The 230,686-nt window shown below is 70.4% G+C and carries 188 protein-coding genes, 4 pseudogenes and 1 riboswitch; of the genes and pseudogenes, 113 read left to right on the top strand and 79 right to left on the bottom strand.

The window, feature by feature from the left end:
• Positions 1 to 159: 159 nt before the first annotated feature.
• Positions 160 to 1,332: a hypothetical protein gene (locus ACZ6SQ_RS01675; protein WP_469555513.1), complete on the bottom strand. Its 1,173-nt coding sequence runs from the start codon at positions 1,330 to 1,332 to the stop codon at positions 160 to 162.
• Positions 1,333 to 2,104: 772 nt separating this feature from the next.
• Between ACZ6SQ_RS01675 and ACZ6SQ_RS01670 the strand changes: the two genes are divergently transcribed.
• Positions 2,105 to 4,132 carry a S8 family serine peptidase gene (locus tag ACZ6SQ_RS01670; protein WP_469555511.1) on the top strand — a complete coding sequence of 676 codons (2,028 nt, stop codon included), beginning with the start codon at positions 2,105 to 2,107 and terminating at the stop codon, positions 4,130 to 4,132.
• A gap of 12 nt (positions 4,133 to 4,144) precedes the next feature.
• On the opposite strand, the gene ACZ6SQ_RS01665 is transcribed toward ACZ6SQ_RS01670, so the two are convergent.
• The 3 genes from ACZ6SQ_RS01665 to ACZ6SQ_RS01655 all read right to left on the bottom strand — a co-directional run bounded on the left by ACZ6SQ_RS01665 (position 4,145) and on the right by ACZ6SQ_RS01655 (position 7,596).
• Positions 4,145 to 5,365, bottom strand: a complete 1,221-nt coding sequence (locus ACZ6SQ_RS01665; RefSeq protein WP_469555509.1) for a metallophosphoesterase — start codon at positions 5,363 to 5,365, stop codon at positions 4,145 to 4,147.
• Between the two features lie 132 nt (positions 5,366 to 5,497).
• A complete protein-coding gene (locus tag ACZ6SQ_RS01660) occupies positions 5,498 to 7,237 on the bottom strand; it encodes a caspase, EACC1-associated type (RefSeq protein WP_469555506.1) in 1,740 nt (579 codons plus the stop codon).
• Complete coding sequence (locus ACZ6SQ_RS01655; RefSeq protein ID WP_469555504.1) at positions 7,234 to 7,596, bottom strand: effector-associated constant component EACC1; 363 nt, start codon at positions 7,594 to 7,596, stop codon at positions 7,234 to 7,236. The genes ACZ6SQ_RS01660 and ACZ6SQ_RS01655 overlap by 4 nt, the downstream gene beginning before the upstream one ends.
• 213 nt (positions 7,597 to 7,809) lie before the next feature.
• On the opposite strand from ACZ6SQ_RS01655, the gene ACZ6SQ_RS01650 reads away from it, so the two are divergent.
• Together ACZ6SQ_RS01650 and ACZ6SQ_RS01645 are read left to right on the top strand one after the other, a co-directional pair.
• Positions 7,810 to 8,673: a hypothetical protein gene (locus ACZ6SQ_RS01650; RefSeq protein ID WP_469555501.1), complete on the top strand. Its 864-nt coding sequence runs from the start codon at positions 7,810 to 7,812 to the stop codon at positions 8,671 to 8,673.
• A gap of 388 nt (positions 8,674 to 9,061) precedes the next feature.
• Entirely contained in the window at positions 9,062 to 10,342 is a 1,281-nt protein-coding gene (locus ACZ6SQ_RS01645; RefSeq protein ID WP_469555499.1) for an alginate lyase family protein, read from the top strand.
• A gap of 27 nt (positions 10,343 to 10,369) precedes the next feature.
• On the opposite strand, the gene ACZ6SQ_RS01640 is transcribed toward ACZ6SQ_RS01645, so the two are convergent.
• From ACZ6SQ_RS01640 to ACZ6SQ_RS01620, 5 genes are all read right to left on the bottom strand, one after another.
• Positions 10,370 to 12,031 carry an MFS transporter gene (locus ACZ6SQ_RS01640; RefSeq protein WP_469555497.1) on the bottom strand — a complete coding sequence of 554 codons (1,662 nt, stop codon included), beginning with the start codon at positions 12,029 to 12,031 and terminating at the stop codon, positions 10,370 to 10,372.
• A 345-nt stretch (positions 12,032 to 12,376) separates the two neighbouring features.
• On the bottom strand, positions 12,377 to 13,177 hold the full coding sequence (locus tag ACZ6SQ_RS01635) for an HpcH/HpaI aldolase family protein (protein WP_469555495.1): 801 nt from the start codon (positions 13,175 to 13,177) through the stop codon (positions 12,377 to 12,379).
• Positions 13,162 to 13,743, bottom strand: a complete 582-nt coding sequence (locus ACZ6SQ_RS01630; RefSeq protein ID WP_469555493.1) for an FAA hydrolase family protein — start codon at positions 13,741 to 13,743, stop codon at positions 13,162 to 13,164. Before ACZ6SQ_RS01630 ends, ACZ6SQ_RS01635 begins: the two co-directional genes overlap by 16 nt.
• A 289-nt stretch (positions 13,744 to 14,032) precedes the next feature.
• Positions 14,033 to 14,728, bottom strand: a complete 696-nt coding sequence (locus tag ACZ6SQ_RS01625; protein WP_469555490.1) for a GntR family transcriptional regulator — start codon at positions 14,726 to 14,728, stop codon at positions 14,033 to 14,035.
• Positions 14,725 to 16,149 (bottom strand): fumarylacetoacetate hydrolase family protein, encoded by a 1,425-nt coding sequence (locus ACZ6SQ_RS01620; RefSeq protein WP_469555487.1) that lies wholly within the window; start codon positions 16,147 to 16,149, stop codon positions 14,725 to 14,727. Before ACZ6SQ_RS01620 ends, ACZ6SQ_RS01625 begins: the two co-directional genes overlap by 4 nt.
• A 29-nt stretch (positions 16,150 to 16,178) precedes the next feature.
• Here ACZ6SQ_RS01620 and ACZ6SQ_RS01615 point away from each other — a divergent pair, with 29 nt between their 5' ends.
• Positions 16,179 to 16,853 carry a GntR family transcriptional regulator gene (locus ACZ6SQ_RS01615; protein ID WP_469555484.1) on the top strand — a complete coding sequence of 225 codons (675 nt, stop codon included), beginning with the start codon at positions 16,179 to 16,181 and terminating at the stop codon, positions 16,851 to 16,853.
• Here ACZ6SQ_RS01615 and ACZ6SQ_RS01610 read toward each other — a convergent pair whose 3' ends face one another.
• Both ACZ6SQ_RS01610 and ACZ6SQ_RS01605 read right to left on the bottom strand, forming a co-directional pair.
• Positions 16,854 to 18,161 carry a DUF3500 domain-containing protein gene (locus ACZ6SQ_RS01610; protein ID WP_469555481.1) on the bottom strand — a complete coding sequence of 436 codons (1,308 nt, stop codon included), beginning with the start codon at positions 18,159 to 18,161 and terminating at the stop codon, positions 16,854 to 16,856. It lies immediately after the preceding gene.
• 39 nt (positions 18,162 to 18,200) lie between these two features.
• Positions 18,201 to 19,250, bottom strand: a complete 1,050-nt coding sequence (locus ACZ6SQ_RS01605; RefSeq protein WP_469555478.1) for an amidohydrolase family protein — start codon at positions 19,248 to 19,250, stop codon at positions 18,201 to 18,203.
• A 283-nt stretch (positions 19,251 to 19,533) separates the two neighbouring features.
• On the opposite strand from ACZ6SQ_RS01605, the gene ACZ6SQ_RS01600 reads away from it, so the two are divergent.
• The 7 genes from ACZ6SQ_RS01600 (at position 19,534) to ACZ6SQ_RS01570 (ending at position 25,739) form a co-directional block, all read left to right on the top strand.
• Complete coding sequence (locus ACZ6SQ_RS01600) at positions 19,534 to 20,274, top strand: dienelactone hydrolase family protein (RefSeq protein WP_469555476.1); 741 nt, start codon at positions 19,534 to 19,536, stop codon at positions 20,272 to 20,274.
• Between the two features lie 55 nt (positions 20,275 to 20,329).
• On the top strand, positions 20,330 to 21,610 hold the full coding sequence (locus ACZ6SQ_RS01595) for an FAD-dependent monooxygenase (RefSeq protein ID WP_469555473.1): 1,281 nt from the start codon (positions 20,330 to 20,332) through the stop codon (positions 21,608 to 21,610).
• A 114-nt stretch (positions 21,611 to 21,724) separates the two neighbouring features.
• A complete protein-coding gene (locus ACZ6SQ_RS01590; protein ID WP_469555470.1) occupies positions 21,725 to 22,204 on the top strand; it encodes a nuclear transport factor 2 family protein in 480 nt (159 codons plus the stop codon).
• A gap of 5 nt (positions 22,205 to 22,209) precedes the next feature.
• Positions 22,210 to 23,058 carry a fumarylacetoacetate hydrolase family protein gene (locus ACZ6SQ_RS01585; RefSeq protein ID WP_469555467.1) on the top strand — a complete coding sequence of 283 codons (849 nt, stop codon included), beginning with the start codon at positions 22,210 to 22,212 and terminating at the stop codon, positions 23,056 to 23,058.
• A gap of 3 nt (positions 23,059 to 23,061) precedes the next feature.
• Positions 23,062 to 23,481, top strand: coding sequence for a RidA family protein (locus ACZ6SQ_RS01580; RefSeq protein WP_469555464.1), 420 nt, complete (start codon positions 23,062 to 23,064; stop codon positions 23,479 to 23,481).
• Positions 23,482 to 23,494: 13 nt separating this feature from the next.
• Positions 23,495 to 24,679, top strand: a complete 1,185-nt coding sequence (locus tag ACZ6SQ_RS01575; protein ID WP_469555461.1) for a DUF3500 domain-containing protein — start codon at positions 23,495 to 23,497, stop codon at positions 24,677 to 24,679.
• 118 nt (positions 24,680 to 24,797) lie between these two features.
• Complete coding sequence (locus ACZ6SQ_RS01570; protein ID WP_469555458.1) at positions 24,798 to 25,739, top strand: LysR family transcriptional regulator; 942 nt, start codon at positions 24,798 to 24,800, stop codon at positions 25,737 to 25,739.
• An 11-nt stretch (positions 25,740 to 25,750) separates the two neighbouring features.
• Here the strand turns inward: ACZ6SQ_RS01570 and ACZ6SQ_RS01565 are convergent, their stop codons facing one another.
• The 5 genes from ACZ6SQ_RS01565 to ACZ6SQ_RS01545 all read right to left on the bottom strand — a co-directional run bounded on the left by ACZ6SQ_RS01565 (position 25,751) and on the right by ACZ6SQ_RS01545 (position 30,778).
• Entirely contained in the window at positions 25,751 to 26,089 is a 339-nt protein-coding gene (locus ACZ6SQ_RS01565) for a DUF2218 domain-containing protein (RefSeq protein ID WP_469555456.1), read from the bottom strand.
• Between the two features lie 152 nt (positions 26,090 to 26,241).
• A complete protein-coding gene (locus ACZ6SQ_RS01560; RefSeq protein ID WP_469555453.1) occupies positions 26,242 to 26,961 on the bottom strand; it encodes a substrate binding domain-containing protein in 720 nt (239 codons plus the stop codon).
• 186 nt (positions 26,962 to 27,147) lie between these two features.
• Positions 27,148 to 28,098, bottom strand: a complete 951-nt coding sequence (locus ACZ6SQ_RS01555; RefSeq protein ID WP_469555450.1) for a sugar ABC transporter substrate-binding protein — start codon at positions 28,096 to 28,098, stop codon at positions 27,148 to 27,150.
• Positions 28,099 to 28,256: 158 nt separating this feature from the next.
• Positions 28,257 to 29,291 (bottom strand): ABC transporter permease, encoded by a 1,035-nt coding sequence (locus ACZ6SQ_RS01550; protein ID WP_469555447.1) that lies wholly within the window; start codon positions 29,289 to 29,291, stop codon positions 28,257 to 28,259.
• Complete coding sequence (locus ACZ6SQ_RS01545; protein WP_469555445.1) at positions 29,288 to 30,778, bottom strand: sugar ABC transporter ATP-binding protein; 1,491 nt, start codon at positions 30,776 to 30,778, stop codon at positions 29,288 to 29,290. The genes ACZ6SQ_RS01550 and ACZ6SQ_RS01545 overlap by 4 nt, the downstream gene beginning before the upstream one ends.
• 380 nt (positions 30,779 to 31,158) lie before the next feature.
• On the opposite strand from ACZ6SQ_RS01545, the gene ACZ6SQ_RS01540 reads away from it, so the two are divergent.
• A complete protein-coding gene (locus ACZ6SQ_RS01540; protein WP_469555442.1) occupies positions 31,159 to 32,118 on the top strand; it encodes a sugar ABC transporter substrate-binding protein in 960 nt (319 codons plus the stop codon).
• A gap of 167 nt (positions 32,119 to 32,285) precedes the next feature.
• Here ACZ6SQ_RS01540 and ACZ6SQ_RS01535 read toward each other — a convergent pair whose 3' ends face one another.
• A complete protein-coding gene (locus ACZ6SQ_RS01535) occupies positions 32,286 to 32,732 on the bottom strand; it encodes an anthrone oxygenase family protein (protein ID WP_469555439.1) in 447 nt (148 codons plus the stop codon).
• A gap of 91 nt (positions 32,733 to 32,823) precedes the next feature.
• Here ACZ6SQ_RS01535 and ACZ6SQ_RS01530 point away from each other — a divergent pair, with 91 nt between their 5' ends.
• On the top strand, positions 32,824 to 33,402 hold the full coding sequence (locus tag ACZ6SQ_RS01530; protein WP_469555436.1) for a TetR/AcrR family transcriptional regulator: 579 nt from the start codon (positions 32,824 to 32,826) through the stop codon (positions 33,400 to 33,402).
• Positions 33,403 to 33,490: 88 nt separating this feature from the next.
• Here ACZ6SQ_RS01530 and ACZ6SQ_RS01525 read toward each other — a convergent pair whose 3' ends face one another.
• The 3 genes from ACZ6SQ_RS01525 to ACZ6SQ_RS01515 form a co-directional block, all read right to left on the bottom strand.
• Entirely contained in the window at positions 33,491 to 34,093 is a 603-nt protein-coding gene (locus tag ACZ6SQ_RS01525; protein WP_469555434.1) for a carbohydrate binding domain-containing protein, read from the bottom strand.
• 138 nt (positions 34,094 to 34,231) lie between these two features.
• Positions 34,232 to 36,550 (bottom strand): 5-methyltetrahydropteroyltriglutamate--homocysteine S-methyltransferase, encoded by a 2,319-nt coding sequence (gene metE, locus ACZ6SQ_RS01520; protein WP_469555431.1) that lies wholly within the window; start codon positions 36,548 to 36,550, stop codon positions 34,232 to 34,234.
• Positions 36,551 to 36,714: 164 nt separating this feature from the next.
• Positions 36,715 to 36,936: riboswitch (cobalamin riboswitch) on the bottom strand.
• Positions 36,937 to 37,364: 428 nt separating this feature from the next.
• Complete coding sequence (locus tag ACZ6SQ_RS01515; RefSeq protein ID WP_469555428.1) at positions 37,365 to 37,805, bottom strand: VOC family protein; 441 nt, start codon at positions 37,803 to 37,805, stop codon at positions 37,365 to 37,367.
• Between the two features lie 586 nt (positions 37,806 to 38,391).
• Between ACZ6SQ_RS01515 and ACZ6SQ_RS01510 the strand changes: the two genes are divergently transcribed.
• Both ACZ6SQ_RS01510 and ACZ6SQ_RS01505 read left to right on the top strand, forming a co-directional pair.
• Entirely contained in the window at positions 38,392 to 39,225 is an 834-nt protein-coding gene (locus tag ACZ6SQ_RS01510; RefSeq protein WP_469555425.1) for a glutamate ABC transporter substrate-binding protein, read from the top strand.
• A gap of 170 nt (positions 39,226 to 39,395) precedes the next feature.
• Positions 39,396 to 39,602: a DUF2180 family protein gene (locus tag ACZ6SQ_RS01505; protein WP_469555422.1), complete on the top strand. Its 207-nt coding sequence runs from the start codon at positions 39,396 to 39,398 to the stop codon at positions 39,600 to 39,602.
• A gap of 99 nt (positions 39,603 to 39,701) precedes the next feature.
• Here the strand turns inward: ACZ6SQ_RS01505 and thpR are convergent, their stop codons facing one another.
• Both thpR and ACZ6SQ_RS01495 read right to left on the bottom strand, forming a co-directional pair.
• The gene (thpR, locus tag ACZ6SQ_RS01500) at positions 39,702 to 40,286 is read right to left on the bottom strand and encodes an RNA 2',3'-cyclic phosphodiesterase (RefSeq protein WP_469555420.1); all 585 of its coding nucleotides are present in this window, start codon (positions 40,284 to 40,286) and stop codon (positions 39,702 to 39,704) included.
• Between the two features lie 179 nt (positions 40,287 to 40,465).
• On the bottom strand, positions 40,466 to 41,410 hold the full coding sequence (locus ACZ6SQ_RS01495) for an SMP-30/gluconolactonase/LRE family protein (RefSeq protein WP_469555417.1): 945 nt from the start codon (positions 41,408 to 41,410) through the stop codon (positions 40,466 to 40,468).
• Positions 41,411 to 41,518: 108 nt separating this feature from the next.
• Between ACZ6SQ_RS01495 and ACZ6SQ_RS01490 the strand changes: the two genes are divergently transcribed.
• From ACZ6SQ_RS01490 to ACZ6SQ_RS01450, 9 genes are all read left to right on the top strand, one after another.
• Positions 41,519 to 41,971: an Lrp/AsnC family transcriptional regulator gene (locus ACZ6SQ_RS01490; RefSeq protein WP_469555414.1), complete on the top strand. Its 453-nt coding sequence runs from the start codon at positions 41,519 to 41,521 to the stop codon at positions 41,969 to 41,971.
• The gene (locus tag ACZ6SQ_RS01485; RefSeq protein WP_469555411.1) at positions 41,968 to 42,654 is read left to right on the top strand and encodes an HAD family hydrolase; all 687 of its coding nucleotides are present in this window, start codon (positions 41,968 to 41,970) and stop codon (positions 42,652 to 42,654) included. The genes ACZ6SQ_RS01490 and ACZ6SQ_RS01485 overlap by 4 nt, the downstream gene beginning before the upstream one ends.
• A 375-nt stretch (positions 42,655 to 43,029) precedes the next feature.
• The gene (locus ACZ6SQ_RS01480; RefSeq protein ID WP_469555409.1) at positions 43,030 to 43,260 is read left to right on the top strand and encodes a DUF6479 family protein; all 231 of its coding nucleotides are present in this window, start codon (positions 43,030 to 43,032) and stop codon (positions 43,258 to 43,260) included.
• Between the two features lie 199 nt (positions 43,261 to 43,459).
• The gene (locus ACZ6SQ_RS01475) at positions 43,460 to 44,482 is read left to right on the top strand and encodes an ATP-binding cassette domain-containing protein (protein ID WP_469555405.1); all 1,023 of its coding nucleotides are present in this window, start codon (positions 43,460 to 43,462) and stop codon (positions 44,480 to 44,482) included.
• Positions 44,479 to 45,288, top strand: coding sequence for an ABC transporter permease (locus ACZ6SQ_RS01470; RefSeq protein WP_386376724.1), 810 nt, complete (start codon positions 44,479 to 44,481; stop codon positions 45,286 to 45,288). The genes ACZ6SQ_RS01475 and ACZ6SQ_RS01470 overlap by 4 nt, the downstream gene beginning before the upstream one ends.
• Positions 45,289 to 45,656: 368 nt before the next feature.
• Positions 45,657 to 45,965 carry a hypothetical protein gene (locus tag ACZ6SQ_RS01465; RefSeq protein ID WP_469555402.1) on the top strand — a complete coding sequence of 103 codons (309 nt, stop codon included), beginning with the start codon at positions 45,657 to 45,659 and terminating at the stop codon, positions 45,963 to 45,965.
• Between the two features lie 191 nt (positions 45,966 to 46,156).
• Complete coding sequence (locus ACZ6SQ_RS01460; protein ID WP_469555400.1) at positions 46,157 to 50,446, top strand: LamG-like jellyroll fold domain-containing protein; 4,290 nt, start codon at positions 46,157 to 46,159, stop codon at positions 50,444 to 50,446.
• 85 nt (positions 50,447 to 50,531) lie between these two features.
• Complete coding sequence (locus tag ACZ6SQ_RS01455; protein ID WP_469555398.1) at positions 50,532 to 57,368, top strand: polymorphic toxin-type HINT domain-containing protein; 6,837 nt, start codon at positions 50,532 to 50,534, stop codon at positions 57,366 to 57,368.
• Positions 57,368 to 57,724, top strand: a complete 357-nt coding sequence (locus ACZ6SQ_RS01450; RefSeq protein ID WP_469555396.1) for a hypothetical protein — start codon at positions 57,368 to 57,370, stop codon at positions 57,722 to 57,724. Before ACZ6SQ_RS01455 ends, ACZ6SQ_RS01450 begins: the two co-directional genes overlap by 1 nt.
• A gap of 106 nt (positions 57,725 to 57,830) precedes the next feature.
• Here ACZ6SQ_RS01450 and ACZ6SQ_RS01445 read toward each other — a convergent pair whose 3' ends face one another.
• Entirely contained in the window at positions 57,831 to 58,448 is a 618-nt protein-coding gene (locus tag ACZ6SQ_RS01445; RefSeq protein WP_469555393.1) for a hypothetical protein, read from the bottom strand.
• Between the two features lie 83 nt (positions 58,449 to 58,531).
• The gene (locus ACZ6SQ_RS01440) at positions 58,532 to 59,647 is read right to left on the bottom strand and encodes a serine hydrolase domain-containing protein (RefSeq protein ID WP_469555391.1); all 1,116 of its coding nucleotides are present in this window, start codon (positions 59,645 to 59,647) and stop codon (positions 58,532 to 58,534) included.
• A 143-nt stretch (positions 59,648 to 59,790) separates the two neighbouring features.
• Here ACZ6SQ_RS01440 and ACZ6SQ_RS01435 point away from each other — a divergent pair, with 143 nt between their 5' ends.
• Positions 59,791 to 60,672 (top strand): AraC family transcriptional regulator, encoded by an 882-nt coding sequence (locus ACZ6SQ_RS01435; RefSeq protein ID WP_469555389.1) that lies wholly within the window; start codon positions 59,791 to 59,793, stop codon positions 60,670 to 60,672.
• Positions 60,673 to 60,864: 192 nt separating this feature from the next.
• Here the strand turns inward: ACZ6SQ_RS01435 and ACZ6SQ_RS01430 are convergent, their stop codons facing one another.
• Positions 60,865 to 61,455, bottom strand: a complete 591-nt coding sequence (locus ACZ6SQ_RS01430) for a mycothiol transferase (RefSeq protein ID WP_469555387.1) — start codon at positions 61,453 to 61,455, stop codon at positions 60,865 to 60,867.
• Between the two features lie 300 nt (positions 61,456 to 61,755).
• On the opposite strand from ACZ6SQ_RS01430, the gene ACZ6SQ_RS01425 reads away from it, so the two are divergent.
• From ACZ6SQ_RS01425 to ACZ6SQ_RS01415, 3 genes and pseudogenes are all read left to right on the top strand, one after another.
• Positions 61,756 to 62,337 carry a DinB family protein gene (locus ACZ6SQ_RS01425; RefSeq protein WP_469555384.1) on the top strand — a complete coding sequence of 194 codons (582 nt, stop codon included), beginning with the start codon at positions 61,756 to 61,758 and terminating at the stop codon, positions 62,335 to 62,337.
• A gap of 127 nt (positions 62,338 to 62,464) precedes the next feature.
• Positions 62,465 to 64,636: pseudogene (locus ACZ6SQ_RS01420) on the top strand (DUF6185 family protein); the annotation flags it as partial.
• Between the two features lie 35 nt (positions 64,637 to 64,671).
• On the top strand, positions 64,672 to 65,283 hold the full coding sequence (locus ACZ6SQ_RS01415; RefSeq protein ID WP_469555382.1) for a DUF6185 family protein: 612 nt from the start codon (positions 64,672 to 64,674) through the stop codon (positions 65,281 to 65,283).
• 126 nt (positions 65,284 to 65,409) lie between these two features.
• Here ACZ6SQ_RS01415 and ACZ6SQ_RS01410 read toward each other — a convergent pair whose 3' ends face one another.
• Positions 65,410 to 66,054 carry an NAD(P)H oxidoreductase gene (locus ACZ6SQ_RS01410; protein ID WP_469555379.1) on the bottom strand — a complete coding sequence of 215 codons (645 nt, stop codon included), beginning with the start codon at positions 66,052 to 66,054 and terminating at the stop codon, positions 65,410 to 65,412.
• 147 nt (positions 66,055 to 66,201) lie between these two features.
• Here ACZ6SQ_RS01410 and ACZ6SQ_RS01405 point away from each other — a divergent pair, with 147 nt between their 5' ends.
• Complete coding sequence (locus ACZ6SQ_RS01405; protein ID WP_469555376.1) at positions 66,202 to 67,131, top strand: AraC family transcriptional regulator; 930 nt, start codon at positions 66,202 to 66,204, stop codon at positions 67,129 to 67,131.
• Between the two features lie 129 nt (positions 67,132 to 67,260).
• Here the strand turns inward: ACZ6SQ_RS01405 and ACZ6SQ_RS01400 are convergent, their stop codons facing one another.
• Positions 67,261 to 68,523, bottom strand: coding sequence for a hypothetical protein (locus tag ACZ6SQ_RS01400; protein ID WP_469555374.1), 1,263 nt, complete (start codon positions 68,521 to 68,523; stop codon positions 67,261 to 67,263).
• Positions 68,524 to 68,917: 394 nt separating this feature from the next.
• Between ACZ6SQ_RS01400 and ACZ6SQ_RS01395 the strand changes: the two genes are divergently transcribed.
• Positions 68,918 to 69,991 carry a PI-PLC domain-containing protein gene (locus ACZ6SQ_RS01395; protein WP_469555371.1) on the top strand — a complete coding sequence of 358 codons (1,074 nt, stop codon included), beginning with the start codon at positions 68,918 to 68,920 and terminating at the stop codon, positions 69,989 to 69,991.
• 184 nt (positions 69,992 to 70,175) lie between these two features.
• Complete coding sequence (locus ACZ6SQ_RS01390; RefSeq protein ID WP_469555369.1) at positions 70,176 to 71,564, top strand: FG-GAP repeat domain-containing protein; 1,389 nt, start codon at positions 70,176 to 70,178, stop codon at positions 71,562 to 71,564.
• A gap of 560 nt (positions 71,565 to 72,124) precedes the next feature.
• On the opposite strand, the gene ACZ6SQ_RS01385 is transcribed toward ACZ6SQ_RS01390, so the two are convergent.
• A complete protein-coding gene (locus ACZ6SQ_RS01385) occupies positions 72,125 to 72,856 on the bottom strand; it encodes a DUF7873 family protein (RefSeq protein ID WP_386376705.1) in 732 nt (243 codons plus the stop codon).
• 261 nt (positions 72,857 to 73,117) lie between these two features.
• Between ACZ6SQ_RS01385 and ACZ6SQ_RS01380 the strand changes: the two genes are divergently transcribed.
• Positions 73,118 to 73,780 (top strand): DUF7019 family protein, encoded by a 663-nt coding sequence (locus tag ACZ6SQ_RS01380; protein ID WP_469555366.1) that lies wholly within the window; start codon positions 73,118 to 73,120, stop codon positions 73,778 to 73,780.
• Positions 73,781 to 73,783: 3 nt separating this feature from the next.
• Entirely contained in the window at positions 73,784 to 77,065 is a 3,282-nt protein-coding gene (locus tag ACZ6SQ_RS01375) for a protein kinase (protein WP_469555363.1), read from the top strand.
• A 100-nt stretch (positions 77,066 to 77,165) separates the two neighbouring features.
• Here the strand turns inward: ACZ6SQ_RS01375 and ACZ6SQ_RS01370 are convergent, their stop codons facing one another.
• Positions 77,166 to 77,741, bottom strand: coding sequence for a ferredoxin (locus tag ACZ6SQ_RS01370; RefSeq protein WP_469555361.1), 576 nt, complete (start codon positions 77,739 to 77,741; stop codon positions 77,166 to 77,168).
• 210 nt (positions 77,742 to 77,951) lie between these two features.
• On the opposite strand from ACZ6SQ_RS01370, the gene ACZ6SQ_RS01365 reads away from it, so the two are divergent.
• Positions 77,952 to 79,049 carry an FUSC family protein gene (locus tag ACZ6SQ_RS01365; RefSeq protein WP_469555358.1) on the top strand — a complete coding sequence of 366 codons (1,098 nt, stop codon included), beginning with the start codon at positions 77,952 to 77,954 and terminating at the stop codon, positions 79,047 to 79,049.
• Positions 79,050 to 79,131: 82 nt separating this feature from the next.
• Here the strand turns inward: ACZ6SQ_RS01365 and ACZ6SQ_RS01360 are convergent, their stop codons facing one another.
• Positions 79,132 to 79,722 (bottom strand): potassium channel family protein, encoded by a 591-nt coding sequence (locus tag ACZ6SQ_RS01360; protein WP_469555356.1) that lies wholly within the window; start codon positions 79,720 to 79,722, stop codon positions 79,132 to 79,134.
• Positions 79,723 to 80,421: 699 nt separating this feature from the next.
• Here ACZ6SQ_RS01360 and ACZ6SQ_RS01355 point away from each other — a divergent pair.
• Positions 80,422 to 81,714: a DUF6745 domain-containing protein gene (locus tag ACZ6SQ_RS01355; RefSeq protein WP_469555353.1), complete on the top strand. Its 1,293-nt coding sequence runs from the start codon at positions 80,422 to 80,424 to the stop codon at positions 81,712 to 81,714.
• Between the two features lie 106 nt (positions 81,715 to 81,820).
• Entirely contained in the window at positions 81,821 to 82,213 is a 393-nt protein-coding gene (locus tag ACZ6SQ_RS01350) for a hypothetical protein (protein ID WP_469555350.1), read from the top strand.
• A gap of 121 nt (positions 82,214 to 82,334) precedes the next feature.
• On the opposite strand, the gene ACZ6SQ_RS01345 is transcribed toward ACZ6SQ_RS01350, so the two are convergent.
• Both ACZ6SQ_RS01345 and ACZ6SQ_RS01340 read right to left on the bottom strand, forming a co-directional pair.
• Positions 82,335 to 84,077, bottom strand: a complete 1,743-nt coding sequence (locus ACZ6SQ_RS01345) for a VanW family protein (RefSeq protein WP_469555348.1) — start codon at positions 84,075 to 84,077, stop codon at positions 82,335 to 82,337.
• A 217-nt stretch (positions 84,078 to 84,294) separates the two neighbouring features.
• On the bottom strand, positions 84,295 to 84,888 hold the full coding sequence (locus ACZ6SQ_RS01340; RefSeq protein WP_469555345.1) for a TetR/AcrR family transcriptional regulator: 594 nt from the start codon (positions 84,886 to 84,888) through the stop codon (positions 84,295 to 84,297).
• A 58-nt stretch (positions 84,889 to 84,946) separates the two neighbouring features.
• On the opposite strand from ACZ6SQ_RS01340, the gene ACZ6SQ_RS01335 reads away from it, so the two are divergent.
• The 3 genes from ACZ6SQ_RS01335 to ACZ6SQ_RS01325 all read left to right on the top strand — a co-directional run bounded on the left by ACZ6SQ_RS01335 (position 84,947) and on the right by ACZ6SQ_RS01325 (position 88,077).
• Positions 84,947 to 85,897 (top strand): patatin-like phospholipase family protein, encoded by a 951-nt coding sequence (locus ACZ6SQ_RS01335; protein ID WP_469555343.1) that lies wholly within the window; start codon positions 84,947 to 84,949, stop codon positions 85,895 to 85,897.
• Complete coding sequence (locus ACZ6SQ_RS01330) at positions 85,894 to 87,375, top strand: flavin-containing monooxygenase (protein WP_469555340.1); 1,482 nt, start codon at positions 85,894 to 85,896, stop codon at positions 87,373 to 87,375. The genes ACZ6SQ_RS01335 and ACZ6SQ_RS01330 overlap by 4 nt, the downstream gene beginning before the upstream one ends.
• A 213-nt stretch (positions 87,376 to 87,588) precedes the next feature.
• Positions 87,589 to 88,077 (top strand): GNAT family N-acetyltransferase, encoded by a 489-nt coding sequence (locus ACZ6SQ_RS01325; RefSeq protein ID WP_469555338.1) that lies wholly within the window; start codon positions 87,589 to 87,591, stop codon positions 88,075 to 88,077.
• Positions 88,078 to 88,154: 77 nt separating this feature from the next.
• On the opposite strand, the gene ACZ6SQ_RS01320 is transcribed toward ACZ6SQ_RS01325, so the two are convergent.
• The 3 genes from ACZ6SQ_RS01320 to ACZ6SQ_RS01310 all read right to left on the bottom strand — a co-directional run bounded on the left by ACZ6SQ_RS01320 (position 88,155) and on the right by ACZ6SQ_RS01310 (position 90,861).
• Positions 88,155 to 88,637, bottom strand: a complete 483-nt coding sequence (locus tag ACZ6SQ_RS01320) for a DUF4231 domain-containing protein (protein WP_469555335.1) — start codon at positions 88,635 to 88,637, stop codon at positions 88,155 to 88,157.
• A gap of 304 nt (positions 88,638 to 88,941) precedes the next feature.
• Positions 88,942 to 89,496, bottom strand: a complete 555-nt coding sequence (locus ACZ6SQ_RS01315) for a hypothetical protein (RefSeq protein WP_469555333.1) — start codon at positions 89,494 to 89,496, stop codon at positions 88,942 to 88,944.
• Positions 89,497 to 89,562: 66 nt separating this feature from the next.
• On the bottom strand, positions 89,563 to 90,861 hold the full coding sequence (locus ACZ6SQ_RS01310; RefSeq protein WP_469555331.1) for a cytochrome P450: 1,299 nt from the start codon (positions 90,859 to 90,861) through the stop codon (positions 89,563 to 89,565).
• 139 nt (positions 90,862 to 91,000) lie between these two features.
• Here ACZ6SQ_RS01310 and ACZ6SQ_RS01305 point away from each other — a divergent pair, with 139 nt between their 5' ends.
• The 4 genes from ACZ6SQ_RS01305 to ACZ6SQ_RS01290 all read left to right on the top strand — a co-directional run bounded on the left by ACZ6SQ_RS01305 (position 91,001) and on the right by ACZ6SQ_RS01290 (position 94,505).
• Entirely contained in the window at positions 91,001 to 91,669 is a 669-nt protein-coding gene (locus tag ACZ6SQ_RS01305; RefSeq protein WP_469555328.1) for a hypothetical protein, read from the top strand.
• Positions 91,670 to 91,859: 190 nt separating this feature from the next.
• Complete coding sequence (locus ACZ6SQ_RS01300) at positions 91,860 to 92,717, top strand: MBL fold metallo-hydrolase (protein ID WP_469555326.1); 858 nt, start codon at positions 91,860 to 91,862, stop codon at positions 92,715 to 92,717.
• 352 nt (positions 92,718 to 93,069) lie between these two features.
• Entirely contained in the window at positions 93,070 to 93,519 is a 450-nt protein-coding gene (locus ACZ6SQ_RS01295) for a hypothetical protein (RefSeq protein ID WP_469555323.1), read from the top strand.
• Between the two features lie 215 nt (positions 93,520 to 93,734).
• Positions 93,735 to 94,505 (top strand): class I SAM-dependent methyltransferase, encoded by a 771-nt coding sequence (locus ACZ6SQ_RS01290; protein WP_469555320.1) that lies wholly within the window; start codon positions 93,735 to 93,737, stop codon positions 94,503 to 94,505.
• Between the two features lie 278 nt (positions 94,506 to 94,783).
• Here the strand turns inward: ACZ6SQ_RS01290 and ACZ6SQ_RS01285 are convergent, their stop codons facing one another.
• Together ACZ6SQ_RS01285 and ACZ6SQ_RS01280 are read right to left on the bottom strand one after the other, a co-directional pair.
• Positions 94,784 to 95,872 (bottom strand): GNAT family N-acetyltransferase, encoded by a 1,089-nt coding sequence (locus ACZ6SQ_RS01285; protein ID WP_469555317.1) that lies wholly within the window; start codon positions 95,870 to 95,872, stop codon positions 94,784 to 94,786.
• 930 nt (positions 95,873 to 96,802) lie between these two features.
• Positions 96,803 to 97,165, bottom strand: a complete 363-nt coding sequence (locus ACZ6SQ_RS01280; RefSeq protein WP_469555314.1) for a hypothetical protein — start codon at positions 97,163 to 97,165, stop codon at positions 96,803 to 96,805.
• A 230-nt stretch (positions 97,166 to 97,395) separates the two neighbouring features.
• Here ACZ6SQ_RS01280 and ACZ6SQ_RS01275 point away from each other — a divergent pair, with 230 nt between their 5' ends.
• Together ACZ6SQ_RS01275 and ACZ6SQ_RS01270 are read left to right on the top strand one after the other, a co-directional pair.
• On the top strand, positions 97,396 to 98,055 hold the full coding sequence (locus ACZ6SQ_RS01275) for an MSMEG_1061 family FMN-dependent PPOX-type flavoprotein (RefSeq protein ID WP_469555311.1): 660 nt from the start codon (positions 97,396 to 97,398) through the stop codon (positions 98,053 to 98,055).
• Between the two features lie 372 nt (positions 98,056 to 98,427).
• Complete coding sequence (locus ACZ6SQ_RS01270; protein WP_469555309.1) at positions 98,428 to 101,325, top strand: AfsR/SARP family transcriptional regulator; 2,898 nt, start codon at positions 98,428 to 98,430, stop codon at positions 101,323 to 101,325.
• A gap of 126 nt (positions 101,326 to 101,451) precedes the next feature.
• Here the strand turns inward: ACZ6SQ_RS01270 and ACZ6SQ_RS01265 are convergent, their stop codons facing one another.
• Positions 101,452 to 102,174 carry a response regulator transcription factor gene (locus ACZ6SQ_RS01265; protein ID WP_469555306.1) on the bottom strand — a complete coding sequence of 241 codons (723 nt, stop codon included), beginning with the start codon at positions 102,172 to 102,174 and terminating at the stop codon, positions 101,452 to 101,454.
• Entirely contained in the window at positions 102,171 to 102,698 is a 528-nt protein-coding gene (locus ACZ6SQ_RS01260; RefSeq protein ID WP_469555304.1) for an ATP-binding protein, read from the bottom strand. The genes ACZ6SQ_RS01265 and ACZ6SQ_RS01260 overlap by 4 nt, the downstream gene beginning before the upstream one ends.
• A gap of 364 nt (positions 102,699 to 103,062) precedes the next feature.
• Between ACZ6SQ_RS01260 and ACZ6SQ_RS01255 the strand changes: the two genes are divergently transcribed.
• The 5 genes from ACZ6SQ_RS01255 (at position 103,063) to ACZ6SQ_RS01235 (ending at position 107,436) form a co-directional block, all read left to right on the top strand.
• Positions 103,063 to 103,803 carry a hypothetical protein gene (locus tag ACZ6SQ_RS01255; RefSeq protein WP_469555302.1) on the top strand — a complete coding sequence of 247 codons (741 nt, stop codon included), beginning with the start codon at positions 103,063 to 103,065 and terminating at the stop codon, positions 103,801 to 103,803.
• Between the two features lie 409 nt (positions 103,804 to 104,212).
• Positions 104,213 to 104,761, top strand: a complete 549-nt coding sequence (locus ACZ6SQ_RS01250) for a hypothetical protein (protein ID WP_469555300.1) — start codon at positions 104,213 to 104,215, stop codon at positions 104,759 to 104,761.
• 52 nt (positions 104,762 to 104,813) lie between these two features.
• On the top strand, positions 104,814 to 106,025 hold the full coding sequence (locus ACZ6SQ_RS01245) for an MAB_1171c family putative transporter (protein ID WP_469555298.1): 1,212 nt from the start codon (positions 104,814 to 104,816) through the stop codon (positions 106,023 to 106,025).
• Positions 106,026 to 106,395: 370 nt separating this feature from the next.
• Positions 106,396 to 106,647, top strand: coding sequence for an acyl carrier protein (locus tag ACZ6SQ_RS01240; protein WP_469555295.1), 252 nt, complete (start codon positions 106,396 to 106,398; stop codon positions 106,645 to 106,647).
• A gap of 24 nt (positions 106,648 to 106,671) precedes the next feature.
• Positions 106,672 to 107,436: a thioesterase II family protein gene (locus ACZ6SQ_RS01235; protein ID WP_469555293.1), complete on the top strand. Its 765-nt coding sequence runs from the start codon at positions 106,672 to 106,674 to the stop codon at positions 107,434 to 107,436.
• Between the two features lie 45 nt (positions 107,437 to 107,481).
• On the opposite strand, the gene ACZ6SQ_RS01230 is transcribed toward ACZ6SQ_RS01235, so the two are convergent.
• Both ACZ6SQ_RS01230 and ACZ6SQ_RS01225 read right to left on the bottom strand, forming a co-directional pair.
• The gene (locus ACZ6SQ_RS01230; RefSeq protein WP_469555291.1) at positions 107,482 to 110,280 is read right to left on the bottom strand and encodes a helix-turn-helix transcriptional regulator; all 2,799 of its coding nucleotides are present in this window, start codon (positions 110,278 to 110,280) and stop codon (positions 107,482 to 107,484) included.
• Positions 110,281 to 110,592: 312 nt separating this feature from the next.
• Positions 110,593 to 111,843, bottom strand: coding sequence for an MAB_1171c family putative transporter (locus ACZ6SQ_RS01225; protein WP_469555288.1), 1,251 nt, complete (start codon positions 111,841 to 111,843; stop codon positions 110,593 to 110,595).
• 223 nt (positions 111,844 to 112,066) lie between these two features.
• Between ACZ6SQ_RS01225 and ACZ6SQ_RS01220 the strand changes: the two genes are divergently transcribed.
• From ACZ6SQ_RS01220 to ACZ6SQ_RS01180, 9 genes are all read left to right on the top strand, one after another.
• Positions 112,067 to 113,014 (top strand): MBL fold metallo-hydrolase, encoded by a 948-nt coding sequence (locus ACZ6SQ_RS01220; protein ID WP_469555286.1) that lies wholly within the window; start codon positions 112,067 to 112,069, stop codon positions 113,012 to 113,014.
• 137 nt (positions 113,015 to 113,151) lie between these two features.
• Positions 113,152 to 115,428: an ATP-binding protein gene (locus tag ACZ6SQ_RS01215; RefSeq protein WP_469555284.1), complete on the top strand. Its 2,277-nt coding sequence runs from the start codon at positions 113,152 to 113,154 to the stop codon at positions 115,426 to 115,428.
• A 208-nt stretch (positions 115,429 to 115,636) separates the two neighbouring features.
• Positions 115,637 to 117,133, top strand: a complete 1,497-nt coding sequence (locus tag ACZ6SQ_RS01210) for an FAD-dependent monooxygenase (RefSeq protein ID WP_469555282.1) — start codon at positions 115,637 to 115,639, stop codon at positions 117,131 to 117,133.
• Between the two features lie 65 nt (positions 117,134 to 117,198).
• On the top strand, positions 117,199 to 117,528 hold the full coding sequence (locus tag ACZ6SQ_RS01205) for a TcmI family type II polyketide cyclase (RefSeq protein WP_469555277.1): 330 nt from the start codon (positions 117,199 to 117,201) through the stop codon (positions 117,526 to 117,528).
• Positions 117,525 to 118,796 (top strand): beta-ketoacyl-[acyl-carrier-protein] synthase family protein, encoded by a 1,272-nt coding sequence (locus ACZ6SQ_RS01200; protein ID WP_469555274.1) that lies wholly within the window; start codon positions 117,525 to 117,527, stop codon positions 118,794 to 118,796. Before ACZ6SQ_RS01205 ends, ACZ6SQ_RS01200 begins: the two co-directional genes overlap by 4 nt.
• Positions 118,793 to 120,007 carry a ketosynthase chain-length factor gene (locus tag ACZ6SQ_RS01195; RefSeq protein ID WP_469555271.1) on the top strand — a complete coding sequence of 405 codons (1,215 nt, stop codon included), beginning with the start codon at positions 118,793 to 118,795 and terminating at the stop codon, positions 120,005 to 120,007. Before ACZ6SQ_RS01200 ends, ACZ6SQ_RS01195 begins: the two co-directional genes overlap by 4 nt.
• Before the next feature lie 76 nt (positions 120,008 to 120,083).
• Positions 120,084 to 120,347 (top strand): acyl carrier protein, encoded by a 264-nt coding sequence (locus ACZ6SQ_RS01190; RefSeq protein ID WP_469555269.1) that lies wholly within the window; start codon positions 120,084 to 120,086, stop codon positions 120,345 to 120,347.
• Positions 120,344 to 121,129 (top strand): 3-oxoacyl-ACP reductase FabG, encoded by a 786-nt coding sequence (gene fabG, locus ACZ6SQ_RS01185; protein WP_469555266.1) that lies wholly within the window; start codon positions 120,344 to 120,346, stop codon positions 121,127 to 121,129. The genes ACZ6SQ_RS01190 and fabG overlap by 4 nt, the downstream gene beginning before the upstream one ends.
• Positions 121,130 to 121,181: 52 nt before the next feature.
• Positions 121,182 to 122,132, top strand: coding sequence for an aromatase/cyclase (locus tag ACZ6SQ_RS01180; RefSeq protein WP_469555263.1), 951 nt, complete (start codon positions 121,182 to 121,184; stop codon positions 122,130 to 122,132).
• Positions 122,133 to 122,160: 28 nt separating this feature from the next.
• Here ACZ6SQ_RS01180 and ACZ6SQ_RS01175 read toward each other — a convergent pair whose 3' ends face one another.
• The 7 genes from ACZ6SQ_RS01175 to ACZ6SQ_RS01145 form a co-directional block, all read right to left on the bottom strand.
• Entirely contained in the window at positions 122,161 to 122,754 is a 594-nt protein-coding gene (locus ACZ6SQ_RS01175; RefSeq protein ID WP_469555258.1) for a hypothetical protein, read from the bottom strand.
• A gap of 157 nt (positions 122,755 to 122,911) precedes the next feature.
• Positions 122,912 to 126,391 carry a S8 family serine peptidase gene (locus ACZ6SQ_RS01170; RefSeq protein ID WP_469555255.1) on the bottom strand — a complete coding sequence of 1,160 codons (3,480 nt, stop codon included), beginning with the start codon at positions 126,389 to 126,391 and terminating at the stop codon, positions 122,912 to 122,914.
• 767 nt (positions 126,392 to 127,158) lie between these two features.
• Positions 127,159 to 127,974 (bottom strand): class II aldolase/adducin family protein, encoded by an 816-nt coding sequence (locus tag ACZ6SQ_RS01165; RefSeq protein ID WP_469555252.1) that lies wholly within the window; start codon positions 127,972 to 127,974, stop codon positions 127,159 to 127,161.
• A complete protein-coding gene (locus tag ACZ6SQ_RS01160) occupies positions 127,971 to 129,560 on the bottom strand; it encodes an FAD/NAD(P)-binding protein (protein WP_469555247.1) in 1,590 nt (529 codons plus the stop codon). The genes ACZ6SQ_RS01165 and ACZ6SQ_RS01160 overlap by 4 nt, the downstream gene beginning before the upstream one ends.
• 13 nt (positions 129,561 to 129,573) lie before the next feature.
• Complete coding sequence (locus ACZ6SQ_RS01155; protein ID WP_469555244.1) at positions 129,574 to 130,401, bottom strand: class I SAM-dependent methyltransferase; 828 nt, start codon at positions 130,399 to 130,401, stop codon at positions 129,574 to 129,576.
• A gap of 858 nt (positions 130,402 to 131,259) precedes the next feature.
• Positions 131,260 to 132,093 carry a carbohydrate-binding protein gene (locus ACZ6SQ_RS01150; protein ID WP_469555241.1) on the bottom strand — a complete coding sequence of 278 codons (834 nt, stop codon included), beginning with the start codon at positions 132,091 to 132,093 and terminating at the stop codon, positions 131,260 to 131,262.
• Positions 132,094 to 132,625: 532 nt separating this feature from the next.
• Entirely contained in the window at positions 132,626 to 133,432 is an 807-nt protein-coding gene (locus ACZ6SQ_RS01145) for a LamG domain-containing protein (RefSeq protein WP_469555238.1), read from the bottom strand.
• A gap of 311 nt (positions 133,433 to 133,743) precedes the next feature.
• Between ACZ6SQ_RS01145 and ACZ6SQ_RS01140 the strand changes: the two genes are divergently transcribed.
• The 18 genes from ACZ6SQ_RS01140 to ACZ6SQ_RS01055 all read left to right on the top strand — a co-directional run bounded on the left by ACZ6SQ_RS01140 (position 133,744) and on the right by ACZ6SQ_RS01055 (position 158,642).
• The gene (locus ACZ6SQ_RS01140) at positions 133,744 to 134,787 is read left to right on the top strand and encodes an AfsR/SARP family transcriptional regulator (protein ID WP_469555235.1); all 1,044 of its coding nucleotides are present in this window, start codon (positions 133,744 to 133,746) and stop codon (positions 134,785 to 134,787) included.
• A gap of 126 nt (positions 134,788 to 134,913) precedes the next feature.
• Positions 134,914 to 135,453: a Pvc16 family protein gene (locus ACZ6SQ_RS01135; RefSeq protein WP_469555233.1), complete on the top strand. Its 540-nt coding sequence runs from the start codon at positions 134,914 to 134,916 to the stop codon at positions 135,451 to 135,453.
• A complete protein-coding gene (locus ACZ6SQ_RS01130) occupies positions 135,450 to 136,031 on the top strand; it encodes a hypothetical protein (protein ID WP_469555230.1) in 582 nt (193 codons plus the stop codon). The genes ACZ6SQ_RS01135 and ACZ6SQ_RS01130 overlap by 4 nt, the downstream gene beginning before the upstream one ends.
• A 19-nt stretch (positions 136,032 to 136,050) precedes the next feature.
• Positions 136,051 to 138,651 (top strand): phage tail sheath family protein, encoded by a 2,601-nt coding sequence (locus ACZ6SQ_RS01125; RefSeq protein ID WP_469555227.1) that lies wholly within the window; start codon positions 136,051 to 136,053, stop codon positions 138,649 to 138,651.
• A 49-nt stretch (positions 138,652 to 138,700) separates the two neighbouring features.
• The gene (locus tag ACZ6SQ_RS01120; RefSeq protein WP_469555224.1) at positions 138,701 to 139,132 is read left to right on the top strand and encodes a phage tail protein; all 432 of its coding nucleotides are present in this window, start codon (positions 138,701 to 138,703) and stop codon (positions 139,130 to 139,132) included.
• 3 nt (positions 139,133 to 139,135) lie between these two features.
• The gene (locus ACZ6SQ_RS01115) at positions 139,136 to 139,588 is read left to right on the top strand and encodes a phage tail protein (RefSeq protein ID WP_469555222.1); all 453 of its coding nucleotides are present in this window, start codon (positions 139,136 to 139,138) and stop codon (positions 139,586 to 139,588) included.
• 69 nt (positions 139,589 to 139,657) lie between these two features.
• Positions 139,658 to 139,843, top strand: a complete 186-nt coding sequence (locus tag ACZ6SQ_RS01110; protein WP_469555219.1) for a hypothetical protein — start codon at positions 139,658 to 139,660, stop codon at positions 139,841 to 139,843.
• A gap of 2 nt (positions 139,844 to 139,845) precedes the next feature.
• Positions 139,846 to 140,511: a CIS tube protein gene (locus tag ACZ6SQ_RS01105; protein ID WP_386376670.1), complete on the top strand. Its 666-nt coding sequence runs from the start codon at positions 139,846 to 139,848 to the stop codon at positions 140,509 to 140,511.
• Positions 140,512 to 140,513: 2 nt separating this feature from the next.
• Entirely contained in the window at positions 140,514 to 142,280 is a 1,767-nt protein-coding gene (locus ACZ6SQ_RS01100; RefSeq protein ID WP_469555216.1) for a phage baseplate assembly protein V, read from the top strand.
• A 111-nt stretch (positions 142,281 to 142,391) separates the two neighbouring features.
• Entirely contained in the window at positions 142,392 to 142,664 is a 273-nt protein-coding gene (locus tag ACZ6SQ_RS01095; RefSeq protein ID WP_469555214.1) for a PAAR domain-containing protein, read from the top strand.
• Positions 142,661 to 143,071 carry a GPW/gp25 family protein gene (locus ACZ6SQ_RS01090; RefSeq protein ID WP_469555211.1) on the top strand — a complete coding sequence of 137 codons (411 nt, stop codon included), beginning with the start codon at positions 142,661 to 142,663 and terminating at the stop codon, positions 143,069 to 143,071. Before ACZ6SQ_RS01095 ends, ACZ6SQ_RS01090 begins: the two co-directional genes overlap by 4 nt.
• The gene (locus tag ACZ6SQ_RS01085; RefSeq protein ID WP_469555209.1) at positions 143,068 to 145,824 is read left to right on the top strand and encodes a hypothetical protein; all 2,757 of its coding nucleotides are present in this window, start codon (positions 143,068 to 143,070) and stop codon (positions 145,822 to 145,824) included. The genes ACZ6SQ_RS01090 and ACZ6SQ_RS01085 overlap by 4 nt, the downstream gene beginning before the upstream one ends.
• Positions 145,821 to 147,542 (top strand): hypothetical protein, encoded by a 1,722-nt coding sequence (locus tag ACZ6SQ_RS01080; RefSeq protein ID WP_469555207.1) that lies wholly within the window; start codon positions 145,821 to 145,823, stop codon positions 147,540 to 147,542. Before ACZ6SQ_RS01085 ends, ACZ6SQ_RS01080 begins: the two co-directional genes overlap by 4 nt.
• A complete protein-coding gene (locus ACZ6SQ_RS01075) occupies positions 147,532 to 148,383 on the top strand; it encodes a hypothetical protein (protein WP_469555204.1) in 852 nt (283 codons plus the stop codon). The genes ACZ6SQ_RS01080 and ACZ6SQ_RS01075 overlap by 11 nt, the downstream gene beginning before the upstream one ends.
• A 4-nt stretch (positions 148,384 to 148,387) precedes the next feature.
• On the top strand, positions 148,388 to 150,745 hold the full coding sequence (locus tag ACZ6SQ_RS01070; protein ID WP_469555202.1) for a hypothetical protein: 2,358 nt from the start codon (positions 148,388 to 148,390) through the stop codon (positions 150,743 to 150,745).
• Positions 150,742 to 152,121 carry a contractile injection system tape measure protein gene (locus tag ACZ6SQ_RS01065; RefSeq protein ID WP_469555201.1) on the top strand — a complete coding sequence of 460 codons (1,380 nt, stop codon included), beginning with the start codon at positions 150,742 to 150,744 and terminating at the stop codon, positions 152,119 to 152,121. Before ACZ6SQ_RS01070 ends, ACZ6SQ_RS01065 begins: the two co-directional genes overlap by 4 nt.
• 17 nt (positions 152,122 to 152,138) lie before the next feature.
• A complete protein-coding gene (locus ACZ6SQ_RS01060) occupies positions 152,139 to 153,485 on the top strand; it encodes an ATP-binding protein (RefSeq protein WP_469555200.1) in 1,347 nt (448 codons plus the stop codon).
• Positions 153,486 to 153,494: 9 nt separating this feature from the next.
• Positions 153,495 to 158,642, top strand: a complete 5,148-nt coding sequence (locus ACZ6SQ_RS01055) for a DNA polymerase III subunit gamma/tau domain-containing protein (RefSeq protein ID WP_469555198.1) — start codon at positions 153,495 to 153,497, stop codon at positions 158,640 to 158,642.
• A gap of 29 nt (positions 158,643 to 158,671) precedes the next feature.
• Here ACZ6SQ_RS01055 and ACZ6SQ_RS01050 read toward each other — a convergent pair whose 3' ends face one another.
• The 6 genes from ACZ6SQ_RS01050 to ACZ6SQ_RS01025 all read right to left on the bottom strand — a co-directional run bounded on the left by ACZ6SQ_RS01050 (position 158,672) and on the right by ACZ6SQ_RS01025 (position 166,641).
• Positions 158,672 to 159,025, bottom strand: coding sequence for a hypothetical protein (locus tag ACZ6SQ_RS01050; RefSeq protein WP_469555195.1), 354 nt, complete (start codon positions 159,023 to 159,025; stop codon positions 158,672 to 158,674).
• 90 nt (positions 159,026 to 159,115) lie between these two features.
• Positions 159,116 to 159,652 (bottom strand): LppP/LprE family lipoprotein, encoded by a 537-nt coding sequence (locus ACZ6SQ_RS01045; protein WP_469555193.1) that lies wholly within the window; start codon positions 159,650 to 159,652, stop codon positions 159,116 to 159,118.
• Positions 159,649 to 163,866, bottom strand: coding sequence for an nSTAND1 domain-containing NTPase (locus ACZ6SQ_RS01040; protein ID WP_469555759.1), 4,218 nt, complete (start codon positions 163,864 to 163,866; stop codon positions 159,649 to 159,651). Before ACZ6SQ_RS01040 ends, ACZ6SQ_RS01045 begins: the two co-directional genes overlap by 4 nt.
• A 30-nt stretch (positions 163,867 to 163,896) precedes the next feature.
• Positions 163,897 to 164,274: a CU044_2847 family protein gene (locus tag ACZ6SQ_RS01035; protein WP_469555190.1), complete on the bottom strand. Its 378-nt coding sequence runs from the start codon at positions 164,272 to 164,274 to the stop codon at positions 163,897 to 163,899.
• 703 nt (positions 164,275 to 164,977) lie between these two features.
• On the bottom strand, positions 164,978 to 165,724 hold the full coding sequence (locus tag ACZ6SQ_RS01030; protein ID WP_469555188.1) for an SAM-dependent methyltransferase: 747 nt from the start codon (positions 165,722 to 165,724) through the stop codon (positions 164,978 to 164,980).
• Between the two features lie 521 nt (positions 165,725 to 166,245).
• Positions 166,246 to 166,641, bottom strand: coding sequence for a hypothetical protein (locus tag ACZ6SQ_RS01025; protein WP_469555187.1), 396 nt, complete (start codon positions 166,639 to 166,641; stop codon positions 166,246 to 166,248).
• Between the two features lie 151 nt (positions 166,642 to 166,792).
• On the opposite strand from ACZ6SQ_RS01025, the gene ACZ6SQ_RS01020 reads away from it, so the two are divergent.
• The 5 genes and pseudogenes from ACZ6SQ_RS01020 (at position 166,793) to ACZ6SQ_RS01000 (ending at position 170,847) form a co-directional block, all read left to right on the top strand.
• Positions 166,793 to 167,230, top strand: coding sequence for a hypothetical protein (locus tag ACZ6SQ_RS01020; protein WP_469555185.1), 438 nt, complete (start codon positions 166,793 to 166,795; stop codon positions 167,228 to 167,230).
• Positions 167,184 to 168,272, top strand: a pseudogene (locus tag ACZ6SQ_RS01015) (alpha/beta fold hydrolase); the annotation flags it as partial. The gene ACZ6SQ_RS01020 and the pseudogene ACZ6SQ_RS01015, both read left to right, overlap by 47 nt.
• Positions 168,273 to 168,482: 210 nt before the next feature.
• On the top strand, positions 168,483 to 168,839 hold the full coding sequence (locus tag ACZ6SQ_RS01010; protein ID WP_469555183.1) for a hypothetical protein: 357 nt from the start codon (positions 168,483 to 168,485) through the stop codon (positions 168,837 to 168,839).
• Between the two features lie 361 nt (positions 168,840 to 169,200).
• Complete coding sequence (locus ACZ6SQ_RS01005) at positions 169,201 to 170,541, top strand: S8 family serine peptidase (protein ID WP_469555180.1); 1,341 nt, start codon at positions 169,201 to 169,203, stop codon at positions 170,539 to 170,541.
• A gap of 24 nt (positions 170,542 to 170,565) precedes the next feature.
• The gene (locus ACZ6SQ_RS01000; RefSeq protein ID WP_389334166.1) at positions 170,566 to 170,847 is read left to right on the top strand and encodes a hypothetical protein; all 282 of its coding nucleotides are present in this window, start codon (positions 170,566 to 170,568) and stop codon (positions 170,845 to 170,847) included.
• A gap of 320 nt (positions 170,848 to 171,167) precedes the next feature.
• On the opposite strand, the gene metX is transcribed toward ACZ6SQ_RS01000, so the two are convergent.
• Both metX and ACZ6SQ_RS00990 read right to left on the bottom strand, forming a co-directional pair.
• Entirely contained in the window at positions 171,168 to 172,355 is a 1,188-nt protein-coding gene (gene metX, locus ACZ6SQ_RS00995; protein ID WP_469555756.1) for a homoserine O-acetyltransferase MetX, read from the bottom strand.
• A complete protein-coding gene (locus ACZ6SQ_RS00990; RefSeq protein WP_469555177.1) occupies positions 172,352 to 173,713 on the bottom strand; it encodes a bifunctional o-acetylhomoserine/o-acetylserine sulfhydrylase in 1,362 nt (453 codons plus the stop codon). Before ACZ6SQ_RS00990 ends, metX begins: the two co-directional genes overlap by 4 nt.
• Before the next feature lie 1,255 nt (positions 173,714 to 174,968).
• On the opposite strand from ACZ6SQ_RS00990, the gene ACZ6SQ_RS00985 reads away from it, so the two are divergent.
• The 7 genes from ACZ6SQ_RS00985 (at position 174,969) to ACZ6SQ_RS00955 (ending at position 179,956) form a co-directional block, all read left to right on the top strand.
• On the top strand, positions 174,969 to 175,277 hold the full coding sequence (locus ACZ6SQ_RS00985) for a hypothetical protein (protein ID WP_469555174.1): 309 nt from the start codon (positions 174,969 to 174,971) through the stop codon (positions 175,275 to 175,277).
• Positions 175,278 to 175,402: 125 nt separating this feature from the next.
• Positions 175,403 to 176,398 (top strand): cyanobactin maturation protease PatG family protein, encoded by a 996-nt coding sequence (locus tag ACZ6SQ_RS00980; RefSeq protein WP_469555172.1) that lies wholly within the window; start codon positions 175,403 to 175,405, stop codon positions 176,396 to 176,398.
• Between the two features lie 47 nt (positions 176,399 to 176,445).
• On the top strand, positions 176,446 to 176,634 hold the full coding sequence (locus ACZ6SQ_RS00975; protein ID WP_469555169.1) for a hypothetical protein: 189 nt from the start codon (positions 176,446 to 176,448) through the stop codon (positions 176,632 to 176,634).
• A gap of 5 nt (positions 176,635 to 176,639) precedes the next feature.
• Positions 176,640 to 176,831: a hypothetical protein gene (locus ACZ6SQ_RS00970; RefSeq protein ID WP_469555166.1), complete on the top strand. Its 192-nt coding sequence runs from the start codon at positions 176,640 to 176,642 to the stop codon at positions 176,829 to 176,831.
• A gap of 60 nt (positions 176,832 to 176,891) precedes the next feature.
• Complete coding sequence (locus ACZ6SQ_RS00965) at positions 176,892 to 177,083, top strand: hypothetical protein (protein WP_469555163.1); 192 nt, start codon at positions 176,892 to 176,894, stop codon at positions 177,081 to 177,083.
• Between the two features lie 13 nt (positions 177,084 to 177,096).
• Positions 177,097 to 177,957 carry a S8 family peptidase gene (locus ACZ6SQ_RS00960; protein ID WP_469555159.1) on the top strand — a complete coding sequence of 287 codons (861 nt, stop codon included), beginning with the start codon at positions 177,097 to 177,099 and terminating at the stop codon, positions 177,955 to 177,957.
• Between the two features lie 85 nt (positions 177,958 to 178,042).
• Positions 178,043 to 179,956, top strand: coding sequence for a S41 family peptidase (locus ACZ6SQ_RS00955; RefSeq protein ID WP_469555157.1), 1,914 nt, complete (start codon positions 178,043 to 178,045; stop codon positions 179,954 to 179,956).
• 86 nt (positions 179,957 to 180,042) lie between these two features.
• Here the strand turns inward: ACZ6SQ_RS00955 and ACZ6SQ_RS00950 are convergent, their stop codons facing one another.
• A complete protein-coding gene (locus ACZ6SQ_RS00950; RefSeq protein WP_469555154.1) occupies positions 180,043 to 183,000 on the bottom strand; it encodes an AAA family ATPase in 2,958 nt (985 codons plus the stop codon).
• Positions 183,001 to 183,303: 303 nt separating this feature from the next.
• Between ACZ6SQ_RS00950 and ACZ6SQ_RS00945 the strand changes: the two genes are divergently transcribed.
• The gene (locus ACZ6SQ_RS00945) at positions 183,304 to 187,620 is read left to right on the top strand and encodes a hypothetical protein (protein WP_469555151.1); all 4,317 of its coding nucleotides are present in this window, start codon (positions 183,304 to 183,306) and stop codon (positions 187,618 to 187,620) included.
• A 29-nt stretch (positions 187,621 to 187,649) separates the two neighbouring features.
• Here ACZ6SQ_RS00945 and ACZ6SQ_RS00940 read toward each other — a convergent pair whose 3' ends face one another.
• Entirely contained in the window at positions 187,650 to 188,585 is a 936-nt protein-coding gene (locus tag ACZ6SQ_RS00940) for a hypothetical protein (RefSeq protein WP_469555147.1), read from the bottom strand.
• 361 nt (positions 188,586 to 188,946) lie between these two features.
• Entirely contained in the window at positions 188,947 to 189,834 is an 888-nt protein-coding gene (locus tag ACZ6SQ_RS00935; protein WP_469555144.1) for a helix-turn-helix domain-containing protein, read from the bottom strand.
• Between the two features lie 100 nt (positions 189,835 to 189,934).
• On the opposite strand from ACZ6SQ_RS00935, the gene ACZ6SQ_RS00930 reads away from it, so the two are divergent.
• Both ACZ6SQ_RS00930 and ACZ6SQ_RS00925 read left to right on the top strand, forming a co-directional pair.
• On the top strand, positions 189,935 to 190,342 hold the full coding sequence (locus ACZ6SQ_RS00930) for a carboxymuconolactone decarboxylase family protein (protein WP_469555141.1): 408 nt from the start codon (positions 189,935 to 189,937) through the stop codon (positions 190,340 to 190,342).
• 2 nt (positions 190,343 to 190,344) lie between these two features.
• Positions 190,345 to 190,806: a nuclear transport factor 2 family protein gene (locus tag ACZ6SQ_RS00925; RefSeq protein ID WP_469555138.1), complete on the top strand. Its 462-nt coding sequence runs from the start codon at positions 190,345 to 190,347 to the stop codon at positions 190,804 to 190,806.
• A 188-nt stretch (positions 190,807 to 190,994) separates the two neighbouring features.
• On the opposite strand, the gene ACZ6SQ_RS00920 is transcribed toward ACZ6SQ_RS00925, so the two are convergent.
• Entirely contained in the window at positions 190,995 to 192,563 is a 1,569-nt protein-coding gene (locus ACZ6SQ_RS00920; RefSeq protein ID WP_469555135.1) for an MFS transporter, read from the bottom strand.
• A gap of 110 nt (positions 192,564 to 192,673) precedes the next feature.
• On the opposite strand from ACZ6SQ_RS00920, the gene ACZ6SQ_RS00915 reads away from it, so the two are divergent.
• Positions 192,674 to 193,288: a TetR/AcrR family transcriptional regulator gene (locus tag ACZ6SQ_RS00915; RefSeq protein ID WP_469555132.1), complete on the top strand. Its 615-nt coding sequence runs from the start codon at positions 192,674 to 192,676 to the stop codon at positions 193,286 to 193,288.
• Between the two features lie 393 nt (positions 193,289 to 193,681).
• Here ACZ6SQ_RS00915 and ACZ6SQ_RS00910 read toward each other — a convergent pair whose 3' ends face one another.
• Positions 193,682 to 194,098, bottom strand: coding sequence for a hypothetical protein (locus ACZ6SQ_RS00910; RefSeq protein ID WP_469555129.1), 417 nt, complete (start codon positions 194,096 to 194,098; stop codon positions 193,682 to 193,684).
• Between the two features lie 282 nt (positions 194,099 to 194,380).
• Positions 194,381 to 195,631: a competence protein CoiA gene (locus ACZ6SQ_RS00905; RefSeq protein ID WP_469555127.1), complete on the bottom strand. Its 1,251-nt coding sequence runs from the start codon at positions 195,629 to 195,631 to the stop codon at positions 194,381 to 194,383.
• Positions 195,632 to 195,977: 346 nt separating this feature from the next.
• On the opposite strand from ACZ6SQ_RS00905, the pseudogene ACZ6SQ_RS00900 reads away from it, so the two are divergent.
• The 4 genes and pseudogenes from ACZ6SQ_RS00900 to ACZ6SQ_RS00885 form a co-directional block, all read left to right on the top strand.
• Positions 195,978 to 196,223: pseudogene (locus ACZ6SQ_RS00900) on the top strand (CHAT domain-containing protein); the annotation flags it as partial.
• A 494-nt stretch (positions 196,224 to 196,717) separates the two neighbouring features.
• The gene (locus ACZ6SQ_RS00895) at positions 196,718 to 196,897 is read left to right on the top strand and encodes a hypothetical protein (protein WP_469555124.1); all 180 of its coding nucleotides are present in this window, start codon (positions 196,718 to 196,720) and stop codon (positions 196,895 to 196,897) included.
• A 413-nt stretch (positions 196,898 to 197,310) separates the two neighbouring features.
• Entirely contained in the window at positions 197,311 to 198,411 is a 1,101-nt protein-coding gene (locus ACZ6SQ_RS00890) for a hypothetical protein (RefSeq protein ID WP_469555121.1), read from the top strand.
• A gap of 339 nt (positions 198,412 to 198,750) precedes the next feature.
• Positions 198,751 to 200,220, top strand: coding sequence for a hypothetical protein (locus ACZ6SQ_RS00885; RefSeq protein WP_469555118.1), 1,470 nt, complete (start codon positions 198,751 to 198,753; stop codon positions 200,218 to 200,220).
• Positions 200,221 to 200,341: 121 nt separating this feature from the next.
• Here the strand turns inward: ACZ6SQ_RS00885 and ACZ6SQ_RS00880 are convergent, their stop codons facing one another.
• Positions 200,342 to 201,001: an HAD family hydrolase gene (locus ACZ6SQ_RS00880; protein ID WP_469555114.1), complete on the bottom strand. Its 660-nt coding sequence runs from the start codon at positions 200,999 to 201,001 to the stop codon at positions 200,342 to 200,344.
• On the opposite strand from ACZ6SQ_RS00880, the gene ACZ6SQ_RS00875 reads away from it, so the two are divergent.
• A complete protein-coding gene (locus tag ACZ6SQ_RS00875) occupies positions 201,000 to 201,371 on the top strand; it encodes a hypothetical protein (RefSeq protein ID WP_469555111.1) in 372 nt (123 codons plus the stop codon). The genes ACZ6SQ_RS00880 and ACZ6SQ_RS00875 overlap by 2 nt on opposite strands.
• Before the next feature lie 33 nt (positions 201,372 to 201,404).
• Here ACZ6SQ_RS00875 and ACZ6SQ_RS00870 read toward each other — a convergent pair whose 3' ends face one another.
• Positions 201,405 to 202,145, bottom strand: coding sequence for an esterase/lipase family protein (locus ACZ6SQ_RS00870; RefSeq protein ID WP_469555108.1), 741 nt, complete (start codon positions 202,143 to 202,145; stop codon positions 201,405 to 201,407).
• A gap of 1,132 nt (positions 202,146 to 203,277) precedes the next feature.
• Entirely contained in the window at positions 203,278 to 204,417 is a 1,140-nt protein-coding gene (locus ACZ6SQ_RS00865) for a DUF6236 family protein (RefSeq protein WP_469555105.1), read from the bottom strand.
• A gap of 125 nt (positions 204,418 to 204,542) precedes the next feature.
• Here ACZ6SQ_RS00865 and ACZ6SQ_RS00860 point away from each other — a divergent pair, with 125 nt between their 5' ends.
• Complete coding sequence (locus ACZ6SQ_RS00860) at positions 204,543 to 205,298, top strand: hypothetical protein (RefSeq protein WP_469555103.1); 756 nt, start codon at positions 204,543 to 204,545, stop codon at positions 205,296 to 205,298.
• Between the two features lie 245 nt (positions 205,299 to 205,543).
• On the opposite strand, the gene ACZ6SQ_RS00855 is transcribed toward ACZ6SQ_RS00860, so the two are convergent.
• Positions 205,544 to 205,819, bottom strand: a complete 276-nt coding sequence (locus ACZ6SQ_RS00855) for a tetratricopeptide repeat protein (RefSeq protein ID WP_469555100.1) — start codon at positions 205,817 to 205,819, stop codon at positions 205,544 to 205,546.
• A 204-nt stretch (positions 205,820 to 206,023) separates the two neighbouring features.
• Between ACZ6SQ_RS00855 and ACZ6SQ_RS00850 the strand changes: the two genes are divergently transcribed.
• The gene (locus ACZ6SQ_RS00850) at positions 206,024 to 206,824 is read left to right on the top strand and encodes a HEAT repeat domain-containing protein (protein WP_469555096.1); all 801 of its coding nucleotides are present in this window, start codon (positions 206,024 to 206,026) and stop codon (positions 206,822 to 206,824) included.
• Between the two features lie 109 nt (positions 206,825 to 206,933).
• Here the strand turns inward: ACZ6SQ_RS00850 and ACZ6SQ_RS00845 are convergent, their stop codons facing one another.
• Positions 206,934 to 207,344: a trypsin-like serine protease gene (locus ACZ6SQ_RS00845; protein WP_469555094.1), complete on the bottom strand. Its 411-nt coding sequence runs from the start codon at positions 207,342 to 207,344 to the stop codon at positions 206,934 to 206,936.
• A 314-nt stretch (positions 207,345 to 207,658) separates the two neighbouring features.
• Here ACZ6SQ_RS00845 and ACZ6SQ_RS00840 point away from each other — a divergent pair, with 314 nt between their 5' ends.
• The 3 genes and pseudogenes from ACZ6SQ_RS00840 (at position 207,659) to ACZ6SQ_RS00830 (ending at position 210,248) form a co-directional block, all read left to right on the top strand.
• Positions 207,659 to 208,468 (top strand): leucine-rich repeat domain-containing protein, encoded by an 810-nt coding sequence (locus ACZ6SQ_RS00840; RefSeq protein ID WP_469555092.1) that lies wholly within the window; start codon positions 207,659 to 207,661, stop codon positions 208,466 to 208,468.
• Between the two features lie 718 nt (positions 208,469 to 209,186).
• Positions 209,187 to 209,963 (top strand): annotated as a pseudogene (locus ACZ6SQ_RS00835) (aminoglycoside adenylyltransferase family protein).
• Between the two features lie 162 nt (positions 209,964 to 210,125).
• Positions 210,126 to 210,248 carry a hypothetical protein gene (locus tag ACZ6SQ_RS00830; RefSeq protein ID WP_469555090.1) on the top strand — a complete coding sequence of 41 codons (123 nt, stop codon included), beginning with the start codon at positions 210,126 to 210,128 and terminating at the stop codon, positions 210,246 to 210,248.
• Here ACZ6SQ_RS00830 and ACZ6SQ_RS00825 read toward each other — a convergent pair.
• Positions 210,236 to 210,832, bottom strand: coding sequence for a TetR/AcrR family transcriptional regulator (locus ACZ6SQ_RS00825; protein WP_469555087.1), 597 nt, complete (start codon positions 210,830 to 210,832; stop codon positions 210,236 to 210,238). The two genes, ACZ6SQ_RS00830 and ACZ6SQ_RS00825, sit on opposite strands and share 13 nt — an antisense overlap.
• An 87-nt stretch (positions 210,833 to 210,919) precedes the next feature.
• Here ACZ6SQ_RS00825 and ACZ6SQ_RS00820 point away from each other — a divergent pair, with 87 nt between their 5' ends.
• A complete protein-coding gene (locus tag ACZ6SQ_RS00820) occupies positions 210,920 to 211,774 on the top strand; it encodes an NAD(P)H-binding protein (RefSeq protein ID WP_469555084.1) in 855 nt (284 codons plus the stop codon).
• A 383-nt stretch (positions 211,775 to 212,157) separates the two neighbouring features.
• A complete protein-coding gene (locus ACZ6SQ_RS00815; protein WP_469555081.1) occupies positions 212,158 to 212,700 on the top strand; it encodes a tetratricopeptide repeat protein in 543 nt (180 codons plus the stop codon).
• Between the two features lie 199 nt (positions 212,701 to 212,899).
• Here the strand turns inward: ACZ6SQ_RS00815 and ACZ6SQ_RS00810 are convergent, their stop codons facing one another.
• Positions 212,900 to 214,174, bottom strand: coding sequence for an MFS transporter (locus ACZ6SQ_RS00810; protein ID WP_469555753.1), 1,275 nt, complete (start codon positions 214,172 to 214,174; stop codon positions 212,900 to 212,902).
• 17 nt (positions 214,175 to 214,191) lie between these two features.
• The gene (locus tag ACZ6SQ_RS00805; RefSeq protein WP_469555079.1) at positions 214,192 to 214,731 is read right to left on the bottom strand and encodes an ArsR/SmtB family transcription factor; all 540 of its coding nucleotides are present in this window, start codon (positions 214,729 to 214,731) and stop codon (positions 214,192 to 214,194) included.
• A gap of 314 nt (positions 214,732 to 215,045) precedes the next feature.
• Here ACZ6SQ_RS00805 and ACZ6SQ_RS00800 point away from each other — a divergent pair, with 314 nt between their 5' ends.
• The 3 genes from ACZ6SQ_RS00800 to ACZ6SQ_RS00790 are packed head-to-tail and all read left to right on the top strand — an operon-like array spanning position 215,046 to position 216,735.
• Entirely contained in the window at positions 215,046 to 215,732 is a 687-nt protein-coding gene (locus ACZ6SQ_RS00800) for a nucleotidyltransferase family protein (protein ID WP_469555077.1), read from the top strand.
• Positions 215,729 to 215,974 (top strand): hypothetical protein, encoded by a 246-nt coding sequence (locus ACZ6SQ_RS00795; RefSeq protein WP_469555074.1) that lies wholly within the window; start codon positions 215,729 to 215,731, stop codon positions 215,972 to 215,974. The genes ACZ6SQ_RS00800 and ACZ6SQ_RS00795 overlap by 4 nt, the downstream gene beginning before the upstream one ends.
• Positions 215,971 to 216,735, top strand: coding sequence for a metallophosphoesterase family protein (locus ACZ6SQ_RS00790; protein ID WP_469555072.1), 765 nt, complete (start codon positions 215,971 to 215,973; stop codon positions 216,733 to 216,735). The genes ACZ6SQ_RS00795 and ACZ6SQ_RS00790 overlap by 4 nt, the downstream gene beginning before the upstream one ends.
• A gap of 143 nt (positions 216,736 to 216,878) precedes the next feature.
• On the opposite strand, the gene ACZ6SQ_RS00785 is transcribed toward ACZ6SQ_RS00790, so the two are convergent.
• Together ACZ6SQ_RS00785 and ACZ6SQ_RS00780 are read right to left on the bottom strand one after the other, a co-directional pair.
• Positions 216,879 to 217,532 carry a fasciclin domain-containing protein gene (locus ACZ6SQ_RS00785; RefSeq protein WP_469555751.1) on the bottom strand — a complete coding sequence of 218 codons (654 nt, stop codon included), beginning with the start codon at positions 217,530 to 217,532 and terminating at the stop codon, positions 216,879 to 216,881.
• 68 nt (positions 217,533 to 217,600) lie between these two features.
• Complete coding sequence (locus tag ACZ6SQ_RS00780; protein WP_469555068.1) at positions 217,601 to 219,220, bottom strand: sulfite oxidase; 1,620 nt, start codon at positions 219,218 to 219,220, stop codon at positions 217,601 to 217,603.
• Positions 219,221 to 219,547: 327 nt separating this feature from the next.
• On the opposite strand from ACZ6SQ_RS00780, the gene ACZ6SQ_RS00775 reads away from it, so the two are divergent.
• Positions 219,548 to 220,117 (top strand): YrhB domain-containing protein, encoded by a 570-nt coding sequence (locus tag ACZ6SQ_RS00775; protein ID WP_469555066.1) that lies wholly within the window; start codon positions 219,548 to 219,550, stop codon positions 220,115 to 220,117.
• Between the two features lie 145 nt (positions 220,118 to 220,262).
• On the opposite strand, the gene ACZ6SQ_RS00770 is transcribed toward ACZ6SQ_RS00775, so the two are convergent.
• The 4 genes from ACZ6SQ_RS00770 to ACZ6SQ_RS00755 form a co-directional block, all read right to left on the bottom strand.
• Positions 220,263 to 220,775: a hypothetical protein gene (locus tag ACZ6SQ_RS00770; RefSeq protein ID WP_469555063.1), complete on the bottom strand. Its 513-nt coding sequence runs from the start codon at positions 220,773 to 220,775 to the stop codon at positions 220,263 to 220,265.
• Positions 220,772 to 221,704 carry a class I SAM-dependent methyltransferase gene (locus tag ACZ6SQ_RS00765; protein WP_469555061.1) on the bottom strand — a complete coding sequence of 311 codons (933 nt, stop codon included), beginning with the start codon at positions 221,702 to 221,704 and terminating at the stop codon, positions 220,772 to 220,774. The genes ACZ6SQ_RS00770 and ACZ6SQ_RS00765 overlap by 4 nt, the downstream gene beginning before the upstream one ends.
• Before the next feature lie 109 nt (positions 221,705 to 221,813).
• The gene (locus ACZ6SQ_RS00760) at positions 221,814 to 222,563 is read right to left on the bottom strand and encodes an anti-sigma factor (RefSeq protein WP_469555059.1); all 750 of its coding nucleotides are present in this window, start codon (positions 222,561 to 222,563) and stop codon (positions 221,814 to 221,816) included.
• Positions 222,560 to 223,144, bottom strand: coding sequence for a sigma-70 family RNA polymerase sigma factor (locus tag ACZ6SQ_RS00755; protein WP_469555057.1), 585 nt, complete (start codon positions 223,142 to 223,144; stop codon positions 222,560 to 222,562). Before ACZ6SQ_RS00755 ends, ACZ6SQ_RS00760 begins: the two co-directional genes overlap by 4 nt.
• A gap of 440 nt (positions 223,145 to 223,584) precedes the next feature.
• Here ACZ6SQ_RS00755 and ACZ6SQ_RS00750 point away from each other — a divergent pair, with 440 nt between their 5' ends.
• Positions 223,585 to 224,439, top strand: coding sequence for a DUF4394 domain-containing protein (locus ACZ6SQ_RS00750; RefSeq protein ID WP_469555055.1), 855 nt, complete (start codon positions 223,585 to 223,587; stop codon positions 224,437 to 224,439).
• A 166-nt stretch (positions 224,440 to 224,605) separates the two neighbouring features.
• Here ACZ6SQ_RS00750 and ACZ6SQ_RS00745 read toward each other — a convergent pair whose 3' ends face one another.
• Positions 224,606 to 225,058 carry an Lrp/AsnC family transcriptional regulator gene (locus ACZ6SQ_RS00745; protein ID WP_469555053.1) on the bottom strand — a complete coding sequence of 151 codons (453 nt, stop codon included), beginning with the start codon at positions 225,056 to 225,058 and terminating at the stop codon, positions 224,606 to 224,608.
• Positions 225,059 to 225,162: 104 nt separating this feature from the next.
• Between ACZ6SQ_RS00745 and ACZ6SQ_RS00740 the strand changes: the two genes are divergently transcribed.
• Positions 225,163 to 225,726 (top strand): RBBP9/YdeN family alpha/beta hydrolase, encoded by a 564-nt coding sequence (locus ACZ6SQ_RS00740; RefSeq protein ID WP_469555050.1) that lies wholly within the window; start codon positions 225,163 to 225,165, stop codon positions 225,724 to 225,726.
• Between the two features lie 76 nt (positions 225,727 to 225,802).
• Here the strand turns inward: ACZ6SQ_RS00740 and ACZ6SQ_RS00735 are convergent, their stop codons facing one another.
• A complete protein-coding gene (locus ACZ6SQ_RS00735; RefSeq protein WP_469555048.1) occupies positions 225,803 to 226,066 on the bottom strand; it encodes a hypothetical protein in 264 nt (87 codons plus the stop codon).
• A 226-nt stretch (positions 226,067 to 226,292) separates the two neighbouring features.
• Between ACZ6SQ_RS00735 and ACZ6SQ_RS00730 the strand changes: the two genes are divergently transcribed.
• Positions 226,293 to 227,129: a DUF2182 domain-containing protein gene (locus tag ACZ6SQ_RS00730; protein WP_469555045.1), complete on the top strand. Its 837-nt coding sequence runs from the start codon at positions 226,293 to 226,295 to the stop codon at positions 227,127 to 227,129.
• A gap of 125 nt (positions 227,130 to 227,254) precedes the next feature.
• A complete protein-coding gene (locus tag ACZ6SQ_RS00725; RefSeq protein WP_469555748.1) occupies positions 227,255 to 227,911 on the top strand; it encodes a DUF1326 domain-containing protein in 657 nt (218 codons plus the stop codon).
• 52 nt (positions 227,912 to 227,963) lie between these two features.
• On the opposite strand, the gene ACZ6SQ_RS00720 is transcribed toward ACZ6SQ_RS00725, so the two are convergent.
• Complete coding sequence (locus ACZ6SQ_RS00720; protein ID WP_469555041.1) at positions 227,964 to 230,666, bottom strand: SpoIIE family protein phosphatase; 2,703 nt, start codon at positions 230,664 to 230,666, stop codon at positions 227,964 to 227,966.
• Between the last annotated feature and the right edge of the window lie 20 nt (positions 230,667 to 230,686).

Genomic DNA, 230,686 nt, shown 5'->3' with positions numbered 1-230,686 from the left:
ACCCTTTTCGCGCCTCGGCCGGAGCGAACGCGCCTGTCGTCGCCGCATGTTGACGGCTGCTGCGATATCGGCCACCTCGTAGCGGGTTCCTACGGGGAATACGCGTTGTCACACCCCACCCGCCTGGGCCGGGTGGGGTGTGAGCGTGTTGGTGCAAAGCTATGAGGACAGTCCTCCGGGGCCGGCGGTGAGGACGTTGCCTCGGATCGTGGTGTCGCCGCCGTTCACCATGTCCGCCCACGACACGAAGACTCTGTCCGGAGTGTCGTTGCCGAACACGGCTGCGGCACTCAGGTGGAATCGGTTGCCGTCGGTGCCGGAGCTGGTCTGAACCTTGGGCCCGATCTCGAGCTGAGTGTCCGAGCAGAGCTGTGACATCACCGTAGGCACGGTCTGGAAGGTGTCCGCGCTCTTCTCCACCCAGGCGAGGACGAAGCGACCGCCCGGGAGTGCTGTCAGCGCCGGAGAGGTCCGGTTGAAATGCTTGGGCGAGCCCGCGGAAGCGCTGGTGACGACGCTACCCTCACCCGCCGGGTCGATGACAGTGGCCACCGCGGTGGTCTGGGGGACGCCGAGGTCGCTGTCGACCGTCGACTTGATGTGCGCGGCGACGAAGCGCCCGTTGTCGAGAGCCGTCAGTGCGCTCCGCCCTGCCAGCCCCCCGACGTTGGGACGTCTCTCCCCGGTCCTGGGCGTTCCGTCGAAGTGGAACACTCGGTAGATGAGCCCGCCGCCGCCCACCGGTTCGCCGTTCGTCCAGGCGACGACGTAGTCCCCATCGCTCAGCAGGCTGACGGCCGCGTTGCGGTGGAAGGCCGCGGTGGTGTTCACGGCGATCTCCACGCCCTTCTTCAGCCCCTCGGGGGAGAAGCGCTGCGCGCGGATGCGCTGGTTGTCCCCGGCGCCGGTCCAGGTGACCAGGCAGCCGCCGTCGACCATACGGGTGACCGTCGGCGCGAAGGTGGGGTCGATGTCGCCGGTACTGACCTTGACCGGCGGGCCGGAGGGCTGCCCGCCGAAGAACCGTCGCAGCACGACGACAGGGGTGGGCGGGGGCAGGTTGAACGGCTTCTCGATCCACGTCGCGAAGGTGCTCATGCCGACGGAGTCCAGGAACGGCCACTGTCGGTTCGTATTGCCGGCCGCGGTCCCGTCGCTGGCGAGAAACTCCGTACCGACCTTCGCCCCGGCGGAGTCGACCCGCTGCCCCTTGATACCGGCGTCAGAGTCGTCCGCCCAGAGCGCCGTGAACAGGGCGTTGCTGTTCAGCGCGTCAGCACAGGGCTGTGACTGGCCACCGACGACAGACGTGTTCACCATGAAGTCACCCATGATCGTCCTCCTCTGTTCCAGCGCACCTGCGGTACCGGTACCGCATTGGCCGGCGCAGCCACGACACATTGCGTCGGCGACCGCGAATCTACGTGGCCGCTTCGCTCAAGCACTCAATTGATCTGCGAAATTGACCATTGGTGCAGAATGCCAGGCGTGAAATGTTCAGCCTGGCTGATTGCAGGTGAGTTCAGAATCCTGCTCATGGCCTGAAATTATGCTCCGGGAAATCGCAGGCTGTGTCGTGGGCGGTCGTGGGCCGTTTTCGGTCACTGTGTTTCCGGTCGCCAGGTTCCAAGATATGGCCCCGCCGTCAGCGCGGCGTTACTCCGCCGTCACCACGGCCCAAAGCGCTGAGCCAGTTCGCCGACCGCCGTACCACCGGCCTCCCGGACGGCGGGCAACGGTTGCTGAACAGGTCGACCGGGACGCCGACAGGGTCTGCGCCGAGGTCATAGACCCCTATAACCGCGGCTGCGGTATTGATCGGTTTCATGGTTTCCGCAACCGATTTAGGGCCCGGGGAAGGTGCGTCAGCGGTCCGACAGTGTAATGGTGGAAAGGGGATACGTCGCGTGAGAGGGCGACTCTTGAGGTCGCGACCCTGAATGGGAAAGGGCGTGATATCAGCGCCTGCGGACTCCGAGCTGACTGACGATCAGAGCAGGGCGGCTCCTGACGCGCGGGTGCCTGCACAAGGAAAGTGGCGGCGGTCATCACGACCGCCCGACGTGCACCTTCTCCATCGCTACGCACCCTCCAGGAGTCCGGCATGTCCCGTATCACGATCAATGGCGTCACGGTGGACCCGCTGGCCCAGGCCGGTGAGCTGGCCACCGCCTCGCTGGTGTCGGAGGACGCGACCGCGTCCAACTATCTGCTCGTTCAGACCACACATCCGCCCACAGCCGAGGAGAAGGAACAACTCGCGTCGCTCGGGGTGGTGATCCACGAGTATGTTCCGGACGACACCTACCTGTGCGGCTTCCGGCCCACGGATCTGGACGCCGTACGCGCCCTGCCCTTCGTGGCCTGGGCGGACGTGTACTTCGAGGGCTTCAAGATCGCCCAGTCGCTCCGGCCGAGGCGTCTGAGCACGGGCATCGCAGAGCTGGCCGGGCCGATGGACGACGCGAATCCGGCCCCCCGCACCGTCGACATCGTCCTGCACGACGACGTCAACGTGAGCGCCGCCGGGCTGCGGGACCGGGTCGCGACGGCAGCCGGTGGCAGCGACGGCGACGTACGGCCCGACCGCGGCAAGATCCGCATGACGGTCCGGGAGGAGGACCTGTCGGCCGTGGCCGCGCTCGACGAGGTGAAGGAGATCGAGGAAGTCCCCGAGCGAGTGCTGTACAACACCGTCGCGACGAAGGTCATGAACGCCCATGTGTCCCTGAACGGGGCGAAGTTCCGGGGCAAGGGCCAGGTCGTGTGTGTCGCCGACACCGGGTTCGACAAGGGGTCCACCACCAATGTGCACCCCGCCTTCACCGGCCGGGTCGAGCGGCTCGTCGCCCTCGGGCGTACGAGCCCCGCGAACGCGGACGACCCCGACGGGCACGGCACCCATGTGGCGGGCTCGGTGCTCGGTGACGGGACGTCGGAGTCGATGGGCCGCGTCACCGGTACGGCCCCCGAGGCGAGGCTGGTGCTCCAGTCCGTGATGGACGAGAGCGGCCGGCTCACCGGTATCCCGTCCAACCTGCTCGATCTGTTCGAGCCGCCCTTTGCCGAGGACGGGGCGCGCATCCACACCAACTCGTGGGGCCCCAACATTCCCGGGCTGCCCTACAACTCGGCCGCGAGGGAAGCCGATCAGATGGTCTGGGACAACAAGGAGTTCGTCATCCTCTTCGCGGCGGGCAACGACGGTGAGGACCGGGACGGGGACGGTCGGATCAACCTCAGGTCCGTCAGCGGGGAGACCGGGGCCAAGAACATCATCATCGTGGGGGCGAGCGAGGGCGACCGTCCCGACATCTCCAAGAGGTACGACCAGCTTCGAGGCGGATTGGCCCGGTTCCCCGCTCCACCGATCCGCGGCGACAAGATGGCGGACAACCCCGCCGGGATGGCGGCCTTCAGCAGCCGTGGCCCCACCCAGGAAGGCCGGATCGCACCGACCGTCGTCGGCTGCGGTACGGCGATCCTGTCGACGCGCTCCCGGCTGGCGCAGGATCTCCAGAACTTCGGCGCCTCCACGGATCCGGCGTACATGTTCGAAAGCGGCACCAGCATGGCCACCCCACTGGTCGCGGGCTGTGTGGCGGTGCTGCGCGAGACACTGCTGAAGAACGGGACGCTCGAACCGAGCGCGGCGCTAGTCAAGGCCATGCTGGTCAACGGCGCCGACGAGCTGAAGGGCCAGTACGTCCCGAGCGAGGCGGGTCCTTCCCCCAACAACAACTCCGGCTTCGGCATCGTCAACCTCCAGCGTGCCGTGGTCCTGCCGACCGACGCCGGCCGGGCGGGCTTCACCGACGCCGAGGAGCTGGTCCAGGGAGAGGAGCGGGCGTTCCACATCACCATCCCGGAAGGGGCGACCCGCCTGAAGGTCACCCTCGTCTGGACCGACCCTCCTGGCAAGGCTCTGCAGAACGACCTCGACCTGATCGTCCGAACCGGTGGCCAGGAACGCCACGGCAACATGGGCACCGGTTCAGGGTTCGACCGTGTCAACAACGTCGAGCAGGTCAACTGGGAGGACGTACCGGCCGGGGAAGCGGAAGTCGTCGTCAGAGCCTTCCGGATCACCCAGTTCGCCCAGCCCTACGCCGTCGCCTGGCGCATTCTCTGACGGATACCCCTGCTACGGCGAGTTGGGCACGTGCGGTGAACGGAGCACGAGCAGGGTGATCTCGCTGGGGGCGAAGACGCGGAACGGCGGGCCCCAGAAGCCGGTGCCGCGGCTGGTGTAGAGGAGTGTGCGGGTGCCGTGGTGGCTGAGTCCGGCGACGGCGGGCTGGTCGATGCGGACCAGGTGGTGGAAGGGCCAGATCTGGCCGCCGTGGGTGTGGCCGGAGAGCTGGAGGTCGATGCCTTCGGCCGCCGCCCGGTCGACGAACTTGGGCTGGTGCGCCAGGAGCAGGACGGGGAGGTCGGGGTCGGCGCCGTTCAAGGCTCCGGCGAGGTGGGCGCGGTGGCCTGCCAGGCCGGAGGACTCGGCGGTGACATCGTCCACGCCGGCGACCACGAGGGTGTCGCCCCCGCGTTCGAGCAGCAGGTGGCGGTTGCGCAGCGGCTCCCAGCCCAGCTCGTCCATCAGGTCGACCCAGCCCTGTGCCTCGCTGTAGTACTCGTGGTTGCCGGTGACGTATACACGGGCCCGGGTGGCCCGGACGGTACCGAGCGGGGCGGCCTGGGCGCGGCGGCGTTCGGCCGTGCCGTCCGCGATGTCGCCGGTGTGGCAGACCAGGTCGGCCTCCAGCGTGTTCACCGTCTCGCACACCCGTGCCGACCAGTGGGCGCGGTCGAGTGGGCCGTAGTGCGTGTCGGTGATGAGCGCGACGCGGGTGCCGTCCAACCCGGCTCCCAGCCGCGGGAGTTGTACGTCGAGTCGGCGCACGCGCGGTACCCGGCGGGCCTCGGCGTACCCCCAGCCGAGCAGTACGGCGGTCACGCCGAGGACGGCCCAGGTGACGATGCGGGCCCGGTCCTGACCCTCGCCGACTCCGGCCACGGTCAGGGCGAGCCGCAGCAGGACGCCGAGCAGCACGGACCAGGTGAACAGAATCCAGCTGCCGCCCAGCAGGGTGTCACCGACGATCGCCGCCCGGTCCTGCTGCCGTCGGCCGTGGCCACGTGCCATGGCGAGTGGCATACCGATGAGGCCGAGGGCGAACAGGGCGGTGCCGGCCAGCGTGACGGGCAGTGGCCAGTGCTGGCCGCCGTACAGGAGCACCCAGCAGGGCACCGTCCAGAGCAGGACGGGGGCGATCAGGGGGATGTAGCGCATCACGCGGCGCAGTCGGCCCTGCTGCGGCGCTTGATCTTCCCCTTCGGCGGGCCGGGTGTTGCTGGTGTCGGTCACGCTTCCCCTCCCTGACCGGGCTGCTGTCTCACGCACTGTAGCCGGTCGCCCTCGGGCCGCCCGGACGAGAGCTCATGGGGACGGCCCCCTTCCGGCGCAGGGACGCAGGCCTGTCGGCCGGCCGCCATCCGATCACCGATGAGCCGGGGGGCCGGTTCGTACCGGGCTCCAGAGCCGTATCGCGGCGTCATTGGTGACAAGGGTGCCGTCGGGCAGGTATCCCAGCCGTTGCACCCGGTACCTGTGGCCGGACAGGGGCGGTGCGGCGGGGCGGCTCGTCGCCGGATCCCAGAACCGCACCTTGGTGTCGCCGCCGGCCGTGGCCAGCACGCGCCCGTCGGGGGAGAACGCCAGGTCCGTCACCTCGCCGCCGGGGTGGGTGAGCGGGAATCCGATGGGCCTGCCGGTGTCCCGGGACCACAGTCGTGCGGTCCTGTCGATGCCGGCGGTGGCGAGCCGACTGCCGTCGGGGGAGAACGTCACCAGGAACACTTCGTGCTGGTGACCGGTGATCGGGTCGCCGACGGGCTGGTGCGATGTGCGGTCCCACAGGCGGACGGATCGGTTACCTGCCGTGGCCAGCAGCGTGCCGTCCGGGGAGTAAGTGACGCACCGATTGCTGTGAACCGTGTCGGCGACGAGTTCGCCACGCTCCAGACAGGTGGCCGGGTTCCACAAACGGATTGTCCCACTGCGGTTGGTGGTGGCGAGCTCGGTGCCGTCCGGCGAGAACGCCACTGCGAACACATAACCGTTGTGCTCGGTGATCGGGTCGCCGGCCGGGCGTTGCGTCGATGTCCTCCAGAGCCGCACCGTACTGTCGAGGCTCGACGTGGCGAGCAGTGTGCCGTCGGGCGAGAACGCCATGTCCAGCACCTTGTCGGTGTGACCGATGAGGGGTTCGCCGATCTCCTCGCAGGTTGCCGGATCCCACATCCGCACTGTCCCGTCGTCATGGCCGACGGCGAGGAGGCTTCCGTCCGGGGAGACCGCGTGTGTCGCGGCCTCGCTCGTCTGGCCGTGGAGAGTCCGGCTCACGTCGAACAGCCCGGTCGGACGGTCGACCGGTTGCGTTGACGGCGGCGCCGGGTGGCCGGCTTCCGGAGGGAGACTGCCGGTGGTGGTGGATGGCCGCTCGAAGACCTTCGTATGGTTGCGGGCGAGTGCCACCTGATGGCCACTGTTGCGGTTGCGGGCCTGGGGAACAGGATGCCCCCGGGCCGCCATGGTCTTGCGCAGATGCCGGTAGAGCACACCGAGATCCAGAAGTCCGGGACCGCCGGGTATGCCGTGCCGCAGGGTGTCGAGCAGGGCACCGGTGAAGGCAGTGTGGGCCGCCCCTGCGGGGGCCAGGGCGGTGCGGGTCTCGGCTGCGGCGGCCATCAGGAAACTGCCTTCCACATCGGCCTGGTCGGCAAGGCCGTTGCCGGGGCTCATCCGCCCCAGGGCCAGTCCGCTGTAACAGCAGTCCAGGATGACCACATGCCGCTCGGCTCGGGAGTCCAGCAGGAGCACTTGACGCAGCCAGTCATAGGGCAGAGCGGTCTCGACGCGGCCGGACTCGGTGTGCGGCAGCGCCAGGCACAGCTGATCGGCTCCGTCGACCAGGCCGTGCCCGGCGTAGTAGAGGAGGAGCGTGTCCGAGGCCTCGGCGGCCGCCCGTCTCACGGCGCCCACCACGGTATGCGCGGCTTCCGGATTGTCCAGGACGCTCACGTTCCGGCGGGGCAGATGCAGTGTCAGGGGGTCACACAGAAGGTCTGCGAGACCTTCGAGGTTGTTCGACACGGCCGGCAGCGATTCGAGGTGCTGATAGCGGTCGACGCCCACGAGCACCGCCCGCGACGCCGCGGGATCGGGCAGCACGCTCACCGGCCGTCTCCCTCATCATCGTCACGGGCGGTGTCGAGCATCCGGATCGCCCGTTCGATCTCCTCCTCGGAGCACTCGGTGAGGACGATGGCGGTATCTCCCCGCCGGATCTCCACCCTCGGCCGCTGGTGTCGCGTTCGTCGCCATGCCACCACGGCCAGGACGAACGACGCGGCGCTCCATCCATTTCCCGTCACCAGTTGCAGTACGTCGAGCTCCGTGCCCATCTCCCCCGGGCCCGGTACGCCGCCGCGCAGTTCCGCACTGGTCGAACGGCGTATGGCGGGATCGGCACGTAACCACTTGTGCAGTGCGGCCAGTTCCCCGGCATCCTGCCCGACTCGCACCTCGAGTCTCATCCGCGTCCATTCCCTTCCCGGCCCGCCTCGCGACACACGAAACCTGCCACAAGCCTGCCAGTCCCGGGGCTGCTGTGTTCGCCAAAGGTCAAACCACGAAGGGCTGTTGATGGCCGGCTGAGACCCGCCGCCGTGCCGCTACTCTGAACTCATCTGTGCGGTTCGTCGCCGCCGGACAGGGCTGGGGGCCGCACCGAGGCTGGGGGGCGAACGGTGGACTGGTTGCTGACCGACAGCGAGGGGATCGTGGCGTGCTGGCTGCTGATCTTCGCTGTGTGCAACGGGCTGCGCGGCGTGTACTGCTGGTTCCGGGACAGCGGCCAGCGGCGGATCGTTGATGAACTGGTCGTCGGGGACCTGCATCCGGTGCGGGCCTCGTATCTGCTCGGGGGAATGGCCGAAGCGGCGGAGACCGCGGTCTGCGTGCTCGTCGACGACGGTGTACTGAAGGTCTCCTCCACCGGTGAGCTGCGGTCCACTCACCGAGGCAGGAAGCAGACGGATCCGGCCCTGCGCGCCCTGGCGGAGGAGATCCGCAGCACGTCGGCCGATGCGACGACGAAGCTGTACGAGATCGTGGACGAGGCTCGCTTCGCCCGGTTCAGGGAGCTTGTCGAGCGAGAGTCGCCCGCCGTGCGTATGACCGCGTCGGGGAGGAGCCTGACGCTCATGCTGGCCGCTTCGATGGCGACCGCGTTCGGCATGGGCATGCACGGCGGGCTGGCCGAAGCGCCCGTGCCGTTCGTACCCGGGGCCGACAGGGCGGTATGGCTCTACATCAGCGGGGCGGCCTGGATGGTGCAGTGGGGAGCGGCGTGCCTGTGGCCGTCGGACAAACGGCGCCGCTGGAAGATCCTCGACGCGTACTGCAGGGACGAGACGGAGTTCGCGCGTGCGGTGCTGCCCGATGGCACACGGCAGAGGATCGCGCTGAGCCGGGAGCGGCCGAAGCCGCCGCCCCCGGCCCCGCGGGCCCGCAACCGCGCCCGTACCTGGAGCGATGCCGGCGGTGACACCGTCGACGTGGACTCCTGCGGCAGTTGCGGAGGGTGCGGCGGCGGGTGCGGAGGAGAGTGACTCGGGCCGTGGACTCGGAAGAGGAGACTCGACTGCCGCGGTCAACCTCTCTGCCGCACCGGCGGCTTCGGCGTCACCGGCCGTCGGACGCGGTCTGAAGTCGCCGGTGGACAGTCATACCGCGCCGCGCACCGACGTCCTGCCGCAGCAGGTCCGGCGGTTCCTTTCCCGGGCCTTAAGAGTTCCCTAACGCGACCTCTGCGGCTTGACCCCGACATTTGGTCCAGGCCAATGTGCTTGCGTGTCCATGGAGGGATCAAGGAGCCGAGGCGGCGGTCCCGCGGACACTGCCCGAGGTGTGCCTTCCCGAAGACGGTCCGTCCCAGCCCCACTTGGCGCCGCACTGCAGGGCACCCGTATCAGGATCGACTGCTTCGCGGAGGCATTGATGAGTGACGCGCGTCATGGCATAGACGGCATCGAGGAACGAAGCCGTGGGAGGCACAGCAGGCGCCGACGGCTCTCGGTGACCGTCGGGTCGGCCGTCCTCGCCTTCGCGCTCGGGGCTCTCACACTCCCTTCCCTGCTGCCCGAGAACGCCGAAGCGGCCGGCCCCCAGCCCTCCGCGGTGGCGAAGGATTCCTTCGAGCACCCCGGAGTACTGCTGAGCGAGGGGCAGTTGGACTTCGTACGAGGGAAGGTGAAGGCCGGAGCGGAGCCGTGGAAGTCCGCGTACGACGCCATGCGCAAGAGTAAGTACGCGTCGTTGTCCTGGACTCCGAAGCCGCGGGCAACCGTCGAGTGCGGACCCAGGTCCAGCCCCAATCACGGATGCTCCGACGAGCGTGGGGATGCGCTCGCGGCCTACACCCACGCCCTGCTCTGGAACCTCACCAAGGACCGTCGCCATGCCACCCAGGCCATCAAGATCATGGACGCCTGGTCCGCTGTGATCAAGGAGCACACGAACCACAACGCACCCCTCCAGACAGGCTGGGCCGGTGCGTCCTTCGCCCGCGCCGGCGAGCTGATGAAGCACACGTACACCGGCTGGCCGAGCGCGCGGCAGAGCCGCTTCGCCACCATGCTGCGCAAGGTGTACCTGCCCATGGTGATCCAGGGGCGGCCGAACGCCAACGGCAACTGGGAGCTCGTCATGATGGACGCCGCCACCGGGATCTCGGTCTTCCTCGATGACCGGGCCTCGTTCGACAGGGCGGTCGCCGTCTGGCGCAAGCGGGTGCCCGCGTACATCTACGTCAAGAGCGACGGACCGCTGCCGAAGACCCCGGCGGGCAGCAGCAAGGACACCCGGAAAGAGCTGATCGACTACTGGCAGGGCCAGTCCACGTTCGTCGACGGCCTGGCCCAGGAGACCTGCCGGGACTTCGGTCACACCGGCTGGGGCTTCGCCGCCGCGGCTCATGTCGCGGAGACCGCTCGGATCCAGGGCCTCGACCTCTACTCCGAGGCGGCGGTCCGGATGACCAAGGCGCTGGAGTTCCACGCCGCCTACGAACTCGGCGAAACCGTGCCGTCCTGGCTCTGCGAGGGCTCGATCAAGCGTGGCATCGGCTCCGTACTGGAGGTCGCCTACAACCACTACGCGGGCCGGGAGGGAATCAGTCTTCCCAGGACCAAGCGGCTGATCGAGAGCAGGCAACGCCCCAGCGGCGCGGACTACTTCCTCGCCTGGGAGACGCTGACGCACGCCGACAACCCCCGATGAAGGGTCGCACCTGACGCCAGTCGCACCTCACGCCGCGCCGTGGCGGCCTGCCACCGGCTCGGCGAAGGCCTCGTCACGCGAACGGGCATCGTCACGCGAACAGGCATCGTCACGCGAACAGATATCGTCACGAGACCGGACATCGCCACCTTCCGCGTTCGGTCGAGTCGGCGCCGTCTCGGCCGACGCGTCCTCGGGGGCACGCTCCCGGACCCCGATCCAGAGCAGCGCGACCGCCGCGGCGACCAGCAGGCCGACACCGCTGATGAGCGCGCAGACGTGCAGCGCGTCCGTGAAGCTCGCCCCGTAAGCGGTGAGCGCCTGCTCGGTCGCCTCCGGTGTGTCCAGCCGCAGGTGCGCTGCGGCCTGGATGCCCACGTGGGACACCACGCCCTCCACCTGCCCCTGGTCGGCCGGGGCGAGCCCGGACCCGGCGAGGTGGCCGGGCAGGGCGGCGACGGTGTGGGCGGTCATTACGGCACCGAACACGGCGGGGCCGAGGGCGCTGCCGATCTGGCGCAGTGTGCTGTTGGCCGCGCCCGCCGTGCCGGCCAGCTCACGGGGGAGACTGTTCATCGCGACGGTGGTGATCGGCGCGATGGCGAGGGCGATACCGGTGCCGAGGACGGTGATGACCAGGACGGCCGTCGTGGTGTCGGTGGTCGCGTGGAAGAGGCGCACGCACAGCGCTCCGACGCCGCTGACGAGAAGCCCCGCCACCAGGACAGGACCCGGGCCCGTCCGGTTCATCAGCCGCCCGACGAGGGGGCCGAGGAGCACCGTGACACCGTTGAGGGCCAGCAGGCGGATGCCGATCTCCAGGGTCGAGGCGTGCTGCACGAGCCCGAAGTACTCGCTCAGCGCGAACACGAGGCCGACCTGCGCGAAGAGCGTGACCGCCATGACGAACGCGGCTCCGGAGAACGCGCGCGAGGCGAAGAGGCGCATGTCCAGCATGGGGCTCGGTGACCGCAGCTCCACCACGACGAAAGCCACGAACGCGGCTGCGGCCACGCAGAAGGCCGCGACGGTCCCGGAGGCGGCCCACCCGGCACTGCCGCCCTCGATCACGCCGTACACCAGCCCGGTGATGGCGACGACGGCGAGGAGCTGTCCCGGTATGTCGAGGTGAGGGCTGCGGGACGCCCGGGTCTCCCGCAGGAGCGCCGTACCCGCGATCGCGACGGCCGCGCTGATGACCAGGGACGGAAGGAAGATCCATCGCCAGCTCAGGTGCTCGACGATCACGCCGTTGACGACCGGACCGAGGGTGAGTCCGAGACCCAGGGAGGCGGTCCACCAGGCGATGGCGCGGGCGCGCTGGTGCCGGTCCGCGCAGACGTGGCTGATCAGTCCCAGTGTCGACGGAAGCAGTGCCGCGGCACCGACACCCGCGAGGGCCTGGCCGACGCAGACGAGAAGGATGTCGGGCGCGGTCAGGCACACGAGGGAGCCCGCGCAGAACACGATCAGTCCTGTGACGTAGAGCTTCTTGCGCCCGAACAGCTCCCCGAGCATGCCGCAGGTCAGGAGCAGCGCGGCGGTCGGCAGGATGAACGCGTCGGCCACCCACTGGAGCTCGACGGTGGAGGCGTCGAGCGCTCGCTGGATGACCGGCAGGGCGACCGAGACACCGACGACGGGCAGGTAGGCGGCGAACACTCCCAGGCAGGCGAGCAGGATCGTCACGTGCGTGTTGCGGGGGGCGGAGGGCGACGCGGGAGGCTGCGGCGAGGCAGACGGAGCGATGGCCGACATGGCACCTCAAAACATGGTGGGTGAAGACGGCTCGGACGAGCCGGGGGAGCTGGTGGCCTGCGGAAGGAGAGGTTCCGCAGACCGTATACCGGGGCGGCCGCCGCGGGGAGGCCGCTGGACGTGCAAGGTTGGGTGAACAGATTTGAGTGGGGGCCGCGAGGCAGCGCTGCCCGGATCGCGGCGTGGCTGCCCCGCGGCCCCGGTGAGGACGGCGTCCTCGCCGGCGCCGACGTCCTCGACGACCTGCTGCTGCTCGGCGCCCTCGACCACCACCGCTCAGTAGCTGTCGCGCGAAGGCCCGTCGTCGGCGATGAACCGTCCGGCGAGGGACTCGGAGGCGCGGGCGAGCACGGCGACATCCGCGCCGACGAGTACGAACGAGGCTCCCGCCGCGAGATAGGCGTCGGCGAGCGCGGGATCGAAGGCGTTGACCCCGGCCGGGGTGCCGGTGGCGAGCACGTCGGCCAGCGCGGTGTGCACCGCGGCCGTCACCTCGGGATGGTTCTGCTGCCCGATCAGGCCCATCGAAGCGGCCAGGTCGGACGGGCCGACGAACACGCCGTCGATGCCGTCGACCGCCGCGATCTCGCCCGCGTGTGCCACGGCCTCCGCGGTTTCGACCTGGACCAGTACCGTCACGTGAGCGGAGGCGTGGGTGAGGTAGTCGTCGACCCGGTTCCACAGGGCAGACCGGGACAGCGCCGAGCCCACCCCTCGCCGGCCGCGGGGAGGATAGTGGGCGGCCGCGACCACCTCTCGCGCGTGTGCCGCCGAGGACACCATCGGCACCAGGATCGTGCGCGCGCCGAGATCGAGAACCTGCTTGATGACGACCGGGTCGTCGCTGGGCACCCGTACGACCGCGTCGACCGGGTAGCCCGCGACGGCCTGGAGCTGGGCGAGCACCGACTCCAGACCGTTGGGGGCGTGCTCCATGTCGACGAGCAGCCAGTCGAGCCCGCCGCCGGCGCAGATCTCCGCGACCAGCGGACTGCCGCTGCACACCCACATGCCCACCAGCGGCCGGGTCGCCGACGCCAGGGAGTCCCGCAGGGTCGGTGTCACTGGAATCGGCATGAGATCGTCCCCATCGGCCCGTAGTCGCACAGCACCACATCTCCCCGTGACACCCACATCGGCCTGGTGAAGGAGCCGGCGAGGACGAGTTCCCCCGCCTCCAGGCGCCCGCCGTGCTGGTGCAGCTTGTTTGCGAGCCAGGCGACTCCGAGGGCCGGATGATTGAGCACCGCGGCGGCCACCCCGCTCTCCTCGATGGTCTCGTTGCGGTAGAGGAGCGCGGAGATCCAGCGCAGGTCGACCGAGTCGGGGCGGACCGGGTTGCCGCCGACCACGACTCCGCCGTAGGCGGCGTTGTCGGCGATGGTGTCGACGATCGTGCGTCCCTCCAGCTCGATGTGCGAGTTGAGGATCTCCAGCGCCGGTACGACGTAGCGCGTCGCGCTCAGGACGTCGAAGACGGTGCAGTGCGGGCCTTCCAGCGGCTCCTCGAGGAGGAACGCGAGCTCCACCTCGATGCGTACGTTGGAGAAGTCGTCGAAGGGGACGACGGCACCGTTCTGCCACACGGTGTCGTCGAAGACGACCCCGTAGTCGGGTTCCGTGATGCCCGTGGCCGACTGCATGGCCTTCGAGGTCAGCCCGATCTTGCGGCCGACCAGCCGGCGCCCGGACGCCAGCTTTTCGTCCCGCCAGGCGCTCTGGACGGCGTAGGAGTCCTCGACGGTCGCCTCGGGGTGCCGGGGGGGGGGGGGGGGGGGGGGGGGGGGGGGGGGGGGGGGGGGTGGGGGGGGGGGGGGGGGGTGGGGGGGGGGGGGGGGGGGGGGGGGGGGGGGTCGGGGGCCCCCCCCCCCGCTGCCGATGGGCCTCCGACAACTCCGCGGCCAGTTGGTTGATCGTTTCGGGCGGCAGCATTCACACTCCTTCGGGGACGGAGAGGTCGCAGGGATTGAGCTCGGGGTGGCGTACCGCCAGATCGGCGGTGAGGGACCCGGCGCGGTGCCGGCGGGCCGTGCGGTCGATCTCCTCGGCGGGTGCGCCGCTCTCGATGAGGTCGATCAGTGCCTCGTGCTCCGCCACCGCGGCCGCCGCGCGGCCGGGGGCGATGTCGGAGAAGGAGCCGCGCAGGTGCCCGAGCCGCACCCACTCGGCATGGATGATCTCCAGGAGCCGTGGGTTGGGGCATCTCGCGTACAGCGTGTGGTGGAGTTCCTGGTTGACCTCCCGGAAGATCCGGGGATCGAGATCGGGGAGGCCGCGGCGCACCACGTCGTTGAGCTCCCGGGCCCGCGCGATGTCGTCCCCGCTGAGGAACGGGGCCGCGAGGGCCGTCGCCGCGCTCTCCAGCACGCTGATCGTCTGCATGGTGAAGCGGTACTGGGTGCCGTCCACGGCGGCCACCCGCGCGCCGACGTTGCGCTCGAAGGTCACCAGGCCCTCGGCGGTGAGGGCGCGCAGGGCCTCGCGGACGGGGACGACGCTCATGGACAGATCGGCGGCGAGGGAGCTGAGGACCAGCCGGTATCCGGGGCCGAAGACCCCCGCGGCGATGCGTTCGCGGATCCATCGGTAGGCCGTCTGGGACTTGCCCTCCTGACTCGGTGCGCTCACTGCCGTGCCTGCCACTCGGTGTAGCGGGCCCGCCAGGCCGCGTTCATCGGGAACAGTCCGTCCACGGGGTGGCCCGCCTTCACCTGGTCGGCGATCCAGGCGTCCTCGTCCTCCTGGGCGAGCGCGGCGTCGGCCACCTCCTCGGCCAGCGCGGGCGGGACGACGACCACACCGTCGGAGTCGGCGACGATCACATCGCCGGGCTGGACCGTGGCCCCGCCGCAGGCGATGGTCAGGTCGTGGTCCCACGGGACGTGCCTGCGGCCCAGGACGGCGGGATGTCTGCCCGCGCCGAAGACCGGGATGCCGACGGCCGCGACCGCGTCGGCGTCGCGCACGCCGCCGTCGGTCACGATGCCGGCCGCCCCGAGGGTGTGGGCCCTGATGGCGAGGACGTCGCCCAGCGTCGCCGCCCCCCGCTCCCCGCGGGCCTCGATCACCAGCACCTCACCGGCCGCCACGGCGTCGAAGGCCCGCTTCTGCGCGTTGTACCCGCCGCCGTGCGCCGCGAAGAGGTCCTCGCGGTGGGGGACGAACCGCAGGGTCCTGGCCGTTCCGACGATCTTGGTGCCGGGCGTCAGTGGCCGCGGTCCTTCGATGGACACGTTGTCGAGTCCGCGCTTGCGGAGCTGTGCCGACAGGCCGGCCACGGGGGTGCGCAGGAGCTTGTCGCGCAGTTCGGGGGAGAGGGCCGTCCGCCGGGCGACGGGCTCCGGCAGCGCTCCGAGCTGGGCGTCGAAGGGCACGGTCCCGGGGACCACCGTGGTGCGCAGCCGCCGCGAGGTCGGCGCTCCGGGCGCGGCCGGGGCGTCCACCTCGACCTCGACGATGTCGCCGGGGGCGAGCACGCGTGAACCCGCCGGTGTGCCGGTGAGGATGACATCGCCCGGTTCGAGGGTCAGATGCTGGGAGAGGTCGGCGACGAGCTGTTCCAAGGGGAAGAGGAGTCCTTCGGTGCTGTCCTCCTGGGCGAGTTCCCCGTTGACCCAGGTGCGGACGCGCAGCCCGGCCGGGCCGACCTCTTGCGCGTCGATCAGCTCGGGACCCAGCGGTGTGAAGCCGTCACCGCCTTTGGACCGGAGGTTGGACCCGCGGTCCTGGGCTCGCAGCTCCGCGACGCCGAGGTCGTTGGCCGCGCTGACCCAGCCGACGTACGTCCATGCCTCCTCACGGCTGACGCGGCGTGCCGCCCGGCCGATGACCAGGGCTATCTCGCCCTCGCAGGACAGCTGGGCCGTGCCGGCGGGGAGCTCCACCTGTCCGCCGGAGGGGGCGAGGGAGCTGGAGGGCTTGAGGAAGTACGTCGGGTGCGCGGGCCGGTCGCCGCACTCCGCGGCGCGTGAGGCGTAGCTGGTGTGGACGGCGATTATCTTGCCCGGGCGCCGCACTCCGGGGTGCCCATCCCTCCCGGGTCCGGTCACCGTGTGCTCCTCTCAGTAGAATTCGCGGTATGCAGAGCAAAGCCGAGCAGTCTTTCCAGATCCTCAAGGAGAGGATCATGGACGGCACGTACGCGCCTGGCCACCGTCTGGTCATCAACCAGCTCGTGCGTGAGTACGGGATCAGCTCCGTGCCGTGGCGCGAGTCGCTGCGCCGGCTCGAGGCCGAGGGCTGGGTGGAGATCATTCCCAACGTGGGGGCGCTGGTGCGTTCCTTCGACACCAATGCCTGGCAGCAGGGGTTGAGCCTGCTCGCCCGCATCGGTGGCTACGCGACCGCGCTCTCGGCGCCGCATCTGACCGAGGACGACCTGGCGACCGCGCGCGGCCTCAACCGGCGCATGGGGGAAGCCCTCTCCGCGTTCGACCCGGCCCAATTCGGCCGTCTCAACCGCGAGTTCCACGAGTTGCTCGCCTCGCGTGCCGGTGACGAACGGCTGGTGGCGATGGTGTGCAACGAGTGGGCGCGCCTGGAGGTCATCCGTAGGTCGGCCTTCTGGTACGCGCCGGGCCGGGCCGAGGCGTCGTTGGCCGAGCACGACGGAATCCTCGACCTCATCGAGTCCGGTGCCGACTCCGACGCCATCGAGTCCGCGGCCAAGCAGCACGAGCTGCGGACCGTGGAAGCGGTCACCTCGTACGAGGCTCAGCTTCCGCAGCATACGAACGGGCAGCGTCATCGCTGATCACTCCGCCCGCTCGTGCCATCGGGCGATGAGGGCACGGCCGTAGTCGTTGCCGTTCGGGTGCCGCAGTGTGGTGTGCACGTGGAAGCGCGCCGGCAGCCGGTTGTTCAGCCAGACTCCCGCGTGGTGGTCCAGCTCGGCGATGATCACCGGGCTGTGCACCCGCAGGTAGAACGGCTGGGAGCCGTCGGTCGCCCCGTACCAGGCGAACCATGTGTCGTCGGCATGGGCGTCGTATTGCGCCAGTGCCGCTTCGCGCTGGGTCTCTTTGAGGAGGAGCAGGAAGTCCGCGACCACCGAACGCAGCAGTGTGCGCTGCCGTTCGGTGAGTTCCGAGCCCCGGATTCCCTCGCAGGGGATCACCCGGTTGTCCCGGAAGGCGCCCGCGACATGGCGTTCGTCGGCGGGGTGCAGACGGCCCTCGGGCATCGCGGGGTCGAGGACGGAGTCGTAGACGATCGCGCTCGCGCGCTGTTCCGTGCCGAGTGACGCGGCGAGTTCGAGCGCGGTCTCCTCGCGGGCGGCGAACAGCGGTGGTTGTTCCTCGGTGAGGGCGGGTTCGGCCCCGAGGAAGACCGGCGCGATGACGTGCCGGCCTCCCACGGAGACGAAGTTGACGGCCACGTGATGGCCGAAGAGCTGCCAGCCCCAGGGTGCGAGCGGGTCCGGCCGGCCGAAGAGTGAGAACCAGTAGCTGCGGTCGTTCATCACCGCGGGCAGGTCCACCAGTTCACCGAGCACCCCGTTGAGCGCCATGGCGGCGGTGACCCGCTCGTAGCCTTCGGGGCTGAGCGAGGCACGCACCACGTCCAGGACGGCCTCGGCCTTCTCGGGCGCGAGGTCCTCCAGGCGCAGTCCCACCCGGTGGATGACGAACTCCGGGTTGCTCCACGCGCGCCACTCGGGGGCCGTGACCGGGTGGCAGAGCGACTCCTCCTCCTCGAGGGTGAGGACGGCCAGCAGCCGCTCCGCCGCCCGGTGGGGTTCCGGATCGACGTCCGGGTTCTCGGGGAGGTCGTACAGGCCGAGTCGGACCACCCCGTCGGACGTGACCCCGGTGAACGGCTGGTCGTACAAGGAGCGCCACGACGCCAGGAGGTCCTGGAGGAAGGGCGCCCTGTGGCGGTCCCGTGCGAACTCCTCGTAGTCCATACCCCGGACGTCGGCGAGTTTCGGGTCGTCGAGGCCGTAGAGGTAGTGGGTGTAGCTGTCGGTGGGCAGCTCGACCGCCTGTCCCCGTGCGGCGACACGGGCGGTCGAGAAGAAGCCGTCGATGTCCTGGTCGTCCTGGGCGTCGTTCTGGCTCATGGGCGTCTCACTCTCCTCGGACTTCCGCTCGGTGCCGGATCAGATGGGGAGCTGGAAGAGACGCTTGGCGTTGCCGGACAGCACCATCTCGCGCTGCTCGTCGCTGATCTCGACGGTGTTCTTGAGGAAGTCCACGCCCTGGCTCATCCAGCCGTAGAAGACGGGGAAGGAGGAGCCGAACATGTAGTGGTCGGCGCCGTTGACCTTGAGCGCGCACTCGACCTGGTCCTTGCCCCACGAGTGAGGGTGGGTCAGGTCGAAGTAGATGTTGTTCTTCAGGTAGCTCTGGATCTTGTCGCCGCCGGTCGGGTCGAGGCGGTCGATGGCCTCCTTCTTGTTCGACTTGTGCGGCGTCAGCAGCGCGGTGTTGGCGAACCAGTTGCCGCCGAGCATCGTGTGGACGAAGCGCAGGCCGGGCATACGGTCGAACATCCCGCTGAACAGCTCGCGGCCGACCGCCGTGGCCTGGTCCACGATGCGGCCGAACTCGCGTCGCAGGTTGGTGTAGTCGACGACCGAGCGCCACTCCACCGGCAGGGGGGTGTGGTGCACGATGACGGGGACGCCGAGCTTCTCGATGACCTTCAGGTACGGCTCGAAGACCGGGTCGTCGAGGTAGAGCTGGCCGTAGTGGCAGGCGAGTTGGACGCCGACGGCGCCCAGTTCCTTGACGCACCGCTCCAGTTCGTAGATGTTCTCCTTGCCGCCCCACGGCGGCACGCACGCGGTGGCGAAGAGCCGGCCGCCGGACCGCTTCACGATCTCGTGGGCGTTGTCGTTGACCTCGCGGCAGGTCTCCAGGGGGAGCCATTCCTGCCAGACGGGGACACGCATGATCCCGTAGTCGACGCCCGCCTCGTCCATGGCGGCGAGCTTGGCGGCGGCGCTGTAGTCGCCGTCTACGTAGTTGAGGTTCTGGTAGCCGGCCGGCTTCTCCAGAATGAGCTGCTTGCGGCCGTCCTCCAGCTCGGCGACCCGGGCGATCTCGCCGAAGCCGCGCGGGGCGCTGTCGAGGAAGCCGTTGAGGATCCTCGGGTTGGAGAACAGGTCCTCGGGGAGGTGGTGGATGTTGATGTCGACCACGGTCATGGGGGAGTTCCCTCTCGTCGTACATGGATTTCGGCGGCCGTCCGATGTCCCTGCGCCCACCATCCCGTCGGGGGCGCCCGGCCGCATCACAGATCAGATCGTGTACGAAATCTAATATGGAAGCTAGTCCTGGAGCGCTCATATCGCAAGTGATTTCGTGATTGAAATCGTACACGATCTCGTTTACGGTCCTGCTGTGGCGTCACGCCGACGACTGGCGGACGCCGCCTGCCACCGCGCCCCGACGCGGGAGCGCGCCGATCAGAAGGGACCCTTTCCGCAGATGAGCGACGTGATCTCGCACGATGTCGAGTACCGGCACGAGGCGACCCGCATGCTCGGCCAGGTGTGCCTGCCGGCCGCCGGCCGACGGGAGACCGCCGTACTGCTGCTCCCCGACGCCTACGGAGTCACCGGCCACATGACCGGGATCGCCGGGCGCCTGGCCGAACGCGGTCACCCCGTCCTCGTCGCCGACCTGTGGGGCGACCGGCGCCTGCCCGTCGACCAGGCCGAGTTCGGCCCGCTCATCGGCGCCATGGCGAAGGACCGGGACACCTGGCTCGCACGGGTACGCGCCGCCCACCAGGCACTCCTGGCCGAACCGCAGATCGCGGCGACCGCCGTCGTGGCCCTCGGATACTGCTTCGGCGGGTCGTCGGCACTGGAACACGCACGCACCGGCGGCGAACTCGCCGGCGCGATCAGCATCCACGGCGGCCTCGACATCCTCGAGTCCGACTGGTCCGCGGCCAAGGACACCGCCGTACTGGCCTGCTCCGGCGACGGCGACCCGATGGCCACGGCCGAGATGCGCGCCGACCTCACCTCGGCGATGAGCAGAGCCGGCACCGACTGGCAGATGCACGTCTACAGCAACACCGTTCACGCCTTCACCAGCCCCATGGCGAAGTCCTCGCCCAGACCCGACGTCGTCGCGTACAGCGCGCGGAGCACCGCCCGCGCCTGGGACACGACCCTGCGGTTCCTGGACGAGATCGACGGCTCACGCCCGAACGCCTGACCACCACGCCCGGTCCCGCACCGGACGCGGGCACCACACCGACCCGAGGACCCTCATGACCAGCACCTCACTCGACATCGCCGTCATCGGCGCGGGCCCGGCGGGCCTGGCCACCGCCCTGCGCCTGCACCAGCAGGGCTTCCGGCCCCGCATCTACGAGACCGTCCCCGAACTCAAGCCGCTCGGGGTGGGCATCGACGTCAAGGTCTACGGCACCAAGGAACTCGAAGAACTCGGCCTGCTCGAGGAGTTCAGGGCCATATCCGTCGACGCGGTGGACTCGATCTTCTACAACAAGTACGGCCAGGAGATCTACGCCGAACTCTGCGGCGTGCACATGGGCTACCTGTACGAGCAGCGGTTCGTGCACCGCGGCCGCCTCCAGATGCTGCTCTACCGCACCGTGCTCGACCGGCTCGGCGAGGACGCGGTCGTGCTCGGCACGGGCTGCACCGGCTACACCAACCACGGCGACCGCGTCACGCTCGACCTGGTGGACCAGCAGGGCAACACCTCCCAGGTGACCGCCGACCTCGCGATCGCCGCCGACGGCATCAAGTCCGCGATCCGCAGGCAGATGCACCCCGACGCCGCCGAGCCGGTCTACTCCGGCATCACCATGTGGCGCGGCACCACGCTGATGGAGCCCTTCGGCAGCGGCGGCACCATCCTGCACATCGGCGCGCCCCAGACCTCCAGCATGATCGTGTACCCGATCGCCGACGACTTCGAGGGCACCGGCAAGGTCCTGGTGAACTGGGTCGTCGAGGCCACCCGCGAGGAGTCCGTCGAGGACTGGAACCAACTGGGCACCATCAACGAGATCCTGCCCTACTACGACCGTTGCGACCTGGTGCACCTCGACGTCCAGGAGATGCTGCGCAACGCCCGCGAGGTCTACCTCTTCCCCCTCATCCGGCACGACCCCCTGGACACCTGGACCGACGGCCGCGTCATCCTCATCGGCGACGCCGCGCACGCGATGTACCCGCGCGGGGGCAACGGCGCCTGTCAGGCGATCGTCGACGGCGGCGCGCTCGCCGAGAAGCTGGCGACCTGCGAGGACGTTCCCACCGCCCTGAAGGCCTTCGAGGACCAGCGCCTCCAGGCGGTCAACGGCATCGTCATGGCCCACCGCGGCGAGGGCTACGAGGTGATCCGGCGGATGGTCGAGGAGCGCACCGGCGGCGAGCGCTTCACCGACATCGAGGACGTCCTGCCCCTCGCCGAGGCCGACGCCATCTTCAGCAGGTACCACGCGCTCGTCGGCCAGCCCCGGCCGGGGCACGAGGCCGGCGACACCACCGGATTCCGCACCGAGAACGCCCACCGCTGACCGCTCACTCACCGGCCCACCGGTCGTCAGGACACGGCTGGGGCGCGGCCCCGCGCCCCAGCCGGCCGCGCGGGGCGACCCGCGGCCCGACGACGCATCGTACGAAGGACTCACATGAACCACCCTCACCCCCAGCCCGTCGTGTACGCCGACGACGACACCCGCGCACAGATCCTCGCGGTCGAGGACCGGCGGCGGACCGCCCTCCTCGCCGTCGACCTCACCACACTGGACGACCTCTACGACGACACCCTCGTCCACACGCACGCGCCGGGCCTCACCCACGACAAGGCCCAGCTCCTGGAGCACGTCGCCACCCGCCAGGCCTACCTCGACATGAGGCGCGGCCCCCTCACCATCCGGGTGATCGGTGACGTGGCGGTCATGACCGGCCGCATCGTCAACCGGCTCGACAGCCCCGACGGAACGGAACGCGTCGTCCAGGGCCAGGTCATCCAGGTGCTGCGCCGCTGCGAGGACGGAGCCTGGCGCTTCGTCAGCTTCCAGATGACCCCGGACGGCGAGCACGTCTGGCCGGCCACCGAAGCCGAGCGGGCCGGCCTCGCGGACACGGCGATCGAGCAGAAGGGCTGACCCGCATGAGACTCGCACGCTTCCACGTCGCCGACGGTCCGGTCCGGCTCGGCCGCGTCACCGGAGACCGGATCACCGACATCTCCGCCGAGATGGGGACCTCGCTGCGGGCGATCCTGCCGGACCTGCCCTCGCTCGACGAGCGCATCGCCGCCGCGCAGGGCCCGGAACACCGCCTCGCCGACGTCGTCCTCGACGCCCCGGTCGACGACCCCCAGAAGTACCTGGGCATCGGCATGAACTACCGCGAGCACGCCGAAGAGGCACGCCAGGCGGGCATTCCCGTACCCGCGAACCAGATGTGGTTCAACAAGCAGGTGTCCTGCGTCGTCGGGCCGCACGCCGACGTGGTGAAGCCGGACCTCTCCGAAGAACTCGACTACGAGATCGAGTTGGGCGTCGTCATCGGCCGCCGCTGCAAGCACGTGAGCGTCGAGGACGCCCGGTCGGTGATCGCCGGCTACCTCGTGGTGAACGATGTGTCGGTCCGCGACTGGCTCCAGAAGCGCTCGCCCACGTTCACCCTCGGCAAGTCCTTCGACACCCACGGCCCCATCGGCCCCTGGCTCACCACCGACGACGAGATCCCCGACCCGCTCGACCTGCGGATGACGCTCACGGTGAACGGAGAGGTGCGCCAGGACTGGTCGACGAACGACATGATCTACAACATCTACGAGCAGATCGCCTATCTGTCGCAGGTCTTCACGCTCATGCCCGGCGACATCCTCGCCACCGGCACACCCTCCGGCATCGGCGCACCCACCAGGAACTTCCTGCGGGCCGGTGACGTGGTGCGCGCCGAGATCCAGGGGCTCGGCGCCCTGGAGAACCGCGTCGTCACGGAAGCCTGAGCCATGACGGAACGGATCAGCATCGAACTGCCGGGCTTCACGCACACCAACCCGATCCCGGCCGCCGGCCGGATCGGCCCCTTCCTGGCATCGGGCGCCCTCACCGGCCGCGACCCGGTGACCGGCGAGATGCCGCCCGCACTGGAGCAGCAGTGCGCCAACGTCTTCCGGCATGTGCGGGCCCTCATGCGGGCCGCGGGCGGCAGCACCGACGACATCCTGAAGATGACCTTCCATCTCGCCGACCTCCACGACCGTGAGGCACTCAACCGCGAGTGGCTGGCCATGTTCCCCGATCCCGCACACCGGCCGGCGCGGCAGGCCGTCGCCGCACGACTCGACGGCCCTGCGCGGGTCCACTGCGACCTGCTCGCCGTGCTTGCGCGGACCGGCGCCGACAGCACCCCCGACCCGGCCGCCTGAAGCGGGAGGAACAATGACACGACAGCCCTCCATGAACTACGAGGCGCCGCTCGCCATCAAGAGAATGCTGTTCTCGGCGTGGGCGCTGCTGGACTCACTCCCCCCGGACCTGCGCAGCCGCATGCACATCCCCGAGATGAGCGACCCGCGCCGCGTGGACTGGGACTTCATCCCCAAACCCGACCGCACGGGCGTGCCGCTCACCAAACTGGACGGCCACCAGCGGACCCTGGCACACACCCTTCTGAAGTCCGGGCTCAGCATGCGCGGCTACAGCCAGGCCCTGGCCGTGATGGCCACCGAGAACATCCTGCGCGAACTCGATGTGATCGAGCGGCAGTTCGGCGTGTTCGCCGGTGACTTCCGAAGCCCGGACGCCTACTGGTTCACGATCTTCGGGCGCCCCGGATTCGAGGACACCTGGGGATGGCGCGTCATCGGCCACCACCTCTCGATGAACTTCACCGTCGTCGCCCAGCGGTATCTGACCATCACCCCGATGGCCATGGGCGCCATGCCCATACCCGCCGGTGTCCTCGACCCGCTCGGCGAACACGCCCACAGGGCCTTCGACATCCTGCACGCCCTGTCACCCGACCTGCGCGCCCAGGCCGTCATCCACGACGTGGCACCCGCCGACTTCGTGACACGCCAGGTTCCCCGGGTCGGCGCCGAGGAGTGGCCGGACCCCGTCGACCTGGGCATCGTGGGCTACACCACCACCGACGAGGACCGGCGCATGCTCCGCTTCACCAAGGACGCGCCCTCGGGCGTCAACGGCGCCGACCTCAGCGGCAGCGAACTGACCGCGGTCCGCGAACTCCTGCTGCGCTACGTCGAGACCGGCCCAGAGGAGATCACCGCGCGCTACCGCGACGAGGTGTTCCGCGAAGACCCCTCCGCACTGCACTTCGCCTGGGCCGGCGGCACCGAGCCCGACACCGCGCACTACTACCGCGTCTCCACCTCCGGCCTGCTGGTCGAGGCGGACAACGCGGTGGCCGCCGGCCAGCACAAGCACACGGTCTGGCGCGACCTGAACAACGACCTCGGCCACGATCTCCTGCTCGACCACTACGCCCACCACGGCCACCACGGCGAGCACCTGAACCGCCGGCTGACATCCCACCGGCCCGACCCCGAAAGCCCGCTGCACACCGACGCCTGGTATCCGCCACAGGCCTACGAGAAGCACTGAACAAGGGGCACGGATACCCACGTACCCGTGCCCCCTCGCTTTCCGACCCCACCGCACACCAGCCCGACCCGACACGGGCCCCAGGCACGCCGCTGCCGAGGGCGACGGGAGGAACTCCATGGACCGCATCACCCTCATGCACAGCTTCGTCACCGTCGCGCAGATCGGCAGCTTCCGGGGAGCCGCGAAATCCCTCGGCTCCTCGGGCTCGCTCATCTCACGGCATGTCGCGGAGCTGGAGACACAGGTCGGCGTACGGCTCGTCAACCGCACACCCCGCTCGGTCACGCTCACCGAATCCGGCCTGCGCTACGCCGAGTTCGCCACGCGCATCCTCAAGGAGATAGAGGCGGAGGACGCGCACATCTCCCAGCTCCACGACCGGGCCGAAGGCGCCTTGAGTATCGTCGCGCCCAAATGGATCGGCAGCCTCGACCTCGGTGAGGCGATCGCCGCATTCGCCGCGGCGCATCCGAAGATCTCCGTGCACTTCGAACTCGGCGGGATGTCGGACCGCACCTACGACTTCATCGACAGCGGCTTCGACATCGCACTGCACACACGAGACCTCAGGGATTCCACGGTCCGGCTCAGGAAGATCTCGTCGCTGCCGTTCGTGCTGTGCGCGTCGAAGGACTACATCGAGCGCAACGGAGCCCCGGAGCACCCCGGCGATCTGGCCGAACGCGACTGCCTCGTCCACACCAACGAGCCGGTGTGGCGGTTCGGGCACGGGCCCACGGCGACCTTGCTCAAGGTGCGCAACGTGGCGTACTCCTCGAACTCCTACCTGGCCCTGCAGAAGGCGGCCGTCCACGGCCGCGGCATCGCCCTGCTCCCGCAGCAGCCGGCACACGGCGACCTGCTGTCCGGCGCCCTCCAGGTCGTGCTTCCCCAGGTCCCCGTTCCCGACCGTCCCCTCTACGCGATCTACGGGCCCGGGGACGCCACACCCCGCAAGGTCACCGTCTTTCTCGAGTTCCTGACCCGCTGGTTCAGGGAGAACTCGACGCCCGCGTTCGAGGCGGACGACGCCCCGCGGCGCCGGTCACCGGGGTGACCCCTCGCTGCTCAGGCGGTGTCGCCCGTGTTGCGCTGCGTGCTTCCGGGCTCACCGGTGTCACGCGACCACCGCACCTCGAGTTCGTCCTTGGTGCCGAACCGGACCAGGTGTCGGCCCACCACGTCCTCGATCCGGTCGAGGTGTTCCGCCTCGGTGGTCACATCGAGCAGCAGGGCGCCTTCGGCGGCCGTGAGGACTCCGACCCCGGCGCCGTCGGGGAAGACGAGCCGGCCTTCGCCGCTCTCCTCGTCCCAGCTGGTCTCGATGCGCCGGCCGAGATGGGCAGCGAGCTGCTTGGCATAGCGGTGCGGCCGGTCGGTGACGACGCGGGCTTGTGTACGCGGCATTACAACTCCCAGTGAAGGATGTGTTCTTCGGGGCAGGCTACGACGTGCCCCGTATCGGGCCGATCCATTAAAGCCAGATCGGCACCCGCCCCGTACAGCTCCCACGGCGCAAGGTATGCGTGCCTCGCGCACAACGGCCGACGGGCGCGTGGTCATGCTCCGGTGACGCTTCCCGGCACGGGACACGCGGCGAACCAGGTGGTGAGGAAGGCCAGGAAGACGCGGACCTCGTGGGGCGTGGACGGCCCGGGACGGTGGATCGCGAACAACGGCCTGTCCGGCACCCCGTGTTCCGGCAGGACCGCTTCCAGCGCCCCGGAGCGCAGTTCGTCGTGGACCGCCCGGCGTGGCAGCAGGGCGACGCCCAGGCCGCGCACGGCGACCGCCCGCAGGGCGAGGTACGAGTTCGAGGAGAACGCCACCCTGCGGATCTCGTGCGTGGTCGATGCCGGTCCGCGGCCGATCCGCCAGACGGGGGCGTCGCTGTGCACGAGGCAGTCGTGCGCGCCCAGGCCGAGCGGCTCGGTCGGCCGGCTCACGCGCTCCAGGTACGAGGGGGCGGCGCACAGCACGAAGGGCAGCGAGGCGATCGGCGTCCGCCGGACCTCGCGGCCGGGGAGATCCCGGGTGAGGAGAGCGACGTCGAAACCGCCGTGCAGGACATCGTCGGTACGGTCCGGGATCTCGCCGACCTCGAGATGGACCCGTATGCCCGGATGAGCCATGGAAAAGGCGGCCGTGGCCTCACCGAGATCGAGACTGCCGATCCCTGTGGGACAGTTGACGCTGAGCGTGTCCCGGGCGCGGTCGAGGGGAGCGACGACCGGACGGTCCTCCTTCTCGATCTGTCCGAGAATGACACGGCTTCGCATGGCGAGCGGGCGGTCCATTGTGCCTCCGGGATGCCCAGGGGGTCCGAGACGGTGGTGCGCGGGTAGGGGGCGCCGAACGCCGCCCGGCCCCACCGGAAGGGCGGGCGGGCGGCGTTCGCGGGGGACGGGCCAAGTCCTCGTGACCGGCCGGGCGTCGAGTTCCTCACGCCCGGCCGGCTCTGCCGGTCACTTGGGGCAGTAGGCCGGGGCCGTGCCCGCGTTGTCCTTGGTGACGAGCGTGAGCGGGGTGCGCACGATCTTCTCGGCGGCCTTGTCGCCGTCCAGCAGCTTGACCGTGCGCTCCAGCGCGTTCGCGCCGGTGGTCTGCGCCGGGTTGGAGACGGTGCCGAGGAACGTGCCGTCCGCGACCGCCGCGACGCCGTGCTCGGTGCCGTTGTTCGTCACGATCTTCACGTCGGACTTGGCCGCCTTGAAGGCGTTGAGCGCGCCGAAGGCCATCTCCTCGTTGGCGACGAAGACGTAGTCCAGGCCGGGGTGGGCCTGGATCATGTTCTCGGCCACCTCCTGGGCCTTGGCCGGGCTGAACATGCCCGGCTGGTTCGCGACCACCTTGGCGTTGCCGGGCAGGTTGCCGGTGAAACCGCCGACCAGGACGTCGGAGGCGGCTCCGGGAGCGCCGGCGATCACGCCGACCTCGACCGGCTTGCCGGCCGCGTGCTCGGAGACCAGCTGGGCGTCCAGCTTGCCGACCTCCGCGAGCGGCACTACGGACGCGCCGAGCACGTCCTTCATGTCGTCGAGGAGCACGGACGTCAGGAAGATCGGCACGTTCGCGCCCTTGGCCTTCTCTATGTCGGCCTCCAGGGCGTCGACGTTGACGGTCTGCACGATGACCGCGTCGACTCCCCGGGAGATCATGTCCTCGATGTTGGACAGTTCCTTGCCCGCGTCCTGGGTGGAGTTGGCGGTGTACAGCTCGACGCCCAGCTCCTTGGCCTTCTGCTCGATCGACTTCTGCAGACAGGTGTGGAACTCGGTGTTGCTGCCGTTGACGAAGCCGATCGTGTACGTGCCGTCGCCGCCGCCTGCCGTGCCGTTGCCGCATCCGGTGAGGAGCAGGGCGGTGCCGAGCGCGGCGGCGAGCGGGGTGCGGCGGTGCCGGAGGGTGACTCTCATCGTGCTGTGCCTTTCGGGAGGAGGACGTGCGTGAGGTGCGTGAGGGCGGTCGGGGGTGTGACGGGGGGCCGTACGACCGGAAATGGGTGGTCGTACGTGAGGAGCGGGACGCTCGGTGACCGACGGGCGGTGCGGTCAGTCGCGGACGGGCGGTGCCGTCAGTGGCCCTGGCCCTTTCCCTGGCGGGACTTCTGCAACTGGTTGGCGACGGCCGCGACGACCAGGACGGCGCCGACGGAGACCGGCTGGTAGAAGGACGAGATCTGCAGCAGGTTCAGCGCGTTGGCGACGACGCCCAGGAGCAGGACGCCGAGGACCGTGCCGACGACGGTGCCGTGGCCGCCGGCGAGCGAGGTGCCGCCGATGACGACGGCCGCGACCGCACCGAGTTCGAGCATCAGTCCGCCGCCGGGGCTGGGGCTGCTGGAGACCAGACGGGACAGGAGCATGACGCCCGCGAGGCCGGACAGCGCGCCCGCCGCGGCGTAGAGGAGCAGCTTGTCGCGGTTCACGGCGATGCCGCTGAGGCGGGCGACGTGTTCGTTGCCGCCGATGGCGAACAGGTCCCGGCCGAAGGCCGTGTATTTCATGACGAGTGCGGTGAGGACGAGGACGACGGCCGCGAGCAGCGTCAGATTGGGAATGCCGAGCAGATAGCCGCTGCCCAGGCCGGACAGTGCGCCTCCGCTGGACACCGTCCTGCCGTCGAGGACGATGAGCGAGACACCGTCGAGGATGGTGGCGGTGGCGAGGGTCACGACGAACGGCGCCACATTGGTGTACGTGATGACGAGCCCGTTGACCAGGCCGATGCCCGTGCCGAGGGCGACGGAGGCGAGGACCGCCACGGTCACGGACGTGCCGCCGTGCAGGAGTTGGGCGGAGAAGGCGGCGATGACGAAGACGTTGCTGCCCATGGAGAAGTCCATGCCGCCCGCGGTCATCACCAGGGTGAGGGCCGCGGCGATCACCGCGGCGACGCTGACCTGGCGGGCGATGTTGAGGAGGTTGTCGTCGGTGAAGAAGGCGTCGCTCTGGGCTCCGACGACGATGGCGACCACCGCGAGCACGCCCACGAGGCCCAGGTGCGGGACGTGGGCGATGCGCCGGGCGAGCCCGGCGTACCGGGCGGGCTGTCGTCCGGTGCGTACGCCGAGGGAGTCGTCGGTGCCGGGTGCGGTCTTGAGGCTCATGAGTTCCTACCCCCCAGGGCGGTCGCGACGAGTTCGTCGCGGGTCGTGCGGGTGATGTCGTGTTCGGCGACGACGCGGCCGGAGCGGACGACGACGGCTCGGTCCGCCAGGCGCATGACCTCCTCGGCGGAGGACGAGGCGAGCAGCACCGCCACTCCGCGGCCGGCGAGTTCGTCGATGATGGTGTGGATGTCGGCCATGGCCGCGACGTCGACCCCGTTGGTGGGGTCCTCCAGGAACACGGCCGTGGGTGAGGTCTCTAGCCACTTGGCGAGGAGCACCTTCTGCTGGTTGCCGCCCGAGAGCGTGCCGACGTCCGGGTTGCGGGCCAGAGTGACCACGCCGTACGCGTCACGGTGCGGGGCGGCGCGGCGGGCGACGTCGGCCTCGCGGTGCAGACGGCGCCGGGCGAAGCGGTCACCGGCGAGCATCAGGTTCTCGTCGACCGACAGCCCGGCGACGAGGCCGAGGTTGCGGCGGTCGCCGGTGACGCATCGCAGACCGCTGCGCAGGGAGGGGCCTATGCGCCCGAGCGGTACGGGCCGGCCGCCGACTTCGAGGTGACCGGCCTCGGGGCGGGCCCGTCCGGAGAGCAGATCGAAGAGGAAGGACTGGGCGTCGCCCGCGGCGCCGAGGACACCGACCACCTCTCCCTCGCGCACCTCTACGCCGAAGTCGCGGATGAACCGCCCCCGGGTCAGTCCGCCGATCCGCAGTCCGACCTCGTCCTTCGGCTTCGGCCGGGCCGGGCGGCGCGAGACGACGTCCCGTCCCACCATGTGCCGGACCAGGCCGGGACCGTCCAGTTCAGCGGCGGACCCGCTGTGGACCACCTGTCCGTCGCGCATGACGGTGACCCGGTCGGCGACCTCCAGCACCTCGTCGATGTAGTGCGAGATGTAGACGATCGCGATGCCCTCGTCGCGCAGTCGCCGAACCAGTCCCTTGACCTGCGCCGCGGCGTCCGCGCCCAGACAGGCGGTCGGCTCGTCGAGGATGAGCACGCGTCCGCCGCGGCGCACCTCGCGGGCGACCTCGACCATGGTCTGCTCGGCGACCGTCAGTTCGCCCGCCCGCTGTTCCACGTCGAGGTGGATGTCCAGCGCGTCGAGTGCCGCGCGGGCCTGGGTGCGTACCGACCGCCAGTCGACGCGGCCGCGGGTGACCGGGAGGTCGCCGAGCAGGACGTTCTCCGCGACGGTGAGGCCCATGACCAGTTCGCGGCGCTGGGGGACGAAGGACACGCCCAGCCTGCGGGCCTGGCGCATGGTGAGCGAGGCGTGGGTGTGGCCGTCGATCTCGACGCCGCCCTCGTCCGGCTGGTGCACGCCGGCCAGGACGTGGACCAGGGTCGACTTGCCCGCTCCGTTCATGCCCATGAGCGCGTGGATCTCACCGGCGCGCAGATCGAGGTCCGCGCCGCTCAGCGCGGTGGCCCCGCCGAAGCGCTTGGTGACGCCCCGGACGCGCACGACCGGAGCCGTCACGACCGGGCCCCGTCCGCGACCGCGGCGACCGGGCCGTGGCCGCGGACAGCCGGGAACCGCGGCTCCTGGTCGGACTGAAGATCCACCTGAAGGGTGTTCGGACCCGTGCCTGGCACGGCGAGGTCTTCGGAGAGAACGGGGAGCCTCATGACGGGGATCCGCCTTTGTGTCGGGGCACGGTCCGGTTTCGCCGTGCGATGGTGCGAGACCGTACCCGCGGATGCGCGGACTTCACCCCGCACGTCCTGCAACGTAAAGCTGCACTCCCGAGGGCGTCCCTTCGCGGATCCGGGCTTCTAGCCTCGACCGGCGCCCGGCGACAGCCTCGCCGTCTTCCCGCACCCCGAAGTGTCCCGAACTTCCTGGAAGGTGGCCCCGCCATGCCCGACTCCTCCCGTGCCGGAAAGGCATCGACCGCGGTCCTGCTGGCTGCCGTGCTCGGGCTCGGCGGTTGCACGCTTGGGCCCGGCGGCGCGGATGCCTACGACGGCCCGCTGAAGATCGGATTCGTGAACGGCGGCACCACGCCGTTCCACACCTGTCTGGAACGGTCCGTCGTGGAGACGGCCAGACGGAATCTCACCGAGCTGGTGACGGCGAACTCGCATCAGAACGCCGCGCGGGAACTGTCCAACGTCCAGGACATGATCGCCCGCGGAGTGGACGTGATCATCCTCCAGACGGTCAACACACAGGCGCTGAAGAACGACATCGCCCAGGCGGAGAAGGCCGGCATACCCGTCTTTCTGACCTCGGTCGACGCCGATCCCACCGGCATCCTGGGGGCGGTCGTGGTCGACCTCGCGGAGGTCGGCAGACTCGACGCGGAGTGGATCAGCGAGGACGCGGCGGGCCGCCCGGCCGAGGCCGGCGTGATCGCCGGAGCGCCCGGTGCCGCCTCCGACATCCTGGTCGGCGCGTTCACCGGAGCGCTGCCGGCCACGGTGCGGGTGGTCTCCCACGAGCTCGGCATGTTCGACGCGGACACCGCGCGCAAGGCGGCCGCGGCCATGATCCATGAGCATCCGGGTCTGGACTACGCCTTCGTCGCCAACGAGGACATGGCCTTCGCCGCCCGGGAGGCCTTCGACGCGGGCGGGGCGACGGCGGTGAAGATCGTCACCGTGAACGGAACCGACGAGGGCCTGGCCGCGCTCAAGGACGGACGCTTCTCGGCGACGGTCGCCAACTCGGCCGCCGACACGGGCGAGTTGGCGGTGAGGAACACCATCTCCCTGATGCGCCGGCAGAAGGCCGAGAGGATCGACCACACGCCGATCCGTCTCATCACCAAGGACGACGCCGACAGCGCGCCGCTGTACTGTCCCTCGGACATGTGAGGCCGCGGGCCCCGCGGTCGAAGGCGTCCGCCGTCTGTCGCGTGCAGGGGCACGCCGCCACCCCGACGCACTGGGCCGCGCAGTCGACCGGCCCGGGCGCGCCCGGGCCGGTCAACTCTGAACACGGCGTGCGACGGCGGTGCCGTCGCGGGCAGCTCCGCGTGGGCTCAGGCGAGGGCGGCGACGAGCAGGGTGAAGGCGGCGATGATGACGGCGACGCGGACGTAGTGGTAGCGGTCCCAGCGGTTCGCCTGTTCCTTCCAGTCCGCGGGCCGGTTCTCCGGGGTCCACGTCTTGCCCCGGTCGTTGATCGGGACGAGCAGCACAACCGACATGATCACGCTCACGATCAGCAGCGCGGCGGCGATGACGACGAGGCCGGCGCCAGGGCGGTGCCAACCGGTGACGGCCCAGACCGCACTAAGGATCAACGAGCCGATGTACCAGAACGGCATCACGGCGCCGAGCATCCGGCCCCCGTGGGCGCGGCCGAGTTGGCCGCTGTCCTCGGGGAGTGCGGCGAGGATTCGGTTGACGACGAAGGCGACGGAGAACTCGACCCCCACCATCAGGCCGACGGCCACGGTGGTGAACACCTCGAGTGCGCTGAGCATGGCTGCCCCTCCAGATATCTAGCATTGCTAGCAGATGAGGCAACGCTAGTACTGCTGCCGCTCGATTGTCTAGCGGTGCTAGGATCGACTTATGTCGGTACAGGAACGCAAGGAGCGGGAACGGGCGGACCGCGAGCGCCTCATCGTGGCGACGGCCCGCGAACTCGCCGAGCAGCAGGGCTGGGACGCAGTCACCACGCGCCGGCTCGCCGAGCGCATCGAGTACAGCCAGCCCGTCCTCTACAGCCACTTCCGCGGCAAGCGCGAGATCATCGGCGCCGTGGCCCTCCAGGGTGCCGCCGAGATGGCGGTGGCGCTGCGGGCCGCGACCTCCGCCGCGGACGGTCCCCGCGCCCGGGTCACCGCGCTGGCCCGCGCCTACCTCGACTTCGCCGAACGCAACCCGGCGGTCTACGACGCCATGTTCCGGCTCGACGGCGGCCTGGCGTTCGCGCACGAGGACACCCCGGAGCCGCTGAAGGACGGCTTCGCCGCCCTGCTGGAAAGCCTTGGCGAGGTAGCCGGGGACGGCGTCCATCCGGGCCTGTTCACCGAGACGTTCTGGGCGGCCCTGCACGGACTGGCCACCCTGACCCGGGCGGGACGGCTCCCGCCCGAGGACACCGAGCGCAGGGTGGAACTGCTGGTGGATCGGCTGGCGATGTTCTGACCCACCGGGCCTGGCGGGCGCGCGGCCGGGGCCCTCAGTCCAAGGCCGCCTGCCTGCTTGCGGCCTCACTGGCGGCCGCGCCGGTGTGCTAGTGAGCTCTGATGTTGTCGACGTAGACCGTGCCTGTGGTCGCCGCTCCGCTCCCATGGCCGAGGTACAGATTGAACGCCGTCACCTTGGCGAGACGGGCCGCGTCGAGGACGGCTCCGGCGTGTGAGGTGTCCCAGGGGGCAGGCTTGAACTCACTGAAGGGTGCGTCGACTTCCTTGCCGGTCGTGTCGCCGAGCGGTGCCCCGTACTCGAAGTACACCCCGTCGGCGACGATCTGGAGGGTGGCGCCGTTGGCGGAACCGTCGCCCTTCAGCCACAGCGACAGAGAAGTGAAGGCGGACCAGTCCGCGTCGACCGTCTCGCTGAGGGTGACGTCGTCCCCGGCGTAGCTCTCGAAGTCGTCGACCCACCCGGCCGGCAGGGGTGTCACCTCGCCGAGGAAGACGAGCGCGGAGTCGGTGAGCGTCCGGCCCGCCACCCGCGCACTCACCTCCAGGGTCACCGAGCGATTCTCGGACCGGTCCGGGTCGATGGACCAGTCGCCGGAGTAGAAGCCGTCGGCGTCCAGGCGCAGTGGCCGGGCGGCCCCGTCGTTCAGGGAGTACGTGACATGGCCGGCCTTCGCGTGGGTGACGCGCACCCGGACGGTGGTACTGGACGCCGTGGCCCCGGGTGAGCCCCTCGCTGCCGAAGGCCCGCCCGCCGGGCGACGCCTGCCTCCAGGACCGTGCGGGGCCGGGTCGTCGGTGGTGCGTCCGGCCCCGCACGGTCGCTTCGGTCAGGAGGCGGGCAGCTCACCTCGGACCGTGCGGGCCGCGGCGACCAGGCTCTCCAGGGAGGCCCGGGTTTCGGGCCAGCCCCGCGTCTTCAGTCCGCAGTCGGGGTTGACCCACAGCCGCTCGGCCGGGATCGCTTCGAGTGCGGTGCGCAGCAGGTCGGCGGCCTCCTGTGTGCCGGGTACGCGGGGGGAGTGGATGTCGTAGACACCCGGCCCCGCTTCCCGCGGGTATCCGTGGGCGGCGAGTTCGCGGGCGATCTGCATGTGGGAGCGGGCGGCTTCCAGACTGATGACGTCGGCGTCGAGGTCGTCGATCGCCTGGACGATGTCGCCGAACTCGGCGTAGCACATGTGCGTGTGGATCTGGGTGTCCGGGCGGACACCGGATGTGGTGATCCGGAACGCCTCGGTCGCCCAGGCCAGGTAGGCGGCGTGGTCGGCTGCGCGCGGCGGCAGGGTCTCCCGGAGTGCGGGTTCGTCGACCTGGATGACCGAGGTCCCGGCCGCCTGAAGGTCGTCGACCTCGTCGCGCAGGGCGAGGGCGACCTGGCGGGCGGTGTCGGCGAGGGGCTGGTCGTCGCGGACGAACGACCACGCGAGCATGGTGACCGGTCCGGTGAGCATGCCCTTGACGGGGCGAGGAGTGAGGGACTGGGCATAGGCCGTCCAGCGGACGGTCATGGCCCGGGGGCGCGAGACGTCGCCGGCCAGGATCGGCGGACGGACGTAGCGGGTGCCGTAGGACTGGACCCAGCCGTGCCGCGTGGCCAGGTACCCCGTCAGCTGCTCGGCGAAGTACTGGACCATGTCGTTGCGTTCGGGCTCGCCGTGGACCAGGACGTCCAGGCCCGCCTTCTCCTGGAAGGCGATGACGTCCCGGATCTCGGCCTCGATGCGTTCCTCGTAGCCGACGGTGTCGATGCGCCCGGCGCGCAGGTCGGCGCGGGCGGTGCGCAGTTCGCCGGTCTGCGGGAACGATCCGATGGTCGTGGTGGGCAGCAGCGGCAGCGCGAGACGGGCGCGCTGCGCCGCGGCGCGTTCGGTGTACGGCTGGGAGCGGCGGGAATCGGCGTCCGTCACGGCTTCGGCGCGGGCCCGTACGTCCGGAGTGCGGGTGATGGGCGAGCCGGTTCGGGAGGCCAGGTCGGCACGGTTCGCCGCGAGTTCACCGGCGATGGCGTCGGTGCCGTGGGCGAGGGCCCTGGCGAGGGTGACGGTCTCGGCGGTCTTCTGCCGTGCGAAGGCGAGCCAGCGCAGGATCTGCGGGTCGATGTCGCGCTCCGCCGAGGCGTCGAGCGGGACATGCAGGAGGGAGCAGGAGGTGGCGACGTCGACCTGGTCGGCGAGGCCCAGGAGCGTGCCGAGAGTGGACAGCGACTTCGACAGGTCGTTGATCCAGATGTTGCGGCCGTCGACGACGCCGGCCAGCAGACGCCTGCCGGGCAGCCCGCCGACGGCGGCCAGCGCGTCGAGGTTGGCCGCGGCCGCGCCGGTGAAGTCCAGGGCGAGACCCTCGATGGGGGCCTTCGCCAGGACGGGGAGCGCGTCGCCGAGGCGGCCGAAGTAGGAGCCGACCAGCAGTTTCGGCCGCCGGATGAGGGCGCCGAGGTCGCGGTAGGCGCGGGCAGCGGAGTTGAGTTCGGCCGGGGTGCGGTCCTGGACCAGGGCAGGCTCGTCCAGCTGCACCCACTCGGCACCCGCCGCGCGCAGGTCGGCGAGGACGTCGGCGTAGACGGGCAGCAGGCGGTCGAGGAGGGTGAGCGGTGCGAAGTCCGCGGGCGCGCCGGGTGCGGGCTTGGCCAGCAGCAGGTAGGTGAGGGGGCCGACGAGGACCGGCCGTGCGGTCAGACCGAGGGCCTGGGCTTCCTCGAGCTCGGTGACCTGCTTGACGGAGTCGGCGGTGAACGAGGTGTCCGGTCCCAACTCGGGCACCAGATAGTGGTAGTTGGTGTCGAACCACTTGGTCATCTCCAGTGGCGCGACATCCTGGGTACCGCGCGCCATGGCGAAGTAGCCGTCGAGCGCGTCGGCCTCGACGGCCGTGCGGTGGCGCTCGGGGATCGCGCCGACCATGACGGTGGTGTCCAGGACGTGGTCGTACAGCGAGAAGTCGCCGGTCGGCACCTCGTGGATGCCGGTGCCGGCGAGCTGCTGCCAGTTGCTCCGGCGGAGCCCGGCGGCGGTATCCCGGAGGTCGTCGGCGGTGACACGCCCCCTCCAGTAGCCCTCGATCGCCTTCTTGAGCTCCCGGTCGGAGCCCTGGCGGGGGTAGCCGTACACGGTCGCCCGTGGTGCCGCAGAAGCGGACTTGCTGGTCACGGAGATCTCCTTCGCGAGACGATTCCCTGAGGTCCCGGAGACGGGACGAGAACGCGAAGGGATGACGAACCGGACGGACCGAGGTGCGCGTCGAGCGCGGTGGTCCGCCTGGTATGTACGCCGACCCGCCCTCGAGGTCACCGGGATCTCCGCGCGCGGAGTGGTCCGCGCACGGGCAGTCGGCAGGTCTTCGGACTCGCGGGCACATCCTCCTCGACGGAGGACACCTACTGGCCGTCGCTTCCCGGGTCCGGTACGTCGGACCCAGTGCGTATGACGGCGGTCGTTCCCGCTCACCGCTGCGGGGCAGTCCCGGATTCCCACCGGGTTCCCTCTTGCGACACCCCGCCTGGCGGACGGGGCGAACCAGCTGCACCGACCACCTTATGGGAAGGCGGCGAGTCCGGTGGGTTACGTCCGTCACTCGGAACGTGAGCCGGCACACGCGGGTGACGGTCTCAACGCCGGGCGATCCAGCCGGTCTTGGTGGCCTGGACGATGGCGTCGGGGACGGTGGTGCCGCACGACCAGTGCGTTGCGGCGCGGCGCGACGATCACCGGGGACCGGCGCTCGATCCCGGCCACCACGGTGTCGACGACTTCCTGAAGGGGGATCAATTTCCGCAACCCGGCCCGGTTTGCCGCCCCACAGCGTGGTGTCGGCGGGGTCGCCGTGGACGTCGTTCATCATCGGCGTCCTGAAGAACGTCGGACCCCGGCCCCGGCCGGCCGCCGTCCCTGGGTTCCCTCCCACGCCTGCGCTCCGACTGCTGGTCCACTGTCGGTCATGGACCAGGACCCAGATCGCTCCAGCTCAGCTCAGCTGCTCGGCCAGTCCGACGATGATGCCCTCCGGGCCGCGGACGTAGCAGAGCAGATAGCTGTCCTCGAAACGGGCGATCTCGCCGAGGAGTTCGGCGCCGTGGGGGCGCAGGCGGGCAACGGTGTCCTCGATGTCGTCGACGGCGAACATGACGCGGTGTGTACCCAGAATGTTGTGCGGCCGGTCGCGCGGCCCGTCGCTGATCGCCGCGGGGCTGAGGTACTTCGCCAGCTCGAGCCGGCTGTGACCGCCCAGGGTCCGGACCATCGCGATGTCACAGCGGACGCCGTCGAGTCCGGTGCACTGGTCGGCGAACAGGCCCTCGACCCGCGTCCTGCCCTCCAGCTCCATACCCAGTTCCACGAAGAACGCGACGGCGGCATCCAAGTCCTCGACGACGATGCCGACGTTGTCCATCCGCTGAATCGCCATGATCTTCTCTCCTTCTTCCTCGTGTGGCCCTCGACCGTGCGGGTCGCAGTGTCCGTTCAGGAATTGTGGCTGATTCGAGAGAACTGATCCACATGGGGAAAGTTCTTGAATGCAATGGGTAGCCAGGGGTGCGCATGCCTACCGGTGAGTAGTCGTTTGCCTACTCAATCGTGATGCTCAAGTTCAGCTCAGATGTAATGACGCTGGTCGTCCCGGATCTTTACTGTCCTGCGCAGCCGAGGAGGACGGAGCCGTGCGGCGATGACCGGAGCGCCGGTGCGCAAACAGACAGGGAATGCCACGCGAGACGTGGCCGGAAACGGTGAATTGACCGTGCCGTACTTGGCCCTTCCCTGAGGCGCGCTCAGCTCGGGCTTCGCCCCGTCCGCGTCGAAATCGAATGGCTCTCGTCGAGGACGGACGCTTCTCCGATCTGGCCGCGCGCAATCAGTTCCTGGCGCGCCGCGCGCCGATCGAACCGGGGCCCATGTCGGCAATCCGGCACCCCCGGACCTCGTCGTGCCCGTGAAGTCGTACGTGATTCCGTGACACGGCATCGCCCTGATCAATCGAAGGAAGTCCAGTTATGAAGCTCCACAGAGTTCCCGCCGCGGCCATGGCCGTGCTGGTTCTGTCTGTGACCGCGACGGCGTGTCTCGGTGAGGGTGATCAGGGCTCGGGGTCCCACGCCGGTGAGACCATCAGGATCGGTATCAAGTTCGACCAGCCCGGTCTGGGGCTGAAGGAGCCGGGCGGCGAGTTCTCCGGCTTCGATGTCGACGTTGCCACGTACGTGGCCAAGGAGCTCGGCTACGAGCCCGACCAGATCGAGTTCGTCGAGACCAAGAGCGCCGACCGCGAGAACGCGCTGGCCCGCGGCGACGTGAAGTTCATCGCCGCGACCTACTCGATCACCGAGGAGCGCAAGGAGAAGGTCGACTTCGCCGGCCCGTACCTGCTGGCCCACCAGGACCTGCTGGTCAAGGCCGGCTCCGACATCGAGTCCGGCAGTGATCTCGACGGCGGAAAGCTCTGCTCGGTGGCCGGCTCCACCTCGGCGCAGAACGTCAAGAAGAACATCGCGCCCAAGGCCCAGCTGGAGGAGTACACCTCGTACTCGGAGTGCCTCGTCGGCCTGCAGAGCGGGGCGGTCGACGCGGTGACCACCGACGACTCGATCCTGGCCGGTTTCGCCGCACAGAAGCAGTACAGGGACCAGTTCGAGCTGGTCGGTCTGAAGCTGAGCAACGAGAACTACGGCATCGGCCTGAAGAAGGGCGACACCGCCATGCTGGAGGAGGTGAACAAGGCCCTCCAGAAGATGGTCCGTGACGGCTCCTGGGGCGAGGCCGTGAAGGGCAACCTCGGCCTTACCTACCAGTACGAGCCTGCCCCGAGAATCGGTGTCGTCAAGGAGTGATCCCGGGGTCGACGCGAGGCTGTCCCCAGTTCAGTGACCGAGCCCTGGACTGGGACGCCGCGGCACGGTGAGGAAGGTGCGCCTGGTTGCGTCCACGAAGGCTGAGGGGAAGCCTGGGGCCACGAGGGAGTCGCGAAAGCGCCCGGTTCCCGCGTTCGAAAGGCCCTGTCATGGTCTGCTACGAATGTGCTCAGCTGGGGCGTGAACAGGTCGCCGTCGCCGTGTGCCGGGTCTGCGGAGCGGCCGTGTGCATCGACCATGTACGCACCGAGGGCAAAGCGCTGCGTGGACCCGCGAGTCCGGGCAAGGTGACACATGACCGGGCGGCCCGCCAGCTGACCTGCCCGGTGTGCCGGGCGGCAGAAGTGTCGCCGTAGCCGGGGCAGGGCTCGGCTCCCTGACCGGCCCCGGCTCTGGGGCCACCACGCCCGCTGCGCGGTGACGTGGCCGGGCCGAGGAGCCGGCGCCTTGCCCGGTCACTGCCCGCCGGTGAAGCCCCACGCCTCGATGTCGCGGTAGCGGATCGGGCCCGGGCCGCGACCGAAGTTGCTGCCGACCAGGTGAAGGCGCTCGGCGTACCAGCGGCGGCCGGTGAACGTGGCGAGCGCCGTGGCGACCTCCAGCACGCTGGAGGGATCGTCGCGGCGGGCCCGGGCCAGTGTCAGATGCGGCCGCAGCGGGCGTTCCTCCAAGGTCACCCCGCACTCCCCGACCAGCTCGCGGACCTCCGTGGCGAGCGTGTGGAGCCCGGCCAGGTCCCCGTCGATCCCGGTCCACAGCACTCGGTCGTCGAAGTGGCCGCCGCCGCGCAGCGCCAAGGCCATGGGCGCACGCCGAGCCGCCAGGTCCGCGAGCGGCTGCCGCAGGCGCGGAACGATCCGAACGGGGAGCTCACCGAGGAACGCCAGGGTGATGTGCCAGTCCTCGACGCGGTTCCACCGCATCCGGGGGTAGGCCTCGTAGGCGGGCCACAGCTCCCGCTCCAGCTCCTCCTTGGCGTCGTCGGGCGGGGCCAGCGCTATGAACACGCGGACGGTGGAGGCACTGGACTGTTCGTTCACGCAGGACTTCGTACACCACCGCGCGGGCCCGGACCGAATCCGGGTCCGCGGACGCAAGCGGACCCGCACGGGGACCGGGCAGGTACGGCGCACCCGGCACCGACCTGAGCCCCGCCGCCTCGCCCTCGATCACGGTCCCGCCGGTGAGGCATCGGCGGAGAGTTCGTCGGGGCGTTCGGCTACAGCCAGGGGCGTCGTCCTGGTCCGGTGGGGTGCGTGCCGGTGACTCCCATGACCACCGAGTACAGGCTGGTCTCCGCGGTGATGAAGAGGCGGTTGCGCTTGGCGCCGCCCCAGGAGATGTTGGCGACCGCCTCGGGGACGTTCAGACGGCCGATCAGGGTGCCGTCGGGGTCGTAGCAGTGCACGCCGTCGTCCATCGCGGCGACCCAGAGACGGCCGCCGTCGTCGAAACGGAGGTTGTCGAAGCGGGCCTTGACGCGGCCCCCGGCCTCGGCGAAGATCTCGCCCTCGGACAGGGTGCCGTCGTCGCGCACGTCGAAGACCCGGACGAAGCCCGCCCGCGTGTCGGAGACGAACAACTGCGACTCGTCGGGCGAGAACACCAGCCCGTTCGGCGCGCCGAAGCAGTCCGCGGCCAGCCGCACTTCGCCCGTGACCGGGTCGATGCGGTAGAGGTTGTTGGCGCCGATCTCGCTCTGCGCGCGATACCCCTCGTAGTCGCTGGTGATGCCGAAGTCCGGGTCGGAGAACCAGATCGAACCGTCTGACTTCACCGCCGCGTCGTTCGGGCTGTTCAGGCGCTTGCCCTGCCACCGGTCGGCCAGCACGGTCACGGTGCCGTCGTGTTCGGTCCGGGTCACCCGGCGGTTTCCCTGCTCACAGGTGATCAGCCGGCCCTCGCGATCGAGGGTGTTGCCGTTGGTGTGCCCGGCGGAGCGGCGGAAGACGCCGACGGAGCCGGTCTCCTCGTCCCACCTCAGCATCCGGTCGTTGGGGATGTCGCTCCACACCACCTGGCGCCAGGCGGGCACATAGATCGGCCCCTCGGCCCAACGGCAGCCGGTGAACAGGACCTCCAGCGCGTCGTCACCGTTCATGCACCTCCCGGCACGGAACCGGTCGTCGAACATCTCGTACAGCCCCGGGCGCTCGTCGCTCATGGAGTCCACTCCTCACGAATCCCATTACCAAGCCGAATCAGGATCGGCGCGATCTGCATCCTGCAAGATGACATACTGTCACCGCCAGCCAATTCCGAATGGAGAGTTGTGGATCACATCGATCGCGCATTGTTGGCTCAGCTCCAGCAGGACGCCACGCAGCCCTACGCCGCCCTCGGGCAGGCCGTCGGCCTGTCCGCCGGAGCCGCCCACGAGCGGGTCCGGAAGCTGCGCGAGCGCGGCGTCATCCGGCGGACCGCCGTCGACGTGGACCCGGCCGCCGTGGGCAGCGCCGTCCTGGCCTACGTGATGGTCGACTCGACGTCCTGGATGGGTGATTCGGCGCAGGACTTCGCCGCCCTCCCCGAGATCCTGGAGGCGCACGTCATCGCCGGCAGCGCCTCGGTGCTGGTGAAGGTCAGAACCGCGACCACCGAGCAACTGCAGGACGTGCTGCGCCGGATCTACGCCATCGAGGGAGTCAGCGGAACGCAGGCGACGGTGGTCCTGGAGACCTTCTTCGAGCGGCCGCTCTCACCGCTGACGGGAGACCAGTCGTGATCCGCTCGCGCCCGGGTGTCCGCGTTGCCGGAACGACGAAGCCGACAGAACTCGTGATCTTCGACTGTGACGGCGTCCTGGTCGACACCGAACGCCTTGCCGTGCGCCTTCAGATCGCACTCGGGGCGGAGCTGGGCTGGCCGCTCAGCGCCGAAGAGGTGGTCGAACGCTTCATCGGGCGCTCCAAGGAGTCCATCACCGATCAGATCGCCGAGCGGCTCGGCGTCGAGACGGCCGGACTCTGGTGGAGTCGGCTGATCCAGCGTCACCGGGACGCGGTGGACCTCGGCCTCGACCCGGTGGAGGGACTGCCCGAGGCGCTCGCCGCCCTCACCCTGCCGACCTGTGTCGCCTCCAGCGGTTCGCACGAGAAGATGCGCCACACCCTGGGCCGGACCGGGCTGTACGACTTCTTCGCGGGCCGGATCTACAGCGCGAGCGAGGTTCCCCGCGGCAAGCCCGCGCCCGATCTCTTCCTCCACGCCGCCCGTCGGATGGGCGTCGACCCGGCGGCCTGCGCGGTGGTCGAGGACAGCGGGCCCGGCGTCGCCGCGGCACGGGCGGCAGGTATGCGGGTCTTCGGCTACGCCGGAGGCCCGACACCCGCCGAACGACTCCAAGGACCGGACACGATCGTCTTCGACGACATGCGCGACCTGCCGGACCTGCTCACCGTGCGGTGACACTCGGGGGGGGGGGGAGAGAGAGAGCCGCAGCTGTGGGATCCGCCTGAGGGGACGGACGAGTTCGCGGAGTCTGCCGAGGCGTCGGCCGATGGCTCTGAGATGTCTGGACAGGCCCCGCTTCGCTTTCCACTTCTTCCGAGCCGCGGTGACGCGCAGGCTGAGGTTGCCGAGGGCGGTGTAGTACGGAGTGACCGTGAGCTTCCCGGTGGTCGCGGTGAGGGGTGGTGCCAGGCTCTCGGCCTGGCGGGCTCCGAAGCGGCGCTGGGTGCTCAGCCCCTGGGTGCGGACGTTGAGGCAGGCGGGCGTTCGGTCCGGACGGTCCGGATGAGCCGCATCGTGGGTGAGTCCGCCTTTGCGGGGAACGCGCTCCGCATGAACGAAATGCTGCCCCTGGCCGCGTCCGGGTTCCCGTCGCTGCTCCTGATCGTCGTCGGTGTCGTGCTCGTTTTGCTGATCCTCGGCGCGTTCTGGTGGGGATCGCGCCGCGCGGCCCGAGGCAAGTCCCCGGGCCCGGGACCGGTCGCCCGGCCGTCGGCCGCCGCCGCGCGCCGCGAGGACTCCTGGGACACCCCGGACGGGGACACCGGCCGCCGGCGCCCCTGACCGGCCCGGATCCCCGCGGTGAAAGCCGGCTGCGCGACCTGGCCGACCTGGGCAGATGACGGCGCCACCGCATGAGCCGGGGAGGCGGGAGCAGGTCCCCGGCCGGTAATCCGGAGGAGGATTGTCAGTGGCGTGCGGCACAGTGGTTGGAGGAGTGGACGCCGGCGTGACGCCCACCGACCCGCGAGGGGACACTCCCATGTCGTATGCCATCCAGGCGGAGGGCCTGGCCAAGCGTTTCAAGGACACAAAAGCACTCGACGGAGTCGATCTGGCGGCTCGATCCGGCACGGTGCTCGGACTGCTCGGCCCCAACGGCGCGGGCAAGACGACCGCCGTGCGGATCTTCGCCACGCTGTTGCAACCCGACGCGGGACGTGCCTGGGTGGCCGGGCACGACGTGGTGGAGGAATCCGCCGCGGTACGGACACTCGTCGGGCTTACCGGGCAGTACGCCGCGGTCGACGAGAACCTGACCGGGACCGAGAACCTGCTGCTCATAGGGCGTCTCCTCGGCATGTCGAGGCGTGAGGCCCGAGCCCGCGCGGATGAGCTGCTGGAGCGGTTCCAGCTCAGTGACGCGGCCGGGCGGGCGGTCAAGACCTTCTCCGGCGGCATGCGGCGCCGGCTGGACCTCGCCGCCAGCCTCGTCGGACGGCCGCAGATCCTCTTCCTCGACGAGCCGACCACGGGACTCGACCCGCACAGCCGCGGCGAGCTGTGGGACCTGCTCCGCGGGCTTGTCGCCGACGGTGCCACGGCCCTGCTGACCACGCAGTATCTGAACGAGGCCGACGTGCTCGCGGACGACATCGTCGTCATCGACAAGGGCAAGGTGATCGCCGAGGGAACGCCCGACGAGCTGAAGTCGCAGGTCGGCGGGCAGGTGCTGGAGCTGCGGCCGGTCCACGGGGAGCAGCTGGCCTCCGCCCACGCCCTGATCGTGGAGGCTGCCGGGCCTCACACCCGCATCGAGGGCGAGATGATCACCGCTCCCGTGAACGATCCGGTGCTGATGCCCGCCGTCGTGCGAACACTCGACCGCGCCGGTATCGCCGTCGGTGAGCTCAGCCTCCGCAAGTCCTCCCTCGACGAGGTCTTCCTCGCGCTGACCGGCCACAAGGCCGAGCCGGGGCAGCAGCCGAACGGTTCCGGTTCCGATGCCGGCACGGGTTCCGGTACGGACGAGAGCGAGTACGAGAAGGCGGTGAGTTCGGCATGACCGCCACCACGGCCGCGGCGCCGCTCACGAAGTCCGGCAGGGTGCGTCCCCTCGCAGGGCTGCAGCAGACGTTCACGATGGCCTGGCGCTCCCTGGTCGCCGTGAAGCACAACCCGCTGGAGCTGGTGGACTACAGCATCACGCCGATCATGTTCGTGTTCCTGTTCACCTTCGTCCTGGGCGGGCAGATGGCCGGCTCCCCGGAGGCGTATCTGAAGTACGCCCTGCCCGGGATCATCGTGCAGAACACCCTCTTCATGACCATGTACACGGCGATGGCGCTGAACACCGACCTGACCAAGGGTGTCTTCGACCGGTTGCGCAGCCTGCCCATAGCGCGGTCCGCGCCGCTCATCGGACGGATCACGGCCGACCTCGCCAAGCATGTGTGGGCGATGCTGCTGATGATTGGTCTGGGCCTGCTGCTCGGCTTCCGGGTCACCGGCGGCTTCGGCGGGTTCCTGCTGGGCGTGCTGCTGGTCGTCGTGTTCGCCGCGGCGGTCTCCTGGGGCGCCGTGCTCATCGGCATGCTCGCGGGCGACGCCGAGAAGGTGCAGGCGTTCGCCTTCACGATCATCTTCCCGATCACCTTCACCAGCAGCGCGTTCGTCATGGTGGACACGATGCCGGGCTGGCTTCAGGCATGGAGCGACTTCAACCCCGTCACTCACCTGTCGGACGCCTTCCGCGGGCTGCTGCTGGGCGGGCCCGTCGCCGAGCCCGTGATGTGGTCCCTGGTGTGGGCGGCCGGGATAGCCGCCGTGTTCTACCCGCTGGCGATGCGGGCGTACCGGGCGAAGGTCTGAGCCGGTCCGTCACCGGCCGGAGCCGCACCGTACGCAGTGGGCGGGTGGCTCCGCACCCGCAGGCGGCGGGCGGCTCCGCACGGCACGTAGTGCCTTCTCGTGGCGCACGTCGTGGCTTCTGGCACCGTACGTCGCACCTTCTAGCATCGCTCGCGGCGCTGAAAGGACTTTCTGCAAGTTGCGGAAAATCGTGCCGCGACCCTTGACGCCCGCAGCGCGGGCAGCCATGGTCGATGCCAGCCACTCGCAGGCAACGACCACATCACCCGATGTCGCCCCATGGTGGAGGCACTCCGGCGCGCTCGGCGGTTCACCGACGCAGGCGCCCAGGTCGGCTCCCTGCGTGCCGACCCGTTCCAGGAGACGCCATGACGTTGATCTCTCAGCCGAAGGGCGACCCCCAGGAGTCGGCGGCGCAGTGGCCTCTTCACCCCTCGGGCTCCGTGGCGGAGGCGGACGGCCTGGCACTCGACGTCTGGCTCGTGACCATGCCCACCGTCGGGGTGAACGGCACCCTCGGAACGCAGAGCTTCGCGGTCCGTGCCCTGACGGCGGTCCAGGCGATCGAGTACGCCACTGAGCACGCGGGCAGCACCCGGGCGGTCAGGCGCCGAGGAGGAGCGCGCATCTGCCCTCCGGAAGCTCACGCCACGCCGTGGAGCGCATACGGACTCTGAGGCCGGTCGACGCCTCCGGTCCCGCGGATGGGCCGGGAGCGTGTTCGGGTTCTTGACCCTGAGTCAATTTGCCCTGAAAGCAACCCGCGTCGCCCGATCCTGATCTCAAGACGGCCCTTCTTGAATTGACTTTGCGATCACTCACGTCGTTACGTTCTCGCCGGAAGGTAAGAGCACGTTGTGAGAGAGTGATGACACGAATACCGGTGGCCCCATCGCGTGGCCGCAACAGAGCAGTTGGCGCACTGCTCGGAGTGACACTGGCCGTCGGCCTGGTTCCAGGAGCCGCCGGCTACGCCGTGGCCGAGACGCAGCGACCCGCCACGTTCGCTGAGGAGAACACCTCCGACGGTCCTGCCGCCGCGGCGACGGAGGCGCAGGCGCTGGCGCGGGCCAAGAGGTCCGGCGAGTCGGTGGAGGTCATGTCCCTGCGGGGAGAGACCACCGAGGTGTTCGCCACCCCTGACGGGGACTTCGAGGCGCGGGAGTATCTGCGGCCGACATGGACGCGTGCCCAGGACGGCTGGGAGCGCGTCGACACCGAGCTGGCCGCCACCGCGGGCGGCACGGTCGCGCCCAGGTCGGCCACCGTGAACCTGGAGTTCTCCGGGGGCGGGGCCAAGGATCCGCTGGTGCGCATGGAGCGTGCCGGGCGGACGATGAGCCTGTCGTGGCCCACCGCGCTGCCCGAGCCGCAGTTGTCGGGGGCCATGGCGACGTACCCGGACGTGCTGCCGGGCGTCGACCTGCGGATGACCGCGCAGGAGGACGGCTTCGCGCAGCTGCTCGTGGTCAAGTCGGCCGAGGCCGCCAGGAATCCGAAGCTCGACGAACTGCGGCTGAAGCTCGGGTCCGACGGTCTGAAGATCAAAGAGGACGCCCGGGGCGGCCTGCGCGCAGTCGACGGCGCCACGAACGGCACCGTCTTCGAGGCGCCGAAGCCGCTCATGTGGGACTCCAGCCCCGGCAAGTCCGCACAGGCCGGGCGTGTTTCGGGCAAGAGCCTCGCCGCCGCCTCCGGCACCCCGGCCGGTGAGCCCGGCGCCGGTGAGCCCGGCCCCGGTGAGTCCGGCAAGCTCGCCCCGATCGGCGTGGACCTCCCGGTCGGCGGGAACGAGCTGGTGCTGACCCCGGACCAGAGCGTCCTCAACGGCGCCGGCACCAAGTACCCCGTGTTCATCGACCCGCAGTGGTACTCGCCGCGCGCGTCCGCGTGGACGATGGTGTCGAAGTACTGGGCGTCGTCGCCGCAGTGGAAGTTCAACGGCGAATCGGACGCGGGCCTCGGCTACTGCGGGTGGTACTACTGCCAGCCGTACGACACCAAGCGGCTCTTCTACCGCATCTCCACCTCGGCGTTCGCGGGCAGGACGATCCTGTCCGCCGAGTTCGTGGTCCGCAACACCTGGTCGGCCTCCTGCTCGGACCGCACGGTCGAACTGTGGGACACCGACCCCATCTCGGACCAGACGACGTGGAACTCCCAGAACGCGAGCGGGTTCTGGAACAAGCAGCTCGCGTCGGACTCGTTCGCGTACGGCTTCTCGGGCTGTTCCGCCGCCGACGCGGAGTTCAACGTGAAGTCCGCCGTGCAGGCGGCCGCCACCGCCAAGGACCCGTCCATGACCTTCGGTCTGCGCGCGGCCGGCGAGACGGACGCGTACGCCTGGAAGCGGTTCTCCGACAAGGCGTTCCTGCGGGTGAAGTACAACCGCCCGCCGCCGCAGGTGAAGATGTCGCAGCTGACGATGGAGTACGGCGGCACCTGCAAGGCCCCGTCCAAGCCCGCGCGGATCCGCACCCTGGGCACCATCTACGCGAACAACATCACCGACCCCGACGGCGACAGCGTCTCGCTGGAGTTCCAGGCGAAGTGGGACGGCGGTTCGTGGACCCCGGGCCGGACCAAGACGAAGGCCTCGGGTTCGTCCTTCTCGATCAGCCTCCCGACCTCGATCCCGACGAACAAGACGGTCAACTGGTACGTCCGCTCCTACGACGGCGGCCAGTTCTCGCCGTGGTCGAACGCGGGCGACCCGACCGGCTGCTACTTCGTCTACGACACGAACGTGCCGAAGGCTCCCCTGATCACCTCGGGGGAGTACCCCAAGTCCAACCCCGAGGACCCCGAGGACCCGTGGTTCGACGGCGTCGGCAAGTACGGCTCGTTCAAGATCGACGGCGTAGAGACCGACGTGACGAAGTACTGGTTCGGCTTCAACGCCGACCCCAGTTCGAAGAACACGCTGACCACGAGCGGCGGTGCGCCGCAGATCGCGGCGATCCTGCCGGACGAGCCCGGACTGAGGTTCGTGACGGCCCAGGCCTTCGACTCGGCCGGAAACGGCAGTGAGATCCGGACCTACCAGTTCCGCGTGAAGACGGGGCAGCCGGAACGCTCCATGTGGCAGCTCGACGAGGCCGCCGGCACGCCCGCAGCGACGGCCACGGCGAAGGACCGTCCGGCGACGCTGTACGGCGGCCCCACTCCGGGTACGGCCGGCGCCAAGGGCACCGCAGTGACGTTCGACGGCGTCGACGACTACGCCAAGACGGACATCCCCACCGTGGCCACCGACGCCGGCTTCTCGGTGTCGGCCTGGGCGCGGCTGTCCCAGGCGCCCGGCACGGCGGCGATCATCGCGGCCCAGCCCGGCAACCACGCGCCCGGCTTCGAGCTGTACTACTCCAAGACCTACGACCGCTGGGCGTTCAACCAGTACACGGCCGACACCGCCGCCGCGACGCCCGTGCGCGCGATGGCGCCGACCGCGGGCGGGGTCACCGTCGGCAGATGGACCCACCTGGTGGGCACCTACAGCACCGGCTCCGACGAGATGAAGCTGTACGTGGACGGCGTCCTGGTGGGCACGACCGCGTACTCCACGCCGTGGGACGCCCGCCGGGGCCTGCAGCTGGGCGCCGGTTCCTACAGCGGAGCGCCCGGCTCGTTCTTCCCGGGTGACATCGACGAGGTACAGATCTTCGACAAGCCCCTGTCGCAGTCCGAGGTGACGGTGCTGGGCGGCAAGACGTCGCTGAGCGCCGGGCGTCCGGCCCGGATGGTCTTCGCGATGGACGAACCGGCCGCCGCGACCGAGCTGACGGGCAAGCAGGAGCTCGTCGACGTCGTCCACCAGGGCGGCGCCACCGCCGGCGCCGAGGGCGTCGCGGGCGGTTCGCTGACCCTGGACGGCACCGACGACTACGCCACCACCGGCCGACCGCTGCTGAACAACCAGCGCAGCTTCGCGGTGTCGGCGTGGGCGAAACTCCCGTCGGCCAAGCCGAGGCACGCGGGCGTCGTCGCCACGCAGCTGGGCACCACCAAGCCGGGCTTCGAGCTGTACTACTCCAGCTCCTACGACCGCTGGGTGTTCAACAACTACTCGGCGGACTCCGCCACCGGCACACCGGTCCGCGCCATGCAGGCCGAGGGCCAGGTCGCCCAGGCCGGTACCTGGGCGCACCTCGTCGGCGTGCACGACACGGTGGCCGACAAGCTGCTGCTGTACGTGAACGGCACGCTCGCGGGGTCCACGGCCCTGTCGACGAGCTGGTACGCGGGCGGCGCCTTCCAGATCGGCGCCAGCAGGATCGACGGTGCGACCACGTCGTTCTTCACCGGGCAGATCGACGACGTGCGGATGTTCGACCGTGCGGTGTCGGGTGACGAGGTGTACCAGCTGTTCAAGCAGCGTCCGCTGGTCAAGAGCCGCTGGACGTTCGAGACGACCGCCGGAACGGCGCCCGTCACCACCCCGGACGCCGTGAGCACCACCAACCCGCTCACCCTGCACGGCGGTGCCGTCCAGTCCGACGCCGCCTTCATCGACTACGGCTCGATGTCGCTGAACGGCACCACCGCGTACGCGACCGCCGCGAAGGTCCCGGTGGACACCTCCGGCAGCTTCACGCTGACGGCGTGGGCGATGACGTCGTCGACGCCCGGCGTGCCGGTGACCGCACTGAGCGCGGAGGGAGCGAACCGCAACGCGTTCAACGTGCGGTTCGTCCCCGACGCCACCGCGCCGGAGTCGAACCCCGGCCGCTGGCAGCTGTCGCTCACCGACACCGACGACCCCGCCGAGACACCCACCGTGGTGCAGGTCGACAACGGTCTGGGCTACGGCGCGGGCCAGTGGAACCACCTCGCCCTGGTCTACGACGGCTTCACCAAGGAGGCCCGTCTGTACGTCAACGGCAACATCGCCGAGATCGCCTGCAAGGACGACAACGGCGACGGCGAGGCAGACGACACCGGGTGCGAGGACCTGGTCCCCTGGGCGGAGAACGCCCTCGCGTTCAAGTCCACATCGCTGCAGATCGGCCGCTCCCGCTCGGGCACGGCCGCCGCGGGAACGTACTTCCCCGGCCTGGTGGACGACGTGTGGACCTTCCAGGGCGCGCTGACGGACGCCCAGGTCACCAAGCTGTCGAGCACGTGGTTCGACGTGCCGACGAAGGTACCCGGCGACTGACCGGGACCCGCTGACCAAGGGTGCCGGGGGCCGATGCGCCCCCGGCACCCCTTGATTTCCCCTGATCGAAGAAACGAGTTCATTCATGGATGGCAGAGCGCGCTCCTGGCGCGTAGCCGCCCTGGGGCGCAGAATCGCCCTCGGGACATCGGCGGTCATGGTCGCCACGATGCTGCAGGCGACGGCGTTCGCCCCGGTCGCCGAGGCGGCGGGCAAGGGACGCCCCGAGGTCTCCGAACCCGACAAGCCGGTGGCAGGTCTGTCCGGCGCCAAGCCGAAGCCGCGCACGGTCCAGAAGGGCCCGCGCACCCCGAACGAGGAGCCGAAGGCCGACTGGCCCGACGCGGGTTCCGCCCTCGTCACGCTGAAGGAACCGGCCGCCAAGGCCGGTGACCCGGTGACGGCCAAGGGCCTTCCGGTCGCCCTGAACACCCCCGCCAAGAAGGTGAGGTCGGCGACCGGTGGCACCATCGAGGCCAAGGTCGTCGGCCACGCCGCCGCCTCGAAGGCCGGAGTCGACGGGCTGCTGTTCACCCTGAAGGCCAAGGACAAGGCATCCTCCGGCACGGTGGGCGCCACCCTCGACTACACCGACTTCGCCGAGGCGTTCGGCGGAGCCTACGCCTCCCGGCTCACCCTCGTGGAACTGCCGGCCTGTGCGCTGACCACGCCGACGAAGAAGGCCTGCCGCACCACCACCCCGGTGGCCACGGACAACGACACCGAGACGCACACCCTCACCGCCCGGTCGGTGTCCGTGCGCAGCGGCTCGCCGACCCTGCTGGCCGCCACCGCCGACGACGCGGGCAAGACCGGTGACTACAAGGCGAGCCCGCTGTCGCCGTCGGCGACCTGGAGCACCGACCTCAACACCGGTGACTTCGGATGGTCGTACGGCATCCCGGTGCCCGAGGTCCCGGGTGGCCTGGCCCCGAGCCTGGCCCTGAGGTATTCCTCCGGATCGATCGACGGCCGCACCGGCAACACCAACAACCAGTCCTCGTGGGTCGGTGACGGCTTCGAGATGTCGCCCGGCTTCATCGAGCGGCGCTACAAGCCGTGCGCCGACGACGGCCAGACGGCCGCCGACGGCATCAACAAGCCCGGCGACCTGTGCTGGGGCTACGACAACGCCTACATCACCTTCAACGGCAAGGGCGGCGAACTCGTCCCCACCGGGGTGACCGACGAGTTCCGCCTCAAGCAGGACGACGGCACCCTCGTCAAGCGGCTGCGCAACACGACGCTCGCCAACGGCGACGACGACGGCGAGTACTGGCGGGTGACCACCCCCGACGGCGCGAAGTACTACTTCGGCTACAACCGGCCTTCCGGCTGGGCCGAGGGCAAGGACGAGACGAACTCGTCCTGGACCGTGCCCGTCTACGGCGACGACTCCGGCGAGCCGTGCAACAAGACGGCGTTCGCGGACTCCTGGTGCCAGCAGGCCTGGCGCTGGAACCTGGACGCCGTCATCGACGCGCACGGCAACAGGATGACGTACTACTACGGCAAGGAGGACAACTCCTACGGCCGCAACCTCAAGGCCGCCGACGACACCCCCTACACCCGCGGCGGCTACCTGAAGCGGGCCGAGTACGGTCTGCGCGCCTTCTACGACCAGCCACTCGCCAAGGTGGAGTTCACCAACTCCGAGCGGTGCATACCCGACAGCAACACCACCTGCTCGTCCATCTCCACGGACTCCTTCTACTGGTACGACACCCCGTGGGACATGAACTGCGCGGCGGGCACCGAATGCGACAGCGGACGGCTCTCACCGACCTTCTGGACCCGCAAGCGGCTGACCGGCATCACCTCCTACGTCCTGAACGCCGGCGCCTACAGCAAAGTGGACTCCTGGGCGCTGAACCACCGTTGGGGCCAGGCGGACGTCGACTACCAGCTGCTGCTGGACTCCATCCAGCGCACCGGCCACACCGGCGCCACGCCCATCGCCCTGCCGAAGACGACGCTGGCCTACACACAGCTGGCCAACCGGCTGGACCAGACCGGTGACGGCTACGCGCCGTTCATCAAGGCGCGCCTGTCGAGCATCGCTGACGAGCACGGCGGCCAGATCGACGTCAACTACTCGGCTCCGGCGTGCAGCGCGGGCTCCGCGCCCACCCCGGAGACCAACACCACCCGCTGCTTCCCGCAGATGCTGGGCGGCTCCGACACCCAGGCCCCTGAGCAGCACTGGTTCAACAAGTACGTCACCACCTCGGTGACCGCCACCGACCGCACGGGCGGCGCGCCGGACGCGGTGACCCAGTACGAGTACCTGGACGGTGCCGCATGGCACTACGACGACGATGACGGCCTGACCAAGGAGAAGCACAAGACCTGGTCGCAGTGGCGCGGTTACGGGCACGTCCGCGTCAAGACCGGCGGCCAGGGCGGCGCCGCGTATCTGAAGACGCAGCAGGACAGCTGGTTCCTGCGCGGTATGGACGGCGACCGGCTGAACAAGTCCGGCGGCACCAAGTCCGTCAGCGTCTCGCTCGGTACCGGCGAGGGCGACCCCATCACCGACCACGAGTCGGCGGCGGGCTTCACCTACAAGACCGCCAAGTACTCCGGTCCCGGCGGCAGCGTCCTGGAGAAGACCGTCGAGCGGCCCTGGCGCCACGAGACCGCGAAGAAGACGCGCTCGTGGGGCACGGTCACCGCGAACTACACCGGCACGGACGAGTCACGGACCTGGACGTCGCTGGACGACGGCGCGGGCAGCCAGTGGCGCACCACCCTGGTGGACACCACGTACGACACCGTCGCGGGCCGCGTCACCCAGGTCGACGACAAGGGCGACACGTCGGTCACGACCGACGACGTCTGCACCCGGACCACGTACGCCACCAACGCCACCGCCAACATCCTCACCCTGCCCTCCCGGGTGGAGACCGTCTCGGTGCACTGCGGGACAACGCCGGACCGCACCAAGCACGTGGTCTCCGACGTGCGCAGCGCCTACGACAGCCTCGCCTACGGTGCCGCGCCGACCAAGGGCGACGCGACCGCGACGGCCACGCTGACCAAGCACACCGGCACCACCGGCACCTACCTGGAGTCCGGGGCCGGCTTCGACGCCTACGGCCGCCCGACGACGAAAACCGATATCACGGCAACCGTCACGGCCACCGAGACGACCGCGCCGGTGCGCACCGCGCGCACCGACGGCCTGACCGGCACCACCGCCTACAGCCCGGCCACGGGCCTGCCCACGACGGTCACGACGACCACTCCGCCGGCCAAGGCGGGCGACGCCACGACCGCGCAGACGACCATCACCACGATGGACGCGGTGCGCGGCCTGCCCACCCAGGAGAAGGACACCAACGGCAAGATCCGGAACTTCACGTACGACGCGCTCGGCCGCGCCGACAAGGTCTGGCTCGCCGACCGCCTCACCGGTCAGACGCCGAACTACGACTTCGACTACTTCTTCGACGAGGGCAAGCCGGTCGCCGTCCGCACCCTCACCCTCAACAACGGCGGCGGCCAGGTCGCCTCGTACACCCTGTACGACGGTCTCCTGCGCGCCCGCCAGACCCAGGACATCGGTCCCGACGGCGGTCGCCTGATCTCCGACAAGTTCTTCGACGAACGCGGCCTGCTCGCAAAGGAGTTCGCCTCCTACTACACGACCGGCGCACCCAACCGGGAGCTTTTCAAGCCCGTCGACGCACTCGGCGTGGAGACTCAGGTCTGGCACACCTACGACGGCCTGAACCGCGAGACCACCACCAAGAACGTCGCCGGCAACGGTGAGGGCGGCGCCGACCTCGGCACCACCACCACCAGCTACAACGGCGACCGCACCACGGTGATCCCGCCCATCGGCGCCACCGCGACCACGTCGCTGACCGACGCCCGCGGCCGGGTCGTCGAACTGCGCCAGCACCACGCGCGCAGCGCGACGGCGACGTACGACGCGACCACGTACCAGCACACGCCGTCCGGAAAGCTGTCGCAGGTCACCGACCCGGCGGGCAACGACTGGATATACGAGTACGACCTGCTCGGCAACCGCACCAGGGTCGTCGACCCCGACCAGGGCGAGGGCTTCAGCACCTACGACGACCGTAGCCGTCTCATCACCACCAAGGACTCCGAGAACCGGATCCTGTACCGGGTCTACGACCAGCTCGGCCGTCAGACCGAGCTGCGCGACACCAGCGCGACGGGCACGCTGCGCGCCTCCTGGACGTACGACACGGTCGCCGGCGCCAAGGGGCAAGTGGCCTCCGCGACCCGGTACGTGGGCACCGCGCAGTACGTCAACAGGGTCACCATGTACGACCAGTTGTACCGTCCACTGCGCACCTCGCTGACGGTTCCGGCGTCGGAGGGTGCCCTCGCCGGCACCTACCAGGCGGGCACCAGCTTCCACCCCTCGGGTCTGGTCGCGGGTGTCTCCTACTCGGCGGCGGGGGCCCTTCCCGGCGGCTCGTACAGCTACAGCTACGACTCCGCGCTGCGTCCGGTGTCCGTTCTCGGCGACGGCTTCCAGGCCGACACGACGTACTCCAACACCGGCAAGCCGCTGCAGTACGCCTACGGCTCCACCGCGGCCGGTGCGAAGAAGGCCTGGCTGACCAACACCTACGAGTGGGGCACCCAGAGGCTCGCCACCTCCCGCGTCGACCGCCAGGACATCGCCGGCGTCGACCGGCACAGCACCTTCGGCTACGACCAGACGGGCAACATCCTGTCCGTCGCGGACGTCTCCCGCGCCGGAACCGACACCCAGTGCTTCACCTACGACCACCTGCGCCGCATGACCGAGGCCTGGACCGAGGGCGACACCGCCTGCTCGGCCACGCCCGCGTCGGGCGCCGTCGGCGGCGTGGCTCCGTACTGGCACTCGTACACCTACGACAAGACGGGCAACCGCAAGACCGAGACCCTGCACAACGCCACCGGGGACACCACCCGCTCCTATGTCTACCCGCCGGCGGGCGGCCCCCAGCCGCACACGCTGACCGAGGTCGACGAGGCCGGCCCGAACGGCACGTCGAAGACCAGCTACCTCTACGACAAGACCGGCAACACCACCGACCGCGTCATCCGCGGCACCACCCAGAAGCTGCAATGGAACGCTGAAGGCCGCGTCACCAAGGTCACCCAGCCCGTCGAGGGCAAGCCCGACGAGGTCACCGACTACGTCTACGACACAGACGGCAACCGGCTGATCGCCCGCGGCCCGAACGAGACCACGCTCTACGTCGGCAACACCGAGATCGTGCTGCCCAAGGGCGCCACCACGGTCAAGGCCACCCGCTACATCGACCTCGGCGGCGGCAACCAGGCCGTCCAGTCCGACGACGGCACGATCACCATGACCGTCGCCGATCACGTCGGCACCGGCCAGCTCCAGATCAAGACGGCCGATCTCGCCCTGTCCCAGCGCCGCACGCTGCCCTTCGGCGGCAACCGCGGCACCGCGACCGGCACCTGGACCGGCAACAAGGGCTACGTCGGCGGCACCGACGACACGAAGACGACCGGCCTGACCCATCTCGGGGCACGCGAGTACGACGCCTCGCTCGGACGGTTCATCTCCGTCGACCCGGTCATGGACCCCAACGATCCGCAGCAGATCAACGGGTACGCCTACGCCAACAACAGCCCCGTCACCTTCGCCGACGGCGACGGACTGAAGTACTACCCCGTCTCCGGTCCCTGCGTCCCCGTGCCCACCGCGGGCTGCAAGTGGAAGGACGACGGCCCCGGTATCGCGTCGAGCAGCAAGGGCTACTACGACGAGCCCAGCAACAACGGCAACGGCAACGGCACCGGCGCGGGCAGCCCCGCCGCCGACTACCGCTGCGGATACCCGGGCTGCTCGACCGCCGGCGTCACCGGCTACGGCGGGAGCGTCGACAAGGTCGTCGAGGACAGCCTGCCGCACACCGGCCCCGTCCCGACACCGATCAGCTTCTGGGACATCGCCAAGGCCGTGGTGCTGCCTGACCCCTCGGAATGGAAGGCGTGCGCGAAGGACCCGGGGATCAACTCCCACTGCGGCTGGGCCGCGACGGACCTGCCCCTGGCCAAGGTACTGAAGCTCCTGAAGTTCCTACCGTCCGGGGCGGCGAAGAAGACCGACGAGGCCGTGGACGCGGTCAGCAGCTGCAAGTGCTTCCTCGCGGGCACCGGCATCCTCATGGCCGACGGCACGACCAAGGACATCGAGGACGTCAAGCTCGGTGACAAGGTCCTCGCCACCGACCCGGAGACCGGCGAGAGCGGCGCACGCGAGGTCACCGCGACCATCGTCACCGACTCGGACAAGCACTTCACCGAGCTGACGATCGCCACGGAGAACGGCGAGGAACACCTCACCGCGACCTACGAGCACCCGTTCTGGTCGGTCTCGCAGCACGACTGGGTCGAGGCCGGCGCCCTGAAGCCGGGCATGGCCCTGCGCACCGACGAGGGCCGCACGGTCGAGGTCACGGCCACCCGCCAGTACACGGACCACGTCCGCACGTACAACCTCACCATCGAGGGCCTGCACACCTACTACGCGCTGGCCGGCGCGACGCCGATTCTGGTCCACAACTCCGGTCCCTGCCCCAAGGCCATTGTGGATTCCGGGAAATGGGACTACTTCTTCGGCAGAGTGAAGAAGGGCAGTCACAATGCACCACGATCCGCCCAGAACCTGGCCCAGCTCAAGCGGATCGGCATTCACGACACCCCTGCCGGCCGTAAGACCATGATGGATTTCTTCGACGAGCAGGTGGCCCGCACCGACAACGTCATGAAGGAATACACCGACCAGTTCGGGACCTTCCAGATCAAGGACGGGCTGATGGCCGGACCAGGTGGATTCCTGCATGTAGAGTCGACATGGCAGGTCACCGACAGTGGCCTCCGTCTTACCACGATCATTCCTCGCGGAGGTCCGTGATGACCGGTCAGGAGTTCCTGGTTCCGGGCGACGCCGAGATCCTGGAGGCCTTCGGCGTCGAGTCCGAGGCGACCGACGGAGTGGAATCGACGAGGTCTCTCCGCCTTGCAGCGGGGGTGGGTGACGAGGTATGTCTGACCTACGACATTCCTGGGCGCTCGATTCACCTTCAATGGTTCCGGAAGGGCGTCTGCGTGCTCGATATTTTCCGGGAAGAAGCAGTACGACTGTCAGTGAACAGCAGTGAGGGTGTGACCACGCTCTCACTCACCTTCGAGTCAGGCTCGCTGTCGGGCGAATTGCACGTTCAGGTGTGGCCGACTCTGTCGATCAATGACCGGCTCTTGGCGCACTGAGAATCTCGCGCAACAGGACCGGCTGATCCAGAGGGCCCTCGCCAGGAACGTCCTGGCGAGGGCCCTTTCGCGCGGTGGGACCGGTTCGGCTGTCGCCTGGTGGTGGTCAGGACGTGGGCTCGACACCCGGCGGGAAGCCGTGGACCCCCGGGGCGCTGACGGAGTCCTCCGCGATGTCGAGGGGACAGAGGCTCCAGTCCGCGGCGATGCGCATCACGTGCTGCTCGGTCGGCATGGCCGCATGCCAGGCATCCCACTCGGCATCCCCCCAGTCCTCCCGCACCTCCTCGTACCCCACGAGCCCTACGCCGAGTGCCCTTTCGACGGCGGTGGGTTCCCCGACGCGTAGCGGGACCGCACCGCTCATCGCGACGTAGCAGTAGGCGCGGGTCAGCACACCGGATTCGACGCTGGCCCAGGCGTGGTACTCGCCGATGCGGTCCGTGCCGAAGTACTGGAGATCTCCGACCTGTGCGGCGATGGCGAGCAGTCGGTCGGGGAAGTCCGGGTGAGTGGCGTCGGTCTCCTGCGTCAGATGGATCCGGCCGTGGGCGAGCGTCCAGCCCTGAACGGGTCCGGCGACGAAAACCCCTTGCCGGTAGGCGAGTTCGGCGCCGCTGGTCCAGTCGATGCTCCGCCGGTGCCGCAGTCCGAGGGCGTCGGCCACCTCCTCCGGCCCGGCATTCCGCACCGCGAGCCATGACGTCTTGTAGCCGAAGGACATGATCTCTCCCACCGTGGTGCCCTGATGACGACGCGGGGATCATCGCAGACGGTACCGACACCGGCGGTGTGCGCCGCCATCTGTCAGCGCAGTCCGCTGTATGCGGCCATGACGATCTCCATGCCGCGGTCGTCCTCCTGCCGTTCCCGGTCGATCATCTGGTTCATGACATAGGCGACTGTCATGCGTGAGTCGGGATCGCCGGCGACGAGCGAGCCGCCCCAGCCTCCCCAGCCGAAGCTGGTGCCGAACTTGCCGAAGCCCGCCGTCCAGGACATCGGCGTCCCCAGGACGCGGTCGTCACCGCGGAAAACCTCCTGCCATGCGGGCTCGCAACCCGCTGGCGACAGCAGCCGCACGCCGCCGACAGATCCGTGGTTCGCCAGTACCGACTGGATACGGGCGACGGAGCGGGCGTTGCCGAAGCCGTTCACCGCGGGGATCTGCGCACGGCGCCAGGCCACTGAGTTGGCGTCCTTGACCCGGATCGCGGCACCTGTGCTCTTCCGGGTTGCGCCGTCCGGTCCGGTCGGTGCGGCGGCGGCGTACTCGTCGGTCAGTGACGCCGGCGGGATGAGCGGTGCAACGCGATGGTCATGCTCGGCGGAGAGCCCGATATGGAAATCCGCGCCCAGTGGCTCGGCCACGGCCTCGGCGAAGAACTCGCCCAGGCTGCGGCCGGTGATGCGCCGGACGATCTCACCGATGAGGAACCCGAAGGTGAGCGCGTGATAGCCGGCGGCCGTTCCGGGTTCCCATTCGGGGGCCTGCGCGGCCAGCCCGGCCGTCACGTTCTCCCAGTCGTAGAGGTCCTCGACCGCCGTCGGCCCGGACAGGTCCGGCAGCCCCGCGGTATGGGACAGCACGTGCCGTACCAGTACGTTCCTCTTACCAGCCGCGGCGAACTCGGGCCAGTAGGCAGCGACCGGCGCGGACAGATCGAGCTTCCCTCGGTCGGCCAGGATGAGCGCGCACAGGGCGGTCATGGTCTTGGTCGTGGAGTTCACGCCTGTGAGGGTGTCGCGTTCCCAGGCGGCGGAGCGGTCCGCGTCGGCGTAGCCGCCCCAGATGTCGACCACCGGCTCGCCGTCGAGGCAGACAGCGACCGAGGCGCCGACGTCGTCCTTGTCGAGCAGAGCGGCAAGTGCCTCGTGGACTGCGGCGAACCGCGGCTCGCAATGTCCCTTAACATCGTTCATGGGCGTAAGCCTCGGGCAGCGCAGCCGCTTCCCGCCCAACACTTCCCGCGCCGGTTCTGTCGGGTGGGGCCCGACCGCACCTTCCTCATGCTCCGGCGAGGCGCGCCTGACGGCGGAGGTCTGAGCAGGAAGGACGGATACGAGTGCTCGAGCGGCTGAATCAGGCGCTGGACCACCTTGAGTCCCGCCTCGACCGGGAGATCGACATGGCCCAGGTGGCCCGGATCGCCGCGGTGTCGGAGCACCACTTCCGGCGGCTGTTCTCCACGCTCGCCGGGATGCCGCTCCCGGTCTATGTGCGACGTCGCAGGATGACGCTCGCCGCGGCCGAGGTGCTGGCCGGAGAGCGGACACTGCTCGATGTCGCCGTGCGGTACGGGTACGGCTCGGGCGAGGCGTTCGCCCGGGCCTTCCGGTCGGTGCACGGCGTCGGGCCGGCCGAGGCCCGTCGCCTGGGCGCGGTGCTCTCGGCACAGCCCCGCATGTCGTTCCGCGTCGTCGTCGAAGGCAGTACGACCATGCGGTACCGGATCGTGGAGAAGGAGTCGTTTCGGATCGTCGGGAGGAAGGCCCGGGTGCCCCTCGTGCACGAGGGGGTCAACGAGGCCGCCGCGGCGCACGTACAGAACCTGGACCAGCAGGCGATCGCCCGGATGAAGGAACTGTCGGACCGGGAGCCGGAGGGGATCCTGTCGGCGGCGGTGCACTTGACCCACAGCCGGGACGACGAGGCCGAAGTGGACTACTGGGTCGGAGCGGCGACCGGCACCGAGGCGACCGTCGAGGAACTCGACGCCCTCGACGTGCCGGCCGGGACCTGGGCGGTCTTCGACAACCACGGGCCGTATCCGAGCGCTCTCCAGGAGCTGTGGCGAGACGTGTTCACGCAGTGGTTCCCCTCGAACCCGTACGTGAGCCGTCCAGGTCCTGAGCTCCTGCGGACGCGTCCCGTGAAGATCGGCGAGGCTACCGACTCCCAGCTGTGGATCCCTGTTGAGCGGGTCGGCGGGGGCGCCGGAGGGTGAACGCGCGTACCGCGGGCCTGCTCGGAGCCGGAGGCAGCGTGCCCGTCCTGCGCAGTCTCATCGGCTGACACCGTCCGGTATCCCAGAGAGAACGACCTTCCCTCCTCGCGCCAAGGACACGAGCATCACGTCGAGCTGACGGCGCGTGCGGTCGCCGCCGGGAGCCCGGCGGCGGGCTGCGCCCATTTGCTGTCAACCGACCCTCGGAGACGCGGCCTCCCACGGCCGGACCCATGGATCGGGCCACGCCTCGGCCGCGGCGAGCAGCGGGTCGAAGGTCGCGCCGTCGATGCTCTCGCGGATGACGTCGGCGTGACCGCCGTGCCGTGCCGTCTCCTCGATCAAGTGCAGCAGGACCCAGCGGACCGACCACTCCTTGACCTCTGCGGGGACCCATGGAGCCCCCTGCGGCACAGGAACGGCCTGCCCGAGGTCCGGTATGCCGGCGATCACCGCGTCAGTCCGCTCGGCCGCCGCTGCATACGCGGCCAGTGCCTCGGCCAGGTTCTCCTCCGGGGCGAGCTGGAATTCGTCCCCGCCCGACTCGTCCGCCCTTTGCCGCGCCGCGTGTTGCCGCTGAACGACGAGGTCGGTCCAGAAGCCTTCGCAGCGTGCGGCGTGCTTGATCAGCCCGCCGATGCTCAACGAGCTGGCGGAGGCCGCCGCCCGAGCCTGCTCGTCGGTCAGACCGTAGGCGGTGGCCCGCAGCGCTCGCCGCTGATGGGCCAGGTACGCGGTCAGCGCTGTGCGCTCATCGGCGACGGGCGGGACGACTCTCGGCACGACTGGCCCCTCTCGCGGTGCAATGAGTTGCAGCAAGTTTCATTCAACCCTACCGCCGCTCCCCGTTGACGTACACGGGTCGACCGACCTGCTCCTCGAATCCGGGACCGGCTCGCCCGGCCATGGCCCCGGTGGGGGGAGGAGTTGGGGGTCAACCATCAGCGATGCGGGCAACGTCGGATGGGTGGCGCGGGACTGGCTCTGAGCGGGCGGCGGCGCGTTCTGGGCTTGCGCAAGAAGATGAAACGATTTGCATCGGGAGGGTTGACCATCCCTTCCCAAGGAGAGAGGGTCAGCGGCATGCCCGCACACGTACCGCCGATCGCCGACGAACGCGAAGGCTTGCTCGCCTACCTCACCCAGCAGCGCCAGGCGCTGCGCGCCACGGCCCACGGCCTGACGGACGATCAGGCAAGGACGACGCCCACCGCCAGTGAACTGAGCATCGGCGGTCTCATCAAGCACGCCGCCCGCTGCGAGGCCGGCTGGACCGACCTGATCCTCCAACGGCAACGCGGCCCACAACGGACGGCGGACGAGAGCGACTCCGCCGAGTTCGTGCTCACCGTGGAGGAGACGCTGGCGGAGGTGCTCGACCAGTACGAGGCCGCAGCGCGGGAGACCGACGCGGTGATCGCCGGAATCGCCGATCTCGGCCAGGCCGTGCCCGTCCCGCAGGGACTGCCATGGTTCCCCGCCGACGTGAAGAACTGGTCCGTTCGCTGGGTGCTGCTGCACCTGATCGAGGAGACCTCCCGACACGGCGGTCACGCCGACATCATCCGCGAAACCATCGACGGCGCCACCCTGTTCCCCTTGATGGCCGCAGCCGAAGAGTGGCCCGACCCGTGGTTCCAGCCCTGGCAGGCCCCGACGGGCTGAACAGCGCAACGCAGACCAGGTCGGCCACGGGTGAGGAAGCAGCCGTCCTCACCGCCGTCCTCACCGCCGTCCTCGCTCTGTGGCCCGCCGCGGAATGCGGCGAGAACGTTTGCCATGAAGGCCTGTTGTGGAAAGTAGGCCTTCGTGGTGGCGCGTCAACTGGACCGTGTCCTCGACCCGCTGGGGACGGGACACGGGCCATGGGGGTGAGGACGGTGCCGCCCAGGGGGCCCACGCCGAATCGGTCGGGGGCGGGGGAGAGGGGGCGGTCGACCAGGTGCGCAGGTGTCGGGGGACCAGTCTGCTGTTCGTACTCCTGTGCGGGGTTCTCGTCGGGCACGTACTCCTGTGGCCGGCTACGGGACGGGCCGAAGACCTGCCGGCCGTGCCCGACTGCGCTGCGCGGGGCCTCGACGGGGCGACCGGGCGGGCCCGGGTCACGTTCGACCATGAGGGCCGGACCTACACGAAGGCGACCAGCGACCTGACGGTCACCGTTCCGATGTCCTGGAAGCACGCCGACAAGCTGTTGTTCGGACCGCGGAGCGAGGGATACCGGCTGGCGATGCGGTGTCTGGTACGCGAGGCCTCGCGGTTCGGAACGCGCTGGGAGGAATGGCGCTCGCGCGAACCGGTCGTGAAGCCCGGCTCCAAGTCGGTGACCGTGGAGATCCGCGCCCACACCTGGGTGGACCAGCGGCGGAAGCTCCTCGTAGGGCCGTGGACCGTCGACGTCCAACAGGCCTGGTGGGAGGTGCGGTTCACGCCTCCGGAGAGCCTCGGTGCCGTGCGCTGGCAGAGCGTGGTCGTGGACCCGGGCAGGCCGGGGGTCTCCATGGCGACACCGCGCCCGACCAGGGGCGAGGGCGCCCACGGGCTGGTGTGGACCTCCGTGCGGCCGGAGCGGCCCGTCACCGTGAGGATGGAGGCGTCCTGGCCCCGGCGCTGGTCCGCGCAGGACGACAACGCGCCTTTCGGGGTGGTCGACGCGGCAGGGTACCTGCTCTGGGACCTCCTGGTCGCCTGGGCGCTGTGGCGGGCGACCAACCTCTACCGCCGCGAGCACCGGCTGCTCGACCCTGTCGAGAAGCGAGTCTCGGCCAACCTGAGCAACTGGGGCGCCGCCCTGTTCTGCATCTCCCTGCTGGTCAACACGCCGAGAATGGTGTTCATCGCCGCAGGCGTGTTCGACAACCCCGATGAGTGGGCCGAGCATGCGCGTTTCGCCGTGCACGCGTGGTGGCTGTCCGCGCTGGCGGGGTTGGTGCTGGTCATGTTCGCCGGTGCGGGCCGCCGACTGCTCGTCGTGGGCGGCGTGCTCGCGCTGCCGGCGGCCGTACCCGGGGTCGTGCCGGGCGCGGTCGGCCTGGACGCCCCGACGTTCGTCAGCCCCGAGGCGCATGGCCATGCCTGGTACACCGTGGCGGCTGTGGGCGTGGCTGCCGGCGCAGGGTTCACACTCCTGGTGCTGGGCACCTGGGCCGCTGCCTGGCGGCTGATGCGCGACGGGAGGCTCCTCCGCGACCCCGGTGCCGGATTCCCCCTCCGCAGGGCGCTCGTCATCTCCGCCGGCGGTGTGATCCTGATCGGGGTGTGCCAGGCCATCGCGAAGGAGCGCGACTGGCTGCGGGGCAGCTGGCCGAGTGCCTTCGTCAACCCGACGTACGGTCCCCTGGTGAGCGACGACGGCACCTTCATCCCCCGGAACGAGGGGTACGGGGCCTGGCACTGGGCCGAGTTGCGGAGCGGGCTGCTGTGGTCCGCCGACCAGACGTTCGACTGGTGGACGGGCAAACTGTGGGTCCTGACGGCCCTCGCCCTGTTCGCGTTCCTGCACACGGCCTCGCGCCGGCGTACGGACTACTCCGCACCCACCGGGCGGACCCCGGTGTTCCGGACCGAGCCGGGCCGCGCAGAGCTGTGGTTGATGCTTGTGTCCTATCCCGCCGTCGTGGTGCTCTTCCTCGGGATCTACGCGGCGAACAGTGCGCCCGCGCTGCTGTGGTTCTTCATGGACCTGGCTGCCCTGGCCGTGTGTCTGCGTGTGGGGGCCCAGCGGGCTGTGCTGAGCCGCCGGGCCGGAAGCGGGCCACGGCTCGGGGACATGGTGACCCCGGAAGACCGCACCGTACTGCTCGCGGCGGCACGGGGGCACCGGGAGAAGCTCGCCAAGCTACGCCGGCTCGACCACGGGCAGTCCGACGAAGGCGTCGTCGACCGTGAGCGGATCGAGAGCGAGCTGGGGAACCTGCGGCGTTGGGCGAGCGGGCCGGGTGGGTCGCCGGGGCGGCCGGGGCGGCCGGGGAGCGTGCGCTCCCGCCGGGGGTCACGGTCGTGGACGCGGTTCTCGCGCTCGGCCCCCGGGACACCTGGTGGGAGAACGCGCTACGGGCCACCCGGTACGCCGCGCTCGTCTCGTTGCCCTTCGCCGGGATTCTTACCTGGGCACAGACCTTGCGCGGCGATGCGCTCAACGGCACGTTGTACGGCCCCTTCGGATTCCCCGAGGTCGTGTGGTCCGTCGCCTCCTGGGTGTTCGCGTTCGCCTCGGCGGGCTTCCTCCTCGGTGCGCTGTGGCGTGGGCTCCCCGGACGGCGCGGCCCGATGAAAGCACTGCCTCTGGCGGTGGCGTACGCGGTGCCGATCGGTCTGTTCGCCATCGGCAACCATCTGCTCGGTGAGGAACAGGACGTCCTCGCACTCGCTGCGGCGGCGGTCCTGCTCGTCCTCACCCTCACAGCCCTGGCGATGGACCTCGACACGTTCCGCGGGGAGCGTGCCTTCTGGCCGTCTCGGATCCAACTGCTGCTGTCCGTCTACCAGATGCGCTTCTTCTCCCTGCAGATCGCGTGGATCCTGGCGCAGGTCGTCGCGGTGATCACGCTGTGGCAGTTCTTCGCGGGTTCCGACGCTCCGCCGTCCGGGGGCGGCTCCGTGACGAAGTGACCGGCTCGCGACACCGGAAGTCCCCGGGGGACAGGACGCGTTGGCGCTGTCAGCGGCCGCTGCCGCGGGATGGTGCTGCTCGGGCCGGCCGGCGGTGCTGCCGGTCAGCCCGAGCGGCCTGGGCCCTCAGGCCGCCACTGGTTCGGTCGCGAGGAACTCGTCCACGAACTTCAGGGTCCGACGGTCGAAGTCGGCGTACTGGGCCTCCCGTTCGGCCCCGGCGACCGCGTCGCCGACGAGCAGATTGCCTTCGGCATCGACGCGCTGCGGTCGCTCCTCGGCGTCGAGGAGCAGGCCCACGGAGGAGTGCGAGAACCCGCAGTACGAGGCGATGCCCTCACTCAGGTTGGCTTCGAGGACGGCCTGCATCCCCTGCGCGATGGGATCGTCGGAGGTGGCGCCGGCCAGACCGAGCCAGAGCATGCGCTTGCCGGCCAGGCGGGGCTTGCTGCGGCCGTAGGCGAACCCGTAGTTCCACACCCGGTCGATCCATCCCTTGAGGACGGCGGGCACGCTCTGCCAGTACACGGGGAAGACGGCGACGACGACGTCGGCGGCGAGAATGCGCCGCATATGAGCGTGCGTCTCCTGTGAGTACGTCTTCTCCCGGTTGCCCCAGTCCGGCTGGTCCTCCACGTTCATCCGAGGGTCGAACCCCTCGGCGTGCAGGTCGAGCAGGTCGATGCGGTATCCGGCGGCCTCGAGCCGGGCGGCCGCCCGGTGGGCCGTGTGCGCGGTGAGGGAATCGCTACGGTGGTGTGCGACGACCACGAGGGCTGTTCTGGTGTCACTGCCGTGCTGCGGCACAGTGTCTCCCGATGGGCTCGATGTGTTCGGTGAGTCCAGTACAGCCGCGGCCGCGTAGATGATCCATGGGAGAAAGTCTCCAAAGCATAGGAGACCGTCTACGATTCCCTTATGGATCCCTTGAGTTCGCTGCTGAGCGGCATCCGCGCCGAAGGCTCGGTCGTGAGCCATGCCGTCCTGACGGCGCCCTGGACCATCCGCTTCGCCGACGGCGCACCGCTCACCATGGTCACCGTGCTGCGCGGGGGCGGCACCCTGCTGCTGCCCGACGGCACCCAGCGGGAGATCGCCGCGGGCGACACGGCCATCGTGCGCGGCCCCGCGCCGTTCCTTCTCGCGGACGAGCCCGGCGCCGTCCACCGCCCCCACGCGGAGTACGAGATCAACTGCTTCACCACAGAAGCCCCGTGCTCGGGCCAGGAACTCGGCGGCATTCACTGGGGTGCCGACCAGGGCGGAGCCACGGCGCTCATCGTGGGTGCCTACCGTGCCTCCGGCCATCGCCATGAACGGCTTCTGCGCGCGCTGCCGCCCGTCCTGGTGGTCACCGAGGACGCCGAGGTCTGCGCCTGGCTGGAGAACTCCGCCGCCGACGCCGCCCGGTTCTCATCAGGTTCGCAGGCGCTGATGGACCGGCTTCTCGACTGGGCACTGGTGTGCACGCTGCGCACCTGGTTCGACCAGGCGGGTTCCGACGCTCCGAGCTGGTATCGCGGCCTCGCCGACCCGGTCCTGGCGCCCGCCCTGCACGCCTTCCACGGCCGGCCCGCCGATACCTGGACGGTCGCGTCGCTGGCCGCGCAAGCCGGCGTCTCCCGGGCGCTGTTCGCCAGACGCTTCACCGAGCTGATGGGTCGACCACCGCTCGCCTACCTCACGGAGTGCCGTATGGACGACGCCGAGGCACTGCTTGCGGACACGGACCTCAGCCTCGCGCAGATCGCGAAGACCGTGGGTTACGCCGACGCTTTCGGCTTCAGCGCCGCCTTCAAGCGCCACAAGGGCGTGAGCCCCAGTGTGTTCCGCGCTGCTGCGGCGTGACCCGGGCCGCAGAATCCTGGAGGGGTGGTGTCGAGGCTGTTAGCGGCAGCGACCAGGTGCCTGGCAAGCGGCGGCATGCGGAAGGCCCGAAGGTGAGTGAACCTCCGGGCCCCTTGCATGTGTTCGGCGTCAGACGGCGTCTGAGCGACGGCGCCTGACGACTGAGACGGCCGCGAAGCCGAGTGCGAGCAGGACGCCTGCGACGGTGGCGTACAGGGCGGCGCCGAAGCCGGTGGAGGCGAGAGCGCCGTTGGCGGTCGTACCACCCGAGGACCCACCGGCCGTGGCTGCGGTCGCGGAGGTGGACGGGCTCGCGGTCGCGCCGGAGGACGCGGAGTCGGACGGCGTCGAGGACGGCTGCGTGGACGGCGGCGTCGAGGGGGACGGCGAGCCGGTGGAAACCTGTGCCGGGCGGATCCGGGCATCGGCGAGGGAGTCGACGAACGGCTGGCCCTCCTCCATCTCGTACAGCGCGTGGAGCCGTACCTGGGCGTCCTTCGCGACCTTGGAGCCCTTGTCCAGGGAGAGGTTCAGCTCAAGGATGTCCCTGCCCGCGGCGGAGCCGAAGCCCTTGGGGAGAGCTGGCAGTTCGAAGCGGTTGGGGGCGGGCTCAGCGAGCTTCACGGTCTTGTCGCCGACCTTGGCCTCCAGGCCGAAGTCCATGTCCTCGCCCGCATCGATCACCAGGATGCGGTCGATCTCGGCGGGGAACTCGCCGGGGCCGGTGGCGAGGGTGGACAGCGCCATCTCGGCGTGCTCGCCCGGGCGCAGGACGACACCGGCGGTCGGGTCCAGCCGCACTTCCAGGGTGCCCGGCTCGATCGCCGGCTCGGTGTCGAAGACGACCGTGTTGCGGGCCGGGTCGGCCGTGACATTGCCGCCCAGCGGCTGGGCGGTGAGGGTGAAGTCGCCGTCGTTCGTGGGGTAGCCCGCGCCCAGCCCGAAGGTGACCTTCCAGGTGAACTCCTCGTGTGCCGGGACGGAGAAGGCGGAGGAGGCGTTGCCGGAGGCAGGGAAGAACAGGCCGTGCCACTGACCGTCCTGACGGCCTGTCGCGGACTTGGTGGCCGGGGCGTCCACCGCGGTGACGTCGAAGACGACCGAGTCCTTCAGCATCGGGCTCGGTCCCTCGGGCGTGCCGGGCAGCCATGCCTTGAAGTCCTGTGCCTTGTCGGAGGAGTTGGTGACCGTCAGCGTCATGGACCGGGTGTCCTTGCCGCGCTCGACCTTGCTGTCGGGGGCGGGAGCGCCGAGCGTCATCGTGAGCGGCTTGCCCGTCCCCTCCGCGGCGTTCGCGGAGGCCGGGACGAAGGCGGTACCGGAGACAGCGGCGACCACGGCGGCCGCGGCCACGGTACGGGTACGGCGGGCTGCGGCGAGACGAGCGGACATGAAGACTTCCCCCAAGGAATCACTGGACGCGGCAGAAGAGCGACGTGCGAAAGGCGATCCGCTTCCGACCGGTTCTCGGTTGTCCGAGTCCCCCCGGCGGTCGGCGGTGCACCTATCCTCACCCCAGCTTCATCCATGATCCATAGGTGGTTCGTCACTGCTTCGCAACAGCGCCGGAGTGCTTGATTCCGCAGCTCAGGGCTCGTTCGGGGCGGTCACGACGGGGGCGTGTTCGGAGACGAAGGAGCGGATCTGACGCAGCCAGTCAGTCTCCGTGCTCCGCGCCCAGGAGGATGTCGCCGGATCCCGGCAGGCCTGAGCGACCGGGCGCATGAATCCGGTCATGCGCGTCCACGTACGGGCGGATTCACGCGCCGCACGCTACCCTCCGCCCATGATGGACTCAGGCATGGGCATGTCACGTAGAGCACGCCGACGCTCGCTCGTACTCCTTCTCCTGCTCGCCCTGCTCGCCCTGCTCGCCCTGCTGGGCTTCGCGAGCGCCGCGGCCGCCGCGCCCTCGCCTCCGTCCACGCCCGCAGAGTCCGTCCGAACCGGATCCGCCCCCTCCGCGGCAGCCGTGGCCCGCTGGGGAGACCGTCGAGTCGACGAAGTCTCCTTCCTCACCACCCACAATGCCTTCACCAACTACGGCGACTCCCGCTGGAGTTCGGTGAACCAGTCGGAGTCCGTGCGCGCCCAGCTCGACAACGGCGTCCGAGGCCTGAGCCTGGACACGCACTGGTACGAACGCAGCACCTGGCTCTGCGTCATCAGCTTCGGCAGCGACTGCTACCCCAGCGACGTGTACCTGTGCCACGGCGACTGCAAGACGTTCGCCGGCGTCACGTACGCCCTGCCCCGGCAGACGTTCCACGGCACGATGCAGACGGTCGTGGACTTCCTCGCCTCCCACCCGCAGGAAGTCGTTTCGATCTTCCTCGAGGACTACGTCAGCGCCGACCAACTGCGCCATTCCCTCAGCCGGGTCAGGGGACTGCAGGAGATGCTGCTCCGCCCCGACGACTGGGGCGTCCGGCAGAACGGCTGGCCGAAGGTGGCCGACCTCGTCACCTCCGGCAAGCGGCTGCTGATCTTCTCCGACCGCCCGGACCGCGAACACCTGGGCGTCATGTACGACAAGTCCTGGACGGTGAGCAACTTCTGGAGCCTCGGAGACCTGGGCAACGACCTCAGCTGCGTCAGCCGTTGGGCCGACGTCCCCCTGAACCGCCAAGAGCCCGGATTCCGGCGTCTGTTCACCATGAGCCACCACCGCAACGTGCCCACCGTCCTGACCGCGGCCCTGGACAACGGCGCCAAGCTGAGGAACCGCATCGCCAACGAGTGCCGGACCGCTACCGGAGGCCGGGAACCGAACTTCGTCTCCGTCGACTTCCACCGCCTGTCCGACGGCAGCGGTCACACACCCGCGTCGATCGTCACAGAGCTCAACGCGAGCCGCTGAGCGGCAGTCTGGGCAGACGGACCGCGACTGACACTCGCCAGCCCATGATCAGTGCCAGCGGCTCACAGAGGCCGCGCCGAGGCACAGCGCACAAGCCCGGGTGGGACGCTCGTTTCGTCCTGGCGTGATCCATTGCCGTCCCAGCGCCGTCTTTGGCCTTCCTTCGAGCACTTGACTTCAGCTCGTGTTATGTCATGTGCACAACATAAATGGAGGAGGCTCTTTGTCCAGACTGACGCGCCCGGCGACGGCCCTGATCATCGCCCTGACTGCCTTGGCCGCGGCCCTCCCCGCCGATGCCTCACCAGGGGCTCCCGCGCAGGCGTCGTTCTCCCCGCACACGGTCGATGCGTCGCTGCCAGGCGCGGCCTTCGCCGTGGCCGGCGACGTTGTCGGCGACAACCGGAGGGAACTCGTCGTGACGGGATTCGGTCACTTCCAGACCGTCCCGGGAGGGCCGCCCATCCCACCGGCGGCCGGCAGGCTCGCCCTGTACCAGCAGACCGGCAGGGACGCCGGCACCTGGTCGAAACGCCTGGTCTTCGACACCGACGCAGCGATTCCCTTTCCCAACGAACCCGCTGTCGCGGACGTCGACCGCGACGGTGACCGCGACGTGGTGGTGCCGGGCGGGTTCATCCGCTGCACACAACTGTGCGGGTCCCTCACCTGGTGGGAGCACCGCCCCGGTGGCGTCTGGAAGCGGCATGACATCGTGCCGCCGGGCAGCTCGGCCCTGTTCTACCACCGTGTCGTGCTGGTCGACTTCGACGGGGACGGCCGCAAGGACCTGGTGACCGTCGGAGAGTCGCTGGAGCCAGTCGTCAGGATCGAGGGCCGTCCTGCGGCCGGCGCGTGGATCCAGGTCTTTCGGGGCGTAGACGGACCCGAACGCTTCAGTTCGGAGCCCGTCGATCTCGCGCCCGGCGGGGGCGCACTCCCGGTCGTGGCGGATGTCGACTCCGACGGCGATCTGGACGTCGCCTCCGCGCAGTACTTCGAGCCGGGTGCCGCCTTCATGTGGCTCGAGCGCAGCGGGGCCGCCAGCGCGGAGCATCCGGTGGGGCGCTTCACGCCGCATGTGATCGACACGACCCAAGGCCGGGCGATTCAGCTGCGGGCCGTCCGAAACCTGTACGGCGACGGGCGCACCGTCTGGGTCGGCTCCAATCACACCAACACCGTGTTCCCGCCGGGCTCGGCCGAGCCCGCGTCTCAGGTGGTCTCGTTCTCCGTCCCGGCCGACCCGCGTGCCCCCTGGGCCCCGACCGCGCTGTCGAGCGGGATCGTCGCGCGAGGTCGGCCCGGCCAGGCCGCACCGGGCGTGTTCGGCAGCGGTGACATGGACGGAGACCGTGACATCGACCTGCTGGTGTCCGGGGACGGCGACGATCGGTTGTTCTGGCTGGAGCAGGTGGGTGACCGCCGTTTCGAGACCCATGTCCTGGCCACCGGTGCAGGCCAGGCGGGCGGGGCGATGGTCACCGACCTCGACCTGAGCCGGCCGCCCCGTAACGAGGCCGTGTTCACCGTGTTCGAGTCCGACAGCGTCATGGTCTGGTCCCGGGACTGAGCAGGCGACAGCCGATGGGGTACGGGCCGTCCGCACGTAGATGCTCGTGCGGGCGGCGGGCGGCGGGCGGCGGGCGGCGGGCGGCGGGCGGCGGGCGCCGGAACGTGGCGGAGCCCGGGAGTCGTATCCAGCTCCCGGGCCCCTGGGGATGCCACCCAATTGCACACGCCGGTGGCGTTTAAGAGGACGGATCAGTCATCATGCCGTCGTGTTCTGCCTTTGAACTACCGCACCGCGTAAGAGGTGCAGGCGAGAGTCGAACTCGCATCCGACGGCGCTCGTCCGTCCCCGCTCGATCCGGCGATCGGCGGCGAATGCTGAAGCTGGAGCGAGAGTCTGAGATTGATACGGCCTGCCTCTGCCAGGTTGGGCTACCCCGGCCTGTGATGCGTTGTGCCGGGGGGAGGACTCGAACCTCCACTGTGACCGTGTATTCAGGCTGAACTTCAGTTTCAGCTTGCGCTCATCACGCGAGCCGGTCCTCATTTCCGGCCCGCGCCTGGTTGCGCACCCCCACGCTCGCACGCGGGGGCGATCGGGGATGCTACCTGTTCCCGGCGTCAGCCGAACAGGTAGCCGAACACCGCGTCGCCGACGCGCTGGTCCGTGACGTCGACGCCGTTGGCCTCCTCACGGGCGAACTTGACCGCCTGCTGGAGCTTCTCGACGCGTTCCACCAGCTCGTTGACCCGCCGTGCGGGGAGTGCTCCGGAGAACTTCACCGTCGTCCAGTACCCGATGGGCACGTCCTCGTAGTACACCTCGACCTGCGCCGGGTGCTTGTCGGTCGCCTCGGCCTTGACGTGGTTGCGCGGGACCTTCTTCGTCCGGATCGTACGGACCGGGTCCGTCTTCCACCAGTCCGTCGACGGGTCGAGGGCCCAGGACTCGGCGGCGTCCAGCACGGGCAGCTTCTTCACGAAGGTGTGCAGATCGGTGAGCTGCTTCTCCAGGAAGAGCAGATAGCTGACGGGGACGTCCGAGACGACCGTCCGCCCGTCGACGGTGACGTCCGCGCGGGCGGCGCAGTTGGCCCAGTCCTTGGTCGCCGTGACGTCGAACAGGCGGGTCAGCGACGCGGACATCTCGCGCAGTACGTCCTCCGCCTGCACCTGTACCCGTGTGGACTCGGGCGGCAGTTGCTCGCCCTCCTCGTCCTTCGGCTGGTACGTACGCGAGATGCCGGCCAGCAGAGCCGGCTTCTGCACCTTGTGATGAGCCGTGGTGATGTCCTGGAACGACTTGCTCTTGACGCCCTTTTCCACGGCGATGATCTGGTTCAGCTTCGCCACTGCGATCCCCCTTCGAACAGCAGGAACATACCTCACCGCGTACTCCCGCGTGCGAATGATTTTCTCCGGCCCCCCGGAGAGGGCGGGTGACGGGCGAACGAGCCTGACCGATGACGCGGTTGACGTGGGCGAGGGCGGTGGCGGCCGGAGGGTGCGGCATCCCGGCCTGCGTCGCGTGCCGCGTCGCAGGCGTGCGGCGGTGGGGACGAGCCGCGATAATGGGGCTTGTCGTGCAGGGAGTTGAGGAGGCGGGAGCGTCCGGTGTCGTTACGCTATTACCTATATGTGAGCGACAGCAAAGTCGACATGCTGCTGGCGCAGATCGACCCGGCACTCCGCCAGAAGCGCACCACAGAGGTGAACGTCAGCCTCAAGGTCGTGGGCGGCAGGCGCGTCGTCGAGGACACCGGGGAAGAGGAGCGCGGCGCGCGGCTGGAACGGCTGGTGCGCTTTCTGGAGGACCAGGAGGAACTCGGGACGGTCGACGATCCGAGGCGGTTCTTCCGGGGGGTGCTGCGGCTGCGCTGGGGCCCGTTCCCCGCGGACCCGAGCCTTGTGTGGTTCGGTGGGGCGAGCGTCCGTACGGTGGTGGGGCTGGGCGGTTCCTCGCATCATGTGCTGGGTTCGCCGCCGCCGTCGGAGCCGGTGCTGCCCCGGTCGCTGACGCCCTCGCTGCTCGCCGGCCTGGCGGGTGACCCGCAGATCCAGGCGCTGGTGGACATGATCGCCGCGGAGGAGGACCGGCCCAGGCGGACAGGAACGCCGGCGGCCGGGCAGGCGGTGCAGCGGGCCAACGAGCTCATGCCCGGTCCGGCCCAGCGCGTGGAGTTCGTCGCGAAGCGCCTGTTGCACGTGCCCGGTTCACCGGACGCCGGGCCCGCGGTCCTGCTCGGTACGCCCCTGTACGTCGCACTGGTGGACTAGGCGGTGTGGGCCCCGGGGGAGGTCGTGCTCGGCGTCTACGAGGTGCGGGAGGTGATCCGCACCGGTGGGATGGGCCTGGTCCACCGGGTCCGGCACCGCGAGTGGGACATCGACCTGGCCGTGAAGACGCCGCGGCCCGAACAGGTGGCCACATCGGCGGACCTGGCCGACTTCGAGAACGAGGCGGACGCGTGGGTGCGGCTCGGCGCCCACCCTCATCTGGTCAGCTGCGTCTATGTGCGGCGTATCGACGGTCTGCCGCGGGTGTTCGCGGAGTGGGTGGACGGCGGCACGCTGGCCGACGCGGTACGCGACCGGCGGCTGTATCGCGGCGGCCGCCAGGCGGTGCTCGGCAGGCTCCTCGATGTCGCCGTGCAGGCCGCGTGGGGTCTGGAGCACGCGCACCGGCGCGGGCTCGTCCATCAGGACGTCAAACCGGCCAACCTGATGATGGCCGGCGACGGCACCGTGAAGGTCACCGACTTCGGTCTGGCGCGGGCCCGTTCGTCGACGCCGGGCCCGGATACGGCCGGGCCGGGCGCGGACCCGTCGGTCACCTTCGCCGGAATGACCCTGGCCTACTGCTCTCCCGAACAGGCGCGGGGCGAGCGGCTGAGCACGGCGAGCGATGTGTGGTCATGGGCGGTGAGCGTGTGGGAGATGTTCGTCGGCGGACCGCCCTCGTATTTCGGGCAGGCCGCGGCCCAGGTCTTCGAGCAGTTCCTCGTGACGCGCACGGACGATCCGGTCATCCCGCCCATGCCCGAACCCCTGATCGAGATGCTGCGAAGCTGCTTCGCCAGGGACCCCGCGGCACGCCCGTCCGGCCCCGGCGACATCGCCCGGGAGCTGATGGGGATCTACGCCGACGCCACCGGCGAGCCCTTTCCGCGTGAACAGCCCACCGAGGCACAGCTCCTGGCCGACGGCCTGTCCAACCATGCCTTGTCCCTGATGGACCTGGGCGACCCCGAGCGGGCCGATGAACTGTGGGACCGCGCGCTGCAGGTCGAGCCGCGCCATCCCCACGCCACGTACAACCGCGGTCTGCGGCGGTGGCGTGCGGGTGCGATCACCGACCGGGACCTCACAGCCGACATGGAAGCGGTCCGCGCCGGCCAGGGCGGCCGGGAGACCGGCACCTACCTGCTGGCCCTGATCCATCTCGAACGCGGCGACAGGGACAGTGCCCTGCGGCTCCTCGGCGAGCTGCCGGACACCCCTGACGTCGTCGCGGCACGTGCCGAGGCCGACCGGCTGGCTCCCATGCGCCCGCCCGCGGTCCTGCAGCGCAGCACCCTGAAGCGGCGGCCGGTGTTCGCCGTCAGTGCCCACGGGCATCTGGCGGCGGTCTCCCACCAGACGCTTGACCTGCGTGTATGGGACCTCGACACGGTTCGGCCCGTGCGCGTGCTGGCCGGGCACGAGGCGCCCCTGCAATCGGTGGCGATGAGCGCGGACGGCCGGGTCGCGGTCTCCGCCGACGAGAGCGGCCGGGTACGGCTGTGGGACACCGCCGACGGCAGGTGCCGGCGCCGCTGGGTCCTGCCGCCGCACGGTGTGGAAGAGGTCGCCGTGAGCGGCGACGCCGCGACGGTCGCGGTGTCCGGGACGGACGGCTCGGTGCGCCTCCTCGGCGACACCGTGCGCGTGCTCAGCGAGCCGTCCGAGCATCACGACTACTCGTTCGGCAGCGCGCTGACGGTCGTCGCCGACGGGCAGCGGGTGGCGGCCTTCGACGGATACCGGTGGCTGCTGCGCGTATGGGACGTGCGCAGGGGGGAACTGCTGGGTGCCATGGACCGGTTGAACCGTCGCTTCGCGTTCAGCCCGGACGGCCGCTACGCGCTGGCGCTCACCGATCGGAACACCGTACGGCTGATCGACCTGACGACCATGGCGGTGAGGGACCTGGGCAGCTCGGACGCGTGGGGCGGCGGCCCGGTCGCGGTCAGGAACGACGGACGGATCGCACTGTCCACCGACTACCAGTTCGGCCTGCAGCAGTGGCTGCTGGAGGGAAACCGGTGCCTGTCGACGATGGAGGACGCGAGGGGGAGCGAGGCCGCGGTGAGCGCGGACGGCCGCGTCGCCCTGCTCAGCATCCCCGACGGAGAATCGGTGGGCGTCGTCCGGCCGGCGCCGGCCGGGCCTCCGGCGCCATGGAGCTACGCCCGCCCCGGCGCCGCCTCCCATCTCATCGAGGACGCCCGCACCGCGGCCGCCGGCCTGGAACGGGCGGCCGAACTCCTCGACGACGGGCGTACCGCGGACGCCTTCGACCGGCTCCGGACCATCCGTGCCCTGCCCGGCCACCGACGCCATCCCCGGCTGCTACCCCTGTGGCGCCGCGTCGGCGCACCCGACCGCCGCTCCGCCTTCGCGGGAGCGTGGCGCACCCGGACGAACCGGCGCCTGGCCCGGGGCCCGGTCGCGTTCACCGCGGACCTGCGTCAACTGGTCGCGGGTTCCTACTCCGGCGACGTCACCGTGCACGACCTGCGGACCGGCGACGCCACACAAGCCGACGAAGGGCACGGCGCCGAGGTGCGGAAGACGGTGATCTGCGCCGACGGCAGGCACGCCCTCACCACGGACACGCGCGGCGGGCACATGGTCTGGGACCTGGCGACGGCCCGCCGTGCCGCGACCCTCCACCGCCCGCACGGCGCACCGTTGCGACTGGACCCGCCGGACGGCCCGCTGACGCTCTCCACCCACAACGGCGGGCTCAGCGTGCTGTGGGACCGCTTCGCACAGCGGCCGTTGCACGCGTTTCCCGGCCCGGACGACCGGGCGGCCGTCGTGTCGGGAGACGTCCTGGTCGTCGTGAGCGGCGACGGACACACCGAAGTCCTCGACACCCGGGACGGTCAGCGGCTGCTCACCGCACGACTGCCGCTGTACGGCGACACCCTGCACGCCGCGGCCACCCCTGACGGACGCGTCGTAGCCGCCGCCCACGGGCCGTTCAGCACCCCCGGCATCGTCTGGCTCTGCCACGCCGATCTGCCCCGGGTGCTGGAGGTGAGGGCCGGTCCCGACACGATCACCTGCCTCGCGCTGACCCCGGACGGCACGCTGCTGCTGACCGGCTCCCTCGACCATTCGGTACGACTGTGGGACGCCCGCACCGGCAGCCTGGTGTGCCCCCTGGAAGGCAACACCACACCGGTCTTCAGCGTGGCCCTCTCCGCCGACGGCTGCCACGCCGCCTCGTGCGACAACGAGGGCACCGTGCTGTGCTGGGACCTGGACTGGGAGTACACCCGCCCACCCGGATGACCCGCCGATCACCGGAAACCAGCAGGTCGGGCAGGTGCAGGGGATGTCCGACGCACGCTGTGACGATGCCGCGGTGCGGGCGTGTCCTTCCCGTTGAAGATCACAGCGGCCGACGTGGAACCCGCACGGGAGCCAGACCGGGCAGCACGTCGTCCGGTGTGGGCGAGCAGTGCTCCTCCAGCCAGTACAGATAGACCCGAAGGTCCGTCTCCAGACTCCCGGAGTCCGCGCCGCCCGTGATGTACGCCGCGAAGTCGCGAACACCCTCCACCACGCGCTGTCCGGGCATCCACGCGTCGAAGGCCTCCCACTCGCGCGACTGCTCTCCGAGGTACTCCAGCACCCGCCCGCGGTCACGCCACCACTCCCGGACCAGTTGCGGCGTCCACCACTGATCCCCGTCACAGTTGTAACCGCCCCACGGATCCGCCTCGATGGCTCCGAGCACGTTCCTGACGTCGTCGGACGTGCGCGGCTGGCGATAGACGTACTCGCCGAAGTGCTCGCCCCCGTAGAGGACATGGCCGGGTGCCTCGAGCCGCCCTGTCGCGCAGTTGTCCGTCTCGCCCCCGTACACCGGCCCCGGGACGTTGAGCCAGAGTCGGTCCTCCCACAGGCCCGTATAGCTCGGGTGGGCCTCGAACAGGACCGCCGTCGCGTCGAAGTAGAGCGTCATGCGGGGCATCGTATGGCTGGTCACGCCGCCCGGGCCGAGCCGGAAGACTCCCGTCGCGGTCGGCCGCACCGTCCGCGCCCCGTCGCGGTCGCGGTCAAGGGCATCAGTGGGGATTCTCGTAGTGAGGGCTCGTTCCGCCGCATACCGGCCCCGGCGGGTCAGCGCCGGCAGTGCGGGCTGTTCACCGATCCCGGGTCGGAGGTGTCAGCGATGACCGGGTTCGAAGCCTCGGCGATCTTCAAGCTCGACCGGCAGGGGTTCAATCTGCGGCGGGGTATCTCCATTCTGCTGGTGATGCTGCTCCCGCTGGTCGTCCTGGGCGCGCTGGGCGAGGAGAAGTACTTCGTCAGCGTGGCGCTGGCAGCGCTGTTCACCGGCTTGTGCGACCCGGGCGGCCGCTACTCCTACCGCGCGCCGCGACTGGCCGTCATCGCCCTTTCCGGGGCGTTGCTGACCGCGCTGGGTTACTGGCTGGGGGCGCAGGCATGGGGGTGGGTGGTGCTGGCCGCGTTCGTGGTCACCGTGCTGGCCGGCCTGGCCGTGACGTACGGTACGCACCGGTTCGTCGCGGCGTTGCTGCTGAACGTCTGGTTCCTCATCGCGCTCGCGCTGCCCAGCGCGTACCGGGCGGACGGCGTGCACACCAGTGCCTGGCCGCAGGCACTGGCCTGGCTGGTCGGGTCGGCGTTGATGATCGGCTACATCGGTCTGATGTGGCTGGCCGGCGGACGGTCCGGGCGGCAGCAGACCGGCGCGGAACTGCTCCCGGGGGACACCACGCCGATGCCGCTGAGCCGGAAGGTGATCATGTACGCGGTGATCCGGGCCGTCGCCGTGGCGGCCGCGGTGGCGATCGCGTTCGGGCTGGAGGTGCCGAACGCCGACTGGATGCCGGTCGCCGCGCTGGTCGCGATGAAGCCGAGCCTGGAGCAGTCGACGCTGGTGGCGGCGCAGCGGCTGACCGGGACGGTGATCGGTGCCGCGCTGGCGGCGGTGGTCCTGCTGGGCCTCGACAACAAGATCGCGATGGGTGTGATCCTCGTGGTCCTGGGCGGCCTCGCAGGGGCGATCCGCGCCGTGAACTACACCTGGTACATCGCGGCGGTGGCCGGGACCGTGCTGATCGCGGAGGGGCTGCCGCATCCGACGGACCTGGCGGAGGAAGCACGGCGGATCGGCTTCACCTTCGCCGGGGTGGGGATCGCCGTCGTGGTGACGTACCTGGCCGGACTGCTGGCCAAGCGCACGGCGACGAGCGGTCGACCGCCGCGTTCCGCCGCTCCCGCCGGGCACACCGGGCGGCTCTGACCACCTCGGTGGGCGGCGGCAGGTCGGCAGCCAGGAGCCCACCAGGTCGCCCCGGCGTCTCCCGCGTCGGGCCCGCTCGCCGTCATCGTCCCTGGTCTCCGGCCTCATCCTCATCACGGGACGCATCGGCCGTGCGCTTCTGGCGCTTCTGGCCGCGGCGGACGGCACTCACGACGACCTTGACGGCGAGACCGAGGATCACCAGGTCGGCGAGCATCTGGACGGTGACCACGAGCCGAGCGGTCTCCGTCCTGGCGGTGATGTCACCGAATCCGACCGTCGAGAACACCGTGACGGTGAAGTACAGCGCGTCGCTGTGGGACAGCGGCTCGCCGAAGCTGGCGGGCGACAGCGCGGCCAGCGCGACGTAGCTGGCGGCGAACAGCAGCAGGAAGTACGGGATGCTGGTGGCCAGAGCCTCGACGGCCCGCAGCCCCGGGTGCTTGGAACGGACGATCGAGCGGACCTGGGCGGCCACCAGCGCGACGAAACCCGCCAGCCCGACGAAGAGCATGGTGACGGTCGCCGCCGTGGACGAGTGGTCCAGGGGCAGCAGGTAGTACAGGGTCACCAGGACGGTGGCCGAGCCGACCGCACGGGCGACGGTCCAGAGGATCCTCCGGACCGAGGGCCTGGCCCGGCCGTGGGGCGTACTACCACTGCCTGGAGTCACGATGGTCGCCTTTTCGTCGTGGGCGCCGCCCGGAAGGACCTGTGGCGGTCCTGCCCCATGATGCCCGTGGCCGAGCCCAGGGCGGTCCGGCCTACGACCACGATCGGCCAGACCGATGGCCGAAGCCGCTCCCGCGGACGGAGCCGGAACAGGAAGGGACCGCGCACAAGACCGCGGCGGCCGCCGGCACGGCCTGATCGAGGAGGCCGAACGCGCCCACCCGTCGCCGCGGGTACACGGCCCACGACCCCAGGTACGCCGCCCCACCCGGCCACCCTCCGTGCCCGTCGAGCACCCCGCTCGGCCGCCTTTCGTCCGGGCCGCGCACGGGCCCTCGCCCCACCCCGCCGGGCTGAGCGCTCGCCCCGAGGTCCGCCCGGTGCTCCGTCCCTCTCCCGCATGACGCATCCTCCAGGCTGATCACCGCGGGCAGCGGGGACCCGTCACATGGCAGCGACATGCGTGCAGGGGCCGCGGTCCTGTATCCACCGTCGCACGGCTGCCAGGACGTGGCAGATCCAGGGCGAGGACAGGGATCGAGCCGGGAGGCCGTCGGCGCACGGGGAGGGAACCGTTGTCGCCTGCTTCGTCGTCTCAGACATCCCAGCCGTTCACTGGTCCCGGTCTTTCGGTCACCCGCTGCCCCGCCATCGCCTGGCGTCAACACGGATCAAGGGACATGAAGTTCGAGGGAGGGACATGGAATCCGGCATCCGTATCACGGAGTTGACCGCGGGTCAGGAGGACGTCCTTCGAGAGGTGGCGAAGGACTGGGCGGCCGTGGACCGGGCGACCGGGCCGGGGGACCGCGCGGCAGCTGAGGACGGGGTCCGGGCCGCCTACCGGGCGTGCGGTCTGGCGCCGCCCCCGTTCATCGTCTGGCTGGGCTCCCCCTGGGCCGGTCTGATCGGACAGGCGATGCTCCCCGTCCTGATCGCCTCCGTCCTGGGTGACCGGCCCGCCCGCGTGCGTGCCCGGTTTCGTCGGCGGTTGCGGCGGGAGCTGGTGCCCGGGCGACACTGGATCCTGCGGCCCGAGGTCTACGACCGGGCCCGGGACCAGGTGTCCGAAGCGGTGGACGCGCGGGTCATGGAACTGCTGCGGGAGCCGAAAGTGGCGCCTGACAGCTGGCGGTTCGTGGTCCACTCCCATGTGCAGGACCAGGTGAACGCTCAGCACCTCGGGGTCCTGAGCAGCTGGACCGACAGCGACGGGTACATCCGCTCCGCCCGGTACGACCTGGACGTGGTGGCGGCCGTTCAAGCGGAGCTGCTCGCGCAGGTCGCCGAGCAGGCGGGCGTCTCCCCGGTGCCGGAGGGGGTGCCGGCGCGGCTGCCCGTGCGCTGGTGGCGGGGCCGTGCCCTGTCCGGCCTCGGCGTGGCGCCGTACATGTGGGCCGACGCCATGGAACGCCTCGGCGTGCTGGGGATGGACGACCTCCACGGCGAGCAGCAGGTGGCCCGGCACGCCGGTTATTGGTGGGCCTTCCGTGACTATGCGGTCCTCACCCCGCGCCCCGATGTTTTCCGGCGGGACGCGCAAGGGCGTCTCCACTGTGCCGACGGGCCGGCCGCCGTATGGCCCGACGGCTGGGCCATCCACTCCTGGCACGGCAGGAGGGTGCCCGCCACTCTGATCGCGGGCAGCTGGGACACCGCTCGCATCCTCGCCGAATCCAACGTCGAGGTCCGCCGGTGCGCGATCGAGCGGATGGGGTGGCCCGAGTTCATCGTGGCGGCGGGTCTGAGCCAGGTCGGCCGCCGTGAGCCGGACCCGGGCAATCCCGGGCAATGGCTCAGCCTCTACGAACTGCCCCACGAACGCGGCCGCGTCCGGGTGCTGTTGTGCACGAACGCCTCGGTCGAACGAGACGGCACCCGCCGCCAGTACGGGCTCACCGTGCCTGCCGACACCCCGGACGCCACGACCGCGGCGGCTGGTCTGCTCGGCCTCACCCGAGAGCAGTACCTCACCATCGCCCGGGCCACATGAGGAGGGCTGCCGGAGCGGCCGCCTCACGGACCGGATCACGCCCGAACCTCGCACCGCCCACGAACCGGAGAATCCCATGACCACCCAGCGCCCCACACTCGGACACGTGACCGCTCTCGCCGGCGTCGACGTCCTGGACCACCTCGATCTTCAGGCGGCCATCCCCGTCTCCGACGGGTTTCAGCGCCAGGGCGACATCGGGCTCATCCCGGTCGGCCTGATCGGGTACGAGCCGCCGAGGGCCGCGGGGCTCGTCCCCGCCGCCGGGATACCTCTGGTGTCCTCCGAGGACGGCGGGAACACCCACCTGCTCGTGGCCGACGGCCCGGTCACCTGGGCGCCGAACAGCGGCGAGGGCCCGGACGTGGGCTGCTTCACCGTCCACGAGGGCGCCACGGCGTACGTCCTGCACCCCGAGCACGGCGCCATGGGCCATGCTCCGGGTACGTACCTGGTACGCCGTCAGGTCGAGCTCGACGACCGGGTGGTCCTGGACTGACCGGGAGGAGGATCGGCCCCGGCATCACTCCTGCGTCCGACCCTTCGACCGACGGGTGCCGTGGCTGTCGTGGTGAACGGCGGCGGGGCTGCGGCGTGTCGGTCCGGGAGCGGCCGGCTCCTCAGGGCCGGCTCTTGCCCGGGGCCTCCTCGCAGACGATCTCGTCGCGCGGGGTGTAGTGCGTGCGGAAAGGCTCCCGCCGCACTTCCCGGCCGTCGTCGTGGAAGACCCGCTCCACGGTGACGTCGAACCCTTCCAGCGGGGTCTGGGGCACGCACTGCTCAGCGGTGTTCACCTTCTTCGACGGCTCCCGCACCTGGGTGCGCGGCCCCTTGACCGAGGTGATCTCGTCGTACTTCTTCGTGCCGAGGAAGGTGACGGTGACCGAGGTGTCGGTGGACTCGGCCTGGATGTATATGGCGTTGCCGGAGTCGTTGGTGAACCTCAGGTCGAGGCTGCCCCAGGCGACCGTGGCCTCACGGCCTTCGGGGTAGCGCTCGATGTAGAAGGAGTGGGCGCCGTGCTCGACCGGCTTCACGCCCGCGAAGAACATCGCGTTGAAGACGGTGGTGGCCACGGCGGAGACGCCGCCGCCGGGTGCCTTGGCGAACTTGTCGTCGTAGATCATGATGCCGTCGACGAAGCCGTTGGCCTCGGTGCGTTCGCCGACGGTGCGGTTGAAGCTCCAGGTCTCGTTCGGCTTGACGAGGGAGCCGTTGATGAGCTCCACGGCCCGGCCGATGTTCTTCGTCCGGTAGGGGGCCGGTTCGAAGTTGACCGTGAAGCTGGACATCTTCTCGGTGAGCCCCAGCCGGGCCGCGTTCGCGCGGGTCACCTCCGGCTGGATCCGCCGTGTGGTCACCTCGCCGGTGCGGGCGGAGTCCGACTTGGTGAGCAGGGGCAGGACGGCCTTGCCGAGGGCCTTGTCGGTGACCTCCACGGCGGGTGTGGCGTCGGCGGCCACGACGACCTTGTCGCCCTCGAGCGCCAGCTGGGCGTCTCGGGGTGTGGCGGGGAGGCCGTTCAGGGCGTCGGCCACCGGGGGCGCGGCCCGCAGCCCCTTGGTGTCGAGCCGTGGGGTGAGCTTGCCGGTGTCGTCCGGCCGCAGGGTCAGGTGCTCGCTGAGCACGGCGGGGGTGAGGGTGATTTGCCTGCCGTCCGCGGTGAGGGTGACCGGCGCCGACATCGCGGGCTGTGCGAACTCGCGCACCGCCCGCCGTACCTCCTCGGCGGTGACCTTCGGCTCGGTCTTCTGCGCGGGCAGCGCCGTGACCTGGTCCGCAGGGCCGCGCAGGAAGGCGTCGCGTACGGTGCCGACCGCGGCGTCCACGTCCAGGGCGTACCCGCGGTGCGGGGCGACCTGCTCGACGCGGCCGTCGTCGAAGGAGACGGCGCCGTCGCGGACCTTCTCGTCGAGCGACTTCGCCAGCTTTCCGAGGGCGGCACGGGCCTTGCCCTCGTCCACCTGCACGACCGGTTCGATCTCATCGCCCGAGCTGAACAGTCCGCCGATCACGCCGATCGGATCCGCATCTGTGGACACCGCACGGTCGAGGGTCTCATCGATGTCGAAGCCGAGCCCCGCCTGCCGCGTGTCGAGCGTGCCCGTGCGGTCGCCGACCTTCACCGCCAGCTCCCGCGGGCCGGCCTGCCCCAGATGCCGTTCCAGCTTCCGGGCCGCTTCCTCACGGGTCAGGCCTCCGACGTCCACGCCGTCCACCGTCGTCCCCGACCGGATCTCGCCGCCGGTGATCAGCAGCCCTGCCAGGTACAGACCGCCGACGCCGACGGCCAGCGCGCCGCCCGCCAGGGCGACGGGCGGGCGGGAGGCGGTCCGGAGGAGGGCGGGTATCGGAGGGCGCATGGGGCTCCTGAACGATCGACGTGATGTGCACGCGATGTCACGGCACTGAGTGCGAGAACAGTCGGTCAGGCTACGCACAGATGGGGATTAAGGGGTATCGCTCAGATCACACTGGGGTGTTTAGGTCAGCTGGGACCTTGAGGTTCAAAAGGGGCACTGGATCCGAGCTGGGAGCGCTCCCGTCGGCGGACCCAGGGGTGAGCCGCCACCATCGGCCTCAGGAGCGCCCGCCCATGACGCTGCGCAGCAGGTCGACGATGGGCTGCACCGGGACGGTCGTGTCGAAGGCGCGCTGGACGCCGAGCCCGATGCCGAGGCTGAGCAGGGTCAGGGCGGCGGTCTCGGCGGGCAGGGTGGGCGTGATGCCGAGTTCGTCGGCCTGTGCCCGGATCAGGTCCGCGAGGGTGTCGGTGACGGTGCGCCGACGCTGGGCGAGCTGCTCGCAAACCTGCTGGTCGCGGCGGTTGGCGGTGGCGAACTCGACCTCCAGCGAGGTCCACGAGCTGTCGCCGATGGTCTCGTCGGCCCAGCGGGCGAATCCCGCGATCCGGTCCTCGAAGCGGGGAGCGTCGCCCATCGCGGCGGCCAGCCGTGTCACCTGTTCCTCGGCGATGCGGTCCAGCACGGCCAGGCACAGCTCGTTCTTGGTGGCGAAGTTGGAGTAGACCGCACCCTTCGAGTAGCCCGCCGCCTCGGCGACACGCTCCATCGACGTCGCCGTGAAGCCGTCGCTCAGGAAGAGCGTGTACGCGGTGTCGAGGACGTGTTCGCGGGTGCGGGCCTGGCTTTCGGCCCGGGTCAGTCTTGCCACCCCCGGAGGATACCGCTAGCTTTCGGATTCCCTTGGAATCTCAATACCGGGAGAATCTATGGCGGGGACTCGACGACGCGGGCTGGTCATCGGGTGCGGCGGCACCCTCGGCTTCGCGTGGACGGTCGCGGCGCTGGCCGCGGTCGAGGAACAGCTCGACTGGGACGCCCGCACGGCAGAAGTGCTGGTGGGGACCTCGGCGGGAGCGGAGATCGTCTCCGCGCTCGGGTCCGGCCGGTCGGTCACCGACCTCCTCGCGGCACTGCGGGGCCGGTCCGAAGCGGACCCGCTGCTCCTGCGGCACGTCGCCACGCACCCGGGCGCCCTGCCACCGGTTCCGTGGCCGGGACTGCCGGGCGCCGGGCTGACGGCGGCGGCAGCGCGGGGCCGTGTCTCACTCGGGTCGGGGCTGCTGGGTCTCCTGCCGCGCGGCCGCGGGGACGCGCAGTGGCTGCGGGCCTTCGGTGCCGCCCTGGCGGACGGCCACACATGGCTCGCCTCGTCACGTACATGGCTGGTGGCGACCGACACGCGCTCCGGCGGACGGGTCGCGTTCGGATCGCCCGGCGCCCCGGCCGCCGACATCGGCAGCGCGATCGCCGCGTCGTGGGCGATCCCGGGCTGGTTCCCTCCCGTACGGATCGACGGGCGCGCCTACCTCGACGGCGGGATGGTGTCGCCGACGTCGGCCGACCTCGTTGCCCCGCTCGGCCTGGACGAGGTCGTGATCGTCGCCCCGATGGCGACGTCCGGAGGTGCCCCCGCCACCGGGCTGAGCCGCCTCGAGCGCGTCGCCAGGCGCTGGATGACCCGGACTCTGGACGCGGAGGAACACCTGCTGCGAACAGCGGGGACCCGCGTCGTCCGGATCGAGCCGGGCGCCGAGGAACTGGCCGTCATGGGCTTCAACTTCATGGACATCGGCCGCCGCCCGGCCACCCTCGCCGTCTCCCTGCGCACCGCGCCCGACCGTGTCAGGCGAGCCATCGACAGGAGCACCGCAGCATGAGCACCCACTACGAGGTCGTCGTCATCGGTGCCGGCATCTCCGGCGTCGGCGCGGGGGTCCACCTGCGCGAGGCGGGGATCCGGGACTTCCTGATCATCGAGGCCGCCGACGACTTCGGCGGCACCTGGCGGGCCAACACCTATCCGGGCTGCCAGTGCGATGTGCCCTCCCGGCTCTACAGCTACTCGTTCGCGCCGAACCCGGACTGGACCAGGGTGTACGCCCATCAACCGGAGATCCTCGCCTACGTGAAAGGCGTCGCCGACCGGCACCGGCTGCGCGAGCACACCCGGTTCGGGGTGCGCATGACCGAGGCGCACTGGCAGCCCGGCGCGGCACGGTGGCGCATCAGCACCGACGCCGGCGAATTCACCGCACGCTTCCTGATCGCCGGTGCCGGGCCCTGGAACGAGCCGCGGATCCCCGCCGTCCCGGGCCTCGCGGAGTTTCCCGGCGAGGTGTTCCACTCCGCGCGCTGGAACCACGACTACGACCTGCGCGGCAAGCGGGTCGCGGTGCTCGGCACCGGGGCGTCGGCCGTGCAGTTCGTCCCGGCCATCGCCCCTCAGGTCGATCGGCTCCATCTGTTCCAGCGCACCGCCCAGTGGGTGCTGCCCAAGCCGGACCATCGCATACCGGCGGCCGAGCGGTGGGTGATGCGACGCGTGCCCGGCGCCCGGGCCACCGTGGCCGCGCTGGAGTACCGGGCCATGGAGACGCTGGGCCGCGGATTCCGCAGACCCTCGCTGATGCGCGGCGTACAGGCCGTGGCCCGCGCACACCTCCGGGGCACTGTGCGGGACCGTGAACTGCGCGGCAAGCTGACCCCCGACTACACCATCGGCTGCAAGCGCATCCTGTTCTCCAACCACTACTACCCGGCCCTGACCCGCCCGAATGTGGACGTGCACGCCTGCGCCGTCCGCGAGATCGACGGCACCACCGTGCTCGGCGCCGACGGCAGCAGCGCCGCAGTGGACGCGATCATCCTCGGCACGGGCTTCCACATCCTCGACATGCCCCTGTCGAACCTCATCCACGACGGCGCCGGACGTTCCCTGGCCGACCACTGGCGAGGATCTCCCGAGGCGTACCTCGGCACCGTCACCGCCGGGTTCCCCAACGCGTTCCTGCTCCTCGGACCCGGCCTGGGCACCGGACACAGCTCCGCCTTCACCATCCTCGAAGCGCAGCTCGACCTGGTCTGCGGCGCGATCCGCTCGGCGCGCGCCGGGGGGTGGGCGTCGGTCGACGTACGCCGCGCCGTCCAGGCCGCCTACAACACCGAACTGCAGGCCGCCCTCGCGGGCACGGTCTACAACACCGGCGGATGCCGCAGCTACTACCTCGACGCCAACGGCCGCAACAGCTTCAGCTGGCCGTGGTCGACCGGTCGGCTCCGCACACGGGTGGCCCGCTTCGACGCCCGCGACTTCACCGTCGTCCACACCACCGACCGTCGGGAGCTCAGCGCATGAGCCGCCCTGCCATCGACATGCGCGATGACCTGCTGAAACGGCGCCGCCTCAGCATCGAGCCTTCCTGTCGCGGCCTCGTGATCGTGGCGTCCAGGTCACCGGCCTGCATGGCCGTGTGAGTCGGCCCAGCGGCTCTGGGGAGGGTGCGGGAATGCCTCCGTGATGAGCCGACCCGCCGCGCGGAGGCACGCACGCGTGCGAGATTATTCAGCCATGAGCTCACGCACGGTCCCGATCAGCCGGCCGATCACCATACGGAGGGCCGTCGCGCGGGATGCCAAACGGCTCACGCGCATCGTGCGTGGCTCAGGCGCCTACGAAGGCAAGTACGCATCCGCGGTCGCGGGCTACCGGATCGGTCCTGATTACATCGAGGCCCACCGCACCTTCGTGGCCGTCGGCGCCGACGAGCAGGAAGGCCGCCTTCTCGGGTTCTACGCGCTCGTCCTCACTCCGCCGGAGCTCGACCTTCTGTTCGTCGCCGACGACGTACAGAAGGGGGGTATCGGACGGCTGCTCGTCGCCCACATGCGGTCCGAGGCCCGCGCGGCCGGGATCGACAGTCTCAAGGTCGTGTCGCACCCTCCCGCCGAGGACTTCTACCACCGCGTCGGCGCGGTGCGGACCGGGACCGTGTTCGCGAACCCGCCCGCCGTGCCGTGGGACCGTCCCGAGTTCGAGTTCCGCATTCCTCCAGAATGACGTGATGTGCCGGCGATCGGGCCACCCGCCTCGTCTGCACGGTCGCCGCTCCGCAGGAACCGCTCGACGGCCGCGTGCTACGCCCCCGCCGACGGAGCCGGTTCTCGGCGGTGCTCAAGCCACACACGACTCAGATCGTCCCAGACGGTCTGGTAGCGATCGAATATCTCGCGCACGTGGTCGTGTGTGAGCTCGTCGACTGCCGTTGACGCGAGCAGGTATTCGAGGTCGTCGGCGAGGCGCTGGAATCGGTACTGCGTCTCCTCCATCAACACCCACCGGGAACGCCAGTTGAAGAACGGTTCGACGGCGCCCAGCAGTGTCCCCAGTGCCACCAGCGCGAAGGCCAGGCCGGCCCAGGTGTTGAGGTTCTGAAGGCCAAGGATGATGGTGGACGCGGCGGAGAGGGCCAGTGTCGCCACTCTGATCACCGAGGCGCTTCTGCGGAATCGCTGCTTCCTGAGGCGGGCGTAATCGTTGCCCTGGCGGATCTTGCCCAGCAGGAATACGGCTGTCTCGCTCGGGCTGAGACCTGCGCCCGGTCCGTTGTTCGCCTGCATTCCGCCCCCACAGTCCGTCGTCACTCCGCTTGCATGCGGAGCCCACCCTGGCACAGGGGCGCCGGTCAAGTGCCTACTGTCTCTGCGGGGCAGAGCGCGCCGAGCCCTCGGGGCGCAGGACCTCGGCGGCGCTGGTCGTCGACCGCATCGTGTCCGGCGGCGGGACCTGGCCCCGACTCGCAGCACGGGAGAACGTCCAATCCGGCCGCCCCAGGTACGTCAACCGTCGTTCATACTGACGTGCCTGTTCGGAACACCCGTCGCCGAGGGCCGGTTGCGCCCTTGCCTCGCCGAAGGACGCGGCTCAGAGGGTCGGGAAGAGCAGAGTGAAGAAGAGCCACAGCAGTACGGCCCAGAAGCCCGCCGCCGCCAGCGACACGAGCAGGGAGCTGCGCCACTTCAGTACCAGGAACGGGAAGAGCACCAGGGCTGCCCAGTGACCGGCGATGTCGATGGTCAAGCGGGCGGCCTCGCTCAGGGATCTCGCGCGTCCCGTGGCGATACGGCGAAGCAGCCGCTGGGAGACGAAACCGTACAGGCCGAAGACGACCGGGAAGAACCACAGCGGTGTGATCGTGACGAGCTCGGACTCCGAGAACTCGTCGAACATGACGAGGTAGATGAGCCCGGCCCCGACGACCCCGCCGATCAGCGCGGCGAGGTAGAGGGCGGTCAGCGCGGTCGGCTCGGCGGCGCCGGCCGGTACAGGGACGGGCGAGGCGTACGGAACATCGGGCGGCGGGACCGTGGCGACCTGGTGGCAATAGGGGCAGCGGACGGCCTGCCCGGCGCGGTCGGCCGGAGCCGAGATCAAGTGCCCGCACGAAGCGTGGAACTGCAGCTGCTGGCCTGGGTTCACGCGTAGCCCCTCTCCAAGTACCGCATGCGATGCCGCTCGGCGTCGGTGACGGGTCGGCGGTTCGCATCAGAATCGATCACAGGAGGGGACGCCGCCCTCCGGACATCCGGTTGCACGGAATCCTGGTCCCGAAGCCGGGCCGCCGCCTCCGGCCACACCCGGCGTGAAGGCGACGTCGAGACGCGTGAGCCCGCGGAAGTTGAGGCTGCGCTGCCACTGCGGTGCGGTGCCGTCCAGGCGCAGGCCGGGGAGCCGCGTGAGGAGCGCCTCCAGGGCGATCGCGCCCTCCAGACGGGCCAGCGCCGCACCGAGACAGAAGTGGGGACCGTGCCCGAACGCCATGTGCCGTCCGCCGCCGGGCCGTTCGAAGTCCAGTACGTGGGGATCGGGATAGGCGGCCGGATCCCGGTTGGCGGCGCCGCACACGAGGAGCACGGTCTGCCCTTCGGTAATGGCGCGGCCCGCCAGGTCGAGGTCGTGGCGCGCCCGGCGGAGCATCAGCTGTACCGGGGCGTCGTAGCGCAGGAGTTCCTCGACCGCGGCGGGCATCAGCTCGGGCCGACGCCGTAGTTGGTGGGCCGCGTGAGGGTGGCTGAGCAGGGCGAGCGCGGCGTTGCCGATGAAGTGGGTGGTGGTCTCATGGCCGGCGATCAGCAGCAGGGCGCAGTTGGCGAGGAGATCGTCGGCGTCCTGGTCGGTGTCCTGTGCCTGGGCGGTCATCAGCGCGCGCAGGGTACCGGGGGCCGGCGGGGTGTCGTGGCGGGTCAGGAGTTCCCGGAGGAAGGCGAGCGTGTGGGCCATGCTCTGCGAGGCGGCGCGGTTGCCGTCGGCGTCGAGCCGTGAGTTGCCGATGGCCTCGGCGATCGGCTCGGACCAGGCGGCGAGCGCTGGGCGGTCCGCCTGCGGTATGCCGAGGAGGTCGCAGATGACGGTGAAGGGCAGTGGACGGGCGAGGTCCGCGACGATGTCCATGCGGCCGGTCGGCGCGGCCCGGGCGATGACGCGGTCGACGGCTTCGGCGATCCGGGCGCGCAGCGTCGCCACCGCCCTGGGCGTGAAGGCCTTGCTGAACAGACCCCTCAGGCGGGGGTGTTCGGGGGCGTCGCTGTAGAGCATCTGTCGGCTCAGCACTTCGGCGAGCGGCCGCAGTTCCTCGGAGACGGCCGAGATGTCGGGGTAGCGCACGGAGGAAAGCCTCGGATCAGCTGCCGCGGTGCTGACCACCGCGTGCGAGGTCCCGATCCACGCGCCCAGGGCCCGGTCCCAGACGAGGTCGTCGGTGTCGCGCATCTCTGCGTAGAAGTCGTAGAGACGCTCTTGGACTTGAGGGCGAAGGGCCCGCAGCAGCGTCGGGGATGTGCGCATTGTTGGATGCTAGTGGTTCGAGGCGGAGTGCCGAGTCTGGTCTCTTATCCCCAACTCAACTCAGGAGAAGGGGCATTGAGCCATCAAGTCCTCCCCGGTCAGTATGATTCCCGCGCCACTGTGAGTCCTGGGGAGAACGATGCTGTTCGGCCAACTGACGACCGCTTGGGAGACCGTCCCGTGGGAGGAGGCGGCGCGGCGCTATCCGTTCCTCATGGGCCCGGACCTTGAGTTCGATGCCTTGTTCGGCGAGGAGCCGACGCACGTTCTCGTCCATTCAGGCGACCTGACTGTGGCCGGTGGTGTGGCCGTCGGCTGTGGCATCGACGACGTCAGCGCGCGCGAGGACGTGGAAGAGGTCCATGTGATCGACGGCAACCTGACCGTCGAGGGCGCGCTGCACTTCTACAACGAGGGGTACTACCCCACCCTGTGTGTCACCGGTTCCGTCGCGGTGCGGAAGCTGCTGTGCGTGAGCGAGTGCGTCCTCTTCATCGCCGGTGCACTGAGAGTTGAGGAGCTCCTGGTCACCGACCTGTACGAGGCGGGTCTCCTGTCGGCGGAGGGCCCCTCTTCCGTAGGCACATGGCTGCAACTCGAGGTCCGCGGGCCTCTGGTCCGTCTGGGTGTCGGACAGGAGTCTGAGCGGACGCGGATACTGCGTGCAAACGGCGAGGCGGATGCCGGGGCGGCGGCAGCGGCGTTGCTGCCGGAGTTCTTCGACGGCCAGCGTGTGGACGTGCGGAAGCTCGCGGCTGCGGCGGTTGCCGGACACCCGGTCACCATTGCGGCCGCGCGGGAGAGCTGAGCTGCTGTCCACCCACTCGCGGGCGAAACGGCCGCCGGACGGCCTGAGCCGGCTGCCCGGACAGTACAAAGGTGCCAACACCCCCTTCAATGCCCACTGTTCGCCTGACAGACCACCTCGTCCAAGACGAGATCACCACGGCACGGGGGCGAGCCACAACCCGTGCGGAGGGCATGGCAGGATCGCCGTCATGTCCCTCAGTGTTCCCCGCCTCAGGATCGGCTCGACCGAGATCATCGCCCTCGCCGACGCCGAGGGGCCGTTCTTCTCCCCGCGCGCCGAGGCCTTCCCCGGGGCCACGGCCGCCCAGTGGGCGGAGGCCGACCGCTTCGACCCGGGCGCGGTCGACGCCGAGGGCCGCTGGCGGCTCCAGTTCCGCGCGTACGCGATCCGCAGCGACAAGGGCCTGACCGTCGTGGACGCCGGGATCGGTCCGGCGGACAGTCCGGCCGGTTCGTGGGCGCCCGTGCCCGGTGTGCTCCCTGAGTCGCTCGCCGCCGCGGGCATCGATCCTGCCGACGTCGACACCGTCGTGCTCACACACTTGCACACCGATCACGTCGGATGGGCCGTTGTGACCGAGGCGGCCGTCCCGTCGACGGGCGGCGCGGTGGACGGCACCGCATCGACGGGCGGCCGCCGCCCGTACTTCCCGAACGCCGAATACCTGCTCCAGCGGGCCGAGTTCGACGCCCTCGACTCCCTCAACCCACAGCTCCGCGAAACCCTCACCGACCCGCTCGCGGCAGCCGGCCGGCTCCGGCTCCTCGACGGCGACACAGCGCTGCGCACCGGGCGCGCGGTCGCCACGCCCGGTCACACGCCTGGACATCAGAGCGTACTGATCGCCGACGGGCGCGAGATGGCGCTCGTCACGGGCGACCTACTGGTGCACGCGCTCCAACTGCTCCACCCCGAGCTCGCCTACGCGCACGAGGCCGACCCCGAGGCGGCCAGGCACTCCAGGGAGCGCATGCTCGCCCGCGAAGCCGCCACCACGTTGCACCTGGCGACACCGCACCTGACGGAGCCGTTCCTCTCGTCGTGATCACAGACGTTCGAGGGGCCGGTCAGGCCATGAGGGCGCGCAGACGCTCCGCCGTCTCGCCTGGTCCCCGGCGAGCGGTGGACCTTCACCCGCCGCCGAGCACCTGACCGCCGCGCCCCTCTATCCGGAATGCCGTATTCGCACTCAAGGTCGGGTGCGCTTCGGTAATGATGGTCGGGTTATGCCGCGCTTCCGTGCATTTGACCGCCACCGCTCGGCTCAGCATCCCTCTCCGCGAGGGACGCCAGGCCGGGCGGTCGTCGTTGTCCTGGTCAGTTCCGCGCTCGTCGCAGGGCTGCTCCACGCGACGACGGACTCCACCGTTTCCCGGCCTGTGCTGGGGATCGCGGCAGTGGTTCTGGCTGCGTGCGCCGACTCGGTCGTACGCTCCGGATCATCCCGCGCGGTCGGTCTCGCCCTCACCGCCGTACCAGTGCTGCTGCCCGATTGGCCGACACTGACGAGGACGGACGTCCTCACTGCCCGACTGGACGGGCATCTGCGGCTCCCGGCCGCCGTTCATCACCAGCCCCTGTCCATGGCCGCGTTGAACCTTCTCGCCGGACTGGCTCTGGTCCTCCTCCTCGGCGGCACAAGCCGTCTGCCGTCCCGGCTGGCGTATGCGGTGACTGGCAGCGGGCTGCGCTGGTGGACGTACCCGCCCTACGTGTTCCGGTTCCTCCTGCGCCGCACGGACGCACTCCTGCCGATGCTGCGCGGCGCATCCCGCCCGGCCGTCGCACCGCCGCGACCACACGGGCTCGTGGGTCTGCTCCATCGCGTGCAGCCCTGCGCTCCGTAGCACCACATCACTCGACCACACCATGCCCTCGAGCACGCCCTTGACTCCGGCGTGCCCTCACCGACACGGGGAGTGTCTGCTGTGCCTGCCGTACCGGCCAGACCCGCACCACACCAACACGCGGAACCACATCCGCCGTCCCGCCCGATATCTGCATCCGAAGTTCCCCTCGTCCTGGGCGCCGAGAGTGGAAACGACCTGGGAGGTCACGTCGTATGAGCGCAGCGGCGAAGGGGACGGCCGCGGTGCGGTCGGGCCTCAAGAAGCTCTTGGGACGTGCCGGATTCGACATCGTGCGCAGTACCAACAGCCGAGGCGGGGTGGACGACTTCCTTCCCTTCGAGGCGACCATGCGGGCAGCCCGGTCATCCGGACTGTCGGTCGGTGACTACATCGACGAGGTCATGAACGGTACGCCGGGCGCCACCCAGGCGACGATCGACGAACTGCGCGGTCTCGGTGTCTTCGCCGCCGCGCCGAGCACGGTGCTGGAGATCGGCCCCGGGTCCGGCCGGTACCTGGAGAAGACACTGAAGGAGTGCTCACCGGGCCGCTACGAGATCTACGAGACGGCGGCGCCCTGGGTGGACTACCTCGTGGACACGTTCGAGGTCGTGGCCCAGCCGACCGCCGGATGCAGTCTCGCTCCGACGCCCGACGGGAGCGTCGACCTCGTGCAGGCCCACAAGGTCTTCAACACTGTGACGTTCCTCAGCGCCTCCCGCTACTTCTTCGAGATGGCGCGCGTCACGCGCCCCGGCGGTCGGATCGTCTTCGACGTGATGACGGAGACCTGCCTGGACCCGGCCACGATGCGTGCCTGGGCGACCAAGGGCGGTGCCGGACACGACTCCTACCCGGCCGCCATGCCGCGCCAGGCATGCGTGGACCTCTTCGCGACCCTCGGCTGCGCCCTGGAGGCCAGCTTCCCGGCCCGCATGGGCTTCGCCTCCACCGAGGTCCTCGTCTTCGGAAAGGGGGCGTGACGGTCGGTCGGACCGGGTGATCCGTCCGTCGGGCGGTTCGGCGCGGACGCGGCAGGAAGGGGTGAAGGCGTAGGGGTCGAGGGTCGAGGACACGCGGCGGGTCCGCGAGACCGGGGTCACCGGCCGCGATCCAGGCGGCGATGTCCCCGGTGGCGGCCCCGCTCCTCCAGCGCGGCTGCCAGGACGTCGGCCGGGTGCGCGGGGTCGTGGAGCAGGCGGGCAGGGCTGCCGACCGCGGTGCCGTGGCCGTCGACCGTCGCCGCGACCCAGTCCAGGAGTCAGTGCCTGCGGAGCGTCCCGACCGCGGCGAGAGTACGCACCGCCGCGCCCTTCAGCGCCGGCTGGCTGCGCACCAGACGGTGTGCGGCGCGGACCGGTTCGCGCCGCAGCCAGTGCAGTGCGGCGCCCGCGCCGGGCGTGCGCACCACTCCCTCATGGACGGACAGGTCCGCCGTCTTGAAAGCGTTCTTGTAGGCGGCGTCCCCCCTGCCGAAGTCGAAAAGCCGGATGCCCGACGCGGCGGAGGCTTCGATCATGCGCAGATAGAGAACCCGGCCCGGCGAGTAGGCGGCCAGGGCCCGGTCGTAGGAAGGGAACCAGCACGAGAAGACCGTACGGGAGCGCAGGCCGAAGTGTGCCGCCACGGGCCGCTCGCCCGCGTAGAGCACCGACAGGACCCCGGAGCACTCGGGATGGGCCGTGGCGGACAGTTGGCGCACGAGGTCGGTGATCCACGACCGCGTGAACGGGTCGCGGCGGCCCGTACGGCGGTAGTGCGCGGACTTCCACGCGATCAGGGTGTCCAGAACCGCCGGATCCCGCTCCTCGTACACGAAGCGCACCGGGCCCAATCGGCGGTCCATGCGCCGCTCCTGGGCTCGCGCCGCCTTCAGAAAGCCACGTGAGCGGGCGCGCAGGTGGGCCTCGTACTGCCCGAATCCGGACGTGAGATCGATGACAGGTGAGGCGAACCTGCCCGTCGTGTAAGGGAGAAACAGTTGCTGGCCGCTCTCCAGGTGGTTGAACTCCCAAGCGCTCAGGGAGCAGGCGCGCATGAGGTGCTGCGGGTCCAGACGCGCCTCCGGGCGCACGACGGCGCCTTGGCAGTCGGAGACACCCAGGCCGACCGCGCCACCATGACCCCAGCGCCCCCGCTGAAAGGGGAAGTAGCCGACACGTTCGCCGTCCTGATGAACGATCGCCACCTGCGTGTCGGGGCGCACACGGCCGACGGCCTGGGTGAACGGGGCGCTCATGAAGGGGTTGGTGGTGGCCGCACCGGGCGGTGCGCTCTGAAGCTCGCGCCAGAGGCCGAGATCGGCTGAGGTCATCTCACGGGGGTGAACAACATGGATACGGGTGGTCATGAAAACTCCTGGCCGCGCGTGGTCGCTCTGAGGACGCCGCAGTGCAGGGCAACACTCCGTGCGGCGTCCGGGAAGGTGGATCGGCTGCGCGCCGGGGAGGGCCCCGGCGTCCGACCGGTGCGGCCGGCAGGAGTTTGACGACGGCGTACTCGTCGTCGTCGGGCGGCACGGTGCAGCGGCCCGAGTCCGCTGAAGCGGGCCGGAACCCGTGGGCGCAGGTCAGGGCGCGAAGGCAGTGCGCCACGACGCACAGCACTTCCTGCACCCGGCCGGGAAGCGGCGTCCGGGGCGATTCGGCGGTACGCAGAGCCCACACCGTGACCAGGGCCGCCCCGGCGTACACGGCGCCGCCCGGCCCGCTGTGGAAGCCGGCTTCCGGGCCGCCCACCCCCGCGCTCAGCAACGCGAACCAGCCACAGGCAAACACCTGCGCGAAGGCCATGATGGTGAGATCGCACGCCAGAGGCCGGGAGCCGGACGAACGCAGGAGACCGCCCACGAAGAGGACGACCGCCACCTCGGCCACGCCGGCGGCCGAAGCCGTGCCGCCGAACGCGGCGTGATGACCGACGGCTGCCAGCGCTGTCGCCCCCACCGTGAACGAGGCGGCAGACCCCACGCCTGTCGCGGCCGTGCCGCCCAGGGGGCGGCGGCATCCAGGGATTGGCCAGAGAAGTGAACGCGCCGTCATGACCCGCCCATCGTCTGTTCTCGGCCGCCGTCGAGAGCTGTGAACAGCAGAACTGCCCGAGGGGAACGTCCGGTCGAGGCTTCACGGCATCGGGCGAACGGGCGGCTGGGGGAGGACCGGGAAGAGTCCGGAGGCCCCTCACGCGGCGGAGCCGGCGCGACCGCCGCCGAGCGGAGGCCCCTGCCGTGAGGGACCGCCAGTGGTGGAGTCGGGTACCGCAAGCTTCCGCAGAAGCCGGGCTAATCGTCGAGGTATCGGTGTCTGACGTCGCCAGGCAGGATGACGAGTCGCCCCTCGCGGACCTGCCATTCGGCGGTGCCCTCGATCTCGTGGCCGGCGAGGAACAACCCCCTGACACGGTCCCCGTCGGCGTCCGCCGGGATCCGCGCGATCTCCCTGATCTGGCCGATAAGCCAGTCCACGGCCGACTGCCGGATGTCGGCGCCGTAGAAGACGTAGTACGTCCAATTGATGTGCTGACGAGGTGCGCCCCATCCGTGGGAGTAGTGCTCGTCCTCGTGAGACGAGATGATCTCTTGGACGGCGGCGAGCTGCTTGTCGTCGCACTCCAGCCATCCTCTGACCGACACATAGACGCCCACGGGCGGGTCCTGTCCCTTCTCGCACAGGGGCACGGCGATTTCGATAGCCCCACGAGACCGGTGCCTCCGGGCCAGGGAACGTCACGGGCGGCTCTCTCGCCTGCTGAGCACCGCACCCTGATCAAGCGGGTGGCCTCGCAGATGAAAGGTGCGTCGTTCACAGTGGGGGACTTGCCGCACGGCACCTGGAGACCGAGAACAATCGTAAGTCGCCCACTAATGTCGGGGGCATGACGACTACCAATGCCGGCAGTGCCTTCGATCTGCTCCGTCTTGACGCCGTGACCGATCAAGAGGCGCTGCGCCGGGTCTACGAGCTCCCCGGCGACGCGGCTGTGCGCAAGCAGATGACCGAACTCACCGACCAGACCCGGCGGTTGATCGGATGCTCATCGCTGGTCTTCGTCGCCAGCGCGGACTCCGAGGGCAACTGTGACGTCTCCCCGCGCGGCGGTCCCGCCGGGTTCGTCGCCGTCCTGGACTCACGGACGGTGGCGATACCGGACGCGACCGGCAACAAGCGTCTGGACACCCTGCAGAACGTCATCGCCACCGGACGAGCCGGGCTGCTGTTCGTCATCCCGGGGCGCACCACGACGCTGAGGGTGAACGGCCGGGCCTGCGTCTCCACCCGCCCGGAGTTGCTGTCCCAGCTGACCGCCGTGGGCAAGCCGCCCGCCAGTGCGCTGGTGATCGGTATCGAGGAGGTCTACCCGCACTGTCCCAAGTCGCTCCTGCGCAGCGGGGCGTGGAAGCCGGAGCAGTGGCTGCCCGCGGATGCTCAGCCGTCCTCGGCCGAGGTGACGCTGGCCCAGCTGCGGATGCCGGAGTTGACGATCGCCGACATCGAGCAGGCGGAGGCGGATTCGCTGAGGTACAGGTACGAGTAGACGGCTGCCCGGCGGCCGCTGACGGGCCGGCCTCCGCCCGGCCCTCGGACGACGACCAGGCGTGTTCGGGCCCGATGATGCGGTCGGCTGTCAGGGGCCGGGACTACCGGGACCGCTGGTACCGCATCGGCGCCGGGCGGGTGCTCGGCTCCGGACAGCGGACGGCGTTCAGCGGGCAGCAGGTGGGAAGCATCTGCGTCCATGGACGGACCCCGTTGTCAGGCAAGGTGGCTGCGCCCGCGTGAGTACATTCGCGGTCCATTCGTTCCACAGGCCGGACACAGGCGGCCGCACCCTGTGGTCGTCGTCGTACCTTGCCGTGCGAACGGCAGCAAAGTGGGCGGCGGTGGCAGACCGCCAGGGGAGGAACGCATGGGGCGACCGAACTCGTCGGACAGGCCTCGGTCGCGGACTCCCGGAGGGATCGCGTACGAGGTGCTGGGGCCGGTGCGGGTGGTGCGCGAGGGCGAGGCGCTGCCGATCCGGGCGCCCAAGCAGCTCGCGTTGCTGGCCGTGCTGTTGCTGCAGGGCGGGGAGCTGGTCGGCCGGGCGGAGCTGGTCGACGCGCTGTGGGGTGTGGATCCGCCGCACGCGGTGGACGGTCTGGTGGCCACCTACGCGGCCCGGCTGCGCCGGGTGCTGGAACCCGACCGGATCCGGCGTACGGCACCGCGGCTCCTGATCAGCAGCGGTACGGCGTACGGGGTGCGACTCGAGCGGGACGAACTGGACCTGTGGCGGTTCGAGGACGCGCTCGCCGAGGCACGGCGGGCACGGCGCGGGCGGCGGATTCCGAGCAGCCGGGCGGCCTACGAGCACGCTCTGGCGCAGTGGCAGGGCGGCGACGCTCTGGCCGGCATACCCGGGGACTACGCGCAGGCCGAGCGCGGCAGACTGGGGGAGCTGCGGCTGGCCGCGGCCGTCGAGCATGCCGAGGTGCTGCTGGAGCTGGACGAGCAGGCGGAGGCCGCTCAGATCCTGGGGGAGCTGGTTCGCGACTTTCCGCACCACGAGCGGCTGAGGACATTGCTGATGCTCGCCCTGTACCGCAGCGGGCGGGTACCCGAGGCGCTGGCCACGTTCCGTGACGCGCGCAAGGTCCTGGTGCGCGACCTCGGACTCGAACCGGGCCCGGAACTGACCCGGACGCACAGCCGCATGCTGTGGTCGGACCCGGACCTCAGCCGGTCGCGTCCGGCCGGAGCCGTGGAGGTGCCTGCCGAACTTCCGCGGGACATCCCGGACTTCATCGGACGGGAGCCCGAGCTCAACGGCTTGACGGCGCTGCTGGAGCCGCGCTGGACACCGACCTCGCCGGGGCCCTGCGTGGTGGTCACCGGTGCGCCCGGAGTGGGCAAGACGACGCTGGCGGTTCATGCGGCGCACCTGGTGAAGGAGCGCTTCCCGGACGGTCAGCTCTATGCCGAACTCGGCGGCGGAGCGGACCTGCCGACGGATCCCGCCGAGGTGCTGGGCCGGTTCCTCGAGGATCTGGGGGTCCCGGCGCGCGGTGTTCCCGACGGACTGGAGCGCAGAGCGGCACGCTTCCGGACCCTGTCGGCGGAGCGCTCCGTGCTCGTGCTGCTGGACGACGCCTTCGACGCCGCGCAGATCCGGCACCTGATGCCCGGTTCCTCCCAGTCGGCCGTGCTGGTCACCAGCCGAGCACGGCTCAGCGACCTGCCGGGCAGGGCCTCCGTCCTGCTGGAGGAGCTGGACGACCTGAGGTCGCGCGAGCTGTTCCGGCGTGTGGCGGGTGAGGCTGGTGTGGACGCGGAGCCGATGGCCGCGGAGGCGGTCGTGCGCGCCTGCGCCGGGCATCCTCTGGCGCTGCGGCTGCTGGGAGCCCGAGTCGCCGACCATGGAGCCGGTGAACTTCCGTTGCTGGCGGGCCGGTTGACCCGTCGCGGGCCCCGCCTCGCGGAGTTGACGGCCGGCTGTACGTCGGTGACCGCCGGGTTCCGTGTGGTGTACGAGCGGCTGAGGGCGGGAGCGGGCGGTGCGGCGGACGCCCGCTGCTTCCGTACTCTGTCCGCCCTGGGGGCCGCGGAGTTCGGCGCGTTCGCGGCGGCGGCGGCGCTCGGGACGACGGAGGACCGGGCGGCCCGGTCACTGAACGAGCTGAGGGAGCTGCACCTGCTGCGGCCCGGCACGGCTCCCGGCCGTCATCGCTACCACGACCTGCTGCGGGACTTCGCCTTCGGACAACTCGGAGCCGACGAGGCGCAGGAGGCCTCGCTGGCCCTGCTGCGTGTCGTCGCCGCCTACGAGGAGTTGGTGCGGCACGCCGACGCGATCCTGCGGCCGGGGCGTGCCGGCGCCGTCACCGAGTCGGCCGCGCCACCGAACGCGCTCGGTCTGCTGCGGGAGGAACGGACGACGCTGGTGGCGGTGGTCTGTCGCGCGGCACGGCTGGGTGTGCTGGGGGCCGAGCGTCTCGCCGAACTGACCACGACGATCCGGTCGTTCCTGCACCGCAGCGGTCACTGGGACGACTGGGAGGCGCTGGCCCGAGCTACTCTGCGTGTCGTGGAACAGGAGGGCGGGGAGGAGAAGCGGCCCCGGGCGGCGGCGCTGGCCCGGCTGGAGCTGGGCACGCTGGCCAGTACCCGCAGTAGCCTCGTGGAGGGGGAGCGGCAGCTGCGCCTCGCCGTAGGTCTGTTCCGGGCCGCGGGCGACTCGCTGGGCGCCAGCAGGGCGTTGAACAACCTGGCCATCGACGGGATCGCCCAGGGCAAGTTCGAGGAGTCGGCCGCCTGGCTGGAGGAGGCGTTGGCCACCCAGCGGGCGGCCGAGGACACCCTCAGCATCGGGATCACGCTGGACAACCTCGCGCTGCTGAACCTGCGTCAGGGTGCACTGCGCGAGGCCCGGGCCTTCGCCAACCAGAGCATCGCGCTCTGCCGGCGTACGGGCTCTCCGCTGCTGGCCAGCGTCCCGCTGAACATCCTCGGTCTGGTGCTGAGTGCGGAAGGCGATCTGTCCGGCGCTGTAGGGCGCCAGAGGGAGAGCGCTCGGCTGGCGCGGGAACAGGGCAACCTCTACCGGGAGGCATGGGCGTGCTTCGACCTGTCGGTGGCACTGCGGGATTTCGGTGACCTGAAGGAGGCCACGGACACCGGCCTGGAGGCGTTGCGGCTCAGAAGCGAGATGGGGGACACCGAGGGGCAGCGCAGTGCGCTGGAGTCGCTTGCGGTGACCCATGACCAGGCCGGTCTGCTGGAGGCCGCGGCCGAGTGCCGTCGGCGGGCCGGCGAGCTGGCCGACTGAGGCAGGACCCGTCGGCGGGGCGCCAAGGGAAGCGGGTGGGCGTCGGCCGGGCTCCGTCCGGCGTGGTCCAGAGCAGGGACGCCTGCCCTGGACCACGCCCCCGGCGGAGCGGGCCGACCCGCGGTGTCAGGCGACCATGACCGGCAGCCCCAGGGCGTAGGCGATGGCCTCGCCGCGCCTGCGCAGTCCGAGCTTGGCGAGGACATTGGACACGTGGTACTTGACGGTGCTGGTGGTGACCGACATCAGCTGGGCGATCTCCGCGTTGGACCGGCCCTCGGCCAGCAGCCGGAGCACCTCCCGCTCGCGGCGGGTGAGTTGGGCCTCCGCACCGTTTCGCGCCATCGCCGATGTGGCGGAGCCGCCGGCGAGCAGGTCCATCATCCGTCCGGTGACCGACGGGGACACGTACCCGTGTCCGCCGGCCACCGCATGGATCGCGGCGGTCAACTCGTCGCCCGCGTGGTGGAGGTCCAGCACTCCCCGCGCGCCCGCCGCGATCATCTCGAACGCCGGCCGAGGGGCACGGTCCGCCACGAGCACGACCGTGCGGCATCCCGGTGCCGAGACCTCCCGCACCGCCTCGGCGGGGTGCGCGACCGGAGGGACGAGCAGGACGATCGGCCGTTGCCATGCCGTCAGTTCACGTGTCAATGCGGAGTGTTGGGGTTCGTCCAGGACGACTTCCACGTCCCGTAACGCGCTCAGCCTGTCTCGGACGCGCTGGGTGGCGAGGGTACGCGGGAGGCACAGGGCCACCGGGATGCGGACTTCATGGTCGTCCTGACGCCGCGCCGGTGCGAGTCGTACCGAGGGTGTGAGGGGCGAGCTGCGGTGGAGCGCGGTCATGAGCCTGCCTCCTCGTGGTGTCCCGGCGTGGGCCTCGGGGAGTCGGGTGGAGCGACGGGTGGTCGTGCGCTGCAGGCGAACCGGCACCAGACGGTCTTCGTGCCGTCGGTGTTGCGGCGGTAGCCCCAGTTCTGGGCGAGAGCGGCCACGAGCCGCAGGCCGCGGCCTCCTTCGGTGATGCCGGTGATGCCGGTGGCGCCGGTGGGGCGGAGCACAGGGGGCTCGGGGGAGTGGTCGGTGACCTCCAGTGCGAAGGAGGCCTCCTGCACGAACAGTTCGAGGCTGACGGGCCCTCGCGGGGCGTGCCGGATCGCGTTCGTGACCAGCTCGCTCGCCACGAGCAGGGCGTCGTCGAGCGCGTCGGTCCGGTCCAGTGCGCGCAGTGACGTGGCCACCAGGTGGCGTGCCCGCGCGGGGAGGCGGTCGTCGGGTGCTCTGTGGAAGGAGGCTGCGGCGACGGGAGGCGATCCGGTGGTGGGCGCTGCCGTTTCGTGTCGCGCGGCCTCGGACGAAACGCGGTCCATGTGCGTCACGGTCATCGTTTTCCCTGGGATTGGTTGGTGGAGTGAGACGGCGACGACCATCACCGTCTCGTCGAGCACCACACCTCATACCGATGTGGCGCCGATCGGCTTGCATCCCCCATAGCAGTACGGTCTGTCGCGGTGCAGAACGTACCGTGACTGCTCGATCACGGCAACTGTTGTGGGGAATCTGAGCGACTCGGCGCGTTGTCAGTATGAAGAGGTTCGAGGTGCCCGCATGTCGAGCCGCACTTGCGGTCGGCGCATTGTGGTGGCGTTCCCCGATGGCTACGCTCGCGAGGCTCACGCCGTTCGGACGTGGGTATCCTGAACGGTATTCAAGGGCTGGAGGGGGTGGCGAGGGATGCCGGAGACCGGGACGTTGCCGACGTTCGCGGAGATCCTCGACGAGCTCTGCCGCCGTCCACCGCACCGCGGTGGCCGCCTGTCGAACACAGAGATCGCCCAGCGGGTCAACGCGCAGGGCGGCAGCATCACCGACGGATACGTCTCCCATCTGCGCACGGGGCAGCGCGACAACCCCACCCTGCAGACCGTCCAGGACCTGGCGGCCGCACTGGACGTGGCCCCGGCGGTGTTCGTCGGAGGCCGACGCGAGCGTCTCGGCGACGAGCGGCCGCGTGACTCCTTCCCGCGCAAGCTCAGACAGCTCTTCGCGGTCGTGCATCCCGCGGGGCGTGGACCGTACACGCCGGAAGAGGTGTCCCGTGCCTTCGCCGACAAGCAGGACTACGGCTCCATCTCCGCCAGTTATCTGCGAGAACTGGTCAATCCGCCTGCCGACCGGCTGCCCAATCCCCGGCTGAAGCACCTGCTGGGCCTGGCGGACCACTTCGGGCTCTCCGACGAGCAGGGCCCTCAGGCCGCCTACTTCCTCGACGACCGGCTGGCGGAGACGATCGACGCGGAACTCGACGACTACGTCGCCCTGCGCGACTCGGGCGTGATCGAGTTCGTGACGCGTATGGCCGAGGAGGCTCCGCACTGGAGTCCCGAGGTGCGCCGGCAGGCGGTCGACGCCTTCGTCCAGGCGGTGCACACCGGTGACCCCGCCTGGGTGTTCCCGGCCCGGAAACAGAAGTGACCCGAGGCGCCGCCCGCGATGAGGAGGCGCCTACTCGTGTGGTGGGACTTGGCGATGTGCGGCGACCGGAGCACCGTTCGGTGAATGGACCGTGAATGTACCGGTCCTGCCCTTGACCGGACCGGGGCGGCCCCGGGCGGAGCGGTGAACCCCGAGCACTGTTCCGATGGCGCGATGCGCCCGCCGACACCCTCCTGAGCTGGGACGACGTCGGGGAATCGTCGGCAGCCGGCCGGATCTCAGAGGCGTTGGCGCTGCGCCCGGACGCCGATCGCGACCGGTCCCGCGCGTCGCGACGGCGACCGGCGGCAGGTGAGTGCCCCGTTCCGCTGCGGCTGATCCGTAGTAGCTTCGGCGCGTTGCGTGTCGTGAGCAGGTGTGGTGATGATCCGTCAGGGGGCATGCGCGGTTGGACCGGCGGGAGATGGAGCGGCTGTGCGACCGTGTGGTCGACGGCATGGACGTTCCGCAGGACACCGGCTACCGCGCCATGTGCCAGAAGCTGGGCCAGACCATGAGCGAAGTCCTGGGGGCCTCCGTCGAAGTGCGGTTCTTCACCGGCCGTGGAACCCCGCTCACCGGGGCGACGGCGCGGCGCGCGGACGGAACGTATCTCGTGTTCTGCGTGAAGACGCGCTCCTGGTACCACCGACTGGGCATCCTGCTCCACGAGTTCGCGCACATCCTGCTCGGGCACGAGCCCGTCGACGTGGGCGGTGAGGACACCGTCCGTCAGTTCGCCCCCAGCCTGCCGCGGAACATGGCCAGGGTCATCGCCCGGCGCACCATCCACTCGGCCGTGGAGGAGGCGGGCGCCGAGGAGCTGGCCGATCTGCTGATAGAACGGCTGACCGAGCGGCGTACCGCGCACGGCCCGGGCCTGCCGGGTGACTCCCCGCACGTGCTGCGGGCGGCGGAGGACCTCGGGCTGATGGAACGCAGACGCCGGGCCGACTGACCTTCACCGTCCATGTGCCAGGGCGCGCAGGCGCTGCGCGGAAGGGAGTCCTGTGTCTCCTCAGGAGAAGGCGTCCATCGGCACGGCGCTGCTCGGCGCGGGGCTGCTGCTCTTCGAGGTGTGGTGGTTGCGCGGCAGCCGGACGTTCCTCGCCCGTGCCATGTGGACCTGTGTCGGCTTCGTCGCCCTGGCGTTCGTCTGCGACGTCCCGTCGTTCTCCGAGTGGGCGGGTGAGGCCTCGGGCGTGCCCAACATATCCAGGCTCGGTGCCTATGCCTTCGCGCTCAGCTCCGTGGGGTCCGCCCAGATCCTGGCCCTGGCCTGGAGGTTCCCCCTCGGAGAGGTGCGGCGGCGGCTGCGTCGCCTGGCCTTCGGGTGGGGTGCCGTGATTCTCGCCGTCGTGCTGCTGTTCGCGGCGTCGGACGTGCCCGTCGAGCGACCCGACGACTTCCCGGTCGCCTATGGTCACCAGCCGTCCGTCGCGGCCCTGTCCACCGTGTACTTCTCGGCCCTCGCGGCAGGCAGCCTGAGGCTGAGCCACTGGATGGTCTCGTGGGCCAGGGGCGCGAAGTTCGCCCGCTTCACCTGGCTGCGGATCGGCCTGATCCTCTACGCCTGCGAGACGTTCACCCTGTCCCTGTGGGCGCTGACCGGGCTCGGGTGCACCGTCCCCGCCTGGTTCGGCCTCGGCGTCTCCGGCCGGCTGTACAACCTGGGCGCTTCGGTGCTGCTGCCCCTGGTCGGGGTACTGCTCTGCGGTGCCCTCCTCGTCCCGGTCGCCGCGCCACGGCTCGTCCTGCTGCGGGTGTGGCTGAACCGGTGGCGGGCGTTCGTGCTCCTGCGTCCCCTGCACCGCCGCCTGCTGGCCGGCTCGCAGGGCCATGTCCTGGTCGCCCCCGGCAAGCGGTTCGACCCGCACCACCGGGTGCGGCGCATGGTCATCGAACTGAACGACCGATGGGCGGTACTGAGCCTGTTCTACGACCCCGGTGTGCGGGAGTCCACGGAACGCGCGGCACGGGAGCGGGGTCTGCCCGACGCCGTCGTCGAGGCCCTGGTCGAAGCCGCTCAGCTGCGGGCGGCGACCCGGGGACGGGGGGACGGCGACGGATCACCCCACCCCGTCGTCCACACGGCCCCGGACTCCGAGGCGGTCGACGGCAGCGGCGGTGTCGACTCCGAACTGCGCTGGTGGATACGGGTGGCCCGTGCCGACCGCCACCCGCTGTCGGCCGAGCACATACCCGGGCGACGTCGTGGCTGACCGGGCACCGAACCGCGGCCCCGGCCGCCCGGCGGGGCCGACGCTGGTCTTTCGGCCGGGGCGCCGCCGCGAGGCTGTGCCTAGTGTCGAAGCCGTCCCCCGAGGGCGCGATGACGGAGGTTGGAGTGCGAACTGGGCGGTACGCACTCGACTCGCGCCCCCGGACCGGTGTGTGCTGTGGAACCCGTCGGGGTGCGTCCCCCTTCCCCGGCCGGGCCGCCGAACACCTCTCGCGGGTCGACCGCGGGCATGGGACACCTCCTGGCCCGTGGCGTGTCCCGCGTCCTGCGGCGGCGAAGCTCGCGATGGACATGCCTCCTCATCGGACACGGCACGGGCCAGGAGCCCGGGACGCGAGGGGAGTACGGCGATGAGTGACCCGGTCCGCGACCGGATCCGTGCCCACGTCGGCTCCCGCGTTCCACGTGTCGTGATCGGCGACGATCAGCCTGTCCTGACGGGGGGCGTCGATCCGGTGTTCGCCGTGGAACTGATCCGCTTCCTGGAGACGGCGTTCGAACTGCGCATCCCGGACTCCGAACTCCGTCTGGACAACTTCAGAACGATCGACGCGATGTGCGCGCTCGTCGACCGTGTCGCGGCTCAGGCGACACGGACGTGAGCGCGCCCCACGGGGGAGCGGCGGGTGACCACGGGGACCGAGGAGGTGGAGCAATGGTTCCCGGGCTGGACCGCCGCCGGGGACCGCGCCCGGCTCCTGTGTCTGCCGCACCTGGGCGGCGGTCCCACCGCGTTCGCGGGGTGGCCACGGCTCCTGCCCGGCATACAGGTGTGCCCCGTACGGCTGCCCGGGCGCGGGCCCCGCTACCGTGAGCCGGCCCCGTCCGGCGTCGACGACCTCGTGGAGTCGCTCGGCCGTGTGCTCTTGCGTGCGCCGCTGCACACCGGCCCGCTGGGTGTCTACGGGCACGGCCCCGGCGCGGCGGTGGCCTTCGAACTCGTGCGCGCGCTGCGCCGGTCGGGCGGGCTCCCGGCGCAGACCTCTCTGTTCGTCGCCGGCCGTCCCGCACCCCACCTGGAACCACGTTTCGCCCCGATGAGCGAGCTGCCCGACGTGCGCCTCACCGCCCTGCTGTCCGCGCTGGGCGGCACCCCGGTCCAGCTGTTGTCGGACCGGCATGTCACGGGTCAGGTGCTGACGACCGTACGGGCCGACCTGCGGCTGCATGAGACCTACCGGTACCGGCCCGAGCCCCGGCTGCCCGTGCCGGTCACCGTCTTCGGCGCGACGGACGACCCACTGGTCACCTTCGAAGAGGCGGCCGCATGGGAGCAACTCACCGCGCACACTTGTGTGTTGCACATGCTGGAGGGTGGCCACCTCGCTGTCCTCGACCACCGGAGCACCGTGACGAGGGCCATCACGCAACTGCTGCGCCCGCCGCGGTGAACCGGGCCCCGCGGAGCGCCGCCCCCCGTCGGCCATCGGGGCGAGCTACAGCGGCAAGGCTATGTCGTGGCGCGCCAGGCCGCGTTCGGGTTCCGCGAGGTTCTGCCCGGCGGCCGGGGCGCCCTCGGACGGCCCGGCGGCTCGCTGCAGACCGCTCAGGAGGTGGCTGCGGGCGGTGATGCCGAGCTTGTGGTAGACGCGGTGCAGATGGTTCTCCACCGTGCGTACGGAGACGACCAGCCGACCGGCGATGTCCCGGTTCGCCAGGCCGGTCGCGGCGAGCGCGGCGACCTCACGCTCCCGCGGCGTGAGCGGGTCCAGGTCTTGCTGTCCGGGGCGGTGCGGGGCCAGCCACGGCGGCAGTGCGGCGCCGAGCGCGCGCAGTTCCGCACAGGCGGCCGTGGCCGCACGCCCCTTGCGGTGCTGCCCCGAGGACTTGAAGACACGGGCCGCCTGCGCCGCGGCCTCGGCGGCGAGCGGCAGCGCGCCCATGGCGCGGAACCGTTCGGACACCGTGAGCAGGGCGGCCGGATCGCCGTCGGCCAGAGCGCGTACGTGGCCGCCGATCAGTTCCAGGAGGCCGCCGCACCGCCGGGCCGCGCGCAGCAGGTCCGGGTTCGCCCGGCGCGGGGCGGCGCCGGCCGTGACGCGGGCGGCGAGATGCAGGGCGATCAGCGCGCGCACGGCCCGGCCGGCGGCCCCGGCGCGTTCGGCCACGTGCAGGGCCCGGGCGACGGCCAGGGCGTGGTCGCCGGCGTGGGCCCGGACGAGGGCGCCTTCGCAGGCGATCTCGTCGTCGGCGAAGGGCGGGAGCCCGTCGGCTGTCGCGCGGACCTCGACGAGGGCACGGATCGCCTCGGCGGTGCGGCCGGACTCGGCCAGCGCCCCGGCCAGTTGGGCCAGCGGGGTCGTCTGCCAGGCGGGGAACTCCGGCGGTGTCGGCGCCGCGACCACCCGCCGCAGCAGCGTCACCGCCTCCTCCGGCCGACCCGACAGCCGCAGCACCCTGGCACGGGCGATCATGTCCTGCGTCGGCACAACCCTGTCACGGGTGTCCGCGTGCGGGCCGGCCGACGTGTCGGCGGCGCCCATGAGGTCACCGAGCAGGTAGGCGCAGTGTGCGGAGACGGCGTCGGTCATCGGCCGGGGGCCGGGTTCCCGGTGCGCCGAGACGGCCTGGTGGCGTCGGACCAGGGCCAGGGCTCCGGCCGGGTCGCCCAGTTCGGCGCGGGCGAACGCCACCGTGGTCACGAGCATCGGGACGACGGCGTGAGACGGGGGTTCTGTGCCCAGGGCGGCCTCCCCGATGGCGACCGCCTCGGGGAGCCGGTCGGCGAGCACCGCGAGCTCCGCCCGGCAGGCGTCCAGGACGCCGCTGTCGTCCGGGCCGACGGCGGCGACGGCATGGGTGAGGACCGCGTCCGCTTCGGCGACACGCCGCAGACCGCAGGCCATGTTGATCACGCGGGCGTGCACGGCGGCGTCGTACTCGGCGCGTGGCACCCTTGCCCCCGCGCCGAGGCCCGCGGCCAGCACGTTCTCGGCGTCCTCGGCCTCTCCTGCGCCTGCCAGCGCCCGGCCCAGCAGGAGTGCCGCCCTGACCGGACCGGCGATCCGTCCCTGCGCTGCCGCCCGTGTCAGGGCGTCGCGCACGATCGCGACAAGTCCGGCCGAGTCGGGTGGCCGCGCGCGGACGACCGTGCCCGACTGCGAGTCCCGCAGTGCTGCCAGGCACATCCGTGCGGCCAGGGCGAACTCCCGCCGACGCAGCGCTACAGCGGCGGCCGAGAACAGCTGCTCGTGGGCGGGTACGGCATCGGCCTCCAGCCGCAGTGACACCACGCGCAGCAGATCGTCATCCCCTCCGGCACCCGACCGTTCGAGCGCGTCGGCGATCTGGCGGCGCAGTCGCCGGGCGGTGAGATCCGACATGGCCGAGACGAGCACCGCCTGGCTGAGTGGCGACGCGAGTCGCAGACCGAGCCCGGCCCGTGCGCGCTCGACACGTACGAGGCCGCGCAGGTCCAGCGACTCGGCCGCCCTGGCCAGACCGAAGTCCGAGACGGTCTCCATGTCCAGCCTTCCGGCCACCGCGAGCATGTGGACGAGTTCCTGCTCCTCGGGGTCGAGGTCGCGCAGTCCGACGCGTACGACCTCCGACAGACGCCCTCCCGGATTCCCGCTCAGGCCCTGCCAGGTCCAGGTTCCGCCGACGCGGCGCAGGGCACCCTCCTCCAGCTCGTGCTCGACCAGTTCCGTCAGCATCAGAGCGTTCCCATGGGTCGTGTCCCACAACTGCTCCACGGTGGGGGTGCCGACGTGGCCACCGAGACGCGCTCGCAGGACGGTGCCGAGCGCGATGGAGTCGAACGGCGCGACCTCGACGCGGTCGACGAGTCTGTCCACCCAGAGTTTGTCGATGCCGGCCGGTGCGGGCGCGCCCTGGCGCGTGACGGCCAGCACGCCGATCCGCCGGGCCGCCACCAGCCGGTGCAGCCGGTCGCCTGCCGCCGCGTCGGCCAGGTGGGCGTCGTCGATGCCCACGAGCGGGCGAGGGGCGCGAGCGTCGTCCCGGGTGGCCGGCTCCACGAGGTCCAGGCACTCGTCGAGCGAACCGAAGCCGCGTGCCGGGGTTCCGCCGTCGAAGCCGGCGCCGCCGACCGAGAGGACGGTCCTGCCCTCGTCGGCGGCGTGGCGCAGTGCGGTGGTCAGCACGGTGCTCTTGCCCACCCCGGCGGCGCCCACCACCAGTGCGCCGCGGTCGTGTTTCAGGGCGTGGTGAATGGCGTCCAGCTCCTTGTCACGAGCCGCTGTGCGCCAGCAATTGGCCTGGTCCGGTGGCATCTGGTGTGTGACCCCCACTCAGAACGGCGCGGTGCGCCATGACTTCTGGGAAGCCGCCCGCGGCCCATGCGACCGTCGAGCGGCACGGGGCAGGCCTGCCAGGAATCAGGGCGCGGTGTGAGTCCGGTCGCTCTGAGGGGCTCCCCGAGGCTCTTCGGGCGCGACGTGTGTCCGACGGCGCCCGAGCAGCGGTGCGACTGTACCCGGCGGCCGGTGCGCACCGTCAACTCGCCGTTGGTCGGGGATGACCGGGAGTGACGGACTGTGCGTCACGCTCGGCGGCCGGGGACCGCCCGCTCACCGGCCCGCGGCTCAGGCGTCCGTGGCCTCTCCCCGAGGCCCTGGTGCGGCAGTCTCCGGGGAGAGGCGTATCCGGCGGCTGTGGGCCCGGGCGACCCCTGTCCACCAGGCGAGTTCGTCGTCGATGGTGCCGTTGCCGTCTCTGGTCCGCTCGGCCGACCCGGCGTCGGCCCCGGAAGGTGTCAGCCGGCGCATGCCGCTGTTCCAGAGTTCAAGGGCCGCGGACAGTTGGGCCGCCTCGACCATGGCGTCCAGCTCGTCGCCCCGCAGCCCGCCGTTCCGGCCCCGCTCCTCCTCGGCCTGTCGGACCGCCGGACTGAACAGCGGATTGAGCGTCGCCCGCCAGTCGTTGAGCTCGATCAGTGCCCGGCGTACACGGTGGTGAGGGTCCAGCGTTCGCCCGTGCGCGACCATCACGTTGTCGGGTGCGACGGTGCGCAGCGCCTCGTGCAGTGGCCTGAGGGCGAGGAAGGCACTCCATTTGGCCACGCGGTCGCGCAGCCGCAGCACGGCCGGTCCCGCGACCGGGACGGTCAGTGCCAGCAGAAGCAGGACGGTGGCGATCGGCAGGAGGACGTCCGTCGCCACACTGAACAGCGGCTGCATGTCCAGATCCAGCCAGGTCCCGACGATGGTCCCGATGCCCAGGGTGACCATGGTGGTGATGACGACGCCCGTGGACCCGTACAGGCGCAGCCCCCAGCGCAGCCACGGAAGCGCGGTGAAGTCACCGCTCCTGGCCCAGGTCAGACACCAACGCCCCAGTACTCCGAAGGCGATGGCGTTGGAGACACAGAACAGCAGGAGGAACGCGGAGATCGTGGGCAGGTGGGCGTAGTGGGTGGGGAAGTCCGTCGGCCGTTCCTCGGGCACCGGCGACACCGCGAAGAGCACCCAGAAGACGATGTTCGCCGCTGCGTAGACGGCGATGACCCAGCGGACCGTCAACCACGCGCGCGGCGCGGGATACCGCCACACCAGCGCCAGACACAGCGACGAGGCGCCCGCGCCCGAGGCGAGGCTGTAGGTCAGGATCCGGCCGATGTTGGGTATCCCGGTGTGCTGCGCGGTCCACACGGACGCCGCCGGTACCGAGAACGTCATCGACACGGCGAAGCACGAGACCATGGACAGCATGGCCCAGGTGCGTGGACTGTGCCGCATCGACCGGGCGTGCCAGAGCTTGTACACGAGGAGCACGGCCGCGACGGCCAACAGCCCCAGGCCGATGAGGTTCTTGACGTAGGCGCCCACGACGCGCATCTCCCGAATGATTCAGAGCCGCCCGGCCAAGGGTGTGCGAAGTCGCAGCCGGGAACGGCCGGCACGAGCCCCGCGCCGGTATGGGCCGGGCAGGAATCGACGCTACTGATGTGTCGAATGAACGGCAAGTGTTGCCACACAAGTACGAGGGCGTCATCCTGTCCGACGGCGCTGCCGCACACTCGGCGACGGCGCTCCCGACACCGATGCTGGAGGCCATGCGATGCCTGCCGACTCCGCGAACCCGGTGCCCACCGTCGCGCCGCCGTACACCCGGCGGCTCGCCCCCGACGTCTACGCCTACATCCAGCCCGACGGCGGCTGGTGCCTGAACAACGCCGGCTTCGTCACCGGCCCCGGCCCGACCGTTCTCGTCGACACCGCCGCGACCCGGGCACGGGCCCGTGCCCTGGCCGAGGCGATCGCGGCCACCGGCGCACCACCGCCCGCCCACGTGATCAACACTCACCACCACGGGGACCACACCCACGGCAACGGCCACTTCCTGCCGGGCGCCACCGTGATCGGTCACCTCAACTGCCGCCGTGAGATGCTCGCCACCGGCCTCGCACTGCAACGCGCGTGGCCGGGCGTGGACTGGGGCGAGATCGTCGTGTCCCCGCCCTCCGTGACGTACACCGACCGCATGGTGCTGCACGCCGCGGGCACCGAGATACACCTCGTCCACCCGGGGACGCCCGCCCACACCACGGGCGACACCGTGGTCTGGCTGCCCGAGCGGCGCACGGTCTTCGTCGGCGACCTGGTCTTCAACGGGATCGCGCCGTTCCTGGTCGAGGGTTCCCTGGACGGCTCCCTGCGCGCGCTCGACCTGCTGCGGTCGCTCGACGCGGACGTCGTCGTACCCGGTCACGGACCGGTGTGCGGGCCGGAGGCCTACACGGCGACCGAGCACTATCTGCGTACCGTACGGCGCCTCGCGGCTGCGGGCCGTGCCTCGGGCCTGACGGCCCTGCAGATCGCCCGCGCCGCCGCCCGGGAAGCGGCGGACAGGGACGTACTCGACCATCCCGAGCGGCTCGTGGCCAACCTCCACCGAGCCTTGGCCGAGCTGGACGGTGCTCCGGCCGGAAGCCCGCTCTCCCTGCCGCGGATCCAGCGGGACGTCATGGACTTCACCGGCGGAGCGCCGCTTGTCTGCCACGCGTGAAGACGCGCGTTCCGCACGTGCCTGTCACCCTGCAGAAAGGACGGCCTGTGCGCCGAGCCGCCCGCCAGACTCCACCCGATGGTGAACTCCCCGTCTCGCTCGACAGTTTCGTCGGCAGGGACACTGAACTGGACGCCTTGCACGGGTTGTGGAGGCAGTGCCGGCAGCTCACGCTCGTCGGGCCGCCGGGTGCGGGAAAGTCGCGGCTGGCCGTGGAGTTCGCCCGGCACCAGCGCGGCGCCTTCGACCAGACCGGATTCGTCGACGCCGGCCCGCTCGGCACATCCGCAGAGCTGGTGGCGGCCGTCGCCGAGTCCCTGCTGGTGCGTGAGCGGCCCGACGAGCCGCTGCTGGACACGGTGTGCGCCGAGTTGAGCGTCCGCCGGGCCCTGGTGCTGTTCGACGGCTGCGAGGGAGCCGTCGACCCGTGCGCCCGGCTCGTCGAGACGCTGCTGCGGCGCTGCCCCAACGTCCGGATCCTGGCGGCCTCCCGGGAACTGCTCGGGGTTTCGGGTGAAGTCACGTTCTCCGTGCGGCCGTTGTCGTTGCCCGAGAACGGCGTCACGGTGGGCCCGCCGGCACGGCAGGGGCTCTCGGACGCGGTCCGCCTGTTCGTCGACCGGGCCCGCGAGCAGGTACCGGGATTCGAGCTGAGCGAGGCCAACGGCCGGGCGGTGGAGGCGATCTGCGTCATGCTGGACGGGATCCCGCTGGCCATAGAGCTGGCCGCGCGTTGGGTACGGCTCCTGAGCTGCGAGGAACTGCTCGCCCACCTCGGCGACAGGTTCGACCTCCTGACCGTCTCCCCGCGCACCGCCGACGACCGTCACCGCGACCTGCGCTCGGCGCTGGGGTCGAGCGTCGTCCGACTCGACCCCCGCGCCCAGGCGGTCTTCCGGCGCCTGTCCGTGTTCGCCGGGGGAGCGGACCTCGCCGCGGCGACCGCCGTCTGCGCCGGTGACGGCGTGCCGACCGGCTCCGTGCTGAGGACGATCTGCGATCTGGAGGCCAAGTCGCTGCTCGACGCACGGCCGTTGACGGATCCGGCGGGCCGGGACCGGCCCCTCGCACGGTTCACGATGCTGGAATCGATCCGCCTCTACGGCTTCGAACAGCTCACCGCTTCCGGGGAGACGGACGCCACCTTCGACAAGCTGGCGGGCTGGCTCTCCAGGCTCGTCGAATCCCTGCCCGAGCCGGTGATCGCCTACGCGGACACGTTACGGCTGCTGGAGGAGGACGGCGACAACCTGCTCCGGGCGGCCGAGTGGGCGACCGGGAACGGCGACGGGCGACACGCCCCGCTCATCGCCGCGGCGGCCAGATGCGCCTGGGAGCGCGACGATCCCCAGGCCGCCGGACTGCTGCTGACAGCCGCGCTGGCCCGCGCGCACGACGCCCCCGCCTGCCGCGGCCTCGTACTGCAGCAGGCGGCCTGGCTGGAGTTCTGCCAGGAACGCCTCGACGCGGCACATGCCCTCGCCCGGGAGGCGATCGGGATCGAGCGGGGCCTGGACCGCCCCCTGATGCTCGCCGAGGCCCTGGGCCTGCTGGGGCTGGTGCGGCTGGCGCGCGGCGAGTTCACCGGCGCCCACCGGAGCATGGAGCAGGGCCTCGACACCGTGAGGCCTCTGGGAAACCTGCGGCACACGGCACGCAGGCTCCACCACTGCGCGTGGGCGGCCCTGCGCGCCGGGGAGCGGGAGCGGTCCGCCGCGCTGCTCCAGGAGCTGTCACCGATCCTGTTGACCGAGACGGAACCCGCGCTGCTGGCCGCCGTGGAACACCTGGGCGGGATGGTGGAGCTGGACACCGGTGACCTGGAGCGGGCGGAGTCACGCTTCAAGCGGTCACTGCGCGCCGACCACCCCGACCGGTACGGCACGCCAAGGGCGTTGGAGGGGCTGGCGATGGTCGCGGCGCGCCGGGCGCAGGCCGAGCGGACCCTGCGACTGCTCGGCGCGGCCGCCGCGATCCGCGGATCGCGTGCGGAGCCGGATCCCGTCTGGCGGCGGTCCGTGGACACGGCCGCGGGCGAGGCCGGCCGGCTGCTGGACCCGGCGGCGGCCGAGGCGTTGCGGGCCGCCGGAAGCCGGATGACCGCAGGACAGGCGGTGTCCCTCGCGGTGCACGACGCGCCGGCCGAACCGGCCGGACGCGCAGGCGTCGGCCATGACCTCACGGAGCGGGAATGCGAGGTCGCACGGCTGGTGGCGGACGGCATGACGAACCGGCAGATCGCGCGGAGGCTGGACGTGTCCCCCCGCACGGTCGACGCGCACCTGCAGCACATCCGCGACAAGCTCGGTCTGCGCGCCCGGGCACAGGTGGCGGTGTGGGCCGCGCGCCGCCTGTCGTCCGCTCCGGCGCGCCCGGACGCCTGGTGCGAGGGGCCGGGACTGTGCCTGCGGTAGCTGTGCGCGAGCTGCCGGGTGCGACGTCCGCCGGCCGATAGGCCACGAAGCGAGCTGCCGTCATCGGTGATTCACGCACTCCGGCCGTGCGGCGTAAGCCGGTTGGCCGTTCCCGGCGCGCTGCGCGTTCCACCGATGCCGACGCGGCCCGGCACGGGCACGGTGTTCACGTCACACCACCACTCCGTGTGGCCGAGGGGGCAGGTACGTGGACGCAAGTGTCATCGTCGTGGGAGCCGGGCCGGCGGGACTGATGCTCGCCGGCGAACTACGGCTCGCCGGAGCCGACGTCATCGTTCTGGAGCGCCTCGCCCGGCCGTCGGGCGTCTCCCGCGCTCTGGGACTGACCATCCGCACCATGGAGGTGTTCGACCAGCGGGGACTGCTGGAACGGTTCGGACGGCTCGACAGCAGCACTCGGCAGTACTTCGGCGGTGTGCCCGTCGACCTCGCCGCACTCGACAGCGTCCACCTGGGCGACAAGACGGTCCGCCAGGCCCGAATCGAAGAGGTGCTGGAGGAATGGGCCGCCGAACTGGGCGCGGACATCCGGCGCGGCCATGAGGTGCTGTCCCTGGCACAACGCCCCGACTGCGTGGAGGTCGAGGTGCGCGGTCCGCGGCAGGCACGACTGCTGCGCGCACGCCACCTGGTCGGCTGCGACGGCGCCCGCAGCATCGTGCGCCACGCCGCCGGCTTCGGTTTCCCCGGCAGGGAGCCGAGCCAGAAGATGTACGTCGCCGAAGTACGCGGCGTCGAGAGCCGGTCGATCATGCGGGGCGACGCCAGGGTGCGGGCCGAGCGCGTGCCCGGCGGCAATGTGCTGGCGTACGACCTCGGCGAGGGCATCACCCGCGTCTTCGCCCACGAGCGGGCGGCACGGCCCGACGACCGCACCGAGCCGCCGGCCTACGCGGAGGTCGCGGCCGCCTGGCGGCGTCTGACCGGCGAGGACATCTCCGCGGGGGCACCGCTGTGGACGATCGCCGTCGACGACGCCACACGTCAGGCCACCGAGTACCGCCGGGGCAGGGTCCTGCTCGCCGGACACGCCGCACACGTCCAGGTCCCGGCCGGTGGCCAGGGTATGCACGCGGGCATCCAGGACTCGGTGAACCTGGGCTGGAAACTCGGCGCGGTGAGCCGCGGCAGCGCTCCTGAAGCCCTCCTCGACACCTACCACAGCGAGCGCCACCCCGTGGGACGGCGACTGCTGACGAGCACACGGGCACAGGCACTGCTGTTCCTCGACGGCGAGTACCTCGAGCCCCTGTGCGAGGTGCTCACCGAACTCGCCGGGTACGAGGCCGTCAACCGGCATCTGGCCCTTATGGTCAGCGGACTCGACGTCCACTACGACGTCGGCCCCGGCGACCACCCGCTCCTGGGCCGCCGCATGCCCCACCAGACCCTCAAGGGTCCGGCCGGCACAACGAGCACCGCCGAACTGCTGCGCCCGGCCCGGGGCGTACTCCTGGACCTGGCCGACGACGCCGGGCTGCGCCGCGCCGCCGGCGCCTGGGCGGACCGGGTGGACACCGTCACCGCTGTCCCCGAGGCCGACGGGTCGCCGGACCCACTCGGCGGCACCGAAGCGGTGCTGATCAGGCCGGACGGCCATGTCGCCTGGGTCCAGGGCTGCCCCCGCGCCCTGCCCGAGGCCCTGGAGCGGTGGTTCGGCCCGGGCCGGGAGCAGGACGCGTGAAGTCGGAACCTACGAGGCCGGGGCCCGCGGAGCCCCGCCGGCACCGGACGAAGGAGAGAAGGCGGATGCGCACCAACCTGATCGTGGCACGCATGGACCCGACGGCGAGCGCCCGAGCCGCCCGCGTCGCGGCCGAGTTCGACAGCACCGACCTGCCGCGGCGGATGGGCACGCTGAGGCGCGAGCTGTTCATGTACAAGGGTTTGTACTTCCACGTGCAGCAGTTCGACGAGAGCCAGGGATCGGAGGCCTTCGAACGCGCCTGGACGGACCCGCGCTTCGTGCGTGCGCGCGGCGAGGCCGAGCCCTACTTCGAGCACTACGACCCGCAGAACTGGCGCTCCATCCGAGACTCCATGGCCACCTGCTTCTACCACTGGGAGGCGCCCCGATGACCCCCCGAAGAGTGGCCGTCACAGGGCTCGGCGTACTGGCGCCGGGCGGCATCGGAGCCAAGGACTTCTGGAGGCTGCTGGCCGAGGGCCGTACTGCCACGCGCAGGATCACCCTCTTCGATCCCTCTCCCTACCGGTCCCAGGTGGCGGCGGAGGCCGACTTCGACCCCGAGCGGCACGGCCTGAGCCCGCGCCAGGCACGGCGGCTGGACCGGGCGGCCCAGTTCGCGCTGGTCGCCGTGCGCGAGGCGGTGCGGGACAGCGGCGTCGAACCGTCCGCCACGGACCCGCACCGCGTCGGGGTCTGCGTGGGCACGGCCGTAGGGTGCGCCACGAGCCTGGAGGAGGCGTACCACGAGGTCAGCGACGGCGGCCGGGTGCACCTGGTGGACCACAGCCGTACGACGCCCGAGCTCTACGACCACTTCGTGCCGAGTTCGATCGCCGCCGAGGTCGCCTGGGCCGTCGGTGCCGAAGGACCCGCGACCGTGGTGTCCACCGGCTGCACCTCGGGCATCGACGCCGTCGGCCACGCCTGCGAACTGATCCGCGAAGGCTCCGCCGACGTCGTGGTCGCCGTCGGCACGGAGGCGCCGATATCGCCGACCGTGCTCGCGAGCTTCGACACGGTCAAGGCGACGACGCCGCACAGCGGGGACCCGGGCGAGGCGGCCCGGCCCTTCGACCGCACCCGCGACGGCTTCGTGCTCGGCGAAGGCTCCGCCGCCGTCGTCCTGGAGGACCTGGATCACGCCCGCCGACGCGGCGCTCAGGTCCACGCGGAGATCGCCGGCTACGCCAACCGCTGCAACGCCTTCCACATGACCGGCCTGCGCGCCGACGGCCTGGAGATGGCCCGGGCGATCAGGGCCTCGCTCGACGAGGCCCGGCTGAACCCGCAGGACGTCGACTACGTCAACGCCCATGGCTCGGGCACCGTACAGAACGACGTACACGAGACCGAGGCCTTCAAGGCCACTCTCGGTGAGCACGCCCGTGTCACGCCCGTCAGCTCGATCAAGTCGATGGTCGGCCACTCGCTGGGCGCGATCGGGACGATCGAGATCGCGGCGTCGATCCTCGCCATGGCACACCACGTCGTACCGCCCACCGCGAACCTGCGCAGCCCGGACCCGGCGTGCGATCTGGACTACGTACCGCTCGTCGCCCGCGAGTGGCGGACGGACACGGTGCTGACCGTCGGCAGCGGGTTCGGCGGCTTCCAGAGCGCCATGGTGCTGACCCGGCCGGAGAGGCGGACCCGATGACCTCCGCGGTCGTGGTGACCGGCATGGGCGTGGCGGCCCCCAACGGGCTCGGCCTGGACGCGTACTGGGACGCGACCCGCTCCGCCAGGAGCGGTATCGCCCGGGTCTCCCGCTTCGACCCCGGACCCTATCCGGCGCAGCTCGCGGGGGAGGTCCCCGGGTTCGACGCGCGGTTGTTCCTGCCCGGCGCTCTGCTGGCGCAGACCGATCACATGACCAGGCTCGCGCTGGTGGCGGCCGACTGGGCGCTGGCCGACTCCGGCGCGGACCTGCGGCAGCTGTCCGCGTACGACGTCGGCGTGGTCACGGCCGGTTACGCGGGCGGCGTGGAACTCCAGCAGCGGGAGCTGGAGAAGATGCGGAGCAAGGGACGGCCGCGCCCGAGCGCGTACCTCTCCTTCGCCTGGTTCTACGCGGTGAACACCGGACAGATCTCCATCCGCAACGGGCTCAAGGGAGCCGGTGGTGTGGTGATCGGTGACCAGGCGGGCGGCCTCGACGCCCTGGCGCAGGCGCGGCGCCACATCCGCAGGGGCGGCCGGATGACCGTCGCCGGAGGTGTCGACGGCTCACTGTGCCCATGGGGGTGGGCGTGCCGGCTAGCAGGGGGGCGAGTGTCCGCCGAGCGGGATCCGGACCTCGCCTATCTCCCCTTCGACCGCAGGGCGCGGGGGCATGTGCCGGGAGAGGGCGGGGCCCTGCACATCCTGGAGGAGCGCGAGGCCGCGCGGCGGCGAGGGGCCAGGATCTACGGGGAGATCGCCGGGTACGGCTCGACCTTCGACCCGCCTCCCGGCAGCGGGCGCCCGCCGGGCCTGGGCAGAGCGATCCAGCTGGCCCTGGCCGACGCCGGGGTGGAACCGGACGGGATCGACGTGGTGTTCGCCGACGCGGCCGGATGGCCGGAGCAGGACCGCGCGGAGGCCGAGGCGATCAACGAGGTGTTCGGGCGGTGCGCGGTGCCCGTCACCGCACCCAAGACGATGACCGGCCGCCTCAGCTCCGGAGCGGCCCCGCTGGACGTCGCGGCCGCGCTGCTGGCGCTGCGCGACGGTGTCATCCCGCCCACTCTGAACTCCTCACCCGACCCGGACCACGGGATCGACCTGGTGACGCGGAGTCCGCGCCCCGCTCGGCTGCGGGCCGCGCTCGTCCTGGCCCGCGGCCACCCCGGCTTCAACTCCGCGCTGGTCGTACGCGCGGCGCGGTGAGACAGAGACAGACGGACCCAGACAGAGACAGAGACAGCGACAGGGACGGACAGAGACTGTGACAGAGAGGTCCACCATGCCTGACCGGTCATTCACCATCGACGACCTCGCGGTGATGTTGCGCGACAGCGCGGGAGACTCGGACGAAGCCTGCCCAGGCGGCGACATCCTGGACACCAGCTTCGTCGCGCTCGGATACGACTCCCTCGTCCTGCTCGAGACGGTCGTCCGCATCGAGGACACGTACGGCATCACGCTCGACGACGCGGCGCCGGCCAAGCCGGAGACGCCCCGGGCGCTGATCCAGGCCGTCAACGAGATGCTGCGGGCGGAGCGATGACCCGGCGGCCGCCACGGGTGGCGCTCGTCACCGGCGCCACCAGAGGCATCGGACTGGCCACGGCGCGACTGCTGGCCACGCGTGAGCACCGGGTGTTCATCTGTGCGCGCGACGCCGGGGACGTGGCGGCCACCGTCGGGAAGCTGAGGGCGGAGGGCCTGCACGTCGAGGGCGCCCGGTGCGATGTCACCGTGGCCGAGGACGTCCGGGGCCTGGTCGGCGCCGCTGTCGAACGCTTCGGCCCGATCGACGTGCTCGTGAACAACGCGGGCCGCAGCGGCGGCGGGGTCACCGCGGACGTCACGGACGAGGCGTGGTCCGAGGTGATCGAGGCCAACCTGACGAGTGTCTTCCGGGTGACCCGTGAGGTGCTCACCTCGGGCGGTATGCGGGACAGGAACGACGGCAGGATCATCAACATCGCCTCCACGGCCGGGAAGCAGGGCGTCGCGCTGGCGGCCGCGTACTCGGCCTCCAAACACGGTGTCGTCGGTTTCACCAAGGCGCTGGGCAACGAACTGGCCTCGACCGGCATCACCGTGAACGCGGTGTGTCCCGGGTTCGTCGAGACCGCCCTGGCCCGGGAGGTGCGCGCCGGCTATGCCGCCGCGTTCGGGACCTCCGAGGAGGCCGTGCTGGAGAGGTTCCGGGCGCGGATACCGCTGGGCCGTTACAGCACACCCGACGAAGTCGCCGGCTTGGTCGGCCATCTGGTGTCCGACAGTGCCGCCTCGATCACTTCCCAGGCGATCAACGTCTGCGGGGGCCTGGGGACCTTCTGAGCCGCCGGCCGCGGAGCGCCTGCCGCTCCGCGGCCGATGAGAGGAGTACTTGATGCAGTTCGACGGCGAGCGGCGAGCCGAGCACGGGATCACGGTGCCCGCGCCCGCCGACACCGTGTACCGGCTCCTGGCGGATGCGGAGGACTGGCCACAGGTCTTCCCGCCGACCGTCTGGGTCGACCGTGCCGGGGGATCGTCCGCCCGGGAGGAGCGGCTGCGGATCTGGGCGAGCGCGGGCGACCGGCTCACGGGCTGGGTCTCGCGCCGGTGGCTCGATCCGCGGGCGTGTCGCATCGACTTCCGCCAGGAGGTGCCCGCACCGCCGGTGGCCGCCATGAGCGGCAGCTGGCGAGTGGAGCCGCTCACCGACGACACCTGCCACGTGCGGCTCCTGCACAGCTACCGAGCTCTCGACGACGACCCCGCCGGCCTGGAGCGGATCGAGCAGGCGGTCGACCGGAACAGTCGCAGCGAGCTGACCGCCCTGAAGACGGCCGCCGAGCGTGCCACGGCACCCGGCGACGGGTCGCGCCTGGAGATCGACGACAGCGTGCGGATCGACGGACCGGCCGAGGAGGTCCACGATTTCCTCCGCCAGGCCCAGCTCTGGCCCGAACGTCTTCCGCACGTGCTCTCGGTCGCCCTTCGGGAGGACATGCCGGACCTGCAGACACTGGAGATGCGCACCCGTGCCGCGGACGGCAGCGTGTCGACGACCGTGTCGGCCCGTGTGTGCCTCCCGGACCGTCGCATCGTCTACAAACAGACCCTGCTGCCCCCGCTGCTGGCCGTGCACACCGGCCGCTGGAGCATCGCGGAGACGGGCCGGGGCGTGACGCTGAGCTCTCACCACACGGTCGTCATCGACCTGGCGGATATCCCCGAGCTGTTCGGCGCCGACGTGAGCCCCGAGACGGCACGTACGATCGTGCGCGAGGCCGTGTCCGCCAACAGCCGTATCACGCTGGACCACGCCCGCCGCCACGCCGAGCGGCAGCGCTGACCGTGCGCCGGCACGAGGTCGGCGACGGTCAGCGCTCACCCCGCTTCAGTGCGTTGTCGGAGGGCGTGAGTCCTTCGGCGATCCGCGTGACGCACGGCGGCGCCTTGGACAAGGCCTGCGCCCGACGCTCTTCCTGGCTGTTCGTCAGGCGCTCCAGCAGTTCGTCGGCGAACTCCTCGGCCTCCCGCTCCTCGGACCGGGTGTGGTCGGTCCGCCCCGCGATGATGCGCGCCATCCTGGCCGGCAGGTTCGGGGCGAACTGGCGAAGGCCCGCCTGCCGGTCCAGGACGACGGGCTCGTGCCCCAGGTACAGATGCGCGAGTTCGTGCAGCAGAACCCCGAGCCGGTGGTACCAGGACGGTGAACTGACGCAGTACACGACGTACGAGCCGTCCCGGTAGCGTGCCGTCGCCCCGCTGAGCCGTGCTCCGCGCATCGGGACGAACCTGACCTCCACGCGTTCTTGCAGGTGCTCGCTGAGCACCTCGCCCACGCGGCGGCAGGCGTCCTTCGACGTGGCCGTCGGGGGCAGGGCGAACCTCTCGATCAGCCGGTCGATGAGTTCACCTCGCTCGCTCTGCTCCATGACGCCTAGTTCACTGGTCCACTCGTAGAACCGCACGACCCGCTCATATCGCCGATGGTCTCTCTTTCGAAGGCGGACAGGTACATCCTCACGCAGCTTCACCCCGGATTACTGCCGTGTCAATGGACCGGCGATGTACTCCACGTGAGTATGAGAGGCGGGGTGGTGTGCTCCCCGCCTCCCCGGCGGTGCGTCAGGCCAGCCCGTACGCGCGGATCACCGTCTGGCGTACCTTGTTTCCGTTCGAGTCGCTCGCCGAGACCCGCAGCGACACGTACGAGGAACGGTCCGAGGGGTTGAAGACCGCGACCTCGGCCCGGTTGCCTTCGCGCTCCCGGACCCAGGCGTGCCTCCAGGAGGCTCCGTCGTCGTAACTCACCTCCACCGAAAGGTCCTTGAGTGTCGCCTCGGGTGCCCCGGCCTGCGATTTGATCGTGACGCCGAGCGTCTGCCAGTCGAAGGCGCGGCCCCGGCCCAGCTCGTCGAAGTCCGAGCTGACATCGGCCTGGAGCAGCGGCAGCCAGTCCAGGCCCTGAGGCCGTTCGGAGCGGAACGTCCACTCGGTCGTGATCCGGTTGGCCGTGGTCGCCCAGTCCGGTGACCGACGGGCATCGAGGGCGAGTTCATAGGTGCCCGGGTCGGCCGGCATGGCGAACCAGCCGATGCCCGGCAGCGGTGCCTCGCCCAGTACCTCGCCGTCCCGCGACAGCGTCATCCTCGCCTGCACATGGCGCAGTTGGAACACCGCCGCCGAGCCGTGGTCCGGATCGGTCGGTGCGAACGCGCCGATCACCGCCGCCAGGGTGTCCTCGGTGCGGTAGACGCCGTTGACGTAGCGGTGCAGGTCGAGGTCCGGGCGCAGGACGCCCCGGTTCCATACACGCGACACGGAAGTGCCCGCCGTGTAGTGCCCGATGCCGGAGACGCCGCCGTCGAACGCACCCGGGAACGGGGTGCCGGTGGCGCGCTGGAACAGGTGCTCCGACCAGTGCGTCTCGAACTCGGCCGTCCCGGGGGAGTACAACTCGGTGCGGCTGCCGGGCAGCGGGACGTCGTGCAGGATGCCGAAGATCAGCCCCTGCATCGGCATGTACGCCGGACCGGCGGAGCGGGCGCCCAGGGCCGGTTTGCCCTGTGCCCGGTAGTCCGCGCGCACCTGCCCCAGTCGGGAGTCCCGCACCGGGTAGTCCAGGTTCTCCGGAATGCCGCCGCCACGGGGCCCGTGGGCCAGGTAGTAGGTGTACGCCGATCCCTTCGCCGGCAGCATCACGGCTGTGTGCCCCAGAACCATTCGCTCGGGGTCCGCCGCCACCGGGACCGCGTACATCGGCGCCCGAGTGACGGCGCCCAGGATGAGGTTGCTCTGGGACCGCCCGTCGTCGGCCAGCATGCCGAGGTTCAGCTCGGTGTAGTAGCGCCGGGCATCGGGCCGGTCCACCCGGTCGACCACTTCCTTGCCCCGCCGGGCGTCCAGCACGACCGTGATCCCGTCGTGGTCGACGACGGTGTGCGGCTGGGACTCCAGCGTCAACGGGGCTTCCGCGGCCGGGAGTTCCGCGTCACGCGTGGAGATCGAGCCGGTCACCGCGTAGACCCCCTTGGGGAGTCGGACGGTGGCCTCGCCGTCGCGCAGCCGGACGGGCGGATCGGCGTACGCGATGCCGTTGCGCTGGAAGAGGTACACGCCCTGCACGAGATCGTCGCTCGCGGGCATCCCGTCGCGGTCGATCGCCTTGATCGTCACGTCGTACGACTCGGGCTCGACCACGACGCCCACGGCGGTCACCACGCGAACCCCGTCACCCTCGGCGGTGACGCGCCCGCCGAACTGCCCTGCGGCCCGCTGGTGGAACGCCGACGCCTTGAGGGTCGCCGTCACGTCCGCCGTGCCGTGTGCCGGGACGGTGACCCGGTCCGCGGAGAGGGTGAGGCTGCCGTCGGGTGCGGGTTCGGTGGCGGACTCGTTGGTGAGGGAGGCGGCCAGGGACAGCGTGACGTCCGTGCCGCCGGTGTTGCGGTACCGCACGGTGCGGCGGGCATCCGGGAGCGCCCGCTGAGGATAGGGGAGACGGCCGAAGGACAGGGAGACCGTCTCGGCGTACACCTGCTGCTTCGTCGCGCGCGCCGCGTCCAGACGGCCGGATCCGGTCCCGAACACCGGCTGCCCGGCGGCCGGATCGGCGGACGAGACCAGGGCCGCCTTCAACCGCCGCCCGCTCCAGTCCGGGTGACGCTGGGCGAGCAGCGCCGCGGCGCCCGACACGTGCGGGGTGGCCATGGAGGTGCCGTACAGGCGGGTGTAGAGGTCGTCTACCGGCTCGCCGAGGCTGGTGCCCTTCGCGCGGGCGGCCGCGATGGCATCACCGGGTGCAGCCATGTCGGGCTTGACGGCCTGGTCGCCCGGGCGCGGACCGCAGCTGCTGTACGTGCTCAGGACGTCGTCGGCGTCCACCGCGCCCACGGCCAGGGCCTCGTCGGCGGCGGCCGGGCCGCTGATCGTCGGGGCCCAGCAGTAGCTGTTGCCCGCGGCGGCGACGAACAGCGTGCCGTAGCGGTCGCTGAGGTCGTTCACCGCCAGTGAGAGCGGGTCCCTGCCGTCGGAGGCCTCGTCGGTGCCGAGGCTCAGGTTGACGATGTCGGCGCCGCTCGAGGCCGCCCACTCCATCCCGGCGATGATCGCCGAGTCGTCGCAGTACTCGTCCGCGCAGACCTTGCCGACCAGCAGGGAGGCGTCGGGGGCGACACCCCGGTACGCGGCGCCCGGACCGCCCGCGCCGCTGCCCAGCGCGATGGACGCCACATGCGTGCCGTGGCCGACCTTGTCCGTCGTCCCGCCGCTGTCGGTGAAGTCCCGGCTGTCCTTGACGCGCCCGCTGAAGTCGGGGTGCGTGGCGTCCAGACCGGTGTCCAGGACCGCGATGTCCACACCCCTGCCCGTGTAGCCGGACTCCCAGGCGGCCGGGCTGCCGATCTGCTTGTTGCTGCGCTCGTCCTTGACCCGCACGCGCCCGTCGAGCCAGACGTGTTCCACGCCGGGCCGCAGCCGCTTGACCGCGCCGCCGGTGGTCAGCGCGGACCACAGTGCCCCGGGCGTGTCGGCTCCGGCCCGCAGGGCGGCGCCGCCCAGCGCGGGCAGCGCCCGGACGGTGCGTAAACCGTGGGTGCCGCGCAGCGCCGGGGGAGGGGCGCCGCGATAGGCGGCGATCGCCCGGGCCGGAACGACTGCGCCCGAGGGAAGCGTCTCCGCCTGTCCGGTGACGTCGAACAGACGTGGATCGAGGCGACCGGACGCGAGCAGGTCCGCGGCGTCCGCGGGGACGACGTCCAGCCGGACGCGGCCGTGGCGGTCCTTGGTGTACGACCTGAACACGGCGACGCGTTCACGTCCTTCGGCGGCGCGGTACAGGGCCTCTGGTGGTGAACCCGGCCGTGTGGTGACCACGACCTGGTCGCCGGTGATCAGCGTGACGATGCGGATGCTCGCCCGCTGCTGCTGCGGCGACGAGACGGAGGGCGACGAGACGGAGGGCGACGAGACGGAGGGCGACGAGACGGGGGGCGACGGAACGGATGGTGCGTTCGCCCCGGCAGGGGCGGTGAGAGTGCCCGCGGTGAGCGCGGCCAGCACGGCGACGACACTGCTGCGGCGCCAGGGACTCGCTCTGAAGCGCATGGTGGTGCTCCCTGTAAGCAAGTGGGGGGTGGTGGCTCCGGCGAAGCGGAGCCCGGAGGGTCAGCACCGAACCCTTTGCGACGTGGCCACGTCAACCATGTGCCGAGTCGTCGACCGGGCCCACCGCGGCCCGCACCTCACCCACCTGGCCCGACGCCGCCGTCCCGGACGGGCAGTCGGGCGGTGCTTCCATCAGGCGTCCATCGGAGTGGCCGGGCCGCGTCCGGCACGCCGACGCCACCGCGTCGTTGCGCGTGGGGGAGGCTGTGAATGGAGCGCGAATGGACCGGCGGCCTGACCGGGCTACCGCACGACGGCAGAGGCCTGCTGACACCAGGACTCTCCCGCAGGAGCGGCGGATGTGCTCCCCGACTCTGCCCTATGAGCGGTTCGCGGACAGGCGTGGGTGGACCCCGGATGGACCGGCAACGGCTTCCAGGCAAAGGCCCTTGACCCCGCGAGGGTCCAGCTCCAACCTGTGAACGCGGGCCCACTGAGCCGGCACGACCTGGTGCTCCCCTCGCCGACGGCCGGGTCGTGCCAGGGCGCCGAGGCGGCCCCCAGCCTCCCGAGGAGTCCCGGTCACGGACCGGTCCTCCCCACCGCGGCCGAGGGAGCGTCGCGGCACGACTGTGGGCCGCGTGGCCCGTCCGGGCCGGTCAGCGGCATTGGCCCGGACCCAGGCCGACGGAGCGTCTGCAAACCAGCCTCTGCCATCCACCGGCGCATTCGGCGCGAAGCCCGGGACAGGCGAAGTGCCTTACAGGTCAGTTCTCTTCGAGGACGTCGGGCTGCTCATGGATGATCTCGTCCCAGAGCAGCTCGAAGCTGAACCGGGCGAGTTCGGTGTCTCCGAAGCCGTCGCGCGCCGAGCGAGCCTGTTCGGGGGACAGCGGCTGGGGCAGTCCGGCCGCGTGGGCCAGTAACTGGACCTGAGCCGCGCTGTCGAAGGTGAGGAACCAGTGCACGGCTTCCTCCAGCGTGCTCCCCACGGTGATCAGCCCGTGGTACTTCAGCAGGAGCGCCTTGTGGCTGCCCAGCGTCTCGGCTATCTCCTCACCCAGGTCCAGTTCGACGGAAGGGCCTTTGTAGTCGTCGTACAGGACCTGGTCTTCGAAGAAGGCCGCGGACTCCTGGTCGAGGGGCTCCAGCAGCCGGCCCAGTGAGCCGAGCGCCCGGGAGTGCACGGTGTGGGCGTGGGCGATGGCCGTGGCGTCGGGCCGCAGCTCATGGATCTTGGAGTGGATGACGAAAGCGCTGGGGTTGACGGGCCGGCTGCCCTGCACCACGAGTCCCTCGCTGTCCACGAGGATGAGGTCGCGGACCTTGACCCGGTTGAACGACACCCCGAACGGGTTGACCCAGAACCAGTCGTGGCGCTCGGGGTCGCGGACGGAGAGATGGCCGGAGATGCCTTCGCCGAACCCGTACTTGCCGAACAGGCGCAGGGCGACGGCGAGCCGCTGCCTGCGGTGGCGTCGTTCGTCGGCGGGGGAGCCGAACGAGGGCGGCTCGGGCAGAGGGAGCCCGGTGGCCGTGTCGGCGAGGAAGGGGGCGGGCCCGGCAACGTGCGGGTCGGTCATGAGGACACCTCGGTAGACGGAGGACGGACGGAAGTGATGTGACCCGACGGGACGCGGCCGCCGGGCGGCGACCGGACAGGTGTCCTGCCCGGCATGTGATCGCGCAGGGAGGCGGCTATCTCCTGGGCGCGGTTCACCATCGCGGGAATGCCGAAGGTGAAGAAGAAGGTGCCGAAGGCGAGGTCGCCCAGGACATGGAAGCGGGGGTTCGATTCGCCTTTGACGACGAGCCGGCTGCTCTCCCGCTCCACGGACAGGCCCCCGAAGGGGTTGTGTGCGGCCACGCCCGCCGTGACCAGCTCGTCGATCAGCGGCCGAGCTGCGGGCGGGAGTCTGTCAACGGGCGCGTTGACCGCGTTGACCACATGGTCGACGTAGAGTCTCCGCGTGTCCGTGTCGGCGGCGAAGCCACCTCCTGGCGAGGGAGAGATGTGCCGCAGGCCTTCGACGATCCGCAGCTGACCCGAGTCAATCAGCCCGAGCAACGTGGCAGCGCTGGCGGGTGCCATGGGACAGCACAGGGCGTGGATGGTGCGGTAGTGACTCCGGAGCAGCTCCGCCTTCTGCTCGTCGGCCAGTAGGGACCACAGGCCCGGGCCGGCGTCCGGCACGGCGGACTGCGCGATACGCAGGGCGAGGCTGCCCGAGTCGACCTCGTCGAGCTGGCGCCGCAGACGTGCCGTGGGATCTTCCCGGCCGAGCGCGGCGATCTCCGCAGCGAGAACCCTCAGATCCTCGCCCACCTGAGCCAGTTCCCTGCCGAGGACACGGGCGGCGGTCGCGAGCCCGACGGACCGTCGCGCACCACCCCCACGGAAGCGTTCCGCGGTGAAGTGCCGCAACCGGTGCGACACCGGGCGCTGACGTACCGCGGGCAGGACACCCTGCCGGGACAGCAGACTGATCGGACCCCGATGGCCGACCGCGGCGAGTGCGAGTACGGCGTCGACAGCCGTGAGCCCGCTGCCGATCACGCCGACCGCGTCCTGCGGGCCGATACCGACAAGAGCCTTGGACACAGGATAGGGATCGGGGACGAACCCGGCAGCGCCGTTGAGCTGGTACGTGTCCTGCGGTGCCCCACGGCCCACACACAGCACCACGTAGTCCGCAGAGAGACGACGGCCGCGGTCGGTGACCAGGACGGCACCGCCGTGAAGGGCCGGCCCGGCACCGACGACCCGCTCGCGTACGACGTTCACCTGCCCGCCCTGGGCTGCGAGATCCCGCATGCTCCTGCGCGCGGAGTGCTCGAGATAGGTGCCGTACACCGTCCTCGGGACGAAGCGGACCCCGGAGTACGGATCGACCTGGCCCCCGGTGACGCCGTCGGCCCGGTCCCTGGCTGCCAGCCAGCGTTCGAAGTGCAGGGGGTCGCCGTGGCGCACCGACATGTCGCCGACAGGGGAGTTGAGCCGGACGACTTCGTCATCGTGCTGATAGGGCCGCCCACGCCACAGGTGAGGCGTCGGCTCGAACACGGTGATCCTTCCAACAGGAGTCTCGGCCTGTGCCAGCGCATCCAGCAGGCACACGGCTGCGGCACCGCCGCCGATGACGGCCAGTTCGACATCGCAATTCGCCATATCGCTCACGCCGTCACGTGGAAGCCGACACATATCGCACGATCCCCGGAATCCGGATCACTCCGTCGGAATTACGCAGCAAATCGATACCCTCGGCGACCTCCTTTTCCAGTTCACCGAGTCGCGCCTGCGGAACCCTTTCCCAGAAGGACCGGAAACCATGACTCCACGACCACCTAACCCAGTCCTCACCGGACAGAAGCTCCAGAGAGTAGGTCTCGTCGCACACTTCGATTCCGGTGTACCCGGCTTTGAGGAGAGCCGCGTCCGGTGCTCCCAGCCAACCGTTGTCCAGGTCCTCGAAGAACGTTTTAGGGTGCACACCGACCGACTCCATGACGGTCCCGAAGATCTCCGGCACGAAGGGAATTCCGTCCTGCTCCGTCAGCCGTGGATTGCAGAAGGCGAATCGGCCGCCGGGATTCAACAAGGGCCGGTATCGTTCCAGGACTTCCGCGGAGTCGGGCAGCCACACGAGGACCATGCTGCTCAGGACGAAGTCGAACCGCGCGCCGTGGAACTCCGGCCGGAAAGCGTCCATGAGCTGCACCGAGACGTTCCCCAGTCGCTGGGACTCCGCCGCTCTGCGTGCTCGCCCGACCATCCCCGGAGCCAGGTCGATCCCCACGACCCGCCCCTTCGGGCCGGTGGCCAGCGCCGCGGGGAAAAGGCACGCTCCGCTCCCGCATCCGACATCCAGGACGCTGCTCCCCGGCTCGACCCGAGCCTTTTCCACCAACCTTCGACCGAGGGGCGTGAAGAAGGCGGCACCTGTTCGGTCGTAATCCTCGGAAGCCCGATCGAAGACACTCGCCAGGGCAGCACTGGACTGCTGAAGCATCAGATTCCCTTTCTCGCTCGTGAGAAGCACGAGGCCGATGTGCGGGAACAACGCCCGCCGCGCCGAGCTGAATCAGCGCATTCTTTTCCCCCACGGTCAGGCCGCTTTGGGTGGTCGCAGACTCTACTGACCGTCCCGATCCCCTGCCCCATTCCTGACACCGCTGACATCATCACAACCGGTGTCAGATCGCGTGGAGCCGGCAGGGATGATCGGAAGGCCTCGCTATTCCGGTGCCTGACCGACGCCGAACCCCGAAGCCTGGCCATTCGGCCGGTCCGTGACGCAGCCAGGGCATGCGAGTCTGCTGCCCATGCGGATGGCCTCCCGGCGAGCGGTGCGACAGCGATCAGCGCATGGCCCTGGTCACGGCGCGGCCGTCGCGCAACTCTCCGAGTGGCGAGCGTCGTTGAAGGGAGCGGTGCCACCCTGTGGCATATCGGTCTTGTCGCTTCGGCAATGGGATGGTTCGGACGGCCCGAGGACGAGCGTGCCGGCCGAGGTGCAGCTCACCAGGACCGTCGTGATGGCTACGGCCGCGACCGCGGGCGTACGCCGGATCCGCCATGCGAGCCGACGTGGCGGCGATACAACACGGTGGTGGGAAGGGCTGCCGACCCGCGAGGCCAGGTGCGCGGCGCCGCCCATCAGGAGGCCGTCCGGAGATCCATCACTGGTGGGTAGGGGCACGGCACGACTGCCTGTGGGGGAGGACTGTGTCCCCCTCCGCACGAAGCCGTCCCAGGGCATACGGATCGCCCGGGCGAGGCAGCCGGACGCCCAGGAACCGGCGAAGGCTCCGCACGGGAAGCGATGACGTCCGGTCGCCCTGGGCTCAGGATCCAGGCCCGTTCGCGGTCAGGCGCGCTGCCAGAGTGCCGGGACGTTCGGCGGTTCCCAGCCGGCCTGGGAGGTGTGGGTCTGAAGACACGAGTACCGCAGGCCGTTGTAGGTCACCTGGTTGCCCGGGGCGTACGAGACGCCGGTGGCCCAAGTGGTCGTAGCGGTCGGAGTCGGTGACGGGGTGGATCCGCCGCTCTTCCGGTACAGACGGATGTTCCGGACGTGGACGTCCGTGCGCTGAGACATGCCGGTGCGGCCGTAGATGCCGCACTTGAAGTAATGGGTGTTGTCGCCACGGTCGTCGAAGGTCCTCTTGAGCTGACCGTTCACGTATGCGGAGACCTTGCCCGCGTCCGCATCGTGCACGACGTTGAGGCGGATCCACTGGTCGTACACCGGGGAGTGGATCTGCGTGGTGGAGTCGTAATAGTTGATGCTGTCGGTGTTCATCGCCAGCGTCATGAAGGCGGTGGCTGCGGAGGCGGCACCGAAGACCTGCTGGACGCAGACCCGGTGTGCGCCCGCAGCGATCTTCATGTCGCATTCGAACTGCGCCGAGCCGGAGGTGTATTCGTCGGCGAACCTCAGCTCGCTGCGGGGTCCGGAGGAACTGTCCGGCCAGAGGACGGGGTCGGTGTCGTAGAGCCAGAAGTGGTGCAGCCCCGTGCCGTCCACGGTGTGCCGGGTCAGTCCGGTCGGCTGGTGGACCTTGTAGTCCGCGCTGACCGCGGTCCAGCCCGAGCCGATCGGTGCGGCGCCCGCGGGGCGCGCTGTCCAGAGTCCGGCTGCCGTCAGGCCCAGCGCGGCGCCCGCCGCCGTACCACCGGCCAGGAATTTCCGCCTGTCCATGGAGCTCCTTCGTTCTGAGGTGCCAGTTGAGGCGCAGTCGCGGGGCTGAATCGACGCTGCGGCGCGGCCCGAGCCGTCTTACCGGGCCGGTGTGCGCGGGTATGGATAGGACCGCACCTCCAGAGGGACCGGCCGACAACGGTGACCACCCGCCGGCGCAGGAATCGTCCGGCCATCAACTGCGCGCCAAACGATGGCCTAGACCAATTCCGTGGTCAAGGCGCCGACGTGAGGCGCGGATCGCCATGCCGCCGCCACCCCCAACGCCCCTCATGCGTGCGGCACCTGTTCACCCGACGGCCGAAACCACCGCGCCGTCACCGTCGCCCCTGTTGAACAGGCCTCCGCAGTGCCGCACCGATGCTGTCACCGCCCCATGTACGCCCACGAACCCCGGCCGCCACACGGAACACATCGCCAACGGCGATCCATTCGCGGTCCATCCACACCGCCCGGAAGCTGGCCGACGAGGCTCGGTCCGCGCGACCCGCGAGGGTTTGGTGGACGATGCCGACGGAGACTTCGTCCAGGCTCAGGCCGAGGCGAAATCGCCCGTCCAGCCACGCACCGAGTGGACACGAGCCGTCTTCGGATACGAGGCATCGCTCTCGGAACGGGGCGCGACCTCGAAGAGATCGATCATCAGGAGGAGCGGGTAGCCGGGAAACGGAGGCAACCGTCGCACGACAACGCCCTCGCATCCGATGACGGTGCCCTGATGTCCCCAGATCGCGGTCCAGGTGTGCGGCTTCGACGCGTCCACGGGCAGGGTCACTTCGGCCATGTCGGTGGTCAGACGCGCGTCCGAATGCGCCTTCACTCCGCATCGCGCACGGCTCTGGGTGTCTCCGACACCTTCGGCGTCGATCTCGAAGACGCAGACCTCACCGGTGTCCTTCTCGGACAGATGCTCGCTTCCCACCAGCCACGCCGCGAGCATGCAGCCCTCATCCACGCTTGCGCTCACGGTCACATCCACCCGTCCGGCCGCGGGCGCCCACAGCATGCGTTGAGGGGTGGGCGTGCGGACCACCAGTCCGTCCGGACGATGCCGGTGGGTTCCTCGCTCAGAGCCAACCGGGCCGGAGAACACCCCGGTCTGCAGGTTGGACACCCGAAGCGGAGCGTCCTCCTCCCGCCAGTCCGACTGGTCGGCGTCGATCCGCAGCCGCAGGCCCGCACGGTCGAAGTCGTAGCGTGCCAGGGAGCGTTCGGGCGTCGTCCAGTGCGGCAGGTAGTGGTCGACCCAGTTGTCCGTTCTGAGCGTCGGGGTGGCGAAGTCGTCCTCGAGATCGGGCTTGCGGGCCGGGGCCTCGGGGAGCCGGATGGTGCTCGTCATGAGCGCATTCTCTCTTGCCGCAACCCCCGGCCCGTCCGGTCGTCGGCTCCCCCTCCGCCCGGAAGGCGTAGCCGTACCCGAGTGTGCGGCTCCGGCGCAGGTCTCGTGGCCCCTCGCGCCGGGCACGCCACCGCGGCGACCGCGCCTACGTCCGACGTCCCCCCAAGTCGCCCGTGAAACGAACCCGGAATTGCTCGTGTCCCGGATTGCCCGAGCCGTAACAATCTAGGATGGAAGGGACGGATCAGTGGTCAGCGGCCGTGGCTGGAACGGGAGTTCCGGCGCGCGGCCTGAGCTACGGGGGTCTCCGCATGCTCGAAATCACGCTCTTCGGTCCGCGCCGGACCTCTGGGGGCATGCGCCGTATCACGGCCGGGGGCAGCGGGACCACGCTGCCCGTGCCGCCGGCCGCGGCCGACCTCCTCGCCTATCTCGTGCTGAACCGCAGCCTTCCGCGCCCGCGGGAGGAGATCGCCTCCGCCTTCTGGGGCGAACTGCCCACGTCGCATGCCCGTCGGCGGCTGAACACCACCCTGTGGCGACTGCGTCAGGCGATCGAACCACCGGGCACGCCCCGCGGTACCTATGTGCTCATCGAGGCCGCGGACACTCTGGGGTTCAATCCCGACAGTGACGCACTGATCGACGTGGCGCGGTTCGAGACCACGGTCGCCTCGCTCTCTCACGGGTGCGACGGTGCCCCGGCGGGTACGGCGCACAGACCCGGGGCGGCTCGCGAGCTCGACGAGGAGACCGTCGCTCAACTCGCCGACGCGGTACTGCTCTACCGGGGCGATCTGCTCGAAGGCGCCTACCACGACTGGGTCATCACGGAACGGGAGAGGCTGCTGGGTCTCTATCTCTCCGCCCTGTCCCGGCTGGTCGGCTGGCACCGGCGGGCAGGCGACCACGACGTGGCCCTGCACTACGCCCAGCTGATCCTCGACCGGGATCCTCTGCGTGAGGACGTTCATCGCACGATCATCCAGATCCACGCGGCCGCCGGACGCCGCACCCACGCCCTGCGCCAGTACAAGTTGTGCCGTCAGCTGCTGGCGGACGAGCTGGGCGTCGAGCCCCTGCCGGAGACCGCGGCGGCGGCGCACGCGGTCGACGACCGGGGCAGTCGGCCACCGCGGCAGGGGGGCGGGGTCCCGGGGAACCAGGTGGAGGTCCTGACCGAGCGGCTGTTCAAGGCGCAGCGCGAGCTCCGCGACCTCACCGCTGTGCTGGAGCAAGTGATCGGCGAGCTGCGTGAGATGACGGAGGCGGGCTCCCGGCGCGACGGGCGGTTCATGCGGGCACCCACGGCCCCGCCCGGCCCTCGCCGGGCGACGAAGACCGCGCGGAGATAGCCCGGCGACAGCGTCGAGACAGCCTCCCTCTACAACGGTCGGCACGCCTCATCACGGCCGTCGCACGTCCGAACGGACGACGCCGATGGTGGGACGACCTCGGGCCGCTGACAGGAGAGCCATTACGTGATCGACGATGTGACCTCCACCCTCAGGGATCTGATCGAGAGCCGCTCCGGTCTCCCCGCGGGCTGGGTGGAGGTGAACTCGCTGGACTCCGGCACCAATCTCACGCAGGACAAGCTGCATATCTGTCTGTACGCCATCGAGGAACACGGCCATGTGCGCAACGGCCCGCTGGTGAGCACGCCGGCCGGGTACGAGCGGCCGCCGCTCGGACTGGCGCTGTCCTATGTGATGACCTTCACCGGAAACCATCTGGAGTGCCAGAAGCGCCTCGCCCGAGTGGCGCAGGTCTTCCATTCCACGCCCCGGCTCGGGGCCGCCGAGCTCAGCCCGGCACTCCAGCCGCTGGTCCAGCAGCTCACCGTGCGGCTGCGTGCGCCTTCCTCGGAGGAGCGGACCAGCCTGTGGACCGCGTACGGCCGGGACTTCCGTCTCGCCTTGTACTACGGCGTCGAAGTGGTCCCGCTGCCCCCGCTCGGTTCCGAGAGCACCACCCGGGTCACGGAGCACCGCGTCACGTACGCGGAGGTCAGGCGGTGACCACTGTCCGGCCGGTGGGTGAGTCCGCGCGCCGCACGCTCCGGCACGAGGTGCGCGCCGTGCACGCGACGTCCGGCGCGCCGGTTCCCGTCTCCGCCGCGTTCGTGGGAGGGCCGCCGACGGGTTGGGAGCTGCGCGTGGTCTCGGCGGGCTCCGTCGCCGTGACCGCGCAGGATGCCGGGCAGCAACCGCCGGTTCCGCGCGTACGGCTGCGGCTCACGGTCGCCCCTGCCGCCGCGATGCATCTGGCGGCACCCGAATCGGTGATCACGCTGGACCAGGGTGTGGTGACGCACCGTTTCGTCCCCCGGCCGTCGATTCTGGAGGTCGTGCTCGTCACCGCGCAGGGACCCAGTGTGGGTCGAACCGTGTCCGCGCACCCGACCAAGGGCGTCGAACCGGCCGCGCAACTGCCCGAAGTGCCCGGCGAACCAGGCTGCTACCGCTCGGCACCCACGGTCTGGACCGAGGACTTCCACCGGTTCGAGATCCGCGTCGACGGAAACCTGCTGCGCAGGGCCTTCCTCGACACCGCCCGCCGGACCACCCGCATCCGGCTCATCGACACCACGACGTGAGCAGCGCTGGAGGCCAGCCGTGATCAGCTATCAGTCACCCGGCGTCTACATCGAAGAGGTCGCCGCCGGTCCCCAACCCATCACGGCCGCGCCGACGAGCGTGGTCGCGATCGTCGGCGCGACACAGCGGGGCCCCGTCCAGGAGCCGACGCGGATCACCGGCTGGTCGGAGTTCCAGGCGGTCTTCGGTGCCCGTCCGGTGCCCGGCGGGTACACCGCCCAGGCCGTCTACGGGTTCTTCGAGAACGGGGGACCGGCGGCCTATGTCGTGCGTGCCGACGACTCCGTACGCGCCACCTGGGATGTGCTGCGCGCAGACAACGCGACCGTCGGGTTCGGTGTCGAGGCGACGTCTCCCGGGAGCTGGGCGAACGAGCTGGGTGTCGCCGTCACGCTCGACACCACCGCAGGCAGCGGCGTGCTCTACGCCGGCCGGGTGAAGCTCGCGGCTGACGACTCCCTCGCCGCCGGGCAGCACCAGAAGACCCTGACGGTCAGCTCGGTCGTCGGCGTGGCCGCGGGTGACCCGGTCCTGGTCGTGACGTCCACGGGCACGCCCCGGGCGGCCACGGTCGAGTCCGTCGACGCCACAGGGTCCCGGCTCACCCTCGCCGTGCCCGCGGGCACGGAACTCGCCCTGCCGGCCAAGGCGACGTGGGTGGTGGCCGCCGTGCCGTCGACGGGCACGGCGTTGAGGCTGGCGACGGGCTCCGGTTTCCAGCGCGGGGACGTCGTGACGGCGGTGACGCCTTCGATGGGCAGGGCGTCAGCGGTCGTGGAGGGCCTGGCGGCCGCCGCGCCCGGCCTGATGCTCACCCTGGCCGCGAAGGTGAACCAGGCCCTGCCCGGCGGCGAGTTCGCCGTGCGCGTCGTACGCCTCACCGCCGATCTGCCGGCGCCCACCTCTCCCGACCCGAAGGTCGTGCCGCTGAGCGCGCTGTCCTGGAAGGACGCTCCCGCACCGGAGGCCGCGGACCTTCAGACAGGGCACCAGGCGGTCACCGCCGCCGGGCTGACGGGTGTATGGGAGAAGGCCAGGACCCGGCTGGAGTTCCCCGCGGACGTGCCGGCCGGACCGGTCGAGGTCGACGTACAGCTGGCGGCCAGGCAGTTCCGGGAGACGGTGACGCTGGACCACCCGTCACGCGCGTCGCTCGCCGAGAGGTACTCGTTCGTGCCGGACGGCACGGTGGTGAAGCTCTCCGGCGCTGGCGGCGACACGCTCTCCCTCACCCGCGACTCCGCGAAGGACGACGGCTGGGCCGCCGCGGCGAGCGACCCCGCCGACAAGGTGTGGACCCAGGTCGACATCGCGAAGCCCGCCGATGCGACCAAGGGCATCGTGGTGCGGTGCGTACGGCCCCCCGAGCCGGGCAGCGACTTCGTCGAGCTCGAACCGGACAAGCGGTACCCCGTCGCCCGTGCCGACCACAAGGGCGGCAATGTCTACGTGGTCTCCGTCGAGGGCACGGCACCCGTCCCCGTGGGAGACACCGGGCGCTACCCGCTGTTCGCGTTCCAGACGACCACCCTGAACCCGCTGCGTTTCGCCCTCAGGGTCACGGAGCGAGGCGCGGAGGCGGAGAGCTACACCCAGCTCGCGATGCACCCGGACCATCCGCGCCACTACCGGAGGGACGGCATCGTCAACGGCGTGTCCCCGCGGATCACGGTGGGACCGCCGGCCGGTGGCGCCCTCACACCGGACACCCTGCCCCGGTTCGTCCGACCCAAGGTGTCCGGTTCCGACCGCCCCGTCACGACCGCCGGCCTCAAGACGGGCTTCGATCAGCTCGAGCGCGTCACCGAGCCCGCGATGGTGATCTGCCCGGACCTGCTGACCTTCGCGGACCCACTGCTCCAGGCCGACGTGGTCGGGGCGATGACCCGGCACTGCGAGGAGTTCCGCCGCATCGCGATCGTCGACGCCCCCGCGTACGGCGACGACAGACAGCTGGCGGAATGGCGCGGCACGGTCGTCAACAGCGTCCAGGCAGCCACCTACGCCCCGCACGTGAAGATGGTCAATCTCGAGACGGATGCGGCCGAGCGCATCGTGACGGTGCCGCCCAGCGGCTTCGTGGCCGGGGTGTTCGCCCGCACGGACCGGGAGCGGGGTGTGCACAAGGCCCCGGCCAACGAACGCGTCAAGGGCATCGTGGGGACGGCCGAGGACTACACACAGCGACGGCAGGACCTGCTGAACCCGGCGGGGGTGAACCTCATCCGCGCCTTCCCCGGCCGGGGCACACGCGTCTGGGGCGCCAGGACGTCCTCCGACGACGCGCTCTGGCGGTACGTCAGCGTCCGGCGGCTGTTCAACCTGATCGAGACGTCCGTCGAGCGCAGTACGAACTGGGTCGTCTTCGAACCGAACACCCAGGACACCTGGCTGCGCATCAGGGTCTCGGTGGAGAACTTCCTGGACCAGCTCTTCCGCAGCGGTGCCCTCGCCGGTACCAGTCCGGAGCAGGCGTACCGGGTGCGGGTCGGGCTCGGCGAGACCATGACCGAGACCGATGTCGACCTGGGCCTGGTCGTCACCGAGGTGGCGGTGGCCCCGGCCAAGCCCGCGGAGTTCGTGATCTTCCGGTTCAGCCACAAGCGGCTGACCGAGTGACGCCTCCCGTGTCCCCGTGAACCGATCGACGCAATGAGGAGGACAGGCCATGGACTACCCGATGACAGCCCTCAACTTCAAAGTGGGATGGGGGGATTCCACCTCAAGCTTCTCCGAGGTGAGCGGGCTGACGATGGAGACGGAGACGGTCGACTACCGAGGTGGCGCACACCCCGAGCAGACCGTGCGGAAGATGCCCGGGCTGCGCAAGTACGGCAGCGTGACGCTCAAGCGCGGGATCGTGCCGATGGCCGGGAACGGGCTGTTCGCCTGGTTCGACCAGGTCCAGTCGGGCGGCGACTTCCGGCGCGTTGTCACCGTCAGTCTGTGCAACGAACAGCAGGAGATCGTGATGACCTGGACCATGAAGAGCGCCTGGCCCGTCAAGCTCGAGGGGCCGGGCCTCAAGGGGACGGGCACCGATGTGGCGATCGAGTCACTGGAGTTCGCCCACGAGGGCATCACGGTCACGATCCCCTGAGCCATGGACAGCATCGGACACCCCTACACCACTGCCTTCTTCCGGCTGCAGATCGACGGTCTGACGATGGCGGACTTCAGCGAGTGCACCGGGCTGGCGGCGGAGACCGGGGTCGAGGAGTACGCCGAGGGCGGTGAGAACCGCTTCACGCACCGCTTCCCGGCCAGGGGTTCGGCACCCAACCTGGTGCTCAAGCGGGGCGCCACCGCGGACCGGGGGCTGTGGGACTGGTACTCCGAGTACGGCCGCCTCGGCAGGGTCGGCCCCCGGGACGGCCAGGTGCAGCTGCTCGGCATGGTGGACGGGAAACCGGCGCCCGTGCGGGTCTGGTCGTTCCGGCGCGGCTGGCCGGTGAAGATCGCCGGTCCCGACCTCGACGCGATGTCCGTCGGCGTCGCCGTCGAGTCAGTCGAGATCGCCCATCAGGGACTCACCCTCGTCACCCTCCCCGGCTGACCGCACGTTGCTCGGCCCCCCTTTCCGTACCCCCGCTTCCCGCAGCGCACTTGACCCGAGGAGACCCCGATGGCCGTTGTGATCGGCGAGATCGTGAGCGAGGTGACGCTCACCGGCACCTCCGCCGCCACCGTTCCGTCCGCGGGACCCACCACGGGCGGCGGCGGTGCGGCGGAGGACGAACTGGTCGAGCGGGTGGTACGCCGGGCCACCGAGCGGGTGCTCGAACAGCTGCGCAGGGACTGGGAGGCCTGAGGGTGATCCTCGAGGAGAACCAGCTCGCCAAGCTCACCCTCGACGTCTTCCGCGACCAGCGCTTCACCGAGCCGGCCGGACGGTGGCAGGCCCAGTTCAACCCCACCGAGCTGTCCTTCGGCCTCAAGAACCGCTACACCAACGAGCAGCCGGCCGGCGCCAGCAAGCCCGCCACCTCCTACGCGGGCGGCGAGCCGGACCAGCTCACCATCGAGTTCTTCTTCGACGGCACCGGGGTGGTGGAGGCCGCCGAGACGGTCCGGGCCCGTCTTCAGGCGCTGCTCGCACTCACCCGCTTCCAGCCCGAGAGCCACGCCCCCTACTACGTGCGGCTGCACTGGGGGGACTTCGTCTTCCCCGGCGTGATGCTGAGCGCCGATGTCACCTACCAGCTCTTCGACCGGCAGGGCGAGCCCGTCCGGGCCCGGGTCAAGGTGACCTTCCAGGAGGTCGTCGAGCCGGACGACCTCGCCAGGACGGAACGCAGGGAATCGTCGGACCTGTACCAGACCTGGCTCGTACGCGAGGGCGACACCATCGACGGGATCGCCCACCGCGTGTACGGAACCGTCGACTTCTGGCGGCCGGTCGCCGAGGCGAACCGCCTGGCCAACCCGCGGCGCCTGACCCCGGGAACGGTACTCGTGCTGCCCCCGAAGGCGGGATGAGCATGGCCGCCACCGCGACCGACCTTGTCGGCGGCATCCCCGACCTGCCGGACTTCACGCTCAGACTGGCCGGGCGGGATGTCGAGCCCCAGGTACGGCTCGACGTACTGGAGATCGACGTCAGCGCGGAGGTCCTGCGCCACGGGCGGGCCGCTCTGCTCGTACGGAACTGGGACGCCGACACCCGGCAGGTCCGCTACTCCGACGGCGAACTGTTCGCCCCCGGCACCGCCGTGGACATCTCACTCGGGTGGCGCGGCACGCTGCATCCGGTGTTCTCCGGTGTCCTCACCGCCTTGACGGCCCGCTTCGGCGCGGCCTCGGGCCCCGTGCTGGAGATCGCCTGCCGCACCCGCAGCGCTCTGCTGGCAGCCGTGCCCCGCGCCCGCGTCTACGAGGAGTCGACCGACGGCGACGTCGCCGCCGACATCGCGGCCGCCTACGGCCTCACTGCAGATGCGGACGACGGCATCCATCAGCCGGTGGTCGCCTTCTCCGGCGGCACCGACTGGGACTGGCTGGCCGGCCGTGCCGCGGAACTGGGCTACGTGGCGTACGTCGAGGGCGACCGGCTCGTCTTCCGGCCTGCGGCAGAACCGTCCGACGACGACCTCGTCCTCGAGTACGGCAGCACGCTGCGGGAGCTGAGGCTCACCCGCGAGGTGTCCGGGCGGGCCGATCCCGTCTCGGTCGCCGGATTCGACTCCGCCACCCTGGAGACGGTCGTCGCGGACGCCGGGAGCGATCGTGCCGAGCCCGGGACGCAGGGCCGCGCGACACCGGCCGAGGACCTCCGGAAGGCCGGGTGGCCGCTGCGCGAGGCCCACCTCGGCACCTCCGCCGGGATCTCCTCCGAGGAGGCGGACCGGCGGGCGGTCGCCGCCGCCTCCGGCGAGGTGCTGCGTCACTTCCACGGCAGCGGCAGCACCGTGGGGCTGCCCCGGCTGCGGGCCGACTCCTGGCTGCGCTTCACCGGGATCGGCTCCGCCTTCGGCGGGCGTCACTACGTCAGCGCCGTACGGCACCGGCTGGGCAGGAGCGGCTACACGACGGAGTTCCAGCTCGGCTCCCCTCCCGCGCTGCGCCCGCCCGCCCCGCGGGCCACGGCCGGTGCCGGTACCGGGGGAGGCCACGGACTGCTGCTCGGCATCGTGGAGGACCTCGACGACGAACAGAAGCTGGGCCGGGTGAAGGTGGGATTCCCGTGGCTGGCACCCGCGCTCGAACCGGTCTGGGCGAGGCTGAGCACGCTGTCGGCCGGAGCGGACCACGGCACGTGGTTCGTCCCCGACATCGGCCAGGAGGTGCTGGTGGGGTTCATCGACCACGACAGCAGGTTCCCGGTGGTGCTGGGCGCCCTGTGGAACGGCAGGGCGGCCCCGCCCGAGCGGATGGACCCCAAGGCCAATGCCGTGCGGTCCGTGGTCACCCCGGCCGGTCACCGGCTCAGCTTCGACGACTCCTCGAACGGCCGGATCGCCCTGACCACCGCGGGTGGCCACCGGATCGAACTCGACGACGGCAAGGGCGAGATCGTCCTGGCCGAGACGTCCGGGGCCTGCTCGCTCACGCTGTCCGACAAGGGCGTGGCGATCGTCGCCAGGAGCGGCGACATCACGCTGTCCGCACCGGCCGGGACCGTGAACGTGGACGCGGCGACGCTCAAGGCCAAGGCCAAGGGCGCCTCCACCGTGGAGAGCGCGGCCGGCCTGGAACTCAAGGCGGCGGGCTCGCTGTCCGTCTCCGGCGCACTGGTGAAGATCAACTAGGGGGTACGGCTGTGAAGACGGTTGCCCGGCGCTCGTCCACTCCGCGCGGTGCCGCGGCCTCGCGGAACGGAGGCAGCTGATGTTCGCCGCCGCCCGGAACGGAGGCCGCTGATGCCCGCCGCCGCCAGGGTCACCGATCTCACCACGCACGGCGGTGCGGTGGCCGGCCCGGGAGCGGCGACCGTACTGATCGCCGGGCTCCCCGCCGCCGTGCTCGGCGATCTGCACGCCTGCCCCATCCAGCCCGGCCATCCGCCGAGCACCCCCTTCACCGCCGGCAGCCCCACCGTGCTCATCGCGGGGCGTCCCGCGCTGCGGTCCGGCGATCCGTGCGGCTGCGGGGCGTCCGTCGCCGTCGGCGCTCCCACGGTGGTGATCGGATGAGTGACTACCCGCACCTCGGCACCGGCTGGCGGTTTCCGGTCCGCTGGCACCAGGACGGCGGCGACGGCGGCCATGTGGCGACCGTGGACGGCGAGGACGCCGTGGCCCAGTCGATCCGGCTCATCGTGCGGACCACCCTGGGCGAGCGTGTGATGAGGCCGGACTTCGGATCGACCGCCGAGGACCAGGTGTTCGGGATCCGGGACGCTGCGTCCTGCCACCGGCTCGCCCATGAGCTGCGCACCGCGGTGCTGCGCTTCGAACCGCGGGCCATCGTGGACCGGCTCGAAGCGGTCGTGGCGGGCACCGAGGACGACCGGGTCGAGGTCACGGTGGAGTTCAGGATCGACCCGCACCGGCGGCCCACCAGCCTGGTGCTCCCCTTCTACCTGGAGGGCCGCGCATGAGCCGCACCACCGGCGCGGAACCTGGTTCCGGACGTGTCTCACGGGACGAGGTCATCGCCGAGATGGCGCGATCGGCCGCCGCGGCCAGGCCGGTTCCGCATCTGCCGCCCGCGCCCTCGGGTACGCCGCCGACCTGGGCCGATCTGCTGTTCCACGACCCGCTTCCGCAGGGCCGGACCTCGGCCGTGCTCCGGCCCGCCGGGGACCCCTCCCAGGCGGTGCTGCTGGCCGTCGCGGCCCTGCACGAGGGCCTCGCACGGCATTTCGCGCAGCTGCCCGGCCGGGCACGGCTGGCCTGGCTGTCCGAGCGGCTCGGCATCCCGCGCCGCCCCATGGAACCGGACAGCGTGGTGGCCGCCTTCACCGTGGCACCGCCACGACGCGCGGAGCCCGCCGCGGGGCCCGTCGTCCTGCCGTCGGGCACCGAACTGCGCGGAGGGCGCACGGCCGGCGGGGCCGAGCGGATCTACGCGACGACCGACACGCTCACCCTTCAGGGCGCAGGGATCTCCCGGGTCATGGGCACCCTGGCCACGGCCGACGGCGACCGGACCGCGGACCGGCGCGACCCCGAAGCGCCCTTCGCGCCGTTCGCCGGACAGGGGGCCGTCCACCGGCTCGACATCGTCAGTGACGTGCTCGCGTTCACCGGCGGCACCGCGACCGTGACCGTCACCTTCCCCGGCCAGGACACCGCCGGCCTGGCGGGGACGACCTGGCAGTGGTCGACCCCCGACGGCCTGGCCACCGTGCTGCCCGGCTCGCCGGTCCACGACGGCGAGAACGTGCGGCTCGTCCTGAGCGGGGCATGCGGCCCGCTGGCGGTCGACGGGGAGCAACTGACCTTCCTGCGTGCCTGCTTCGACGGTGACGCCGCCCCGGTCGGCGCCTTCGCCTTCGAAACCGCCGACGTACGGGTGCGGATGGAGCGTGAGGCCGTCGTGCCCGACGGCGGCGCCACCGGGAACGGCGCGGTCGACCTCACCCGCGAGTTCCAGCCCTTCGGCCCGACACCCCGGCGCGGCGACAGCTTCTATCTGCGTTCGGAGGAAACGTTCGGGAAGCCGCTGGACAGCCTGACCCTGACCTTCGAACTCCTCGACGACAGCGGCAACGGGCTCATGGCCGTGGACTACGCCGCGCCGGTACAGCAGTGGTACGCCGAAGGGCTGTTCGCGAAGGGCATCGACGTCATCGGCAAGATCCCGTACAAGGAACCCGACCCCGGCATCCAGTGGCAGCGCCGGGCCGGAGGCACCTGGCAGACCTTCAGCACGGCCGGCCGCAAACTCCACGGCCGCAGGACCGCCGCCGTCGCGGTGGGCGGCACGCCGCTCTCCGACCCCACCGAAGTCGGCGGCGTCACGGGCCATTTCATGCGGCTGTTCCTCAGCAGCGGCGACTTCGGCTGGGAGGACCACCTGCGCCGGATCGCCCGGTTCGCCGAGGACGTCGCGACGGCCAGGAGTCCGCGGGCCGGTGACCTCATCGCGCCCACCCCGCCGACCGCGTCGCGGGTGACCATCGGGTACCGCACCCAGTCGGTGTCCGTGCGGGACCTGCGCATCCGCAACGGGCACGCCACCCGGCGGCTCGACCTTCCCGGCCCCGTCGCACGCCCCTTCCGGCAGCCTCTGGACACCTCCGCGGGAGCGCACGGCGCGGTCGCTCTCGGCTTCGCGGGGCTGCGCCCCGACGCGGTCGGCGGACTCTCCTTCCACGTGCGGGTCGGCCAGGCCCCCGCCTGCGCGTCCTCGGGCCGGGGCCATGACGTGACCTGGGAGTACTGGAGCACGGCGGACGCCTGGCAGCCGCTGCACGTGCTCGACGGCACCAAGGGGCTGCGGCAGAGCGGAGTCGTGAGAACCCTGCTGCCCGCCGACTGGGCCGAAGGCTGCGCGGATCAGGGCGCGGCCATGGACCGCTGGCTGCGCCTGCGCACCTCGACGCCCCATCTGGTGGGCGAGATCCTGGACATCCGCACGGACGCCGTCACAGCCGTGTGCCGCAGCGGGCCCGATCCCGAGGCGGACCGCGGTCCGTCGACCGCGCCTGCCGCGGGGGAGTTGAAGGGACTGCGCCGCCCGATCCCCGGTGTGAAGGTGTCCAACCCGGGCGTGGGCACACCGGGCCGGGCCGCCGAGACCGACGAGGAGTATCTGCGCCGCGCCACCGGTGTCGTGCGGCACCGGGGGCGGGCGATCCAGCCCTGGGACTACGAGACGCTCGTCAAGGACACGTTCCCCGAGGTCGCCGCCGTACGGTGCCTGCCGCACACCGGGGCGGACGGCTGCGCCGAGCCCGGCTCGGTCGCCCTGGTGGTCGTCCCCCGCGGCGCCGAGCGACTGCCCCTGCCGGGCGTCACGCTGGCCGAGCGCATCCTCGCCCGCCTGGAGCCCGTCCGCTCCCCGCACGCACAGCCGGTGGTGCTGTGCCCCCTGTACGAACAGGTGGGTGTCCACGCGCGGATCGCCCTGGCTCCGGGCGTCGCCGCCGCCGAGGCACGCGAGAGCCTGACCGCCGCTCTGGAGGCCCGACTGCACCCGGGCGGAAGCGGCTTCGCCGACTTCGGCCGCGCGCTCTACCCCTCGTCGCTCACCGTGTTTCTCGAGGAACGGCCGGAGGTGGACCACGTGCGGGACCTGCGGCTGCTGCCCCCGCACACCGGCCTGCCCAGGGTCGGCACCGACGCGTGCCGCGGCCTGATCGCATCGGCCGGAGAGCATGAACTCGTCCTCGAGGAGCGCCTGTGACGCAGCCGAAGCCCGGCGCGGTCCCGTCCGCTCCCCCCTCGCTCCCCGCCCCCCTGCGCGCCGTCACCGCCCCGGCCCCCGACGCCGACTTCGCCGCGCTGCTCGAGACGGCCATGGAGACCGTACGGGAGTACGCGGCCGGCTGGACCGACCACAACCCCAGCGACCCGGGTATCACGCTGCTGGAATCCGTGGTCTGGTCGCTGGCCGATCTGCACTACCGCACCGAGAACCGGCCCCTGTCCGGCTGGTCGGCCGAGACGGGGCTGTTCCGGGACGCCGCGGAGCTGCACTGGAGCCGCGCGCCGCTGCCGCGGGACCCGGACGGTCTCAAGGCCCTGGGAGACCTCCTGGCCGGGCTGACTCCCGCCGACCGCCAAGCCGTCCGGGCAGCACCGACCGGACAGGCCGCCGCCGACCACCTCAGCCGTCCGGCGGCCCCCGGTGGGGATCCGGCCGGTGAGGCGGCCTTGCGCGCGGCGGCCGTCAGGCTGCTGCGTGCCCCGCTCGTGCGGCAGGCGGCACTCGAGGCGACAGCACCGGCTGGGGAACCGCCGCCAGACGCAAGGGCGGTGCTCTTCGCCGAGGAACAGGCGGCCATCGGCGAGCGCCACCGCCGTACGAGCGCGGCGGAGCGTCTGCGTGCCCTGGAGGGCCGGGTGCGTGAGCTGGTGTCGGCGGCGGCCGACCGCGTCGCCGCCCAGACCGTGCTGGCCGCGGAACTGGACCTCGACGCGCGGGCGGCGGCGGACGCCGTGGGCATCCATCCCGCGCCTCCGGGTGCGCGCCCGGAGGACTGGGAACGAGCCGACGGCGGCACCACGTGCTGGCCGCCGCACCCCCTTCAGACCCGCACCGTCGAGCCCGTTACCACCGACGACTACGCGCGGCTCGCCGTCGGAGTGACCCACGATGTCACCGGGGCGGCGGACGGCAGCGGGATCGTGACCGTCGAACGGGCCTGGGCGGTGCCCGGAGTGCTCCCCGGGATCGGCTTCGACGGCCGGGACACCCAGGACGAGGCCGGCCACGGGGGAGCCGCCAGACCAGGGGCGATCACCTTGCTGGTGCAGCCCGACCGGCCGGCCGCACTCACAACCGGCGACGAGCGTCGCCGCTTTCTGCACACCGTGCTGGCCGAGACCCTCTCCGGGCCGGACGAGACGGCCGAGGTCGACCAGCCGTACGAGAACCCGCACCTCGACCTCGGCCGGCTCGCACCGCGTCGGCTGATCGGTGACGAGGTCGGCGCGGCCCTCCTGGGAACCTGCCCGATCGCCCTGCGCGGAGTCGTGTACGTGCCGGTGACGGCCTCCCGGCACGGCGTTCTGCGCGATGCCCTGGCCAGGATCGGGGCGCTGTTGAAGGCAGGCCGCGAGGAGAGCGCGGACATCACGGCCGAGCCCGGCCACCCCCGCGACACGGACGGACCCTGGCCGCGCACGGGCCGGCCCGCCGCCACGGCGGCCGGAGGCTGGCGCCCCGGTGAACCGGTCCGGCTGGCGGAACTGGTCCAGGTGATCTCCGGCGACCCGGAGGTGCTCGGCGTGGAGGACCTGGCGGCGGCGGTACTGCCGGACGCACCGGACGGCCGGCCGGAATGGCACTCGGGCGAACTTGTTCTCCCTCGGCACTGTGTGCCCGTGCTGGCCGCCGACGACCGGCATTGTCTGACCGTCCGCCTGGAACTGCGCGAAGGGTGCGCCGATGGCTGCTGAGTACACCACGATCGCCACGCATCTGCCGGGCGTGTTCGCGGCCGACCGCGAGAGCTTCGAGCAGATCGAGGGATTCCTGGCACTTGTCGACGACCTGAACCGGGCCTACCTGGACCGCCTGGCGGAACTGCCCCTCTGGTACAGCCCGGCCGGCGCCGCCTGGCCCCCGGGACTGCCCACCGACGCGGGCGGCGACGCCCTCCTCACCCGCATCTCCGAGCTCTACGACGAACTGGCCGACTGGTACGGCTTCGTCTTCCCCGGGACGTGGCGCGACGCACAAGGACTCACGCGCAAAAGGGAGTTCCTGGAGAAGGCGGCCCGGCTGTGGCGCCGCCGCGGCACCCCCCGCGGCTTCCTCGACTGGTTCTGCCTGTGGTTCGGCCTCAGCGAACCCTCGCAACGGCCGCTCCTGGTCGAGCACTTCAAGTACGCCACGGCAGGGGAGCGCGCCGGGACACCGCACACCGACACCGACGGACGTCAGCGGCCGCTGCCCTGGCTGCGCGCCACCCTGTTCGTACCGGTCTCGGCCGCGTTCCCGGACGCCGCCGCGCGCACGGAGGCCTCACTGGTCGTCGAACGCTACGCGCCCGCCCATGTGCTGATGCGGCTGTGCTGGGTCCCCGACGGCTTCGTCCTGGAGCGGCGACAGGGCCCGGGGGCGGACGATCCGGAGACCGAGGAGGAGTTCCGGGAGCGGGTCCGGGGGCTGTTGTGCGGGCTGGTCGACCTCACCGAACACAAAGACGGCCTGCGGCTGGGGAACTGCATCGACGAGGGCGCGGCCGCCGACCGGCTGGACGTCGGCCGACTTCCCACCGACGTGACGGAGGCTTGAGCGGATGAGCACGAACGACCACGCCGCACCCGGCCCGGAAGACACGGAGACGGCCGGGCGCCGCTATCCGCTGTTCACCAGCGGGCAGACCCTCACCAGGGACGACCTCAATCTGCTGCGTGACTTCCTCGACGGACAGGATCAGGTCCTCGGCCGGGCGATCGGCTTCGGGATCGTGAGCGGTCTCACCGGCGCGCTGAGCGATCCGGACCCCGACGGCAGGCGGAAACTGACCGTGGCACCCGGCCTGGCCGTCGACCAGCACGGCCGGCTGCTGCTGCTCGAGACCGACACGGTGGTCGAAGTCACCACGGGCAGCGCAGACTTCGACTTCATCGACCCCGGCCAGGGCGGCGTCACCCCCGTCCTGGTGTTCCAGGACCTCGACAAGCCGGCCCCACCGTGCGACGAGACCGGCTGCGCCGGGCACTCCGCGATCCGCGTCCGCGGCGCCACGGTGGTGCTCGCGCCCGGCCGGCTCAGGACCCCGCAGACGGATTTCGCCACCGAGCCGCTGCTCCGGGACGAATCCCCGCTGACGATCGCCGCCGACGGGAGCGTCCAGGGTGACTTCGACCGGCTCCGCACCGCGATCGGCAACCGCCTCGCGGCGGCCGGGGTGACGCTCACCCAGCCCTCGGCGAAGCGACTGGCCGAGCTGACGATCAGCGGTCCCCTGTTGCCGGCGATCAGACAGTACCGAGCGGCGTTCCTCAACCATGTCTTCTTCGCGGCCCTCGACGCGCTGCGGGTCCTGGCCCTGAACACGCCGTCACCGCGCGACGCCGTGCCACCCGGAGTGGCCCTGGGCTGGATCACCGGGGGCACACCGACCTGGAAGCCGGAGTACCGGCACGATCTCGAGCCGCCCGCCGGACTGTCCAACGCCTTGCTCGGTTCGGGCGCGCTGGACCCGCCGACGCTGATGCTCAACAGGCTGGAGTCGCTCATCGGCAGCTACGCCGAACCCCTTGTACCCGGGCCGGACGATCCGCCGAAACCGCCGCCCGGCAAGGACGACTTCCACAAGTGCCCCAAGGGCAAGAAGGCAGTGGCCAGGCTCAGGATGAACCTGGGGCTGAAGGTGGAGTGCATCGACGTCGTCTACCCACCGCCCAAGATCCCCGACGCCTGGCGGGACCTCTATCTGGAGGAAGTCCCCCTCGTGAAGGGCGGCGGCCACGGGGTGATCGACCCCGTGGAGATCGACGTCCTGTACGACATCGACCCGCTCGACTTCGCACAGGCCGGGGTGTTCTCACTGAACCCGGCACTCGGCGGCGACGCGGTCGCCACCGAGGCCTCGGTGAAGCAGTTCATCACCGACCGCGGTGTGAAGCCGAAGGTGCTCGTGCGCACGGCGGCCGAGGCGCACGGCATCGAGGGGTTCTCCGCCCAGGGCGCGATCAGCCTCGGGGACACCCTCGTCCTGGTCAAGGACCAGCACGGCAAGATCGTCGAGATCGGGCGGGTCGCCAACCAGCAGGTGCTGAAAAGCGCGGGAGGTGTCCTCGCGAACGCAGGCAGCGAGGCGAAGGAGGCCGCCGCCAGCGCACTGAAGGCCGAGCAGGCGGTCGACGGCGTGATGAGCAAGGTGCAGGTCCTGGAGACCGGCCTGACCCAGCTCAAGAGCGGCGAGCTGCAGGAGTTTCCCGCACTGGGCGGGCTGGTCCAGCAGCTCAGGAACGTGGTGACCAAGAACGACATCGACGTGCTGCGCAACGATCTGCGGGCCGAGGTGGATCTCAAGCTCACGGCACAGGACACCAAGGTGGACCTCAAGCTCACGGCACAGGACACCAAGGCCGTCGCCAGGATCGAACAGCTGGAGGAGAGGACCCAGAACCTCCGGAGCGGCGTGCAGCGCGTCGGCGAGCAGGTCGAGAAGTTCCAGCAGTCCGTCGTGGAATCCGTTGCCCGGGTCACCACCGTGGAGCAGGTGAACCTCGCGTTGGGGCGCAACCTCGACAAGGCGCTGGAGGCGGTCAAGATCTCCAACCAGAGGGTGGACGACATCCTCAGGCCACGGGCCGTCGCCCCACGCCTCGCCGAGGCCACGCGGCTCAACGCGAGCATGGTCGACTTCCTGGGGACGATGCGCCGCTCACTCGTCGAGGCCGCTCCCGACGACCGCCGCGACGCCGTGAGAGACGAACTCGCCACCGGTGAGGAGGCGTTCACCGAACTGGGCAGGCACATCGAGCGGGAGCAGCCGCTGACCCTGTCCCACGGCCAGGAGCTCTCCACCCTCGTCGAGTCCCTGGTGGCGGCCGCGGAGGCGGCCCGGTTGCCCGACGACGGACTCGCGCGGATCCGCAGTGCGGCCGACGCTCTCACCGAGCGGCTGCGGGGGCCGTCTTGACCGGGCCGACCGGGACCGCGGTGGATCTGCGGCTCGAACGCCTCACCATCCTGTGCCGGACGACCCCCGAGGAGCAGGAGCGCGCTCTCGCCGTGCGCGCCCGGCTCGCCCGCCTCGCCGCCGAGCGGCTCCCCGCCGCACTGGTCCGTGCTCTGGGCGTGCCGCCCGGAGCGGAGGTACCGGACCTGATGCTGGACCGGCTGGTCGTCCCCCTCGGCTTCGATCCCGTGGAGTACGACGACGAGACCGTGGTGCTGATGTGGGCCGAGCACATCCGCGCCGCGATCGCCGGGCGCCTGTCCGTCCCGCGCCCCGCCCCGGCGGGCGAACCGGCCTGGGAACCGGCCCCGTCCACGGCGGGCGACGGCCCCCGGCCGCTCGACGCCGGACGGCAGGGCGTCGGCACCGGGCTTCCACCGGACCTCGGTGTGCGGCTGAGCCGCCTCTCGAACGCCGCCCTCACTCGGGTCGCACGCGTGCTGGCGGCACGGCCGGACGCGCTGTCCGCGCTGTGGCGGGCCCTGGACGCCGACGAGCGGCGGGCCGTGAGCATCGCCCTGGCGACGTCACGCCCAGGTGGCGTGCCGATGCCGAAGGCGGGCCGGCTGCCGATGGAACCCGTTCCTTCCGCGGAAGACGGTGCCGTGGCCACCACGCCGGTCCACGGCGGCGAAGCGCCCGCCGACGCGGACAGCGCCGCCGACGCCGAGTGGGCCACCCTCTGGCAGGCCCGCGCCGCCCAGTCGACGGCCGGCACTCCCGCGGACGCCGCCGACGCCGAGTCCTTCCTCGCGGCGCTCCTGGAACCAGCCGGCCATCCCTCTTCGCCGGACAGCCCTCTGCTCTCCAGGGCGGGCGGGCTCGTGCTGCTGTACCCGTGGCTGGCCGACTACCTCGACGAGGCCGTCGACGCGCTGGGGGGCAGCGCGTCGCCCGCCTTCGCCGAAGCCCCGGCGGAGGACCTGCGCCGCGTAGCCCTCGCCGTACTGACCGACCCGGCCGACCCGGACCTCCAGTCCGATCCACTGGTCATGGTGCTGGCCGGGCAGCACCCCAGGACGCGCGTGCCCCGGATCGCAGGCGGAACGCCGGCGGAGCCAGCGGCGGAGGTGGCACTGCGCCGATTCGCCGCCGCACTGCCCGGTTTCGCGCAGTCCAGTGCCGCCTACGTCCGGACCGGGTTCCTGCGGCGCCCCGCCCGGCTGCAGGAGACGGCGGACGGCCAGGGCACCGTGGATGTGGAGCTGGGACAGCTGCCGCTCGACATCGCGCTCTCCCGCCTGCCCTATCCGTTGGGTCTGTTCCAGCTCCCGTGGTCACCGCCGGTCCGTATCCGGTTCGCGGCCGCGCCGCCCGATGGAAGGCAGCGTGCCTGATGCTGACACCGGGCCATATGGGCGAACTGCAAAGGGCGTTGACCACGCTGGAGGCGGTCATCGGGCTCCGGCTGGAGGAACGCCGTGCGTTCGCAGCCCACGGGGCAGCGGGCACCGATCCCGAGCGGGTCGTGGCCGCCCTCATGGCCAGACCGCTGGGCCTGGAGGGTTCGGAGGGACTGCCCGGCATGACCGCCTACGCGGGTGACGGGCCGCTGTCCCGCGTCGTCAAGGACTGCGCGCTGGACCCGGCCGAGGCACTCACCCTCGTGGCCGCCGTCGCCCCAGAGATCGACGAGAAGTTCAGCGTCTACTACGGGCTCCTCACCGACCGCCCCGGAGTCGCGCATCTCACCGGCGAAGTGGTGCGCAACCTGTGCGGGCGCACCTTCGCGGGCCGGCTGGCGGCCCGTGACCTGCTGTCCACGCACGGCAGACTGCGCGGCGCCCGCCTGCTCGACCTCGCACCCGACGACAGCGCCGCGCTGGCGGGAAGGGTGACCCCGCACCGCAGCCTCGTCGCCTTCCTCACCGGCGGGTCGGTCGGCGGCGGTCCGCTGCCCGATCTGCCGGTCGACCGGATGGACACGGCCCACACACTGGACGACATCGTCGTACCGGGTCAGGTACGACGCCAGCTCGGGGCCGTGCTGGAACGTGTCAGGCACAAGCACACCGTGCTGGAGGAGTGGGGCTTCGCCCGGGAGCACGACGGCGTGCGCGGCACTTTGGTGCTGTTCCACGGGCCGCCCGGCACCGGCAAGTCGATGACCGCGGCGGTGCTCGGCCGCACGGTCGGTGTCCCGGCCTACCGGGTCGACGTCTCGGCCCTGGTCAGCAAGTACATCGGTGAGACGGAGAAGAACCTCGCCCGGCTGTTCGACTGGGCGGAGGAAGAGGAGTGCTTCCTCGTCTTCGACGAGGCGGACGCCGTCTTCGGCCGCCGTACAGAGGTGTCCGACGCGCGGGACCGGTACGCCAACCAGGAGGTGAGCTACCTCCTCCAGCGGGTCGAGCGCCATCCGGGGGTGGTGATCCTGACGACCAATCTGCTGGGCAACCTCGACGACGCCTTCACGCGCCGGATCGACCTGCGCGTCGAGTTCCCGGTGCCCGGGGTGGCCGAGCGGCTCGCCATCTGGCGGGGGGTGCTGCCCGCCGCGGTGCCCGTGGCCCCGGACGTCGACCTCACGGGCCTCGCGGAACGCTATCCGCTGACGGGGGCGGAGATCCGTGACGCCGCGGTCGCGGCCGCCTACGCCGCGGCGGCGAACGGACGGACGGTGACAGCGGAGCACCTGACGTCCGGGGTTCTCACGGCCTTCGCCAAGAGCGGGCGAACGCCTCCGTCGGTGTCGGGCTGAGGAGCGCGTGTGGAACGTGCACATGTCGGCCCCGAGAGGCGGGCGAGCGCCCCGGAGCGCGCGGCCGGGGTCTCCCCGGCCCGCCCCTCACGACGCCGGCCCGCCGGGGAGACCCCGGTAAGGGATCAGCCGCGGCACGCGCCGGGCGGCGCCGGCAGTGCCTCGGCGGTGACGCGTTCGGCGGGGAGCACCGGTCCGCAGGAGGGCACGGCCGACGCACGGGCCTGGGTGGCCGGGCCCGTGGAGTCCCCGTTCGTGCGCGGCACGGCACGCTTCGAGGTGGGCGAGGACGGCACACCCACGGGTCGGGTCTCGGTGGAGGCCACCGTGACCGTACTCGGCACCGTGCTGGCGCGGTTGTCGTACGCCGACGGCGTCTGGCCGCGACCGGCGGACCTGGGGGAGGCGCGGGGAGTTCCCGGTGTCGCGGGTCCTCAGGGCGGCACGGCGGCGCTCCCGCTCCCGTCGGTGGCCGTGGACGCGGGTGTGGCGGGCATCTTGCTGGACGTCGCAGCCGCGCAGGGCCGGTGGGAGGTGGACACCGGCGACGGACCTCGGCCGGCGGCCGGTCCGTCTCTGACGCTGCCGGTCCCGAGCGGGCCACGGGCCGAGGCCGGGACCGGCACCCCGCCCGCGGACCCCGTCACCCTGCCGCCGGAGCAGCAGCCGGGGGAGCGGCCGGAGCAGCGGCCGGGAGACTCCGTGGCAGGGCCGTCCGCGGCCCCCGATGTCCTGGCCGCGGACCGTATCGTCGTGAGCCCCGATGTTCCCTTCGGCGCGCCCGGACTCCTCGTGAGCGCCGGGGAGACCGCCGCCCCCTCCGCCACCGATACGGCGCCCGCTCCCGCCACCGTGGCCTCCCTCCCCGGCCAGGCCCCTGCCGCACAGGCCCCGGGCGAATCAGCAACGGGCGAACCAGCCCCGGGTGAGCCCGTCCCCGCCCCGCTCGCCGAGGCACCCGGAGGGAGCGTGGCCGAGGAACCCCCGGCCGCCGAGGAGGCCGTACCCGAAGTCGTCCTGCACATTCCACCGGCGCCCGCCGTGCCTTCCCCCGCGCAGCAGGTGCGCATCGCCACCGTGTCCAAGGGCGCCCGCAGCGCGGCTCGTTCAGCGGGCACACTGCCGGACGCGGAGTCCACCACGGCGGCCGCCCGTGGAGCCGTGACCGAGCCACCGGCGGAGACAGCCGCGCGGGCCGGTGCCGCGCTCGCGGACGCCCTTGGTACGAAGCCGACCCCGAGCCCGCAGATCCTGCTGCTGTGCGACGACATCCGGCGAGCCATCCGCAGCAAGCGCCCGCTCGACGAGAAGCACCTCGTCGACGCCGACCCGAAGGCGATGGCCAAGGACGCCGGCCAATCGCTCAGCACCTCCGTGGAAGGTGACACCGCGCAAGCCGCGGGAGGATACGACGGGCTCCAGCAACAGCCCGCCGGCACGCCCGCGGGCACCCCGCAGCCGCTCGTCCGTCCGGCCGCGACGGTGGCCGACCCGGGAATCGCGGCGCCCGCGGCCGCTCCGGACCCGGTCCCGCCGCAGGACGTCTCCCTGGACGCGGACAAGGCGGACCTGGACAAGAAGGTCGCCGACTCGAGGATCGACCGGCCGTCGTCCGCGCCCATCCAGCAGCCGCCCTTCTCCACCGTACGAGAGGGGCAGCAGCAGTTCGCCCAGATGGCGGCGGCCCGGCCGGCCGAGGTACTGGCCAAACAGGACGAGGCGCTCGCCCAGGCCAGGACCGGCATGGCCGATCTGCAGACCAAGGCACTGGAGGCGCTCAACTCCTCACGAGCCGCCACCGTCACCGGTGTCACCGGGCGGCAGAGCGCGATGGTCGGCACCGAGCAGCAGACACGGGAGTCCGTCAGCCGCCGGGCCCAGGAGATCTTCACCGGGACACAGACGCGGGTGGACGGACTGCTGAAGCCGCTTCCCCGGACGGCGATGGAGAAGTGGAACGCCGGACTGGAGCGGCACTCCACGGAATTCCGGCAGTCGCTTGACCGGGTGGCGCGGTGGATCGAGGAACGCCATTCAGGAGCCGGCGGGCTGCTCCTCGCGGGCTGGGACACCATCACAGGGCTGCCCGCCTGGGTGACCGAGGAGTACGACCGGGCGGAGCGGCTGTTCGGCGACGGGGTCTGCGACCTGCTGCTGGAGATCTCGGCCGACGTCGAGACCGTGATCGCGGCGGCCAAGGCCGTCATCGACGACGCCCGGCGACAGCTCGGCCAGCTGTTCACCGACCTGCCCGCCGAACTGCGCGCATGGGCGGCGACCGAGCAGGCCGCGTTCACCGCGAGACTCGAGGGCCTCGACGCCCAGGTCGACCGGACCCGCGACGACTTCACCAAGGACCTCAGCCAGCAGGCCGTGACGGCTGTCGCGCAGGTGCAGCACGAGGTCGAACAGCTCCGCGAGGCCGCGGGCGGGCTCATCGGCAGGATCGCCAAAGCCGTGGAGCAGTTCCTCGACGACCCGGTCAAGGCCATCGTCGAGGGACTGCTGCTGCTCGTCGGGATTCCACCACCCGCGTTCTGGGCGCTGGTGGACCGTATCCAGCAGGTCGTGGCGGACATCGCCGACGACCCGATGAAGTTCGGCAACAACCTGGTCGCCGCCCTCGCCCAGGGATTCCGGCAGTTCTTCGACCACTTCCCCGACCACTTGCTCAACGGGTTCTTCAACTGGCTGTTCCGGGGACTGGGTTCGGTCGGTGTCCAGATTCCCACCGACTTCGGCATCCCGAGCATCATCACCTTCGCGCTTCAGCTCATGGGCCTCACCTGGGCGCGGCTGCGGGGAATCCTCGTCAAGCACATCGGCGAGAAGAACGTCGCCCTGATCGAGACGGCCTGGGACCTGGTCTCGACGCTGATCACGAAGGGGCCCGAGGGCATCCTGGAGATGCTCAAGGAGAAGCTCGACCCGGGCGACCTGTTCCAGCAGATCCTCGATGCCGCCATCGCCTACGTCACCGAGACGCTGGTCGAGCAGGTGGCGATGCGCGTCCTCGGCATGCTGAACCCCGCAGGCGCGGTCCTGCAGGCCATCGAGCTGATCTACAAGGTGCTGCGCTGGGTCTTCGAGAACGCGGCCTCCGTCTTCAGACTCGTCGACACCGTGGTGGGCGGTGCCGCGGACATCCTGGCCGGCAACACCGGAGGGATGGCCAAGGCGGTGGAAGGCGCCCTGGCGCAGCTTCTGCCGATCGTGATCGACCTCCTGGCGGGCATGGCCGGACTGGGCGACCTCCCCGAACAGGTCGTCGCGGTGATCAAACGGCTCCAGGACTATGTGTTCGGCATCGCCGAGGCGGTGATCGGCTGGCTGGTCACCAAGGGCCGTGCCCTGCTCGCCACGCTCGGTCCCGGTGGGCCGCAGGAGAAGAAGGAGGGAACCGGCGGTAAGGGCGCGGACGACGAGATCGGGCAGAGTGTCACCTTCAGCGCGGGCGGTGAGGCGCACCGACACTGGATCCAAGTCACCGGCGCGACGGCCGACCTGATGGTCGCGAGTCAGCCCACGCGACTCGAGGCGAGACTGGCGCAGTGGGAGAAGGCCGCACCGCAGAAGTTCAAGGACGACGAGAAGGCGAGGACCGCGGTCCTCGCCGATATCACCACGCTGCGCACCCTCGTCTCGAACGCGGACATCGAGGCGGACCGGCTCGCACGGGAGAAGGCCGCCCTCGACGCGCAGCAGAGCCCCGGTGGCCCAGGAGCACCAACCGCACCCCTCACCGACGACGAGGCCCTGGAACAGAGGCAGAGGGAGATCGCCCGTGTCCTCGGCCTGCTCTTCACGGCGTTCGGCCAAACCCGTGAGGCGGACCTGGAGGTGCTGCTCGTCGAGATCTCCGCCCAACTACCCCTGCATGGAAGGAGATTCGCCGCGCGCGTACACCCGGCCTGGTGGGAGCGGCAGATCAGGAAGCCCGTGATCTACGAATCCTCGACCGACTCGGAGGAACGGATCTGGGAGCAGGACGTGACCAACGCCACCGAGGAGCAGGCCGTCGCGTTCCTCGACCATCCCGAAATCCCCAGGCTCGTACGCTTCTACTTCTACGGCGACGACCCCACGAGCGGCTCGTCCCAGGACCCGCTCAGCAGACGGCGGCCCAGCGCCCAGGCCTTCGGCGACTACCTCTTCACCCTCCCGAGAACAAGGCCTCCCCAGATGCTGCGGTCGGCCTTCATCCTCAGGCTCGGAGAGGCGGCCGCCGAACGGCTCAGGCTCGCCGGCGAGGCGCGCCTCGCGCCGGACGCCGACGCCCACATCCGCAACGAGATCGGCGGGATCGGCTTCAGGCACTCCCTCACCGCGGAAGGCGAAGCCCAGTACGGCAGATTCGACCCGTTCGTCGGTTCCACCCTCCACCCCGGCCTGGCGGCAGCGGTACGCGCCTACGGCAAAGGGGACCCGACCATCGGCGTGGTGCCCTTCCTCACCGCACTCACCGTTCTGCCGAAGGCCGGCGGACTCACCTGGGAGCACTTCAGCGCCCTGTGGAACACGGGCGGCGCCACCAGATCATGGATCAAGAACCAGTTCCGCGAGGCGATGCCCGGTCACCACGAGTGGATTCCGGTCGACCGTATCCGCGAGGTCATGGCCCATGCCGTCGACATCGCACGCAAGGGGGACATCGCCCGCGCCATCGACTGGATGTGGGCGATGCACAGGCTGAGGAGTCCCACCAACCATGTGGTGTGGTCGATCGGAGGGATCGTGGGCTTCCGGTACACCCCAGGCGAGGAGCCGAAGCCGATCGTGGATCCGAAACTGGGGACCCACGTGGGCGGGGCCTCGCTCCCGGGAGAGCCCACACGCCCGGCGGGCACCGCGAACTCGGCCGCCTTCCACGACCGGCTGCGCCAGTTCCTCGCCGACTACAGGGAATTCGGCGCGACACCCCGCCAGTTCGTCACCGACCTGCGCGCCAGCCTCGACCGCTTCATCTGGGACGGTGGCACGGAGCACCTCGAAGCCTGGCAACTGAACCTCCGCCTCGGCGTCGACATCCTCGTCGACAACGGTGACGACGCCGAGTGGCGACAGGGGATGACCATCGGCGAACTGGCCGCGTTGCAGAGGGACCGGTTCAAGAAGATCCAAGCGAACTTCGACGCGCTGGCGCAGACTCTGTCGTGACGTGTTCCCTGGCCGGAAGTGAGGCGACTCTAGAACTTGGGCCCGGGGTTCTTGGGCTGCCCGCCCATCCGGTGGTCGCTCCAGTCGATGCCGTCGTCGTACTCCTTGCTCGACGCGAGCCCCAGGAACCCGAGAAGGGGAGCCGCGATGAGGACTGCCCCGCACAGACTGCCGATGGCCACGTAGGCCGCGGCGGCGGTGACGGCCCAGAACAGGATGTCGCACACGATCCGCGCCCACAGCGGGAACGGGGCGCGCCAGCCGTGGTAGCGGCGGTACATGCGCACGAACCTGCCGGACATCCGCTTGAACAGGCCGGCCTTTCTCTGGCCCGGCCTTGCCGTATGGCTGTTGCCGTGCGGACGTGGCTTGCTGTTGCTCATAGAGTGCTTTATCCCTTGAAACAGTGAGAAATCAGGCCACATAAAGTGGAGGGGAGTCGCGGACCTGTGCTCACGTACTGGGTGGAACGCCTACTCGGCTGTGTAATTCGGGTTCTCGGGCAGCGGTGGTGAGAAGACCAGCTTGTCGTCCTTCCAGCGCACCTGGTACTCGGCCTCGCCGCCTGAATGGCAGCACTGTGGATCCGTCGGCAGATAGAGGGGATAGGACAGGGTGACTGTCTGTCCGTCCTGGCTCTTGATCGTCGATTGGGCGGCCGCGTTCACGTCGTAACCCGCGTACTCGTTGCCGTAGAAGAAGAACACGGAAACGCATTTCCCGTCGACGCCGCCGGTGCAGTGAGCGTGGATCGCGCGAAGCGGTCCCTTGAGGTTCTTCAGGGTGCCGGCCTCGGTGTCGGCCGTGTATCCGAGGCGCTTGACCCGGAGCACTGCCCGGTCGGCGTCAAAGGCCTCGTTTCGGTCTTTCGCCGGCTTCTCCGCCGCCGGGCCCGAGGTGCCCCACAGGGAAACGGGCGGGCTCGACTCCGGCCGGTCCGTGCCCGCCGACGCTCCGCATGCCGTCACCAGCGTCAGGCAGAGGACGGCCGTCGCGGCCTGGGAATTCACCGCTCTCCGCATGCCGTCACCCCCAGAAGGAGTCGCTCCAGTATTCCGTACGGCATTGCGTTCAGGTCCTCCTGGGAGATGTCGCGTGTGACGCGTCGGCAGAGTTCGGCGGCCCAGGTATTGGCAGATGCCTGTCGCAGCTGGAAGACCGCGGTTGTCCCGAAGTCCGTGCCAGATTCCCGGGTCGGGCTTTCCGGCACGCTGAGCAACAGGTGCTCGCCGTCGGGGGAGGGCACGACCGTCCGAACACGAGCGGCTGCCGGTACACGGGTCTGACTGCGGAGCCCGTCGTCGCCCCATCGCTCCACGACGTTCCGTCTCACGCTGACGGTCTCGTCGCCATCGGCGAGGAACATGGTGGTGCGGGCGACGTCCGGCGGGATGGAGATCTCACGACGCCGGCCGTTCGCATCCCATACCTCCGCGCTCCCGTCCTTGCCGACCAGCAGCAGACGCCGCCCGTCGCTGCTGAACCGCACAGCGTCCCGGTCGGACAGCGGAACGCGGGAATCGGGGACGACGACGCCCACCCGCCGTCGGCTGCGGAGGTCCCAGATCTCCACGCCGCCCAGGTCCGGGGTCGACACGGCGATCCGTTCGGACGCGGCGTCGGCTGCCATATTGGTGGCGAACCGGCTTCGGTCGACATCCGCGTCCTCGCGGAACAGCAGCGTCTCACCCACCTTGCGGCCGGTCGTGACGTCCCACTGCGAGACGGCCCCTGCCATGAGGACGACCAGACGGCCCTGCCGGGTGAATCCCAGGTCGCGGAGCTCCGTGTCGCGAGGCGCCGACTCGGCGGGCGGGTCGACGTGGATCCGCCGCAGTATCTGGAGGGAGGGCAGTTTGTAGAGCGTGACCGACTGCGTGGAGAGCTCATTCACGGCCAGTGTCTGCTCGTCGGCGTCGAACGCAACCCACGCGCGCGTCGTCTGGTAGACGCGCTCGCCGATCGCTGCGAGCCGCCGTCCGTTCCTCGGGTCCCACACAGCGACCGCCCCGCCGGCGCCGACCGTGACCAGATAGCGGCCGGAAGGCGAGAAGTGCACGGCGAAGTCGTCGTCGCCGGTGGTGAAGATGTCGGCGGTCGGGAGCGAGCCGGGCGCCGGGGCCGTGGCGACCAGCACTTCCGTCCCACGGGCGAAGGCCATGCGGCGGCTTGTGCGGGCCAGGGCGTAACGCGTGTACGGTCCCTTGGGGCCGTCCTCGGCCAGGACGAGAAGCCGTTGTCCGGTGGCGGCATCGTGAGCGGTCACGGCTCCGTTGCCGCGTGTCAGTACGACCTTGTCAGAGACGCCGACCAACTCGCCGATCGTCAGGTTCTCGTCGCTGCAGGGCAGGTCCTGGAAGAGAAGGGGGTCGGGTTTCCGGGTGGAGACATCGGTCAGCCGCCACGTGTATTCGGTGCACATCGTGGCTACCGGACGGGGCCCCGGGGCGAACCCGGGCTCGTCGTAACCGGGGACGGCGATCAAACGGCCGGTCCGCGTGTTCCAGACGCCCTGGGCCCGCACGCCGGGTCCTGAGGCCACGACTCGATTTCCGGCCGTGTCGAACACGAAGCCATTGGGTGAGCCGTCGAGAAGCGGTTCCAGGGTGACGGGCGTGGCGGTCGGCCGGTCGAGGTCCCATACCTGGGCTGTGTCGTCCTGTGACGGATGGACCAGCAGACGGCGCCCCGTGCGGTCGAAGCGCAGCTCGTCCACCGTCCGAGCGGTGCTGGTGGTGCTCGACGCGGCTCGCAGGGTCAGCAGGGTCTTGTGCTCACGCAGGTCCCAGATCTTGACGCGGTTCCCGCTGCCTCCCAGGGCCAGCCGGGTGCCGTCGGCACTGACCGCGACGGCCGTGACGTCGTCCATACGGACCAGCAGAGAGGGGCCGACGGCCCCGACGCGCCACACCGACAGTCGGCCCGCACTGTTGCGCACCGCGACGACCTGGCCGGATTCGTCCAATGCTGTCTCCGCGACCTCCCCGCCCGCGGGCAGGACGGCGTCGTACGGGGCATCGGCGAGATAGCGCGCGAACAGGTTGTCGTGGGCCTGTTGGATGGGCGCGGTGTGCCAGGCGGCGACGGACAGCAACGCGGCCTTCTCCCGATGGGAGTCCGCCTGGCCCTGGGCCTGCTGCACAAGGCCGGCCGAGAGTTCGGCTGCCTTGCTGCCTCGAACCGACTGCACTCCGACTCCGGCCAGAGTGCTCATCACCGCCGCAACTGCCGCGGCGACAAATGCTTTGCGGGAACGCCGACGCCGACGCCGGTCCTGGCCCGCCGCGACGTACTCCCGTTCGCTCTCGGGGACATCGTCCGGCCGCTCGCGTAATCGCCGCAGTGCTTGCTTGAGTTCGGAGCCACGCATCAACAGGGCCTGGTCGCGGCCGCTCTGTTCCCAGCGCGCGATGCGCTCGCGCACATGCTCCTGCCAGATCCGGAAGTCGCGGTCGGCGTCGACCCAGGAGCGCAGCGCGGGCCAGTGCTCGAGCAGCGCTTCGTGGGCCAGCGTGACCGTCTCGACGCCGTCGGACGCGCGATCGAGGTGCACCAGACGCTGTACGGCCAGGAGTTGTGCGGCCTTCCAGCAGGCAGGGTCCAGCTCGGTGCGGCGCGCGGTGCGCCCGGTGTCGACCGGGTTGTCAAGGCCTCCGTCGCCCGGGCGAACGAGCTGTACGAACAGGCGCGGCACGTCGTCGCGCACATCGCCCAGCCGCTCCTTGACGACACGCTCGGCATGCGAGGCGAGGGCGCCCGCCACACGGCCGATCTCCTCGTACGCGGCGTGCCCGAGGATGCCCTGACGCTGTTGCTCCCACAGCAGGGTGAGAGTGAACTCGAGCAGGGGCAGCGCGCCCGGGCTGCGGCCCGCGTCCGAGAGCAGCCGCTCGGCGAGCCGTTCCTCGAAACGCACGGCCCCGTGGAACGACGCGATCGGGGACAACACCACCTCACGGAGCTGATCCTTGCCCAGGCGGTCGACAAGAACCGGCGACGCCTCGCACACCCGCCCCAGAACGGGGAACCGCTGCATGGCTTTCAAGAAGTCCAGCCGCAGGGCGAAGACCAGCCGCACCAGCGGTCCGCCGTCCGCGGTGCGCCATCCGGTCATGGCCACCAGATGGCCGACCAACTTCTCGGCCGCCTCGGGCGAGCAGCGGAACAGCGTCTCGAACTGGTCCACCACCAGGGCGAGCTGGGTCGTCCCCGAGCGGGTGAGCAGCTCCCGGACGACCGGACCGGCGCCTCCGTCCCGCAACCGCTCAGCGAGCCGTTCCTTCTGCTCGAGCCGGTCCAGCGGTTCGACGTCGTCGTCCGGTTCGCTGAGCAGCGGCAGCAGAGCGGAGGCGAGCATGAGCTCCGCTCCCAGCGCGGGCTCCGGAACCAGCGAGGCGACGCAGTAGTCACCCCGTGCGCGTAGCTGGGGTACGAGGCCGGCGTGGATCAGCGACGACTTACCGACCCCGGACACCCCGATGACGGGGACGATCGACGACGTGGTGACCGCCTCGGTCAACGCCGTGATCTGCTCGTCCCGCCCGAAGAAGTGGGTGGCGTCCTGTTCCCGGAACGACTTCAGCCCACGGAACGGCGACGGCGGCGTGGAAAGGCGACGCAGTTCCGGGTGGACTTCCAGCAGGGCACTGGCGGTGATGGCGTAGGCCGCCCGTTGGAGGAACCTCCCGTCGGTGGCGACCACCATGCCGACCACGCACTTGAAGTGCTCGTCCCACAGGGGCGTACCACTGAAGCCCTGCCGGATCTCGCAGGCGCTGGTGCTCTCGAACTGCAGCCAGTCCCGTCCGCGGTCGTCGACGATCGCACCGAGCGACCAGACGCCCTCGTCGTCGCCGGCCGGGAAGCCGAACGCCCGGAACGGGTGCCCTCGGACCGCTTCCACGTCCAGCAGCCGTACAGGCTCAGCCCCGAGCGGCGGATCCCCGTCGAGCGCGAGGACGGCGATGTCACCGGAGCCGTCCTCCGCGACAGGGATGTGGGTGATGAGCCGTGCGCTCTGTCGCCGGGCCGGTCGCCCGGTGAGGGGAAAGTCCAGATCGACCGTGAGCCCCACGGCGAGGGGACTCCCCTCCTGTTGTCCGGCGACGGCCGAAACCACATGCGCGCATGTCAGTACGAGTCCGGGGCCGGCCAGGAAACCAGCCCCCTGTGGGGTGGGGAACGCGCCGCGCGACCACAGGCGGGCGATTCCGGGATTGGGCACAGGTCCGGGCACAGCCGAGTCCTCGCGCCCTTATGCCGTCACGGTGTCGTCGCGCAAGGCGACGGACTGGGTGATCGGCACAGCCTCCGTGTGCTGCCTGTCCCACTCCAAGGTGAGGGTGAGTGACCCCTCGCCGGCGGTCTTGGCGAGGAACACGCCCGCCTCCGCGGACAGCTTCAGCCCCAACTCCAGAATGATCTTGTCTGGTTGCCGCGGCAGGTCGGCCACCCGGGCGAGCACAGCATGCGCGGCTTCGCGCACACTGTCGAGACCGCGTTCCAGCGTCTCGGACGCTTCGGCCACCACCCCGCCGGACCGCGCGACCCTGACGACTGCCTGCGGCCCGCTGTCGACCTCCACCAGCACGGAACCGCCGTTCTCCAGCGGCACTCTCAGTAACTCGGGCATCGTTCCCCCGCCCACGTAGTGCGATGTAACGCGCGCCACCCTAGTGGCTACACAGGGCGATCGTGTCCAGATCGACAATTCACGGGCTGCCGTGACAAAGAGGGCCGCATACTGGCGAATGATCCCGGGCGCGTCCGAGACTTCTGCGTGTGCGTGTGCGTCTGCGTCTGCGTGCCTGCGCGGCCCTGTGCAAGGCAGGTCCACTGGCCAGGGTCGAGTTCACCCAGCGCCGAGCCGCCGTGAGGTCAGCCTCCTGGACGCCCCGGAGGGACCGCCGACCGTCGCATCTGCGTCAGCTATCGGCCCGTCGGTGGAGAGCACGTGGCGGTCGCCGGTGCGAATGTCGAGGTTCTGCACCTGGTGCGGGCAGCGGGCGGGGACGCCGAAGGGCAGATCCACGTCCAGGCGGCGCCCGGTGAGTCTGCCGGGCCTGCTCGGCGAGAACGACGACGAGGCCCTACCGGCCGCGGGCCGCGGCCCCGGTTCGCCCCCTGAGCGACATACTCGCTCGATGACCTCGGCGACCGGGACGAGCCTGGCGGCGTACCGGCCGCCGACCGGACCTTGCTGCCGGCGGACTGCTCCAACAGCCGACAAGGCGCTGCCCACGTGGACCCCCACGTGAAGCCAGTGAAGCAGCTCTCCGGGTTCGCGCCGGCAAGCGGGGGCCGGCATGGTGCCGGCCCCGGCCTCGACATGACCGTCAGCGGGGCATGAGGGCGAAGACCCCCCAACCGAGGTACTCGCGCTGGTACCTGGCGTAGCGGGCCGGTCCCTCGGAGAGCTCGGCTCTCAACTCGGCGGCCAGCTCGTCATCGGGATTCCGATCAAGCCAGCGTCGGATGTTGAGCCACTGGGCGGCCTGATAGCGGTCCCAGCTGTCCTGGTCGGCGAGCACCATCTCGACGACGTCGTAACCCAGTTCACCGAACTGATCGATCAGCTCGGGCAGCAGCCGGAAGTCGTCCTTGCCGCTTGCATGGCATGCCTCGACGGTGTGATGGTCCAGGGGGTCCTGACGCCAGTACGGTTCGCCGATCAGCAGCATGCCACCGGGGCGGAGGCTGCGACGCAGCAGATCGATCGTGCCGGCCACTCCGTTGCCGATCCAGGTGGCGCCGATACAGGCGGCGAGGTCGACGCGCTCGTCCGCGACATAGCCGGACGCATCACCGTGAATGAAAGCCACCTGATCGGCGACACCGAGCTCGGATGCCCGGACACGGGCCCTGGCCGTGAACTCGGTACTGATGTCCACACCGGTCCCGACGATGCCGTGGGCGTGCGCCCAGGTGCACAGCATCTCGCCCGACCCGCTGGCGAGGTCGAGTGCGCGCGTCCCTGGAGCCAGGTGCAGCGCCTGCCCGAGGGCAGCCAGCTTCTCGCTCGTGAAGGGGTTGTGGATGCGATGGCTGCTCTCGCGGATGGTGAAACTACGTGGAAGATCCACAGCTGAGATTCCTTACGTCCGATGAGGTCATGACGTTTGCCGGGGACGGCCTGTTGGCGCTGGCCGCCGCTGCGTGGACCGTCATGCAAGGCACCTCATTCGGACGTGCGGACTTCGAACCTCGGCGAGGCTAGGACGAGTGAGTGACGGTGTCCATCGGTTTTCGCCCGGGCTGCGCCCACCGCAGGAGTCAGGCCGTCGACCGCCGGTGCCACACCGGCGACGATCCCACCTGTCGAAGGAGTGAGCCGACGCCACGCCGCGCCTGGTGGAAGCTGTAGCGGGCCACGATCGGGCTGGTGGGCTCGCCCGCCGCATGGCGGCGATCTTGCACTCGTTGCGTGTCGGACAGGGCAGTCACGACTACGGGCGCCGCCGACGCTTGATCACATCTGGCACTGCGGGCGGCGGCGCAGCCGCTGACATTTTCTGACCGCGGCGTCGACGTCCACATGCGATGAAGCCCCCCTTCCCCCGTGAGTGCGGTGGGACGTCAGGCCGGCTGGGGAGGTGGGGCCAGATCAACTGCGGCCGAAGAGGCGGCGGCGTCCGGAGGTGCGTGGGGTGGCATCGCTGGGCGGGGGCCGGTACTCCTGGACGTGCACCTGCTCGGCTGTGGTGATCCGGGCCAGCTGGTGGTTGTACGAGTCGGGCGTGCTCACCTGTATCAGCCATGCTCCGTCGCCGGTCTGGTAGACGCTGCGCGCGGCAGTCGCCCCGTCGCGGAGGTAGACGTCGGCGGGAATATGCTCCATGGCCAGCTCCCGTGCCCGGGTGTCGGCGGCGCTACGATCGCCCTCTACCGGAACTGTCCTGACGAGCTGCCAGTGGTGGTCGTCGGCGCCGAGTTGGCGCACTTCCTCGACGAGAACCATGAACTGTTGTCCGGCGGGTTCCGGCAGGGCGTCACTGATCACGTGTGTAACGTACTTACCTCGTGTGCAGTGGGGCGAGGACATGGGGAAAGCGTTGCGCGTGACTGTGTCACCACGGCGCGGCCATCCGTAGCCGGGATGTGTGCCTGGACGGCAAGGGGCGCGTGCCTGCCCCGCGTCCAGGAGCTCTCCTGTGGATCAGCCTGGTGAAGTTGCGATCTCCTGGCCTGTCGGCGTCGGCGGAACGGCGGCCTGCGACGATGCGCATGTGAGCTATGACCTTGCTGTATGGGACGGTGACCGTCCGGTCGACGACCGCGAAGCGGGCTTTGCCTATGACGAGTTCTACGAGCGCTACTTGGGATCGGATGATGTCGTTGTGCCTCCGACGCCACGGATCGTGGCGTACGTCGAAGCCCTCGTCGCGCGATACTCGGACGACGCCGATCGCAGTGTCGTATGGGCGTCGCCACCGGTCATCAATGAGGCATCGGGCCCGATCGTGTACCTGCTGATGTCCTACGGCAAGGCTGAGGAGGTGTCCGAGTATGCCGCTGAGCCGGCTCGCGAGCACGGTCTGCACCAAGTGGGCGCGGACCGTCGCCGACAAGTGCCGTGCCAGGAACGGTGACGTCCTGCCGTACATCACCACCCGCAACACCGCCCGCGACATGGACGTCATCCGCGCCGTACTGGGCGAGAAGAAGATCTCCTACGTGGGCTACTCGTACGGCACCTATCTGGGCGCGGTCTACGCGCAGATGTTCCCCGGGCGGACCGACCGTTTCGTGCTGGACAGCGCCGTGGACCCGGCCCGGGTGTGGCGGGGCATGATCCAGGTCTGGGCGGAGGGCAGCGAGCCCGCGTTCACGCTGTGGACCAAGTGGACCGCTCAGCGCCACCGCACGTACAAGCTCGGCGACACCGCGGCCAAGGTGCGGAAGTCGTTCTGGAATCTGGTCGAGCGGGCCGACCGTGATCCGATCGAGCTCGAGGGCCAGAAGGTCAGCGGGGACGACATCCGCGCCGGCCTGCGTCCGGTCTTCTTCAGCCCCAAGGCCGCGGCCGAGGCGGTCGTCGATGTGAAGAGGGCGGCCGAGGGCAGGACGGTCACGCTGCCCTCTGTGCTGTCGGGCGAGGCGCGGGAACCCCGCCGCTTCGCGACTCCCGCCGCCGGGGTTCCGCGCGACAACGGCACCGCCGCCTTCTGGACGGTGGTCTGCGGCGACACCGCGGCATGGCCGCGCGATCCGGAGCAGTACCGGCGTGACGCGATCCGCGACAAGGCCAGGTACCCGCTGTACGGCGACTTCGGCTCCAACATCGTGCCCTGCGCGTACTGGGGGAAGCCCGCCGAGCCCGCCACGAAGGTGAAGAACCGCGTGGACCTGCTCATCGTGCAGAACCAGTGGGACTCCCAGACGCCCCTCACCAGCGGCCTCGGCATGCATCGCGTGCTGAAGGGCTCGCGCCTGGTCTACGTCAAGGGCGGTGAGGGCCACGGTGTCTACACCATGGACCCGCGCTCGTGCGCCGACCGGAACGTCAACTCCTACCTCAGCACCGGCAAGTTGCCGACCGGGGACGTCACCTGCAAGCCCGGCCGGTCCGCGGGAGTGAACCCGGGCATCGCCCCCGTACCGCCGCAGGCACCGGGCGCGCCCCGCTTCTGAACGTACCTTGCCGGGGACGGACGGCCGGGCCTGTCGGGTCCGGCCGTCGCGGGAGCTTCTTCCGGCACTTCGCTGTTCTCGCGCCGAGCGTCGCGGCCGTCACTGGTTGCCGCGCCCCCGACAGGGCCCCGATGCATGCGAGTTCGACTTCACAGATCTTCTGAAGCCGAAGCATTCCACACCAACGGACTGCTGTGGCAGGGTCGTTGTGTGACTCGCCTGGCGGATCCGCTCCGCTTCTTCAGCATGCTCGCCGCCTGGGTTGCCACCCCCTGGGCGCTCGCTCCGTACTCGGTGCTGCTCGCCGTGCTGTCGGTGATCCTCCTGCTCGCGGTGCTGACCGTCTTCGGTACCCCGGGTGACAACGGCATGGAGAGGGAGAAGATCCTCGTGCCCGTACCGGGGACGGTGACCATCGGCCTGGTGCTGTTCCAGCTGCTCGCGGCCGTCGTCTCCTCCTGGGTGGCCTGGCCGGCTTGGGCCGCCGTAGCCGTGACGGCGCTGGCCGCGGCCAGCCTGATCGCCGAGCAACCCCGATGGCGGCGCCTGCGCACCCTGCCCGCGTGAGGGTGGCGGCGCCCGAGTAGCCGGGCCTGCCCGTAGCGCAGCGCGAGGCGAACCCGGAGGTATCGCAGCAGTCGCGCGGGGGACGAAGGCGGCGACCGGCCGCGGCAAGGCCTTCTACCCCACCACGACACGGCGTGGCCTATGGCATATGCCCAAGGTATGTCGCCTGTTTGGCGGTGTCGTGAGAGTCGGTCGGCCTGCCAGCATGAGGTTCATCCCCCAGGGGAGTCGGCTCAGGTGACTGTCCGGTGACGGACGGCCGTCGGCTTCCCTCACTCTCCGCAGGCGCCGCCCTCAGGTCGGCCTTCGAACCGACTCTGCGGCTGCCTGCTGCACCGTTCAGGAGTCAACCTTGCGCGTCATGATTCAGATGCGTCCCGAGCAGGATGTGCTTCGGGCCGTCATCGATCCGAACGAGACGACCCCCGCAGCAGCCACCGTCGCCGGGGACATCCCCGGCATCGCCCTGGACCCCAACTTCGTTCCGGTCCCCGTACCCCAGCCCCAGCCGGCCGCGCCCGGCGGCGACCCGCTGTCCCTGGACCAGCCGCTGACCTTCTCCCTGGCTCCCGAGAAGGCCAGCGTTCTCGTGCGCGGGGAGATCCAGGACTACGACATCGCCAGCCGGTACGCGATGCTCGCCACCGCCCGTCCCGACATCGTCGGCATCTCCTCCGACCCGGTCATCGAGAGCATGCCGACCTGCGGCGGCGACGCCCCGGTGGGCGACTGGCGCGACGTCCAGCGCAAGCTGACGCACGCCCTCGAATCCGAGGGCCTGGAGGGTGCCGGCGTCGCCCTCGCCGTCCTCGACACCGGCATCAACGTCCAGCACCTCTCCCAGGTCATCGGCCACGAACAGACCGTGGACGCGGCCCGCAGCTGGAAGCCGGCCGGAGTGGTCGGGAACTTCGGCCAGTTCGACGTGGACCACGGCACGATGTGCGCCTTCGACGCCCGGATCACCGCGTCGAAGGCGACGCTCCTCGACCTCCCCATCCTGCTGTCGCGGCGCCCCGGTGCCACCGTCATGGAGGGCTTCCTCTCCGACGCGATCGCGGCCTTCTCGCACCTGCGGTTCATCCTCGAGGACATGCCCGAGGAGCGCCGCGCGCTGGTCGTCAGCAACAGCTGGGGCTCGTTCAGCCCGAGCTGGGACTTCCCGCCCGGGCACCCCGGAAACTACTCGGACAACCCGGCGCACCCCTTCAACCTGGCCGTCACCGCCCTGGAGCAGGCGGGCGCGGACATCCTGTTCGCGGCGGGCAACTGCGGCCGGGAGTGTCCGGACGGCCGCTGCCAGTTCCCCTCCCGTCCGATCAACGGAGCGAACTCGCACCCCCGGGTGCTGTCCATCGGCGGCGTGAACGTGGACGGCGTCCGCGTCGGCTACTCCTCCCAGGGGCCGGGCCGGCTCAGCCGCCGCAAGCCGGACGTCTGTTCCTTCACCCACTTCGCGGGGTCGAAGGCGTTCGGCGAGAACAGCCCCGACTCCGGTACGTCGGCGGCCTGTCCCGTCGCCGCCGGTGTGGTGGCCGCGGTGCGCTCGCAGCTTCCCGTGAGCAAGCTGTCGCCGATGGAGATGCGCACGCTGCTGCGTCGTACCGCCAACGACGTCGGCGGGGCGGGATTCGAGTTCGACCACGGGTACGGCACGATCGACACCGGCCGTATCGTGGACGTGATCCGCAAGCTCCGATAGCGGGTATCTCGCTCAGGGAGAGCCATGGCTCCGCAAGGACCGTACGTCCTCGTCACCGTCACGCTCCCACGAGGGGCGACGCTCTCGGACGCCATACGGGAGTACGGGCTGACCGCCGACGATGTCGACGAGACGTACGGCGTCGTGCTCGTGGAACCCGACAGGGGCACCCACGTCATGATGGTCAGTGAGAGCGCCGCCGCCCGGATCACCGGGACGGACGCCGCACGCGGGCCGTTCGCCAACCCGAAGATCGAGCCCTACGGACCGCCACAACCCGGTCCGGCGGACGACGGTCAGGGCTGAGCAGCCCGTCCGTCGTAGTGCGGTCAGGGCGGAATCGTCTGTGTGTGGCCCCGGTCGGCGACGGCGCCGGTCGGGGTCACACATGGCGCCCGGTCGACCGCGCCGGGTGGACGCGGAAGCCGCTCGGCCTTGCGGCCTTGCGGTGTTGCTCGGCGTTCCGGCGCCGCCCGGCGCGGGTCGTCGTGCTCTGGACCCTGCGTCGCCGACGCCGAGCACGATCCTGGTCGTCCTCGCCTGCCACCGCGCGGGGCGCATGCTCACCGAGCGCCGACCGCCGGAGCCGGTGCCGCACGGCCCCGCCCGGAGCACGGATCGGCAGATCAGCCGGTGGGGCCGACGGCTGGTTTCGGCGCGTTGTCGAGGAGTTCCCGTACCAGTTCGCCGACCTGATCGGTCTCCAGCAAGAACCCGTCGTGACCGTGCGGTGAGCGGATGACACGTACGCCGTCCGCGGACGGTATCCCTTCCGCCAGTTCCTCCTGCTGCGCCAGGGGATAGAGACGGTCGGAGTCCACCCCGGCCACCACCGTCCGGGCAAGTACCCGGCCGAGAGCCGCTCGCCGGTCGATGCGGCCCCGCCCGATGTCATGGGTGTTCATCGCCTCTACCAGGGCGACATAGCTCGCCGCGTCGAACCGTGTCACGAGCTTGGCGGCATGGTGGTCGAGATAGGACTCGACGCTGTAGCGGCCGCCCAGCCAAGGCTGTTCCTCGCCCTGGGCCCTGTGGCCGAACCGGGTCTGGAGTTCTTCGGCCGACCGGTAGGTGATGTGCGCGATGCGGCGGGCGATGCCCAGGCCGGTGTGCGGCCCCCGTCCGGGACCGGCGTCGTGGTAGTCGCCGCCCTGCCAGTGGGGGTCGGCGCGGATCGCCTGGATCTGTGCGGTGGCCCACGCGATCTGGTCCGCGCTTGCCGCCGCCGGGCAGGCGAGCAGCAACAGGGCGGACACGCGCCCGGGTTCACCGACCGCCCACTCCAGCGCGCGCATGCCGCCCATGGAGCCCCCGATCACCAGGGCCCAGCGCTGGACGCCGAGCGCGTCGGCGAGTCCGGTCTCGGCACGCACCTGGTCGCGCTGGGTCAGACGGGGGAAGGCACCACCCCAGGGATGTCCGCCGGGGCCTGTGGAGGCGGGGCCCGTGCTGCCCTGGCAGCCGCCCAGCACGTTCGGCGCCACCACGAACCACCGGTCGGTGTCGAGTGCCCTGCCCGGGCCGACCAGCGCGTCCCACCAGCCGGGGGTGGGGTGACCGGATCCGGCGGCGCCGGCGACGTGGCTGTCGCCGGTCAGGGCGTGCAGGACGAGCACCGCGTTCGAGCGGTCGGGGGCTAGCCGCCCCCAGGTCTCGAACGCCAGCCGCACACCCGGGAGGTCGCCGCCCGCCTCCAGTGCCAGCGGTTGCGTGCGCCGGTACCACCGGCGGCGGCCGGGCGGGTCCCCTTCCCGCCACGCACCGGTGGCGGGAAGGGGGACCGTGGTGGCCGCCGCCGTCGCGACGGGGTTCAGGACGCGTCCTTCGCGGCGCGGAAGCCTGCCTCGAGGTCGGCCTTCAGATCGTCCGGGTTCTCGATACCGACCGACAGGCGCACCAGTCCCGGGGTGGTGCCGGTGGCGGCGAGCTGTGTCTCGTCGAGCTGGCTGTGGGTGGTGGAGGCGGGGTGGATGACGAGGCTCCGTACGTCGCCGATGTTCGCGAGGTGGCTGAACAGCTCCAGTCCGTCCACGAATCGTCGGCCCGCTTCTACGCCGCCCCGCAGTTCGAAGGAGAGCACGGCCCCGGCGCCGCGAGGCAGGTAGCGGAGCCCTGCCTCGTACCAGCGGTTGGACGGCAGGCCGGGGTAGTGCACCGCGGCCACCTCGTCCCGCTGTTCGAGCCACCGCGCCAGCTCCAGGGCGTTCGACGAGTGCCGTTCCAGTCGCAGGCTCAGCGTCTCGACACCCTGCAGGAGCAAGAACGCCGAGTGCGGGGCGATGGCGGGGCCGAGGTCGCGCAGCAGTTGTACGCGCAGCTTGACGGCGTACGCGCCCGCGCCGAGGGCGGGCCAGTAGCGCAGGCCGTGGTAGCTGGGGTCGGGCTCGGTGAAGTCGGGGAACCTCTCGGGGTGCGCGCCGAAGTCGAAGGTGCCTGCGTCGACGACGACGCCGCCGATGGTGGTGCCGTGGCCGCCGAGGAACTTGGTGGCCGAGTGAACCACGACGTCCGCTCCGTGCTCGATGGGGCGCAGCAGGTACGGGGTGGGCACGGTGTTGTCGACGATGAGCGGCAGGCCCGCCGCGTGGGCGACGTCGGCGACGCCCCGGACGTCGAGCACGTTGCCGCGGGGGTTGCCGAGGGTTTCCGCGAACAGGGCCTTGGTGTGCGGCCGTACGGCGGCCCGCCAGGCCTCGAGGTCGTCGGGGTCCTCGACGAACGACACCTCGATGCCGAACTTCGGCAGGGTGTGGTGGAACAGGTTGTACGTGCCGCCGTAGAGGGAGGCGCTGGAGACAATGTGGTCGCCGGCCGAGGCGACGTTCAGGATCGCGAGGGTCTCCGCGGCCTGCCCGGAGGCGAGGGCGACGGCCGCGACGCCGCCTTCGAGGGCGGCGATGCGCTGCTCGAGGGCGTCCTGGGTGGGGTTGTGGATTCGGGTGTAGATGTTGCCGGGTTCGGCGAGGGAGAAGAGGTCGGAGGCATGCTGGGTGTCGCGGAAGACGAACGAGGTGGTCTGGTAGATCGGGACGGCTCGGGCGCCGGTGGTGGGATCGGGAGTGGTGCCGGCGTGGAGCTGCTTGGTCTCGAACGACCAGGCCGGTACCTCGAGTTCGGAGGATTCGATCTCAGGGGTGTGACCTGCGGTGACGGCGTCGATGGGCTGGCTCATGGTTCTCCTCGGGGGGTGAGTGTGAACGGTGGGGTGGCAGAAGGCCGCAGCTGAGGGGGGCAGACACGGTCCCGTGTTTGGGCACTCGGGCACGACGGAGGCGGCGAGGACGGCGCGGCGGGGAGGTCACGAGGTCACTGCCGTTTCGCGATCCGGCCCAGAGCGCGTGCACCCGCACGGCGTACTCCGGCGGCCCGTCCGGCACCGGACGGTTCCCGTCCGACGGCCCGGCAACCATGGCAGGCGTGGAGGCAGCCGAAGTCGTACAGGCTCAGCGGCCGGGAGGACGGAACTGCGCGCGGGGCGAGTACGCGGAATGCGTGTGGGAAGCGCGGGGCTGTGCCGCGCGGCGCCGCGTCAGCGAGTGACGGGACAACCCGTGGTCGTGACACGCACGTAGTCGACGTGGCGACGGGTCACGAGTACGGTCATGTGCTCAGGAAACCACAGGTGAGGCGCGGTGCACCAGGACTTTCAGCCGAACCGGCGAGACGGGCCACCGCGCGTCCCGCCCCGGAGCACGCCGCGCCCGCTGCCTTCCGTAAGCCCGTGGTGTCCCAACCTCCTTACTGCTCAACCAGGTTGGTGAAGAATGCACTGCGCGTCGAAACTTATGCGCACGGCGTCCTGGCCGTCGGGATTTCTCCGGGTTCGGCGTGAGCCGGAGGCGGATTCGTGAGGCTGGCTCGTGCGGCGGGTGCCAGGACGGACGGTTCGATCTCGGCGTTGCCGGGGGTTGGCGCCGACTGGCGAGCCCGGCGAGGAGTGAGGGGGTTCTCGGCGCCTCGGCGGATCAGTGATCATTCCAGATGGCACATGGAGACCCTGACGCCGACTTCCCCACCCTCACCGCGATCGGCCGACGAACGGATGACGGCGACAGTGCCCCGGCAGGACGCCTCCCGCCCTTGCCGGGGCGTCGTACGCGCCCCTCGCCGTCCGAAGGCGCTGTTGTGCTGCTGGGCCGCACCCGTGTGTCCGACTCGGCGCACGGCCTTGTAGACCTTCCCAATCTGCCGCTGGCGACGGCCAAGTCACCTTCCCTGATGGGGCTTGAGGGTCCGTCACAGAAGTCGACCGGGCCGTCACGTCATCCTTTCGCGTCCGGAGCCACTGGATCCGGTACCGCCTGGCCAACTGGCAGGGAAAGGGGCAGGTCGGAGTGCATTCTGAGCGGTCTGGGAGGAAAATGGAGAGGTGTGAGAGCGCGCGCCGACGGCATCCGCCAGGTGATCAGTAACAGGATGTGAGCAGGATGGTTGACCGTGCAACGAGCGGTCGGGGCACGGCCCGGGAGCGCACGGCACGGGAGCGCACGGAGCGTGACGCCCGGGACTCTCGTGGCACCGACGACTCCCGCGACTCTCGTGACAGCCGCCGTCATGACCGGCCCCGGCATCAGGTCCGCATTCCCGGCTTCGCTCGCGAAGGTGCGGAGATCGGTCTGGGTGACGCCGTCGCACGGGTGACCACGGCGGTCGGCATCCGGCCCTGCGGCGGCTGCGAGCGCCGTGCCGAGACGCTGAACCGGTGGATGACCATCGGCGGCGAACGGGACCGCTGACGTACGGCCGGGCGCATTCATCCGCTCGGCAGGACTTCGCCGGGCGTTTCCGCGCGGCAGGACTTCAACGAACCTTGCCACGCGTTCCGGCCTGACGGCCCGACAGAGTGTGTGAGGAGTGACTGATGGACGCCGAGATCACCGACCCTGTCATCGCCACCAGCCCCCCGCCGGAGGCCGAGACGAGGCCCCCGACCCCGACCTCCGCCTACGCCGTTCCCACGCTGGACCCGGAGGACCTCCGGCCCGCGCGCCCCGCCGCACCCGCTGTGTCGGCCGTGACCCAGGCCTCCTGCGGCTGTAGCGGTGCCGCCTCGCCGGGCGGCTCGGAGGTCGAGGCCGACCCGGCCCTCGGCTACGTCTACGTGCTGGGACGCGTCCACGCGGTGTTCCCCGACCTCTCCGTCCAGCACGAGTTCTTCCAGGCCGCCGGTGCCGGCGGCAGGACCGACAGCTCGGACGCCGAGGCCATGTACCGCGTCCTCTCCGCTCCGGAGAACCGTTACATCGCCCGGCAGATGTGCTTCGTGCTCTCCGTCCAGGACGTCGCCACCTACATTCTGAAGCCCGCCGACCCGACCGAGCTGGACGAGCTCGTGGAAGCCCTGCGCCCGGTCAGGGACCACCGAGATCTGGCCGTGGTCGTCGGCCGTCTCGGCCCGGTCGTGCCTCCCGGCGCCTGCCAGGGCCTGTCCGTACCGGAAGTGAGCGTCCTGAAGGTCTGGGCCTTCGACAGGAAGGAACTGATCGGGGCCATCGAGCGCCCCGAGGACGTCTCCAAGAAGGAGTTCGGGCGGGGCGCGACGGAGACGCTCGACCGCATGCTGCAGCTCAGCGACAACGCCGGCACCCTGCCGACCGCTCGGGCCGTCAACTTCCTGACGGTCAGGTCCCAGGAGATCTACCAGACGTCCCACCGCAAACGCGAAGCGGGTTACATCCTCTCCGGGGTGGAAGCCGGACCCTCCCGGCTGAGCACACGGTCGCAGACCGTCGTCACGGTCGTCTTCTCCTACACCCACCGTCAGACCAATGTCGTCGAGAAGTGCTTCGCCCGCGTCGGCGTCACGGGGCCCTTCCCCTACCTCGTGACCGCGTTCCAGAGCTACTGCAACCGATAGAGCTACTGCACCGATAGACAGGCGAGACAGAAAGGAGGCGAACGGACATGCGTATCCCTGGATTCACTGTCGAGCCGCCGGCCCACGGTGTGAGCCCCGGTGACCGACTCCACCCCCAGTTCTTCACCTGCGAGGAGGAGCTGGCCCCGGTGTGCCGCAACCGGTGCAAGGGCGTGCCCGACTCACGGGCGTGCGTGCGGCGGTGCCTGGCCGAGGTCTGCTCGGAGAAGTGGTGACCCCGATGCGTATCCCCGGATTCGAGCGCCCCGTCGACAGGGCGACCCCGGTCCCGCAGGCGCCGGACGACAGGCTGTTCCCGCAGCTGGAGTCGTACTGTTCGCGCGAGTGCCGTGCGGAGTGCGACTTCGACCACGACCACGGCTCGCCGGAATGGTCCGAGTGCTTCGACTCTTGCATGGCGACGTGCCGCTGACCGAGCGGCACCCATCACCACCTCGTGATCCACCACCACATCGAGCGGAGGTGACCCGGCATGAGCCTGCCAGGATTCACCCGACCCTCACCGCCCGCAGCACCCGGCGACCGCCTCGTGCTCCAGCACTTCACCTGCGAGGAGGAGCTCGGGCCGTTCTGCGAGAACATCTGCGAGCGCTCCTGGAACCCCGCCCGCTGCGTCCGCGACTGCATCCGCAGGAACTGCTACACCGACCGGGGACCGAGATGACGTAGAGGTGCCCATGGACCCCTTGGACATGGTCGGCCTCACGCCGCTCATGGCGCGGACCTCCGGCCGGTCCTCGGTCGTCGTCGGCCTCATCGACGGCCGCGTCGCCGTGGACCACCCGGCGTTCGCGGGCCACCCCGTCCGGGAACTGCGGCCCAACGGCGGCGCGGAAGCCTGCCGCGGCGGCGACGTGTGCTGCGCGCACGGCACCGCCGTGGCCGGGCTCATCGCCGGAGGCCGGGGCGTCTGCGCCGGCTGCACACTCGTGTCCCGGCCCCTGTTCGCGGACCGGTCGGCCGACGGCACTCCCGCGACCTGCCTCACCGGCGTACGGATGGGGGAGCTGGCCGAGGCGATCGTGGAGACCATCGACGCGGGCGTCCACGTCCTGAACCTCAGCATGGCGCAGCCGGCACCCTCCGGTGTGCGTGACCACGCGCTGGAGGACGCCCTCGATCACGCCGCCGCCCGGGGCGTGATCGTCGTGGTCGCCGCGGGGAACCAGGGCCGTCTGGGAGCCACAGTCCTCACCGACCACCCGTGGACGATCCCGGTGATCGCGTACGACCGCGCCGGGCACCCCATGCCTCAGTCCAACCGAGGCGCGTCCATCGGCCGCCAAGGCGTCGGCGCTCCCGGCGACCGCGTCCCCGGCCTCGCACTCGACTCCCGCACCCTCGTCCTGAGCGGCACCAGCGCCGCCGCGCCCTTCGTCACGGGCACGGTCGCCCTCCTCCGCTCAGCCTTCCCGAAGACCAGCCCGGCGGCCGTGCGGTACGCGGTCACCCACGGCGCCGTCCGGCGGCGCTCGGTGACGCCGCCGCTGCTCGACGCCTGGGCCGCGTACACGTCACTCCGGGCGATGCCGGAGTGACGGGCGCCGGGCCGGTCCCCGCCGGGCCGGCCGAAGACCGGCCGCCGGCACCGCACCGCAGCGCACCGACCACGGAGGCAAGATCATGAACACCCTCGGCCCCGACACATCCCCCGGCTACCTCAAGCGATCGGCCGAACCGGTCCGTGAGCACCTGTCCGCCGCCACACAGCTCCAGACCTTCCTGGCGGGTGCCGGCGACCTCACTCTGGACCAGCGGCGGCTCCTCGTCGACCAGGCCCTGGTCCTGATGGAGGGCAACTACGTCCACCTGCCCCTGAAGATCGCGATGCACGCGGTCAACCCCGTGCAGCGGCTGCGGCTCATCCGCCGCGAGCTGGAGCGGCAGACACCCGAGACGATGGGACCGGAGTGGGTATTCCACGCTCAGATGGCCCAGGTGTTCCACTCGGTTCGCGACCTGCACACCAACTACCGGCTGCCCGATCCCTTCGCGAAGAAGATCGCCTTCCTTCCGTTCCGCGTCGAGGAAGCCGCTGACGGACCGAAGCCCCGCTTCCTGGTCACCCGTATCACCGAGGGCTTCTCCGCACCCGGCTTCGAACGCGGCGTCGAGATCACCCACTGGAGCGGTATCCCCATCGAGCAGGCCGTCGAGCTCAACGCCGCCCGGTTCGCCGGCAGCAACGCCGCGGCGCGCCGCAGCCGGGGCGTCCAGTCGCTGACCGTGCGCTCGCTCTCGGCCCATCTGCCGCCGTTCGAGGAGTGGGTGACCGTCAGCTACACGGACACCGACGGCGTCGCGCGCGAGCTGCGGGAGCACTGGCAGGTCGTGGAGAACCTTCCGCCGATGCCCGCACCCAGCGGTGACGCGGCGCTCGTGATGGGCGTCGACGACGAGTCCGAGGAGATCGGCCGGGCCAACGTGATGCTCTTCGCCCCGCACGTCGTCGCGCAGCAGCAGGCCGTGGAAGCGGGACAGTCTCCGGTCGCCGCGGCTGGCGAGATCGTGAGCACGATGCCGCAGGTCTTCACCGCCCGTACCGTCGACACCCCGTCGGGCACCTTCGGTCATCTCCGCATCCACACCTTCAGCGTCCAGGACGCCGAGGCCTTCGTCGAGGAATTCCTCCGGCTCATCGGTGAGTTGCCGCAGAACGGTCTCATCCTCGACGTGCGCGACAACGGCGGCGGCCTGGTCTGGGCGTCGGAGTTCACCCTCCAGGCACTGACCCCGCGTCGGATCACGCCGGAGCCGTTCCAGTTCATCAACACGCCCCTCAACCTGCGCCTGTGCCGCGCCCATGCCAGTCTCCGGCCCTGGCTGGAATCCATGGAGCAGGCCGTCGAGCTGGGCGCCGCCTTCTCCGCCGCGGTACCCCTCAGCCCGGAGGACCGGGCCAACGCGATCGGCCAGCGCTACTTCGGGCCGGTCGTGCTCATCACCAACGCCCGCTGCTACTCCGCCACCGACATGTTCGCCGCGGGGTTCCAGGACCACCGGATCGGCACCGTACTCGGCGCCGACGACAACACCGGAGCAGGCGGGGCCAACGTCTGGGCGCACGCCGACATCATCACCTTCTTCCCGATCCCGGACACGCCGTACCGTCCGCTGCCGAACGGTGCGGGGATGCGCGTGTCGATCCGCAGGTCCCTGCGGGTCGGCGACCGTGCCGGCACACCCCTGGAGGACCTCGGCGTCGTACCGGACGAACGCCATCGCATGACCCGGCGGGACCTACTGGAGGGCAACGTCGACCTCCTCGCCCGCGCCGGCGCGCTCCTCAAGGCGCAGCCCGTCCGGGAGCTGACCGTCACCGACGCCACGCACGCCGACGGCTCGCTGCGCCTGAAGCTCAGGACGGCCAACGTCGACCGCGTGGACGTCTACCTCGACCGGCGCCCCCGTGCCTCCGAAGACGTCTCCGACGGTCAGGTCGAGGTCACGGTCCCGGGTGCCAACGGCGCCCGGTCGGTGCGGGTGGACGGCTTCGCTGCGGGCGAGCTCGTCGCGGGCCGCACCGAGCAGCTCTAGGAACGGGCGTGGCCGTGACCGGGACGGGGGCCAGTCACGGCCAGGCGCCGTCCTGCCTCGACGAATTTGCGCCAGCCGTGGCGGGATCACCTGTCCGAGCGCGGCACGCCGCGAAAGGCGATGATCTCGTCTCCTGCCGCGACGAAAAGCTCGTTGCGGGAGGTCACTTCAAGGGCCTGGATCGGACGGTTCAGGAGCAGAAGCCGTTCTGTGTGGCCGCTCTCCGGTGTCCACGCGTGTACCGCCCCGTCACGGCCGCCGGTGAGCACGGTCAACCCTGATGCTCCGTACCGGCAGGTCACCGCTGTGACCGGCCCATCGTGACGGGTGTCGCACTGTGTGAACACTTCCCGGCGGACAGCGTCCTCAAGACGAACGGAGCCGTCCTCGGCCCCGCGGCAGACAACGAGCAGGCCGTCGAAGAGGGCGTGGACCGAAGGTCCGGTCGGCCCTGTCCGGTCGGGGCCGGGGTCCAGTTGCCCGGGCTCGAGCCCGGTGGCGTGGTGGTGTGGCGCGGGGCCGGCGTCGATCAGGCGCAGTCTGCCCGGTTCGTGGATCCAGTTGCCTCGGGAACTGTCAGTGAGTCGTACGACGGTGAGCCCGGCGACCTGGATCCGCTCCGCGTGAGTGAAAGCGAGGGGGTGGGGGCGGTTCGAGCGGGACTGCCCCGTGCGTCCGTTCAGTACGGCGTAGTCGCCGCTCTCGGCGGGCAGTACGAGCAGTTCGGTGTGACCGTCCGCGGGTAGGGCGAGGATGCGGGCGGGCGAGGGGTGGCAGCGGACTGTCCACCGCGGTACCCATGGGAGGCCGCTGCCGTGGGCGGGGGAGGCCAGTTTGCTTGCGAGTTCGGCGTTTCCGTCCCTGAGGGCCGTCAGACTCGCCGCGGTTCGCCGGTCACGCACGGAGTGCCGACTGTCCAGCAGTTGCCGCACGATTGACGACGGCAGCCTCGCCGCGTCGGGGGTGTTCGACACGGCTTCCCGCACGGAGCGGGGGTCGGCGTGCAGGAGATACCCGGGGTCGCTGAGCAATTCGCCTTCCAGACCCGCCTCTGTGGCGAGAGCGAGGGCGTGTCGCAGGACGTACGGTTCGGCTGCCTGCCAGTCACGTGACGGGGCGGCTCCCAGCGGACGGAGCAGCAGTTCCAGCAGCGAGCGGCGCCACTGGGGGGCGGCGGAGTGTGCGAAGTCGTCGACAAGATAGTCGGCGATCGACTGGTGGAAGAGACGGTAGAGCAGTGACCCGTCCGTGTCCGTGGCTGTACGGAGGTAGAACCGGGCTGCTTGAAGCGTTCCTCTCAGTTCATCGTGAGAGGGTTCGGGCGGTACGTTCCGTCCGTCGCGGCCGGCCGTGAACAGCGGGGCGACGCGCTGCAGCGTGGAGACGGGCATGCCCAGCCCGTGCGCGGCGCCCAGGGCGGTGAGGACGGGGCGCAGCCAGAACAGCTCTGGCTGCGAACGCAGTTCCAGTTCGAGGAACTCGGTCAGGCTGCGCGGAACTTGGTGGGCGGCCTCCGCCGCGTCGTGCGGATCGATCTGTGTGTCGTGCACGGAGTTGGCGAAAGTCCGGGCGCACAGGCCGGCGACGAGAAACGTGCCCCAAGGCAGTTCGGGGGTGTTCCGGTTGACCAGGGTGGACGCCAGCTCGCGGGCGAAGACACGGACGACGGACCCGCGATGGCGAAAGGCGCGCGTGGACCGCAGTATCCCCGCGACGTACTCCGCCAGATCCATGGTGAGTTCGTGCGCCGGCGTCCGGTCGAGGTCGATGAGCAGACCGTCGACGGCTGCGGCGTCGAGCAGGAGCGCGTACTGCGAGTACGGCCGGGTGGCGACCAGGATCCGGGCGAGGGGGCGGCCGTCCGGCCGAGCCCGTTCGGTGAGCGGGAGCAGCAACTGGTGCATGACATCGGTGCTCTGCACCATCTCGTCCAGAGCGTCGACCACCACGATCGGCGGTGTCGGCATGCCGCGCAACTCCTCCAGAAGCCGCTGCGGAGTGCGCACGTCGGCGCCCAACTGGCGGCCCACTGACGCGCAGACCTCGAACAGGTCGCGTTGGCGTGCGTGGACGGCGGCGAAGCCGGTGGTGGCGGGTGCCGGAACATGGGCTGCTCGCAGCCACAGTTCCCTGCTTCTGTCGTGCAGGGCGGGGTGGGCCGCGCTGACGAGGACACCGAGCAGGGCCGACTTTCCGGCGCCCGGGGCACCGGTGACGAGTGCCGGACCCGGAGCGTCCGGGTCGTCCAGCCAGTCGGACAGCAGCGCGAGCTCGTGCCGACGGCCCGTGAAGCGCCCGAGTACGCCGCGACCGTGTTCTGCCACGGCCGAGCTGCCCGAGGCACGCTCCATGAAGTGGTGGGGGTCGAGGCCGCTGTCGGCGTCCTCCACGAACGGCAGCACCGCCGGGTCGAGGCTGCGGTGCAGCAGCCCCTGCCTGCGCGCGCCCACGTATGCCGGGTTGGCGAAGAAGGGCGGGTTCCGGCTCCCGCTGTCCGGGTCGGGGGTGTGCGGGGGTTCCACGACGACTACGTCGCTTCCGCCCGCGCGCGCCATCTGCCGTCGCAACTGTGAGGCGATGACCGGGAGCGGTACGAACGGCAGGGTCGGATCGACGTCGAGTTCCCCCTGCCGCAGGCGGTCGAGCACCGTCACGAGGCTGCGGGTGAAGGTGCCTTGGGCATGCGGTCCTGCTCCGCTGTCCGTCCCGAGGATGAGCCATGCATCGGGTGGCAGAGACCTTCGAATCCTGCCGACTTCGCCGACCGAGGCACGGCAGGTGTCCAGGACGAAGAGGACAGAGGACTGTGAGCGGTCAAAGGGACCAGGAGAGTCGACCGGAAAGTCGGTATGGGGCGCCGGGCCGTCCGACGCGAGATGCCCATGACCGGCGAAGTAGACGATGCAGATGTCTTCGGGATGCCGCCGGAGGAACTGGGCTGCCCTGGACCGCGCCGACCAGGGGGCCACGTCGAAGGAGGTGACGCACGCGTAGCCCAGGGAACCGAAGGCCTCGGCGGTCTCCCGCACCAGACGGGTCGTCATGTCTGGTGAAGAAAGCGACGGTTGCTCGCTCTCGGCATCGCCACCGTACTCGTACGGTGCGATGCCGATCAGCAGGGCACGGCTGTGCCCAGGGCCCGGCGAGTCCAACGGATGACCTCCTGCTTGCCTCTCGACCCCAGCCTAGGGCCTGTGCACCCCATCCCGCCGGGTGCCCGCGACTGCGGTGGACCTGAAGATGCTCCCGGCCCTCGAACCGATTGCCCGGCAGCCATCATGCGCGACGGCCGTCTTTAGTAGCCTGGCCCGCACAGCGTCACATCGAGCGACATCGAGGATGACCGGATGCCGGAGGCCTCCGAGGAAGCTCCGGGCTTCCGGGGCAGAGCCATGAGCCTGGCCGTCCACGAGTTCGAGGGCGCCCACCGCGCACTCCCGTTCCCGCAGGAGGTCTTGGCCCTGCGTACGGCACTGACCACCGCGGGATACACACTCGAGAGTCACGACGGTCTGACGGCATCCGAGTTGGGGGCCAAGGCCACAGCGTTCCTGACAGCGCCGGGTCCCGGTCCGCGCATTCTGCATGTGCTCAGCCACGGCCTCACCGTGCCGCCGGTCGCGCGACTGCACATCGTGGGTGCCTGCGGAGGCTTCGACCAGACGACCGACGTCGAGCGATGGCCCGAACTCGTCGAGACCTATCACTCGGACAAGCCGTACACGCTCCTCGTCCTCGACCTGTGCCACGCCGGTCAAGCCGCGTGGCCGGAATGGATCCACAAGGCCGCGGGCTTGGACCGGCGGGTCTGGGTGATCGGCGCCTGCGAAAAGTCCGACAACGCCTACAACGCCCGTCTCACCCGAGCATTCTCCACGTTTCTCACCGACCTGCGCACCGATCCCGCCTCCCTGGGGCTCGACGCCACCTCGCCCTACGTTCCGTTCGCCAAGCTCGTGGAAGGCACCCGCGCACGGGTCGACGCGCTGGCCTCGGCCCCAGGCGCCAGCGAGCAACGGGTTACCGCCACCCCCTACGACGGGGAGTACCCGGACCTGCCGTTCTTCGACAATCCCCTGTCGGTCTCACAGGTCGTCCAGTGGGACGAGATACTCGACTTCGGCCACTGGCAAAGGGCGTCGACCGGACAGTCGTCGGCACGGCCCCACCGGCCGGGGGTCGGGTTCGTCGGACGATCGCAGGCACTTCGGGACGTCGCCGACTGGCTGGACGCCACCATGGACGGTGACCCCGGCCTCGCATGGCTCTGCCTGATCACCGGGCGGCGAGGTTCCGGCAAGTCGGCACTGCTAGGAGTGCTGGTCTGCGCGACGCACGAGGACTTCGACAAGACCGACGACCGCATCTGGCTGGCCCCGTTCGGCGCACACGCCCCCTCCCGCCACGGGCCCGGGCACATGGCTGCGGTCCACGCACGGCGGCGCGGCCTCACCGCGATCCTCGGCTCCATGGCGCGGCAGTTACGGGTGGAGGAACGCGTGCGGGAGAGACGCGCGGAGTTCTCCCCGGCCCGCAGCCTGTGCGAGGCGATCCGTGACCTGCCCCTGCCGCCCGTGGTGGTCATGGACGCCGTCGACGAGGCCGAGAACCCCGCTGAGGTCGTGAGCGAACTGATCCTTCCGCTGTCGGAACGACGCCCCGACGGCACCCCGCTCGCCTACTGTCTGGTGGGCGTACGTGACGAGGAGCCCGCCTCTCCGCTGTACGCGATGGCCCAGGAGTCGGGCCTGCCCGTCGACCTGGAGAAGGTCCACGCCGACACGCTGAACACCGAACTGCGCGCGTATGTGTCCATGCTGTTGCGGACCGACCCCTTCTACGCCGATACGCAGTTCAGCAAGGCCCGCCCGCTGTTCGCCCAAGGCATGGCCGCGGTCCTGTCCCAAAGACTGCCCGAGCAGCGGGGCGGAGAATTCCTCATCTCCGGGCTGTACACCCACCACATCCTCTCTCTTCAGCAGCCCGCCTTCGACGTCACGTCCGCGGCGGCGCTCGGCGAGGAGGTGCCGCTCGACCTTGCGGGCGTGCTGGACCTCGACCTGGCGACCGGGGCGGCTTCGCGCCCGCTGCGCCGGCCCCTGCTCACCGCGCTCGCCCACACCCGCGGCGCGGGCATGCCCGTATCCGTGGTGAGGTCCGTCGCGCGGCTTTTCGTGGCTGAGGGCACGCTGCCGGGACCGGACGAGATCCAGCAGGAGCTGGACAGGGAAGGGCACTATCTCCGCGTCTCCACCGACACCGACGGCACCCTTCTGTACCGGCTGTACAACCAGGGCCTGGACGACTACCTGAGGTCGGACCGGAACGACATCGACGGCGAGTGCCGGCGCACCGGGGTCCTGGACGCCGTACTCGCCTCCGGCGACGGGCTTTCCGCCTCCCGAAACCTGGTCTGGTCCCTGCCCTACGTACGCCGCCACGCCGCCCAGCACGCCGCCGACGAAGGACGGTTGCCGGACGTCCTCGTCCATCCCGGGTTTCTGGTACACGCCGATGCCGATGCGCTGGGGCCGCTGTTCACCGGTCTCCTGCCACGCACTGCCGATCCACGGGCCCTGCTTCTGCGGATATCGCCTGCCCGCGTCCGCGACCTGCCGTTCGGGGCACGGCGGCAGCTGCTCGCCCTGGAAGCGATGCGCTGGGGCCTTCCCGACATCGCGCATGACGTATTGGATACACCCGCCGTCGCCGCCGCACCCGCACGGACCGTGCCGCTCTGGGCGACCGGCACCAACCTGGACGCCCGTCAGCTGAGTGTGTTCTCCGAGCACGTGGACGCCGTCGACGCGGTGGTCGTGCTCGACCTCGACGGACGGCCTGTCTCCGTCTCCGCGGGTGCCGACGGCACGATCCGCGTCGCCGACATCGCCGACGGATCCCCGGTGGGAGAGCCGCTCACCGGACTTACCTCACAGATCACCGCGCTCACGGCCACCACCGTCGACGGCCGGGAGGGGCCGGTGCTCATCACCGGGTCGGCCAACGGACCGGTCCACCTGTGGGACCTGGCCACCGGACAGAGGCTCGGCGAGCCGCTGCTGGGCCACAGCGACCGGATCACCGCGCTGAGCACGTGGGCGGCTTCTGAGGGGACGTATCTGGTCACCGGTTCCGCGGATGCCACGGTGCGTCTTTGGCACCTGCCGGAGGGCACCGCGGTGGGTGAGCCGCTGACCGGTCACGAGGACGAGGTCACCGCGCTGAGCACGTGGGCGGCTTCTGAGGGGACGTATCTGGTCACCGGTTCCGCGGATGCCACGGTGCGTCTTTGGCACCTGCCGGAGGGCACCGCGGTGGGTGAGCCGCTGACCGGTCACGAGGACGAGGTCACCGCGCTCAGCACGTGGGCGGCTTCTGAGGGGACGTATCTGGTCACCGGTTCCGCGGATGCCACGGTGCGTCTTTGGCACCTCCCCGACGGCACCCCGGACGGCCAGCCGAGAGGCGGCCACGGGGACGCCGTCACCGCCGTGGCGGTACTGCCCTCGGACCAAGGCGCGATCGTCTTCTCCGCCGACGCGGCCGGCCGCATCCACCAGTGGCCCCCCGACGGCAGCCCGGCGAACGGACACGTGCTGCGCGGACACATGGGTGCGGTCACCGCCCTGGCCACGGGAACCGCCGCCCCGCATGCTCTGGTATCCGCCAGTGACGACGGCACCGTACGCACCTGGGACGTCACCGCACAGCCGTCGAAGCGGGAGCCGTCGCCGAACCCGGCCCCCGGGCACGACGGGCCGATCCGCGATCTGGCCGCGCTGACGACGAACGGCCAGGTCCTTGCCGTCAGCGGGGGAGCGGACCGTACCATCCGGCTCTGGTCGCCGGACGACGGGGCGGCCGCCGGGCCCGCGGCGACGATCGCCCTGCCCTCCGGCCTCTCCGCGATGGACTGCTGCGAGCAGGAAGGTCTCCTGGTCACCGGCACAGCCAACGGCGCCATCCTCCTGCACGGCGCCGACGACGGCGCACTCCTGGCCCGGATGGGGCCGCACCCCTCGCCGGTCACCGCGGTCCGCTGCGTCCTGGTCGGCGGCGCACCGTGCGCCCTGGTCACGCACCAGGACGGCGTGGCGCAGATGTGGGACCTGCGCGAGCGCAAGCCGACGGGAACGCTGCGGGGTCACCGGGCAGCGGTCACTTCGGTGTCCTTCTTCGGCACCGACCCCGTGCCGACCGCCGTGACCGCGGGCTACGACCGGACCGTTCGGCTCTGGGACCTGGCCACCTACACCGAATGCGGGCTGCTCCCCGGGCACAGCGACGCGGTGACCGCCGTGGACTGCATCATGGTCGGCTCCGTCGCCACGGGCGTGACCGCTTGCGCCGACGGGTCCGTACGGCTGTGGGACCTGGAGGGCCGAACACAGTCAGGCGAACTCGCCGGGCACACCGGGATGGTCACCTCCGTCGCCTGTGCCTCCGTGGACGAGGTGCCCACGGTGGTCACCACCTGCCAGGACGGCACTGTACGGCTATGGGACCTGACCACCCGCCGGATCGTGGAGGAGCTGGCTTTTCCCGAGCCCGTCCACCGGGCCCGCTGGCTGACCGAGGGGAGGCTCCTGTTCGGGTTCGGCAGGGACGTGGCCGTGTTCTCCGCGGGCGGCCTGCACACGCACGTCGAAGCCGACGAGGACTGAGACCGCTCTGCTCGCGTGCCGCCGCGCCGTCAACGGAGATGCTTGCCGAGGACCGCCGTCATCTGGCGGCACATCAGGTAGTTCTGCACCCCATGGGGGTTGAGGACATCCAGCGACACCTTGATGTCCTCGTCCAGCCCCTGGAACCTCTCGCCCAGCCGGCTCGGCGGCAGGGCCACCGGGTCCCCGACATCGGCAAGATTGACCCACGCCCCCACCCCCGGGGGCCTGATCCCCCTGCCGTCCGGCGTCGGGGCGAGCCGTTCGAACACGACCCTCGGCACACCGAGCGGGCTCCCGAGCGTCACCAGCAGCTCGATCCCCTTCCCCAGATCGGGATCCGCGCACAGCGCCTCGTACGTCACCACGCTGCCCAGAGAATGAGCGAGAACCGCCCGCGGGCGGTACAGGCGAATCGCCTCGGCCACCCGCTGCCGCGCCTTCTCGCGTCGGCTCGTATCCTGCGGGTCGAAGTAGCCGGCCAGCGAGTCGGAAGCGCGCGCCAGAAGATCGCAGAGGCTCTGGCCGAAGTGCCGGACCATCGCCTCGGCCGGCTTGCGGACCAGCCACTTGTGGGCGGCATTCTGACTGACCTCAGTGGCCCACTGGTCCCCGAACCTCTCCCGCCCGACTTCCGCTACCCAGGTGACGAACAACTCCCGGCCCACGGGGTCCAGGCTCTCCACATCGGCCGCACCCATGGCCACATCGCGTGCAAGGCAGTCGGCGTAGTAGGCCACGGGGAGTGCTTCCGGCCTCGGCCGGCCCGGGGCGTACTTCGCTCCGCCCCTGCTCAGCCAGCCCAGCCAGTCGGCCCCGATGGCCTCGGTCGCCGAGACCAGGTTCTGGCCGGCTTGCGTGAAGTACTTGCCATTGCCGATCCCGTGCACCCCGAGAATGGACATCCGGCCCCCGCATCGTCCGCCTTCGCCGGGCATCGCCGTGACGCCCGCGCCGGCGACCATCGTCGCAGAGGCCGCAGTTGAACGGCCGACTTCCGTGAAAGGCAGGCACCTGCCCTTCCCTGATCGCCCCGGCGGTACAAGGGTTGATGCGGCACGCGCACCAGGGCGGGCTGACGTTCGGAGAGTTGGAGACGGCGGAACGGATGCGGCTGGAGGCATGCCTGCGCCGTTACGGCCGACGCTACTTGGCCCCGCCCGAGGCGCCGCCGGTCTCTGCCGTGCCTGCTCGGATCACCGCCGAGGGTGCGAGACGGAGTGGCCCGGGGAGCCCTCCGGGATGAGGGTATGCGTTCGAACTTGAGTGAGCCGTGTTCTGAGGGAGACATCGTACGCCTCTCTTTGGGCGCGCGCCTGGGCATGGTCAGGCGTCATCCGCCTTGTCGGCTGCGCCTGTTGGGTCGGTTGGGCGGTGGGGGAGCGGGGCGGTGAGGTGCTGCCAGGCGGTCTCGGTGGCCGTGTCCTGCTCCGGGCTGAAGGCGACGATGCGTTGGCCGGGGTCGCCGGGCAGCTCGAGGTTCTCGTAGTGCAGGGCCAGCACGCCGGCATCGGGGTGTCTGAGCTTCTTCGCCCCGGAGGCCCGCAGTTCCACGTCGCCTGCTGACCAGTGGGTTCGGAAGGACCGGCTGGCAGCAGCCAGGTCCTCGATCAGCTGGGCCAGTTCGCTGTCCGCCGGGTGACGGGCGTGGACGAGCCGGAGTTGGGCGGCGGTGGCCGCGGCTACTTCGTCCCAGTCGAGGTAGAAGTGCGTGGCGGTCGCGCTCACGAAAAGGTGCCGGGCCAGGTTGCGTTGCGAGCCTGGTTCGCTCAGTACCGGCTCGAAGAGCCGTGCGCCCAGCGCGTTCGAGGCCAGGACGTCGAAGCGGTCGTTGATGACGAGGGCGGCGATGCCCGCCATGCCGTCGAGCATGCGCCGCAGTTGAGGCCGGACCCTTATGGGCGGGCGCCCGCTCGGGTGGCGTGGAGGGTGGGCGAGAGCGATGAGGTGGGTGCGTTCCACCTCCTCCAGGCGCAGTGCTCGCGCGATGGCGTCCAGCACCTCCGGCGAGGGGCCGGCCGATCTGCCCTGCTCGAGGCGCTGGTAGTACTCCACGCTGATCCCGGCGAGGTGGGCGACCTCCTCGCGGCGCAGACCAGGCACCCGGCGTCGGGCGCCGGGCCGGAGGCCGACGGACTCGGGGGTCACGCGGGCCCGGCGAGAGTTCAGGAAAGCTCCCAGGTTCTCCATGAACTCCAGTATGGCGAGGCGCATGGTGGCCCTGGCAGTACCCGTAAAGGGAGGGCCTGGGGCGCATTTCTATGGGGCGGCAGGCTCTCACCTGTACGCATCGCACGAGCCCGGAGGTCCGGACATGCCGACACGGTACGAGCGGGGACGCGCCCGGCAGGCCGAACTGGGTGGGGCCGGCGAGATGCGGCAGCGGGTCTACGACTCGCTGGCCGACATCGCGCCGGACCTGCCGAGGCTGGCCGTCGAGTTCGCCTACGGCGACATCCATGCCCGGCCCGGACTCGACGCCGGGCGGCGCGAACTGGTCGTCCTCGGCGTCCTCGTCGGGCTTGGCGGCCTGGAGGCGCAGATCGAGGCCCATGTCGGCTCGGCCCTTGGAGCCGGGGTCCAGCCGCTGGAGATCGTCGAGACGATCATGCAGACCATCCCGTACGCCGGCTTCCCCCGCGCCTTGGCGGCCATGTCGATCGCCCGCAGGGTGCTCGACGCACGCGGGCTGCTGCCCGTCCCGTCCCTCACGAAGGAGTGATCATGGAGCTTCAGGACCGTTACGACATCATCGAGACCTGCACCCGGATGATGTGGAGCGTCGACACCCGCGACTGGGCGTCACTGCCCGGACTTCTCGGCAACAAGGTGGTTCATGACTTCACCAGCATCTACGGGGGCGAGCCGCAGGTCTTGACGGCGGCTGAGGTCACCGGGATGTGGTCGAAGCTGATCGGTGCCTTCGACGCCACGCAGCACCTGCTCGGCAACCACTTGGTCACGGTCGACGGCGATCGTGGGATGCTCACGTCCTCCTTCCAGTCCTCGCACCGGCTGGCCAATCCCTATGGGTCGCCGCAGTGGACCCTCTACGGCACGTACCGATTCGGGCTGGCCAGGACCACCGCAGGTTGGAAGATCGATGAGATCGTCATGACCGCGGGCTGGGCCGAGGGGAACAAGGACATCCTGACCCTGGCAGGGAATGCCTCCGACTCGGTTTGAACTCGTGCTGCATGGTGCCCTGATGGCAGCCGACGTCCGTCTGGCCCCCTGTCCCCAGAGCGGTGGCAGCTTCTGAAGACTGGTGATGTGATCACCATGCACGAGGCCCGACCCGCTGCCGGAATCGCCGAGATCATCGAGTTCTTACCGCCTCACGTCCGAGGTCGCTGGGAGGGTGGGGCGACCGTTTAGCCGGGCAGCCGATCGGCTGCGGGCGATGTGTCCCTTGCCGTCTCACTCATCTGGTCGAGGGTGGATGGCGGGCGGCCGGGGAGAACCGATGCTCCGAACGATCCGAGCAGGCAGATGCACGCCGCGGCGAAGCAGGCGACGTGAAAGCCGTGCATGAAGCTGTCCTGCACCGCGCCGATGAGCCGTTCCTGCAGTGCCGGTGGTGCGTCCCGCGCGGTGGAGAGCGCCGCCGCCACGGACTGCTGGGCGGCGTCCACGGAGCGTGGGGGCAGCATGCCGAAGGCCGTGGTGGGCAGGTGCGCGGCGTACAGCGAGGTGAAGACGGATCCGAGGACGGCCACACCCAGCGTGCCGCCCGTCTCGCGGGTGGCGTCGTTGACCGCCGACCCGATGCCGGCCTTCGCGGGTGGGAGAGCACTGAGAATCGATTCGGTGGCCGGTGCCGTGGTGAGTCCCAGCCCGAGCCCCATGAGGATCATCTGCCCGACCACGGTGGAGTAGGGCATGAACGTGGGGGAGAACGCGATCCAGCCGAACGAGACGCTCAGCAGGGCGAGGCCGGCCATGACGGTGGAGCGGGTTCCCAGCCGCACTGCGATGGCCACCCCACCGAGGGATCCTGCGGCGATGGAGACCGCGACGGGCAGGATGCGCACGCCGGTGGACAGCGCGCCGTAGCCGCGGATGAACTGGAAGTACTGGGTGACGAGGAAGATGAACCCGAAGAGTGAGAAGAAGGCGAGGGTGATGGAGCCGCTGGCCGCCGAGAACGCGGCGTTGCGGAAGAGGGAGACGTCGATCATGGGTGTCGTGCGGCGCCGCTCCACGGCGATGAAGGCCAGGACGAGGAGGGCCGCAGCGGTGAAGCCGGCGAGGCGGGCGGGGTCGGTCCAGCCGCTCTCGGGGGCTTCGATGATCGTGTGGACGAGGATGCCCACGGCGGCCGTCGAAAGGATCAGGCCGGGCGGGTCGAGGCGGGCTTCGCGGGGGTTGCTGGACTCGGGCACAAAGATCCACGCGGCGATGAGCGCCACGACGGCTGCGGGCACGAGAGCGAAGAACACCGACGGCCAGGAGAAGTGAGCGAGCAGTGTGCCGCCGATCACGGGGCCGAGGGCCACACCCAGGCCCGTGACCGCGCCCCAGAGCCCGACGGCCTTGGCGCGTTGGCGGCGGTCGGGGAAGGTGTTCCTGATGACGGACAGGGTCGTGGGGAAGATCAGTGCCGCGCTGGCGCCCATGAGGAACCGGATCGCGACGAGCGCGCCGGCGGAGTCGGCCAGGCCGCCGATGAGGCTGGTCACGGCGAAGCCCGCGAGTCCGGCGAGCAGTGCGGGCCGCCGTCCGAAGCGGTCCCCCAGAGAACCGGCGGTCAGGACCAGGGCGGCGAAGGAGAGATTGTAGGCGTCCACGATCCACTGGAGTTCGCGTGTGGAGGCGTCCAGTTGGCGGCTGAGATCGGGGAGGGCGACGTTGACGATCGTCGTGTCCAGGGTGATGGCGAGGGCGGCGAGGCAGACGGTCGCCAGGATGAGGCCGCGCCGCGGATTGCTGAGAGGGGGCATGGCTACCTCTCGGTCAACACAGCATGTTGACGATGGGAACATGGACTCTTTGGGTAGATTTGCACTTTATGGTGACGATGTCAACATTTCCCCTGTCGGGAGGTGAGCGGATGCGGAAGCAGGCATACCACCACGGAAACCTCCGCGAAGCCCTCGTGGAAGCCGGCCTGTCCTTGGCCCGGACCGGCGGACCCAGGGCCGTGGTCCTGAGGGCCGTGAGCCGAGAAGCGGGTGTCTCGCACAACGCCGCCTACCGGCACTTCAGCGACCACGAAGCGCTCGTCGCGACCGTCGCGGAGCGCTGCATGGAGAAGCTCGGGGAGCTCATGACGGAGCGCCTGTCCGCCGTTCCCGCCTTGCGCCCGGCGCCGCGTGCCGTGGCCCGGCTCGAGGCGCTCGGCAGGGCATACGTGGACTTCGCCCGCACGGAACCCGGCTGGTTCCAGACCGCCTTCTCGGCGTCGGCGTCGCCCGGAGACAAGCGCACACTGCCCGTCACCGCGCCGACGCCGCACCCCTACCTACTTCTGACCGCCTGCCTCGACGAACTGGTGCAGGCATCGGTCATCCCGGGAGAGCGACGCCCCGGAGCCGAGTACGCCGCATGGTCCGCTGTGCACGGCCTCAGTCATCTGATCACCGACGGGCCTCTGCGCAGCCTGCCGGAGCCAGAGATCCAGCTTGCCGTGAGCACCACACTCTCCGTGATCGGCCGAGGCCTGTAACGCGGCGAGCACGTGGAGCCGATCGACCCCTCCCGCGGATGGTCGCAGGCACCCGCTGCGCGCGAGCCCAAGGCCGTGCCGCCGCGGGCGCGTGAGGCGCTGCGGCAGCGCTCCGCGAACATGCTGTGGGTGGCGGCTCCCTGCTGAGCCCGGTCCGCGGTGCCGGGCGTCAAGCAGGGAACTGCTCGACGAGCGAAAGTAGCGGAAGCGTGCGTGTCTGCTGCGGCTTCGGCCTCGCCCACGGCCATACGTGTCGTGCCTCCTGCCTGGCAGGCCCGGCAGGGGTGGGTCTGTGCGGCTGTGTCGGTGTGACGCGTCTCCTGGGGCCGTCCACGCGGGCGGCAGCCGACGCCTCGACGTCTTGGGTGGCCGTCGAGGCGCAGAGGGTCTTGGTCAGCCGCAGGTGATGCCCGTGATGACCACGTTGACGTCATTGCTGATCTTGATCCACGCGCTGGCGCCGGCACCCCTGCGGTCGACGGCGGGCTGGGTGGTGCCGTTCTTCTTCCAGGATGTGATGCAGCCCTTGTAGGCGCGGAAGCCGTCGATGTCCCAGTACCAATCGTCGCCGTCGCGGCCGTTGGGCACCTCGACGGTGCGGCTGCAGCCGAGCGCGTCCTTGTAGATGTAGGGCTCGTTGTTGGGCCAGCACCCGGCGACCATGATCTGGTGGCCACCGCTGCGGTTGTCGACGTCGCCGCACAGGGGCTCGACGCAGAAGTCGGTCGCCGCGGCCGACTGGGCCGGTACGAATGTGGCTGAGCCGGCCAGGACCAGCGCTGACAGGATGTGAGAGAACGATCTTCGCACAGTTTCTCCTGATCATGACGTGGGCATGACAATCGCAACGTAACTCCAAGGCGACAGGCATGACAAGGGGTCGCGCAGGAGGCGCCGTCGGCCTGCGGACACATGCCGACGCGTCCAGCCTCTGCGACCGCGGCTCCGAACCCGGATCACGCCGCAGGTCGCCACGGAGCCGGCTACATTCCCATCGCCACGCGGCCGGTCAGGGTGCCACTCGCCGGTGTGGCACGCGGCTCCTGGAGTCGCGGAGCTCCCGAGCCCGGCTCTCGGTGCTCTGGCCGTGGCTCATGCGGTTCCGGCCGGAGTGACCTTGACGAAAGTGCTGCGTCGCGTCGCCGGGTCCAGCACCGCGACCTTCAGTGGAGACCGGGCGGCGGCCTGGACGCGAGCCAGCCATTTCTGGTTCGGCACCAGGATCGTCAGCCCTGCCGGCCACCCGACGAGCGCTTCGGGATCCGGGCAGACCACACCGGCGAGGCTGAAGCCGTCGCTCGCCCACCGCGGTCGCGCGTAGACGAGCAGGCCGTTGCCGTGCGAGGGGCTCTGATCGCCGTAGGTGATCGCCTTGCCCGAGGCGGAGCGGACCATCTGTGTGAAGGATTCCCATGCCAGCGGGTCCAGGCCCGCGTACTCGAAGAAGCCCGCCAGCCGCCGCAGTTCCGCCTGACGCTCCTCCGAACGTGCTCGTGCCCGCTGCTCGGCGTCCCGGCGGCGTCGGGCTGCAGCGGCTGCCCGCTCCTCCGCGTCCTTGCGCCTGCGCTCGGCGGCGGCGGCCCGCTCGGTGGCCTCTGCCTCTGCCTCCAACCGGGCGCGTGCCCAGGCCAGTTCCTCGTACGCGGGGGCTGTCCACCACACCGCGCCGTTCGCTGCGGTGTGTGCACGCACCCGTCCGCGCAGGATCCACTCGACCGCGTCGCCGAGCGCGCAGGTGATGTGCACCCACTTCGCCCTCGCCTTCAGCGTGGTGGGCGCCCACACGTAGCGCGCCATTCCACGCTCCACCGCCCAGTTCTCGATCCGCCGGCCTGGAGGGCGCACGGTCAGCGTGGGCACCACGCGCGCCCACGGCCGGTCCTGCAAGGCGACCCAGCACACCGCCACACCGTCCTTGGCATAGCGGTCCGTTCGCATCAGCGCCTCGTCCGGCGTCATCGGCGACAACTGCGCCTCCAGCGCCATGAAGGCACGGCCGTCTCCGTCGAAGACCAGCACATCGGCACGCCAGTTCCGGGTGTCACTGCTGACCTCAAGTTCTGCCCTCCACCCTGCCGCGCGGGCGGCCAGGGCCAGCTCCAGCTTCAGCAGGTGGTGCTCCGCCGACTCGTTGGCCAGCTCGCAGTCCTGCGGCCGAACCTGGTGGTAGAAGTGCCGCACACGGTGCTGCGAGGCGCGGGCGAAGACCCGCCCGCCGCACTCCGGGCACGCCAGTTGCAGCCCCTTGACCCGATGGACGTCCGCCCACGCTCGACCGCATCCGAGATCGTCCAGCGACGCGTCCAGTCGACCCCAGACCGGGTGCAACGCGGTGTAGCCCATCAGTCCCCCTTGTCCGCCAACACCCAGCGTCCCCTGGCCAGAACCGGCACTGGGCGTAGTCGTCCCAGAAGGGCGGGAACTGTGCGCTGAGGTGGCCGGTGACGGGGAGAGCGCCGGAGCCCCGCCGACAGGGACCTACGACCAGCAGGCGCAGGTTCACCGCGACGCACGCCCGACCCGGCGGACATCGCCCGCATCCTGATGTGCGTCAGCCCGAACAGCCAATCGGCAGTTTCGCATCTTCGACCGCGCGGAATGGGGTGCGTGACCTCACCGCGGAGCAGCCGGACGAAGCGGGGTCGGCGCCTGGTTCCGGCATCCATGGTTCAGTGACACGCTCGGGTGGGCCCAGACCTTCCTCAAGGCGGGCGCGGGGGCGTTCATCGGCACGCTGTGGCCCGTGCGGTCCGACTCGGCCATGCAGTTCGCGAAGGCCTTCTACGGACAATTCCTCGACGGCGGGATGCCCTTGGGACAGGCGTCGTTGGCCGCGCGCCGGGCCACCAGGGACCTGGACGGCGACCCGACCTGGCTCGCGTACGCCGTCTACGGCAGCCCCGCCGCCACGGCCACGAGCCGAGCACCGACGTGATCTACGAGGCCCCTGCCGTTCCGAACGGACATACGGTGATCACCAGCCGTCGACGGGACGCGGCCGTGGCCGTTGGGGTGAGGCCGAGCCGACCTCGTGTCCAGTGACGACCACATCGACAAGAGAGCCAGGGAACAACCCGAAAACCTCGGTAATCGTGTCCACCATCGCGGGGTAGCCCGAGGCACCTGCGGCTGGCCCGGAACCCACCACGGAGTAACGCCGCACTGACGGCACTGCCGTACCGTCGACTCGGGCCGAGATTTCGACACGGCGGGAATCCGTAGCCCGAGGACAACGCGCGGCGCTCCCGCAGGGGAAAGGTGGGATCTGCTCCACAGCTGAGAATCCTGCGACAGCGGTCGCTGGTGCGGAGGGTGACCATAAACACGAAGCCTGCGTGCGGACCTGAGCGCGACCCTGAGTTCTTTGCCGAGATCGACAAGGTGTTCGCGCGATACCCCGAAGCTGGCCGTAGATATTCGGTGCGTTGCTTGAGGCGCGAACTTGAGACGCTGAAGATCGACTTCACCAGGCAGGTGGGTCTGTCACGAGTCGAGGACGGCCGGATCATCACGGAGTTCCATGATCGAGACGACGATGTGGTGCGGTCGTCACACCACGCCTGCTGTGTGTGGCACGAGGGCCACTGCTACGAGCAGTGTCTGGAGTAGCTGGCTCTCTGCGCCTTGCCGCAACGCCCCGACTGCGGTGCAGCTCGGAGAATGGCCGTGCGAGGGCGTGGCCGATTGCCCCGGCTCTATGGGCTGGGACGTGGGAGGGCTGACGGACGCCCTCACCGGAGCCTGCTCGGTGACCGCGACCGCTGCGGCATGAGCAGCCTCCACCTGCTCATGCCGGCACGGCTCCTTGCTCAGCGCAGCCGGCCCCGCAGCGCTCTTGCGTTCCACGTTCCCGATTCTGCGCTGCGGCCAGACGCCCGGAGACCCGGCCGTGCCGCGCACCGGCGAGTCAAGTGAGGTGCCGCTACCGAACCGGGCCAACTCCCCTCGCACGCTTGTGCGATGATGCTCGGAAGATCATCGCCTGGGGTGGGACCGGGTGCGCGAGAAGGGTGGGGCCCGGCGTGGCCAAGGGTGAGGGATCTATACCGGACGAAGAGTGGGAGCGCTTCCTTCGCGACGCCGAGAGGGGCACCGCGGGAGCGCCGCAGGAGCCGTCGGCGCGGGCCCGTACCGTGGCTCGGCGGTTGCGGGAGGAGAGCGATCGGCCGGCGCCCTGGCGCGGTCATCCGCCCGTCCGTCGGCAGCGAGGAAAGGGCTGGTTCGTGGTCGGTCTTCTGACTGCGGTCGTCCTCCTGGTTGTAGCGGTGGATCCGGGCCGGGTGACCGGGTGGTTCGACGGCGGAGACGGGGGAGACGGGAGTCCGCCGCTCGCCGTCGAGTCGGCACGGCCCGACCAGCCTCCGCCGACACAGTCGGCGGACACCCCCACCCTGGAGGAGCCCTTCAGAGGATCACCCGCCGCGCGGTGGGGCAACGGGTCGGCCGGGATCGGCATGCCTGACGCTCGGGCGACCGGGTGGATGAGCAAGGATCAGGTCGCCCAGGCGCTGCAGAAGACCCGGGACTTTCTCGCCGCGTCCAGTCTGGATCGTGACGTTCTGCTCGGGGGGCGGCCGAAGAAGGCGATCGCCCTGATCAATCCTCACCAGCAGGACGTCCAGGACTACCTGACGGCCGCGTTCCGCTCGCCCACTCAGGAGAACGATCCCCGGCTTCTGTTCAGCCGGTTCGAGAAGGCGAAGATCCGGCTCGTCGGCGACGTGGTCAAGGTGCGAGGGCGGATCACGTTCCGGGAAGGCGAGCGCGGTGCGCTGGAGGTGACCACGGATGTCACCTACGTGTATCCGGTCGCCCGCGCGGTGAAGGGCAGCGACGAGGTGACGCGGACCATCGTGCGCCGCGAGGTCGTGATGAGCTGGGACGACCCCGCGAAGATCATCATCGAGCCGGACACGTTCTCCCTCGTGTCCTACTCGGTGGACACGACCAACGGTGGCTGCGACACCTATACCGGCTATCTCACTCCAGAGTTCAACGCGGAGCTCGCCTCCTCGCGCCCGGGGGACGGTCCCGAGGTCGATCCGTACGACCGGAGCACGTCGATGGAATCCCGGATGCGGGAGGCCGACGGCTCCGGATGCGGGACGGCGACGCGCTCCTGAAGGGCGGCGGTCCATCGGGCAGGTGCCGGGGCGGTGAAGGCCGTCAGGAGGCCTGCTGAGACTGGGCAGGCTCCGCAGGCCTCCTGGGGCCGCGTCCCGCAGCACGGTGACGGTGGGATGACGCCGTACTGACGGGGCGGCCGTACATTCGAAGCGGGGTTGACGATCCCGGTCGGGGTCCATCGATTCGGCGTTGCGATTCGACTTGAACCGGAATGCTCGGGCGAAAGCGAACAGCTCACCCTTCGCGCAGCCGATGGGGATGTATTCGAGGGCCGGGTCTGCCGAGCAATATTGCCTCGCTGTTGAGCGATAGGGAATGAGCGGAGGTCGACCACGATGGACGAGTTTCCCACCGCACCGTTTGATGCAAACTTTTCCCGAAATCTCGCTCTGCTCGTAGAGCCGCGACTTTCCGCGGGAGAGTCACTGCAGGACGTTCTGGCCGGGTGTTTTGCGTTGGCACAGGAAAGGGCGCTGCTACAAGATCGCCCAGTTCTGCCGGTGGATGCAGAGTTTTCCCTGTCGCTGTGGTGTTGGTATCCGTTGAAGCAGGAAGGGCTCTCGGCTCCTCAGTGGGTGATGGAGATGAGAAGGGACCTCTTCAAAGACGCCGCACTGGACAGTACTAAACTGGTTGAAGCAACGCCAGATCGAACACTTGAGTTGACTTACGACCAGCTGCAGGTGGAACTGTCCAATAGTGAATTCAGGCGTCTCCTGTTGGCAGATGCCCCTCATGTGGAAGCCCACCTGGCAATGGAATTGTCATCGCCGGACAGCATCCACGAGGGCGATGGTGTCCGTTCGGGCACATCCGAATCGGAAGAGGGCAGGCCGTCCTGGCGTGAGCGCGCCCTGGCGCGGATAGGAGAGCTCAGGTTCCAACTCAACAAGTTGGAGAGAGGGAACGGAAAGCTCGGCAAGGGCGAGATGGCGGCGGCTCGAGAGCATCTGCTGAACGCCGAACATGCTGCCAGAAACAAGCCTAGATGGAAGGCCAGTTGGTACGGCTCGGACGTTGACCGTGTCTATTCCAACCTGCACAAGGCGGAGATAGAGATTCTGCGCCTGACACCCGATGATGATCTAAGGTGGCAGGGTCCTGCAGTCCTGGCCGAAGTGAAGCATCACCTGGGCATCCAAGACCCACGCCGCGAGGCGCTCGAGCGTGAGTTGATGAAGTCGGACGGGAAACTCCTTCCTGATTTTCGGGAAGCTGCAGTGACTGCCCTGCAGGCGGCCAATGGCGCAGAGGAAATCGAGCGTGCGAAAGTCCGCTCATTCCGAAACTGCGTACTCCTGGCAATCGCGGGCATGTTGATCATTGCCGCAGCATTGGCCATCTGGGGAATTATCAGCCCATCGACCCTCGCGCTGTGTTTCGATGATCCAAAAACAAATCCTGCATGCCCTGTGGGGACAGAGCCTCAGAGCGTAGATGTTGCGATTGTCGAGCTCGTGGGACTTGCTGGCGCCGCCCTTATCGGCACCCTTGCGCTGCGTCGCATCCAGGGCACCACGTTGCCGTACTCGATACCGGGAACATTGTTGCTACTCAAGCTTCCGGCCGGCGCAGTCTGCGCCGTCGTCGGGCTTCTGCTGATCCGTGGGAATGTCATACCCGGCCTTTCGGATCTGGATAACACCGGGCAGATAATCGCTTGGGCGGTTCTGCTGGGAATATCGCAAGAGGTGTTCACTCGCATGATCGACCAAAGGGCCCAAGCAGTACTTGACAACGTCCGTACCGCGTCCAAGGCGTTCGTTGACGAGAAGGGGTCTGCCGTCTCTGCTGCGCAATTGTGAGCTTCACGGTCCGCGTCAATAGCGCGTATCACACCGCGTTTGAGATCTGGCGTAGCTGTGGGCTGACGTGCTCGCTGTACCGCGGCGACGGGAGTGGCTCTGGACGAGGGGCTGCGCGAGCTCAGACCTTGGCGGTCGCCAGCAGTTCGGGAAGGTTGCGCATGTCGTCGAACACGACGGTTCCTGGACCCTCCAGCCGCGAGGCCGGGGTGAGGCCGCCGCAGTATCCGAAGGACAGCATGCCTGCGGCCCGCGCTGCCTGCACTCCGTATGCGCTGTCCTCGACCACCGCGCACCGCTCGGGTAGCACCCCCATGGAACGTGCGGCGTACTGGAAGAGGTCGGGTGCCGGCTTGCCTCTGCGGACGTCGGTCGCGCTGAAGATGCGGTTCTCGAAGTGGCCTGTCAGATCAACGATCTCGAGGCTTCTCCGGATGCCGGCGTGATCACCGTTCGATGCGACGCAGACGCCTGTGGTGAGGCGGTCCAGGACCTCTGCGACGCCATCGACAGCGGTCAACTCGGCCTCGAAGGCAGCCTCGTACAGATGCTCGTACTGCCGCTGCCAGTCCTTTTCCAGGCGCCGACCGAGACGTTCCTCGACAACTGCGGTGTAGACCTCGGTGGACGAGCCCACGAACCGCTCGATGATCTCTGCTTCGGTGAACGTGCACCCCAGGTCAGCCATGATCATCGCGTCCACTTTGACGCATATCTTCTCGCTGTCCACCAGCACGCCGTCACAGTCGAAGATCACCAGTTCAACAGGGCTCTGTTTCATGATCAACAGCGTAGAGGGTGCCGGTGCCGACCTCGCACCGTGCAGCGCCGTCGTCGGATTGGCCGGGGGTATCCCGAACTGCTCGTACCACCCGCCGGAGCGCGCGGACACGGTGGATCTCGTCGCGGGCGATCTTCAGCATCTCGGTGAGGTCGGCGGCTTGGTCCCGCTGTCGGCCGGGCGTCCTGCGGCGTGGACGAGTTCGTGCTGCGCAACGGATATGACTTTCGGCACGAACCTGATCGACGCCAGGGCTCGTCAGCGCATCGACATGCTGTGGACCGCAATACGTCGACGGTGGCCGGGTGGCTGGCAGACCACCGGTGAGGCGGGGGGTCCGTTTGGCATGAGCAAGCCGCCGACGGCATGAGTGGGGCGTGCCGTCGGCGGGCCGGAGCTGTCGTCAGGAGGCGATGAAATCGGCGATGTCGCCGAGCACCGAGGTGTCGGTGAGGAAGCCGATGTGGGTCTGGCACGCCACGGGGTTGTTGGTTGCGCCGGTCAGCCGGGTGCTGGTGTAGGGGAGGATGATGCCGTCGCACGCCGAGTACCAGGTGGCGTACCGGGTGCTGCCTGGTGTCTCGTCACCTGCGGTGATCTGCGCGATGAACGAGGAGCCGGGGTACATCTGCTGGCAGGTCGTGTAGATGAGGCAGGCGCCCGCGTATGTCGTGCCGTGGTTGGCCCCTGCGATCGAGGCGAGGTGACTGACGCTGGTGTTGCCGCCGAGGACCTTCAGGTAGTACTGGCTGACGAGGCCACCCATGGAGTGGTTGACGATGGCGACCTTGCTCGCGCCGGTCCGCGACTTCACGCTGTTGACGTAGGTCGCCAGGCCCTGCGCGTTGGTGACGTTGTTGCCGTAGGAGTTGTACTCGTAGGCGAACAGGTCGGAGCTGGACCAGCCGTTGAGCCGGAAGACGCTCATGGCGGTGACCCAGTTGGACGCGCTGCCGGTGTACCCGTGCACGAAGACGACCGGTGTGCTGGTCGACAGTGCCGAGGCGGCCGGCCTGATGGATACGGTGGTGGAGGCGGTCGCGCGGTCGGCGGCGCCGGCCGAGGTCGCCGAGGCGAACAGGGCGAGCGCGGCGGTGACGGCCGCGACGGCGCCCGTAAGTCGACGTGCTGAACTGCGGCTCACAGAGCCCTCCCAACAGGGGTGCGGGTGCTGGACCCGACCAGAGTCGTGAGACGCCGTGCTGCGGCCATCCGTGAAATCACCAGTCATTGACCGCTGGTGACGGAACCGTCATGCGCGTCCCCGATGGGTGCCTTGGAGCGTCGAAGCCTTGTGAGTCGCCGACAGTTCGTGGGCCGGTGGGATCGTGCGGAGTCTTCCGACGGAAGTCAGTTGCTTACTACGGACGGCGTTCTGGCCGTCGCGGCCCCCTCGCCCGGCCGACTCGCGTGGGTCGGATCACCTGGGCGGATGTGCGATTTCACCGGAGAATCGATCGCAGCACGGGTCGTGCCGGCGTGAGGATGCGGACGCCCGGCGCCGGGTGGCTCGTCGGTTCTCCTCTTCGAGTCGAACGCATTCAGCGGGTAGGACCTATCCCGGGCGTGGTTCGTGGATGCGGACAGTCTCGCAGAGTGGCATGAGACCCGGTGACGGGCCGGGGACAGTACGAGGAGGACGTCGCGGACGACTTCGACATGGCTCATCGGGCTGAGGCTCCCGCCTGGCTGTAGCCGTCGCCGGGGCAGGATTTCGACGGTGACGGTCCCTCCGCCCGATTCGCAGAGCCCGTCGAGAAGGTGCCCCCAGCGGGTCTGCCGGCCTTCGCCGGTTCGCGGCAGCCGTAGGGCTGAGGCTTGGAGCTCGGCTGGTGTTACCCGTGCCCGCATGCGGCACGACGACCGCCCAGGCGCGTCGGTTCCGCGAGCGGTACGCGGTTGAGCGGCTGTGCCTGATGCGGGCCGTCCGCCGGCTGCTGGGTGAATTGCGGCGTGACGCCGAGACTTCCGGCGGATGTGTTCGCCCCCCGACTTCGGCTGGGGCTCCCCGCGTAGGTTGAGGACGATCGCGCGGTGGCGCGCAGCAGCCGCTTTGCAAGGTGTGGTGGGCGCAGCCGTGTCTGCCGCAGCCGGGCCGGATGGCCATCCAGTCCAGCAGCCCGGCGATACGCCCTGCCCCTGAGCACGGTTGCCGCAGCAGCCTGTTCATGGCTCGCGGGAGGGCGTGAGCAGCGTGCCGATCGTCGTACCCCCTGCCCGTCGGCTCCGACACGGCACAGTCTTCGTGCACTCTCGTAGCCGGGGGCGGGCCTGGCCTAGCGGCTGCCGGTCCGAGGGGCGAACCTGAGGATCATCCGCTGTGCCTGTTCGGCCAGGGTGAGCGGCGCGAGGTCGTGCTGGAGGTGGTGGAGGTAACTCGTCGGCGACTGCGCGAGAGCCGTTGCCCGTTGGAGGCGTGCACGGCGGACCGACGACCAGAGCCCCAGGGCGAGCCCGCCCGAGCCGATGGCGATGGCTTCCTGGAGCGAAGGCTGGTGCGACAGCAGGGCGAGCGAGCTGCTGATCGCCACCGGGGCTGCCGCCTGAACGTTCATCGCGCCCGTGACGGTCTCCAGCCGCAGGCCCCGCAGGGCCCCTTCGAGATCGCGCAGTGCAGGAGCGAGCCTGGTCTCGTACAGCACCTGGAGGTGGGCCCGCAGGGCCGCCTCGTCGCGCACCCCGGCGAGCCCCTCGACCTCGTTCAGCAGCGCGGCGATCGCGTCCTGGAAGCGGGCCCGCTCGGCTGCGTAGCGGACCCTGAAGTCGATGATCTTGTGAACGGGGCAGGCGCGCAGGTCACGGGGCATCACCGTCCGCACGGCCAGGTTCACCAGCAGGGTCTGTTGCTCCTCGCCCGTCCTCACCGGTCCGGTTTCGCCGCAGCTGCCCTGAATCAGACGGCGCGCGGTGAGTTCCACGGCGGCCTGGTCCAGGGCGGCTGCGGCGAGTGGCGAGGCCCCGAGCCGCTCGGCGGCCTCGTTCCCGAGGGTCAACAGGTAGGCGTGGATGAGCCGGTCGTCCATCTCCAGGCGGCTTCCCGCGACCGGCCAGGCCAGCGCGGATTCGGTGAGAAAGGTGGTGAGTGCGGGTGTGAGCTTCCACTCGGCGAGGGCATTGCGGAACTCGTACGCGGTCAGCCCCGCCTCGTTGCCGGGCCGGTACGCGCTTCGGTCGAGGCCCTGCAGGGCCGCTCGGAAGCGTACGGCCGCACGCTCGATCTCTTCCGGGCTCGGAGCCACGGGGAGCAGGAAGCCCTCGGCGGCGAGCACGAGTTCGGTCCGGCTGACACGCGGTAGGGAGTCCTCTGCCGAGGTGCTGTGGAAGTGGTAGAGCCGGTCCCAGGAGAGAGCGACCAGCTTCAGCCAGTCCTGGTCACGGAAGTGAACGTGCGGGTAGTAGAGGCCGATCCAGCTCACGGCACGCCCCCTTGGTGACCTGACCTGCGCCTGAGAAGTTCACTCTCGAGTGGCCAACTCTTACTAACTGTAGGGCATTTGATGAGAGCATGATGGGCATCCGGCCGCCCGGAGAGGAGTCGTGGATGGCGCAGTTGTCCGAGGACGAACCGGGCGATGACGACGACGGACTTCCCCCCAAGAAGCCGGTGAACTGGCAGCGACTCCGTCGTGATGAGGAGGAGGCGGTCCGCACGGTGGGTCGCTGCCGGGCTGTGCCCGACGCCCGGCCCGTCGCTGCCGAGCTGGCCAAGGCCCTTCTCCAACTGGCCAGTTGCCGTTGGGACATGGGGAACCCATGGGGCTGCTTCGAGCTGATGGAGGAAGCGCAGGCTATCGCCCGGCGGAAGGCGGTCGAGGCCCCCCGGCTGCACGAGCCGCTGCTGGCCGCAGTTCTCTCACGGCTCGGGACCATGCTGAACGAGAACGGTCTCTGGGGAGATGCCATGAAGGCCCACGACGAGGCCATCGCCATCTGGCGCCGCTGGGCCGAGGCCGGCGGGGACGCCGCCGCGCACGGCCGGCTGACGGCCCTGCGGAACTACACCGATGAGCTCTACTACGCCGGGGCCTTCGGCAAGCTCGCCGACGTCCAGCCCGATCTGGTTTCCGTCTGCCGCGTCCTTGCGGAGGAGGGTCCGCGGGCCTACGAGCCCGTCCTGGCGGCGGAGCTCGAGAATCTGCACGTCGTCCTGCTGAAGGTGGGCCGTCGTGAGGACGCCATCGACGCGGTGCGCGAAGCGGCGGACATCTGGACGGCCCTGAACGCCGCGAACCCGGGTGTGTACCAGACGGAGGAGGACGACGCTCGCGAGATCGTCGGCAACCTGTTGCAGTTCTAGCTCGTGTCCTGCGCCGGAGATCCGTCGCCGGCAGCGGGCGAGGGAGTCGAGGATGCATTCGTCGGCTACGGTCCAGATGAACAGTCTGGGAGCTTCGTTCCCGTCCTTGGACCCTGCCCGGATGCCGGCGTTCAGGACCTGGACGTTCTTGGTGCGCTGCGGCGGATCATCCGGTGGGCGAGATTGCCGAACCAAGGTGTCTGCCGGGGTCGTAGCCTCAGGGCTGGAGCTGGGTGCCTGCCCGGTCACCGCGGCCTGTGCAGGGCCGAGGCCAGGTTGGCCGCGACTCCGCGTCTGATCGGATGGTCGTCGCCCAGGACCTTTCGCACGCCGGCCAGGGCTTCTTCGTAAAGGGGGATGGCCCGCTCGAGGTCTCCTGTTGCCCGATAGGCGCTGGCGAGGTTGTTGCGGGAGATCAGAGTGTCGGCGTGGTCTTCGCCCAGCACTCGCGTCCGGGCGGCCAGTGCCCGCTCGTGCGGGGGGATGGCCTGCTCCAGTGCGCTTGTCCTCGATGTAGGCATACGGTTCAAGTGCCGTGCTCTGACAAGACGGCAGGGCTCGAGTTGCGGTCCCGTGCCCGTCCGCCAACCGCACGGGACCGCGGCCCGCCGATGCTTCTCCGGCCGATCGCCTTGCTCTTGCCCCGCCCGACCGGGGGCAGCGGCTGTCGACTCATCCTGTACGTGCAGCCGATGCCGTGGGACGGTCGCGTAATGTCCCGTGGCATGGCGATGTTCGTGCACTTGACCTCGGCGGCGAATGCGTCGCGCATCCGGCGGTCCGGGATCCGGGCGGACAGCCACGGACAGGGCGGTGCGCGCGGGGTCTACTGCTTTCCGGTGCTGGCTTCGCACACCATCACCCACCAATGGCTGCGCGAGCTGGCCCGTTTCGGGAGTCGGGGCGGGCTTGTCGCAGTCCACGTTCGGCTCGACGACGCCCAGGACGTACTCGTCGGACGCTATACCGATCGGAGGCGGGAGGCGCAGGCCGCCGTTTCCGCGTCAGAGGCGGTGCGTCGGATCAGGGCTCTGGAGGACCCGCGTGGGTGGGAGGTGTTCGTCCCTCGGGCGATCCGCCCGCGTGAAGTGCACCGGGTCCGTAGCGCGCCGCAGGTGGCGGGCTGGCGGTATCAGCCGGGCGCGCACGGTGTGCGCCCCTGCACCTGTTTCGGGTGCCGGGTGCGCGGCGGGTACGGGGCTCGGCGCCTGCGCGAGCGGTTGCCGCATCCACTGGATGGCCCGCCGCCACCCGTCAGTGTGCTGCTCGCCCGCGTCGCAGCGGGCGATCCCGGGGACCCGGCCGTGCTGCGGGAGGTACTGCACTGGTTCGGCATGCGTCGGCGCGGCCCGCTCGCGCAGCTGAGCCGCCTTGCCGACCACCCCGACCCGGGGGTGCGGGAGGACCTGGTGTGGGCGGTTGCCCACTGGTCGACCCCAGGAGTCACCGCACTGCTGGACGCTCTCACCGACGACCCGCACCCAGACGTCCGGGAGGCGGTGGCAGTGGTCCGTGATCCGCAATGAACGAGCAGCCGTTCGTTCCGGGCAACTCCTGCCGTGCCCGGCGAAGCGTATGTCGGCCGTTCCGCCCGGTCCCGCCCTGATCGACGGGACCGAGCGCGATCCGGGCCGGTCAGAGACCTGCGACGCCCTTGATCCAGTCGAGGCTGGTGGGGACGGTGGCCGCCCGCATGGGGCCGACGCAGACGTTGTCAGCCGTCCGGTAGGCGACGGCGGAGGTCACGCCCACCTGGTAGCGCAGTCCGTCGACGAGCTTGAACTGCGGGCCGCCGGAATCCCCCGAACTGGCGATACCGTTGCCCTTCGCGCTCAGGATGCCGAGGCCACCCACCCAGTCGGTGTTGCCGATGTCCCGGAACGCCACCGTCGCGCGCCTGAGGCTCTTCGACGGCGCGCCGCCGATCTTGCTCTGCGAGCCCCAGCCGAAGATGTAGTTGGTCGTCCCCTCCACCAGGCTGGCGCCGGCTAGCCGTACGTGTTCGGCGTTCGCGTTCCGGGTCAGGTGCGAGCATCGCGATGTCATGGTTGGCGCGCAGCTTGATGTCGTCGACCTCCGATGACGCCACCACCCTCGTTGTACTTCGTGCTCTTGACCCTGACCTGCACCTTGGAAGCGTCCTGGCCGATGCGGTCGAAGCAGCGCTTCGCGGTGAGGATCCAGCGCAGACGAGACCCATGACGCCGACACCGGGTTCGATGCGCTGCTTCACGGCTCCGGCACGGCCGTTGTCCTTCCGTCGTGTCCTTGATGTCACGCCTGGGTGATCAGCAGGGCTGAGTTCCACAACGGGCGAGATGGCCTCATGGGGCACGTGCCGACCCTCGTATCGTTGCGCTATGACGAGCGAGAGAGAGCCGCAGCCCTATGTGAACCGCTGGGGTGACACATCGGATCCGGCCCCGGAACGGCGTGGGATTCGCCAGGACGGCTGCGCGTGTCTCGACCAGTCCATGCCGCATCCACGAGCCCGGGTCGGATTCCACACCGAGCGCCAGGACACCTACGCTCCGGGCTGGAGGCGTCTGCTGGAGCTGATTGACGAAGCCGCAGCCGACGGTCGCGAGGAGTTCCGCCCTCTTGTGGAACTCAGGCCGGAGGAACGGCGGCAGATCATCACCCTTCCTCCGGATGTCGCGCGGCTGACCGCGGTCAAGCACCTTGTGCTGTACGGCAGCAACCTGGTCCGGATCCCGCCCGAGATCGGGGCCATGACGAACCTGGAGGAGTTCACGCCGTACACCTCTTACCGGCTGCACTGGTTTCCGTACGAGCTCACCCGATGCGAGAAGCTCACCCGCAGCACGGTGAGTACGCGCGCATTGTTCGGCAACTACAAGTTGCGGCCGCCGTTCCCGCGCCTGCAGCCTTCTCTGGACTCCGTCGCGGACCTCGCCCCGGGGGACCTGGATCCCCGGCGCTGGGGCACCACGGCCGTCCACCGATGCAGCGTCTGCGACCGCCCGATTGAACAGGCCGGGCTCCAACAGATGTGGATCTCACTGCGCGTGGCGACTGACGTACTGCCCCTGCTGGTGAACGCCTGCTCATCGGCGTGTGTCGCCGCACTGCCCAGCGGTGCGGACGGCTACATCCCCACGCCGCACAAGGGCGGCCGAATCGACCAGCCGCCGTCCGGCCGGCACTGACCTGCCAGGCTGAACGTCCCCAACTGAAGGATCGGGGCGGTGGAACACGGGATCGTCGGCAACAGGCGGACCGCACCACGAGCGATGCGGAAACCCCTGAGCACCCGGCCACGCCCGACCGCCAGCCAGCGAGGCGGGCCGGGTGGGGTCGGAGGCCTGGTCGGTTTCTAGCGTCCCGAACTGCGATGGGCGGCCTGTTCGAGGATGCGGGGTCGGATCCGGCGTCGGCGTCTGCCGTTTCGGAGGCCGAGTTCGATGTGGTCCTGGAGGCGCCGCCGGGCACGCCGACCGGGGCCGTCGGCGTCGTCCGGATATCCGCCGTCGGGCTTACCTCGCGCGTGGGGGGGCACGCCCGACACACGTCCCGCAGGGCCTTGCGCCGGGGGCAGGCCGGGACGGAGCTCGCCCGGCAGGTCGGTGTTGCGGGGCGGGCGGGTCGGTCCTCGATCAGGCCCGAGCAGGATTGGGGGGAAGTGATTGCCGGGGATTCGGTAGGGCCCGGCGTCCCCACCGATCCGGGTGGCGGGCGTCGGCTGGGTCGGCGCGTGGCACGGATCTCGGCGTCGAAACCCGGGATGCTGTCGGCATGTTGAGGGCCGGGCTGTGCTGCCGGCGTTCATCGCCAGTGTGAGCATGTCCAGTTGGTGTAGGGAGAGTACTCCGGGGCCGTACATCTCCCTGACCAGCCGCAGTCGGACAATGCGGTGCAGTCCGCCGGATGACAGGGGACGCTGGTGCAGTGAATCAGGTTCAGCAGATTGTGGGCTTGGTCGGCGGTGTGCTGGACCAAGATGTCGTCGGCATCTACCTCCACGGCTCCTCCGTGCTCGGTGGACTGAGGCCGGCCAGCGACGTGGACGTGCTGGTCGTCTCCCGGCGGCCGATGAACGAGTAGGAGCGACGGACACTTCTCGGCGGTCTGCTCAGGATCTCCGGCTCCCGGAACAGAGCCCGTCCGGTCGAGCTCATCGTGGTCGTACAGTCCGAGGTCCGGCCCTGGCGGTACCCGCCGATCTGCGACTTCCTCTACGGCGAGTGGCTGCGCGCCGAGTACGAGGCCGGGACGGTTCCCCAGTCGGAGCCGATGCCCGATCTGGCCCTGCTGATCACGATGGCGCGGACCGGCGACCACCCCCTGACCGGCCCCCGCCCGGCGCAGGTCCTCGACCCCGTTCCGCAGACCGACCTGGTCCGGGCGAGCGTGGCGGGTGTCCCCGGCCTGCTCGACGACGTGGACAGCGACACCCGCAACGTCCTGTTGACCTTTGCCCGGATCTGGACCACGCTCGCCACCGGCCGGATCAGGTCGAAGGACGCCGCCGCCGACTGGGCGCTCGCCCAACTCCCGCCCGAGCACCGCGCCCCGCTCGAGCACGCCAGGCAGCTCTATCTCAACTGCTCCTATGCCGAGGAGAGCTGGAGCGATGCCTTGCAGGCGCAGGTGCGTCCGCATGTGAACCATGTGCTCGTTGAGATCGACCGGCTGCGCACCTGAACCCCGCGGATGCGAAGGCCGCCGCCTCAAGTCCCGGGGTGTGAAACCCGACGGTGGTCCACCTGCGCCGCCCTGTCGAGCCTCCAGCTGGGAATGAGCAGCCCGGCGACAACGACCTTGCGCATCGCCACGCGGTCAGGCTGGTCCACCACCCTTCGCGTCGTGGACGCGGCCGGGACGGGCGTCGACCTGGCCGTCGGCACCCGGGTGGCCGGTCTGGGCGGCTGCGACCACGGCTTCGGCACCTGCGGCTGGACGGGGAGTGTCGTCTGTCAAGGCAGTTGACTGAAAGCCTGGTCGGCATCGGCTACGGCTTCGGGGTGGACGTCGTGGGCGGTGCGGCCGTCGGCGATCTTCTGCCAGTTGGCCCGGGCGAGCACCCGTTGGACCGCGAGTACCTGGGCGGCCAGCAGGCGTGCCTGGATGCCTTCGCCGAGGGCCTCCGCCAGTGCCTCCTCGTCCTCGAGCTGATACCGCGTGAGCCGTCCCGCCAGGCTCGGTGTCGTGAACACCAGCCGATGGAACGCCACCACCTCGGGATGATCGTTGAGGCCGGTGACGGGGTCGTGCCGGTCAAGGCCGGCCCGAAAGTGCCGGTGCAGCGCCGTCACCGGCTTGATGCCGGGCTTGCGGTCACGTACGACGCGCGCTGCCTCGCCCTGGTGGTCCGCGAACCGGTGCAGCACCAGGTCTTCCTTGGTGGGGAAGTACCGGAAGAGAGTCGGCTTGGAGATCTCGGCCGCCGCGGCGATGTCGTTGACCGAGACGCGGTCGAAGCCGTGCGCCAGGAACAGCGAGACGGCCGCGTCAGCAATGGCGTCACGCGTCCGCTCCTTCTTGCGGGCCCGCAGTCCCGTCGACTCGCTCATCCGACCACCGTAACATTCGTAACCGAGTTGCTTTTTTAACCGAGTAACATTTTCATAGGTGGCATGAATCAGATGGACACTCCTCCCGTGCTCGTAACCGGGGCGACCGGCCGGGTCGGCCGCGTCGTCGTCGACCAACTCCTGGACGCGGGCGTGCCGGTCCGCGCCCTCACCCGTCGCCCCGAGGCAGCGGCGATGCTGCCGGCGAAGGTCGAGGTCTTCGCTGGTGACCTCACTGTGCCCGAGTCGCTCGACCCGGCGTTGAACGGCGTCGGCGCCGTCTTCCTCGTCTGGACCGCCCCGCCTCAGACCGCAGAGGCAGTCGTCGAGCGGCTGGCAGCCCACGTGCGGCGGGTCGTCTTCCTCTCCTCACCGCATCAGACCCCGCACCCCCTCTTCCAGCAGCTCAATCCCATGGCCCAGATGCACGCCGACATCGAGAGGTTCATCGCGGCCACCGGACTCGAGTCGACGATCATCCGGCCGGGGATGTTCGCGTCGAACTCGCTGGCCTGGTGGGCGCCCGCGATCCGGGCCGGCGAAGTCGTCCGATGGCCTTGCGGCGCTGCCGAATCGGCACCGGTCGACGACCGCGACATCGCAGCCGTCGCGGCGCGGACGCTCTATCAGGACGGATACGTCGGCGGCGACTACGTCCTCACGGGCCCCGAATCGCTGACCCAAGCCGCGCAGGTGGCCGTCATCGGTGAGGTCCTTGGGCGCCGGATCGCATTCGAGGAGATGACGCCGGACGAGTTCCGAAGTCTGTGGGAGGGGGCGGTGCCCAGCTCGGTCGTCGACATGCTGCTCGCCGCGTGGAGCGCGGCGGTCGGACAGCCCGCGTACGTCACCACCACGGTGGCCGACATCCTCGGGACGGCGCCGCGAACATTCCGCCAGTGGGCCGCCGACCACGCCACGGCGTTCGCGGAGCGCGCATAACCTGCCCGGCCGCGACCTGCACCCCTGCGGTCCAAGCGCGCGACAACGATTGCGCCTGTTGGCCCGGCTGAAAGGAGCAGGGTCACAACCGCGACACCGCCTCCTCACGTGTCTGGACAGCTCCCCGGACGCCTCCGCGATCGTCGACAGGCCATGGGATGTGACGGAGCACGGCGTGTGGCACCGACACGGGCCGGGGCCTGGGGACAGTTCGCCGGCTGAGCGCGACAGCCGCCGTCTGGGCCACGAGGTTGTCACCTGTGTACCTCATCGGTCGGTTGGGCCGCTGGCATCCCGACGTCCTCGCTGCCCGCTCGAGGGCGTCAAGGTGGCTCATCCACGAAGGGCGGCACGCCGAGGTCCTGCGGCTCACGGAGACGGAAGTGGCCCAACGGATCGCGGAGTTCGGGGCCGACGCCCCCGACACCCTTCGCTGGCGGCTGAACCTTGCCTGGGACCGCCGCCGTGTCGAAGACCTGGACGGCGCCGTCGCCGAGGCGCGGGCCGTCGTGGAGGACTCCGCCCGGGTACTGGGCCCCGACCACGTCGACACCCGCCGCCGACGAGGGAACCTGGCCAAGTTCCTCGCCGAGAACGGCGAAGCGGCCGAGGGGGTACGCCTGCTGCGAGCCCTGTACGCCGAGTCCCAGGCTTTCGGCTTGCAGCGGCATGACGAGACACGGTCCATCCGCACGACCCTGGTCACGGCGCTGGAGCTGAACGGCGACCTCCAGGAGGCCCTGGACCTCTTGGCGGAGGAGCTCCAAGTCGAGCGAGGGACGATCTACGGCGTCGATGAGAACCTCGGTGACCACAGGAGGAAAGGTCTGGAGGAGTGGCGCACCCGGCTGGTCTCCGAAGTGGCCCTGCGGGACTGGGAGCGTCGGAGGGAGCAGGAGCGGAGCGAGGACGCCACGGGCGGGTGACGGCTGTGGACCGGGGAGTTGCAGAAGTCGCCTGCATGGACGCCGAGTTGTCGGTACGGCCGTTCGCGGGGGCCCCGCCCCGGGGTTCGCGAAGTAGCTCACGTCCAGGTCGACAAGAGCACTCGGACTGCCCCGGCCGCTCGCTGCGCCCCGCCGGAGGCTTGGCAGCTGGCTTGTTGTCACGCTGTCGCGGCAGGCGTCACGACAAGTCGGGTGTCTTCTCCTGGGCGGGATCCTTGGATGCGGGGTGATCTGGTCCGCCGTCAGAGGCGGCGGCGTGCAGCGCGGCTTCGACGCGGCGGTTGCTGGTCATGGACGCCGTGACGGCCGTCATCGTCAGGAGAAGGCCGGCGGCGGCGTAGAGCGGGGTGCGGACGTCGTAGGCCGTGGCCAGCCAGCCGCCGAGGAAGGCGCCGATGGGGGCGGCGCACATGGCGAGCATGCGGGAGGTGGAGGCGACCCGGCCCATGAGGTGGGCCGGGACGATCGCCTGTCGGAGGGAGGGCCCGAGCACCATCGTGGCGCCCATGCCGGCCCCGCAGGCGGCGAGCGCCAGCCCGGCCACGTACGGGTTCGGGGCAGCGGCCAGGCCCAGGATGGCGAGCCCTTCGACGGCGGCTGTGCAGGTCAGTGCGGTGCCGGTGCCCAGTCGTCGGCCAAGGTAGGAGGCGATGCCCGCACCGAGCAGGCCGCCGGTGGCCTCCGCCGTGAGGAGAAGGCCGAAGCCGTAGGTGTCGATGCCGAGGCGGTCGTGCGCGAAGAGGGCAAGGAGCGTCTCGACAGCGAGGAAGGCGACGTTCCCGACCGCCGGGCGCAGCGCGAGGCCGAGGAGGACCCGGTCCCGGAAGACGTACGAGGCCCCGGCCCGCGCCTGCCGAAGCAGTGACTCGCGGACCTCCGGCACGGGCCGGGGCATGGCGGGCAGCGTACGTACGAGCAGTGCGGAGAGCATGAACGACGCCGCGTCGGCGAGCAGCGGAACCGCCCGCCCGAGGGCGAGCAGGGCACTGCCCGCGGGCGGCCCTGCGAAGCCGGACGTGGCGGTCTGGGCCCCGCGCAGAAGGGAGTTGGCGCGTTCCAGGAGTGCGGGGTCGCGGCGGAGCAGATCCGGCAGATAGGCGGTGGCGGCCGTGTCGAAGAAGAGCCCGCCGAGGCCGAGCAGGAAGGCGACGGCCGCGAGCAGCTGAATACTCAGCACGTCGAGCACGGCCGCCGCCGCGGGTATCGCGAGCAGCACCGCACGTGCCGTGTCCGCGATCCACATGGTGCGGCGGCGGTCCCAGCGGTCCACGAGCGCACCGCCGAGCACCCCGAAGAGCAGCCACGGCAGCGTCCCCGCGGCGGTGACGACGGCGAGCGCCATCGGATCCCGCGTCAGTGTCAACGCCAGCAGCGGCAGCGCGGCATGCGTCACCCCGTCACCGAGCGAGGAGATCGTCTGCGCGGTCCACAGCCGTCCGAACCCCGTGGGCAACTTCCCTATGCCTGTGGTCACTTGGCATCCCCCTCGGCCTGGTGGCGCGGTGCCGGGTGGAACAGTGCGAAGACGAGTGACGCGTCCGGCAGCGACGGATCGGACAGCTCCCGGTACTCGTCCGCCAGCGCCTCCAGCCGCGACCCCAGTTCTGCGAACTGCTCCTCGGTGAGCCGCAGATGCGCCATCCGCACGTGCCGTTCGCCGTCCGCCGGCGCCGCTTCGAGGTCGGCCACCGCATGCCGCATCAGCACGTCCGGCCCTCCCTCGCCCGGATCCGGCAGCACGATCGCCCGCGCGGCCATCGCGTAGTACCGCTCGGTGACCCCCCGCACCTTCCGCGTCCGCACCACCTTCACCAGGCCGGCCCGCTCCAGCAGCCGCACGTGGTAGCTGGAACTCCCCTTCGCCAGGCCGACTCGCTCGGCGATCTGGGTGATCGTCGCCGGCTCGAAGCGGAGCACGGCCATGATCCGGTGGCGCGTGAGGTTGGAGACGGCGCGCAGCTGCTCGTCGGTGGTGACATGAAAGGTCTCTGGAAGATCATCGGCTGGCATGCCAGCAATGGTCAACGATTCTTGACCATTGCGCAAGGGGATTTCCCGCGACTCCCGGCTGGTGGTCCTTCTGGCCCCCGGCGCACCAGCTGGCCACGAGACAGTGCAGGCGCCACGTCTTTACAGATCAGATGTGCCGCTTGTTTCGGCCCCGGGGCAGGCTCCAGCCGACGGGCGACGGCTGACCTGCCCCGGGGGGAGGTGGCCGCCCCCGACTCTCGTGTCGACAGGCGCGCTCCGGGTACTTGGCCCGCGAGCGACACGTACTCGCCCGGCCTCCCGCGCGGTGGGCCCCGCGAGCGAAGGGAGTGCTCATGACGCGGCATGCCGACGACCAGGCGCCCACTCGTCCCGGGAGTCCCATGGAGCTGCGGCCGGCGACGGCGTCGAACGGTCCGGTTTCGACCGGGGTGCCGGACGGACAGAAGCTGCCGCAGGACAGGACGCAGGCGATCCTGGAGGCCGCCAAACAGGTGGGAACCCTGCTCAAGCAGCAAGGACACCGCTTCGCGCTCGCCGGCAGCGTTGCCGCATACGCCCACGGCACGAGTGCCGGGCTGCAGCACGACGCCGACTTCTGTGTGAGGGCGGAGGACGCCGAGCCGGTCGCCGCCACGCTGCGCCGGGGCGGACTTCGGGTATGGACGCCGCCGGAGGACTGGCTGGTGAAGACCGAGTGCTTCGGACAGGACGTCGACGTCATCTTCCAGCTGGCGCACCGGCCTGTCACCACCGAGATGCTCGACCGGGCGACGGAGATACCGGTCGACTCGGTGCGGATGCCGGTCCTGTCTCCCACGGACCTGGTGACGAGCCTGCTCTCCGCGTTCTCCGAGCACTCCTGCGACTTCGGCTCGGTCCTGCCCCTTGCCCGCTCGCTGAGGGAGAAGATCGACTGGCAGGAGGTGCGGCGCGAGTGCGGTGAGGAGCCGATGCCGGCGGCGTTCCTGTACCTCCTGGAGCGTCTCGGTGTGATCGCGCCTCAGGAGGAGCGCTCATGAGCAACCTCGACTATCGGGTCGCTCATCTGCGTGAGCGACTCGCGGAGGGTCCACTGGCCGAGCTGGGCGTTCAGGTCGTGGTGCACGGGGACTCGGTGCTGGTGACCGGGAGCGTGCCGTCCACGCACTGCCGTGACGAGGTGGAGCGGGTCGTGGGGGAGACGCTGAGCGAACTGCCGCTGCATTGCGACCTGGTGGTCGCCGCGGCGTCGACGCCGGACGAGGCCGAGGAGCTGCCATGATCCGTGTCGCGGCCGTAGGGGACATCCACATGGGGCCCGACAGTCAGGGAACGCTGCGGCCCGCGTTCGAGACCCTGCAGGAGTGCGCCGACGTACTGCTCCTCGCCGGTGACCTGACCCGGCACGGCACGCCCGAGGAGGCTCGGGTGGTGGCGCGGGAGATCAAGGATCTGGGCGTGCCGGTGGTGGCGGTACTGGGAAACCACGACCACCACGACGAGCAGCCGGAGGAGGTCATGGCCATCCTCCGGGACGGCGGCGCCCGGGTGCTGGAGGGGACCGAGACGGTCGTGGAGTGCGCGCGAGGCCGTATCGGAGTGGCCGGCACCAAGGGCTTCGGCGGGGGTTTCGTGGGCCGCAGCGCGGGCGAGTTCGGCGAGCCGGAGATGAAGGAGTTCGTCCGCTGCACCCGGCGCAGTGCGGAAGGCCTGCGCGGCGCCCTGGAGCGGCTCGGTGAGCAGGACTGTGACGTACGGGTCGCGCTGACGCACTTCTCTCCCGTGCCGGACACCCTTGCCGGAGAGCCGCCGGAGATCTACCCGTTTCTCGGCAGCTATCTGCTGGCGGAGGCGATCGATACCGCCGGTGCCGATCTGGCCGTGCACGGCCACGCCCACGCCGGCACGGAACACGGTCTGACCAGCGGCGGCGTGCGCGTGCGCAATGTGGCTCAGCCGGTGATCGGACGGGCCTTTCACGTCTACCACCTGCACGTGCCCGAACGGATTCCGGCAGCCGGACCCGGGCCTTCGGCGCGCTGACGGCGACCTGGGAGGGAGCGGAAGCCTCCGCCGCCCGATGCGGTCCTCCCTCCAGCGCCTCTGCGGCGCAGCGTCGTGGCGAGTGCGGGCGAAAGCGGGCTGCAGGGCGCTGTCCGAGCAGCGCCCTGCAGAGCGACGGGTTGTCAGCTGGTCGGCATCAGGACGGTGTCGATGATGTAGACGTTGGCGTTGGCGGTCTTGACGTTGCCGCAGACCACCTTGGCGGAGTCGTTCACGGTGTAGGACTCGCCGGAGCCGGAAGTGGTGAGCTTCGACTTCTCCAGCGTCTCGAAGGTGCCGTTCGCGAGGTCCGCGGGTGCCAGCTTCTGGCCGACCACGTGGTAGGTGAGGATCTTGGTCAGCTGCTCCTTGTCATTGAGGACCGCGTCGAGGTCCGCCTTGGGGATCTTCGCGAAGGCGTCGTTGGTCGGCGCGAACACGGTGATGTCCTGGGCGTTGTTGAGGGTGTCCACCAGGCCTGCCTTCGTGACCGCGGCGACGAGCGTGGACAGCGCCGGGTTGTTGGACGCGGCGGTGGCCACCGGGTCCTTGGCCATGCCGTCGAACGAGCCCGCGCCCTCGTCCGGGACGCCGGCACAGGCCGGGCCGAAGGGCTCGTCGTTCATGGAGGTGTCGGAGCCGCTCATCCCGTCCTCGGAAGCGGGCGCGGAGGCCGCTGTCGGGGAGGAGTTGTCCTGCGCGGAGTCGTTGCTGTCGTTGGAGCAGGCGCTCAGGGCGAGCGGCAGCACGGCCATGGCGGCCACGGTCACGGCGGTACGGCGGATGCGGGTGTTCATCATGTCTCTCCTGTTGAGGGGTGCAGCCGTAGCTGCTTGAAAGGGGGATGGGAAAGGTGGCTCGGGGGTCACTCGACGGTCACGACCACGGAGTGCCATCCGCTGGCGCCGTCGGGGACGGTTCGGGTGCGTTCGCCGGTCTGTGTCCGGCCGGTGCGGTCGGTGGCGCGCACGGTGAGGGTGTGGGTTCCTTTGGCCGCCGCCCAGGGCAGGGACCACTGCCGCCAGGTGTCGCGGGAGTCCTCGGCCGCGAGCCGGGCCAGCTGCCAGGGGCCGTCGTCGACACGGACTTCGACGGTGTCGATGCCGCGGTGCTGGGCCCAGGCGACTCCGGCGACCATCACCGTGCCGGCCTTGGGCCGGGCAAACGGCTTCGGCGTGTCAATCCGCGACTGGGTCTTGACCGGGGCCTTGCGGGCCCAGCCGCGCTTGGCCCAGTACGGATCATAGGAATCGAACGTCGTGAGCTCGATGTCCTTGATCCATTTGCAGGCCGAGACGTAGCCGTACAGACCGGGCACGACCATGCGGACGGGGAAACCGTGGTCGAAGGGCAGCGGCTCGCCGTTCATGCCGACGGCGAGGAGGGCGTCACGGCCGTCCATCAGGTTCTCCACGGGGCTGCCGATGGTCATGCCGTCGACGGAGCGGGCCACGAGCTGGTCGGCCGGGCCGCCCGCGGACGGCGGCCGTACCCCGCACTCGGCCAGCAGGTCGGCCAGCCGTACGCCGGTCCAGCGCGCGTTGCCGACGTAGGGGCCGCCGACCTCGTTGGACACACAGGTCAGGGTGATGTCCCGCTCGATCAGCTCCCGGTGCAGCAGATCGTCGTAACCGAGGACGACCGGTCGGCGCACGCCCTTGCCGTGGATGCGCAGCCGCCAGGTGGTGGCGTCGACCTTGGGCACAACAAGGGCGGTGTCGACGCGGTAGAAGTCGCTGTTCGGCGTCATGAAAGAGCTGACCCCGGCGATCCGCAGCCCGGCGCCCCGGGGCACGGCCCGGGCGGGGGAGCCGGGTGCGGGAAGCCTCACGGCCGCCCGCGACTCGACGGCGCCCCGGCCGCGGGCGCCGGCCAGCGCACGGCCGAGCAGTCCGGCGCCGACGGACGCGACCGCGGTGACGCCCGCCGCGACGACGAAGCCGCGCCGATCCCAATTCCCTTCGGTGGAAACGTCGTTCTGCGGGCTGGTGCCGGCATCGCTGCCGGGGCTGAGACGTGTGAGGCGGCCTGCGAGGACGTACAGCACCACGGCCCCGACCGCGGCACCGCACAGTGAGGGAAGCGCGTCGCTGACACCGGCCGAGTCCGGCCGCCCGGTCGCGGCGGCCGCGCCCACCACCCCGAACATCAGCACCCCGGCCGCCCCAGAGCGCCGAAACCGCAGCGCGACCACCCCCAACGCGAGGGCGAAAAGCGCCAGCACTGCGAGAATTCCGAGCCGGAGCACCAGCTTGTCGTCGCTGCCGAACGTGCGGATCGCCCAGTCCTTCACGGCCGCGGGAGTGCGGTCGATCGCCGCACCGCCGACCGCGACCAGGGGACCGGCCTGCACCCGCACCGCACCCGCCACCGCCTCGGCCAGCGCGAGCGCCGCGCATCCGGCCAGCGCACCGCTCAGCGCACCCAGGGCGGTTCGCGCCGGGCGGCGAAGACTGCGTGCGGTGTTCTTCTCGGATTCGCTCACGCCGGGAATCCGTTGCCCGAGCGCCGGGTGGATTGGTCGCTCACCCGATCGAGTGAGTTCTCGCCCGCGACCAATCCGCGACTGCGCCGGCTACGGAGTAGACCAACTCCGCTTCTGCTTCACCCCGGTGTGAAGACCTGTGGGGGCGCCCGGCTCTGGCTCAAATTCTGCGACGGGGTCACCGGAAATGATCGGCGCCACCCCATCGCTCGGAGAATCAGCAGCACCTGTTGGCGCCGTTCACATGCGTCCACTGTGGTCTGCCGAACCGTGGAGCGAGCATGAAACCTGGTGGTAGCTATCCGGGCCGTACGGGATGCTGACGACGTGATCGAGCGAGATGCCGCGGTTCGGATCGTTGAGGAAGAGCTGGAACGCGACTACCAGCGGGAGCTGTCGGTTGGGCTCGACCCGATGCGCATGGCCGTGTCGCGTGTAGAGCAGCACGAGCTGGTATGGATCGTTCGTTGGACGTCTGAGGACTATCTGCGCACTCGGAATCCAGCCTTCGCGCTGGCGGGGAATGGGCCGTATCTTGTCGACCGCGTCGACGGAAGCCTGCATCAGATCGGTGTCGTCTCCGGAATAACGGACGCCTGGGAGGCGGACTACCGAGTCCGTATTCGACGGCAGGTCACGCGGACCGCAGTGGACGATCTGCACGATGAGGTCCGGGCGGTGGCAGACGCTCGCGGGAGGGCGCATGCCATGCACACCCTGCGCCAGAAAGTGCCGGTGCTTTCCCATGCGCAGCTCATCGAGTACGTGACCGCCTTGCAGCACGGCGATGCTCCGGCGCACCTCGTAGAGGTCTCCACCAGAGAGCTGGTGCCGCCTACCGACCCGGTTCTGACCGCGGTGACCATCCGCAGAGCCGAGAACCGTCGAGGTGACTGACCGCAGCACCTGCCCTCACGAAGCGAGGAGAAGTCGGCCCGGCCAACCATCCGGCGCTTGAGCCCCTTGACCAATCGAAGGGGAAGCACCGGCTCAGCCCTCGCCGTCACGCCCGGTGCAGACCGCGCGTCGTCACCCAGGTTCGCTACTGCACGTTGCGGTACCAGCGTCGGTGCACCGCAGGTTCGACGCACAGCACGGCGGCGCCTGCGATCACGCCGACCAGAAGGGAAGGGGCTCCGCCACCGTTGATCAGCGCGCCGACGCAGGCGGCGGCAATGGCGAGCGGGCGCAGCAGGGTCAGCGGGCCGAGGCCGATGACCACGGCGAGGGTGCCGGCCCGGAAGGGCAGGGCGAAGTACGCCGCGAGCGAGACCAGCACGACGGCGGTGTAGACGGCGAGCGGAAACAGGTAGCCGTAGCCCCCGGCGGCCAGCGCGCCGAGGGTCTCGGCCCGGTCGGACGCGGTCAGCAGCACGATGGCGGCGGTCAGCGCGGGGGCGAGCAGCAACACGGCCCCGACGGCCAGCCCGCGCAGGGCCGCTCGCGCCGTGGCCCGGTGCTTGCGGATACGGGCGTCACGGCCGGCGTAGGCGCGGAATCCGCTGAACGACGCGTCGACCAGGCCGAGTAGCGCGAGCAGGATGGCGGGCGTCATCCGGTGGCCTCGGCCAGGTGCTCCGGGCCGACCAGCCGGCGCGAGGCCCGTCCCAGCGCCAGGCGGAGCGGCGCCTCCAGGTGCGGGCGCACTCCGATGACCGGCCGCAGCGTGGTGCAGAACGGGTTCGCCAAGCCGCGCGGCTCGTACAGCAGCGGCCGGATGCCGGGTGCGGCGGCGGCGCGCAACAGCGTCTCGTCACTGTGTGCGCGCCGCGCGGAGACGACGCCGTCGTGGCGGCCGAGGGGGTGGCGCATCCGGGCGTGGTGGAACACCCAGGCGCCGACGGGGGCCAGGCGGGTCGCGGCGATGTCGAAGTGGCAGAAGGCCTGCGCCGGTGAGGCGGCCTGGGCCTGGAAGAACTCGTCCAGGGCCGGACCACGGAAGTGGTGCAGCACACCGGTGGAGACGTAGACGGTCGCCGCCTCCGGCAGGTCGAAGGCGTTTCCGTGGACGAAGCGACAGCCGAGCCCCTCCGCGCGGGCCAGCCGCTCCGCTTCGCCGACCAGCGCAGCGTCGAGGTCGACCCCGAGCAGCTCGACGTCCGCTCCCAGGGCGTTGGTGGCCGCCAGCCGGCGGACCAGGTAGCCCAAGCCGCAACCGACGTCGACCAGGCGGTACGGCCCGGGCTGCGCGCTCGTCGACCGAATCGCGGTGAAGAGCGGGCCCAGCAGATGAACCAGGCGTTCGCCGATCCGTAGCTCCTCGCTCAGGCGCTGGAGTTCGGTGTGCACGCTGATGAGCAAGCGGTCCACGGCGTGTGGGTCGAGTACGCCGTCCTGGTCCGCGGGCAGCTCGGCGACGATCCGGGACCCGCGCTCGTCCCCGCTCTCGAGGAGCTGCTGGATCACCTCGGCGCGGCGAACCGGGAGCCGGCGGCCGCTGCGTGGTTCCACCGCCGTGATCAGGTCGGAAATCTCAAGCTGCACGAGGCAGAACCCTACGGCCTCCCCGTGCCGAGCCCGGCGGTGCTGACGGGACCGTGCGGACGGCAAGGGCACACACCCGTGCGCCGCGCGCGGAAGATGTACCGGTCTGTCAGCCCGGGAAGGCCATGCGGGCCAGAGGGGGCGAAGTGGGCTGTTCGGAGCCGCCGTCGGGTTCGAGGGTGATGCCCATGCCGGAGGCGTTGTGGACCCCGCCGCGCATCAGGACCGTCTGCTCGCTGCGGTCGGGGTCCAGCAGGCCGGCCGGCCGCATCGTGCCGGAGTCGTCGAACCACAGCTGGTAGACCTTGCCGCCAGGGGGCCGGGTCAGCTTCGAGACGGCGAACACGGCCTGGTCCTGGCTGCGGGAGACGACGACGGCACCGGTGCCGCCGTCGGCGAGCCCGGCGGCCTGGGTCCTGGCGTCGGGCGCGGCCAGTATGGCGGCGATCTCGTCGGCCGCGTGCACGGCCCGCTCCGTCCGGCTGCGGGCGTCCTCGACCTGCCGGTGCTGCCACATGGCTGTTGCGCCGAGGGCCGCGGCCGCCGCCAGGCAGGTTGCCAGCGCCCACCGGGAGGGGGCCGAGGTCCGCGCGGGCCGAAGAATCCGGGGCCGGTCCTGTCCGCCGGACGTCTGCTGGCGGACGGTGGCGATGCGGGCCAGCACGTTCTCGCGCAGGCCCGGCGTGGGTGCGGTGGCGACGGCGAGGCCGAGGCGGGCGGCGGTCGCGGACAGTTCGGCCGTCTCCTGGGCGCACGGCTCGCAGGCCGCGAGGTGACGCTCGAACCGTGTCTGCTCCTCGGCGGGCAGGGCGTGCAGGGCGTAGGCACCGGTCAGCCGGTGCAGATCGTTGGTCGTCACGCGGTCACTCCGAGGCAGTCACGCATGCGGATGAGCCCGTCCCGCAGCCGGGTCTTCACGGTTCCCAGCGGGAGGGCCAGCGCTTCCGCCACCTCGCGGTAGCTCAGACCCCGGTAGTAGGCCAGGGTGACGGCCTGGTGCTGGATGTCGGTCAGGGTGCGCAGACAGCGCCGTACGTGCTCGCGTTCCAGGCGCGCCTCGACGTGTTCGGCGACCTGGTCGTACTCGGGCATCCGGTCGAGCAGGGCGGCCTTGTGGTCCCGGGCGATCGCGGCGTCCGCCGAGCGCACCCGGTCCACCGCCCGGCGGTGGGCCAGTGTGAGGATCCAATTGATGGCCGTCCCGCGGTCGGGCCGGTAGCGGGGCGCGGTCCGCCAGACCTCCACCAGCACCTCCTGCGCCACTTCCTCCGACTGCGCCTGGTCGCGCAGTACCGCCCGTACGACACCCAGTACCGGGCTCACCACCGCGTCGTAGACGCGGGTGAAGGCGTCCTCGTCGCCCAGGGCCACCCGTTCGACAAGCTCCTCCAGGTCGGGCTCGCCCTGCCGGTGCCTGCCGATATGCACAACTTCCTTCACTGAGGGCCTCCGCGGTCGGGACATGTCCGGCAGTAATCCGTTCCTGACCGCCCGGTGGATTGGCCGCTGCCTCCGGGAACGTTTGTGCACATGGGACGGCGTTCCGGCGCGTATCCCGCAGCGCGGTGCAGCCGTCCTCGGCTGCCGGCTGTGTGCGGCAGCATCGGCCGGCCGACGACAACGGCATGGGCGGTCACGGGCTACCTGGCGGTGGTCCCGGCCGTCGGCGCGTGTTCAGGCAGGGGTCGGGCGCATGCGTGACGGCCGGTGGGCGTGGTCTGCGGCATCGGGTGTGCTCCGTCCGGGTGGGTGTCCGGCTGCCGGTTGGGCCGTGCGGGTGTCTTTCGCCGCGGACACCCGTCCAGGGCGTCAGCGGTGACGGATTGCTCCCAGATGCCTCGACGGTTCCGCGTCCGGGGCAGCCAACTCTGGGAGAGACCATGCGTAAACGCACCCTCGCGGCCGTCGGCCTGCTGCTCGCCGCCTCGGGCGCCGCACCCGCGCTCGCGGTCGGCGACCACACGCCCGCGGTCAAGCACACCGGGCTGACCGCCGTCGGCCTCACGAAGGACCAGCGCCTCGTCGAGTTCGACGTCCGCAGGCTGGCCGGCGCCTGGCAGCTGGGCAGGGTCTCCGGCCTGGCCGGGGACACCCGGCTCGTCGGGATCGACTTCCGCGTGCAGAACGAGCGGCTGTACGGCGTCGGCAACAAGGGCGGCATCTACACCCTCGACACCACCAACGCGAAAGCGACGAAGGTCTCCCAGCTGACCGTCGCGCTGTCCGGCACCGCGTTCGGCGTGGACTTCAACCCGGCGGCCAACCGGCTCCGGGTCATCTCCGACACCGGGCAGAACCTGCGGCACAACATCGACGACCCCGCCGCCCCGCTCACCACCACCGTGGACGGCACGCTCACCAACCCCACCACCCCGCCGTCCACCGCCCTGGGCGTGACCGGCGCCGCCTACACCAATAACGACCTCAACCCGGCGACCGCGACGACGCTGTTCGACCTCGACACGATGGCCGACCGGATCTCGCTGCAGTCCCCGGCCAACGCAGGCACCCTCGCCCCCACCGGCAGCCTCGGCGTCAACGCCGACCTCGACGCCGGGTTCGACATCTACTACAACCCCACCGCCGGGACGAACCGCGGCTACGCGGCCATCGGCACTGCGGGCGCCTACCGCCTCTACAGCGTGAACCCGCTCAACGGAAAGGCCACCGACAAGGGCTCCTTCCCGAAGAAGTACCAGGTCACCGACCTCGCACTCCCCATCGACCAGAACTAGCCCCGCCGCACGCGACAGGCACGTCGGCCGACGGCTGAGCGCGTCTGAAAGATCGTGTAAATCCGTGACGTGACAGCCTGGCCCGGAGCTCGGCCCCGGGCTCTCGGGCCAGGTGGATCGCACGAGTCATCACCGGCAAACCCGGACGGACCAGCTTCGACACGGGTCACGTCGTCGACGTGGCGTCGGTCAGTGCCTTGTGGGGGTAGGCGCGGAGCACGAGGGACGTGGTGACGGGGCCGTATCGGGCAAGTGCGTCGACAACTTCTTCGAGTCGTCCTGCCTGCGGGCAGTACACGTCGAAGATGAGGCAGTCCTCCCCGGTGACTCGGAGGGTGGAGGTGATCTCGGAGGTCCGGGAGGCGAAGTCCAGGGCGCGTGGCAGCAGGGCGTGCGTGGTGCGCAGCCGGATGACCGCGTGAATGTTCAGACCGAGGGCTGCCGGGTCGACCACGGCTCGGTAGCCGGTGATGACGCCGGTCTTCTCCAGCCGTTGGATGCGCGCGCCGGCCGCGGGCTGCGAGAGTCCGACGCGGCGCCCCACCTCCGCGCCGGTCAACCGGCCGTCGGTCTGGAGCAGGGCGAGTATGTCCCGGTCTATCCGGTCGAGTGATTCCATCGTTGTCCGCACCATCTTCCTTGAGATCACTTGCGTCACCGCCGCTGCCCCGACGCGTCCAACAGAATCTGCGCCAGGCGCTCCCGCGATCGTAGGAGCGACGAGTGAAACGGTGGTGGGCAGTGGTCGCGTACGTCGTCATCCCGGGCATCGACGGCTCGGACGGGCAGCACTGGCAGACCGTGTGGGAGCGGCAGTGGGGCACCTCGGCGGTGAGGATCTCGCCTGCCTCGTGGTCCGCCCCCGATCTGGACGACTGGGTCGACGCCGTCCAGGAGGCGTACGACGTTGCTTCCGGACAGGACAGCCAAGTTGTGCTGGTGGCCCACAGCTTGGGCTGCTGGGCCGCGGCCGTCTGGCTGAACAGGAACCCCTCGACTCCGACGGGCGGCGCACTGCTCGTCGCGCCGCCCGACCCGCACGGGCCGGCGTTCCCACGCGAGGCGGCCGCGACGTTCATCGAGGTGTCGGCGCAACCGTTGCCGTGCCCGGCCCTGGTGGTCGGCAGCACCGACGACCCGTACTGCACCCCCGAGGCGGCTGCCGGGTTCGCGGCGCGGTGGAAGGCGCGATGGCACCTGGCAGGCGCGTGCGGACACATCAACTCCGCCAGCGGCCTGGGCCCGTGGCAGCACGGCCGCGGACTCCTGGACTCGCGTACCCAGTAGTGATCAGTCTTCGTATGGGACGCCACCCGTACATTCCAGCGTGGGGGCGGGCGTGCCGCTGAGCTCGGTGTCGTCCTCAGAAGGGGGCGGTGTGCGTTCCGAGGAACAGGACGTCGCTGTTCGTGTCGCCGTGGCTGGGGGTTCGCAGGGGGTGGATGCGCCGCTCCTGCCCGCTGTGGACGAGGCGGATCCGGACGTCGCTGCTCTGGCGGACGGCGGCGGCGATGTGCGCGGGAAGGTTTCGCAGGACACCGCCCCACTCCAGTCCGCCGGTGAAGCGTCCCAGCCAGGCCTCGGTTTCGGTGGTCTCTCCGTCGAACAGCAGCAGTACTTCAGACACGGTTCCAGCGTGCCTCTTGCGGGCGGTGGGGGCGCGGTGAGTGCCCCTTCCGGGTTCCTCGCGCTATGAGAAGGCCGGCTGGCAGTGCTGTTCGCGGTGCCGGACTCTCCCTGGTCGGGGCGCCGAGCCGAATGGCTCAGGGCTACGGACCCGGGCGTCCTGTCGGCGAAGTCGCGGTGGGGCGAGGGGCGTGCTGTCCTGGAAGTGCATACAGGGGAGCGCACCGATGCGGCATCTCCGGAACTCCACCCGCGGCTCTGCCCGGCCGCCCGCGCCCACCGCGCAGGGCGGGGGACTGCTGCCGGCGCGGCAGCTGGCGGTCGCCTGGTCGCTGATCGTCCTGATCACCGTGCCCGCCTGGGTCCTGACCGTCGGACAGGCCCGGGACATGGGGGTCGAGCCCGGCACGATGGGGATGGCGCTGCCGCTGTTCCTGGTGCTCTGGGTCACGATGATGGCGGCCATGATGCTGCCGTCCATGGCACCCGTGGCCCTCACCTGGGTGCGGGGAATCGGGGCGCGGTCCTCCGGGTGGAGCCGGGCAGGACACACCCTGGAGTTCGTGGCCGGATATCTGCTGGTGTGGACCGTCTTCGGGCTGCTCGCCTACATGGCTCTCCGCGTCACCGGCGATCTGGTGGAAGACCATCCGGCGGCAGGACGCTGGATCGGCTCGGTGGCCTTCCTGCTGGCGGGCCTGTACCAGCTGGGCCCGCTCAAGAACGTGTGTCTGCGCCACTGCCGCGACCCCATGAGTCACCTGGTGCGCTACGCCGGGTTCCGCCGGCCCGCCCGCGATCTACGGGTGGGCATCCACCACGGCGGCTACTGCGTCGGCTGCTGCGCCGGACTGATGGTGGTCCTCGTCCCCCTCGGCGTGATGAACGTGGCGGCGATGGCCGGGCTGGCGACAGTGATCTTCGTGGAGAAGCTGTGGTCACGAGGGCCGCTGCTCGCCCGGACGGTAGGCGTCGTCTTCCTCGTCCTCGCCGTCCTGGCACCGTTCCAGGACTGGCTGCTGCCAGGACTCCAGGAAGCGACGCCCTCGATGGACGGCATGTGAGGACCTGCGGCAAGCTGGAAGACAGAGGCCGCCCTGCGATCGGTGTGCGGGCTCGGGACACGCGGTCTCGCCACTCCGAAAAGCTCCCTCGGGCTCGACGGGAGGGAAGCGAGATGACGGACGAGATGACGGAACAGAGCACCACCGCGACCCGCTGGCATCTGGCCGGCGACTGGTTCGACGTCTGCAAATGCGCCATACCGTGCCCCTGCACGTTCGCGCAGCCCCCGACCTACGGCGACTGCGAAGGCGTGCTGGTCTGGCACATCCGTGAGGGCAACTACGGCGACGTACGGCTCGACGACCTGAACGTCCTGATGCTGGGCTCCTTCGTGGGCAACGTCTGGGCCGGCGAGCACAGCGACGCCTACGCCGCGGTCTTCCTCGACGAACGCGCCGACGACCGGCAGCGCGCCGCGCTCGGGGCCGTCTTCGGCGGTGAGGCGGGAGGCTGGCCGGCGCAGTTCGGGGAGATGTTCCAGCCGGAGATGCGCGGCATGGACATCGCGCCGATCAACGTGGAGATCGACGCGGAACTCGCCACCTGGCGAGCCGAGATTCCCGGCCGGGTCACGGCCGCCGCCGAGGCGCTCACCGGCCCGACCACCCCGCAGGGAACCCGCGTCCAGGTCCACAACGCCCCGGGCGCCGAGGTGGGACCGGGCCAGGTCGCCACCTGGGGACGGGCCACCGCTGACCGCGCCGACGCGTTCGGCTTCTCCTGGGAACGCTCGGGCAAGTCGAGCAAGCACTTCACCTTCGACTGGACGGGACCCGACTGAGCACGCCGATCATCAACGCAGGAACGGAACCCGGGGCAGTGGCCGGGCGGTGTCATGGCGCCGTGCCGTGGGGGAGGCCGACCGGGGTGGGGAGGGCCTGCTCCGCCCAGATGGTCTTGCCGCGGGGGTTGTAGCGGGTGCCCCAGTGGGTGGTGAGCTGGGACACCAGGAACAGGCCGCGACCGCCCTCGTCCGTGGTGGCCGCGTACCGCAGGTGCGGGGCGGTGCTGCTGCCGTCCGTGACCTCGCAGATCAGGGCGTTGTCGCGGAGCAGCCGTACCCGGGCGGGCGCCGTGCCGTAGCGGATGGCGTTGGTGGCGAGTTCGCTGAGGATCAGCTCGGTGGTGAAGACCAGGTCGTCCAGGTCCCACTTCTCCAGCACGGCCGTCGCCCAGGTGCGCAGCTCCGCGACGGCCTCCGGGTCGAACGGGATGTCCCGCTCGGCGATGTTCTCCGGGTGGATCGCCCGGGTGCGGGCGATCAGCAGGGCCACGTCGTCCTGCGGCTGGGCAGGCAGCAGGACGTCGATCATCGCCCGGCAGTTCTCCTCGGGCTCCCGTCGGTGGTCGGCGAGCGCGTCGCGCAGCCGCTCCATGCTCGCGTCGAAGTCCCGGGCGCGGTCCTCGATCAGCCCGTCGGTGTAGAGGACGATCTGGGTGCCCTCGTCCAGCCGCAGCTCTGTCGTTTCGAAGGGCGCGCCCCCTGTCCCCAGCGGCGGTCCGACCGGCAGGTCCGGGAAGTCGACGCTGCCGTCCGGGCGGACCAGTGCGGGCGCGGGGTGGCCGGCCCGGCTGACGGTGCACAGCCGGGTGACCGGGTCGTAGATCGCGTACAGGCAGGTGGCGCCGGAGACGCCCGTCCCGGAACCGTCGTCGCTCTCTTCCCGGTCGATGCGGTCGACGAGCTCGTCGAGGTGGCCGAGCAGTTCGTCCGGTGGGATGTCGAGCGCCGAGAAGTTGTGGACGGCCGTGCGCAGCCGGCCCATGGTGGCCGCGGCGTGCAGTCCGTGGCCGACGACGTCGCCCACGACGAGGGCGACGCGGCTGCCGGGCAGCGGGATGACGTCGAACCAGTCGCCACTGACCCCGGACTGCGCCGGAAGGTAGCGGTGGGCGACCTCCAGGGCGCTCTGCTCGGGCAGGGCGCGCGGCAGCAGGCTGCGCTGCAGGGTCACGGCCATCGCGTGTTCCCGGGTGTACCGGCGGGCGTTGTCGATGCTGACCGCCGCCCTCGCCACCAGCTCCTCGGCCAGCGACAGGTCCTCCTCGTCGAACGGCTCGGGCTTCTGCGTCCGCCAGAAGTTGGCGACGCCCAGGATGATGCCGCGCGCCGACAGCGGCGTGGTGATCAGTGAATGCACACCGTGGTCGACGATCCGGCGCGCCCACTGCGGGTCCTGCGCCTGCCACCCGTCCGCCACCGAAAGGTCCGGCACCACCTGGGAGAGGCCGCTGTCGAAGCCCTGGGCCTGCGGCGTGGACGGAATGAAGGTGATCAGCTTGCCGCGGGGGTAGAAGGGGTGGTCGTCGCAGATCCCGTGGACGGCGACGCGGCGCAGCTCCATGCGGCCGCTGGACGGCTCGTCGCCCTGCAGCACGGGGTCGGCGAGGTCGACGGTGACGAAGTCCGCGAGGCCGGGGACGGCGACGCGGGCCAGTTCCTCGGCGGTGTGCTCGACGTCGAGGGTGGAGCCGATGTCGGTGCCGGCCTCGTAGAGCAGGGCCAGCCGTTTGCCGGCCGCCTCGGCCTTGCCGGAGACCGCCAGCAGCTCGGTGGAGTCGCGGATCGTGGCGACCGTCCCCATGGCGCCGCCGTGGCGGTCGGTCGGCCGCTGATTCACCACGAGCAGCCTTCCGCCGGCCCGGTGCACCTCGTCGGCGGCCGGGCGGCCCGACAACAGCAGCTCGCGGGTGTCGGAGGAGAGCCCCGCCAGGTCCGCCGCGTGCCGGCCCTCCGCGTCGGCCGGCAGCCCCAGCAGTTCCTTCGCCTCGTCGTTCGCCAGCACCAGCCGCCTGTCCTGCCCGACGATGACCACGCCCTCGCGCACCGCGTGCAGCACCGCGTCGTGGTGCTCGTACATGCGCGTCATCTCTTCGGGGCCGAGCCCGTGGGTCTGGCGCTTCAGCCGCCGGGCGGTGAGGGCGCTGCCGGTGGTGGCCAGCGCCAGCGCGGCGGCTCCGGTACCGAGGATGATCGGCAGTTGCTCGTTGCCCGCGGCGGTGACGTTCTTGACCTTCATTCCGGCCGAGACCAGGCCCACCACCGTGCCGTCGGCGGTCTTCACGGGCACGACCGCCTGCATCTCATGGCCGAGGGGCCCATGGACGCTCTCGGTGTAGACGCGGCCGGCCAGGGAGGGCTCGATGGTGCCGACGAAGCGTTGGCCGATCCGGTCGGGCATCGGGTGGGTGTAGCGGATGCCCTGGGTGTCCATGATCACGATGAAGTCGACGCCCGCCTCCCTGCGCGCCGCCTCGGTCAGCGGCTGCAGCGTCTTCGACGGGTCGGACGAGTTCAGCGTGTCGACGAGGCCGGGGGAGTGCGCGAACGATTGCGCCACCGCCACCGACCGGTTGCGGGCCTCTTTGTCGCTGGCGCTCTGGGATTCCAGGACCAGGGCCAGGATCGCCCCCAGCACCAGCAGAACCACGACCGCCACCTGCACGGCGAACACCCGACCGGCCAGACTCCTGGGGCTCCTCGCTCTGCGTGACCGCTTTGAGGTGCCCTGGGAACGTTTGGCGCGTTCGACCATGCCTCCTTCCTAACATCGCA

The organism is Streptomyces sp. NPDC048600 (assembly GCF_055587025.1).
The sequence above is the reverse complement of the archived record's forward strand: the minus strand, read 5'-3'. Positions and strand labels throughout refer to the sequence as shown.

Bases quoted from the DNA above. Each gene is read 5' to 3' on its own strand.
- ACZ6SQ_RS01675 (WP_469555513.1), bottom strand. From the start codon at position 1,332: ATGGGTGACTTCATGGTGAACACGTCTGTCGTCGGTGGCCAGTCACAG.
- ACZ6SQ_RS01670 (WP_469555511.1), top strand. From the start codon at position 2,105: ATGTCCCGTATCACGATCAATGGCGTCACGGTGGACCCGCTGGCCCAG.
- ACZ6SQ_RS01655 (WP_469555504.1), bottom strand. From the start codon at position 7,596: ATGAGACTCGAGGTGCGAGTCGGGCAGGATGCCGGGGAACTGGCCGCA.
- ACZ6SQ_RS01645 (WP_469555499.1), top strand. From the start codon at position 9,062: ATGAGTGACGCGCGTCATGGCATAGACGGCATCGAGGAACGAAGCCGT.
- ACZ6SQ_RS01635 (WP_469555495.1), bottom strand. From the start codon at position 13,177: ATGCCGATTCCAGTGACACCGACCCTGCGGGACTCCCTGGCGTCGGCG.
- ACZ6SQ_RS01630 (WP_469555493.1), bottom strand. From the start codon at position 13,743: ATGCAGTCGGCCACGGGCATCACGGAACCCGACTACGGGGTCGTCTTC.
- ACZ6SQ_RS01615 (WP_469555484.1), top strand. From the start codon at position 16,179: ATGCAGAGCAAAGCCGAGCAGTCTTTCCAGATCCTCAAGGAGAGGATC.
- ACZ6SQ_RS01610 (WP_469555481.1), bottom strand. From the start codon at position 18,161: ATGAGCCAGAACGACGCCCAGGACGACCAGGACATCGACGGCTTCTTC.
- ACZ6SQ_RS01605 (WP_469555478.1), bottom strand. From the start codon at position 19,250: ATGACCGTGGTCGACATCAACATCCACCACCTCCCCGAGGACCTGTTC.
- ACZ6SQ_RS01600 (WP_469555476.1), top strand. From the start codon at position 19,534: ATGAGCGACGTGATCTCGCACGATGTCGAGTACCGGCACGAGGCGACC.
- ACZ6SQ_RS01595 (WP_469555473.1), top strand. From the start codon at position 20,330: ATGACCAGCACCTCACTCGACATCGCCGTCATCGGCGCGGGCCCGGCG.
- ACZ6SQ_RS01590 (WP_469555470.1), top strand. From the start codon at position 21,725: ATGAACCACCCTCACCCCCAGCCCGTCGTGTACGCCGACGACGACACC.
- ACZ6SQ_RS01585 (WP_469555467.1), top strand. From the start codon at position 22,210: ATGAGACTCGCACGCTTCCACGTCGCCGACGGTCCGGTCCGGCTCGGC.
- ACZ6SQ_RS01580 (WP_469555464.1), top strand. From the start codon at position 23,062: ATGACGGAACGGATCAGCATCGAACTGCCGGGCTTCACGCACACCAAC.
- ACZ6SQ_RS01575 (WP_469555461.1), top strand. From the start codon at position 23,495: ATGACACGACAGCCCTCCATGAACTACGAGGCGCCGCTCGCCATCAAG.
- ACZ6SQ_RS01570 (WP_469555458.1), top strand. From the start codon at position 24,798: ATGGACCGCATCACCCTCATGCACAGCTTCGTCACCGTCGCGCAGATC.
- ACZ6SQ_RS01565 (WP_469555456.1), bottom strand. From the start codon at position 26,089: ATGCCGCGTACACAAGCCCGCGTCGTCACCGACCGGCCGCACCGCTAT.
- ACZ6SQ_RS01560 (WP_469555453.1), bottom strand. From the start codon at position 26,961: ATGCGAAGCCGTGTCATTCTCGGACAGATCGAGAAGGAGGACCGTCCG.
- ACZ6SQ_RS01555 (WP_469555450.1), bottom strand. From the start codon at position 28,098: ATGAGAGTCACCCTCCGGCACCGCCGCACCCCGCTCGCCGCCGCGCTC.
- ACZ6SQ_RS01550 (WP_469555447.1), bottom strand. From the start codon at position 29,291: ATGAGCCTCAAGACCGCACCCGGCACCGACGACTCCCTCGGCGTACGC.
- ACZ6SQ_RS01540 (WP_469555442.1), top strand. From the start codon at position 31,159: ATGCCCGACTCCTCCCGTGCCGGAAAGGCATCGACCGCGGTCCTGCTG.
- ACZ6SQ_RS01535 (WP_469555439.1), bottom strand. From the start codon at position 32,732: ATGCTCAGCGCACTCGAGGTGTTCACCACCGTGGCCGTCGGCCTGATG.
- ACZ6SQ_RS01530 (WP_469555436.1), top strand. From the start codon at position 32,824: ATGTCGGTACAGGAACGCAAGGAGCGGGAACGGGCGGACCGCGAGCGC.
- ACZ6SQ_RS01515 (WP_469555428.1), bottom strand. From the start codon at position 37,805: ATGGCGATTCAGCGGATGGACAACGTCGGCATCGTCGTCGAGGACTTG.
- ACZ6SQ_RS01510 (WP_469555425.1), top strand. From the start codon at position 38,392: ATGAAGCTCCACAGAGTTCCCGCCGCGGCCATGGCCGTGCTGGTTCTG.
- ACZ6SQ_RS01505 (WP_469555422.1), top strand. From the start codon at position 39,396: ATGGTCTGCTACGAATGTGCTCAGCTGGGGCGTGAACAGGTCGCCGTC.
- ACZ6SQ_RS01495 (WP_469555417.1), bottom strand. From the start codon at position 41,410: ATGAGCGACGAGCGCCCGGGGCTGTACGAGATGTTCGACGACCGGTTC.
- ACZ6SQ_RS01480 (WP_469555409.1), top strand. From the start codon at position 43,030: ATGAACGAAATGCTGCCCCTGGCCGCGTCCGGGTTCCCGTCGCTGCTC.
- ACZ6SQ_RS01475 (WP_469555405.1), top strand. From the start codon at position 43,460: ATGTCGTATGCCATCCAGGCGGAGGGCCTGGCCAAGCGTTTCAAGGAC.
- ACZ6SQ_RS01470 (WP_386376724.1), top strand. From the start codon at position 44,479: ATGACCGCCACCACGGCCGCGGCGCCGCTCACGAAGTCCGGCAGGGTG.
- ACZ6SQ_RS01465 (WP_469555402.1), top strand. From the start codon at position 45,657: ATGACGTTGATCTCTCAGCCGAAGGGCGACCCCCAGGAGTCGGCGGCG.
- ACZ6SQ_RS01460 (WP_469555400.1), top strand. From the start codon at position 46,157: ATGACACGAATACCGGTGGCCCCATCGCGTGGCCGCAACAGAGCAGTT.
- ACZ6SQ_RS01455 (WP_469555398.1), top strand. From the start codon at position 50,532: ATGGATGGCAGAGCGCGCTCCTGGCGCGTAGCCGCCCTGGGGCGCAGA.
- ACZ6SQ_RS01450 (WP_469555396.1), top strand. From the start codon at position 57,368: ATGACCGGTCAGGAGTTCCTGGTTCCGGGCGACGCCGAGATCCTGGAG.
- ACZ6SQ_RS01445 (WP_469555393.1), bottom strand. From the start codon at position 58,448: ATGTCCTTCGGCTACAAGACGTCATGGCTCGCGGTGCGGAATGCCGGG.
- ACZ6SQ_RS01440 (WP_469555391.1), bottom strand. From the start codon at position 59,647: ATGAACGATGTTAAGGGACATTGCGAGCCGCGGTTCGCCGCAGTCCAC.
- ACZ6SQ_RS01425 (WP_469555384.1), top strand. From the start codon at position 61,756: ATGCCCGCACACGTACCGCCGATCGCCGACGAACGCGAAGGCTTGCTC.
- ACZ6SQ_RS01405 (WP_469555376.1), top strand. From the start codon at position 66,202: ATGGATCCCTTGAGTTCGCTGCTGAGCGGCATCCGCGCCGAAGGCTCG.
- ACZ6SQ_RS01400 (WP_469555374.1), bottom strand. From the start codon at position 68,523: ATGTCCGCTCGTCTCGCCGCAGCCCGCCGTACCCGTACCGTGGCCGCG.
- ACZ6SQ_RS01395 (WP_469555371.1), top strand. From the start codon at position 68,918: ATGATGGACTCAGGCATGGGCATGTCACGTAGAGCACGCCGACGCTCG.
- ACZ6SQ_RS01370 (WP_469555361.1), bottom strand. From the start codon at position 77,741: ATGACGCTCTACTTCGACGCGACGGCGGTCCTGTTCGAGGCCCACCCG.
- ACZ6SQ_RS01365 (WP_469555358.1), top strand. From the start codon at position 77,952: ATGACCGGGTTCGAAGCCTCGGCGATCTTCAAGCTCGACCGGCAGGGG.
- ACZ6SQ_RS01355 (WP_469555353.1), top strand. From the start codon at position 80,422: ATGGAATCCGGCATCCGTATCACGGAGTTGACCGCGGGTCAGGAGGAC.
- ACZ6SQ_RS01345 (WP_469555348.1), bottom strand. From the start codon at position 84,077: ATGCGCCCTCCGATACCCGCCCTCCTCCGGACCGCCTCCCGCCCGCCC.
- ACZ6SQ_RS01335 (WP_469555343.1), top strand. From the start codon at position 84,947: ATGGCGGGGACTCGACGACGCGGGCTGGTCATCGGGTGCGGCGGCACC.
- ACZ6SQ_RS01330 (WP_469555340.1), top strand. From the start codon at position 85,894: ATGAGCACCCACTACGAGGTCGTCGTCATCGGTGCCGGCATCTCCGGC.
- ACZ6SQ_RS01325 (WP_469555338.1), top strand. From the start codon at position 87,589: ATGAGCTCACGCACGGTCCCGATCAGCCGGCCGATCACCATACGGAGG.
- ACZ6SQ_RS01320 (WP_469555335.1), bottom strand. From the start codon at position 88,637: ATGCAGGCGAACAACGGACCGGGCGCAGGTCTCAGCCCGAGCGAGACA.
- ACZ6SQ_RS01310 (WP_469555331.1), bottom strand. From the start codon at position 90,861: ATGCGCACATCCCCGACGCTGCTGCGGGCCCTTCGCCCTCAAGTCCAA.
- ACZ6SQ_RS01305 (WP_469555328.1), top strand. From the start codon at position 91,001: ATGCTGTTCGGCCAACTGACGACCGCTTGGGAGACCGTCCCGTGGGAG.
- ACZ6SQ_RS01300 (WP_469555326.1), top strand. From the start codon at position 91,860: ATGTCCCTCAGTGTTCCCCGCCTCAGGATCGGCTCGACCGAGATCATC.
- ACZ6SQ_RS01290 (WP_469555320.1), top strand. From the start codon at position 93,735: ATGAGCGCAGCGGCGAAGGGGACGGCCGCGGTGCGGTCGGGCCTCAAG.
- ACZ6SQ_RS01285 (WP_469555317.1), bottom strand. From the start codon at position 95,872: ATGACCACCCGTATCCATGTTGTTCACCCCCGTGAGATGACCTCAGCC.
- ACZ6SQ_RS01275 (WP_469555311.1), top strand. From the start codon at position 97,396: ATGACGACTACCAATGCCGGCAGTGCCTTCGATCTGCTCCGTCTTGAC.
- ACZ6SQ_RS01270 (WP_469555309.1), top strand. From the start codon at position 98,428: ATGGGGCGACCGAACTCGTCGGACAGGCCTCGGTCGCGGACTCCCGGA.
- ACZ6SQ_RS01265 (WP_469555306.1), bottom strand. From the start codon at position 102,174: ATGACCGCGCTCCACCGCAGCTCGCCCCTCACACCCTCGGTACGACTC.
- ACZ6SQ_RS01260 (WP_469555304.1), bottom strand. From the start codon at position 102,698: ATGGACCGCGTTTCGTCCGAGGCCGCGCGACACGAAACGGCAGCGCCC.
- ACZ6SQ_RS01255 (WP_469555302.1), top strand. From the start codon at position 103,063: ATGCCGGAGACCGGGACGTTGCCGACGTTCGCGGAGATCCTCGACGAG.
- ACZ6SQ_RS01240 (WP_469555295.1), top strand. From the start codon at position 106,396: ATGAGTGACCCGGTCCGCGACCGGATCCGTGCCCACGTCGGCTCCCGC.
- ACZ6SQ_RS01230 (WP_469555291.1), bottom strand. From the start codon at position 110,280: ATGCCACCGGACCAGGCCAATTGCTGGCGCACAGCGGCTCGTGACAAG.
- ACZ6SQ_RS01225 (WP_469555288.1), bottom strand. From the start codon at position 111,843: ATGCGCGTCGTGGGCGCCTACGTCAAGAACCTCATCGGCCTGGGGCTG.
- ACZ6SQ_RS01220 (WP_469555286.1), top strand. From the start codon at position 112,067: ATGCCTGCCGACTCCGCGAACCCGGTGCCCACCGTCGCGCCGCCGTAC.
- ACZ6SQ_RS01205 (WP_469555277.1), top strand. From the start codon at position 117,199: ATGCGCACCAACCTGATCGTGGCACGCATGGACCCGACGGCGAGCGCC.
- ACZ6SQ_RS01200 (WP_469555274.1), top strand. From the start codon at position 117,525: ATGACCCCCCGAAGAGTGGCCGTCACAGGGCTCGGCGTACTGGCGCCG.
- ACZ6SQ_RS01195 (WP_469555271.1), top strand. From the start codon at position 118,793: ATGACCTCCGCGGTCGTGGTGACCGGCATGGGCGTGGCGGCCCCCAAC.
- ACZ6SQ_RS01190 (WP_469555269.1), top strand. From the start codon at position 120,084: ATGCCTGACCGGTCATTCACCATCGACGACCTCGCGGTGATGTTGCGC.
- fabG (WP_469555266.1), top strand. From the start codon at position 120,344: ATGACCCGGCGGCCGCCACGGGTGGCGCTCGTCACCGGCGCCACCAGA.
- ACZ6SQ_RS01180 (WP_469555263.1), top strand. From the start codon at position 121,182: ATGCAGTTCGACGGCGAGCGGCGAGCCGAGCACGGGATCACGGTGCCC.
- ACZ6SQ_RS01170 (WP_469555255.1), bottom strand. From the start codon at position 126,391: ATGCGCTTCAGAGCGAGTCCCTGGCGCCGCAGCAGTGTCGTCGCCGTG.
- ACZ6SQ_RS01165 (WP_469555252.1), bottom strand. From the start codon at position 127,974: ATGACCGACCCGCACGTTGCCGGGCCCGCCCCCTTCCTCGCCGACACG.
- ACZ6SQ_RS01160 (WP_469555247.1), bottom strand. From the start codon at position 129,560: ATGGCGAATTGCGATGTCGAACTGGCCGTCATCGGCGGCGGTGCCGCA.
- ACZ6SQ_RS01155 (WP_469555244.1), bottom strand. From the start codon at position 130,401: ATGCTTCAGCAGTCCAGTGCTGCCCTGGCGAGTGTCTTCGATCGGGCT.
- ACZ6SQ_RS01150 (WP_469555241.1), bottom strand. From the start codon at position 132,093: ATGGACAGGCGGAAATTCCTGGCCGGTGGTACGGCGGCGGGCGCCGCG.
- ACZ6SQ_RS01145 (WP_469555238.1), bottom strand. From the start codon at position 133,432: ATGACGAGCACCATCCGGCTCCCCGAGGCCCCGGCCCGCAAGCCCGAT.
- ACZ6SQ_RS01140 (WP_469555235.1), top strand. From the start codon at position 133,744: ATGCTCGAAATCACGCTCTTCGGTCCGCGCCGGACCTCTGGGGGCATG.
- ACZ6SQ_RS01120 (WP_469555224.1), top strand. From the start codon at position 138,701: ATGGACTACCCGATGACAGCCCTCAACTTCAAAGTGGGATGGGGGGAT.
- ACZ6SQ_RS01115 (WP_469555222.1), top strand. From the start codon at position 139,136: ATGGACAGCATCGGACACCCCTACACCACTGCCTTCTTCCGGCTGCAG.
- ACZ6SQ_RS01110 (WP_469555219.1), top strand. From the start codon at position 139,658: ATGGCCGTTGTGATCGGCGAGATCGTGAGCGAGGTGACGCTCACCGGC.
- ACZ6SQ_RS01100 (WP_469555216.1), top strand. From the start codon at position 140,514: ATGGCCGCCACCGCGACCGACCTTGTCGGCGGCATCCCCGACCTGCCG.
- ACZ6SQ_RS01095 (WP_469555214.1), top strand. From the start codon at position 142,392: ATGCCCGCCGCCGCCAGGGTCACCGATCTCACCACGCACGGCGGTGCG.
- ACZ6SQ_RS01090 (WP_469555211.1), top strand. From the start codon at position 142,661: ATGAGTGACTACCCGCACCTCGGCACCGGCTGGCGGTTTCCGGTCCGC.
- ACZ6SQ_RS01085 (WP_469555209.1), top strand. From the start codon at position 143,068: ATGAGCCGCACCACCGGCGCGGAACCTGGTTCCGGACGTGTCTCACGG.
- ACZ6SQ_RS01075 (WP_469555204.1), top strand. From the start codon at position 147,532: ATGGCTGCTGAGTACACCACGATCGCCACGCATCTGCCGGGCGTGTTC.
- ACZ6SQ_RS01070 (WP_469555202.1), top strand. From the start codon at position 148,388: ATGAGCACGAACGACCACGCCGCACCCGGCCCGGAAGACACGGAGACG.
- ACZ6SQ_RS01060 (WP_469555200.1), top strand. From the start codon at position 152,139: ATGGGCGAACTGCAAAGGGCGTTGACCACGCTGGAGGCGGTCATCGGG.
- ACZ6SQ_RS01050 (WP_469555195.1), bottom strand. From the start codon at position 159,025: ATGAGCAACAGCAAGCCACGTCCGCACGGCAACAGCCATACGGCAAGG.
- ACZ6SQ_RS01035 (WP_469555190.1), bottom strand. From the start codon at position 164,274: ATGCCCGAGTTACTGAGAGTGCCGCTGGAGAACGGCGGTTCCGTGCTG.
- ACZ6SQ_RS01005 (WP_469555180.1), top strand. From the start codon at position 169,201: ATGATTCAGATGCGTCCCGAGCAGGATGTGCTTCGGGCCGTCATCGAT.
- ACZ6SQ_RS01000 (WP_389334166.1), top strand. From the start codon at position 170,566: ATGGCTCCGCAAGGACCGTACGTCCTCGTCACCGTCACGCTCCCACGA.
- ACZ6SQ_RS00990 (WP_469555177.1), bottom strand. From the start codon at position 173,713: ATGAGCCAGCCCATCGACGCCGTCACCGCAGGTCACACCCCTGAGATC.
- ACZ6SQ_RS00985 (WP_469555174.1), top strand. From the start codon at position 174,969: ATGGTTGACCGTGCAACGAGCGGTCGGGGCACGGCCCGGGAGCGCACG.
- ACZ6SQ_RS00980 (WP_469555172.1), top strand. From the start codon at position 175,403: ATGGACGCCGAGATCACCGACCCTGTCATCGCCACCAGCCCCCCGCCG.
- ACZ6SQ_RS00975 (WP_469555169.1), top strand. From the start codon at position 176,446: ATGCGTATCCCTGGATTCACTGTCGAGCCGCCGGCCCACGGTGTGAGC.
- ACZ6SQ_RS00970 (WP_469555166.1), top strand. From the start codon at position 176,640: ATGCGTATCCCCGGATTCGAGCGCCCCGTCGACAGGGCGACCCCGGTC.
- ACZ6SQ_RS00965 (WP_469555163.1), top strand. From the start codon at position 176,892: ATGAGCCTGCCAGGATTCACCCGACCCTCACCGCCCGCAGCACCCGGC.
- ACZ6SQ_RS00960 (WP_469555159.1), top strand. From the start codon at position 177,097: ATGGACCCCTTGGACATGGTCGGCCTCACGCCGCTCATGGCGCGGACC.
- ACZ6SQ_RS00955 (WP_469555157.1), top strand. From the start codon at position 178,043: ATGAACACCCTCGGCCCCGACACATCCCCCGGCTACCTCAAGCGATCG.
- ACZ6SQ_RS00950 (WP_469555154.1), bottom strand. From the start codon at position 183,000: ATGACGACCCGTCTGGTGCGGGAGACCGCCGAGGCCTTCGGTTCCCTG.
- ACZ6SQ_RS00945 (WP_469555151.1), top strand. From the start codon at position 183,304: ATGCCGGAGGCCTCCGAGGAAGCTCCGGGCTTCCGGGGCAGAGCCATG.
- ACZ6SQ_RS00940 (WP_469555147.1), bottom strand. From the start codon at position 188,585: ATGGTCGCCGGCGCGGGCGTCACGGCGATGCCCGGCGAAGGCGGACGA.
- ACZ6SQ_RS00935 (WP_469555144.1), bottom strand. From the start codon at position 189,834: ATGCGCCTCGCCATACTGGAGTTCATGGAGAACCTGGGAGCTTTCCTG.
- ACZ6SQ_RS00930 (WP_469555141.1), top strand. From the start codon at position 189,935: ATGCCGACACGGTACGAGCGGGGACGCGCCCGGCAGGCCGAACTGGGT.
- ACZ6SQ_RS00925 (WP_469555138.1), top strand. From the start codon at position 190,345: ATGGAGCTTCAGGACCGTTACGACATCATCGAGACCTGCACCCGGATG.
- ACZ6SQ_RS00920 (WP_469555135.1), bottom strand. From the start codon at position 192,563: ATGCCCCCTCTCAGCAATCCGCGGCGCGGCCTCATCCTGGCGACCGTC.
- ACZ6SQ_RS00915 (WP_469555132.1), top strand. From the start codon at position 192,674: ATGCGGAAGCAGGCATACCACCACGGAAACCTCCGCGAAGCCCTCGTG.
- ACZ6SQ_RS00905 (WP_469555127.1), bottom strand. From the start codon at position 195,631: ATGGGCTACACCGCGTTGCACCCGGTCTGGGGTCGACTGGACGCGTCG.
- ACZ6SQ_RS00885 (WP_469555118.1), top strand. From the start codon at position 198,751: ATGGACGAGTTTCCCACCGCACCGTTTGATGCAAACTTTTCCCGAAAT.
- ACZ6SQ_RS00875 (WP_469555111.1), top strand. From the start codon at position 201,000: ATGATCAACAGCGTAGAGGGTGCCGGTGCCGACCTCGCACCGTGCAGC.
- ACZ6SQ_RS00880 (WP_469555114.1), bottom strand. From the start codon at position 201,001: ATGAAACAGAGCCCTGTTGAACTGGTGATCTTCGACTGTGACGGCGTG.
- ACZ6SQ_RS00860 (WP_469555103.1), top strand. From the start codon at position 204,543: ATGGCGCAGTTGTCCGAGGACGAACCGGGCGATGACGACGACGGACTT.
- ACZ6SQ_RS00855 (WP_469555100.1), bottom strand. From the start codon at position 205,819: ATGCCTACATCGAGGACAAGCGCACTGGAGCAGGCCATCCCCCCGCAC.
- ACZ6SQ_RS00850 (WP_469555096.1), top strand. From the start codon at position 206,024: ATGGCGATGTTCGTGCACTTGACCTCGGCGGCGAATGCGTCGCGCATC.
- ACZ6SQ_RS00845 (WP_469555094.1), bottom strand. From the start codon at position 207,344: ATGACATCGCGATGCTCGCACCTGACCCGGAACGCGAACGCCGAACAC.
- ACZ6SQ_RS00840 (WP_469555092.1), top strand. From the start codon at position 207,659: ATGACGAGCGAGAGAGAGCCGCAGCCCTATGTGAACCGCTGGGGTGAC.
- ACZ6SQ_RS00825 (WP_469555087.1), bottom strand. From the start codon at position 210,832: ATGAGCGAGTCGACGGGACTGCGGGCCCGCAAGAAGGAGCGGACGCGT.
- ACZ6SQ_RS00805 (WP_469555079.1), bottom strand. From the start codon at position 214,731: ATGCCAGCCGATGATCTTCCAGAGACCTTTCATGTCACCACCGACGAG.
- ACZ6SQ_RS00800 (WP_469555077.1), top strand. From the start codon at position 215,046: ATGACGCGGCATGCCGACGACCAGGCGCCCACTCGTCCCGGGAGTCCC.
- ACZ6SQ_RS00795 (WP_469555074.1), top strand. From the start codon at position 215,729: ATGAGCAACCTCGACTATCGGGTCGCTCATCTGCGTGAGCGACTCGCG.
- ACZ6SQ_RS00790 (WP_469555072.1), top strand. From the start codon at position 215,971: ATGATCCGTGTCGCGGCCGTAGGGGACATCCACATGGGGCCCGACAGT.
- ACZ6SQ_RS00785 (WP_469555751.1), bottom strand. From the start codon at position 217,532: ATGAACACCCGCATCCGCCGTACCGCCGTGACCGTGGCCGCCATGGCC.
- ACZ6SQ_RS00770 (WP_469555063.1), bottom strand. From the start codon at position 220,775: ATGACGCCCGCCATCCTGCTCGCGCTACTCGGCCTGGTCGACGCGTCG.
- ACZ6SQ_RS00750 (WP_469555055.1), top strand. From the start codon at position 223,585: ATGCGTAAACGCACCCTCGCGGCCGTCGGCCTGCTGCTCGCCGCCTCG.
- ACZ6SQ_RS00745 (WP_469555053.1), bottom strand. From the start codon at position 225,058: ATGGAATCACTCGACCGGATAGACCGGGACATACTCGCCCTGCTCCAG.
- ACZ6SQ_RS00730 (WP_469555045.1), top strand. From the start codon at position 226,293: ATGCGGCATCTCCGGAACTCCACCCGCGGCTCTGCCCGGCCGCCCGCG.
- ACZ6SQ_RS00725 (WP_469555748.1), top strand. From the start codon at position 227,255: ATGACGGAACAGAGCACCACCGCGACCCGCTGGCATCTGGCCGGCGAC.
- ACZ6SQ_RS00720 (WP_469555041.1), bottom strand. From the start codon at position 230,666: ATGGTCGAACGCGCCAAACGTTCCCAGGGCACCTCAAAGCGGTCACGC.